This is a genomic window from Fervidicoccaceae archaeon, from assembly GCA_038878695.1.
Lineage (GTDB): Archaea > Thermoproteota > Thermoprotei_A > Sulfolobales > Fervidicoccaceae > JAVZVD01.
In genome coordinates this window covers 56,632-259,945 of sequence record JAVZVD010000002.1, presented here as the reverse complement: position 1 = coordinate 259,945, position 203,314 = coordinate 56,632, and the positions used below count along the sequence as shown (strand labels likewise).

The window sequence follows — 203,314 nt, the reverse complement described above, 5'->3', positions numbered from 1 at the left end:
CGTCCTCGTCGTAGAGCTCCACGACGTCCGGATCTCTCCTCAGTTGCTCTACTACCCACATACCCCACTTCTCGAGGTCTCTAGCCAGCTGGTTCCCTAGCCCGTTATCTGTAGCCCACTTGGGGTACTCCAGCACGGCTTTCAGGAAGACGTAGGCTGTCGGCAGTAGCTCTACCGCAACCACCCTGCCTACGCCTAGGCGGATGGCTTCGAGGGGTACGGAGCCGAACCCCGCGAAGGGGTCGAGGAGGCTCATCTCCCTGAGCTTTGCGGCGAGCTGGGGAGGCACCCTCGGGTTCTCCCTGTGCGGCGACCTCTCAGCGTTCAGCCGGGCTACCTCGACGAAGGTCTCCGGGGAGGTCGAGTCGTCTAGGACAGCCCCGAGGATGATGCTTCTAGCGGTGATCAGAGGCTTCCTGGTCCACCAGAACACCATCTCCCATATCGGCGGCTTAGCCCCACCCTTCTTCTCCCTCCTAGCGGACTCGTTCACCGCCTGGACCGGGAAGCTATCGGACTCGAGGAAAGTCCTCCTAACCATCTCCCTCAACCTCAATGCTCCTCCTAACCAAGTCCCTGATGTACTCGCTTACAGATGTATAGCCCCTCTTCTCCATTAGCTTTCTCATCTTAGGGTACCACTCCCTAGGAATGAGGGCTTGAACACGGACGTACCTGCTACTCATAAGCTACTCACTAGATACTACATCATCGCAGAACATATTGAGAAAATTGTTTACGCTCCAACAGTTTCCCGTCCTAGGCTCCTGTGGTTTTGCTAGGACTGGTCGTGCTAGGAGTTTGGGTTCGGGTTAGAAACAGACCATAGCTCGCCGCACGCAGTACCTAAACCGACCCGGATTGTTCGGATTCGAGCATCCGTTAAATCTTTTTGTTTCTGTTCCGGAATCTGAATCGTGGTGGTAGTTATGAAAAAGCCGTGGGCTACATAAGGGTTTCGAGAGAGGACGAGAACCTTTTATATACCTTTTACAGTGTATAAAAAGAAACAACTTTAGTTCATATACCTTATCTCTATGATATCCTTTCTCATCTCACGGTGGACCGTCCCCGCTTCACTTAGAAAAGCTAAATTTTGGTGAGACGAGCCCGCCGAGACGGGGCAGATCTCGCGAGAGCTCCGGGCGTCCGAGAATCGCCTCCATTCGCCGAGCTCCTCATTGGGGTCGAGCCGAGGCGGCAGCCCACCTGAGGAGCTCCTCGTGCCACTCCTCGTCGCGCGCTATTTTCTCGAGGATCCTCAGCGTCAGCTCCGAGCGCTCGCCGCCGCTCGGCCCCGAGAGCTGCCCGATCAACGTGACCGCGAGCCTCGCGTAGGTCTCCTCTCCCACCGCGTCCTCGAACCACGAGGCTCGCTCGATGAGCTCGCTCAGCTCGAGGTACGAGCCCCTCCTCGCGTCCGAGAGAAGCCTCTCCACCGCGCTCCACGGCTCGCCTAGAATGCGCGAGCAGTCTCTCGCCTCGCCCTCAGAGTCGAGGAGCCTCGCTACGACCGCGAGGATCTCGGCGTGGGCCTCGCTCTCGAATGAGATGATCCTCAGCGCCGCCGCGGCCGCCTCGCCCGAGGACTTCTCTAGGCGAGCGGCGTAGGAGCGATAGAGCTCCGCCGTCATTGTCTCGAGCTCTCGGAGGCAGGCGACGACTCCGCCGACCAGCGCGGAGAACCTCAACGACCTCACCCAGGCCGGGCGAGCCTCGGGCGAGCGTCCATAAAAACGCTGCCTCGAGCGGCCTCGGCTCTCAGAGAGCTTAAGGATTTGAGCCTCGGACCGCACCGATGCGTTGACCGAGGCCCCGCCGAGTTGGGCCGGGGAGAAAGCCGATGTACGGAGACTTCGAGGTCTCGAGAGAGCTCGAGGTGCCTCTGCCCGGAGGCAGGCTGATCGTTGAGAGAATCGACGAGGAGAGCGTGAGGCTCGTCAAGGAGCTGAGGAGCTCAAAGGCGACGAGGGTCCTGAGCCTCGGGGCCAGGGAGAGCTTGAGCCTAAGGCCTCTGCCCCCCCTTGGCGGGCCCTTGGAGGTGACGTGCGTGCTGTTCAAGCTCCCGGAGCCGCTCCTCCTACTGCCCGGGGCTCGGGTGACTCTGACTCTGGCTATGCCGGCGGACTTGGGGATTTACGCGAGGGGGGTCCTCGTCGACTCGGTCCCGCTGACGAGGGTCAAGTATGCGCTGTACGGGCCCTCCGACTTGGGCGAGGTCTGCAGATACGTGGACCGAGGAGTGGCCGAGTCCGCCCCGAGCTGGGCCGCGGGCGAGATCTCGGTGAGGATCCGCTCGCTCTCGAGCTCGAGGCTCGAGGTGAGCAGAGTGGTGATCCCCGCGCTAGGGCTGGCTGCCAGCGTGACGGAGGGAGGCGAGGTGACGTTCAACGACGTCGAGGTTGAGGCGTCCAGCGTAGTGTACGCCGAGGTCAGGACGAAGACGCTCTCGTCTCTCGCGGAGAGGGCGGGGCGCCTGAGGTACGCGGGAGAGGGCAGAGAAGTCCTCTACGTGATGAGATATGGCTTATGAGGACCTCCTCGGCTCCGCGACGCTAGGGAGAGCCCTAGATGTGGCTGCGGCGGCGGCGACGATGGCCGCGTTCTACTTGGCGGGCTCGATCCTCGAGAAGTCCATCGCGAAAATGAGGATCGAGGCTCCTCCCGACTTAATGCGAAACTTGGCGAGGACGGCCAAGATAGCTCTCCTCGCGATCGGTCTGCTCGTGGCTCTCTCGCTGTTGGGGGTGAACGTGGCGGGGCTCCTCGTCGCGGCGGGCTTCGCGGGCATGGTCATCGGCTTAGCTCTCCAGCAGACTCTGGGCCAGCTCTTCGCGGGGCTCTCACTCATGTTCGAGGGGAGGGTCAGAGTCGGGGACACGGTCAGGATCGACAACGATTGGGGAGTGGTCGAGAGCGTCGGCCTGATGTCTACGAAGATTAGGCTCTTCAGCGGAGAGGTCCTTACCGTGCCTAATAACACCATGATGGCCTCCAAGATATACAACTACTCGAGGCTCGCGGCCAGGAGGATCGAGCTGAGCGTGGGAATATCCTACGGCTCGGACGTGAGCAAGGCTCTCGAGGTGATCAGGAGAACGCTCGACGAGAAGGAGCTCGTCCTGGCGGAGCCGGCGCCTCTCCTCATCGTGAACTCGCTGGGCGAGAGCTCCGTCAACATAAACGTCCTCTTCTGGGTCCCCGCGAGGGAGTTCCTGACGGTCAGGAGGGAGATCCTCGCCGAGATCAAGAGGCGCCTCGAGGAGGCGGGGATCGAGATACCGTTCCCCCAGAGGGTGGTGTGGCTACGCTCGGTCGGAGAGGCCGCGGAGGCTCTGGGCGAGGGCCCACGCTCCTCGCCGAGAGCCTGAGCCTCAGCTCCGCCGTCTCAAGAGCTCTCGGAGCTTGGGGGAGAGATTGTAGCAGCCGCCCGCTCGCTCGAGCAGACCCCTCCTGACCAGAGAGCTCAGGACCCTGGAGGGGTCGGGCACCCCCTCAACGTACTGCAGCTCCCTCAGAGCGCAGAGCTCCCCCACTGATACGTTGACCAGGAAGTACTCGAGGGCCCTCCTCTCGTCCTCGGGGAGCTGCGAGAGGATCTCATCGATCTCCCTCGAGTAGGATCTCCGGCGGCTCATCACGGCGCGCCGCCCTCCTCTCGAGTATCAGCGAGCCCAGCGCCCTTCTCACGGCGTCGCTCCTGCTCGCGAAGACCCCCTCTTCGACCAGCTCGTCGAGCGCCTCGACCAGCTCCCTGGGAACCTTGCAGCTCAGCACCACGCACCGCCCGACCACGCCGAGCACACCGCGCAATCAAGCTCGCTCGGCTCCGATTTTAAAGCGTAGAGCGGAGTTTGCGAAGGTGAGGCCCGCGAGGGCTTGCCGAGCCTCGACGAGTGGGACGAGAGAAAGAGGAAGAGCCTTGAGAGAATCGCGGAGGACTCCGAGGTCGGCTATCTCGACGAGCGCGTGACCCCTCTGCTGAGGAAGATAAACGAGAGGCCCGGCCTCTACACGACGAGCTCTTGCAGCGGCCGCGTCGTCGTGATCGACGCCCCCGCCCCGTGGGTCAGAGGCGAGGGGGGAGTGGTCTTCAAGAAGCACGACGAGCTTGAGGTGGAGGAGCTGCGCCGCCTGCTGGCCACGGAGCCCGCGCACATCTACTGGCTGAATGCCGCCGGCCCGATAATCCACGTGATGGCCAGGAGCCTCGAGGACGCGCGCGATCTATTGGAGGCGGCGAGGAGGGCCGGCTTCAAGCACTCCGGCATCGTCTCGGTGTCTAAGAGAGGCTTCCTCGTCGAGCTCGTATGCAGCGCTCAGATGATCGTTCCAGTGAAGTCTAAGGGCAAGGCGTTAGTCTACGAGGAGAGGCTGGGAGAGCTCGTCGAGCTCGTCAACTCCACTCTGCGTGAGGGCTGGCGCAGGCTCAACGCCCTCCTCGAAGAGCTCGAGCGGAGCCCGGCCGGTCGGCGCGACGCTGATTAGCCGCGGAGGAGCAATCGCGCTGGGTGAGAAGGGCGTGGGAGTTCTAGGAGACAAGGTGAAGCCTCTCACCGAGGGCCAGACCAAGCTCGTCGAGGCGCTCCGCGATAGAGAAGTCGAGCTCGTCGGAGTCTTCGGCCCGACGGGGACCGGCAAGAGCCTCCTGACCGTCGCGTACGGCTACGACGCGCTGAGAGAGGGGCAATACAGGAGATTCGTCGTGGCCAGGCCTGTGGTAGACGTGGAGACGGGGAGAGAGCTGCTAGCCTCGGAGCTCGGCGACGCCTACGGAGAGGTCATGATGAGGTATCTCGAGGACCTGGCCTCGGCCTACATAGAGCGGAGCGAGCTCGAGGGCCTCATCTCGAGCGGACGAATTCAGTTCGCCGACACGCACCTCCTGAGGGGTCGGAGCTTCGACGAGAGCCTCGTCTTCCTCGACGACGCTCAGCACGTGCCGACGGAGTCTCTGCTCGAGATAATCTCGAGAATGGGGAGAGGCTCGAAGCTCGTGATAGCCGGCGACCCCGTGTTCCAATCCCGCGAGGTCGCTCAGCAAGTCCAGGTGGCCAGGGAGCTCCTAGTGGGAGAGGAGAAGGCTAGAGTCGTGGACCTGGGGCTCTCGGACATAGTCAGGCCCGGGGCTAGGAGAGCGGCCAGGCTCCTCCTCGAGCTCAGAATGAGGAGCAGGCAGCTCAGCGAAGACGAGAGGAGGGTCGTCGAGTCGATGAGGATCCACGCCCCCGACGCCGAGGTCGTCACGGTGCTCGATGCGCGCGAGCTGGCCAAGAGGTTCTCGCTCCAAGAGGGGGCTTCGGCTTTCTTCGTGGTAGTGAAGGCCGGCCACTACGGCAGAGCGATAGGCAAGAAGGGCGAGAGGATCGCCAAGGTAGAGGAGGAGCTGGGCCAGAAGGTGAGGATCGCCGAGGCGACGCTCAACATGGGCCAGCTCCTCAGGTCGATACACCCGCTGCCGAGAGCTCTGAGCGCCGCCAGGAGGATAGACTTAGAGGGGAATGCTGTCGTGATCCACGTGCCGGAGGGCAAGGCAGGCCCAATCATAGGTCAGAAGGGGGTGTTCATCAGATTCACCGACGCCGTCTTGTGGAGGCTCATGGGCACTCGCGTTATCGTCAGGCAGGAGGGGGGGCAGAGTTGACGAGGAGGGGAGCTCCTCCTCGCTTGAGCGACGTGGGCGAGGAGGCGGTGGTGAGGAGGCTCATTGAGAGGACCGCGCACCTCTACCCAAGGAGGTCGAGGCTTCCTCACGGCGACGACGCGGCGGAGGTCGAGGACTCGGGCCTTGTCGCCAAGATAGACGGGTACTCCAGCGACTTCAGCCGCTACGCTTGGGAACCCTGGAGCGATTGGGGCTGGAGAGCCGTCGTCGCGTCGGTGAGCGACCTCATCGCGAAGGGCGCCAAGCCCCTGGGCGTTCTGGTCAGCCTGGGGATGCGCGGAGACTCCGAGGTCTCGGTCCTGGACGAGATCTACGACGGGGTGGTCGAGGCGTGCGAGGCCCACGACCTGTTATTCTTGGGCGGAGACGTAAACGCGTCGTCGGAGAGGGCCTGGATCAACGTGGCGGCGCTGGGCCGAGCCAAGAGGCCCGTGCCGAGGAACGGGGCGAGACCGGGCGACGCCCTATTCACGACTCTGAAGAACGGCTACGGCCTAACGGGCCTCGTTTGGGAGCTGCACAAGAGGGGCCTGGACCCTCGCGGGGCGCTGAGCGAGCTCCCCAGGCTCAGGCCGCGAGCTCCGCTCGAGTTCCTCGAGCTCCTCGAGGAGCTCGAGGTCACCTCCAGTGTGGACGTGAGCGATGGCTTGGCTAAAAGCCTCCGCTTGATCGCCGAGGCGAGCGGAGTCGACGTGTTGATTGACGAGCTCCCGGCCCCTCGAGAGGAGGTGGCTCGCCTAGTCGAGGAGGCCGGCCTGAGCTACGAGGTCTGCGCCCTCTATGGGGGCGAGGAGTACGAAACGCTCTTCACGAGCAGTAACGACGTGGACGAGGTCCTGAGGGCGTGCAGGAGGGCAGGCCTGGAGTGCGCCGCCCTCGGCGTGGTGGTCGAGGCGAGCGCCACCCCCTCGGTTCGCTGGAGATCCTCGATGGCCGAGATAGAGGGCAGAGGCTACGACCAGTTCAGGCGCGAGATCGCTTAGGTTACCTCAACAGAGCCTCGAGGAGCTCGCGCGCCGTCGCTCCTCGGGTCAGCTGGATCTCCTCGGAGCTCATGAGTTCGATCGAGCTCGGGTCCTTCAAGGCGTTGCCCGTCAGCACCAAGACTACGACCTCGTCTCTGTCAAGGACCCCTGTCTCGAGGGCTCTCTGGTAACCGGCGTAGGTCGAGGCAGAGGCCGGCTCGACTAATATGCCCTCTCTCCTGGCCAGCTCTCTCTGAGCTCTCAGGATCTCCTCGTCGGAGACCTTGAGGACGGCGCCCCCGCTCTTCGCTATGGCTCTGAAGACCTTCGGCCAATTCACAGGCCTCCCGATCCTTATGGCCGTGGCCACGGTCTCCGGCTTATCGTAGAACACCGGCTCGGACAGGCCGCGCTCGAAGGCGTCTGCTATGGGCGCGGCGCCGGCGGCTTGAACTCCGATTAGCCTCGGAGGATCGTCGATTAGACCCATGGTCATGAGCTCCTCCGCGGCTTTCCAGCCGGCCGATATGTTTCCTCCATTGCCGACGGGGTACACCACCGCGTCCACTCGCCCGAGCTCCTCGAAGATCTCGAAGACGACAGTCTTCTGCCCCTCGAGCCTCCACGGGTTGAAAGAGTTCATGGGATAGAGATCGCCGCTCATCGACACGACTTCTCTGACCAGCTTGATGGCTTCATCGAAGGAGCCGTCGACCCATACGACCCTAGCTCCGTAGCCCAGAGCCTGCAGGAGCTTTCCGCGAGCCACCTTCCCTCTCGGCAGCACGACGGCCGCTCTCATTCCGGCCCTGGCAGCGTAGGCCGCCACGCTAGCCGAAGTGTTGCCCGTCGAGGCGCAGACGAGGCACTTCGCGCCAGAGTAGAGCGCCACGGTAGTGGCCACGCTTACTCCCCTGTCCTTGAAGCTGCCGGTCGGGTTGAGCCCCTCGAGCTTGAAGTATAGGGAGCCGCTCTCCCTAGATCTGACCAGAGGAGTGCCCCCCTCGCCCATGGTGACTGGAGGTATGGGCGGGGCGGGCAGAGCGCTGGCGTATCTCCAGACCCCCCTCCCCCGCGGCCTCCACTCTAGCTTCTCGAGTACGACCTCGAGTAGTCCGCTGCACTTCGGGCAAGCGAAGAGCTTAGGTTCCCCCTCGTGCTGAGCGCCGCACCTGATGCACTTGAGGCGCGCCCCGTCAATGAACCTTCTCGCGCGTGGGCTGTCGGCCGAGCTCAGGCTCTCCATGCTCCTCCTCCAGCGACTCGCGACGAAGGACGCCCGGCGGCGTCCCCGAAGGGACGCGAGCCCTCCGCGGCCGCCTTGTTCGACTCGAGTATTTTAATCGTTCGGGCTCGGCGGAGCCGCCCAGTTATAAACTCTGCGGCGACTCAAGGGAATGAGCCGGAATCGAAGCCGCCCGGTCGGGGAGAGCGCGTGGTCGCGCTGAGCGACGAGAGAGCGAAGAGGAGGGAGACGGAGCTGCTCCCGGAAGACGAGGCCGCGTTATCCTTGCTGAGGCCCTACGTGGCGGCGTGGTTCGTCGAGAAGTACGGCTCTATGACTGAGCCCCAGAGGAGAGCCATCCCGCTCATAAAAAGCGGGAAGAGCGTTCTCATCTCCTCTCCCACCGGGACCGGCAAGACGCTCGCGGCCTTCCTGGGGGTCCTCGACGAGCTCTTCGCGATGGCCGAGCGCGGCGAGCTCAGGGATCTCGTCTACGTCGTCTACGTCTCGCCCCTCAGGGCTCTCAACAACGACATGAGGAGGAACCTCGTTGAGCCCCTCGAGGAGATAAAGAGGGTCGCGGCCGAGGAGTGGGGCCTCGAGCTCCCCGAGATAAGAGTGGCGGTTAGAACGGGCGACACGCCTCCGAGCGAGAGGCAGAAGATGAACAGGAGGCCGCCGCACATCCTCATAACGACTCCTGAGAGCCTCTCTCTCGTCCTCGTGGCTCCCCGCTTCCGAGAGAACCTGAGGGAGACCAGATGGGTCATAGTCGATGAGATTCACGAGCTCGCCGGGAGTAAGAGGGGGTCGCACCTCTCGCTGCTCCTCGAGAGGCTCGAGGCGCTCGTCGGCAGAGAGCTGCAGAGAATAGGGCTCAGCGCCACGATAGCTCCGCTCGAGGAGATCGCGAGGTTCCTTGGGGGATACCGCGACGACGGTAGTCCGAGGCCGGTTGAGATAGTCGACGCTAGGTTCTACAAGGCCATCGACGTGAGAGTGCTCGTGCCCGAGGTGGATCTCGTCTACGCGAGGGCGGAGGAGTTCAACGAGGCGATCTACGGCCTGATCGCCGAGCTGGTCAAGCGACACAGAACCACGCTCATCTTCACGAATACGAGGAGCTCCACGGAGAGGGTCGTCTTCAAGTTGAAGAAGATGTTCGAGAGGAACGGCGTGGTCGAAATAGACGACATCGAGGCACATCACGGGAGTCTAAGCAGAGACCTCAGGCTGGACGTCGAGAGAAGACTGAAGGAGGGGAAGCTGAAGGTGGTGGTCAGCTCGACCAGCTTAGAGCTCGGCATAGACATAGGCTACATAGATCTAGTCGTGCTCCTCAGCAGCCCCAAGAGCGTCAGCAGGCTGCTCCAGCGCGTGGGGAGAGCGGGCCACAGGCTCTCCGAGGTCAGCAGGGGGAGGCTGATAGTCGTCGACAGAGACGACCTCTTAGAGTGCGCGGCGCTGGCCGACGCGGCCAGGAGGAGGCTCATCGATAGGACAAGGATTCCAAGGAACCCCCTCGACGTCCTAGCTCAGAATCTCGTAGCGATGAGTCTCGAGAGGAAGTGGAGAGTCGACGAGGCGTATAAGCTCGTGAGAAGGAGCTACTCCTTCCACTCGCTCAGCTTCGAGGACTTCGAGCGGATCCTGAGATTCCTCGGAGGCTTGGACGGCGAGCTCGAAGAGCATAGGGTATTCTCTAAGCTCTGGTACGATCCCCTCGAGGGGTCGTTCGGGAGGAAGAGAGGGGTGAGAGCGATATACTATCTGAATCAGGGCATAATACCCGACGAGGCAAAGGTGCGCGTCTTCGTCAAGAGCAGGAGAAAATACGTGGGAGACCTCGAGGAGGAGTTCGTGGAGCTGCTGTCTCCGGGGGACGTTTTCGTGCTCGGTGGGAGGACGTATAGGTTCCTGTCCAGCGAGGGAGGCAAGGTCTACGTCGAGGAGGCCGAGAAGGCTAGACCGACCGTGCCGAGCTGGTTCAGCGAGATGCTGCCGCTATCCTTCGACTCGGCCCTCCTGGTGGGGCGCCTCAGGAGGGAGATAGCCGAGAGGATCGAGTCCGGGGCCTCTCTGGAGGAGATAGCGCGAGAGCTGGCGGGGCGGCTCGAGCTCAGCGAGCACGCCGCCCGCGAGATGGCGCGCTACGTGCGCGAGCAATACGAGTTCACGGGCGGTGTCGTGGCTAGCGATAAGTTGATCCACGTGGAGCTCTACGATGAAGGAAGGTCGCGCAACGTCGTCTTCCACGCTCTCTTCGGGAGGAGAGTCAACGACGCTCTCTCGAGGGCTCTGGCGTTGATCGCGAGCGAGGAGCTCTCGACTCCGGTGCGTGTGACCATCTCGGACTACGCCTTCATGTTGACGATCGGCGGCAGACCATCGATAGAAGGCAAGGAGCTCTTGCTCGAGCTCAAGTCGAGGGGCCTCAGGCGAGTCCTGGAGAGAGCGGTGATGAGCACCGAGCTCATGAGGAGAAAGTTCAGGCACTGTGCGCAGAGGAGCTTCATGATCTTGAGGAGTTATAGGGGGAGAGAGAGGTCGCCTCACAGGCTCCAGCTCAGCGCTCAGAGCATTCTCGAGGCCCTCAGAGAGACAGATCACCCGATAGTCAAGGAGGCCCTCAGGGAAGTGATCGAGGATCACATGGACGTCGACAACGCCTCGCTAGTGCTCGATTGGATCGAGAGGGGAGAGATCGACGTAGTTCAGACCGAGCCCTCCGACGTGCCTAGCCCCTTCGCGCATCACATCGTTACCATGGGCTACGAGGACGTAGTGCTCATGGAGGATAAGAGGAGGATGCTGGCTGAGCTCCACAGGAGGGTGTTGCAGATGATGCTCCTGCGCGCCGAGGAGCGGGGACCTCGAGGGGCCCACGACTAGCGGCCTCTCTCAAGAGCTCGCTAGCCGCGCCACCTTAGCTCCGACCGGTGGGGGCCCTCAACTCGAGCAAGGAAGCTCCTTTGGGAGGCCCCCATCCTCCGGCTCGACGAGGACCCTCGCGGCCACGCCTCTACCGAGAGCCACTCGCACCCCCTCGACTTCCACGAGCAAGGGTCCTCGGCCGTTGTTGCTCACGACCTTCACGAGGGCTCCGGGAGCGAACCCCATCTCCATGAGCCTCCTCTCCAGGCCTCGGCCACGAGCTTGCACCGAGATTATCTTGGCCCTGATTCCCGGCCTCAACTCGGCCAGCGTCGTGGGCAAGGCACCTCACCTCGCTACGAAGATCGTCTCGGCCGTCCGCCTAGGAATGGTCACCTCGCGGCCCGCCACCTCGAGCTTGAGCTTGTCTCTCGAGCGCTCGATCACTCTCACCTTGGCGCCGGGCTCTAGCCCGGCTCGGACGGCCTCCTTCAGGGGCTCGAGGAGCTCCCCGGCCAGCCTCACCACGACATACTCATCGGCCTCGACATCGCTAAGCCTCATCACTCCGCCCTCGGCCTCCGCCTCCGCGCCCGGTATTGGGTTGCCGTGAGGACAGCGAGTCGGCCTGCCGATCAACTCGAAGATCCTCTGCACGATCTCGTCGGGCATGTGCTCGAATTTGTGAGCGTATACGTGCGAGGACACGAGGTCCATGCCAATGAGCTTGCTCAGGAAAGCCTCGGCCACTCTGTGTCTCCTGATTATCTCTTCGGCAGCTCTCCTACCGTCATCGGTGAGCCTGACTCCTCGATACTTGGTCCTGACCGCGAGCCCCCTCTTCTCTATAACTTCGAGCATCTTCGAGGCCGTGGCCGGAGTCACTCCGAGCTCTCTGGCCACCTGGACGGTCCTGGCCACTCCGTAGACCTCCTCGAGTCTGTAGACCGTCGTTATGTAGTCTTCGACCTCGGAGCCAGCGGTCTTCAGCATCTCTGCTCGGATATTTAGACGGATCCAAACCTTAAGACCTTAACGCGCTAAGGTTTTTTATTATACAATAATCTCCTTAAGATGAGCGGGGGAGCGGCCTCCGTTGAGGACTCCAATGGAGTATGTGGCGAGGCGTGTCACGCCAGCGCTGAGGGCCCTCGTCGTGAAGAGGCTGCTAGAGCGGGGACATAGCCAGTACAAGGTGTCCAGGCTATCGGGACTCTCTCAGCCCATGATAAATAAACTGGCCAGAGTCGATGAGGAGAGCCTGCTGAGCAAGCTAGAGAGAGCGGGACTCCCGAGGGACGAGGTCCTCCTAGCCGTCGACCTCGTGGCCGAGGCGGCCGAGAAGAGCCCCCTCGAGGCCCTGAAGCTCCTGAGCGTCTACGAGCTATCGGTCGTGGCTAGGAAGCTCATATGTCAGGGCTACGAGCGCGAGAACGCCGAGATCGAGGACTCTTGCACGGTGATAGACTCTCTATATTCGCGCGAGGACATCTACGTGGCCGAGACTAGAATGGCCTTTGAGAGATTCGAGAAGATACCCGGAGTAGTCGAGCTAGTGCCGGAGGTGGGAGCCAACATAGCCGTGGCGAGGCCGAGGGCATCGAGCTACCTCGAGGTGGTGGCCTTCCCCGGCAGGATAATCAAGCTAGACGAGAAGGTGATGGCCGTGGGCTCGCCCGTCTACGGGGGCAGCAAGCACACGGCCCACGTGCTCTTGCTGCTCTCCAAGGTAAGGCCAGAGATCAGAGCCTGCATTAGCATCAAAAGGCTCGAGCGCTTCGTGGAGGAGGCCAAGAGATGGGGCCTCAGGGTGTGCGAGGTGAGAGGAGAATACGCGAGCGAGGAGGAGCTCTTGGAGCTCCTGTCGAGAGAGGTCGAGGAGAGAGGACCATGCGACGTCATCGACGCGTCAAGGGGCCTCGGGATGGAGCCCATAGTTTACGTGCTGGGCAGGAGCGGACTCGAGGCGGTGGAGATCATCGGGAGGCTCCTCGCGTTGTCCTCCGAGAGACTCGAGTCCTCTCGAGCTCCGAATTCACTCCCCCAGCACGAGACCTCTGCCCGGCCACCAGGCTCGCTTGCCCAACGACTTGAGGAGGGCCGGCATCAAGAGAGGCTTCACCGCGAACGTATCTAGGAGCACCGAGATCATGATGGAGAGGCCGACCTGCCTCAGCATCGGGACGTCCGAGAGTAGCAGAGAAGAGAAGGCTCCGGCCAGTATGACGCCGCAGGCCGCCACCACGGCCCCCGTTCTCTCGACGGCCAGGAGCGTAGCCTCGTCCACCTCGAGACCAGCGCTCACGTTCTCTTTAGCTCTCGCGGCCAGGAAGACGCTGTAGTCCATGCCGACCGTGACCATGAGGCCGAAGGCGACGATCGGCGTGAACCAGTAGAGAGGCGACCTCGTGTATACGAAGCTGGCCTCCCTCATTGACTCGGCCATTATCGCGGCCGAGGCGAGTAGACCGGCGAAAGTGCTGAGGAGCACCATCGCTAGGAACGAGAGGGGGACTAGTAGAGATCCCATGCTCGCGATCATGTAGATCAAGACGAAGAGCATGACGATGGGGACCGTGAAGGTCCAATAGCTCTTGGTCACGAGGCTGATTAGGTCTATCCTCAATGCGGAGTACCCCGTCACGAGGGCTCTCGGGTCCAAGGACTTCGCGGCTTCTCTCAGCTTGGGCACTAATTCGAAGAGCCTGTCATCGAGAGGATCCACGTCCAGTCTGAGGACGGCTAGGGTCCACCCATCGATCGCCGAAGCCTCGACTCCTCTGACGTGCTCCATCGCCGAGAGCAGGGATAGGCGCTCGGCCGAGTCCGATGGTAGCAGGACGTAGATCGTCGAGTAGGACTCGGTCGGGAAGAACTCGTGCAACGTCCTGCCCGCCTTCAAGACGTCGGAGTTCTCGGGCATGGCGAGATATATATTGGCCGTAGGAGGGGTGGCCGCGTAGAGCGCGACTAGGAGCGCCGCCAACGCGACGGAGGCCGCGGCGACCGGCGCGCTGACTCCGAGCAGAGGAGCCGCAGCTCTCCTGAGGACTGCGCCTTGCCTCGCCGCCGGGAGCTTGAGAGCCCTCGAGGGCCAGAACGACCATCTCTCCCCGAGGAGTAGAAGCAGTGAGGGGAGCAGCGTGTAGCTGGAGAGGAAGCCGATCGCGGACGCGATTGCGAGAGCCAGGCCGGCGCTCCTTATCACAGGCTGAGGCGTGAGAGCGTAAGCAGAGAAGCCCAGGACCACGGCTACTCCGCCCACGAGGAGGGCTCTGCCCACTCTGGACTTCGCCACGGCAACGGCCTCGTCCCAGCTCAGCCCTCTCGCCCTCTCCTCTGCCACCCTGAATAGGTAGAACAGAGAGTAGTCGACGGTTATGCCGAAGACGAGGGGGAATATCGTGCTCCTAGTGAGATAGTAGAAGTCCAGCTTCGTGGCGAGGAGGCTGAGAAGCCCGAGAGCAGCGACGGCAGCCAGACCCGTCGTGACGAGTACTATAGCTGGCGCGGCTAGGCTCGCCGTGAGGGCCAGGAGCAGCGCAACGACCAGCGCGATGGTCGCTCTATCTATTCTCTTGACCTCGCTCGCGGTATTCTTCGCGAGCTCGGCCCAGAGCGCCACGGAGCCTGTCGCGTAGGCCTCCTCGGTTACTCTCTCGAGAGAGGTCTTGAGCCGCGACAGCAGGGTCCAGGCCTCCTCGACCGAGATCTTCTCCCTAAAAAAGGCGAAGGCCAGCGCGTAGTCGCCGGCGAGGAACTTCCTCCTGACCTCCTCGGGCAGAGCATTCGGGAAGGGGGCGAGCCTCTCGATCAGGTCTCCGCAACTCCTCGAGGCAGCTTCCCGGGGATCGGCCCCGGCCAGCACGTCGTCGAGAGCGCGCTCGGCGCAAGCGCCCAGGCGCTGAGAGAGCCTTGACATCACGATCGATCGCGCCCCGCTCGTTGGGTCTTCCGTGAGGACCTCGAATTCCTCAAGGCTCACGCCTAAAGATGCCGCCCCAGAGCGCTGATAGACGTAAGCTATCACGGCAGCTCTATCGGTGTAGTTCGAGAAGTCGAAGCTCGAGAGCAGCTCCTTCAGCTCGGAGCTGATCGATCCCGCGGCCTCGATGAGGGCCGCTCTCGCGGCCTCCTCGCGTCCGAGCGCTCGAGAAAGCTCGACGAACTTCTCGTGAAAGACTCCCACGAGGGGGGCCAGCTCGGGCGGAGCCAGGGAGAGCAGAGAGTCTCGCGCCGAGGAGGCGGGGTCGGGCGAGCCGGCCTCCTCGGCTCTCTCGTAGAACTCGAGGTAGAGGCGCGCGGCCGAGTAGGCGGTGTTGAGGATCCTCGACGCGTCATCGACTGCTCTCGACGCCTCGCGCCCCATCCTCTCTAGGGCCTCGACCGAGTCAGCGGCGCTCCTAAGAGCTTCGGCGAGTCTGCTCTCGACCTCGCTCAGGACGATATCGTAGACCCGAGCCGCCCCCACGACGCTGACCCCGTAGTCCGCGGCAGCGCGCGATATCTCGGCCTCCACCTCTCTGCACGTGCTCAGATCGTTGGGCGAGAATACGACGAGCACGTAGTCGCCCGAGGTCACTCCCAGCTCGCGGAGAACGCGGAGGCCGACGTAGCTCTCGGCCTCTTTGGGCACGAAGGGCTCCTCAGTGTAGACGAGCCTCGACTCGAGCCTCAGAGCCTCGAAGGCTAGAAAGGCGCAGACGACCAGCCACGCTATCAGGAGAGCTAGCATAGCGCGTCTCAAGGCGGTCAGCCACCGGGGGAGGGGGCCGAGGCCTCTCGGCGAGCGAAAGCAGAGAGGCCTCGAGGGGGCTCGCGCGATTAAGCTCCCCGGCTCCTTTTAAAGGCGAGCCCGCGGCGGGGGCGCGAGGCGGTCTACGCTTCCGAGAGCAGAGCTCAATCGTTGTTCGACGTGAGTCGCTCCTTTCTCGGAGGCCTCCGCACCGATAAGAGCGCGCTCAGCGCGACGAACCTCACGAAGCCTATCGCCGCTGCGGCCAGAGCATAACTCGTCGACTTGATAACTAAGCGCTGGCACATCTTAACCCATCTCCTGGTCGGGAAGAGGCTCAGACAGACTCACCCGGACGCGCTCCGCACGACTCAGATAAAAAGAGGAGGGTGGAGGAGAGAAGCGGTGGCGGTGAACACGCCTGGAGGGCCCTCGCTGCTCGACCGACCTCGCTCTGCTCTCGTGCGCGTCGACGCTGGTGCTGCTTGCCGCCGCGTCTTACCAAGACGCGCGAGAGAGAATGATATCCTACAGGACGCTCTACGCGGCGGCCCCCGTCGCGGCGGCCCTCTACGCGCTGCTCGCGTCAAGGGAGGCTCTGAGCCCGGCCGTCGCCGCGCTCTCTCTCTCGCAGACGGGGCTTATGGCGGGGGCGATCTGTCTGCTCAGCGCGAGAGGCCTCATGGGGAGAGCCGATGCCCCTCTGGCGCTACTAGTAGGGGCGCTGAACCCCTATCTCGTCCTGGCGGGCCCCATCCCGACCACGCCGCTCGTCGCGACTTTCGCGATCGGGCTGGTCTATCCTCTCGCCGTGGTCTCTCGCAACGTCTACTGCAACTCGAGGAGGGTGCGCGAGTTCTCGAGGCTCACGAGAGGCCTCCCCCTCTTCAAGAGGGCCGTCCTCTTCCTCGCGGGCAAGACCATGAGCGTGGACGAGTTTAAGCGGAGCAGGTTCTATTTCCCGCTGGTAGTTGAGGGCGCACCAGCGAGGCTAGTCTTCGACGCGGAGAGGGAGCCCCTCAGCGGCGCGGAGCACGAGGTCTCCGGGAGCCACGTGATAGCGAGCTACGGCATGGCCTTCGCTCTGCTCCTCCTCATCGGCTACGCGACTTACTCGGTCCTGATCGCTTTGGGCCTCCTGGTCTTAATCTGTTAGCTGAGAGCTCCTTCGACCTCGGGGCGAGAGGGGAGCGATCGATCGCGAACGCAGATATAGGCCCCGAGCCAAAGTGAGAGCGAGTGTCGGGCCTTGACCGAGATGCTGGACCCTGTCCAGGGCCCGGAGCACATACCTCACCCCCTGGCCATTGTCACTGCCGGAGATCCGAGCAAGCCAGGCGAGAGAGGGGGAATGGCCGCCGCCTGGCTCTCGAGAGTCTCGTGGAAACCGCCCATGGTCGCGGTCTCGATTCACCCCTCGAGGCACACGCTCGAGCTCGTGAGGAGATTCGGGGCCTTCGCCGTCAACCTGGTCTCGCGGAGGCTCGAGGAGGCGACGATGAGGGTCTTCGGCGAGCTGAGCGGTCGAGAGGCCGACAAGTTCTCGGTCGCCGGCATAACGCCTCGCCCCGCGAGGAGAATCGTGGCCCCGGTGATCTCCGAGGCCCCCGTCGTTCTCGAGTGCAATCTGGTGAAGACCGTGGAGGTCGGAGACCACGTCCTAGTGATCGGGGAGGTCGTGGAGGCCTACAAGAACAGCGATGAGGAGCCTATGGTCTGGCTGCGAGGAGAGACTCGGAGACTACTAGAGGAGAGGCGGTGAGGGTGAGCCTCGCGCCAAAGCGCGAAAAGAAGCGCGCCTAGCTCCATCGCTCGATTTCTCTCCGTCACCTGTTGGACTCGTCCCGAGAGCTCCCCGACGCGGGCCGCGCCTCTTCTCCAGCTCTCTCGCCGAGTCGCTCGAGCGCGAGCCAGAGCACGTAGAGAGCTCTGGCCCTCTTCTCGAGAGCTCTTCTCAGCTCCGCCTCCGCCCTCTTCCCCCGCCCCTCCTCGACGAGCTCCGAGAGGATCCTGTGGAGGTCCGAGGCCTCGACCCACTCGAGCCTCTCCCCGGCCAACTTCACCTCCGAGGCCAGGGCTCCGACGCTCGCCGGCTCGAGCCCCAGCCCCCTCATCTTCTCGGAGACGTCGAGTAGGGAGACCTCTCCTCGCTCCAGTAATCTCTCCAGCCTCTTGAGGCCCGATATCTTGGCCAGCTTGAGAGAGGCCTGAGAGCTCGAGACCACGAGCCTGAAGCCCTCGTACAACGCCAGGTCCTCGATCGCGACCTCGAGAGCTCGCAGCTCCCCGATGGGAGAGGCCCCGGGGATCAGCGGGATGACCTCGAGCGCGCTGGCCGAGCTCTCTCCGTTGAACACCGCCACGCACGTCAAGACTCTGGGGAGAGCCCCCTCCTCTAGGACGTGGGCCACTCCCTCAATCGAGGCGAGCCTCAGGGCCCTGCTAGGCTTATCGACGACGAGCTCCGAGCCTCTCAACGCCAAGCGTATCTTGTCGCGCAGGGCTATGTAGTCGATAACCCTCCTAGCGGCCAGCTTGACGCGCTCCCACTCCAGCCCCAGCGACGTGAAATCGCTGTAGGCTATGTCGTCTGTCATGCCAAGCAAGACGAGGTCCAGCTCGTCGGGCTCGTATTTCTCGAGCGAGGAGGCGATGGAGGGCCAGTCTGCCGCCTCGAGAAAGCCGGCGGCCTCGGGCTCGTGCAACTCGAAGAACTTCTTCTCCCCGATCCTCTCAACGCCGTACTCGATGAGGCTCAGCGGGACTCCGGCGGTCCTCCTGAGGAACACCTTGAGGAGAGCTAAGCCGAGCCTGAGCAGGACCGGGTCCTCCCTCTCCTCGACCTCGAACAGGTAGCCGTACGTGTAGTCCTCGTATTGGCCGTGAACATCGGTCGGCACGTAGACGACCCTCCTATCGTAGAAGACCGAGAGCCTCCCCGCGATCCTAGCGAGCCTGGGCCTCTCGCTCACGACGAACCAGAGCACTCTATTGGGCACTTTCAAGTAGCGCCCGAACCCCCTCTTGGGGGGGTAGACGACGCAGTTGACCTCGCTGTGGACCCTGCCGCGCGCCACGTCGTGGAGAAGTCTAGGCTGCTCGCCCCACCTGAGCTTGAGATCCTCGTAGGACTCGAGGGCGTCCAGCAGAGCATCGACCTCTCTCAGGAGCTTGTAGGTGAGCCTCCTCTCGTGGACCGCCGCGACGGTCCTGCCGGTCCTCCCCAACACGTGCTCCACCACGATGGAGTCCTCTGCTAGGTCGAAGCAGCCGGGCTGGAACCTCTCGACGAGGTCGCAGCGCCCGATCTCCTCGAGGGGGCGCCTGCCCCCGTCTTCGTCGACGAGGTAGCGCTTGATTCCGTATGGGGGGCCGAACTCGTAGAAGTTGATCCTCTCCCAGATTCTCCTCAGCCTCCGCTCGTTGAGCGAGCCATCGCGGCTCAGCACGCCGGCGGCCTCCAGAGCCCTCCTCTCTCGCTCATCGAGCTCTCTGCCCAGCCAGGGCGAGACGAGCTTCGCGATCCCGGTGAAGAGCGAGATGTAGAGGTTGCTCGGATTGACTTGGACCCTCTCGAGAGGCAGCGAGAGCCACTTCTTGAACGTGTCGAGCCCCTTAGAGAGGAGTTCCCAGTCCCAGAGGCCGAGGGGGATCACGATGCTCTCAGTGAAGGGTATGTCCTCTCTCCTCCCCTTTCTGCCCTCTCTCTGCCTGAACTCCCTGACCTCCTCGGGGAGGCCGTAGTGCACGACCCTAACGATCGTCCCCACATCTATGCCCTGCGAGAGGGTCCTCGGCGAGACGATGATTTTGAGCTCCCCGCGCCTCGCCTTCTCCTCGATCTCCTCCCTCCTCTCTTTCGGGACGAGGTGGTGATGCGAGGCCACGAGGTCTCCCAGCCTCTCCCTCAGCTTTCTGGTCAGCTCCTCGGCTCTCGCGATGCTGCGCGTGAAGACTAGGGTCACGCCGTCGCTCTCGGCGCAGCTCGAGAGCACCTCCTCGGGGTCGAGGCCCGGGCTCGGCACGTCGCGGCCTAGAGCCGAGAGAGCCGCTAAGAATCTGAAGGGGTCTCTCGAGAACTTCTCGTAGGAGCGCAGAGCTTCCGCGAACTCCGCGCCGAGCTCCTCGACCCTCTTTGGGTCGAGCGGCAGCGACCTGATCTTTTCCCATACACTCCTCAGGTCCTTGCCAAGGACGACGATCAGTCTGTTCTCGACCTGGAAGGGCTCTCCGTCGACGATCGAGCACTCCCGCCCAGTCTCGGTCTTCAGGAAAGAACACAGGTCCTCGGGGTTCGCTAGCGTGGCCGTTAGGACGGCGACTTGGAGCCCTCCGCTCATCCTCGTCAGGAATCTTACTATCGCCATCAGCAGGGCCAGAGACCTCGGCCCGTAGAAGTCCACCTCATCGATCACGAGGAGCTTTAGGTCTCGGAAGACCGAGGCCAGGAGAGGCCTCGAGGGGTGCTCGAGCGCGACCTTGAGCTCGTGCAGGAGGAAGGCCGGATTGGTAGTCACAATAGAGGCCTCGGCCAGAGCTCTCCTGAGAGCTCCGACCCCCTTCTCTCTCGCGAATCTCGCCCTCTCGAGAGCGTCTATTTTCAGCGCCCTCCTCCCCACGGCCCTCGCGTAGACCTCGAGCCTCTTGATCTGATCGGCCCCCAGAGCCAGCGTGGGGTAGACCGCGAGAACCTTGAAGGTCTGCTCCCTCGAGGCTCTCTTGAGCGCGTAAAGGGCCCAGGCCTCCGTCTTGCCCGAGCCCGCCCCGGAGCGGAGCACGAGGTTCTCCCCGCGGGAAAGAGCCTCGAGCGCCAGCAGCTGGTGATAGTAGAGCCTCTTGCCGGAGAGCCAGGGAGCCTCGCGCTCTATCCCGGGTATGATGTCGTCGAAAGAGACCTCGGATCTCCTCGGCAGGACTCGAGGCGAGACGTCGACTATCACCTCGTAGCCCATCGACCTCAATCGCTCGGCCGTATCGGCCACGATCATTTCTCAGAGCTCCTCTCGCGCTAGTCCCTAGCTCTCTTCCTCTCTTTATAGCGCTCGGACCCCTCGCGCTAAACTTTATAGAGCGACGAGGGGAGAAACCCCCCCGAGCTCGGCGGGCCCGTCGTCTAGCTGGCCAGGACGCCGCCCTGACGCGGCGGAGGTCCGGGGTTCAACTCCCCGCGGGCCCACTGATTGGGTTCGTTCTCGCTCGCGGAGCTCGAGGCGAGCCGACTCTCCGAGAGCCGGCGTTTATTAACTCCTTAGAGGTTTTAGATATATCGAGATAGAGCTGTCCGCTCATGTTCAGGCCGAGGCCTCTGTACCGAGGATCCTTTGGTCTACTCGTCCTCAAGATCCTCGAAGAGAGGGGAGAGGCTACGGGTTACGATCTGATGAAAGAGCTGAGGAGGCTCACTCACGAGCTCTACTCGCCGAGCCCAGGCCACGTCTACCCGCTGCTCAGGTCCCTGGAGAGGAGGGGCTTGGTCGCGTCTAGGAGGATCGACGAGAGGGTCCTCTACTCCCTCACCGAGAGGGGCAAGAGGGAGCTCGAGGAGAGGAGAGCGGAGGCCGAGGAGCTCCTGGAGAAGATCAAGCTCGTCACGAGCGACGATAAGCTCTCCGTGCACTTGGCCCTAAAGAAGCTCGTGGCCACGATCTTCGTCTACTCTCACGCCGTGGTGGGCGAGAAGGCGGTCGAGGTCTCTAGAATAATCGAGGAGGCCAGGGCCAAGATCGAGGAGCTCCTATCGAAGAGATAGAGGCGAGGCGCGTGGCTGGGGGGGCTGTCGTAGTCGAGGGCCTCGAGAAGATCTACTCGAGCGGCGTCAGAGCCCTCAAGGGCGTATCGTTCTCGGTGGAGGGGGGCGAGATATTCGGGCTTCTGGGCCCCAACGGGGCGGGCAAGACCACGCTCGTGAGGATATTGTCGACGCTCCTCAAGCCTACCAGAGGCAGAGCTCTCGTCGCAGGCCACGACGTGGTGGAGAGGCCGAACGACGTGAGGAGATCGATCGGCTACGTCCCTCAAGAGACATCGGTCGACGACGACCTCACGGGCTGGGAGAACCTGATGCTACAGGCCAGGCTCTACCACGTACCTCGGGCCGAGGCCGAGACGAGAGCCCGAGAGCTCTTAGATTTGCTGGAGCTCACCGACGCCGCGCGGAGAAAGGTCGAGACATATTCGGGGGGCATGAGGAGAAGGCTCGAGCTGGCCGGGGCTCTGCTCCACGAGCCGAGCGTCCTCTTCCTCGACGAGCCCACGCTTGGCCTCGACGTTCACACCAGAGCCAAGATATGGGAATACGTCGAGAGGCTCAGGAGAGAGCGAGGCGTGACGATACTCATGACGACTCACTACATGGAGGAGGCAGACGCTCTCTGCGATAGAGTCGCCATAATCGACGAGGGCGAGATAAAGGCGGTCGGCAGCCCGAGCGAGCTGAAGAGCTCTATAGGCGGAGACGTCATAGAGCTCGAGGCTCCCGAAGTCGGCGACGGGGAGATCGGGATCCTGAGGAGAGAGCTCGGCAGAGACGTCATCGATGTAGCCCTCGTAAATGGCGTGCTCAGAGTCAAGGCGCGCAGCGGCGAGAAGCTCTTGCCTAGGTTGATCGAGCTCCTCTTAACCAACGGCGTGAGGATAGAGAGCGTAACGCTCAAGAGGCCCGCGCTCGACGAGGTATTCCTCGAGCTGACCGGCAGTAGGCTTAGAGACGAGCGCTGGAGCAGAGAGGACTTCCGCAGGTTCAGGGCAACGCTGAGAGCCAGGAGAGCGTGAGGACCTTGAGCTCGCTTGAGCTGTTTTCCGAGCTGTGGGCCCTCACAGAGAGGGAGCTCGCGAAGTTCCTGAGGTCTCCCGTGATCGTCCTGATGATGATAATCCAGCCCGCTCTCTGGATCGGGCTCTTCGGCAAGGCCTTCAACGTGACGGGCCTCCTGAGGATCCCCGAGGAGGTCCTCGAGAAGCTGCCCCCCTACGTTACTCAGCAAGTTCAGCAGATCGTCAACGAGTCCCTTCGGAGGCTTTTCGGTTCTCCCGACGTCGATTACTTCAGCTACATGGCCGTCGGAATGGCGGCCGTGGCGGTGCTCTTCGCGGGGTTCAGCGGGGGGATGAGCATGTCGTGGGATAGGAGGCTCGGCTACTTGGAGAAGCTCCTGGCCGCCCCGGTGAGGAGGGAGAGCATACTCTTGGCCAAGGTCTTAGGCGCCTCGGTGAGAGGCCTCATTCAAGCCTCCCTCATTCTGCTGATCGCCGCGCCTATGGGCCTGAGGCTGAGGCCCGCTGGCGCGGCCGGGGTGGCTCTGGCCGCGCTGGGCCTCTTCGCCCTCGCGCTGGGCCTCTCCTCCCTCTTCACGGCAGTGACCGTGAGAGTGAAGAGCTGGGAGGTCCAGATGGCCGCTATGAACCTTCTTAATCTACCGCTCATGTTCGCGAGCAGAGTGCTCTACCCCTCTTCTATAATGCCCTCCTGGCTCAGGCCCGTGGCCGAGGCGAACCCTCTCTCGCACGCCGCGGACCTCTGCAGGGAGGCCCTCCTCTACGGGAACTCAGTCGCGCTAACCTCTCTCCTCGCGGAGGCCCTCATCCTTGCCGCCTTCTCTGGCGCGCTGCTCCTGGGCGGCCTCCTCGTTGCCAGGAGGGCGCTCGAGACGGTTGAGTGAGAGCTACGAGCAGACTCACGTAAATAAAGGTCAGAGAGAACATGGGAGACTGAGCGCGGGAGTGCAGACGGCATGAGTTGACTAAGAGCCAGAGCTCGCGGGCGGGTCGGAGAGCTTCTCGTGAGGCTCGCCGGGGTCCGCGACGCGCGCAAGATCTATGAGATATACTCGAGCGAGCTCGAGGCCCTCGACCCGGAGAGCTACGACTGGCTAGAGGCCTTCATAAGAGTCAGGTCCAAGCGCGGCAGAGTGCTTGTCGCCGAGATGGGCGGAGAGATCGTGGGCTTCGCCGTGATATATAAGCACAGAGACGAGGCCTACATCAGCGCTATCGCAGTAGATCGGGACTTTCGAGGAATGGGCGTGGGGAGCTCTCTGTTGGAGGAGGCGCAGAGGATCCTGTCGGAGGAGGGGGCGAGGAGGCTCAGCCTAAGCGTCAAGAGCGACAACCTGGCGGCTCTCGACTTCTACCTGCGGAGAGGCTTCGCCTTCAGGAGGCTCGTCCTCCTCATGGAGGCTGAGCCGACCGAGTTGCCGGAGCGAGCCGAGGAGGGCTACTCGGTGAGGCTCGGGAGAGCAGGGCGCGTCAGATTCTCGAGGCTCAGGCCCACTGCTTGGTGGTGGAACCTAACCGAGTCGGTGGACAGACTCGTCTACAAGAAGTTCCGCGGGCGAGTCGGCGCCGTACTCGTCTATAGGGGTTCGATGCTCAGGGGAGCGGCGGAGTATACTCCGGACGGCAAGCTCCTCGTAGATTATCTGGCTGTGTCCTCTTACTCATTGAGGGAAGCTCTTAGAGCCTTGTTGGTAGGGCTAAGGAGGCGGGCCGAGGAATTCGGGGCCGAAGCCGTGAGGATCCCCGTCGATGCCACGAAGTCGGGCATCACGGCGTTCCTGGTGGAGTGCGGCTTCGGCGTGTCTGGGAGCGAGTACGTGCTCGAGAAGAGCCTCGAGCAGCGCGCGGGCGGTCGACGGCCCCTCGAGTTAGGCTCGTCGAGCTCGAGAAGCTGAGGTAAATGAGCTGAGAACTTCGAGCTCCTCCGGCGGGACTCGGCGGACTACGACGAAGCCGTCCCTCCTCACGTAGACCCTGAGTCTTCTCCCTAGCGAGGCGCCCTTGCTCGCCGACGCCCTTCTAAGAGCCTCGACCACCTCCGTGAACGTCTCCTTGAGCTTTACCCCGACCTCGTCGGCCGCCCTAAACACACTCAACGCCGCCTCCTCGACGCCGACCCCCTCTTCTAACTCGACCACCGCGGTCGAGGACAGCTCCAGGAAGATTTCCAAAGTTTCGAGGGCCAGCCTCAGCTTCTCTCGAGCCCTCTTCTCTATCACTGATACGTTCTCCCTCGAGGTCCCCAGCGCCTCTGCCACCTTCTCCTGAGTGAGGCCTCTCAGCCTCAACCTCAGGACCTCGATTTGTCTCTCGGTCAGGAAACCGCGCCTACTCTTAGAGCTCACGCGCCTCGACCTCCACCGAGTGTTAGCACGCCCCCTCCTCTTTCCCAAACTCTCTCTCGAGATCCGCGAGGAGCCCTCCTCGGGCCTCAGTCGAGAGGAGCGACGAGTCTAGGAGAGCGTGATAAGCCAGGTGGCGCGCGCCCGCTCCCAAGTATATTGAGGCCTCGAGCGAGTAGAGCTCGGAGGCCCTTCGCGGATCCTCCGGTAGAGCCAGCGAGGCCTCCGAGAATAAGTCAGAGTGCCTACCCGAGAGCTCTAAGACGCCTCGCCAGAGCTCGGACCTGGGCTTGGGGTCCTCGAGGTCCTCGGGCCTGTTCACGTTGGCGAAAGTCCTAGGGTCTTCGGAGAGGAGCCCCGTCCCAGCCAAGAGAAGCCTCCTCGCTGCTCTGTGCAGATCTGTCGGCCTGCAGAGCCCTTTCCTCGCTCTCGCGAGCGCGGAGAACCTCTCCGCCGCGCGCCTCTCGGCGTAGGCTATCAGAGGCTCCAACGCCCCCCCGGCCCAGAGGGGCGAAGCCGCTTCAGCGCCTCTGCTCGCGGCCAGCGAAGCCAGGGCGGAGAGGGGGCCGGCGGCGAGCCAGGGGGCGTCGCCCGGAGCAATGAGATAAGCGTCGGCCTCGATCTCGTCGAAGACCGCGAGGAGCCCTCGAGCGGGGCCTCTGCACTCCTCCTCGCGATCGAGGACCAGGAGAGCCCTGGGGAGGACGCTCGCGAGCGAGCTCGCGAGCTCTCTCCTCGTCGAGACGACGACCTCCTCGGCTCCGGCCTCTACTAGGGCCCTCGCTACCCTGACCACCATAGGCTCGCCCCCCACCTCTCTGAGGAGCTTATTAGATCCGAAGCGTCTCGAGCGCCCCCCGGCTAGGATCACCCCCAGCAAGCTCAACTGGTCCGCCCCAGCGCGATATGCTCGCAAGGGCTTTATTTTACGACGCCGGAGCCCTCGCGGCGAGCCCTCTTGGGGACGCGGAGCTTAGCCCGCGACGCCGAGCTCTTGAGCGTCGAGGAGGCGAGGCGCAGGCTCTTCGAGAAGTTCTCTCTGCCTCTGAGGAGAACGAGGATTCCCGTCGAGGAGGCCTTAGGCAGAGTGCTCGCCGAGGACGTCGTCGCGCCCTTCGACAGGCCGCGCTATGATGAAGCGTTCTACGACGGCTACGCCCTGAGGAGCGAGGATACAGCGGGAGCCACTGAGGAGAGGCCCGCGAGACTTAAGATAGTCGGCTCGATGAGCACGCTCGACGAGCCCTCGAGCATGAAGTTGGCCGAGGGCCAGGCCGCCTACGTTCCATGCGGGGCCCCTCTGCCCCTGGGAGCGGACGCGGTGTTGAGGCTCGAGGAGGCGGCGGTCGATGGCGGAGAGCTGATAGTAACGCGCAAGTTGAAGCCAATGGAGAGTGTGATTAGGAGAGCCACAGACTTCGGGAGGGGCGAGGTGCTTCTGAGACGGGGCAGAGTGCTGAGGCCGCAGGATCTCTGCCTCCTCATGGAGATAGGAGCCTCGGAGGTGGAAGTGCTGGAGAGGCCGAGAGCAGTCCTCGTGCCGGTGGGCAGCGATCTCACCGAGAGGGCCAGGAGAGGAGTGAGGTTCCCCGACAACTACGCGAGGATGGTGGCGCTATTCCTCGAGCTGCTCGGGGTATCGACTCGAGTCTCTCCCCCGATCCCCGACGAACCCAAGCTCGTGGAGGGAGCGATCGAGGAGTCTCTACTCGAGGCGGACCTGGTCCTCGCGGTGGGGGGAGTCTCCGTTTCGAGAGAGGACGTAGTGCCGTCGGTCGTGAGAGAGATGGGAGAGATCGTCTTTCACGGGGTTGCGGTGAGCCCCGGCAAGGTGAGCGGATTCGCCGTGATTCGAGACAAGCCGCTCTTCATGGTTCCAGCTCACGTGGGTTCGACCATGGCTTGTCTGCTGCTCTTCGTGGCACCGGCCATCTCGTCAGCTCTGACGGGAAACGACGACCCGTACGTCGTGGTCTCGGCGAGGCTAACGCGAGATGCGAGGGGGAGGGCAGATAGAGCGGCTCTCAAGTTCTTCGCGCTCGAGCGCGAGGGCTCGGAGATTAACGCGCGCCCGGTCGAGGGCCCGCTGGGAGGATCCCCCCTCATCACGATGCTCACGAAGAGCTCGGGCTTCGCTGTGATCGGGCCCGGGGAGGCTAAGAGAGCGGGCGAGCTGATCGAGGCGAGGCTCCTGCCCTACACGCTCATGTACGCTTGACTCTCACGCTGTTGCCCACAACGTAGAACTCCCCATCTTCTCTAACCTCGAGTTTGAAGATCGGGGCCTCGGCCTTGACCCTCTCGAGGGCGCTTGAGAGGGCCTCGAGCGCTCTCTTCCTATCTCTCGCCGAGACTGCAATGAACAGAGCTATGTCCCCCGGGGAGAGCTCGCCGGAGGCGTGCGCTATGACCACCGAATTGACATTGGGATCCGACGAGAAGCTCTCGCTTATCTCGCGCAACTTGCGAGAGGCGAAGGGCTCGTAGGCCTCGTAGACCAATCTCTTGACTCTCTTACCATCCACTAAGCCCTTCACGCAGCCTACGAAGATCGCTATGCCCCCAAAGCCCTCAGGCCCCCCGGAGCTCGCGAGCTCGCGGAGCAGAGAGGCGACGTCCTCGGGCGTCACCTTATCTAGGACCGAGCCCTCGAATCTCCGAGTCAAGCCTCATCCACCCGAGGGGATCGGCGCGAGAGCCACTTCGTCTTCCTCCCTCAACGTGGGGTCTCCTCTCGCGGCCTCGCCATTGATCAGGACGAGCGACGGATGAGCCCTGAGGGCCTCGGCGAGCCGCGGGAGCTCGCGCGAAAGGACTTCGATTAGCTCCGAGAGCTTGGAGCCGTCCTCGAGCTCTACCTCGAGCTCGCCGATACCCCCGGCCGCGTCTCGGAACAGCGAGAAGAGCCTCACCCTGATTCTCAAGGTCCAGCCCCTTCCTTCCTCTTCTCCACGACTCTGACCCCCTCGATCCTCGTCTCCGGATACAGGCCTAGCTCGTCCTTTTCGTGCTTCTTCACCATGTCCCATATCGTCAGGAGAGCGGCCGAGACGCCGACGAGGGCCTCCATCTCGGCCCCTGTCTTCGCGGTGGTCTTCACCGAGACCCTCACTCTGACCCCTTCCTCGAGTAGCTCGTGCTCGACGCCGACCCACTCGATCGGTATATTGTGGGCCAGAGGTAGGAGCTCCGGCGTCCTCTTCACGGCCAGCACGGCCGCGACGCTGCTCACAGCGAGCACGTCGCCCTTTTCGACAGCCCCGGCTCTTATCCTCTCGACGGTCTCTCTCCTCAGCCTGATCACGCCCTCGGCCACCGAGACCCTAACGACCTCGGGCTTTGACGATACATCGATCATCTTGAGGGCCTCGCTCAAGCGCCTCGCCTCGCCCTATACGTCGGGGACCTCGAGAGCCAGAAATACGACAGAGCCCCGATTAGGCCCTCGAGGTCTCCAGTTCTCAGCCACGGCCTCAGGTCAAGCGAGGGCCCCCCGTAGAGACACGCCCTGGCCACGCCCTCAGGCGACACTCTGAGCCTCACACAGGCGGAGCACATCTCGAGGTCGGCGTAGCCTTTCACCACGTCGACTTTCGCGCCGCTCGGCAAGACGTAGACAGGCCTTCTGTGGAGCTCCCTCCTGTAAAAGTAAGAGGCCAACGACGAGAGCTCCGCTTCGACTTCTCCGAGGCCCACGTGTTCGCGCCTCCACCACTCGAGCCCGTTGGGTTCCACCGGCACGAGCTCTATCAAACTCACGTCGAAGCCTTCCCTCGACGCGAGCTCCAACAGCTCCCTCAGCTCCCCGGCGTTCGACCTCATGACGGTGAAATTCAGCTTGACTTTCATTCCGGCTCTCTTGGCCGCTCTAGCTCCCTCCAGGACCTCCTCAAGGGATCCTCCCCTCGTGATCTCCCCGAAAAAGTCTCGGGTTCAACGAGTGGAGGCTGATGTTGACTCTGCGCAGACCCGCCTCGGCCAGCTCCCGGGCCAAGTCGCTCAAAAGAGAACCGTTCGTAGTCATCGAGATCTCGTTAATTCCGCCCCGCTTAGCGGCCGAGACGAGATCCACCGCGTCTCCCCTCGTCAGGGGCTCCCCGCCGGTCAGCTTCGCCTCCGAGGCCCCGAGCGATGAGGCGGCCCTCGCGAGGAGCTCGACCTCGCGAGGCCTCAGCTCCTCGACCGGTCCTCTCTCGAGCCCCTCCGCGTGACAGAAGAAGCATCTGAAGTTGCATCTGTAAGTGACGCTAATCCTGAGCCCCCTCAGCGGACGCGAGAAGCGATCGATCAACATTAGCGCTGGCCACCGCTCGAGCCTCCGAGCGTAAATATTTATGTTTTACGAGAAAACCTCAGTATAGTTCAGTATAATCTACCTCATTTGACTATTTGACTTATAGGCGGAGCCTCCGTGCGCCTAAATATATTCTCATATTTCTCGATTCTTGAAGCTCTCTCCCGCGGGGAGTTCCCTTGAGCTCTCGCAGGGTAGCAGTCGCTCTCTTCTTCGTAATTGTAGTAATTTCCGTTGTTTACATAGGAGCTCTCTCGAAGAAAAGCGAGAGGCTCGTGGTCTATGCCGGGGCGGCCGCCGCGCCCGTCTATCGAGAAGCGGTCGAGGTCTTCCAGCGAGAGACAGGAGTCCGGGTAGAGCTCAGGCTCGGCGGCTCGGGGGCTCTGCTCTCTCAACTCCTCGTGGCCCGCGACGGAGACCTCTACGTGCCCGGCTCCCAGGAATTCTTATGGAGAGCCGCTCAACTCGGCGTGCTCGACTCCTCGAGGAGGCCCGTCGTCTTGGCCTATCTCGTTCCGGCTCTGATAGTTGCCAAGGGGAATCCGAAGAACATCACGAGCATCGAGGATCTCGCGAGGCCGGGCGTGTCGATTGCGATCGCCGACCCCGAGGCGGTCTGCGTGGGGTTGTACGCGAAGGAGATACTCGAGAGGATCGGGCTGTGGAGCGAAGCCTCCAAGAACATCAAGGTCTACGCCTCGAGCTGTGAGCACCTGGCTTCCCTCGTCACGACGGGCGCTGTGGACGCGGTCCTGGGATGGCACGTGTTTCACTTCTGGGACCCCAACGCGACGGAACTTGTGCTCTTGAGGCCCGGCGAGGCGGCGAGGATAGGCTACATAGCGGGGGCGGTCACCGCCTACTCGAAAAACAAAGAGCTCGCCGAGGAGTTCCTCAAGTTTCTCTCGTCAGAGAAAATGGCCGAGGTCTGGAGGAGGTACGGGTATCTACCAACCCTCGAGGAGGCTCTCAAGCTGGCGCCGGGCGCCACGGCGGAGGAGCTCCCATGAGGCTCCCGCTCTTCTCGATCGCTTGCTACGCGGCTCTCCTCCTCGCGTCCTCGCTCTCTCTGGCCGCGCTGCTGGCCCCTCTCCTCGTGGGTCCGAGCGATATACTCAGGGAGCTCTCCTCGGCGAGGTCGCTGAGAGCGCTCGTCCTCAGCGCCTCCACCGCCACGGCGTCCCTCGCCGCCTCGCTGCTCATCGCGCTCCCGACGGCCTACGCTCTCTCCAAGAAGAACTTCCCCGGTCGAGGAGTCCTATTGGAGTTGAGTAAGCTGCCGGCCGTCATGCCGCCCATAGCGCTCGGCCTCTCTCTCCTGCTCTTCCTCAAGCGCACGAGCGTCGGAGCGGCTCTCGACTCGCTCGTCGGCTTGACATTCGAGGTGCCCGGCATAGTGTTAGCTCAGATGGCCGTGGTGCTCCCAGTGATGGTGTCCTACCTCAAGGACGTATTCGACGCGGTGGATGATAGGCACATCCTAATGGCCAGGAGCCTCGGGCTCTCGGAGTTCGAGGCTTTGGTCAAGGTGGCGATCCCGATGAGGTGGAGAGGGATCTTGGGGGCGAGCTCGCTGGCCTGGGTCAGAGCCGCCGGCGAGTTTGGGGCGACGCTCATGGTGGCCGGGGCCACTCCACACAAGACCGAGACTCTGCCCATCTCGCTCTACCTGGCCATAGCTCGAGGAGATTTGGCTCACGCCGCCGCCTCGGCTCTAGTCCTGGCCGCTCTGGGAGCGCTCGCGCTGGCGACGCTGAGGATCGCGGGGAGGTCCGTCGAATGATCGAGGTCCTTGGAATAGCGGTGAGAAGAGGCGCCTTCACGCTGGAGATCGAGGAGCTGAGGGTAGAGCGAGGCGAGATCCTCGCGGTCATGGGCCCCAATGGGGCGGGCAAGACCACTCTCCTAGAGACGCTGGCAGGCTTCATCAAGCCCGAGAGAGGGAGGATCCTCCTCGGGGGCCTGGACGTCACGAGGCTCCCGCCCGAGGCCAGGGGAGTGGGCTACGTTCCCCAGGACCTCCTGCTCTTCCCCCACATGACGGTGTGGGAGAACGTGGCGCTCAAGCTGAGGAGGCGCGAGGACCTGGCCAGAGCTCGCGAGGCGTGCTCTCTCCTCGGCCTCGATGGGCTCCTGAGCAGGAAAGCTGGGGAGCTGAGCGGAGGGCAGAGGCAGAGGGTGGCTCTGGCTCGAGCTCTGGTCAGAGCCGAGAGAGCCCTGCTCCTCGACGAGCCCCTCTCGTCGATCGACGCGGAGTCCCGAGAGAGGGTCGCGTCCGAGACCGAGAGCGTCCTCAGGGCTTGGGTCGAGAGGAGCAGAGTCCCGACGATCTACGTCAGTCACGACTCGAGCGAGGTCGAGAAGCTAGCCGATAGGGTCGTCTTGCTCAGGGGGGGGCAGGATAGTCGGAGGGCGGACGAGCTGACGCGTCTCGGCATTAAGAGCCTGCTTGTTTCTTCCTCTCTTCCTCGAGGATTTGAGTCACGACTCTCCTAAGCTCCTCCTCGGATGTCTTGACATCGCTCACCGCCTTCGAGGCCTCTCTCTTGACCCCCTCCCCGACCTCCTCCATCTCCTTGGAGGCTCGTCTGAACTCTCTTATCGCCTCGCCGATTCCCCTAGCTAGCTGAGGCAGCTTGCTAGGTACTAGGAGGAGCAGAACGACGATGAGACCCAAGATGATCAGCTCGGTCGTGCCGAGGCTAAATGGCATGAGATGATCACCGAGCGCTCTCTCCGCGCTCACGAGTCGTCGCGCAAATATTAATTCGTTTCCAGGGCCTCGGCGAGAGCTAGAGCTCTCCCGAGGTCCCCAGCTTTCTCAGCTTCTCAGCCAGCTCCTCGTACCAGGCCGGAGTTCTCGGCTCCTCGATCCTCCTCGCCGGCGTGTAGGGCTTGATGTCGAGGACGGGAGTCCCGTCGAATAGGTCCAGTCCCGATACGATGAGCCTCCTGCCCTCAACTCTCTTCAACTCAACTATGGTCAGAGCCAGCGGGTTGGGCCTGTGGGGCGAGTCGGTGCAGAACACCCCAACGAGGGGGAGGCTCTCGAGAGGGACGCCCAATCTGGCGAGCCTCATCGGTCTGACGAGCAGAGTCCTCCTCTGCTCCTCCGTTACTTTGTGTAGATAGGCCAACACGATCAGGTGCGAGAACCCCTCGATCCCTTTGAGGCCCTCGGCGTATTCCTCGAGGACCTCGATCTCGCCCTCCACCCCTCTCGGCGAGGACTTCACCTCCTCGTCGCAGCGCGGAACTCTCACGTAACCTATAGGCTTCACCTCGAAGGAGAGCCGCTGGGGGCTCAAGCTCCTCAGCTCCGAGGGGGAGACCCTCAGCGCTCGAGCTCCTCGACCTCTCGGAACCAGGGCCTCGACGTGCCGACCTTGCTCCTCGCGATCCACCTCTTGGTCTTTGGAGCTCTCTCGAGAACGTCGAGCAGTTCGTCGATTCTCGAGATAGCTGCTCTGGCCTCTTCGAGTCCCCGGGACTCGAGGAGCTCCCTTGCCCTCTTGAGGTTGGTCACCGCATCGTACCAGAAGCCCCAGTCGTCCGATAAGATCGAGACAACGTATCTCGAGTCTACGCACTCTCTGTCCTCCCCCTCGCACAGCTCGTGAGCGCGTAGGATCGCTGCGACGTCCAGGAGGTCTCCTCTCGTGGACCTCACTATCTGGAGCTTGCTGAGGAGCAGGTCCGCCAGAGGCAGCGTTGGGTAGTCCAGCTCGAGCCTCCCTCTCCCCGGCCCCTCGCCGAAGGGCACGTCGTGATTGAACTCGAGCTTGTCAAAGAACACGTCCACCTCGAAGCCCAGCGTCGGATGGACGTAGATGAGCCTCTTGTGCCCGTACATCATCTTGAAGAGGGGGTTCGACTCGAGCCCCAGTCCTCTCTCGAGGAGCTCCACCACTTGCTTCCTCTGCTTGCCGTAGGCCGCGAGGTCCACATCCTTGAACGTTCCGTTGTGAGCCTCGAACCTGCCGAGGGACCTCGCCAGCTCAACGGCGTCGGGCTCGTGGAGCGAGTGCAGGTACACGGCGCAAGCCCCCAGAATCCTCAGCACGACCCCCCTCCTCCGAGCCTCCTCGATCATCTCGACGGCCTTGGCCGCGAACTCGTCGACGTCGAGAGGGGGCCTCATCTCAGCCCTCTACCCTCCAATATCCTCCCAGTTCTCCCCCTCTCAGCTCCACGACGTATCCCCTGAGGATCCCCTCGCTGTACTCGCTGCCCGGGTTCAGGACGACCGTTCCGCCCACTCTGTCAACGCCGCTGGACTCGTGAATGTGGCCGTGGAGGCCGACCAGAGGACGCACGTCTTCCAACACGCGCCTCACGGCAACACTGCCTACGTGCTCTGTGAGGACCACACCTCCGATCACCACGGGCCTCAGGCTTCTGTCCAGCTTGGGAGCTATGTCGAGGTTAGTCCCGTGGGGCGGGCAGTGGAGATTGAAGACGGCCCTCTCGGGCCTGTCGAGCTCCGAGGCGAGAGCCCTCAGGTGCTTCTCGAGCTCCTCCTCCGCCATCTCTCTCGGAGTTCTCCAAGGCGTCGGATTGACGTAGGGAGACGATAGGATCTCGTGCCCTCCGAGCTCCTCGACGCCGCCCAGCGGAGTCGTGGTCACGCGGTCCTCGAACTCTCTCAGGACCTCGTCTACGAAGAAGTCGTCGTCGTTGCCGGGCATGACTACGACCCTCACCTCGGCCCTCGCCTTCTCGACGGCCTGTTCTAGCCAGAGCCTGAGCCTCTCGACGATCTTCTCGTGCATCAACTTCTCGACGAGCTCGGGCTTGCTCCTCAGCTCCTCGAGCTCGCTGTCCGTTACTCTCACGTAGTAGGCTCCCGCCCCCTCGAGCCTCTCCTCGAATGCCGAGACCTCGGCCTCTCCTCGCAGCCTCCACTTTCTCCCGAAGTACCTCGCATGATACTCGTCTCCCCTCTTCACTATTGGCACGAGGACCTTGCCCGTGAGATCGCCCGCCATCACCAGGACGTCGGCCCCGTAGACCTCGGCGGATCTGAGCCACTTCCTCCAAACGAGCGAGGAGCCGTGAACGTCCGTGGCGAAAAAGACTCTCACCTTCCACCCTCTCCTAAGCCGGCGGTATCTGAGCAAAGACCCTGCTGGGCTCTATTCCCCTCTCTCTGTTCTTCTGCGACATGTAGGCGAAGATAAGGAGGCCGGCCGTGCCGACGACGACGTTCACGAGTACTATCGCGGGGTCGCTGTAGGCCGTCAATATCATGAAGAACCAGCCCAGAGCGAAGACGAGAGCGCCGACGACGGTGCAGAGCCTCCTCGATGGCAACACCACTTTATCGAAGAGGTCGGGCCTCCAGTGTGGCATAAGCATGAGGGCCAGGCCGACGGGCCAGACGAAGAATAACACGCTGAAGTCCATGAACGATATGAGAGCGGCGGCCGCTCCGTAGCCCATGTTCTCCATGTAGGTCATGAGCGCGCCGAACAGAGCCATGATCGCTATCACGTGGTTGGCCCACGTGGGGGCAGCCCACCTGGGGGAGACGGAGGCCAGGCGCTCCGGCAGCATCCTGTCGAAGGCCATCGAGAAGAAGCCCCTGACTCCTCCGACCCATATCGGTATTATCGTGTTGAGGTACCACAAGACGAAGCACGCGCCGAGCGTTACTGCAACAGCGGGGCTCCCGAGGAGCATCGACGCGTAGAACGGTATCGAGGGATCCGGCGGAGGGACCCCGAGGATTCTCTCCAGCACGTCGGGGTACTCCGACTTCAGGTACGCGTAAGAGGCGAGGAAGTCGTAGCCGAAGGCTCTCTGAGCCAAGTAGGGCAGCGTCAAGTAAACCAGCGTCACGATGACGAATCCGGTCAAATAGCCTCGGAAGTAGCTGCGCGAGGGGTCCTTGACCTCGCTCCCGACGAACGTCACGATCTCGACCCCCGTGAAGGCCCACAGCGTCCACAGCAACATTCCGTAGCTCCCGGCGAGGAGGCCGACGGGAGAGAGGGGCTCCACGCCTCCTCGGCCCTCCACGGCGGTCGAGAGCACGGAGCTCGCGGCGCCGGAGCCGAACACGGCGTCGAAGCTCCTCTGACCGGCCCCGGGCTCGGCGGCGGCCAGGACCAGCATGGCCGTCAGGGTGGCCGCGAGGGGCAGAACCACGAGAACTCTCATGGTCCACTTGATCACTCTCATCCCCAAGTAGTTGAGAGCCCACACGACGAGCACGACGATTATCGCGACGACTAGCTGATTTCTCGGCTCAACGAGGCTCTCGGCCAGCCTGAGCATCGAGGGGCTCCCGGTCGCTGCGGCCGCCACGGTCAGGGGGCCGCTCAACACCTTGATCCCAATGAACGCGAGGAAGCCGGATGCCATCGCCGCTCCTCCGCCGATCACGAAGTACCAGAAGGGCAAGAAGCCGAGGACGGGGTGGATCGCCCTGGAGACGAAGACGTAGAGGCTGCTGGACCTGGGGAAGGACGCAGCTATCAGAGCGAAGGCCACCACGAGGGGCAAGAACATCAGGCCGGCGAGGGCGAAGGACAACACGATGCTGCCTCCATAGCACGAGGGGTCCCCCAATATCTTGACCGAGTAATAGGTTATGCCGGAAGCCGCCGGCGTGGCGAGAACCCAGAGAGCCACGTCGAGCCACGAGAGCTCTCTCACGAGACCCGACGCTCTCCTGACGAAGACCTCCTCGGTCAACCTCATCGACCCGTCGGGCGTGCGGTGTAGGTTAACGAGTATATAATCAGATCGTTCTGCTCGTGAGATAGGGCATCGCTGCTCGTTAATAAGCGTCGACGAGGCAGTTAACCGAGAAGCTCACGCATTCTCCGGCCAAAGAGGCCGCCCAGGGGCCCCGCCCTCTCAGGCTCCCCTCATGGCCACGAGGATGGAGGCAGCTATTATGAGGCCGGCGCCTATCATCTTCCTCGGACCGACGAGCTCCACCCCGGTGAGCCTCGCGTAGATCTGCGTGATGGCTGGCGAAAGAGAGATCACGACGACGGTGGGCGAAACTCCCAGCGCACCTATGCTCAGGGCGAAGAGCGAACCCCCCACTACGAGGTCTAAGACAGCTATGAGCGGTAGAGCGCTCCACCCCTTCGGCGGGAGGGGAGAGGGGGCTCTCCCTCTCGCGGTGAGCTGAATCCACGCAGCCAAAGCGGCGGCAGCCACCCTTGCGTAGGCTATCGAGAAGAAGTCCACGCTCTCGCTGGCCAGCTTGATGCACGAGACGCTGGCGACCCAGGAGAGGGCGGCGCCGAGCGCGTAGGCGATGCCCGCCGCTCCGGCTCTCCCCTCGCCGCTCGACACCACGACTACGCCCGCGAACGCGATCAGCGAAGCCGTCACGACTTCGGGCCTCAATCGCTCTCCCAAGAGCGAGGCGGCGAACTGCGACAACACGATGTACGTGTAGGCCACGGGAGCAGCTACGGAGGGCCCCGAGCGTCTTATGGCCCCGAAGTAGAGCGTGTCCCCTATCCAGAGGCCGAAGAGCCCCGAGGCGGCGGCGAAGAGGAGGTCTCTGCTCGGCTCGAGCTTGAGAGCGGCAGCAGGGGATGAGAGGACGGCCGCGTAGAGGAGCCTCCTGGCGTTGAGGGCCAAGGGCCCCGAGCCCCTCATGTAGGACCTGTAGGGGAAAACTATGAGCGCCCATATCGTGGCCGCTAGGGGGGCGGCCAAGAGCCCCGCCGGCCTCCAGGCGCCGACTCCATCCAATGAGCCCCTTCCACCTCGACGAGCGGGTGTGCGAGGAGGAGCAAATATAACGATGACAAGCTCCCGAGAGGCCCTCGGCCGCGACTCACAGGCTCGGGAGGCCGAGGATTCTAGGCCTCTCGCCGAGCTTCGCGTACCCCCACGGCATAGCCTGGAAGTTATGAGAGGCTCCCACGCGCCCACGAACGTCCAGCCCCAATAGGCCGAGCGTGCCGCGACCTCTCCTCGCCGTGACCTCCGAGACCACAGCATTTAGAGCTTCGACCAAGTCGCCGAGCCTCTCTACCAGCTCGACAGCTCGCCTGGACGCGGACTCAAGTATTATGACCTCGCCAATCCCCGTGGCCACGACCGCGGCCGAGCGACTCGCGTAGAATCCGGCTCCGGGGATGGGGGTGTCGCCGACCCGCCCGGGCAGCTTGCCGGTTATACCGCCCGTGCTAGCTGCAGCGGCCAGGCGGCACTCGTCGTCTAGAGCGACCGCCCCGACGGTGTCGACGAGCGGGGAGAGCGCCCGGGCCCAGGGCCTCCCCTCGAGGGGCCAAGCCGGGGCCTCGCCGCGGCACGTCGGCTCCAGCCTGGCGAGGCCCGCGAGCTCGGCGAGCCTGGCGGCCCCCTCGCCGACGAGGAGCACGTGCGGAGTGCTGCGCATCACCTCTAGAGCGGCCAACACGGGGTTTCTGAAGCCTCGGAGAGCTCCGACGGCTCCGGCGTCGCCCGTCGAGCCGTCCATGACTCCGGCGTCCATCTCGACGCAGCCCTCTGAGTTGAGCGTAGAGCCCGAGCCGGCGTTGAGCACCTCGCTGTCCTCGAGGACCCTCACGGCCTCGACGGCGGCGGCGAGCGCCCCCCGCTCGATCTCCTCAAGCCCCCGCTCGATCGCCTCGGAGAGAGCTCTCTCGACGGCAGAGTAGCCTCTATCGGGCCTCCAGCGACCGGCCCCTCCGTGGGCCGCCACAGCGGCCGTACACGCCAAGGCGCGGGCCCCCCTCCTCGGCTCAACGCGAGTGGTATTTTTGCGCCAGAGCTCGAGGAGAGCCTCGCGCCGAGAACGAGAGGCAAGGGAGAGAAAGGAGAAAAACGGGCTCCCGTGTCACTCGACGGATATCAGAGTCTCGGTGGCTTCTACCCCCTTTACTCCGTGGATGCGCTTGACCGCGTCGTATAGGCTCTTGAGGTCGGGGACCTCGAGGACCGCTATAATATCGCAGTGGCCCGCCACTGGGTAGGCCTCCTTGACTCCCTCAGTCCTCCTGACCGCTTCGAGGACCCCTTCGAGCAGGCCGGCCGTTGCGTGTATCTCGACGAAAGCTCTCAACGCGATCCCCGAGCTCTTCTCGAGGGCCTAGCATAAAAGCCCTCTCTCAGCTCCGCGCGAAGGGGGGGTCGACGCTTGATCAGGGTCTCGGTGCGAGGGAGGCCGAGCTATTGGAGGCTCACCGTTTACTCGTGGTTGTTGGAGATCAGAGAGATCCTGGAGGGGGAGCTGGGCGAGGAAGTATCCATTGAAATCGAGGAGGGAGAGAGCGAGCTCCCCGAGCTCTTGGTGGATGGGGTCCCGATCGGTGAGGGGGTGCCGGGGGAAGAGGGTTATCTCATCGAGATAGTCAAGAAGGCCGTCGAGAGCCTTAGGGTATCAAGGCTCTAAGTCGAGGCCCCTCGCCTCCCGAGCTCCTCGGAACGAGGAGCTCCGGGCGACGAGGCTGAGGGCTCGGCTCGCTCCCCAGCGACGCCGCCCGCTTTATATCCCTCGGCCTCTCAAGGCTCCGCGGGGATCGAGGACGATAGACGTCGAGAGGCTCGCGGTCCTCAAGAATTTGCCCAGGACGGGTTGGCTCCTCAGAGGGATCCCGCCGGCCGCCGCGGAGAGCGTGGCCGGGCACTCTTTCGAGGCCGCGGTCTACGCCCTGATGCTGTGCCGAGAGCTCTCGAGGAAGGGCTTCGCAGCGGACCTCGGGAGAGCTCTGACGCTAGCTCTATTGCACGACTCGGAGGAGGCGCTCCTCGGCGACGTCGTGAAGCGCGCCAAGCTCAGAGCTCGAGGCCTCGAGGAGGCGAGGCTGGAGGCTCTGAGAGAGCTGGGGCTGGGGGAGCTGACCGAGCTCCTGAGAGAATACGCCGAGCTCTCCAGCGTCGAGGGGGTGATTGCGAAGATCTCGGACCTCCTGGCCACCGCGAATCAGGCGGCGAGGTACCTGGACTCGGGCTACCGAGGGGTCGAGGACATAGCTCTGGGGGCTCTGAGCGAGCTGGACTCCCTCTTGAGAGGGCTGAGAGACGAGGAGCTCGGGAGGGCGCTGAGCGAAGTGATCGGGAAGCTCGTCTCGCCCATCCTCCGCCGTCCCCGAGCCTAGAGCCGTCGAGGCTTCAGGGCCGAGACGAAGAAGCTAACCGCGAAGTACGCGAGCAGAAGAGACACGGCGAGCAGGAGGACCCCGTACGCTCCCGCCCCCAAGACGCTCGCGACCCCTCCTCCGGCCGCTAGAAGAGCGAGCCAGGCGTAGTCCATCCACACGTGGCTGAGGTACATTAAAGCGAGACCTCCTCGACCCGCCTCGACCGCTCTGGCAACGAGGGGCTGACCAACCGTCAGCCACCACAGGAGGAAATAGGGGTTCAGGCCCGTGAGGAGCGCGCCGGTCCACAGAGCTCCGCCGACGCTCATAGGGCTCGCGGTCGACGTTGCGGTCTCCGCCGACGCCCCGAGGAGGATCGCAACGGCGTCTCGAGCTACGAGATAAGCGAAGAACGCCATGAAGGCCGCCACGGCGAGACTCATTGGTCTCGAGTATCTCTCGAGGAGGGGCCTCACGTGGCTCCTCCACTTGGCTAGAACGACGACGTAGGGGAGCTCGAAGAGCGTGTGACCGACCGCGAGCGCGAGGCCGCCGAGGGCCCCCAAGCTCGCCCCGACCGCCACGGCCGAGGCGGAGAGAGGACCCGGGCTGAGCGCTCCGCTGGCCGATATCGCCACGGTCGTCGCGGCTAAGGAGAGAAGCGAGGAGGGCAAGGCCGCGGCCTCGCGCGAGTGGCGCAGCCAGCCCTCTTATCGATTTCCCCGAGCTCTCCCGCCGTCATAACGCTCTTCCGACTCGAGGCATAGCCCCCATGTCCGAGGAGAAGGAAAAGAGAGGAGCGACCAGGAGGGAGCTCCCCGCCATTACGGCGGCCGGCGCCACAGGTCTTCCCCGGACCGTCACCAAGACCAGACTCTCCTCATCACGACGACCCGGACCACCACGGAGAACGGAGACCGGAGCGGTCACCGAGCCGGAACGATCTGCAGACCATGATCCTCCGCTCCGCCTCCGCTCGCGTCTGACGCTCAGATCAAGCGGGTGATAGAAGCCGACGCAGTCGTAGTGGGAGCGTGGGGTGGTGAGCCTCGTCGTGGCGAGCGTTGCCAATGGGGGGCGAGGGTCGTGGTCCTAGAGAAGCACTCCACAGCTGAAAGGAGCCCACATAGGTCCCGGCCCCGGCGGGAAGCTCCTCGAAGAGGCCGGAGTATCCGTCGACTGCAAGAGGGCGCCGCGGCAAATAGACGTCATATCGGGTAATAAGGTCGACGAGAAGCTCCAGGTCCTTGACAAGGATGGCAAGCCCGTATCCGGTCTCTACGCGGCGGGCAGCGCCGCCGAGGGCCTTTACGCTCAGCGCTACTCGCCGGCCTTCCTATCCGGTTTAAGCAGAAGAACGCGACGCAGGGCTACCCGACCGAGAAAACGCCGTCAAGCAAAGGTGAGCCCGGTCGCCGTCTCCGCCCCCTTCTTTTCCCCTTTCGCGCAGCAGCCCGAGAGCTATAAAGCGATCGGCGCGAGATCGATCAGCGAGGCCCGGTGAAGACTGTAGCCCGCGCCGCTAGGCGCGGCTGAGCGGTGAAGACGCCCTCGATCACGGAGGGCCCTTCTCGGCTCACACCGCCCGCGACGAGTACGTCGGTCAGGTCCCGAGGCGTCGAGAGCGAGCTGGGGGAGGGCCCTCGGAGGTCGAGCGATAGACGCGAGTCGGCGCGGCGGAGAATCGCAAGTGGCTCGAGAGCCGCTCCCGTGCTCAAAGCCTCGGAGCCGCTCGAGGTCCGCCGAGCCTGGAGTACGCGCTCTTCAGCTGCTCTTGTCTCCTGAGCCAGCCCCTTTCCCACTCCTGTTTGCACCTCTCGCTGCAGAACACGATGGCTTTGTTGACGCAACACGTCTTGAGAGCGTGCACCGGGTCGGAGACGAGCCTGCCGCAGACGGCGCATCTGGTCGGGCCGGACCCCGCCTCTTCGACCGAGAAGGGCAAAAACGTCACCTCCACCCGAGTCTAGGGAGCTCGGAGCGGCAGCGCGCGCAGAGGCCGTGGTGAGTGGAGCAAGACGAGCAGACCCTCCTGCCGCATCTCCTGCACGTCGACGTCGCGGCTCTCTCGCCGCAGAGAGCGCAGAGAGAGCTCAACTCCTGAGGTCCTCGATTATTCGCCTGGCGACCCTCTTCCCGGACAATAGCATGGCCCCGAATATCGGCCCCATCCTCGGAGTGCCGTGGACCGCGGCGACGGCCATGCCCGTCACGTAGAGGCCCGGGACGAGCCTGCCCGTGTTCTCGACGACTAGCCTCTCTCCCTCGGCGGCGTGAGCCGATTTCTCGCCCCGAGGTCTCAGAGCGAGCTCGGGTATCTTCCTAGAAGCCACGCTCACGACTTCCGCGTCGTGGCCCGTGGCGTCGACGACCGCCCTCGACCACACAAAGAGAGGATCGACGTGGAGGCCGGCCATCGTCACGGCGGTCCACTGAATCGCCACCCCCCTTATCTCGAGGGGGTCGGGCCTGTAGATCACGTCGTCGACGGTGACCCCGTGTATTATCTTGGCGCCCGCGTCGATGGCCCCCGCTGCGAGCTTCGCCATGAACTCCGCCGCATCGACGACGTAGAGTCCGTCCACCCCGGAGGGCCTCGCCCTTATGCCGAAGTCGTCGAGGACCTCCTTGGCCTCCTCCTCGACGACTATCTTGTGGAACAGCATGCCTCCTCCTCCTATTCCCCCGCCGAAGCTCAGCCTCCTCTCGAAGATCACGGTCTTGAGGCCGGCCTCGGCGGTGTACTTCGCCGTCACCATGCCCGAGGGCCCCGCTCCCACCACTACCACGTCGACGGACGAGAGCTCGGCCCACTCCCTAGAGGCGTGCTCGACGATGATCCTCGTTATCGCCGCCTCGAGCGGCTCGACTCTCTGGAGCGAGGCGAGAGAAAGGGCGCTCAAGCCGGATCGCCGAGACGAGCTGAGCCAAACCGATTTATATATTTGATTTTTATCTGGTTATCATCGATTGAGGAGACCGGGCCCGGCAGAACCGCGTGAGTCATCGTGAACTTGGAGACGCGAGTCAGGCGGAGATCGCGGCGGGGGAGCCGAGCCCTCCCCTCGAAGCGCCCTCTCCAGCGCGATCCGGAGACCCGCGACCGAGTGCGCTAGGCCAGCGCGGCGGCGACCAGCTGGGGGCTCCTCGCATGAGGTAATTATCCGGAGACCGGCTCCAGGAACCGCCGAGAGGGGAGAGAAGAGGTCAGCTCGACGACCAGCGCCGCCGGAGCCACGCGAAGAGCCCAGCTTCAAAGTCGACCGCCGAGCCTTCTCCGCGTTTGGCGTTTTGATGCCACGAGCCCTGAGAAGACTCGGTGAGCTCGAGATCGCGCGTGCCCCCTCAGAGGAGGGCACTCGAGCCTCTCGCTCTGGCGCCGGCGCTCAGGATCCCGGCCTTCGCCGCGGCAGCTCTGAGCCTAGAGAAATTTATACCCAAATCTTAGACCCCTCGCGAGGCTCGAGGGGCGCGGGGAGATGGAGGAAACGATACTGCTCCCGCTGCCCAGGCTCAGAGGCGAGATAAGCGTCGAGGAGGCCCTGGCCTCGAGGAGATCGGTGAGAGAGTTCTCGCCCGACCCCCTCACGGTCGAGGAGCTCTCTCAGATCCTGTGGGCCGCCTACGGAGTGAGCGAGACCAAGTGGGGCCTGAGGACTGCCCCGAGCGCGGGCGCCCGCTACCCGCTCGTCGTCTACGCGGTGGTGGGACGCGGAGGAGTCTCGCGCGGGGGAGGAGAGAGCTTAGAGCCGGGCTCGTACAGATACGATCCCCACGCTCACGCGCTCAAGCTCATCAAGCGAGGAGACCTGAGGGCCGACCTGAGGAGGGCCTCGCTCGACCAGGAGTGGGTCGAGGAGGCCCCCGTCAGCTTGGCCATATCGGCGATATACGAGAGGACCACGGCTAGATACGGCTCGAGGGGGGCATCCAGGTACGTCCCAATGGACCTCGGCCACCTCGGCCAGAACGTCTACCTCCAGGCCGTGGCCTTGGGCTTGGGAACCGTAGCGATCGGGGCTTTCCGCGACGAGGAGGTCAAGAGGGTCGTCGGCATGGGGCCCGAGGAGGTCCCTCTCTACGTTATGCCGGTGGGGAGGCCCCTCAGGAGGCACGTGCTGACGCCCGAGGACCTCGAGAGGTACTACGCTCGTCGTAGACCGTGAGATTCACCTCCTAGAAGAAGCCCACCCCATGATGCCTATGATTATTAAGGTCACGACTAGGAGCCTGAGCCAGAGGGGCACAACCGGCGCTATGACCTCTACGTACGCCGTGTTGCTCGAGCAGGGGCCGCGGAGCTCGTCTCCAAGGTAGCTGGCGTTGATCCTCCAGACCCCGCCCACGTCGGCGAAGGCCGACGCGGCGAACGTGCCATTCTCGAACGACTCGACCTCGACCTCGACTGTCTGATTGTTCGGCTTCTCGAAGACCACTAGGATTTTGGCCTTCATCGGGGGGCTGATCGCGCCGTTGATCACGACGAGACCTCCCGTGCCCACGTACTTGTACACGGGCTCTATGCGGATGCACTCCTCGCCTCCCTCGGCTACAAGGACCGAGGCAGCGAGCGGAGATGCCGAGAGCAGTAGGAGGAGGACCAGCTCTCTGAGCAAGAGCGCCATTCTCACTCTCTCCTCGCCACGACGTTGAGGGTCTCGCTCTCTTTTCTCAGGGCCTCCATTGAGCCAGCCACGGCCTCGCTCTGAGTGACTAGAATGACGTATCTACCGTACTTCTGAACCAACGCGGCGACCACTCCGAGGAAGACCGCCAGGACTCCCGGCTCGATGTGCGCCTCGGGCTCCTCTACTATCGCGAGCTTCACCGGAATGTGCTGAGGAGGCGAGGCCAATAATAGGGCGGCCAGGAGCGGCGAGCAGACGCCGGGAGGAGCCATTGGGAGCTCGAAGACAGGCCCTCCCCGCACTCTCACGGAAATCGACGGCGGCCCCCTCTCGCTCGGGGGCAAGAGCTCGCAGCGGAGCTCCTCGAGTAGAGGCTCGAGGGGCTTCTCGTCTATCGCTCCTCTCCTTCTCGCCTCGGCCAAGCCGTGGTAGAGCTTCACGGCGTGCCTCACGTCGCTCGGCATCCCCTCGAGCCTCCGCGGGTCGAATCTCCCCCCGGCCGCGGCCCTCAGCGCTCCCACCCTCTCGGCCGGCAGGAATGAGGCCAGAGCCTCGCCGCCGACGAGCGCCGGAAAGGCGAGCTCCATGACGATGGCCGAGGTAGCTCTTATCGCTAGCCCCACCACGTCTCTCTGACCGATCGCGGGACCTGAGCCGAGGTCGACGTCGGCGAAGCTCAGCCTCGCCGTGGCCGGGCTCGTCCGCTCGATAAACAGGCTCTCGAGGATCGCCTGGTCGTAAGCCAGGGTCGGAGTTAGCCCGCTCGAGAGGGGGATCCTTAGGAGCCCCGCTCTCTCCACCTCGATCGATGGGTTGGGCCCCGAGGCCAGAGAGCTCACGTCCATTTCGAGGGTCGCCGAGAGAGCTCTCCGCAGCTCGGGCCCCAAGGCCTCGGGGAGCGCGTCTAGGAATGTCGAGACGAGCCTCCTGAAGGTGAGCAGCGCGTCTTCTCCCCGCTTTATCTTATCGGAGAACTCAGAGGCCAAGCGCGGAGCCCCCCTCGATAGCGTGGCCCTGGCCCAGGCCTCCATGTGGGGGCCGGCGATCGCCAGACCCCATAAGATCCTCGAGAGTGCGTACCTGAGCAGAGGGCTCTGAGCCACCACTACGGTCAAGGGCCTGATCTCGAGGTCGACTCGCTCTAACCCGAGCAAGTCCACGAGAGAGACCCTGGTCGGGCGAGCGGACGCGGTCGAGTTCAAGAGCTCGCTCCTCTCGCTAGCTCTGCCGAGGGAGCTACATGTGGATTGCGCTCTCCCAAGCCTTAAGCTAAATTAGCTGGGCCTAGGGATGACGGCTCGAGGAGCGACGGGATGGAGATCCCCGAGGCCGTCGTGTCTTCTCCCCGCGCGCCCAATCGCCTCAGGCCCGGGAGAGGCTTCAGCCCCCGCGAGCTCGAGGCCGCGGGGCTCGACGCGGAGCGCGCGAGGAGACTCGGGCTCCGAGTCGACCCCAGGAGGAGGTCGCTCAAGCCCGAGAACGTCGAGGCTCTCAGGAGGCTCGTGGAGAGCTCGAAGAGAGGAGGAGAGGGCGCTTGAGCTCCGAGGAGTGCAAGAGCTTCACTTACGCGAGGGCTCTGAGCCTGGGGGGGCTGGAGCTGACGCTCGTCGCCATACCGGGCAGAGGAGTCGTTGAGCCAACGAAGCGAGAGAGGTCGGACCTCCTCGTGACAGGCGAGGATGTATATTGCCTCAAGCCAGAGGACTGGAGGAGGGCCTGGGTCGTCAAGCTTGAGAGGACGATGGCCGGGCGCCAGTACGCATTCTTCGAGGGCGACGTCCCGAGCGAGGTCATCATGAGGATCAGGAGGATGTGGGAGGTCGAGGGAGAGAGCGACCTCGAGATAAGGCACGCTCTGCATCACGCCGCCCTCAGAGCCAAGCCCAAGCCCGAGACGGCGTGAAGCCCCCGGCCCCCGCTAAGAGCCGAAGGCACCGGAGAGGGTGAGAGCTTGCGCAGAATAGCCATGGACAGACCCATCGTCGAGATGGACGGAGACGAGATGGCGAGGCTCATGTGGCAATGGGTCAAGGAGAGGCTGATCAATCCCTTCGTTGAGCTGAAGACCGAGTACTACGACTTGGGGATAAAGAGCAGAGACGAGACCGAGGACGCCGTCACGGTTCGAGCGGCGGAGGCAGTCAAGAGGCTCGGAGTCGGCGTGAAGTGCGCTACGATAACCCCCGACCCTGAGAGAGTCCTCGAGTACGGGCTCAAGCGCGAGTGGAGGAGCCCCAATGCCACTATACGAGAGATGCTCGACGGAACCGTATTCAGGTGCCCGGTGCTAGTCCGCAGAGTCCCCCCGGCGGTCAAGACATGGAGGAGACCCATCGTCGTGGCGAGGCACGCCTTCGGAGACATATACTCCGGAGTCGGCGTGAAAGTCGACGAGGCGGGGGAGGCCGAGCTCGTCTTCAGAGGAGCCTCGGGCCGCGAGGTCAGAGCGAGAATTTCTCGCCTCGAGGGGCCCGGAGTGCTACAGGCCTACTACAATCTCGACAAGTCTATTGAGTCTTTCGCGAGGTCCACGTTTAGGTACGCGCTCGAGAGGAGGCTTGACGTGTGGTTCGCGGCCAAGCACACGATATCCAAGGTCTACGACGCCGAGTTCAAGCGCGTATTCTCCGAAGTCTACGAGCGAGAGTTCAGAGGAGCCTTCGAGGAGGCCGGGCTCAAGTACGAGTACTACCTCATCGACGACGCCTACGCCAGAGCGATCAGGTCGGAGGGAGGATTCGTCTGGGCGGCCAAGAACTACGACGGCGATGTGCTCTCCGACATGATCGCAGCGGCTTTCTCGGGGAGCCTAGCCATGATGACCTCCGAGCTCATGTCTCCCGAGGGCCACTACGTGGCCGAGGCGGCCCACGGGACGGTTCGCAGGCACTACTACAGGTACCTGAGGGGCGAGAGGCCCTCGACCAATCCCACGGCCACGATACTAGCTTGGGCCAGAGCGCTCGAGAGGAGGGGAAAACTCGATGGACTGGAGGAGCTAGTCGAATTCTCGAGGCTCCTCGAGGAGGCCGTCCTAAAGACGATAGACGTTGACGGAATCGTTACACAGGATTTGGCCAGAGCGGCCGAGCCCCCGATCTCGCTCGTATCGACCGAGGAATTCATCGATGCGACGAGGTCGAACCTCGAGGCCCTCCTCGAGAAGAGACTCAGGTTGTAGGAGGAGGCTCACGAATATAACGCCGCCCGAGCCCCCTCATCATCGGTGCAGCTGGTGAGGAGCAAGAAGAGCTGGTACGAGCTCGCGGAGAGACTCCACAGGGAGTTCCGCGGCAAGATCGAGGTCCTCCCCAAGGTCCCCATGGGTTCTCCCGACGAGTTCTCGATTTGGTACACGCCGGGCGTGGCCGAGCCCTCCTCTAAAATCTGGAGAGGGGGGCCCGACCTCTCGCTGTTCTACACGTGGAGGTGGAACGCAGCCGCGGTGGTGAGCGACGGATCGAGGGTGCTGGGCCTCGGCCACGTGGGGCCCGAGGCCTCGCTGCCAGTGCTCGAGGGAAAGGCCCTCCTATTCAAGTACTTGGGCGGGGTGGACGCGGTCCCCATAGCCTTGAGGGTCGGGAGCGCGGACGAATTCGTCGAAGTGGTCAAGGCCCTGGAGCCCTCCTTCGGGGCGATCAACATCGAAGATGTGGCTTCTCCCAAGTGTTTCTACGTGTTGGAGAGGCTGGAGAAGGAGCTCGACGTCCCGGTATGGCACGACGACCAGCAGGGCACGGCTCTCGTCAACATAGCCGCTCTCATCAATGCGCTTAAGCTCGTCGGCAAGAAGATCGAGCAGGTTAGGATCGCGCTGATAGGGGCGGGCGCCGCTAACGTAGCCCTCTACAGATACCTCAAGGTGATCGGGGTCAGGCCTCGCAACGTAGTAGTCGTGGACTCGAAGGGGATCCTCAGGCCGGACAGAGAGGACGCCGAGGCTCTGAGAATCGAGAACCCCCGCAAGTACGAGATAGCAGTCGAGACGAGCCCGGAGATGAGAGGCGGCATAGCCGAGGCCATGAAGGGGGCCGACGTCGTCGTGGCTGCCTCGAGGCCCGGCCCTGGCGTGATAAAGAAGGAGTGGGTAGCTGCCATGGAGAGAGACGCGATAGTCTTCGCCGAGGCGAACCCCGTGCCCGAGATCTGGCCTTGGGAGGCCAAGGAGGCCGGGGCCAGGATCGTAGCGACGGGCAGATCGGACTTCCCCAATCAAATCAATAACAGCCTCGGCTTTCCGGCGGTCTTCCGAGGGATCTTGAGCGCGGGAGCCGTCAAGATGCACGATGAGATGTTCGTCGCCGCCGCCAGAGCTCTGGCCAGCTACGCGGAGGAGACGGGGTTGAGCGAGGACCGCATATTGCCGTCGATGTGGGAGGAGGAGGCGTACGTCAGAGAGGCCCTCGCTGTGGCGGAGAAGGCATCCGAGCTCGGGCTCGCCAGGAGGAGAATTTCGAGATCCGAGCTCGAGGCCGAGATCCGCGATATGATATCGAGGCCCAAGAGGTACCTCGATGCCGCCAGGAGAGCGGGGCTCGTGGGAGAGATCCAGGCTTAGAGAGGTGGCGCTCGAGCTCGTGGCTGCCACCTCGACGAGCTTGCCCGACGACGTTAAGGCCAGATTGGCGGGCCTGGCCTCCCGCGCGGACTCGCCTCTCGCTCGACTCGTTTACGAGTCTCTGCTCGCCAACGCGGAGCTCGCCGAGACATCGCGCTCCCCGATATGCCAGGACACGGGGACGCCTCAATTCTTCGCGCGAATAGGCGAGCAATTCCCATGGAAGAGCCTCCTCCTCGCGAGCCTCGCCGAGGCCGTGGAGGAGGCTCAGGGTCTGGGCCTCCTCAGGCCGAACTCCGTGAGATGGCGCTCGGGGGAGCCGAGGAGCTCGGCCGAGCCGTGGATCCACGTGGAGATCGTCGAGGGCTCGAGCTCGGCCGAGGTCGTGCTGTATTTGGCCGGGGGAGGCGCATCGCACGGGGGGAGGGCCAGGGTCTTCGAGCCGCTCCGCTGGCGAGAGGGATTGGCCGAGCTCGTGGTTCGAGCCGCGGTCGAGGTGGCGCCGAGGGCCTGTCCGCCCGCGGTCGTGGGCGTGGGCCTGGGTCCTACGGCAGAGTCGGCCGCGCTCCTCTCCAAGAGGGCTCTCCTAAGGTCTCCTCTGGGCTCGAGATCCTGGGACCCAGACGCGGCCGAGCTCGAGGAAGTAATCGAGGAGGCCCTCGAAGGCTTGCCTATCGGTCCCTCGGGCTTCGGAGGAGGACCCTGGCTATTGGCCGTCGCCGTCGAGACCCGCCCGGTCCACCCCTCGGCGGTCGCGGCTGCGGTCTCGCTGGGTTGTTGGGCTCACAGGCGGGGAATTCTCGTCGTGACCGAGGACTTAAGAGCCGCTCTCCCATATCATGGAGGCAGAGAAGTTTGAGGCCAGAAGCGAGAGTTATCCGGTCGCCGGCCGATCCCGTCGAGCTCCGGTCTCTCTCCGTGGGCGACGTCTTTTATCTCTCCGGGGTCATCGCCACCTCAAGGGATAGAGCCTACGCTAGGATCCTCCTCGAGGGCAGACCTCCCCCCTTCGACCTAGAGGGCAAGGCCGTGCTCCACGCCGGGCCCGCGGTCAGGAGAGAGGGAGAGAGCTGGAGGATCACGTCGATGGGCCCGACGACTAGCGCGAGGCTCGACGAGCTCCACGCTCGCTTCATCGAGGCGACCAAGGCGGCACTATTAGTGGGCAAGGGGGGTGTGAGCCCCGAGGCCGGGAGAGCCTTGGCCTCCCTCGGCGCGATCTACGCCGAGATGCCCGGGGGACTCGGGGCGCTCGGCGCGTCGTCCGTTAGGAGGGTCATCGGCGTAGAGTGGCTGGACTTAGGCGTGACCGAGGCGGTCTGGCTTCTCGAGGTCGAGAGGCTCGGCCCGCTCGTGGTCTCGGTGGACTCGACGGGCAGGAACCTGAGGGAAGAGAACGAAGCTCGCCTCCGGGAGGCGGGGCTCGAGGCCTCGCGCCTCATGGCGTCGAGGCTTGGAGCTAAATTTAAGCGCTGAGACGCCCAAAGCCTCGGAGAGGTCGAGGACTTGGGGGCTCGGGAGCTCCTCCTCATCACTAGGCCCTGGAGCTTCCCCATGACTATCATCTGCGTTGGCTCCGGCTACGCGTACGGACACTGGTCCGGGGCTCTCCTAGACCCCGTTCTCCTCTCCCTAACGATAGCAGGGAGCGTCGCTCTCCACGCCATGACCAACGTCGTCAACGACTACTTCGACTTTGCTCGAGGAGTCGACAGACCGGGCGCCGGGACGACGATCTATAGGCCTCACCCGATAGTCCACGGGCTCCTCTCGCCGAGAGAGACCCTGGTCTACGGGCTCTCCTTCGGGGCTCTGGCGATGGTCGTGGCCCTCGCCCTCTACGCTATGTCGCGGCCTCTCGCCTTGATCTTGGGCCTTTTGGGTCTGGCCTCGGCCTTCTGGTACTCCGGCCCTCCTCTCGCTCTCAAGTACAGAGGGCTCGGAGAACTTCAGGTCCTCCTCACGTGGGGCCCTCTCATGTTCCTCGGAGGCTACTACGTCTGCACGGGCCGGCTGGACGTGGGCCCGGCCCTCGCCTCGCTCCCCTTGGGCTTGCTAGTCGCCGCGGTCCTGCTGGCCAACAACGTCAGGGACATCGAGACGGACTCGCGGGCCGGGGTGAGGACCATCGCCGTGGCGCTCGGGACGAGGAGGGCTCTGCGTCTCTACGAGTTCATGGTCTTGTCCCCCTACGCCATCTCGGTCGCGCTAGCGTCTCTACGTCTCCTCCCGGTAGCGTCTCTCCTGTGTCTAGCTAGCCTTCCCGCGGCCCTCTCGCTGGCCTCATCGATGAGGAGAGAGATCCCGGCCGACGCCGATCCTAGGACGGCCCGACTCGTGCTGCTCTTCGGGCTTCTCTACTTAGTTGGCATCGCGATCTCGAGCGCGCTGTGAGCCAGCTCCATCAGAGCTCGAGGTCGAGCTCGAGGAAGTTCTTGAGAATTCTCTTACCCTTGGGGGTCCCGACGCTCTCAGGGTGGAACTGGACCCCGAATATCGGGTGGACCGCGTGCCGCAGCCCCATTATCTCTCCGTCCGTCGCCGAGACCGCCGTCGCTATGAGGTGGCTCGGCAGGTCGTCGACTACGAGGCTGTGATACCTCATGACCTCGAACTCTCTCGGGAGCCCGTAGAATATCGGGCACGTCTCAACGACTCTCACGACGTCGGACTTCCCGTGCATTATCCTCCTGGCTCTCCTAGCTCTGGCACCGAAGACCACCCCTATTATCTGGTGGCCCAGACACACGCCGAGGATTGGGATCCTGGGACCTAGCCTCGCGACGATGTGCGGCGAGAATCCGACGTCTCTGGGATTCTCGGGGGACCCCGGCCCGGGGCTCACTATTATCTTATCGGGCCTCATCCTCTCGGCGGCTCTCGGCGTGATCTCGTCGTTTCTCAACACCACGGGCCTCCAGCCTAGCTCGGCGACGTACTGCGCTATGTTGTAGACGAACGAGTCGTAGTTGTCCACGATCAGGACGAGGCCCATATCCCCATCGCTCTCTTCAGGCTCTCGAGCTTATGTTCCGTCTCGGCCAGCTCGAGCTCCGGCCTGGAGTCGTAGACTATTCCGGCCCCCGCTTGTATCCTGATCGAGCTCTCGCGGACGAAGGCAGACCTTATCGTGATCGCGAACTCTCCCCCCCCGCCGTGTAGGAAGCCCACGGCCCCCGCGTAGGGCCCCCTCGGCTCTCGCTCGTAAGACGCGATCAGCTCCATCGCTCTTACCTTTGGGGCCCCCGTCACGGTCCCGGCTGGGAAGGTGGCCAAGAGGGCGTCTACGACGGTCAGCCCAGCCTCTAGGATCCCGCTAACCCTCGAGACTAAGTGCTGAACGCTCTGGTACTTCTCGACGGCGTAGAGCCCCCTCACCCTCACGGTCCCCCTCCTGCACACCTTGCCTAGGTCGTTCCTTGCCAAGTCGACGAGCATCACGTGCTCGGCTCTATCCTTCGCGCTGGCGACGAGCTCCTCCTCGAGCCTCAGATCCTCCTCCGGGGTCTTGCCGCGGGGCCTCGTGCCGGCTATCGGATGAGTCTCGACCTCTCCCCCCTCCACCTTGACCAGGAGCTCCGGGCTCGTCCCCAAGATCCATCTGTCGCCGAACCTCAGCGCGTACATGTAGGGAGAGGGATTCAGCTCGGCCAACCTCTCGTAGAGAGTCATTGGGCAACCTCTGAACGCGTAGTCCTCGCGCCTCGACAGCACGACTTGGAGCACCTCGCCTCTCTCTATGTCGCTCAGAGCCCCTCGGACCCAATCGAGGAACGACTCGATCCTCGTGCCCCCGATCCTCTCCACGACCTCGAAGCCGGGATCCTCCTCGAGCGGCCGAGCCCTCGGGGTCTCGCCGACGAAGCGCACTTTCCCGAGAGCTCTATCGTACATGGCGAAGCCCTCGGGCTCAAAGAACTCGGCTAGGGGCCAGTCGGGCCTCGGCAGCGCCTCCTCGAGGATCTCCTCAACGGAGACGGCGGCCTCGTACGAGAGGTAGCCGATCGCGATCTTTCCGTCTCCGACGCTCCGCCTCAAATCCTCGAGCTCGCCCCTCAGGTCCTCGCCCCACTCGACTACCCTCTCCTCTCCCCCCCAAGCCACGATCGTGTAGCGCGATCTCTCGTGGTAGCCCGGCCCGCTCTCGAGTAGAGCGACGAGCTCCTCCCCCTCCTCAGCGAGGCTCCTGGCTAACAGCCTAGGCGAGGGGGCCGACGAGATGGGCAGAATCTCATGCGAGGGCACGACGTATCGCCTCGAGTAGCTCCAGGACCAGCCTCTCGTCCTTCACGCCGGGCCTCGACTCGACACCGGAGCTCACGTCGATAAGGTGAGGCCTGAACCTCGCGACGAGCTCGGCGTTGCTCGGCTTTATCCCTCCGGCTACGCCAACTCGGCGCCTGCCACCCAGCCTGGCCAAGAGCTCGAGCGGCATCTTGAGCCCTAGCTCGTAGACCAAAGCCCCCCTCTTTGGAGCGTCGATGAGCGCGTACTCGACCAGCTCCTCCTCAGCTAGCCTCAACGCCCTCTCCAGCTCCTCCGCGCGCGTGTAGAAGACGGCGACGGCCACGGAGACGTTCGAGAAAGACGACGACGCCCTCTCCAGCTCCCTCTCGCTCGGAGCCCCGTAGTACTGTAGGATCGGGAACTCGATCTTCGTGGCCAACTCGAGCGCCTCCTCGAACTCGAGCCCCTCGGCCACGGCCACGGGCCTCGCCCTTCCAGCGGCTTCGGCTATCTCGCGCGCTCTCCTCGTGTCGACGAGCCTCGGAGTCTCGATGCTCGAGTGGACGATGACTCCGACGTAGTCCACGAGCCTAGACAGTCTCTCTGCGTCCTCGATCCTCGTCACCCCGCAGACTTTGACGAGCGTCAAAGCGATCTGCTCGCCTCGGCCAGCTCGTCGACGTAGCTCAGCAGGCCCCCGTCCATCCGGCTGAGAGCGAGCTCGACCCCGTCTCTCAGATCCTTCGCGATTCCGGCCACGTAGAGCGCCGCGGCCGCGTTCGCCGCTATGAAGTCTCTAGCCGCCTCGTCGGAGCCGAGGACGGCTCTCCTGAACCTCTCGACGCTGTGCCTAGCGCTCTCCACCCTCACCTCGCCGAGCTCTCTCTTCCTCAGGCCGAGGTCGGCCGGAGTCAGCGCGAACCTCTCGATCGAACCTCTCCTGACCTCGACGACCTCCGTCGCCCCGAAGACCGAGACCTCGTCGACTCCCGGCTCTCCGTGCACCACGAGGGCCAGATCGTAGCCCAGTAGAGAAGCGGCCTCGGCCACCCTCTCGAGCAGAGAGCGCTCCGCCACCCCTATCACCTGCCTCGAGACGAAGGCCGGGTTCGAGAGGGGGCCCGCGAGGTTGAAGATAGTCCTCACCCCCAGCCTCCTCCTGACCGACATGACGTTCCTCATCGCTACGTGGTGGCTCGGGGCGAAGGCGAAGGCGAAGCGTAGCTCGCGGGCCATTCTCGAGAGCCTCTCGGGGGGAGCGCTCAACTCGAAGCCCAGAGCCTCGATGAAGTCGGCGCTGCCTGATGATGACGAGACGCTCCTGTTGCCGTGCTTCACGACAACGGCTCCGAGGTATGCCGCCACGAGGGCGGCGGCGGTCGAGGCGTTGAGGGTCCTCAACCCGTCTCCCCCCGTCCCGGCTGTATCGACCGCGGATCTCGCCAGCTCCCCGAGCTCTATCCTCACGCAGGTCTCGCGCAGAGCCCCGGCGAAGCCTGCTATCTCCTCGGAGCTCTCCCCCCTCACTCTCATCCCCATCAGCAGGGCGGCGGCGACGACCTCGTCGACTCCTCTCAACATCTCGAGGGCCGCTCTCCTGGCCTCCTCGAGGCTCAGAGCAGCCCCTCTCGAGATCTTCTCGATGAGATCCCTCATCGTTGGTCGAACCTCCTAGACTCCGAGCCCTCGGCCGGGGGCGCCGAGGAGGCTCGAGGAGGCGCGGACCCCCGAGAGCTCTCTCCTCTCAAGAAGCTCCAAGGCAGAAGAGGGAGTCCGCGGAGCCTCAAGCCCATTGGCGCATCGAGAGCACCTGAGTTCCACGGGTTTCCCACGCTTTTAAAGCTTTGGCTCTCTACAGTCGAGCGGTGGCCTCACGCTTGGTGAGCTTCGTCGATTCGATGAGGATCCTCGCGCTCAGGAGGATAGAGGCTCTCTCGAGCTCGGCCGATGCCCCCAGCATCGTCGAGGCCCTCGAGCGCAGGAGGTCCGAGGGCTTCTTGGCCCTCATCGCCGAGTACAAGCGCGTCTCCCCTTCTGGGGTCATTAGATTGGACCTCGACCCGTGGACCTACTTCGAGAAGGTCTCGAGGTACGCGACGGCTCTGAGCGTCGTAGCGGAGCCTCTCCGCTTCGCCGGTCACCCCCTCTTCGTCAAGGTCGCGGTTTCCTTCGGGAGGCCGGTCCTCTACAAGGACTTCGTGGTCTCCCCCCGGCAGCTCGAGGAGGCTAGAGGGCTGGGGGCCAGCTCCGCGCTCCTCATCAAGAGGCTCCTCGGAGATCACCTCTGGGAGCTCGTCGACGAGGCCAGGAGGCTCGGGCTCGAGCCTCTAATCGAGGTCGATAACGAGGATGACGCGAGAGAGGTCGCGCGCGAGGCCCCGGACTCGCTGCTCGGGGTCAACTCGAGGGACCTGAGGGACCTGTCGGTCTCTCTCGAGAGAGCCAAGAAAGCCGTCGAGGCGGTCAGGGGCAGAGTCAGGCTCGTCGTGCTCGAGAGCGGCATAGCTAGTAGGAGAGACGCCGAGGCCGCGGCCTCCTGGGGAGCCGACGCGATACTCGTGGGAACCTCCCTCATGAGATCTCCCGAGCTAGCGGCCGAGCTATCCTCCGTCAAGGTCTCCAGCTCCCCGAACGCTTAAAGCCTGCTCGCCGAAGTTGAGGGCCGCGCGGTGCCTCTCTTGCGCTTTGGTAGATTCGGGGGCAGATACGTGCCCGAGACGCTCCTCCAGCCTCTCCTCGAGCTCGAGGAGGCGTACGAGACGCTCAAGAACGACGAGGGATTCTGGAGAGAGCTCGATAAGTATCTCAGGACCTACGCCGGCAGGCCCACCCCGCTCTACTTCGCCGAGAACCTCACCAAGAGGATCGGGGGGGCCAAGATCTATCTCAAGCGCGAGGACCTCCTCCACGGGGGAGCCCACAAGATAAATAACACGCTCGGCCAGGCCCTCCTCGCCAAGAAAATGGGCAAGAGCAGGCTCATAGCGGAGACCGGGGCTGGTCAGCACGGCGTTGCCACCGCCATGGCGGGGGCCCTCCTCGGCCTCCGAGTCGACATATACATGGGGAGCAAAGACGTCGAGAGGCAGAGGATGAACGTCTACAGGATGAGGCTGCTCGGGGCCAGCGTCGTGCCGGTCGAGAGCGGGACCAGGACCCTCAAGGACGCGATAAACGAGGCTCTGAGAGACTGGATAGCCTCGTTCCCCTACACGCACTACGTCATAGGCTCGGTCGTCGGGCCTCACCCCTATCCCATGATAGTTAGAGACTTCCAATCGGTCATAGGCAGAGAGGCCAGAGCTCAAATGCTCGAGGCGGAGGGCGGGCTCCCGGACTACGTCGTCGCCTGCGTTGGGGGAGGCAGCAACGCGATCGGGATCTTCTCGGCCTTTCTGGACGACTCGGTCGAGCTGATCGGAGTAGAGGCCGGGGGGAGAGGTCTAGACACGGGGGCGCACGCCGCTCCCCTCTTAGCGGGGAGCCCCGGGGTCCTACACGGCATGTTCACCTACGTGCTTCAGGACGACGACGGTCAGATACTCGACACGCACAGCGTCGCCCCCGGCCTCGACTACCCAGCCGTTGGGCCCGAGCACTCCCACCTCATGGAGAGGGGCAGGGTCCGCTACGTGGCGGTCGAGGATCGGAGAGCTCTGGAGGCCTACGTCGAATTGGCCAGGAGCGAGGGGATACTCCCGGCCCTCGAGGCGGCTCACGCTCTGGCCTACGCCATGGACCTCGCGGCGAACTCCCCGAGAGATGAGATAATACTCGTCAATCTCTCGGGCCGCGGGGACAAAGACCTCGAGATCGTGCTGAGGGAGCTGGGACTTGCTCGATGAGCCCTCCCTCGTGGCTTACCTCGTGGCCGGGGACCCCAGCCCCGAGGCGTCGCTCGAGCTCGCCTCGGCCGTCCTCGAGCTCGCCGACGTCCTCGAGCTCGGGGTTCCCTTCAGTGACCCGATAGCCGATGGCCCAACGATACAGAGGGGAGTTCAGAGAGCACTCAAGGCTGGCACGAGGCTCTCCCACGTCCTCGACATAGCTAGAGCGCTGAAGAGGGAGCGAGGGAAGCCGATCGTCCTCATGACGTATTACAATCCGGTGCTCAGGAGAGGGGTGAGGAGATTCGTTGAGGACCTCGCCTCGGCCGGAGTGGACGCCCTCATAGTCGTCGACCTCCCCGTGGACGAGGCCGACGAGCTCCTAGACTCTTGCCGCGAGAGCGGAGTTGGGACGGTCTTCCTCGCCTCCCCGAACACGCCAGACGACAGGCTGAGACTCATATGCGAGCGCAGCACCGCCTTCGTCTACTTGGTCTCGCTCTACGGCACGACCGGAGCCCGCGAGGAGCTCTCTCCTCTAGCTCTGGCTCTCCTCGAGAGAGCTAAGAGGGTCTGCTCGAGGCCTCTCGCCGTGGGCTTCGGGGTCTCGAGGCCCGAGCACGTCGAGAGGCTGGTCGAGGAGGGGGCCGACGGAGTGGTGGTGGGGAGCGCCTTCGTCGAGATAGTCGAGAGGCTAGGAGCCGGAGCAGGCCCCGCTCTGGCGGAGAAGGCCAGAGAACTCAAGGAGGCCGTGTCTAGGGCGGCCCGGGCCAGGGGCTCGGCGCGCTAGCCTCCGCGAGCCGCCGGCGAGGTCGCAACCCGGGCGAGCCGGGCTCCCCCTCGGAGGGAAGTCGAAGCGTCGTAGGCGTTGAGCTCCGAGCTCTGCGGCCACCGAACTACGTGGGTCGAGGCCTCGCCTAACGCAACTGTTCCGAGTTTCATAAAGGTATATAGAGTTGATATCAATCTTTGTTTTGGGGTATCGATGCTTCGACCGAAGGAGGTTTGTGAAAAACTCGGTATTAGTTACACTACTCTGAGGGAGTACGTTGAGAGAGGGTTGGATTAAGCCAGTTGTTCTCGAGAGTGGTAAGTGGAGGTTTAGAGAAGAATATGTTGAAAAGTTGATGGATATTGTTAAACCAAAAAATCACCATCCTCTACGCTCGTGCCTCTTCGCGTACGCAGAAGGATGATCTTGAAAGACAAGTAAGAGTTCTCGAAGAGTGGGTTAAGCAGAACAACGTGGAGAAATATGAAGTTATCACAGATATCGGTAGTGGTCTCAACGAGGATAGGAAGGGGTTCAAGAAGATTTTGAAGCTCGCATCCATAAACATCTACCTCAAGTACACCAAGATGTGGGGGTTTCCCCACAGCTGTGAACTCGAGCTAGATGAGGGTGAGCTGTGGGTAGGGGTTACCCTGAACGGGTGGAGACCGATGACGTGGGCACCGATGAAAAGGTGCCCTGAGGTCCATGAAACCAAGGGTCGATTCAAACAACATCAACCAACATGAAACCCAAACCCCTTTCCCCCTAGCCCCAGGACCTCGACCGCGGCCTCCTCGTTCGAGCAGAAGTCGACGAGCCTCACGCCGAGCCTCTCCTCGAGCTCTCTCCTCGAGCTCACGGGGCCGGAGACCGCGGCGATCGGCGGCCTCGTCCCCTCTAGCACTCTCTCGAGCTCCTCCTCGTCTCTCGCCACCAAGATCTTCATCACGTCGCTCCTCGAACCCAGCACCGAGTGAGCTCCCTCGACTACTATCACGTCGACCCCCAGCTCGGCCATTTCTGTCAGAGCCCACTCGAGCCCCTCCGACCACTCCAACCCCCTCCTCACCAGCGAGGCCTCTCCCGGAGCCACCACCGCCACGACCTCGGCCCCGGCTCTCGCCAACCTCCACGAGTCCTTGCCCTCGCGGTCTATCGTGAAGCCCTCCTCGTGGACCCTCTTCACGGCCCCCACGCTCAAACCAGCTCTCGAGAGGGAGGAGATCACGCACTCAGCCACGGCGGTCTTGCCAGATTTCCTCGGCCCTACCACCGCGACGACGAGGGGCCTCCTCCGTTCCTCAATGCTCAAGAGGACCCAGCGCCTCCGACCTCGCCTCGCTCCGCGCCTATTTATGAGGCGCTAATCGCCAGGAGTGGAGAATGCGGCGTGCGCGTACTCCTCACGTATTGTCTTTGGGGAGACATACTCCCCCGAGCGGCCTGAGGCACTGCCTCAGATGTGGGAAGCTTGGAGATCTGAGGGAGTCCGTCCGTCGCCACGGAGACCGTGCCAGGCCAAGTTATAAGCGAGAGAAGTCAAGGGGGTGGCGCGCGGAGGAGTTGTCAGGGCGACGCGCTTGGGCCGAGACACATTACAGAGTCTCTCAGAAACGTAGCGGGTGGCGAAGTAAGGGAGCATACCGAGCTGTTAGCCGAGGCCGGGGAGGAGGTGCTGGGGAGGCTGACCAGGTCGGCCAAGGCGATAGGGACCAACGCCGTCGTTGAGCTGAGATTCGGCATGTCGATGCTCGGGGGAGAAAATGGCCGAGATATCCGCGTACGGCATGGCGGCCGTCGTCGAGAAGATGGAGCGAAGCGAGGCTTTAGGTCTAGGTTTGACTTCATCGATCGTAGCGCTCCGGCGACCCCGGTGCTCGGGGGACTCGCGGCCCTCGCGCCGGCCAGACTCATGGGCTCTAGGAGACTCACGGGCGGAGAGCTCGCGCCTGGCCTCGAAGCGTTTCTCGTGGCGATTCCCCTTCAATCGCTGGTCCAGGCCCTGCCGATTATTCCCAGAACTCACGGCGAAGGGCGCCGAGGCGGTCGAGGATCTATGGCGCGATTAGATATCTCTGATAGGTCTATCGTTGCGGCTCGAATTCGTAGCGGGCTCGGCTCAGTCCGGCCTCAAGCTCGTCTTCGTCAGGCGTAGGAGCCTCACCGAGGCCTTTGGCGTCGACACGGGCTTTGGGCTGACCGAGGCCTTCGCGGTGGGGGATCTTAGGCTACGCGTCTCTGATCGTTGCTCAAGCTCGACGCCGCCCGGCCTATTCGCGGCCGCCGAACCCGTGGCTGCTCTCGAGAGATTCACGGTAGCTCTATTCCATGCGGGCAGCATCGTGCTCTTGGCGGACTTCTCTCGCGGAGGGAGAGGGCTCGTCGGCTTCGTGCTCATAGCCTCGGCGCACGGGCTTCGTGGACTCGATCGCGGCCGCGTATCAGCTGACGAGCCGATCCTCTCTACTCGCCGCGGCCGAAGCGGCGATCCTCGCGGCGAGAGCGAGCCTGTACCTAGTCGCCTTCAGGAGAGCCGTGAGCGAGGAGCTCGAGGCGGAGCTCCTGTGGTGAGAGAGCGTATGGAGCGCTATCGGCGCGATCCGTCTCCGCATCTGAGAGGAGGCGCCTCGAGCCCTCGGAAGCGGGAGCTCTAGAGCGCAAGGGCCGATTCCTCCTCGCTCGCTGACCCTCTCGCGGCGTTATCGCGGACTCGTAGTTGGATAGGCGAGATCGCGGCGAGGGCCCTCTCCAACCTCTTCGGGCGTCTCGAGGCCCGAGCGCGTCGAGAGGCTGGTCGAGAGGGGGCCGACGGGCGGCGACGAAGAGCTCACTCATTGAGAGGCTCGGCGTCGAGGCCGGAGCCGCTGCCTCGCTAGCTGCGGAAGGGTCGTCGCATTCACGCCTGGTGAAGTTCTAAAGCCGTCCTCGCCACGTACGTGGCGTGGTCGGCCATCCTCTCGATGTGCCTGAGGACGAGGAGCCTGGCCGTCTCGACCGAGGTCAGCGCGCTCGAGCTCCTCAGTTTGGACAGGCTGAGCTCGTAGAGCGAGTCTATCTCTTCGTCCATTCGGAGAACGCCCTTGGCCGCCTCGACGTCTCCGTCGATGAGCCCTCTCACCGCGTCTCTGAGCATCTCCGAGACCTTGAAAATGGCGCTCCTGAGCCCCTCGTCGATGAGAGCGCTGCCCGGCGCCGCGATCTCGCTCAGGAGGGCGTTCTCCCTCACATATCTCACTATTCTGTACAGGTCGTACGAGGCTCCGAGAGCGCTCTTCGCGAAGATCAGATCCTTTCCAAGGGGCTGGCGCCTGGCCATGAACAGGAGGATCGAGGTCACTATCTCGTCTCTGACGTGTTCGGCCAACCAAACGGCCTCCTCGGCCTCTCTCACCGTGAGCTTCTTCTCTAGCGCTCTCGCGAGCAGAGCGTCGCATATGCCGTGCAGTCTCCTGAGCTGAGCCTTGATTCTCTCGATCTCCCTCTCTCTCTGCGAGAAGCTCAAAGCTCTCCCCTCAGGAGCTTCCGTGTTATCTCGTGCCTCGGATTTAAGGCGACCTCCGCCGTCGTCCCCTCCTCTACGATTCTCCCCCCGTAGAGCACGACGATGTAGTCCGAGAGCCTAACGGCCTGGTGAGGCATGTGCGTGACTACGACCGCGGTCATGCCCTCGCGCTCGACGAGCCTCCTGACCGCCTCCTCGATCCTAGCGGTGTTTATCGGGTCTATGTTGGCGGTCGGCTCGTCGAGCAGTAAGATCCTTGGCTTGAGAGCGAGAGCTCTCGCGAGGCACAGCCTCTGCTGCTGACCTCCGCTGAGCCTCCAAGGCGGGTCCCTCAGTCTGTCCCTCACCTCGTCCCAGAGGCCCGCCCTCTCGAGGGCCCACCTCACGATCTCGTCGAGCTCTCTCCTGCTCTTGGTCAGACCGTTGATCTTGGGGCCTATGGCCACGTTTTCGTATATGCTCATGTGGGGGAACGGGTTCGGTTGCTGGAAGACGACGCCGAACATCCTCCTCAGCTCGTAGACGTCCATCTCGAAGACGCTCCTCCCGAAAACCCTCACGTCCCCCTCGACTCTGACTCCGTCGATCAGCTCGACTAGCCTGTTGAAGACCTTCAACAGCGTAGTCTTCCCGCTCCCGCTGGGCCCCATAACCGCCGTGACCGCTCCGGCTGGGATCCTCAGGTCGATGTCGTCGAGGATCCTCTTGCCTCCTACCGACACGGAGAGCCCTCTGGCCTCTATCGCGTAGCCGCCGGCCGCGTTCACTTAGTCTCGCCTCTCAAGGCCAATCTGTACGCGGCGTACATCGCCATGTAGAGGACCAATAGCACGAAGGCTCCTCCCCACGCGAGAGCCCTCCAATTCTCGTAGCCGCTCTGAATGAACTGGAATATCATCAGAGGGAGAGCATCTATCGGCTGAAGCGGGCCTCCGAACACTACGGATCTAGCCCCGTAGACCGTGAATAGGAGGGGAGCCGTCTCGCCCATCGCTTTCATCGTAGCCATGAGCACTCCCCTCCACACCCCTCTCTTCGCCATCTTCAGTCTCAGGCCTAGAGCCACCTGAGCTCTCCTCATGCCCAGCGCGTAGCCGGCCTCGACGTAGGTCGAGGGCACTGAGGACAGAGCGGACTCCGCGTAGACGTACACGTAGGGCAGCATCACGAGGGCGAGGGCGACGGTCCCGGCCAATCCCGTGAATCTCCCCAATGGGAGGACCAACAACGAGAAGACCAATAGGCCCACGCTTATCGTCGGGACTTCGAGCAGAGCTCTCGACGTGAGTCTGACGAGCCTGGACAGAGGGCTCCGGGGGAACTCCACCGAGAAGACCGCCGCCAGCGCGGCCATCGGAGCAGCTATCGCGAGCGAGGACGCTGTCAAATATAGAGTGCCGACGAGGGCGGGAGCCACGCCGCCCGGCCTCTCTGCCGTCACGGCTGCGGGCTTCTCGAAGAGCAGCGAGAGCCCCTCCGAGGCAAGGACGGGGAGCCCTCTCCAAGTCACGTAGAGGACCACGTGGAGGGCGACCGCCGCGAAGGCGAGAGCCACGAGCGAGGCCAGAGCCGAGAAGAGCCTGTCCTTGAGCTTCCTCGCCCAGCTCACAGTCTCACGCTCCTGAGAGCTCTCAGGCCAGCCGCGTTGACAATGAGCCCGACGCAAAGCAGAAGCAGGCTACCCGCGAAGAGGGAGCTGAGCATGAGGGGGTAGCCGCGGGACTCGGCGAATTGATTGGCTATGAGCGATGTGATCGTGTAGGCTGGAGAGAAGACGCAGGGGCTGAGTACGTAGGCGTTTCCTACCACCATGGTCACGGCCGCGGTCTCGCTCATGGCCCTCCCGAGGCCTAGCAGAGCCGCCGAGACCACGGCACCTCTTATCATCGAGAGCCTCGTCATCGCCTGCTCATACCTGGTCATTCCGAGGGAGTAGGCGGCCTCGATGTAGACCGAGGGCACGCTCCTGTACGCCTCGTACACGAGAGCGGAGGCGAAGGGGGTGATCATGATAGAGAGCAGGATCCCCGCCGTGAGGACGCTCGCCCCCGAGAGGGGCTTACACGAGAAGAAGGGCAGGAAGCCCAAGAGCTCGTGGAGGGGCTCCATTAGGTTCTTCCTCAAGAAGGGACCCAGGAAATAGAGGCCCCACAGCCCGTACACGACCGATGGGAGGCCGGCGAGAGCGTCAATGATAAGCCCGAGGAGATGGGAGAGGGAGCGAGGCGCTATCTCGACGAGAAACACCGCGAGGAGTACCGAGACGGGGAGGGCGATGAGGAGAGCGATGCCGGCGGAAGTGAGAGTCCCGACGATCGCTGGGAGCAGACCGTACTCGCTCTTCGGCGGGGGCTCGAGGGAGGGCCTCCACCTCGCGCCGGCGAAGGTCTTGAGGCCCTGGAGCTCGAGGGCCTCGCGGCTCAAGTCGATGTGAGCGTAGAAGAGGAGCGCGAAGGCTAAGACCATCGCCGCAGCGGGAGCAGCGAGACAATAGAAAAAAACCAAGTCGCCTAGAGGCCTCCCGAGCCTCATCGTTCTCTACCCGCTCCCGATAATCTCGACGGCTCTCAGAGCGTAAGACGCGAGCTCCTCGGGCACGGGCACGTAGCCCTCGACCATGAGGCCCCTCCCCTCGGTATAGATGAACTCGACGAACCTCCTCACGGCCTCAGCCTTGCTCGGCGGATAGCTCTTGTATAGAAGCAGGAAAGAGAACGAGGTGATGGGATAGGAGTCCTCGCCTGGAGCGAAGATGACGCCGCCCCAGAACTCGTTGAAGTCGTCGTCCGGTCTCGGCGGGAGCTTCGCCAGAGCCCCTCTCAGCGCACTCGTCATGGTCTCGGGCGACGCATCGACGAATCTCCCCTCCGCGTTCTCGATCAGCGCGTGGGGGAGCTTGGCGAGAGCAGCGTACGCGTACTCGACGTAGCCTATCGAGCCGGGGGTCCTCGAGACCAAGTCGGCCACGCCCTGATTGCCTTTCCCCCCCAGTCCTCTCCCGGTCTTATCGACGGGCCATTCGACGGCTTTCCCGACCAACTCGGGCGGCCACAGACCCCTCGACGACTTCCTCAGGAACTCTGTGAAGATTTGGGTCGTCCCGCTGGAGTCAGACCTGTGCACGGCGACGATCCTCTCGTGCGGGAGCCTCAGATCGGAGTTTAGAGAGGCTATCCTCGGGTCGTCCCAATACTCTATCTCGCCCAGGTATATGGCGGCCAGGACCTCTCCGCTCAGCCTGAGCCTCCCCTCGAGGCCCGGCAGATTATAGATCACGACCACCGACCCGATGACGAGGGGGAGCTGGATCACGCCTCTGGGATCCCTCTTGGCCTGCGCGAGAGCCCCGCTGGGCAGCGGGGGATCGCTGCAAGCGAAGTCAACGAGCTTCGCCAGGAACTGCTCCTGGCCAGCCCCGCTACCCGTAGGGCTGTACTCGATGACGACGCCTGGGCCCCTCCTCATGAACTCCTTGGCCCAGGCGTCTAGCTGAGGGTGCACGAACGTCGAGCCTGATCCCAGGAGCGTGACCTTCTCGGGCGTAGCGGTCGCGGGGGTCGTCGTCCCCGTCGACTCCGCGGGCTTTTCCCCCGGTCTCAAGCTCAAGAAGAGGGCGGCGGCTGCGAGCGCGGCGGCGAGGGCGACGACGTAGAGGGCCCTGCTCCTCAAGAGCGCTCAGTCCTCGAGCTCGAGGGCTCACCCGCCGGCTAATATGCGCGATCGAAATAGAATCAAAATTAATATATACTACTATATAGATGCATATAGAGGTCGGTCTTCGTGCTATACGTCAGGAGGGTCCAGCTGACGGGGCGCTCCACGCTCATAGTCTCGCTCCCGAGGGATTGGGCGAGAAGGGCCGGAGTAGGTAAGGGCTCTAGAGTGCTCATCGAGGTCCTCCCCGATAACAGCCTCAGGATCTCTCCCTCCTTCGAGAGAGCGGAGAGACCTCGAGCTCCCGAGAGGGTCATCGACCTGCGCTCCTCGAGCGCGAGCGCCGCGGCCAAGGCCCTGGTCTCGGCCTACGTGGCCGGCTACAGAGTATTCAGGGTGCTCCACGACGAATCCGGCTCGACCATCGCTCAGACTCTCCGCGACCTCGTCTCCTCGAAGATTATGGATGTCGTCGTTACGGACGAGTCTAGCTCGGGCCTGACGATGAGAGTCGTCGGGAGTCAGCTCGACCTGGGCGTCGGCGAGGCCGTAGCTCTGGCGGCGAGGCACGTAAGCTACATGTTCAGGGACCTTGTCGAGGGGATGAAGAGGGGCGACCTCTCCCAACTCCAGAGCGTCAGGGCGAGGGACGACCTAGTCGACAGGCTCTATCTGAGTCTGACGAGGAGGCTCGTGGCCGTGCTCTCGGGCGAGGTCTCCCCGGCCGAGGCCGGCCTCGAGAGCCCAGCCGAGGCTCTCCACTACTACCACGGCTTCAAGGCTCTCGAGCGCGTTGCCGATCACGTCGCGTCGATGGCCGAGGAGGCCTCGAAGATCGCCTTAAGGGGGGGCTCCATTGGCGAGGACTTGGTGGCGATGGTCGAGGAGGCTAGCTCCATTTTCTCTAGGGCCGCCTCGGCTCTCTCCAAGCTGGATGCGGGGGCCGCCCTTCGGCTCGCGGACGAGATCGAGTCCAGGAGGATCGAGGTCAGGAGGCTCTTAGAGAGCGCCGCTGGGGGCGAGGCGGCGCGCTACGGGCTCCTCATGAGCCTCTCGAGGGTGCTCGGCTACTCGCTCGACATGGTCGAGGACGTGCTCGACGTGTTGACCCTCAAGGAGCTCCTGAAGTCTGTGAGCGAGGCGGCGCGCTGAGCGCGCCGAGGAATCGGGCGGCGCCTCGAGCGGCCCAGGCGAGGACAGGCTCGAACGAGTCTACTGCGGGGAGGCTCAACGAGTTAAGTCCCGACGAGCTCGACGGGCTTCTCAAAAATCGAGGGCCCTTGAAATCACGAGTGGCTCGGGGTCGTCGGCGCTCCCCGGTCCATTAGGCTGGGGGCAACATCATTTGTCCGAGGTTGAAGTAGTCGATCAAGGTCTTCGGGAAGGCGCTCAAGGCTATGGCCACGATGATGAGAGCCAGGATCGCGACCAGCGCCACCGTCTCGCTCGCGCCTAGCTCGGGCCTCTCCTCCGAGTTCCCGCCGCTCTCTCCGCTCCCATCGTGGAGGACCGGCCCCTTCCCAACGCTCAGAGAGTAGAACAGTCTGAAGTAGAACGCGGCCGAGATCAGTATCGCGATCGCCATACCGACGGCCATCGTGGCCGCGAAGAAGTTCGTCGTCACGAGCCCTATGAACGTGAAAGCCTCGCTCCAGAACGTGAGGAACGGGGGGACCCCCGTTAGGCCGAGGCCCAAGGCCACGATGGAGAACTTCAACGCTATGGTCCTCTCGAGCTTCCCGGCCAATACGCTTAGGCTCCTCGTGCCCCACAGAGCTATGAAGAGGCCGGAGAGCAGGAAGGCCGCTCCCTTGAGAAGGCCGTGGGCCATTATGTGGAGCTGAGCGTACGTCTTGGCGAGGGCGGCTCCAGCCACGAGGCCCAAAACTATGTAGCTGACGTGAGCTACGCTGCTGTAGGCGAGCATCCGCTTCATGTCGTCCTGCCTTATGGCCGCTAAGTTGCCAATGAATGCTCCGATGAGGGCGGCCAGCGCGAACGCCTTGGCGACGTGCGCGTCGAGCAAGGCCACGCTGGCGGCCACGTAGGCGCCCGTCTCTATGGCTATGCCGGATAAGAGAGCGCTAGCGGTGCTGGGAGCGGCCATGTGGACGTCGGGGAGCCAGAAGTGCAGCGGGAAGATCGCGGCCTCTACGCCGAAGCCCACGGCCATGAGGGCCTTCGCCAGCGGACTCGCGCGGGCCACGGCCTCGATCGACGTGCTGCCCGCCTCGGCCACGGTCATGCCGATGCCGACCAGAGCGAGCAAGCTGCCGACGCCGCACATCATGACGTACTTGAGGGCCGACTCTAGGTTCTCTCTGTGCCAGTGGAACACCGTTAGGACCAGTATCGACACGCTCATGAGCTCCCAATAGACGAAGAGCCTGATGAGGTCTCTGCTCTGAGCCACGAGATAGGCCGACGCGACGAGAGCGAGGAGCACAGCGTCGTGCAGGAACTTGCCTCTCTCCCTGATGATACAGCTTGAAGAGAGAGCCGCGGCGAGCCCTATGGCGGCCGAGGTAGCGCCTATGAAGCCGGCCGGGCTCCTCGCGCCAACGAAGATCAATAGGAGGAGCCCAGTCCACGCCGTCAGAAGATAGGTCGATATACTCCTGCTCCTCGCCTCGCCGAGGAGGCCCGTCGAGGCTATAGCGGTCACTCCCGCCGAGGTGAGGAGCAGGACCGAGGTCTCGCTCGCGAGGGCTCCGAGGGGGGTCATGTCGCTCTCACCACACTAACGAGACGAGGAGCGCGAGCGCTAAAACGAAGGCCAGGATCCACGAGGTGTTTATCGAGGGAACGCCTGTCTGAATCATCGTGGCAACTCGGCTCACTTTATCGGCGACGAATTTGGCGAGCATCGTGTAGGCGTCGTCCAGGAGGAAGCTCCTCTCCGCCGCACTGGCCAGTGGGCCGAGAGACCTCCTCATTTCGGGGGCCGCGTTTCTGCCCCAGAGCGCGTAGGAGACCGCCACGCCCAGCAGAGCGGCCAGGAGCGGGAGCGGCTCAACGGCCGCGTGCAAGTGCTCCGCTCCGAAGGCGCGAGCGGCGCTGAGGACCGGGTAGAGGCCGAGGGTCGTGGCGACGCAGAGCAACACGATGACTGGGACCATGAACTTGTCTCTCTCGTGGTAGTGGCCGCTGGGCTCGCCCAAGAACATCGCGAAGAACGCCCTGAAGATGTAGAGAGCCGACGTGAAGGATACCGTGAAGACCACCAACGATGCGAGGGCCTCGGGGAGCGCTCCGTGAAGCAGCCCCAGCACCATCTCCTTCGTGACGAAGCCGGGGAAGGGCGGGAGTCCGGCCAGGCTCAGAGCGCCTATTAGGAAGCAGATGGCCGAGATCCTCAGCCCGCCTCTATAGAGACCCCTCATCTGGAAGATGTCTCTGGTGCCTGTCTCGTGAATCACGAGACCCGCCGTGAGGAAGAGGAGGGCCTTGAAGAGCGAGTGGCTAAGCAGGTGGAGCTGAGAGGCGGTCCAGGCTCCCAGGCCGAGGGCCAGGAACATGAGCGAGAGGTGATTGATCGTGCTGAAGGCCAGAACCCTCTTGACGTCTCTCGACCCAATCGCGGCGAAGCCCGACATGAGCACGGTTATTAGAGCGATGACAGCGATCAAGTGCATCAGAGCTGGGAAAAGCGAGATCAGCGGGTACATTCTGGCGACCAAGTAGACGCCGGCCTTGACCATGGTGGCGGCGTGTATAAGGGCGCTAACCGTCGTGGGCCCCTCCATGGCATCGGGGAGCCAGACCAACAACGGGAACTGAGCGGACTTACCCATGGCTCCGACGAAGAGGAGAAGCCCGATGAGCTGGGCCATTCTAGCGGGCAGACCCGAGGCCGAGCTCAGGAGCTCCGGCACGCTGGTCGTGCCGGCAGCGGCGTAGGCTAGTGCGACGCCTATCAACATGCCAAAGTCGGCGGTCCTCGTGACCACGAAGGCCTTGAGGCCGGCTCTCCTGGCCTCGGGCTTCTCCCACCAATAGGCTATGAGGAGGGCGCTGCATATCCCCACCATCTCCCAAAATATATAGAGGAGCACGAGGTCTCCAGCCACGACGAGGCCCGACATTGAACCGATGAAGAGGAGTATCAACGCGTAGTATCTAATGAAGTCTCTGTCGCGTCCCATGTAGCCGACGCTGTAGTAGACAACGAGAGCTCCTATGCAGTTTATCACGCAGAGCATGAAGACGGAGAGTTGATCGACGTAGAAGGAGACGTGCGGGAGATACGGTCCCAAGTAGAGGGGCCACCTATGGGGCTGAGAAAATAGGTAAAGCGAGAGGGCGGCGGCCAGGGCCGAGGCGACCACAGCAAGGCCCTCGCCCGCCCTCCTCGAGATCTTGCCCAACGCCGGCTCCAAGACGCAGGCCGCGAGGGTCGCCAGCGGGATCAGGAGGGGATTGACCTCGGCCAAGGCCTCGCACCTCCTACCATTTGAGCTCGGAGATCCTCCTCGGGTCGCTAGTCTTGAACTTCCTGTAGACGACCACCACGACGATTATGCTCGCGGCCTCCATCGCTGCTGCGGCCGAGGCCGCGAGCACTACGGCGTAAGTGGGCGAAAAGGCGGAGCTCAGGCCGGCCGACGAAAGGACCAGAATCGCTCCGAGGCCGAGCGATTGCAGCCCGATGAGTACTCTGACCAAGTTGCGCGTAGCGGCGACCGCGACGAGGCCTCCCATGGCGAGGACGACCCCAACCGCGGTCACGAAAGAAGAGCTCACGCCGGTCACTCCTCCACACCCCACATCGACATTACCACTCCGATAGCCGTTGTGAGCATGAGGAGGGCCAGGGCTCCGACGTCTTGAATGGCCATGGCCCTTGGCTCGCTCAGGCCCAGGAGCCCGGCGTGCTCGAGGACGAGCACTGAGATCAGATAGGTGGAGGAGAGCCCGAAGACCAGAGCGAGGAAGTGCCCGTAATCGATCCTGGGCTCCATCTCCTCGGGCGAGGTCGGGACGACGGCCAAGGCTATCAGGATTAAGGTGACGAGGAGCCCCGCGTAGAGCGTTGCTACGACGACGCCGGCGGCGGGGCTAACGAGCATAGCTATCGAAAGGCCCGCGAGCGCGCTCCCGAAAAATAGGGAGACCACGGCGACGGAGAGCCTCCTGACCACAAGGGCCAGGAGAACGAGAACAGCGCCGACCGCGGCCAGAGCCTCCCCTATCAAGCGCCCTCGCCCCCGCTTGGCTTCGGCCCCACGTGTAGCGGCACGAGCTTTCTCTCGAGTTCTATGGCCTTGAACGTGCAGACGTAGGAGCACATGCCGCAGTATATGCACCTGAAGTAATCGAACCTGGGATGCTGCAGCGGGACTTCTCTCTGCCCGACCCTCCTGGTCCCTACCGTGACCATGGTTATTGCAGAGGAGGGGCAGACCATGTAGCACAGCCTACAGCCGGTGCACTTCTCCGGGATGAGCAGAGGTCTCCCGCGCAGGTGGGGCTGCTCTTCGAGGTCCTCGACCACGTAGGGCTCGGTGATGGGCTCGGTGACCAATCGCCTAAGGGCCTCGCTCAACATCCCGGTCGCGCCTCTCTTGGGCACGAGCGGATCACCTCAGGACCAAGAGCACGAGAGCTGCTTGCGCGAGGAGGAGGGGAGCGAGCCTCACCCAGAAGTACTCTCCGAGCGCGAGGACTCGGATCCTCGCGGCGATACCTCTCACCACGAAGATCAGCAGCGATATCAGCAGCACTTTGAGCAGGAAGTAGGCCGTCCCAATGATCGGCGCGGCGTCGTGGCCTGGGCCGAGGGGTCCTCCTAAGTAGGCCACGGCCATGAGAGAGGCCCCGAAGAATAGCATGAGGTCCTTGTAGAGCTTGAGGAAAGCCAGACCTCGGCCGGAGTACTCCGTCAGCCACCCGCCGACGATCTCTTGCTTGGCCTCGGGGAGGTCGAAGGGCTGCTTCTCGAGCTTCGCCATGAGCGCTAATAGGGCCGCCACGAAGCCGAGCGGCTGATAGATCAACAGCGGGCCATGCTGAGCCTGATAGCTCAAGACGCCCTCCACGCTCAGCGCCTTAGCCTGCAGAGCAGCGAGGATCAGCGCGATCGAGAGAAGGGCCTCGTAGACCGAGTACTGTAGCACGTGCCTGCCGACTCCGACCGACGTATAGGGGCTGAGCACAGCGAAGCCGGCGAGAGCCATCGCGAAGGCTCCGAACGAGAGCACGAAGAGCATGAGGACGAAGTCTCCCTCGAAGCCTAGAGGGGACTTTATTCCGGAGAGAGGCAGGAGGGCCAGGCCGAAGACCGGCACTCCCAGCGAGATCGCCGGGGCCAGCCTGAAGAGCAGGGGGTCAGCTCCTTCCGGGACTATCTCGCGTTTCGTGAGGAGCTTGAGGAAGTCGTAGAGGGGCTGTAGGAGCCCGCGGGGCCCGGTGAACTTGGGCCCGATCCTCCACTGGATCCTAGCCACGGACTTCCTCTCCACCCACTGCAAGAACAGCGCGAAGATCGTCGCGAACAATAGGCCGGGGAAGACCAAGGTCCTGAGCAAGGCCTCGAGAGCGAGCTCACTCACAGCTAGCCCACCTCTTTCTGCTCATCTTAATGAAGTCCTCCTCCCTGAGCATCCTGGCGGTCCTGGTTCGCACGTCGTACACCAGGACCCTATCGGTGCAGCTGAAGCAGGGGTCTATCATCGTGAAGATGATGGGGACGTCGGAGAGAGTCGCTCCGCGCAGGAGCGTAGCGGCGAGCAGCATGTTGGCGAGGCTCGGCGTTCTGACCTTGACTCTATCGGGGGTGGGCTTGCCAGCCGACTTAATGAAGTAGAAGAGCTCGCCCCTGGGGGCCTCGGTTCTAGCAACGGCCTCGCCGGGCTGGGGAGAGGCCATGTAAAATCTCTGGGGAACCGCCGCGCCGGCGGGGAGCTCCTCGGCGATTCTCCTGCACATCTCGATCGACTGCATCGTCTCCTTGAGCCTGACGAGCACGGAGTGATAGGCGTCGGCCCTCTTCTCTGTTATGGGCTCGAAGCCCAGCTCTTGGTAGGCTCCGTAGGGCTCCACCTTCCTTATGTCGTAGGGGTCACCCGTGATTCTCCTGTAGGGGCCAACGGCGCACATCCTCCTCGCGGTCTCGACGTCGAACTCGCCGAAGCCTCTGGTCCTGTGGATGAAGAGGTCGAAGGAGAGGATCCTCTCCATCACGTCGGAGGCCTGCTTCTCGATCTCTCGGAGAGCCCTCTTGACTTGCTCGAGCTGAGAGTCTGTGACGTCTCTGACGGTGCCTCCTATTGTCGCGAAGCCCTTCATCACTCTATTGCCGCATACGATCTCGAGGACGTCCATGACCTTCTCGCGGACGCCCCACAGCCACATGAACATGGTGTCGAAGCCCATCCAGTACCCGACGAGCCCTATCCACAGGAGGTGCGAGTGGACCCTCTCGAGCTCGGCCACGAGAGTCCTCAGCCACTCGGCTCTCCTGCTCGGCTCCACCTTGGCCACGCTCTCGGCCGCCAGGACGTAGGTGTACGTGTGTATGAAACTGCAGATGCCGCACACCCTCTCGAAGAGGTAGACGTTCTTCAGGTAGGTCCTCCTCTCAGCGATTTTCTCGATGCCCCTGTGGACGTATCCCAGCCTCGGTATGACGTCAACGACGGTCTCGCCGTCCACGATCAGCCTGAAGTGCTCGGGCTCCTTGAGGGCTGGATGATAGGGGCCAAAGGGGACGCTCACTCCCTCGGCGCTAGTCTGAATTTGGCCGAGGGCATCGCCGTCGCGCCAAATGATTTCCCTGACCTTCTCGTTCTCCGCCTCCTTCCAGAGAGGCGGGGTCGCGTCTCGCGGGTAAGTTTCGGGGAGCGGGTACCGATAGGCTTCCCAGGGGTTCCCCTCGAACCTAACCCCGAAGAGATCGCGAACCTCCATCTCGTAGAAGAGAGAACCCGGTATCACGTCTGCTATCGTGGGGAGAGAAGCCCCGACCTTCTTGGGGACCGAGACCTCTAAGTGAGTCATGTCGCCCGACAGGCTAGACAAGTGATAGAGGACCCTGATCTTCTCCCCCGCGTCGACCCCCGTTATCGTGACGAGGTGGCCGTAGCCCCTCTTGACTTGGTGCTCTACGGCCTCCCTCAATCCCTCCGGTTCCACCGTCACGACGTTCTCTAGGGGTCTCCCGCCCAAAGCTATCAGGCCTCCACTACTATCGGCCTCGCTTTGCCCCTCTTCCTCTTCTCGCTCTTGACGCCAGCCACGAGGCCCAGCGCCTTGATTATCGCCTCGGGCTTAACGGCGCAGCCCGGCACGTAAACGTCCACCGGTATGACCTTATCGACTCCCCCGATCACGTTGTAGCAGTCGTGGAACACGCCCCCGCTGCAGGCGCAGGCGCCGACGGCGATTACGACCTTCGGCTCGGGCATCTGGCTGTAGATCTGCCTGAGTGCGTCGACCGAGAGCCTATTGACCGAGCCGGTGACCACGAGAGCGTCGGCGTGCCTGGGGCTAGGGACGAGGAGAGCTCCGAACCTCTCCGCGTCGAACCTCGGCGTGAGAGCCGCGACTATCTCTATATCGCAGCCGTTGCAGCTGCTGGCGTTGAAGTGGAAGAGCCAGAGGCTCTTCTTGATGTATCTATTGAGGTCTCCCAATCCCATGAGCTCTCCGCCTCCTCTGGAACAAGACAGCCGACGAGAGTATACCGCCGAGGCCGAGCAGGGCGAAGAGGGCGGTCTCCAAGCCGGCGGGGGAGAACAATAAGAAGATCGCCAAGGCCTCGGCGAGCAGGAAGAACGAGACGAGCGCCATAAGCTCGGTGTAGTAGCGGAACCTCTGGGGGCCCAGAGTCACGCCGCCGGTGAAGGGTCTCCTGCCGAGAGACGAGTCGCGCTCTAAAGGGCGCGAGCCCTTGAAGGAGAGGAGCGCCGAAGCCGCAAAGAGGGCTACCGAGGTCAGCAGCGCGAGCGCTAGAGCCAACACGACCACAGCGATCTGACTCGCCGTCACCGATTGGCCCCAGCACTCGGCTTCCTAATAGCCTTATAATTATTTTCGTTCCACATTGAGAGAAAAAAATATTAAGTCCCGGAGCACTTGCGCGACCGGTTGTGATAACATCTGGCGTTCATTAAGGAGGTTCCATTTAACATAGCTTAATCAAAAGCCCCGAGCCCTCGTCCGAGCCTGCATTCGGGGAGCGAGCTCAGCAGAGCCTCCGCGAGGACCTCGCAGCCCTCTCTGACTTCTGAGGAGATCTCGAGCCTCACCGCCCCCAGCTCCGAGGCCTGCACGCCGAGGACCCACGCCTCCTCGACGCCGTAGCGCCATTTAAGGACTCGAGACAGGAGCCTCATCGAGATGCCGTGAGAGGAGGAGAAGTCGATCGAGCTCGAGAACTCGTCTAGGGGCGCCAACGCTATCTGGCCGGCCTCGAGGCCCGCCTCGATCGCGTCGATTATTATGAGCCTCCTCGCCTTCTCGAGCCTCCCGCTCAGCTCGCTCAAGCACAGCTCCAGCTGGGACTCGCAGACGATAGCGCGTCGCGTCGCGCAGGAGGCCAGGAGGAGCTCCCCCACAAGGAGACCGGCCGCGTCGTCGCCCCGCAGCCTATTTCCCAGGAAGACCAGGATCGAGTCGTCGATGAGGCCTCCGAGAGCCTTGATAGCCTCCTCCCCCACTAAGACTCCTCTCAAGACCTCGAGCTCACCTCGAGGATCGCCTCGCGTAGCGTTCGCGCTCTAGCAGCCTCAGAGGGGCTCAGCCTTCGGGAGAGACCTCATCTCCGAGCCTCGGCGAGGATCGGGCTTTCGGCAAACTCTTCACGGCCCGCGCGTTCGTGTGATCGAAGAGGCTTAAAAGCTGGGGGCGGCTCTCGACCGATCGTTCTGCCGAGGGCCATTGGCGAAGCCTATGAGCTCCTAGACGTACTCGAGCTCTCCGCTCGACGCCCTAGCGCAGGGGCTGAGCCCGAGCTCCAATAGCTCCCCCCGCCCCACCACGTGAATCACTCTGAATCCCCTGACCATCAGGTAGTCCGATAGGATCCTCCTATGACACGCTGTCGGGCTCCTCTCTCTGCAGAGCAGAGCGCTGGTCTTCTCCGACGCGAGATACTCGAGCTTCCTCAGAGCGGGCCTGACGTCGAGCCTCGTCGTAATGTAGGCGGCGTAGGCTCTGAAACCCTCGGCTCCCAAGCAGCTGCCCACTCCTCTGTCATCGGCGTCGACGCCGAAGCGCCTATAGCCGCCCAGCTCGGGGATCCAGACGTAGTCGATGTCCTCGAGCGCGAGGGCCCCGGCTAGAGCCGGTCCCGAGAACTCGGGAGCTCTCCTCGAGTAGTTCCACCTCCTGACGTCGACGACTCTCTCGACCCCATTGCTCCGCAGCAGCTCGATCAGCTCGCGCGGAGTTCGCCCAGAGTACCCCACAGTATAAACAACAGGGCTCAAAGTCTCTCGCCCGTCTAGGAGCCGCGGCTAGGAGCTCGAGCGACCTCGCTCTTATCCCCTCTCTCGCCGCGCTCGGCAATAGAATCGCCGAGGAGAGCTCGGCGAGCGATTCGTGAGACCTCGTCTTAGGAGGGGAAAAGAGGGGAATGGAGGTGAGGCGCAGCTCGATGGCGGAGGCCTCAGCCCACGGCCTTGATGACGTCTCTGATCGATACTACCGCAGCCACTCTCCCGTTGTCGAGCACCGGCAGGTGCCTTATGTTGTGCCTCAGCATCAGCTCGGCGGCCTCCCTCAACGTGGAGTCCCCGTTCACCGTGATTATGCCCTCTCTTCTAGCTAGGGCCTCCACCGGGGCGCCGAGGTCTGCCCCCAACGCGATGGCTCTCAACAGATCGTACTCGGAGAGCACTCCGACGATCTCTCCATCGCTTAAGATCGGCACGAAGCCTACGTTGTTCTCCGCCATGATCCTAGCGACCTCCCTCAGCGGCGCGCCGGGCCTCACGTAGACCAAGTCTCTCGCCGCCACGTCGCGAACTCTGAATCTCAGCGAGGCCCTCTTCTTCGCGATGGAGTCTAGAGCGAGGGCCTCGTTCACGAGCTCCCTGGCGCTGACGTATCCCACGAGCTCTCCGCTCGAGTCACAGATAGGCGCGTGCCTGAGGAACTTCTCCTCAATCACGACGAATATCTTCGTCACGGGCTCGTCCTCGCGCACGCACTCCACGCGCACGGCGTGCTCGGAGACCGGAGAGCCGAGGCCTGCCCCTCGCGCTATGGCCCTAACCAAGGCCCTCTCCTCGAGCACTCCGACGCCGCTGCCCACGACGAAGGCCGCCCTGACCCCGCTCTCGATCATGCGCTTGGCCGCTTCAACGAGCGGGACTCCGGGTGGCACCACGAGCGGAGGCCTCTTGGCGAATCTGCCGGCGCTCAGCTCCGCCCAGATCCTCGTGCCCAACGTCTCGGGCCCCCTCAGCGCGTAGAGGGCCCCCATGATCATTGGCACCAGCGTCGACCAGAGCACGACTGCCTGGTACAAATCGCCCGTGACCCTGTAGATCGACGTGACTACTAGGGGAGTAAAGCCGCCCGTCAGACCGTAGCCCAGATTGTAGGAGAGAGCAACGGAGGAGAGCCTTATTCTAGCCGGGAACAGCTCGAGCAGGAGAGCCGACATGGCTCCGCTGTAGCCCACTCCGTTGAAGAGAGTCATCGTCAGAGTGGTCAGCCAGAGCCCCGTCTCGTCTCCTACCGCGAGGTACTTGTCGTAGAGCTTGAAGGCCACGGGGAACCACAGCGCATTGCCGTAGATGCCGAGGAGGAGCACGGGCTTCCTGCCTATCTTGTCGGAGAGCCAGCCGAAGAGCGGATAGGTCCACAGAGAGGCATATATTGCGGTGCTCAGTATCTTGTTCGCCTCGCTCGTGCTCAAGCCGCCGGCTATCTGCAGATACTGCGAGTTGAAGTAGTTGTTCGTGTACCACACGGGCCCGTGGGCCCCGACCACGCCGATCCACGCCATGAGGACTAGGGGCAGGTAGCGCTTCGAGAAGACCTCTCTGACCGGGCTCGAGGTGACGCGCCTCACTCTCTTTAGCATGTCGAAGATGGGAGTCTCTCTGTAGATCAGGTGGAGGATCAGAGCGACGGCGAAGACGAGGGCGCCGGCCACGATGAAGTTGAGCCTCCAGCCCCACGCGGCGAACTGCTCCGCGCCGAGCCAGCCGCTGATGAAGGTCTGGATGCTGCCCGCGACGCCCATCCCGGCCGCTGGCGTGGTGAAGAGCACACCGGTTATCAGCCCTCTCCTGTGCTCCGGCGCGAACTCGCCGAGGTACGTGATCGCGGCCCCGTAGCCTCCGCCCAGCGCTAGACCCTGAACTATCCTCAACGCGAAGACCAAGATCGAGGCTAGGACCCCCACCTGAGCGTAGCTAGGCGCGAGGCCCACGCCGACGGTCCCGACCAACATGAGGAGAGCGGCGATGACGAAGGCCCTCTTGCGCCCGAGCTGATCGCCTATCTTGCCGAAGAGTATCGCGCCGAGCGGCCTGAAGAGGAAGCCGACGGCCAGAGCGCCATAGGATGCAATGAGCGAGGCTATGGGATCCGTCGAGGGGAAGAATACTCTGGCGACCACCTTGGCCAGAATGCCGTAGGTGTAGAAGTCGAGCCACTCGAGGAAGGCCCCGGCCCACGCGACGAGGGCCACGGAGGCTAGTCTGCTCCCCTCCCCCTTGGGTCTGTTCAATTTCTCCCCGCGGCTCGAAGGATTTTTGCAACTAATATTCGATTCTCTGAAATAAGAATTATTAAATCGATAATTAACCCATATAAAATAGGAGAATAGGGTTTAAATCGCTCGGCGACCCCTAGCCTCCATCAGCTCGAGAACTGCATCTCGATGAACTCATCGAGCTCTCGGCCGCTCTCTCTCGAAGTCTTCAGCCACTCCCCCACGACGTCGGGGTCTCTGCCCATGCTCTTCGCCCCGAACTCGTCGATCTTGACGAGGGCTGGAAAGAGAGCGAACTCGCCGAAGACCACGGCCTCGCCCACGTCGAGACTCGGCAGAAGCGAGACGAGCTCCCGGCTGAGCTGCTCGCTAGTCCTCTGAACATAATATTGGTCTTCGGGCTCGACGATCCTGAGGACTATCTTGCTGCACGTCTGGCTGAGGCTGTTCTCGTCGAGGCTCTTGGGCCTCTGGCTCACGAGGCATAGGCCCACGCCGAACTTCCTCCCCTCTCTCGCTATCTGTGAGAACACGGTCTTCGTGTTCGTCTGCTCCTCCCCCTTCGGCACGAGCGTGTGGGCCTCCTCGAGGACGAGGAGGGCGGGCGTCGGGTAGCCCTCGCGCCCCCCGCTCACAACCCACCTCTTCCTGGCCTCGAGGAGGCTCCTCGAGACGAAGGACACGAAGACGTCGCAGCCTTCCCTATCGACGTGCGAGAGGTCCACGACGTTGAGCTTGCGCGGCACGATGAGCCTCGAGAGATCGCGGGGAGCGCTCGAGCTCAAGAAGCCTCTGTACCTGGAGAGGAGGTCCTCGAGCTTCCCCGCCACCTCGTGCAACACGTCGGAGCTGAGCTTAACGAGCCTGCGATAGTGCTCCTCGGCCTCCGAGGGCAGCCTCTCTGGCCGGGCGATCGAGGAGGCGAGGAGCGAGCGGAGCCCCTCCCCGGCCTCGCGGTCCTCGATCGCGTCCGCGAGCTCTATCATGAGCTCAACGACGTTCTTCCCACCGCCCTCCCCCGAGCTCCTGAGGGCTCTGGCGAGTCCGTAGAGGGCTCGCAGAGCTCTGTACTGCTTGTGATAAGACGGCACGATGCTCGCGAGAGCCCCTATCTCGTGGAGCTTGAGCGAGTCGGGGTTTATTCTGGGCTCTATCACGTTGGAGACCTCGCTGTCGAACGCGTCGAGGTACTCTCCGTGGAAGTCAAATATCACGATGGTCCCGCCGAAGGCTCTGGCTATCCTATTCGAGAGCACGGCCACCGCGTTCGACTTGCCGGCCCCAGTCATGGCCAGGACGGCGCAGTGGCGGGCCACGAGCTTATCGACGCTGACGTAGACCGGGACGTTGGGATTCGTGGCCAGAGACCCTATTCTCACGTAGCCCCTCCTGGTCTTCTCGTCGTAGTAAGCCTCGCCGCCGAGCAGCGGACGACCGGGGGGCGTGAATATCCTGTTCAGGACCCCCTCGTCGGCCTCGAATACTCTCGCTCCAGGCCTCGGCGGCGTCTTGACCGGTCGCACCTTCCTCCTGACCATGAGGTCCTCGAGCCTCGAGAGGGTCCTGGCCGAGCCCTTCAGGTAGAACCTGTCCCTGCCGACGATCTGCAGCATCTTGGAGACCGCCTCGATGTCCGTCGAGTCGTCCGATATGAAGGGGCTCCCGGCGACCGAGTCCTCGACCATACCCAGGACGAATCCCTCGTCGTGCTCTATGATCACGAACTCTCCCAGCCTCGGGGGCCTCTTGGCTAGGAACAGAGCCCTCCCTGGGGTGGTCTCGCCGATGACCACGCCTATCTCCGCGACCTCCTCGGCCGACCTCAGGGCTCCAACACCTCCCTGCCCGTAAACTCCGTCGAGAGGCCCAGCGCAGTCACCACCCTATCTACCTCTTCGTTGTATATGTGAGATTCGCGGTCCACGAGCTGGAGAAGCGTCGGGTAGCCGCTCGGCGACAGGGCGGAGAGCAGAGGCAGGACCTCTTCGAGAGGTCTCCTCGAAGAGCTCGGGCCGATCAGGTCGATCCCGAGCACGGGGCCTCCCGGCGCGAGCCTCACGTAGCCTCTCTCGGCGATCACCCTCTCGGCCGCGCTCCTAAGGCCGCAGTACCTCGGGAGGAGACCCGCTCCCAGCAGCTCAGCGAGACTGCTCGGCTCCCCGACTCGGCAGTAGCCCGACGACTTCGTCGAGACGTGCAGCACGTACTGGTCGGGGACCGAGGCCCCAAAGAGCCTGTTCGAGCGCCCGGTCTTCGTGACGAAGACTAGGCTCGCTCCTCGCTCCGCCACGGCGTCGAGCAGGAGCTTGAGCGACGCGGCCTTCTCCGCGGCCTCGACGAGTCTTATCTCCTCCGCGAGCTCCTCTCTCGCTCGCTCGGTCGAAGCCAGCTCCTCGATCAGAGGCTTCGAGACCATGGCTCTCGGGCTGCCCGAGGCCAGGTCGCGCTCTATCTCCGAGGCGAGCTCCTCGCAGTCCGGCACGAGGCCCCCGCCTCGGTCGAGCTCCACCAGCTTGACGTGAATGGGCCTAGCCGCGAGAGACTCCACGCTCCCGTCCGCGAGGATCAAATCCGATGAGCTCGCCGAGGCGAGCATCAGCTTGACCTCGGCCACTTGCCTGTAGAGCGTTAGCCTCTCGCCGACGTTGCGGGGAGGGAGCATGACGTCCACGTCTATGATCCTGCGCCTCCTGAGGGGCTCGAGCGCGAGGCTCGGGAGCAATCTCGCAGACTCGGAGTAGGCCTTCACGACGTAGACCTCTAGCGAGAGCAGGGACCTCCTGTTGCTCCCCCCGTCGACTGCCGAGACCACCAGGCCTTCGGGTCTGGGGAAGCGCTCCAGCTCGGGGAGAGGCCTCCACTTTACGCCGACTCCTCGGCCCCCCTCCTCGAGGAGCCTGGCTATCTTCTTCTCGAGCTCGCCCCTCCTGGCCGCCAAGACCTCGAGGAGCTCGCTCATCAAGAGACCTCGGCCTCCAGCCTCCTCGCCCTCGACGCTCCCCCGACTCTCTCGACCAGCACCACCGAGTCCCCCACCTCCTTCATGTCGTCCTCGTGGGTCACGACGATGAGCTGAGGTATCACCCTGCCTCCCTGGAACTCCGAGAATATTCTAGCGAGGGCCGTTCTCCTCTCGTCGTCGAGATGGATCGTCGGCTCGTCCAAGACCATGAAGCCGAGGACGCTCTTGCCGATGAGAAGCTCCTCGACGGTCCTTCTGAGAGCCAGCAGGAACGATATCGCGGCGGCCACGCTCTCCCCCCCGCTCAGCTGAGAGAAAGAGGCGGACCCCCTCGGCCCCAGGAACCTCAGGCTCAGGTCCTCTCCGATCTCCACCTCTCTGTACTCTAGGTCGAATAATTGAAGGAGCCTATTCATCTCGACCTCGACCCTCTTCAACGCGTATCTCCTTATCTTCGCCGGCAGGCCCTCTCTGTGAAAGAGGCCCCTGAGCCTCAGCAGAGCCTCGAGTCTCCCGCCGAGCCTCGCCAAGCTCTCCAGGTCCTCCCTCGAGGCTGACAGATCGGCCTCGAGCGACCTCAGCTCATCCTCGCACCGCCTCAGCTCGCTCTCGAGCGAGGCGATCGAGCCCGCGAGCTCCCCCGCTCTCGACGAGAGGGCGTCTAGCTCCCTCCTGAGTTCTCGGTGCCTGACCTCGTCGTATTTGAGGGACTCGAGCTGAGAACGGAGAGAGGACAACTCGGACTCGAGCCTCTCCAGCCTCCTCCTCCTGCTCTCCATCTCGCTCGCGATCTCGGAGTGGCGCCTCAGCCTCTCCCTGAGCGCTCTGGCCAGCTCCTCGAGCTCCCTCGCCGATTTCTTCTCGACCTCGGGCCTCAGCTCCGGCGGCATGAGCTCGAGAAGCCTCGAGCGCTCTCCGGCGAGCTCCCCCGAGAGCTCGGCGAGCTCCCCCGAGAGCCCCTCGGCCCAGGCCGCGACCTCGCGAGCTCTCGCGACGAGCTCCCCGACTTCTCCGACCTCGGGGGCTCGAGCGAGCCCCAGGGCCTCGCATCTTCTGAGGTCCGTCAATAGAGACCTCGCGAGCTCCCCGACCCTCTCGAGGACCTCGAGCCTCCTCCTGAGGACCTCCTCTCCCCCCATCTTAGACGCCTCGGACGCCCTCCTGGCCGCTTCTTCGAGTCTCCTCGAGAGGTCCGAGGCCTCGGCAAGCCTCGACCTGAGCTCTCTGAGAATCTCCCTCAGCTCTCCTAGCGAGCTCCTCGCCTCCGCCAGCTCCCTCTCCCTCGGCGCAAGCCTGCTCGACGCCTCCTCGAGCATCCTACGCCTCCTCTCCTCGGTTAGGAGACCCCCGCACACCACGCAGACCCCCCTCGCGGCGCTGACCCTCTTGCTCTCCAGCGAGCTGACCTCGCTCACGAGCCTCTCGACGATCTCCTCCGCTCTCCTCTCGAGGAAGTCGGCGAGCTCGCCGTAGGCCTCGAGATCCGTCGGCGGGGGCCCGGCGTCGGCGGTCGCGCCCATCTTCTTAGCAGCCTCGGCCGCTCTCCGCGCGAGCTCCTCGAGCTCTCTCCTCACTCTGTCGAGCTCTCTCGAGAGCCTCTCGGCCTCGCTCCGCGAGAACTCGAGCTCTCTCAGAGCTCTCTCGACGGATTTCGATAGAGCGGAGAAATCCTCGCTGACCGCCAGGCCCTCGGACTCTAGGATCTCGACGAGAGACCTCAGCTCGATCGCCTCCTCGAACGCGGGCGAGAGGGCCCGCGAGAGAGCTCCGAGCCTCTCGAGCTCGGCCGAGACCTTGGCGAGAGCCTCGATCCTCTCGAGCTCGGCCTCCCCCACGAGGGGGGCTCCGAGGGCCCTCAGCCTCTCCTCGGCTCTCGCTAGAGCCTCCCTCTCCGCGGAGACCTCCCGCTCGAGGGTGGCTATTGAGGCCTCAAGCTCCCTCGCTCTCCTGCCTCTCTCCTCGACCTCCTCCAGCTCTCTCCTCAGCTCCTCGCGCCTCCTTTCGACCTCCTCCAGCTCTCTCCTCAGCCGCCTCGCGCCCTCCTCGATCTCCCCCCTCCTCTTCTCCAACTCCCCCCTCCTCTTCTCCCTCTCTCGCAGAATCCTCTCGCCTCTCTCGAGGTCCGTTCTCAGGGACCTCAGCCCCTCCTCGGTGACTCTATAGGAGGGGGAGCCGAGGGCCACGGAGAGCGCTGAGCTCTTGAGCTTGGGGGCCTCCAGCGATAGCTCCCCGAGCCTCTCGTAAGCTAGCTCGTAGTCCTTCAGGCCCAGCTGCTCGTTGACCCAGTCCTGGAGCCTGGCTCCGGGCCTGCTCAGCATCGATATGATCTCCGCGAGGCCTCCCTGAGAGACGACGCAAGTCCTCAGGACTCTCTCGAGGGCCGAGGCCCCTTCGGGTCCTAGAGCGAGCACCCTCTCGGCCAGAAAGCTCGTGGTCTCCCTCGCGCCGCGCGCGACGAGCTTTCCGTCCACTTTGAGCTCATCGAAGGAGTGCTGAGGCCTCCTCCCCCTCCCTCTCGCGATCTCGACGATCCCCCTGTCTCCGCGCAGCCGAACTCTGACCTCGAGCGGTCTGCCTCGATTATTGAGCACCTCCTCGATCTTCCCCCGGAGGAGCTCGCCCAGCAGAGCGAAGTAGAGCGCCTCGACTATGCTGGACTTACCGGCTCCGTTCTCGCCGATGATCACCGTGAGCCCCTCTCCCAGCTCGATCTCCGAGGCCTCGTAGTAGCTCCTGAAGCCCTCGAGCCTGATCCTCTCGACTATCACGCCCCCCTCCTCCCCCCGCTCTCGATCAGCTCGAGGTAGCGCTCGACCTCGACCCTGCACTCGTCGGCGCTCCTGCGCGAGGCGAGGCAGGCTTTCAGCTCCACGAGAGCTCTCGCCAACTCCTCGCTCAAGCCCAAGATGCTCGACACGACCTCGACCTCGCTGCGCGACTTCGAGGCCGAGAACGAGACCGGGCCGAGCTCGATCATCTTCTCTCTCAGCACGAGCCTGTAGTCGAGCACTCTGCCGCGCAGCATCTTCTCGATCTCGGCCCTCGCTCTGTCTCTCTGCCCGCTCTCCACCTCCACCTCGAGGAAGACGAGAGGCCTCCTACGCTCGAGAGCCCCGAGCTCTCTCCCTAGCAACGTCAAGACCTCGCCGAGCTCCCCCTCTATCGCTATTTGAGGCCTCACGTCTAGGTCCACCCTCTCGATCCTCGCCTCGTCGCCCGAGAGATCCACGAGGTAGAAGCCCTTGCCCTCTCTCCTCCAGCTCTCTATTTCTCCTCTGTTCAGCACGTCGATGCTGCCCGGGTAGGCCAAGAGGGCCCCCTCCTCGGTCCTCGCCCAGGCTCTGGCGTGGAGATGGCCTAGAGCGTAGTACGAGAAGCCGCGGGGCAGATGAGCTCGAGGCAGGCTGGGCTCGAACTCCGAGCTCATGAAGCCCTCCACCGGTAGATGAGCCGCGAGGACCTTGACTCCCTCCTCGGCCCTCGCCTCGCGCTCGTAGCGTGCGAAGAGGCCTCTGTAGTGCTCGAGCCTCTGAGGAGTCCTCGGGTAGGCCGGAGCCCCGTAGAGCACCAGAGTCGAGCTCGAGGTCCTCACCTCGAGCTTGTGAGGTCTACCGCTCGAGCCGGGGGGCCAGAGGACGACGAGCCCCTCGACGAGCAGGGGGGCCACCTCGAGCACGCTCACGTCTCTCCTCGTCTTGACGAGGTCGTGCTCCCCGGCCACCGCCACGACCTTGACTCCTCTCTCCTCGGCCACCTCGAGGGCTCTCCTGAAGCGCACCAGGGCCTTGTTGGGGGGCCTCGGCTTATCGAAGACGTCGCCCGACAAAACGACTAGGTCCGCTCTCTCCTCGAGGACCGCCCTTCTCACCGCCTCCTCGAAGAGCGAGTAGACGTCCTCCTCGCGCTCCTCTAGGGAGAGCTGAGCGTAGCCCAAGTGCGTATCGGCTATGTGAGCTATCAACGGCACGGCGCGCACCGGCGGCCCGTCTCGGGGGAGATCCTCGACGCTGCGCTCGAATTTAAACCGGTCGAGCTAGCTCGACTGACTGGGGCTTCGGCGATCGGCGTCTCGCCCCCCTTCGAGCTCAGGCCCTCGCCCTCTCTCCCTCGACCATCGCGAGGAACTCGTCGACGGTCACGATCTTCGCCCCGTAGACCTTCTCCATGTACTTGAGGCCCCACTCGTGGTCCTCGTCGGTGAAGGCCTGGACGGCGTCTCTGAGCACGATTACCTCGTATCCTCTGTAGAACGCGTCGGCGGCGGTGTGCTTCACGCATATGTTCGTGTGAAGGCCCGCGAGAGCCACGGAGGCTACGCCGAGCTCTCTCAGGAGGAGATCCAGGCCCGTCTCGAAGAACGCGCTATATCTCCTCTTCTCGACCACGTAGTCCGCGCTCGTAGGCTCGAGCTCTCTGACCACGCGAGCCCCCTCCGTCCCTCTCACGGCGTGGGGGCCCCAGAGCTTGAACTCGTGATCTACGCCGGGCACGTGCGCGTCGTTGGCGTACACGACGGGGACGCCCAGCCTCCTGGCCCTATCGAGGAGCCTCTTGAGGTTGGGAATTATGGAGAGAGCTCGCTCGCACTTGAGAGAGCCGCGCACGAAGTCCTCGAGCATGTCTATGACCAAGACCGCGTATCTCGGCAATCCAACCGCCCTCCTCGCTCTCTCGTCTAGATCGCTATTAAAAGGTCTCGCGATTCTCTCACGCGACTCTCCAGACCTCGCTCTCTCCGCCGACGATCTTCGAGGCGGCGAGGCCCGAAGTTCGACTCGACCTCAAGCGCCGCGCCCGCTCCTCTCGCGCTCGACGAGGGGGCGGCTCACGTGCGGCTCGTCCTTGACCACTCTGAGCACGAGATTCGTGACGGACCTCCTCACGTGGGGGTTGCCGAGGGTCCTCTTGATGAACGAGTCCAGCTCCGAGACCGATTTGAAGACGCTTATCGCTGCCACGTCGTATTCTCCGGTCACGTCGAACACGATCCTAACGTTGGGCTCGGAGGCGAGGGCTCTCTCGACCTCGGCTATGTGAGCTCCGTCGACCTGGAGCAGCGTGAGGGCGCAGACGTCGTAGCCTATCTTCTTGTAGTCGATCAGAGCGGTGTAGCCTCTGATCACGCCCTCGGACTCGAGCCTCCTCAGCCTGCTCAAGACGACGGAGGGAGATCGGCCGATCTGCCTGGCTATCTCGCGCAGGCTCGCTCTGGCGTTCCTCCTGAGGGCCTCGATTAAGGCGAGGTCCAGCTCGTCGACCTCGACAGCTCCCCGATCGGGCATTCGGCCCCTCCTCGCTCGGTGGGTGGCCATCTTAGAATAAATGTTTCGATGCCCGACCGTCATCGTTTTTTACGCGTTCTGAGCGAGCCGTTAGAGAGCGGAACGGTGCCTCGACTTGAGCGGGGGATCCCAGAACAAAAGATACGAGAGGGTCCAGCTGCAGTACTGCGACCTCGCCGGCTACCTCAGAGGGGTCGAGGTCCCGGCCGAGGCCCTCGAGTCGTCTAGGTTCCCCGCCTCCTTCGATGGGAGCAGCGTCTGCGGCCTCGCCAGAGTCGAGAGGAGCGACCTGCTCCTCGAGGTCGTCCCCGAGACCCTGAGGCCCATACCGTGGCAAGAGAGGGCGGCGAGGGCTCTCTGCAGGATATACGAGCCCGGGGGAATCAGGCTCGAGAGAGATCCCAGGCTCGTCGCCGAGAGGGTGATCGAGCACTTGGCCGAGCTCGGGATGAGAGCGGTGGTCGGGGCCGAGGTGGAGTTCTTCCTCTTCAAGTCTCTCAGAGTGCAGGTCGAGCAGCTCCACAGAGGCTCCGGCTACTCGATAGAGCACCTCCTCGACTCCCAGGGCTCCTACCCGATTCAGCTCAAGAGGTCCTACCACAGCGTCGAGCCGACCGACCCCCTCATGGACTTCAGGCTGGATCTATCGTCGGCGCTCGAGCTCCTCGGCTACGGAGCCGTGGTGTCTCACCACGAGGTCGCGGCCTCTCAGATCGAGCTTTCGCTGCGAGCCGGAGACCCCGTGTTCGTCGGAGACGAGGTCCTGACGACGAAGTGGGCCGCCAGAAACTTGGCCGGGAAGAGGGGGCTGACCGCGTCGTTCCTCGCGAAGCCCGTCTACGGAGACAACGGAAGCGGGATGCACCTGCACTTCAGCCTCTGGGCCCTCGACGGCTCCAGGAACCTCTTCGCCGACGAGGAGGGGGGGCTGAGCGAGCTCGCTCGGAGCTTCGTGGCCGGAGTGCTCGAGCACGCGAGGAGCCTCTCGGCTCTCGTGGCCCCGACGACGAACAGCTACAGGAGGCTCGTGCCGGGCTACGAGGCCCCGGTCTACGCGGTCTGGGGCTACTACAACAGGACGGCGGTCGTCAGGGTCCCCGCATCGAACGGCCCGTCGAGGACGAGGATCGAGTTCAGAGCCCCCGATCCCACGGCGAATCCTTATCTGGCTCTAGCCGCCACGATAATGGCCGGGCTCGACGGCGTTAAGAGGAGGCTCGACCCCGGGGACCCCCTCGAGGTCAACGCCTACGAGCTCAGCGAGGAGGAGAGGAGGAGGCTCGGCGTCGGGACTCTTCCGTCGAGCCTCGGCGAGGCCCTCGACGAGCTGGAGAGCGACAACGACTACCTGAGGCCCGTGTTCTCGAGGGAGCTCGTCGAGGCTTACGTCGAGCTGAAGAGGAGGGAGGCGAGGGAGGTGGAGTCGAGGCCCCACCCGTACGAGATTTATCTCTACGCGGGCCTATAATGCCGGGGCCGGGCTTGGGCTCCGTCTCGATAGAGAGGAAGAGCGACAGGTCCACGAGGGTCTGCGCCGAGGTCGAAGGCTACGTCAGGATATGTCTAGAGCTCCAGCTCGAGCCCCTGAGCGAGAGGGCCGAGGAGAGGCTGGCGGAGCTCCTGGAGCTCTACGAGGGGGTCATCGTCAAGAGCTTCGAGAGAGCTCTCAGGCTCTCGGAGGCGCTGGCCGAGATCGCCGCCAGGCCGAGGAGCTCCGAGGCCTACATGTGAGCGCGGAGCAGGCTGCCCGAGGCCGCTCCACCCCTTAAAACGGCGCGGAGCGCGAGGAGAACGGGGGGAGCTCCTTGAGCGGGAGAAGCAGGAGGATCAGGCAGGCCATCTGGGGCGGAGCGCTCCTGATAGGCGTATCGGTGCTGCTCTCGATGAACGCGATCTGGCCGTGGATTCTGAGCCTATTGGGGGCTGCGTTGATACTCGATGCCGCACTCGCGGGCGGAGCCTCGCGCGAGGAGGTCTGAGCCCCCTCTCATTGCGCTCGGCGAGTCTTCGCCGAAGCCTCTCGAACCGTCGCTCCGCGGGCTCGATTCCGGCGGGCGAGCCCCCCGGTGAGCGCTCGCGCTCTATCGCTGGGTCACCACCGTCGAATTTCACGGGCTCGATCAATTATCAAGTCGGTGAGCGAAAAGCGATCCCCGAATCCGGAGATTAAGCTTTTAATCGCGAGGATGTAATCCCGCTCCGCTCCATCGATCGAGCTGAGCAGGCGCCGGAAAACTTCCAGAGGCTGAGAGGGGAGCGAGGCGCGATGGTCGAGAGACGCGTGCCCAGCGCGCGCGGCTATCTTTTAATGTTAAAACTTAGAGCCGAGGCGGTCTCCCGAGGGCTCACCGTCGCCGATAAGACGCGGCTACTCCTCTGGGCCCTCGTAGATTCCATCCCGAACATCATCATACGTAGATCGGCATTTCTAGAGCATCTCGCTTTGCGCGTCAAGAATCAACTAGCAAAGCGCGCTACGCTCAACTTTGGCAAGTACAAACTACGTTGCGTAGATTCCGAGTGCATCGCTATAATTCACCATGAATTCGAGAGATGGATGTGGGATCATCTCAGAGTGTGCAGGGGCTGCGTATTCGTGGACGTCGGAGCCCACGTGGGGAAATACACCGTCCCAGTGGCGAAGATCGTCGGGGATGAGGGCCTGGTCGTGGCCGTGGAACCCCACCCCGAGAACTATGAGACCCTCGTCGAGAACATCGAGCTGAACGGCCTGAGCAACGTCGTCGCTCTGAACATAGCCGCTTGGAGCGGGGAGGGCGCACTGAAGCTGTTCATCGGGGACTCGGGAGGTCACCACAGCCTGAAGGTGAATCGCGGGCTGGGCTCCGTTGAAGTCAGAGCTAGGGCCTTAGACGACGTATTAGACGAGCTCGGAGTCGAGAGAGTCGATTGCGTGAAGATAGACGTGGAAGGTGCCGAGCTGGAGGTGCTCAAGGGGCTGGTCAAAACCTTAGAGAGATTTCGCCCGACGGTGATAGTCGAAGCTTGGGAGCCGGAGAGGATAAGGGAATTCGCTGAAGAGAGAGGATACGCGATGAGAAGGATATCTCCGGAGACGCCTCCGATATATTATGTTCTCGAGCCAATGAGATAAGCTCGCGCTTAGATCTTCCGTATAGACCTAGCTCCTACGCAGCTCCTGCGCCCGAGGCCCCTTTCTATCGAGAACCCTATGGGAATCTCAAGAAGGCCTCTCGGGAGGAGCGCGAGGCCTTAGAGCTTTTCAGTCTTTTCTGATTGATTCTCTCCTCCATCCCCAGGGACGACGCGCTCTATACGCTATAGCGCTCTATGCGCTCTGCTATGCGCGTACCTATACCGATGCGCGCGTCGTTTATAGCAGCTAGCAGCCTGCTGCCGAATTTTCGCGAGGGGATCCCTTCTCCCCCCTCTCGGGGGATCCCCTCGAGGGGATCCCGGTAGCTAGCTCGCTAGCTAGCTTAAGCAAGCTGCTAGCTTGCTCGCTAGCAAGCTGCCGGCAGCTTGCTGGCAGCTGCCAGCAGGCTGCTAGCAGCCAGCTAGCAGCTAGCTCGGGCTAGCCGCGAGCAAGCTGGGAGCTAGCTCGGGCCGGCTAGCGCTTCTCGAACACGTCGATTCGCTTTAACCGGGGGCCGCCCCGGATCCTCCGAAGGTGACTGCCCAAGCTCTCCGCCTCCGCCACCACCGCCCCCGGAGGTGACCCGAGACGGCCCGAGCACGAAATCTCAGTCTCTCGGTTAAATGCTATTGCCTGCTCGATCGGCGGAACTCTCTGCGGGCCTTCGTCGCCGGGCAGCTTCTCCGAGAGCCCGGCGTCTACCTGGCCCACTTGGCCAGACTGGCCTCCGCCAGATTCCCCGGGAGCAGGTCGGCCCTCTATCAGAGGATCCGCCGGATCCTCCTCTCGATGGAGAGAGAGGGGGCTCATTCGCTTAGACAAATCGGGCGGCCTCGTCGTCGCGCGGCTCCTGCGAGTTGACCGGAATGCACTTGAGCGCTGCGAGGTGTGCTGACGCCACGTGTCTATCTAGACCATACTTCTTCATTAGATGTGCATAGGTGAGCCGCTGCATCCCAACCGGACTCTGAGCGCACCCAGGGCTGCGCTCTCATCGAGCCCACCTTAATCGACCCCGCTCGGCTCTGGGAGTCGACTTCAACTCGAGTATGCCTCAATGTGCAAGCACCTCCTTCCACCGACTCCACTCTAAGAACGTGGTATAGGCTGGTAGTGCGGGTTTCATCACCAGGTACTGCGATGTTCAAGCGCGACCGCGACTTAACCGTAGTACCAGGCCTCGTGCGGTGCGCTGCGATGGCTCACGCGCTCCACCGCGACGCCCCCTCATCGAGGTTTACGAGTCCCATGCACAAATTCGGGTAGACGAGTGAGCTCCTTCAATGAGCTTTACCGTCTCAGCCGTCCCAACTTCTCCAAATTACTTGGTGAGCTCTTTGCGTGAATAGTACGAGTGTGGAGAACGACTAATCATTTCTCGAGCATGACCCTCTTTATTAGGTTCGTTTCCTCTTGCATAATTTCATCCCAGCTCCTTAGTTGAGGTGGCTCGACCTCTACGCTTTTCGAGTCGAGGGTGTTCAGAGCCTCGGCGACTAACGCCTCCACGTCGCCCTCCCTTACGAGCCTTACTCCAGGACGCCCGCCGTAATACAGTCTCAGCGCAGGTATATCGTATGCTACCACCGGCGTGCCTAGATGTAGCGACTCCAATACGGCGTAGGAGAATGCGTCCGCGTGACTTGGGTAGAGCATCAGATTAGCCTTAGCCACGATTCTAAATCTCTCGGCCCTAGGAACGGCCCCGGTTAGGACAATTCTATCTTCGAGCCCGAGCCTCCTCGCGAACTCCTCCACTCGCACTCTCAGCCTATCGCTAACGTGCCCTGTTATAACGAGCCTCAGCGATGAGTTCCCTTTGCAAATTTCTCTGAACGCGTACAACGCTTCCACAAATCCCTTTAGGGCGTCCACGCGCCCGCCAAATACTACGTAGTTACCTTTTTCTCTAGCGCTCTCCTTTATTTTCGATATCAACTTTTCGTCCTCCTCGTTGAGCGAGACCCCCGGGTCCATGACGTAGAACTTGCCGAACGGCTCCCCGCCCATCTCGACGAAAACGGCCTTACTCACCGCTATTAACACGTCATAGCTTTCGAGAAGCTCTTCAGCGATTCTAGAGTGCGTCAGCAGCAACTCTAGTCTTGCCTTTAGTTTCCTAACGAGCTTAGCTACGTAGCTGTCTCCATATAGCTCATCGTACCAGAGCCTGAGGGCATTCGTGATGGCCTCCCTCCTACTCTCGTCGCGGTAGAAGAGTGGGAGTTGAAGCATCGCGAGAGAAGGGGCGTTGAGCTCCTCCTTTAGCAGCCTACCAATACATAGGCAATCACACGGCTCGTTTAAGACAACGATCGCTTTGGGCCTTGCCCTTAACTTATCAATTCTCAGCAACATTCTCAGCGCTTTAGGTGGGATGGCTAGGTACGTGAAAGCGAACCTACCATCGCCCAGGATCTTTAACCTCGCCTCAACCGGGTAAACGTCTTGCACCATGAGATCGTCCCTTAATAGCTGTAGCTCGTAGCGCGTAAACTTACGCGTAGCCGGTGTCACTAGGTTGACGTAGAAGTGCTTGGAGTACTCCTTGATAGAACGTGTAGACCTTAGGCCCCCGCCGGTTGGTACGACGTTTGGCGGCACTACGTCAGCTACTACGATAACATCGCTTTTCTCCAGGGTCACGATCGATCACGACCCCCTAAGGCGCCTATAGTTGTTCGTAGCCCTTATAGCCTCAGGCGTCATCGCCACAATCGGTGGAATAGCTCCGCCAGCTCGGTAAACTTCGTAAACTTCGTGATGCATTATTTAAAAGAAAAGGTGGGAATATGAAGACCCTCGGATGAGCTTAATTCTAACAATTTACGGAGCGATAGTTTTAATAGGCGCGGCTGCGGTTTGTCCGGCGAAGCGCGCATCGATATCCGTGAGCGTATTCGTGAATTGATGATATTGACGGGCGTATGCTCCGCGGTCCTAGGAAAGGACGTGGAGAAAAGGCCGAGGCCAGGCAGCGAAGTCCAAGCACGTGCAAGCTTGATCTCGAGACGTTCGAGCTCGAAGCCAGGGGGCGTACCCAGAGTCCGGCGTACGGTGATTCCCTGAAGAAGAACGACCTAGCGCAAAATAACGTAACAAAGAACTAAAAATTAGCCATCGCTGCGAGGATCCCGCCATGAGCCGGAGAAGGCTAGGCCCAGCTGAAACCCCCTCACTTGGGTCGACCCAGGCTCGATCGAGGTCGAACTAGTCGATGTTTAGTTTCGAATCAAGTCTCGACCCCGATCCTGAAAAAGACGCGGCCTTCAACGTGGCGCCGCGCTTCTCGAGACCCCCTCGACGATTTCCAAGAACTTCCGCCTGAAGAGCGGGGAGTCGAACTTCTTGGCGCGCTCGATGACTCGTTCACGGAGGTAATTTAGATCCCCAGCGCTCATCGAGTCTAGCCTCTCGATCGTCCTAGGGATCTCCCTCACGTCGATGTAGCCGAGCCTATGGTCCACCCCCGAGACCACGTCCGTCCAGAGCCCCCCGCCTCTGTAGACTATCGGGACGCAGCCCGCCGCCATGGCCTCGACCGCCGCTATCCCGAAGTGCTCCGAGCAGGGCGGATGAACGTAGTAGCTAGCTCTCAAGAGCAGCTCTCTGAGCTCTCTTCGCTCGAGGTCCGTTAGCACGTGGAAGTTCTCGGTCTTCCGGGAGCGGATTTCGCGCTCGATCGCGGCGAGGATGGCGTCCGCGTAGGTCGGTGAAAGCGAGGAGAGGGTCGAAGCGACGAGGTACCACTCGTAGCCTCGGAGGCGCTCCGCGATTCGCGGGAGCAGGTGGACCTTCTTCTCGAGGCTGATTCTCGAGGTCGTGACCACGATTTTCTCTTTCTTGCGGCCATCGTACTCGAAATAGCCGAAGTCCACCGGCGGATGCAGGACCCGCGTCTCGACGTCATATGCTCTCTCGACGATCCTCGCGACCCAGTTGCTATTGGAGAGAACGAGCTTCGGCCTCCCGAGGAGCCGGCTAGCTTCGTATCTCAAGAGGGCCTCGTAGAACGGACCGACGCGTCCCGCGCTCTTCGCGGTGTAAACACCGTGAAGATATGATACATCGGCGCCTCTGAGCGGCATACTGCTTTGAGAATCGATGAGGACCGCGTCGAAGCGCTCGGCCAAACGCTTCGCCGCGTCGAGGGCGCCCACTATTAAGCGCAGCGCTCGATAGCGCACAAATCTCCCGGTCCTCGCCAGAACGCTTTCAACGAAGTCGCGTACCTCGACGACCGGGAAATCTCCCTCGATGCCCAAGAGCTCAGCGCACTCGCTTAGGTTCTCGCGGGAGGTCGACAGGAAAACGACGCGCCAACCGCCCTCCTCGAGGGCTCTAGCCATCTCGAGGCTAACCTTTTGTCCACCGCCACATACTCCGAACAAATCCAGGAGGAGAGCCACTCTCACGCTCTATTCTCCGACCTCCGACGAGGGTCGGAGCTCCTTAATATTGAGACGCCCTCCATCCGCATCGGGCCGGCGCGGCTCGACGCGGGATTTAAGATCGGGGAAATTCTGACTCGATGGCGGGTTTTTCCAATTAGGTTAAAACTCGCATCACCATTTGGCTGGCCTAGAGGATCTCCAGGCCTTTTTATTTATCAGGTCCGAGCGAGCAGTCTAGAACCGCCTCGGGTGCCGCGAACGTGAGAGCCCTGGTCTTCCACGCGTTATTCGAGCTCGCCGGAGGCGTGGAGAAATTCTCAATGGAGCTCTGCAGAGCTCTGGAAGAGCTGGGCCACGAGGTCGAGATCCGGACCTTTGTGAGAGACAGAGAGGCTCTCGAGCGCTCGCTGTCTCTGCTCGAGCGAGGCTACGAGCCCAGGCTGAGAGCCTCTCCGACCCCCCTCCTCTACAACGCGCTCGACTCGATCCTAGAGGAGAGGTTCGTGAGGCTGAAGCGCCTGATCTTGGCCGAAAAGTTCCTGAGAGAGCTCGAGGAGGAGCGTCGCGGCTTCGACCTCGTCATCGACACCGGGACCAACGTCCCGACCGACGTGGACGTCTCTTACATCCACTACCCCACCGTCGCCCCAGGCTACGGCTCGGGTCTCCTGTACGACCTCTACCACGAGCTCGTCGTTCGATTAGCCAGGAGAATTGAGGGCTCGCCGAGGCTCATCTTGACGAATAGCTCCTGGACGGCCGAGAAGGTCGCGGCGCTCTACCCGAGAGCGCGGGGGAGGCTCGGGGTGCTCCACCCGCCCGTCGACGTGGAGTACTTCGCGGAGGCTCAGAGAGGAGGGAGAGAGAAGCTGATAGTCACGGTCTCGAGGTTCACGCCCGAGAAGAGGCTCGAGGACCTCCTGATCGCGGCGAGGGAGCTCTCGGGCTACGACTTCGTGTTCGTCGGCTCGGCCGGGAGGTACTCGAGGCCCGTCATCGAGAGGATGAGGAGCGCGATCGAGGAGTGGGGCCTCGGAAACGTCGAGCTCAAGATCAACGTCGACAGGCGAGAGCTCCGAGAGATCCTCGGGATGGCTAGGTTCTACGTTCATCCGCCCTACTCGGAGCACTTCGGGATAGCGGCGGTCGAGGCCATGGCGGCGGGCTGCGTCCCGATAGTCTACAGAGGCGGGGGGCTCTGGACGGACGTGGTCTCGGGGGTGGACCAGAGGCTCGGCTACATCGACGTGAGGGAGATCCCTAGGATCGTCGGAGAGCTCGAGAGCGACGGGGAGGAGCTGAGGCGCCTCGGGAGCAGAGCGGCCGAGGTCTCGAGGAAGTTCTCCTACGATAGGTTCAAGCTGAGGCTCGCGGAGTACCTGCGGATGATAGAGAGCGAGCCGACGCGGGGAAGCGCCCGAGCGTCCTCGCGCCGCGCCTAAAGGATGGCGAAATTCGGCGCGAGCTCGCCGAGCTATCGGGGCCTCAGGCTCTCACCTCGATCTCTTCTCCCAGGGACTCTCTGAGGGCTCTATCTATCTCGTTGACGAGGTCTCTCAGCTTCCTCCTGTTGAGCACCTCGAGCTCTATCTCGTACACGGAGCACCCGCCTCTCTGCCCGAGCTTCCTAATCGAGGGGTCGGAGGCTAGCTCCCCCCTAATCGCCGAGACTACGTCGAGGAGAGTCGAGGCGGTCCCAGGACCATCTCGCTCGATCGGGACCAGCACCTCGATCTTGGCCGTCGAGATCGCGGCCGCGCTCTTCACGGTGACGGGCCTCGTGGCTAAGTAGGAGCTCGGCACGAAGATCCTGTCGCCGCCCGGAGTCTCGACGAGGACCCCCTTCCAGTCCACCCTGACGACGACGCCCTCCCTCCCCTCAACCTCGACCTCGTCTCCCACGCTCAGGCCGTGAGCTATCCTGGCGTAGAGGCCCGAGCCCCAGTTCCTGAGCACGTCCGCCCCTGCCACGAGGAGGCCGGCGAGCAGTATCGCTATGACGTAGATCGGGGCCTGCCCAACTACGAGAGACAAGGCGGCGAGGGCCGCGAGAGCGTACACCACGTGCTTGGCGACGGAGGCGAACTGCCGAAGCTCTCCGGCTCTCCCGCGAGCGAGCCTCTCGAGCCTCCTCGCCGCCTCGCGGGCGAGGAGCAGAACGGCGGCGGCCGCTCCCACTTTGGCCAGGAGAATCAGGGCCTCTCTCGATATCAGCCACTCGACCAAGCCTCGGCCTCCGGGGCCTCCTCGCCCCTCTCGGCTCGCCTAGAGCAGATCCTCGCAAGCCTCTTGAGGAGCTCTTCTCGCCTCTCGCGTGGGACGACCGCCGTGAGGGTCCACCCGCGCCCCAGCCTTGGCTCCGAGCGCGCGAGCTCCCCGGCGGGAGATCTGACGATCAGGAGGCCCCCGAGCTCCTCGACCGCCGCCCTCACCTCGCCGAGGGGCGGAGAGCCCCTCCCCGAGACTCTGTAGAACAAGACCGAGACGCCGAGCTCGCCGGGGAGGGGGATCTCGACCCACTCGCTCGAGCTAAGTTTGACGATCAGGTCGGCTAGGGCTAGCTCGTCGGGAGCCACGGGCTCGAGCCCTTTCTCTCGCGCGAGCTCGGCGTTCATGGGATTGCGGAGGAAGACGAGGACCCTGGGGACCTTGAGCACGTTCTTCGCCAACTCGCCGAGCCTGAGGTTCAGCGAGTCCGACTCGGTCGCGGCCAGGAAGAAGTCGGCCCTCCGAGCCCCCGCCTTCTCGAGGGTAGCTAGGTCCTCGAGATCTCCGTGGAAGGCCGAAGCCCCGTGGGCTCTGGCCAGCGTCTCGGCCACCTCGGTCGACCTCTCGACGACAGAGATCAGGGGGCTGAGGTCGTGCTCTCGAATGGTCCTGAGGGCTAGCTCGGCGAAGTGCGTCGCCCCCACCACGACGTATCTCAAGGCTTGGTCGCCTCCTTGACGAGCCTCTCGGCGAGCCTCGAGGCCTCCCCCAGGCTTATCTTCCCGTCTCTCGCCGCTCTCAGGAGTATAGTCTCGGCCACCTCCCTCGCCATTTCCGTGAGCAGCGAGAGAGGCTTCATGTCGTGGTCCTTGTAGCCTAGATCTACCTCCGCGATCCTGAGGCCAGCTCTGTGGACGTCTATGAGCACCGCGACGTCTACTCCCCAGCCGGGGGGCCAGTCGACGCACTTGAACGCCCTCCTAGTCCCGGCTATCTCCCCGCTGAGCGGCTGGCCGAACCTCGAGAGCTCCGGGTAGAGCATGGCCAGGAGGGGCTTGGCCACGAGCTCCGTGACTCTGCCCCCCGCCCTCGCGTAGGTCCCCTTGACGAAGTCGGCCTCCCCCCTCGCTATGGGCTCGTAGAGCCTCTCGATGAATTGCGGCCCCAAGTTCTTGATGTCGGCGTCAACGAAGACCACGACGTCGCCCGTGGAGTAGTAGAAGCCGTCTCTCATGGCGATGCCCTTGCCGGGGTAGCGCAGATCGCTCTGAGCCACCACCTCGGCCCCGGCCCTCCTCGCGACTTCTCTCGTGTCGTCCGTGCTCCCCCCGTCCACCACGATGACCTCGGACACCCCCCTGGCCGAGCGAGCGACCTTGACGGACCTCCCGATGAACCTCCCCTCGTTCCTCGCGGGGATCACGACGCTGACGCGCGGAGGTCCTCGGGCCGAGCCTATTCGGGGCACCCTATTGCGCCTCCTCGGGTCACTCGGGGGCTCGCCCGAGAAATAACGATAACGCGCCCCCGAGCAGCTAGGCGAGCCGAGCCCTCCTATCGCCCGGCCCTACGTGTCCGAGCGACGTCTGGACGATCACGCGCTTCAGCCCCCTCTCCTCGAGGACCCTCTTGACCTCGATCATCTCGGCCGGGCTCGGCCTCGATATGTCGAGCCTCCTGAACGCGGGGTAGTAATCTAAGACGGTGACCTGGACTTCGCAGTCTATCGACGCTATTCTGTCTCCGGCCTCGGCGACCTCGTCGAGGCTCACCAGCGCTTTGTTGTAGACGAGGCCGACGCCGAGATACACCTCCTCGCCGTAGCGGTCTCGCACGTACTTCGCGGCTCTCCAAGCCGTCTCGAGATATCTCGAGGCGAGCTCCTCGTCCGAGACCCCCGTTATCCTCATGTAGGTCTCGACTCGAGAGCACTTCGGCTCGACGCCTATGTTGTTGCAGCCCGCCTCGACGAGCTCGTCGATGTAGTCGGGCGTCAGGACGGTCCCGTTGCTATCGAGGTGCCTCCTGACCCCCGGGCCCACGAGCGTGCTGAGTTCTCTGAAGAACTCGACGAGCCATCTCCTGTTGATCGTGGGCTCTCCGCCGCTTATCGCGACGCCCCTCGTCCCATAGCGCCTATGGCACGCGGCGAGCCTCCTCGCGGCCTCCCTGGGGGTCGCGGGCGTCCCGACGTTGTCGTATGTTACCGCGTAGTTCTGACACTGAGGACACCTCAGGTTGCAGCCGGCGGCCCAGATCGCGGCCTCGACGTAACTCTCGTAATCGACCTCCCACCACGGAGTGGCCTTCCCGCCGACGAGGTGGGGCTCCGGCCCGTGTATTATCCTGAGGGGCTCCACGCCCTCGACCGACGTCTCGACCCTCATGCCTCTGCGGACCGGCGTCACGCACGCCCTCTCGAGCCTCCCGTCGACGAGCAGCGCGCAGGCCCAGCAGCCCCCCGTTCCGCAGGCGAGCGAGGGCCTCTTGGAGCCCGGGGGATCGAAGACGAAGCCCGCTGCTCTCAGCGCGTCGGCCAGGCTGACTCCCTCAGGCACGAGGACCTCGGCCCCGTCCACCGCGATGGGCACGAGCTCTACTTCGAGCCCTCTCTCGACCAGGACCCTGGCCTCGCGCGGGCAGGCCCAGTAGCAGGAGAGACAGCCGACGCAGGCCCTCGGCGAGTGGCACGCGTTGACGAGCTTACAGAATCCGCACCGAGCGCACCTCCTCTCGACTACCTCGGCCCTCCTCAGCGTGAGCTTCAGCCTGGGAGCCCCGCTCAACTCGCGCCCACGGCTCGGGAGAGGAAGCGGCCGCGGGGAAAAAGAGACCCGCGGCCTCTGAGCTCAGATCGCCCAGTGCAGCCCCTCTCTCAGCCTCAGCAGCTCTCCCGTGCTCGCGTCGACCTCGAGCATGGCGAACCTGGTGTAAGCAGGCTCGCCGGCTCTCTTGGGCTTCGGCGTGTAAGCCACGTTCACTCTCCAGGTCTCTCTGCCGGTAGAGGGGTCTCTCTCGAGGGCCGCGAGAGTAATCCTCGGGGCTCCTTCCTCGATCTCGCCGACGGCTGCCGAGACTATCTCGCCGACTATCTCTTTCAGTCTCTTTATATCGACGCGCTCGCTCAAGTCCTCTCGCCACAATAATTAATCTGAAGAGTCGCGTAAAAGCTGAGCGCTCTCGCGGAGCTCGATCGAGGCGGCCCCCCGGACCGAGAGGGGTCGGGGCCCTTGAGCGTCGTGGCTCTGACGGCCGGAGGAGGAGGGCACACGGGCTACGCCATTGCCATAGCTCAGAGGCTGCTCGGGAGAGCCGAGCTGATCTTCGTCGCGACCGACGGCGACTCCTGGACTGAGAGGAGAGCCTCGAGGCTCGGCCGCCTCTTCTCGGTCCCTCGTCTCAGGTCCCCCGATGACCCGAGGCCTCTGTTGCTCTCGGCGGGGGCCTTCGCCAGATCTCTCGCCAGGTCTCTGAGAGCTCTGCCGCGGGACCTCGGAGCCCTGATCTCGACGGGCAGCAATCAGGCCGTGGCCCCGGCCCTGGCGGCCAGGCTAAGGAGAGCCCCCGTCTTGAATCTCGAGTGCTGCGATAGGATAGCGACGACCAGCGCGGCCGCGCGCTACCTCTACAGGCTCGGGATAGCCTCCAGAACTCTGCTCCAGTGGGAGGAGCAGCTGGAGCTTTATCCTCGGGGCGAGGTCGTGGGCCCCGTCTACGAGCTCCCCGAGCGGGAGCCCTTCGACGGAGGCTACGTCCTCGTGACGGCCGGCACGTACGGCTACGAGGAGCTCTTCGACGAGCTGCTCGAGTCGGGCCTCGAGAGCGTAGTGCTCCAGACGGGCAGAGTGAGCCCCGCGAAGTACGCGAGGCCCGGCTGGGTCGTCTTCGACTTCGACCCGGACTTCGGGAGGTGGCTGGCTGGGGCGAGAGTGGTCGTGGCCCATCCCGGCGTCACGGCCCTCAACGCGGCTCTCGCCTACGGTAAGCCCGTCGTCGTGGCCCACAACCCGCGGTGGAGGCTCTCCGTGACGAGGGAGGACGCGAGGCTGCTGGCCGAGAAGCTGAACGGGATCTTCCTGGAGAAAGTGGACGCCCGCGAGCTGAGGAGAGCGATCGAGGAGGCAGAGGGCAGGAGGCCGCCGAGCTACCCCGAGGGGGCGGCGAGGGCCGCGGAGATCGCGCTCGAGGAGGCGGCGCGGCGAGGCGAATCTCGATAAAGCTCCCCGAGCAGAGGAGGGGGAAGAGGCGCTAGGCCTTGGTCTTCGAGGTCGTAAAGCTCATCGGTAAGACCCCAATGGTGAGGCTCGGGAGGCTGGCGCCTCCGGGCCGCGAGATCTGCGTCAAGCTCGAGTACCTGAACCCGACCGGCAGCCACAAGGACAGAGCTGCTCTCTACATGATGAGAGATGCTCTCGAGAGGCTCGGGCTGAGAGAGGGCGACGTGGTGGTGGAAGCCTCCTCGGGCAACATGGCGGTCTCCGTGGCCGTCGTCGCGAGAGCGTTCGGCCTCAGGCCCGTGATCGTCGTGGACGAGGAGGTGAGCCCCGAGAAGCTCTCACTGATAAAGCTAACGGGGGCCGAGGTGGAGCTCGGGAGCTCCGACCCGAGCTCGCCTAGGTATTACGTGAGGGTGGCCGAGGATATCGCGAGGAAGCGCGGCGGGGTCTTCCTGAATCAATATGCTAATCCCGCCAACGTGAGGGCCCACTACGAGACGACGGCCAGGGAGATATGGGAGGACACAAGCGGCAGGATCGACGCGTTCGTGATGGGGGTGGGGACGGGCGGTACGATATCGGGAGTGGGGAGATTCCTCAAGGAGAGGTCGCCGAGGATAAGGGTCGTTGCCGTTACGCCCAGGGGCTCAAAGCTCGTCGGAGGCCCCGGCGCCGAGTACATAGACGGGCTCGCGTCGAAAGAGGTCTACCCCAACCTCGACTTGTCCGTGGTCGACGAGATCGCGGAGGTGTCTAGAGTCGAGGCCATCGAGACGGCGAGGGCTTTGGCGAGAGAGGAGGGCCTGCTCGTGGGGATATCCGCCGGGGCAAACGTCAGGGCGTCGGTCGAGGTCGCTAAGAGGATGCCGGAGGGCAGCGTGATCGTCACGATAGCGCCGGACTCGGCTCTGAGGTATCTCCGTGCGCTCCTGGGCCCGAGTGGTTGAGTAAGATTTTAGCGCAGCGCGCCGATCCTTCGGCGTGGTTCCCCAGCCTTGACGACGTTCCGCGAGCTCGAGGAGCTCGCAGCCAACACCCCCGTGGTGCTGCCGGCCGGCGGCGCCGGCAGGAGAATGGGCTCGAGCAAGCCCAAGCCCCTCGTCGAGCTCCTCGGCAAGCCGCTGATCGATTGGGCGATAGAATACTTCGCGTCGAGCGGCTTCAGAGAGTTCGTTCTCCTGCTCGGCTATGGGGCCGAACAAGTGATCGAGCACCTGGAGAGGAACACGAGGCGGGGAATAAAGATGGAGTACTCCGTGGACCCGGAGCCCAGGGGGAGAGTGGGCAAGGCCGTGGCTCTGAGGCGAGCCGTGGAGTCGGGCCTCGTGAAGGGGAGGAGCGTGATAGCGTTCCCCGACGATTTGTTCCTGGACTCCAGCCTCCCGCTGAGACTCCTCCTGGCTCACCTCGAGCACGCTAGGAGCGGAGCCCTCGCGACGGCGGTTCTGGCCTCTGGCTACAGGCTCCCCTTCGGCGTGGCCAGGGTCGGGAGCGACGGACTAGTCGAGGGGTTCGAGGAGAAGCCCCGACTGGACTTACTCGTCAACGCCGGGATGTACGCCCTCGAGGACGAGGCTCTGCGACTTCTCCTAGACCTCGTGCCGCCGAGGCCCGCTGAGCCCGTGGAGCTCGAGACGACGCTGATGCCCGAGCTCGCGAGGAGGCGCAAGCTGGCCTCGTTGATCGTGCCGGCCTCCAGGTGGCTCCCGATAAACACGATCAAAGACCTCGAGGAGGCCGAGAAGATCTTGTCGGCTCTCGCGGTCGATAGAGCCGGGGCCGAGGAGGCTAGACCGTGAGAGCGCTCGTGACGGGAGGAGCGGGATTCATTGGGAGCCACGTCGTCGAAGAGCTCGTGCGCAGAGGCTGCGCGGTGAGGGTCGTCGACAATTTGAGCACGGGGAGACTCGAGAACCTGAGGAGCTGCGCGTCGAGCGTCGAGATGATCGTGGGCGACCTCAAGGACCCGAGCGTGGCGCTGAGGGCGGTGGAGGGGGTCGACGTCGTGTTGCACTTCGCGGCCAACCCCGAGGTCAGGGTGAGCTCCGTCGAGCCGAGGATCCACTTCGAGGAGAACGTCGTGGCCACGTTCAACGTGCTCGAGGCCTCGAGGAGGAGGGGCGTGGAGAAGCTCGCGCTGGCCTCGTCCAGCTCGGTCTACGGCGAGCCCAAGCGGATACCCGTGGACGAGGAGGCCCCCCTCGAGCCCGTCTCGGTCTACGGAGCGAGCAAGGCAGCGTGCGAGGCCCTGGCCCGCGCCTACTCGAGCCTCTACGGGCTCGAGGTCGTTGCTCTGAGGTACGCGAACGTGGTGGGGCCGAGGCTCAGGCACGGCGCGATATACGAGCTCCTTCTCAAGCTCTCGAGCGATCGGAGCAGGCTGGAGGTGCTGGGCGACGGGACTCAGGTCAGGAGCTACGTGCACGTGAGCGACGCCGTCGAGGCCACGATGATCGCTCTCGAGAGGGCGCCGGGAGGCTTCTCGGTCTACAACGTCGCATCGGAGGATTGGATCACCGTGAATGAGCTCGTCTCGGTGATGCTGGAGACGCTCGGCCTCGGTGGCGTCGAGGTAGTGCACAGACCCGTGCTGCACGGCGTGGGCTGGCCGGGAGACGTGAAGAGAATTGCCCTGAAGATCGACAAGCTGATTGGGCTGGGTTGGAGGCCCAAGATGAGGTCGAGAGAGGCGGTGAGAGCGGCCGTCGAGTCCCTCCTCGAGGAGCTCGAGCTCCGCGACTTCGCCAGGCCCCCGAAGAGCGCTTGAGCGCTCAGGGCGCTCCTCGGAGCTCCGATGAGCCTCCGCTGCTCGAGCGTAAAGCGTTAAAGCGCGGCCTGCGCCAGATCTTCGCGGAGAGCTCGGGGGAATTTTGCCTTCTCGAAGGAGATGGCGTTGAGCGTCAATGTAGCCGAAACCCTCGAGGGCGTTGGCCGAGTCGAGGAGTCCCGTCTCGAGAGTCTCCTCGAAGCGTTCAGACAGGCCCCCTCCGTCCTCTTCTCTCTCCTCGACTCTCTCGACTTCGCTGTCGTATTGATGGACCCGAGCTACAGGCTCCTCTACGTGAACGAGCCCTTCGCGAGACTCTACGGGCTGAAGATCGATGAGATCAGGCGCATGCTCGGGAAGAGATGCTACGAGCTGCTGAGAGGGGCCTCGAGCCCCTGCTCAGACATACCGTGCCCCGCCAGGAAAGTCGTCGAGAGCCGATCCGTGGAGGTGGTCGAGCAGATCAGGACCACGGCGGTCGGGCTCAAGAAGCTAGTGCAGGTGGCCTATCCCCTCTTCCGCGGAGGAGAGCTCGTGCTGATATTGAAGGTCGTGAGGGAGGACCCAAGAGGGGGGGTTCTCAAGGCAGTCATCGAGAGAGCCGTCTCGTACTCCATGGAGCCGGCCGTTCTCCTCGACTCGGGGGGCAAGATCCTGAATTACAACGAGGCCTTCGAGAGGCTCCCGAGAGCAGTCCGCGAGGACCTCGCGCGCTACCTCTCGAGCCTCGTGATGAACCACGAGATCTCAGACTCCTACATCGAGAAGATCTATGCGCCGACGGAGTCTCTGGTCCGGGTCGTCCCCGTCAAAGCTAGCGGGGATATCATGCCCACCTTCTACTTGGCCTTCGTCGACACGATGGTACTTAGAGCCTGGGAGAGACTGCTCTCCGCTCTCGGGCTGAGAGGGGGCAGGCTCTACTACCTCGTGGAGGAAGCCCCCTCGAGGTCGCTGAAGATATTCGAGGCTCTATGCTCCGCCGGCTTCGAGTGCGTGGCCATCGCGAGGAGCCCGCCCGACCGCCTGGGCTTCGCCGCTCGGGTCGAGGCGGCCGCCCCAAGCAGAGCCGTCGAGGCTTTAGACGAGCTGCTGAGGAGGTCCTGGCGCAGGAGACCGGCCGTCTACGTAGATGGCCTCTACTATTTACATCTCAACGCGCCCGGGGGGCTCGCGCGAGTGCTGCCCTCTCTGAGGGATCTCGCGGAGACCACGGGCGGCGTGGTCCTGTTGTCGATCTCGCCTTCCGAGCTCTCGGAGGTTCCGCTGCTCCGGGAAATCTTAATGAGGGAGGGCGTCGAGTTGCCCCACGTCGAGGCGCGATTGCTGCCTAAGCCTCTCGCGGAAGTCTTGAAGGTCCTGCGCGACTTCGAGGCCAGGGGGATCACTCCGTCTCTGGTCGAGGTCGCCAGGGCTTTGAGGTCGTCGAAGCCTACGGTCATCAAGAGGATCAGAGCCCTCGAGTCGCTGGGCTACGTAGAGGCGTCGAGGAGAGGCAGGACGAAGCTGCTGAGGCTGAGCGAGAAGGGGCGCTCTCTATCGATGCTGCTTTGACCGATTTTTAACCGCTCTTTGACCAATCGCATTATATGAGTTCTCCGAAGAGCTCGCCGGAGATGGCGAAGTGGAGGCTGAGAAGGAGAGGGCGCTCTACTGGCCGCCGGATTACAAGATCTCCTGGATCGTGGTCGGGGCGATCGTCGGCGTCGCGCTGTGGCTTCTCACTCTGTACTCGTACTCGGCTCTAGTCGCCGCGTGGCAGAAGGTGACGAGCTTCCTCTGGTTCTAGGAGGCGAGAGCATGGGCGCCTCCGTCTCTAGGAGGGGCCTCTTGAAGTCCGTGCTCGCCGGCCTGGCTCTCGGCTACGTTGGCGGAGCGATCGGTACGGGCCTCATCAGGCCAGTCTACGAGGCTCTATATCCCAAGGTTCCGCGCGGCAAGTATCAGTTCGGCGCGGTTGATAAGCTCAGGATCACGTGCATCAGCGAGACGAGCTGGTTCCAGAACGACGTATTCATGGGAGACATCAGGAGAGCGGGAGGCCTCCTCACGAATCAGTACATGATACCGTGGAGCGTCGCGAACGTCGTGGGAGGCTGGAGCAAGGAGAACCCCGACGTCGGCAGCAACGAGGGAGGCTTCAGCGCGCTGGTCGAGACCTGGGGCCCCGGCGACGCGTACCACAGGTGGCTGCTCGATTGGGGCTGGAACCAGGAGTGGATGGAGTACATCTATAGCCAGATACCGGCCCCGACCAAGGGCGTGCCCGACGACAGGAAGATCAGGGGCAGCGTGCTCGACCTGATCAAGGCGGGTCCCAAGGGGATAGAGTTCGTGATATCATCGCACGAGCACATAGACCACTACTGGGGCATGGACACCGTCCTGAAGTACTACCCGGACGTCCCGGTGTATCTGTGCGGCACCATGTATCCCGAGAGCAAGAGGATGCTCGACGGGGTCCCCAAGGGCTTCTTCCCAGCGCCGTACGCCTGGAACGAGCACCCGCATAAGGGCCCGAGGATCTGGGTCACGGAGCCGCTCAAGCCCTACGACATATACCCGGGGCTCACCGTCGTGCTTTACGACGTTCCGATAATACTGAGGACCAGGGGAGAGCTTATCCCTTACGTGTGGGTCAAGGACCACGGCATAGTCACGGTGACGGGCTGCACTCACCCGGGCATAATCTACGAGCTCGAGTACGCGATCAGGAACTTCAAGGACGTGGACTACGGGAAGAACATGGCCGGCGTCTACGGAGGTCTGCACATATCCCCCTTCGAGGAGTGGGACCCCGATAAGGACGACCTCGTGCTGGCGTTGCCGAAGTACGGGCTCGAGTGGATAGGCGCGAACCACTGCACCGGCTACATAACGGTGGGCAAGATGATCGAGGCGGGCCTCCCGGTGATAGGGGGGAGAGCCCGCTTCAAGACCAGGAAGACTTGGTACCTCGGAAACGGGGACCAGCTAGGCCTCCCGATGGATGTAATCGAGGAGCCGCTGAACCTGGAGTATTACAAGACCAGGAAGAGGGTGCTGAGCGCGGTGGAGAGGGCGGTCGAGAGGCTGAGGACGCATCCGGACGATAAGAAGGCGTTCATGGAGTGGTACAGGGGCGAGAACCCTCTGAAGGTCGAGACGGAGTTCAACGTCGTTGAGTACGAGGTGGGATATCTATGAGCGTGGAGCACGGCGAAAAAGAATACTTGGGCTGGCTCGAGAAGAGAAACAGCGAGAGGCTGATAGTGCCGAGGTGGAGGCAGCCCATAGCCGGGATAGTCGCTACGGCGCTCGCCCTCGCGCTCGCCCTCGTGACTTGGTACTTCCTCTTTAACCCCCTCGCCAAATACGGCCTCAGGCTGTACACCCCCCTCTACGGTTACATGTTCGATAGGTGGCTCCTGATTTGCTGCATTTGGATGGCCTACGTCTTCGACTACACGTTGCTCTTCAAGAGGGAGTGGGTGGAGAAATGGCACCCGGCTAAGAAGGGGCCGATCCTCACGCTCATCACCGTCGCCGTGATGCTCTTCACGATCTACGTGGTCTTCGATGCGATATTGGGGAGGCTCGGCATACCCTACTTCAGCTTCAAGATGATGCGCGACGTCGGCCACATCGTGCCGACCGGGACCCCTGGCCACATAACGGAGTTCTACGCGCGCGAGTACGTGTCTATGGCTCTGCTGATGGTGGCTGCCATAGCCTCTTGGCTCAGCCCATCCATACCGGTCTACTTCGAGTTCTGGCCGTGGAGAGGGAAACTCAAGCAGCCCGTCTTAGGGGCAACCGTGCTCCTGGTCACGATGCTCTTCACGTTATATCTGTTCTTCGTGTTGATGCACCCGCACATGGGCTTGCTCTTCGTTCCGTGGCAGGTCTATACGGCCTCGCTCATGACGCCAGAGAAGATAGGCACCTGGTGGTACGAGATAGCCCACACCCTGCACGGCAACTTCAACGTTGCGTGGATAATGGCCATGACGTGCACCATTTGGTACTTCGAGTCGATATGGGAGAGGGAGCCGTTCTTCACGCTCTTCAAGAAGCAGCCGTGGAGGGGGCTGGCATCCTTCGCCGGGACGACCCTCTTCGCTCTCGGCATATTCTGGGCCCTCCAGCTGCTGTTCGCCCAACAGCTCGGCCCAGCGACCGAGGGGGCCTTCAGGAGAGCGGGGTTCATGTGGAGGTACTTGCACGCGGCCGAGTGGTTCATTTTCTGGTTGTGCGGCGCTTTGACTCTGGCGTTCTTCTTCGACAATTGGCCGAGAAGGTGGAGCACCCCGACCAACTGGATCATCAGGAACATCTTGATGGTGCTCGGCGGGCTGGCCATGGCGTGGTTCTACTACGAGCTCGGACCTACTCTGCTCGGCACGACGAAGGGGCTGGATCAGCCGGAGCAGTACCCCATGGTCTGGGGCATTTGGTACGTCAACATATTGCTGATAATGAACTGGTTCTTCGATAACTGGCCCGTCTACAAGCCCGTGTATCTACGGAAGGGATCTCGAGAATGAATTTTTTTAAGCCAAGATCCCCTCTTTCGCCCCCTCTCTCGAGCGAGCTCGTAGCAGAGCTCGCGAGCCCTCGAAGGCCAGCCGAGCAGCGCCGTCGACGAGAGGATCGCTAGAGCCGCGACGCTCGCGGAGGCTAGAGCCGCTAGGTCCTCGAGTTCGACTCGCCTAGCCACGACGGATTCCACGACCACGAGGTCTCCGACCGCGCGCGCCTCGAGCTCGACCCCTCTCCCGCTCTCGGACCTCGCGGCGAGCGCTCGGTCGCGGAGCTCGACGGAGTAGCCGAGCTCTCTCGCTCGAGCGGCTAGAGCTAGCAACAGAGAGAGCCTCGGCGTCGTCGGGCGAGGAGAGCGCGATTCTCCACTCGACCAGGAGAGCCCACCTCGGAGGGCTCACGACGACGCGGTCCCACTCCCAGGACTCTGCTAGAGAGAGCGCCTCCCTCTCGCTCAGCCCCCTCGAGGCAATCAAGTATACCGCGAACGCTCCGAGCTTCTCGACGAGGGTGGGCCTCGAGAGTCGGCCCACGCTCTCCTCGGTCCTCGAACGCTCCGATCCCACCTCTAAGAGCTCTAAGTATAGCTCGGGGAACATGACGTGCTTCGTGCCGGGGGGAGGCCTGGAGTAGGCCTCGTTGACAAGGGCCCAGCCTCCGACCGCGTGCAAAAATCGGGCGAACCTCTCGCCGTGGGCGTACGGGAACAGCTTGAGGGCCAGGTAGAGGTCGTCGAGGCCCTCGAGTTCGATGGGCGGAGAGTGGGAGCACCCCCTCGACTCGCAAAAGAGCTTAGCGGTGAGGCCGGCGTCGCCCTCGACGAGCGCCGAGAGGGCGAGCTCCTCGTCGAGGCTCTCTGCTCGGGGGAGAGCGAGATTGGCCCCCTGGAGCACGTGGGCGAGCTCGTGGGCCAGGACCTCGAGGAGGGAGGGGTCGTCGAGCTTGGCCAGGTCTGCGTTGACGTAGACCGAGGAGCCGGAGGCCGCCGCCAGGAACGTGGACGCCCACCTCTCCTCCCCGGCTCTCAGGGAGAAGGTCGGCGGGGCTAGCAGCAAGCCAATGAACACGGCCTCCTCCGCCAGCTCTCCGCGCGTGGGCCACCCCCGAGGGCCCCGCGTCGCCGAGATCCAGCTCGAGTTCACCTCGAAGACTTTCACCCCTCCCGGCGGAGGGGGCAGCCCCCTGATCTCCGACACGGCACGCAGCAGGTCGGAGACGAGCTCCTGAAGCGAGCTCGAGGCCTCCTCGGCCCCGGCGGCGCAGGAGCATAGCGAGAGGAGGGCGACGATCAGGGCCGAGAGGCGGGGGGACCTCATCAAGACCTCTCCCGCTCTGATAGCTTGGCCTCGATGTACTCGCCGAAGAAGAGCCAGAGCGAGAGGACCCCTATGGAGAGGCCGAGGCCTAGCGAGAGGCCCGAGGCGAGGGCCGACCTCACCTCGGGGCTGAGAGAGGTCAAGTCGAGGAGGGCCGCGAAGACTATGAAGAAGGTCGTCAGGATGAGCATTGCCTCGATCCTCCCGCCCGGCCTGAGGAGCCTCGTCAGGAGCGAGAAGCCCACCATCGCAAAGACGAGCACGAGCCCCACGCTCGCAATTCTAAGGACGAACGACGAGGCAGCCTCGGCGGCCTCGGCCTCGAGCGGGAGGATCGAGATCGCCGCCACGCCCCCCGCGGCCAATATCCCAAGGTCGGCCACGGCCTTCGCCACGGGCGACACCCTGAGGGAGGAATCGCGGAGGAGCTCCGAGAGATGCTCCTCGACGCGCGAGACGACGACCAAGTAGTCTATGAGTTTGTTGACGTACTTGGCTATGATGATCGAGAGAAGCAATACCAGCGCTGCCAAGACTATGTGGGGGAGAGCCGCCGCGAGGTCCGCCAGAGCTCTCGCGAGGGGCCCCAGGCTCTGCTGCAAGGCCGAGCTACCCAGCCAGGATGGACGCGACCTCGTATATTAGCAGTACGAGCGCGACGAGGGCGGCCAGAGCTAGGGACTCCACGAGGAGCCTCGCCACGGCTCTCGTCACCCCCATCGCCAAATTGTAGCCCAGCAGACTCGCGCTGGAGAGGAGCCTCGCGTATTCTCTCGCGGTCTCCGGCTCGACGAGCGAGGCCCCCGGGATCCCGAGCGAGGCCACGAGAGCCGCGAGGGCCTTGAGAGAGGCCGAGAGAGCCAGGAGGGCCGGATAGTCCGAGCCGAGAGCGAGGCCGGCGAGGGCGGCGGCCAACATCCCGATCGCGTTGGCCGCAGAGAGGAGCACGGAGGCTCTGCCGACCCCTATCGCGTGGACGTACCTCGAGTAGACCGAGGCGGCCAGGAGGTTCGCTCCAACGAAAGTCGCCGAGAGGCCGAAGGAGAGCGTCACGTGGATCTGCCAGGCCCGGACCAGAGCAACGACCCCGGTCAGCGTGGTGTTGAGTATCACGCCCAGCAGGTAGCTCCTGCTTCCCCTGAGAGCGAGAGAGCCCACGACGCCGCCGAGGCTGCCGAAGAGGCTCAGCGCGGCCGCTCCGTAGAGCGGGGCCCCGATGTCCCTGAGGAGCGGGGGCCAGGCGAGGCCGAGGAGATTGCCGCCCGCCATCATGAGCGACAGCATGACGAAGACGTTCACGCGCGCCTCCTCGGCCTCGCCTCGAGCGAGTCGACTCGGGACGGGGGAGCCCTCGGGGAGCGCGCCGAGGGGTAGGAAGAGCAAGGAGAGCGTGCCGAGGAGCCCCACGAGGCAGGAGGAGAGGTACAAATCGAAGAACGTCTGTCCTCGCCCGATGAGCATTGAGCCCTCGACGGCGTAGAGGCCGCCGAGGATCGAGGCCGCCGAGCCCACCGCCGCCCGCTCCGCCGAGATCCTCGTGAACGCTTCGGGGCCTAGCGAGGAGAAGAGCGCCACGTTGAGCAGAGCCCCGACCGGAATCGTGATGGCTAGGGCCGCGGAGTAGCAGAGCGAGAGGAGAAAGGCGTCGCGCGCGGCGAGCGGTAGGCAGAGCCAGAGGAGCCTCTCGAGCCCGTGGACGATGGGGAGCGCGGCCTCGATTCTCGAGGAGAACTCGTTGGAGCGCCGATAGCACGCGTACGATGCGAGAACTCCGAGGAGCGCTGCCGCCACCGTCACGGCCGATATTTCCTCGACATCGTAGCCGCTGTAGGCCAGCATTGGAACGTAGAGCCCCCTCGTGACCGTGACGTAGAATGAGCCCAGAAACGACTCGATGAGCGCGACGGCTCTCGCTCTCTCCGCCGACGTCAACGCCCCTCGGCCTCGTCGCTCCTCTCGGCGAAGAGCGCTGATAGGCCCAGCGGGCGCTAAATAATTAGAGCGTCGCAATAACATGGGGCGCCGCCCCCTGATGTCGAGCCGGGGCCCGCTCCGTGGGGGGTCACCGTGGCGATCGCCGAATTGTCTAGGATCCAGGAGCTCCTCGAGAGAGCTAGGCGAGGCGCCATCGTAGACGAGAGAAAGAGAGTGAGATTCGAAGACCCCTCCAGCGAGGAGGCCCTGGAGGAGCTGAAGGAGGTCGTGATCTCGATGCTGATCGGCGAGGCCGAGATCGAGGAGGCCTCCAGGTGGATAGCCTCTCTGACGAGCGAACTGTTTAGGGCGGTGTCGTCCCTCGGGGGCTCTGGCTGGACCATGCCGAAGGAGATGAAGAGCTTCGTCAAGGACCCGAGGGCTCACCTGAGGAAGAAGCTCTTCCTCTACTCCTTCGACCTGCTGCGCGGGAAGATCGAGCTCGAGCGGTTCCTGACCAAGGCGAGGGCCGCCCTGACGACGAGCCTCAGAACGAACATGAGAGCAGTCTATCAATCGTGGGTGCTGGCCTCGATCCTCTCGCGGCTCGGAGAGCTCGGGGGCAGGCTCGTCTACCCAGAGCACGGCTACGTGCCGCTCGACAGGAGCGGTAGGCAGAGGGCCGGGTCTATACCGTCAAACGCGGTGGTGAGGATCGGGAGAGGAGAGCTCAGCATCTTCGTTGAGGCTCCGAGGCCCGTAGGCTGGGAGGACACGAGAGATCTAAGGTCTGTCTGGAGGCTCTACGTGATGCTGAGGCCGGACATGCTGTTTTACTCGGGGAGGGTGCTAGATATAGCTAGGCTCGACGGAGAGGGCCTCCCTGTGCTGAGGCCCGACGCTGTCGTGGAGTGCAAGGAGCTGAGCGACTGGTACCTCAGGTCTAGGGAGCTCAGAGGCCCGTCGACCAGGCCTCTCTCGGCCGAGGAGTGGATGACGAAGTGGCTCGAGGGCCTGTGGGTCGGCCTCTCCGACGCGCTGGGGGTCAGCGAGGAGGAGGCGGCCGAGATCGCGAAGAAGAGCAGAGGAGTCAGGGTGAGCGAGGTGGAGCTGGTCAAGCTGTACGCTCGCCTCTACTCGCCTAGGAGATTCTTCTTGGTCTCCAGGCCCGTCCTACCGAGTGAGGCGAGGAGGGAGCTCGAGTCCGAGGGGATCGAGGTCGTAGAAGGAGTGGAGGTAGGTAGAAGGAGAGAGCTCGAGGAGCTGGCCGAGGAGCTCGCGGAGCTCGCATCCCCCGCAGGTCTCCGAGATCCCCTGTCAGACCTCGCAGATCTCCTGGCCTCGAGGGGCGTTAGGGTCGAGAGGAGGGCGCTCGAAGAGGCCCTAGCCGAGCTGGCCGAGAGGAGGCTCGCGGAGCTCCTGGAGATTCTGCGGGCTCGAGAGAGCGCGTCCTGAACTTCTCGAGAAATAAAGAGTTGAGGTAGAATTGAGGAAAAGCGAAGAAAAGCGAAGTCTCGAGCGGGGGGCCGAAGCGGCATCGAGGGATCTTCGGCTACTTCCCGGTCTGCTGCTTGATCTTGGCCCAGTCCTGCCTGACCTTAAAGGCTCCCCACAGCGTGATGCCGACGAAGAATATCGTCGCCAGGACCGCTAGAATCACCCTGGCCTCCAACGCATCCACCGAGTCGATTGGCTTAAAAGTTCGTTTTAAATTTTTCGAGAGACTGCGGCGCTCCGATCGAGAGGTCGGGGAGGAGCACGTATCTCGGGCCGGTGAGCGACGTCGTCTCTTAGCCTATCTTCGAGATGTATCCCATAGAGGCTTTCTATCGCTCGCGAGCCGCCTCATGAAGCATGGCTGCAGAGTCTCCGTGGTCAATCTCGCGGCTCTAACGTCTATGAATCCGCGCCTAGACGTCGAGCGCGTGCTGAGGAGGCCAAGAGCCGGGGGTGTTCGCGCTGGACCTCCACCGGCTCATCCGCGTGCACGGAGCACTGAACCTCGCGAGGGACCTGAAGAGACCGCACCCGGACGTGCCCATGATCGTCGGGGAGCTCACCGCGACGCTCTACTACGAGGAGCTCCTGAGGATCTGCGACGCCGTCGATTACGTAGTACTAGGCGACACGACCGAGGACTCTCCTGGCCCTCGTGCGCATCCTCATCGATGGGCGGGGAGAGGTAAATGACTCACCCGGTGTGGCGTTGAGGCGGGGAGGCTCGGCTCGACTCACAAGGCCTCCTCGTCCTCCGGAGAGCCTCGATGCCTACGCCGTGGACTACGCCATGCTCTTCGGGAGAGCTCTGACCTCGGGGGATCCGATGAGCTCCGCCCCCTTCGCTAGGTTCCTCGAGGACCCCATAGGAGTGGTGCTGGTCTATAAGGGCTGCGTCTTCGATTGCGTCACGTGTGGATGCTCGAGGAGCGCCTACTCTAAATACCTGGGCGGGAGCTCTCTGGCTCGGAAGCTCCCTCGCGTTCTGTGGGGCGAGGTGAGAAGCGCCACGGAGTACTTCAAGATCCCGGTCTTCGCGCTCGGGGACCTTCAGTTGCTCGGGGGGCTGGCTCGAGGAGCTCGTGAGGGAGAGCAGAGAGGAGCCCGTCGACGTCTTCGTGTGCCTCGAATTCTATAGGCCTCCTCCTCTCTAAGCCATTAAGATGGTCTCGATGCTCGGAGCACGAGCGATAGGGCTCCAAATATCGCCGGAGAGTCAAGACGAGCATGTGAGGAGGGCCTTCGGCGGGAGCTACGACGGCGAGCCCGAGTCCTTCGTCAGGTCGGCTCTGGAGAGAGCGAGCAGAGTCGACCTCTACTTCATGGTAGGGTTGCTGCTCTAGGACGAGAACTCGGCCCTAGGCATATCGGCACAAAAAGATGGGGAGAGAGGTCAGAGAGAAGATGCAAGCTTTCGTGGCTCCTCTCGCCCCCTTCGTGGATCCCGACAGCCTCGTCTCCGAGGACCCGGAGAGGCACGGCTACAGGTTGAGGGCTGGGAGCCTCGAGGACCACTGCTGCCTGATCGACTCGGCCTCAACGTGGAAGGACGTGCTGAACTACGAGACCTTTTGGATGAGTCGAAATGATGTTGCGAGAGCGTACTATGGGGCGCTCAGATCTTTGATGCGCGTGAGGCTCGAGCGCGGCCTCGTGGGCGAGGAGACGCACGCGGAGACCGTCGAGAGGATCGAGGACGCAGAGAGTCGTCGTGAGCGGAGCGCCTCCGCGGCCCAGGCTAGAGCATGAGGCGATAAAGAACAGAACGCTCTATCCCACCGCCCCCCTCCTCAGGCTCGCCAGACTCATCGGCGGGGCTAGCCGTGGGACTGCTCGAGAATCTTCGCCTCAGCCGCGACCCCGCGTAGGCTCCGAGCTCTCAACGCGCGCACGGCCTCGAGCACCTCCTCGAGCACCCTCTCCTCCTCGGCGCCTATTCTCTCCAGCAGGAGAGGCAGCGCCTCGCGTAACACCCTCAGGGGGAGGCTCAAGAAGCCCAGGAGATAGCTTGGCAGCCTCCTGAGCATGTACCGATAGGCAGCCTCCGCGGCGGGCTTGGAGAATTTCGGGATCCTCCCGAGCTTACGTAGCAACCACTTCACCGCATAGAACTTGTAGGGCTCGAACTTCGAGATCCAGAGAAGCCTCAGGGCGCTGACCCCGCCCCTCGTGACTGGGTGAAGACAGTCGTAGTAGCGCCACTTGAGCGTCCTGAGAGCTCTCTTGACCGCGGCCTCGTGGAAGGCCTTAGAGCCGGGGAGCGGGGTGTATATCGTGATCTGGAGGGCGTCGAGCCCCCTCTCTATGAGCCTCCTAACCAGCTTGAGGGTGCGCTTCATAGCCTCGACGGTCTCGTAGGGGGCTCCAATGACGAACCCTCCGAGGACCAGGATCCCCCGTTTGCTGAGAGCTTCGACGGCCTCTAACGCCTGCGCCACGCCGGAGGACTTCTTCATCTCCCTCAGCACCCCCTCGTCGCCGGACTCTACGCCGAGGAAGGCCACCTTGACGCCGGCTCTCGCCATGGCGTCGACGAGCTCCGGGTGCCTCGCGGCTAGGTCGGCTCTAAGCTGCACTATGTAGCTGAGCCTGTCCAGGCCCCGCTCCGCGATTACGCTCAGCAGCTCTAGCCTCTCCTTCACTCTCCCCGGGATCACGAAGTTGTCGTCAACGAAGAACACCCAGTTGTAGCCCAGCCCGGCCACGAGCTCGAGCTCCTCTATTATTCTCCTCGAGCTCTTGAGCCTCCACCTCCTTCCCCAAAAGGGGCTGACGTCGCAGAAATCGCAGTCGTAGGGGCAACCTCTCGAGCTCTCGAGGAGCGCGATGCTCGAGCTCGGCGAGAGGGCCCCGGCTCTATAGAGCCTCCTGTTGAGTAGGTCGTAAGCTGGGAGGGGGAGGTCGTCGAGGTTCTCGAGAAGAGCCGGGGGCTCGGCGACCATTCTCCCCTCTGCGTCGAGGAAGGCCAGCCCCGGAGCTCGAGGGGGCCTCCCACGCTCCTCGAGCGAGAGTAAGAGTTCACGAAAAGCTCTCTCGCCCTCGCCCAGCACCACCGCGTCGAAACCGCTCTTTAGGAGAAGAGGGTAGGCGAATGTGGCGTGGTGTCCTCCGGCGATGGCGAAGGCCCCCAACCTCTTGGCTACGCGCGCGACCTCCACGGCCTCGTCGTGATATATCGAGGCGTTCACGGTCACGCCGATCACGTCCGGGTCCAGCTCCTCGAGCCTCTCAACCAGCCTCGAGCGGCTGAGCCGCTCGGCCTCGGCGTCGACGATCCTCACGTCGGCGAAGTCCCTGACGGCTCCGGCCAGAGAGGCCAGGCCGAGAGGCGGAGGAACTAGCCCGAACGTGCTGGTGTATTTGGATGGCCCCGGGTTGACTCGAACGAGGGCCACCCGCACGAGGCTCCTCCCGAGGAATTTTCGGCGCGCTGTCGTAAAAGGTTCTCGAGGGTCGGCTCCGCGTTGTATTATCGCGAGATAGGCGTCTCGCGCTACGCCTTCGGCCCTCTCGGGCTGGACCCGGGCGATTTCCTGAAAGAGTGCAGAGACTTCGTCGTTGTGGAGAGGCCCGCGATAGAGTGGTCCGAGAGGGGGCTCGCCGTTTATAGGCTCGCGAAGGAGGGAGTAGACACGCTCACCGCGCTGGCCTGGCTCAGGAGAGCCGCTCGCCTCGGCTCCGTGGGCTATGCTGGCTTGAAGGACGCGAACTCCCTCTCGGTGCAGTACGTGACTGCCTCGTGTCGCGATTGTCCGGCGCTCGTTGAGCTGCCATGGGGCCGAGCAGAGCTCGTGGGTCGAGCGCTTAGCCACGCGAGGAGGGGGCGGCTGGAGGCGAACTCCTTCGCGGTTAGGCTCGGGGGCCTCGAGGGCGCGAAGGCCGAGGACCTCGTCTCGTCGCTCTCCTCGGAGAGGGGCCCGAGGATTCTGAATTACTTCGGGCCTCAGCGCTTCGGCGTCTCGAGGCCTCTCAATAGCGAGCTAGGCTTAATGTTGTTGAACAGAGACCTCGAGGGATTCAAGCGAGCGCTGGAGAGCAAGCCCGAGCTGGGGTGGTGGGAGAGGCTGGCGGTGAAGGCCGAGGCCCTCGAGGAGCTCCTCGAGGGGCCGACTAGAATCGCCGTGGAGCTCGCGGTCTCGGCCTATCAGGCTCTAGTCTTCAACAGGTGCCTCAGCGAGGCGGCCGAGGATGGTAGAGTCAGCTCCAAGTCTATTGGCCTCCTGCCCGGTCTGGGCCTCTCCAAGCTCTCCAAGCTCTCGTGGATAGACGCGAGGTTCGCCGAGTGCGTCTTCAGCTCCGTCGAGGGGGACGGCCTGACCGAGGAGGACTTCGCGTTGAGCGGGGCGCTGAGGCTCCGAGCTCGCGCCAGACCTCTCTCGGTGAGAGTCGAGGGGCTTCGGGCTTCCTCCTCAAGGAGGGGGGGAGCCGCGATAGCCTTCTCGCTGCCCTCGGGCTCCTACGCCTCGATATTTCTCCGAGAGCTCTTCGGGGAGTCGATCGAGTGGCTGACGAGGAGGTGCAAGAGGAGGGTCTTCGCGTCGCCGCACGATTATTAAGCCCGCTCGGCGAGGAGACCCGAGGAGCCGAGAAGAGCGGAGCGAGGTGCGGCGACCATAGTCAAGCTGCCGCTGGACTACATCTGCGTCAAGACGGGGGTCCTCTGCCCCAGATGCGTCTCTCTCGTCGAGCGCGGAGAAGTGAGCGAGAACGATCTGAGGATCATGAAGCTTCTGATAGAGCTCGAGAGCGATGGGGCTTTCGCGAGCCTGAGAGATGCGGAGCTCGTTAGGACGATCTGGAGCGAGGACCTCGTGGTCGTCGTCGTGAGGGCGACATCGGCCTCGTTCTCGGATCTCGCTAAGCTCTCGAGAAAACTCGGAGAGGCCCTCGGCAAGAAGGTCCGAGTGGTGGAGAGCACGAGAGACTTCAAGAAGGTCTTCGCCGAGACTCTGAGCCCCGTTCCCGTCGTCGGCGTGAATCTGCTCTGGCTTCCCGACGGGACGGTGCAGTACATAGTTAGGATAAGCCGCGGAGACGAGAGGCTCCTCCCGGCGAGCCGCAGGTCGCTGGAGGAGGTCCTCAGCGAGATCGTGAGAGGTCAAGTCCAAATAAAAGCCGAGTAGTCCGAGGAGGTCCTCAGAAGAGCGGCAGAGAGCCCGAGACCTTATCGACCAGCTCCTCGGGGGCTGGCCCGATCGCAGCGCAGGTCGCGGTCCCCGGGGGTAGCTCGGTCAACCCCGCGTCTCTGATCAAAGAAGTGGGCAGACCCAAGCTCCTGGCTCTCCCGTAGATCTCAATGAGTTGGGCTTCTCCCTCGACCGCGACGACGACCTTCTTCTGACCCTCCTCGTACCACTTCCAGAGCCACTTCTCCCACTCTCCGCCGCGCAGCAAGCACTCGAGGACGCTCGAGACGCTGCCGTGCGCGACTTGAGCCGCGAGCTTCCCCGCGCTCATCTTCAGGTCCCTCCTGACCGCGATGACCTGCTTGTATCCGCGGCTCGAGGGCAAGGCGCGCGCCTCCGCGTCGACTGCCTCGAGTTTATTAAGGGTCTCGGGCACTCCTCCACGAAAGCTCCTCAAAAAGGTGCCGAGGAGTGCAAAGGGCCGAGAGCGTGATAGGCGCCAGAGCTCCCAAGTGCTCCAGCTGCAACAGATTCATCCTGCCGGGCGAGAGAGCGACGAAATTTCCGTGTCCGAGCTGCGGGAAGACCACGATAATTAGGTGCAGAAAGTGCCGCTCTCTCTCGGTCTCTTACACTTGCCCGGCCTGCGGCTTCACCGGCCCCTGAGGTGCTCCGATAATGGCCAGAGTGCTCGTGGTGTTGAAGGTCTATCCCTCCGACGTCGACGAGGGGCTCAGGAGGAGAATACTCGACGAGCTCCGGGTTAAGCTCCCGAGCGACTTCGACCTCGTGAGGGCAACAGAAGAGCCCGTGGCCTTCGGCTACAGCGTGTTGAGGATCTACGTGACTATCCCCGAAGACATCGAGGGAGGCACGCAAGCGCTCGAGGACGCGGTGGCGAGCGTGAGCGGCGTCGACGAAGTGGAAGTTGAAATGGTTCACAGACTGAGCGAGTTCTAGGGGCCGCTCCCGCGCCACTCAACGAGCCACCAATCCGTCGAAATCAACGTTTATAATGGCTTCAAATTGAGAAGAAACCTAGGCCCGGAGTTTTGAGAGCGGTGACATCGTGATGAGCGAGGGAGAGGGAGGGTTCGGCGGCGGCGAAGTCCCGGCTCAGCCTCCCGCGAAGAGCGAGAAGAAGGAGCTGGTGCTGCGAGTGGCTGAGGCCAAGCAGAAAGACGTCGGCCGAGGCAAGGTCAGAATAGACGCTAATCTGCTCAAACAGATCGAGGTCGAGCCCGGCGACGTCATAGAGATAGAGGGCAGGAGGAAGACCGTGGCGATCGCATGGCCCAGCTACAACGAGGACCAGGGCGAGGACATAATAAGGATGGACGGCCTCATCAGAAAGAACGCGAGCGTTGGGATAGGAGACAAAGTGGTGGTCAGGAAGGCTCAGACCAAGCCGGCTCAGCGAGTCAAGCTAGCCCCCAGCAACTTCAACATGCAGGTGGACCAGAGCTTCGTGAACTACGTCAAGAGGAGGCTCCTAGATTACCCCGTGCTCGAGGGAGACACGGTCCTCATCCCGGTCTTGGGCCAGGCTATACCCTTCACGGTCATTCAGACCAAGCCCGACGGCCCCGTCGTGATCACGCAGGACACAATGGTGCAAGTGCTGGAGAGGCCCGTCGAGATCTCCAAGCTGCCCAAGGTGACCTACGAGGACATAGGGGGGCTGAAGACGGTAATACAGAGGGTCAGAGAGCTCGTCGAGCTGCCAATGAAGTACCCCGAGCTCTTCAAGAGACTCGGCATAGAGCCCCCGAAGGGGGTCATACTCTACGGCCCCCCCGGCTGCGGCAAGACCTTGCTGGCCAAGGCCGTCGCCAATGAGACCAACGCTTACTTCATATCGATAAACGGCCCCGAGATCATGAGCAAGTTCTACGGCGAGAGCGAGCAGAGGCTGAGGGAGATATTCGAGGAGGCCAAGAAACACGCCCCAGCCATCATATTCATCGATGAGATAGACAGCATCGCCCCGAAGAGAGAGGAGGTGGTCGGCGAGGTCGAGAGGAGGGTGGTCTCGCAGCTCCTAGCGCTCATGGACGGTCTCGAGGCCAGAGGAGACGTGGTGGTAATAGCTGCCACCAACAGGATAAACGCCGTGGACCCGGCCCTCAGGAGGCCCGGCAGATTCGACAGGGAGATCGAGATCCCGCTGCCCGATAAGCAGGGGAGGCTCGAGATCCTCCAGATACACACGCGCAACATGCCCCTGGCCGACGACGTCAACCTCGAGGAGCTGGCCGAGATAACTCACGGCTACACCGGCGCAGACCTCGCCGCACTGGCCCGAGAGGCGGCGATGCACGCTCTGAGAAGATACATGCCGTACATAGACCTCACGAGCGAGAGGATCCCCGAAGAGATCCTAGAGAAGATGGAGGTCACGAGGAAAGACTTCTTCGAGGCCATGAAGGAGATCGTGCCGAGCGGGTTGAGAGAGGTCTACGTCGAGGTCCCGAACATCAGGTGGACCGACATAGGAGGGCTCGAGGAGGTCAAGCAGAGTCTGCGCGAGGCCGTCGAGTGGCCCCTGAGGAACCCGGAGGCCTTCAAGAGGCTCGGCATAGAGCCCCCGAAGGGCATACTGCTCTTCGGCCCCTCCGGCTGCGGCAAGACCCTGCTGGCCAAGGCCGTCGCGACGGAGAGCGAGGCCAACTTCATCGCCATAAGAGGCCCCGAGATACTGAGCAAGTGGGTCGGCGAGAGCGAGAGGGCGATAAGGGAGCTGTTCAGGAGAGCGAGGCAATACGCTCCGGCCGTGGTGGTCATCGAGGAGATAGAGTCGATAGCTCCGCTCAGAGGCATGGCCGCCGACTCGCACGTTACCGAGAGGGTAGTGAGCCAGCTCCTGACGGAACTCGACGGCCTGCAGCCGATGCACAACGTAGTATTCATCGCCACTACGAATAGGCCGGACATGATCGACCCAGCCGTGCTCAGACCGGGCAGGATAGACAAGATGATCTTCGTCCCGCCCCCCGACAGAGACGCTAGGCTCGAGATATTGAAGGTCCACACGAGGAGAATGCCGCTAGACAAGGACGTGGATCTGGAGGAGATAGCCACGCTCACGGAGGGTTACAGCGGAGCGGACCTCGCGGCCTTAGTTAGAGAGGCCGGTCTCAGAGCTTTGAGAGAGAACATGGCCGCCAGCAAAGTGAGCAGGAGGCACTTCGACGAGGCCCTGCAGACGGTGAAGCCTTCGCTCTCGAAGGAGGGAGTAGAATTCTACATAAGATGGTACGAGCAGCTCAGGCGAGCCGGAGTCGCTAGAAAGGTGGAGACCTCCCCCTACGCCTGACGAACTCTTCACTCTTCGCGTTTTCTCCCTCACACCATCTCCTCCTCTCCACTCGCGCTCAACCGACGGAGGAGCCGAGCCTTGAAGGGAGTTTGGAGAAGCATCCCTCTACACGCGGTTGTTCTCGAGATGCTGAGCCTGAAGGGGGGGACGGCTCTCGACAGAGAGCTTTACGAGGCCGTCAGGATGGCCTACGACGTGAGCTGGAGCGAGTTCCTGAGAACTCTGATGAGGCTCGAGCTGAGGGGGCTGATCAGAGTGGCCACGGCGAGAGAAGGAACCCTTATAGTGGAGCTCGTCGGTAGAGGAGGAGAGCGGTGAAGAGGAGCTGGGCGTCGACCTCCGAGAGCTCATACCGCCCGAGGCCTCGAGAGAGCTAGAGCTCTCGGAGCTCTCCGGGCGAGTCGTTGCTCTCGACGCCTACAACGTGCTCTATCAGTTCCTAGCGGCCATAAGGCAGCCCGATGGCAGCCCTCTCGTGGACTCTAAGGGCAGAGTCACGAGCCACCTGAGCGGCCTGTTCTACAGAACGGTCAACTTCGTAGAGCTTGGCCTGAGGCCCGTGTACGTGTTCGACGGAGCTCCGCCGAGCCTCAAGGAGAGGGAGCTCGAGCGGAGGAGGAAGTTGAAGGAGGAGGCGGAGGAGAAGTTCAAGCTGGCGGCGGCCGAGGGGAGAGTCGAGGAGGCTAGGAGATACGCCCAGATTGCTTCTAGGCTCACCGACGAGATGGTCTCCGACGCGCAGAGGCTCCTCGACGCCATGGGAGTGCCGTGGGTTCAGGCCCCAGCCGAGGGGGAGGCTCAGGCTGCACACATAGCCGCGAAGGGAGACGCTTGGGCGGCCGGGAGCCAGGACTACGACAGCCTGCTCTTTGGAGCTCCTAGACTCCTCAGGAATCTCGCGATAACCGGCAGGAGAAAGCTGCCGAAGAAGGACGTATACGTCGAGGTAAAGCCCGAGCTCATAGAGGCCGAGAAGCTCTACAAAGCTCTCGGCTTGACGCGCGAGCATCTGATCGTCATCGCGATATTGCTCGGCACGGACTACAACCCCGGCGGAGTCCGAGGCGTGGGACCAAAGACTGCGCTGAAGATCGTGAGGTCTCACGCCGACCCGAGAGAAGCCCTGCGCTCTCTGCCCCCCTCGCCGATAGACTACGAGGAGATATTCGAGGCCTTCCTCAGACCGCGAGTAACCGACGACTACTCGCTCGAATGGAGGAGCCCGGACCACGAGGCCGTGAAGAGGATCCTCGTCGAAGAGCACGACTTCAGCGAGGAGAGAGTGGAGACCGCGCTGAGGCGACTGGAGCAGGCGACGAGTCGAAGGAGGACGCGGGGGCTGGACGCCTGGCTCAAGTGACGTAGCCGCTATTGCTCTCGACGATCTCCTCAGGCCACCCCTCCTTTCCGATGAGCGGCACGAAGACGCAGGGGACGTCCTCTCGGAGCTCCAGCTCGCTCTCGCTCACTTTGACGCCCACGTAGAGCACTTGGGAGAATAGATCGCCCACGGGCGCGACGATTCTCCCGCCTATCTTGAGCTGCCTCTTCAGAGGCTCGGGGATCTTCGGGGCCGCGGCCGTCACGATGATGCCGTCGTAGGGGGCGCTCTCCGGGTATCCGAGGCTCCCGTCTCCCACGATCACTGTGACTCTATCCGCGTAGCCGGCTCTCTCGAGGTTCCTGCGGGCTCGCTCAGCTAGCTCGGGTAGCCTCTCTATAGTGTAGACGTGGCCGGGTCCGGAGCCCGTGGGGTCGACGAGTTCGGCCAGCAGGGCGGCCTGATAACCGCTCCCCGTCCCCACCTCGAGGATCTTGTCTCCCTCTCGCGGGTCGAGCCTCTCCGTCATGATGAGCACCATGTGCGGCGCGCTTATCGTCTGCCCGTAGCCTATGGGCAGGGGGATATCCTGATAGGCTCTCGCGGCGAGGCGCGGAGGGACGAAGAGCTCTCTCGGGACTTTGAGGAAGGCTCTCGCGATCCTCTCGCTCTTAACCACGCCCTCTCGCTTGAGCCTCTCCAAGAGCTCTCTCTTCTCTCTCTCCAGGCTCTCGCGCCTCAAACGGCCGCCCTCTAGCTCCTCTCAGTCTCGAATTAAATGTTAGGGGTGTCGCGAATCGAGCGGGGAGACCTCGGCCGTGTTCGTGGTGGAAGTCGTACGAGCGAGGGGCCACCCCAATATCAGAGCGGAGCACGAGGGGACTTTAGAGATCACTCGCGATGAGGACCTCACTCCTCGAGGCGACTGCATTATTGGGGTCTCGGCCGATAAAGCGGCGAGAGACCTGAGCCCGAGGCTCAAGGGGCTTCTGAGGGAGGGGAGGCCTCTGCTCGTGGTCTTAGCCGCGGGAGGATTCGTCGATTTCCTCGAGTGCTCGGGCTCCCCGGAGCTCGAGCTCAGCGACCCCGAGAGGATTGTAGTGAGGAGAAGCGGTTACATCGAGCCCTCAACTCTGTGCGTGAGGGCTAGCAAAGCTGCTCGCGACATCGATAGGAGGCTCGTGGCCTCGCTCAGATCGGGCTCCCCTCTCCTCGTCCTGCTCGCCTCCCCCGCTTACTCTCAAGTCTAGCCTGGCAACGACGAGCGCGGGGGAATACTCGAGCACTCTCCTCGCCGATACGAGCTCCAGCCCCCGTCTCCCCCCGAGCAGGTCGACCGCCCGCCCGGCCCTCAAGTAGTAGTCGTCCGTGAGCACGTAGGCGTGGATCGCGGCTCCGGGCTTAGCCAGCTCGAGAGCAACATCGAGGAAGCTGAGAGAGGCCGTAGGGTGATTCATTATTATTCTATCGAATTTGACTTCTCTCAATATGCTCGGCAGAGACCTCGCATCGGCTCTCAGCACCACGATCTTGCCGATCAACTTCTTCCTATTGAGGAGTACGCCCTCTATGAGGAGCTCCACCGCCGCTCGATTCACGTCATTACAGAAGACCTCGGCCCTCTTAGTCGCGGCTATGTGCAAACAGAAGCCCCCCGTACCGGCGAACATGTCGAGAACGGTCTCCCCATCGGAGACGACGGACGCTATCCTGTGGTGCTCCTCGGCCAGCCTCGGGTTGTAGTACGCTCGAGCTATATCGACGGACAGCGCTATGCCATATTCCCTCGCGATGGTCTTCGTCTTCTTCTCGCCGTACAAGTGAACGAGCTTGGCCACCCTCTCCTCGCCCTCGGTCCCCAGCTTCGCGAAGACCGCTCTCACGCCGGGCAGAGACTTGGCCAGGATCTCGGCGGTCTTCGCGAGCCTCTCGAGCTCCTCCTCGCTCTTCGCGTTGATCACTACGATGTCTCCTATCCTGGAGTGGGAGAGCCTGAGCTCTCCGCCCGCCTCGACGACGAGCCTCTCGAGCTCCTCCCGCGTCGGCGTCGAGATTCTGGCCTCGAAGCTCGAGAGACACTCCTCGACTCCCCGAGCTCTCTCCCCCAACTCCTCGGCCAGCGCCGCTAGAGCTTCCCTCGAGCTCTTAACCGGTATGAAGACGCGCTCCCCCTCTTTCCTTAGCTTCAGGCCATACGCTAGGAGCCCTCTGGCGGCCAGCGCAGACCTAGCGGCCTCGGCCAAGCGCTTATCGACGGATACGCACGGGCTCTCCACGGCGGAGGCTCACACGTTTTTCAGCTCGGGCTTTCAGCCTATTAGCGTGACAGCGGCGCGGGAGGTCGAGAATTTGTCGAGAGAGGTGGTCATCTTCGTTAAGAGCGAGAGCGCCGAGGCGCTTGCCGCGGCGAGGAGCGTGGCCTCGGCCATAGCCGACGCGGGGGGAGTCCCGGCGCTGGCCGAGGAGTCGGGGCTCGATCCTTCCTCAGCTCTCTCGATAACTAGGAGGGCGTCGCTGAGGGACAAGAGCGTCGAAAAGGTGGTGGTCGTCGGCGGCGACGGCACGTTCCTGCGAGCGGCCAGAATCTTAGCGGGGGATCCCCACGTAATGCTCGTGTGCGCCGGCGGGAGATGCTTCCACCACGACGTCTCGGCTCGGGAGGCCGCGAGGTTCGCTGTCGACTTCGTGCGCGGGAGGTACGCGCTCCAACGCTACCCAATAATGTTGGTCGAGGCAGAGGGGACGGAGCCCGCCACGTTCCTCAATGACGCTCTGATAGCGGGGGACCACCTCAAGGTCGTGAGGCTCTCGCTCGCGATCGGGCGCTCCAGGCCTCTAGAGCTGCACGGGGACGGAGTCATCGTCTCGACTGCCCCGGGCTCGACGGCCTACAGCTTGAGCGCCGGGGGCCCTGTCGTCTCTACTTCGACTTGGAGCATCGTAGTCACGCCGCTCAACGCCATACAGCTGAGCGCGAGGCCTATCGTTTTGGACATCATGACGGGGATATCTGCTAGAGTCCTCGAGGAGAGCCGATGCGAGCCGAGGCTCATAGTGGATGGCGAGGAGCGCTCCAAGCTGAGGAGAGGAGCCCGAGCGCTCTTTAGATTCAGCGGGAGAGCGCTCAGCGTGGCGAGGTTCAAGCGCGTTGACGTCTATTCGAGGCTCTTCGGTCAGCGATAGGGAGCGCTCTAAGGTCTTCGTGCTCGACGCTGCGGCTCTCTTCGCCGGCCTTCAGCTCTTTCTCCCCGGATGCTCCTACACGGTCCCGGAGGTCGTCGAGGAGGTGAAAGACGCGGAGAGCAGGGAGAAGCTCGAGAGGTCCCTGGAGGCCGGTAAGCTCATCGTTGTCTCTCCATCTTCGCGAGTCGAGGCTCGAGCCCCTCTGTCGTCTGCCGACGTCGCTCTCCTGAGCCTGGCCCTGGAGCTGTCCTCGAGGGGTGCCAGCGTCGTGGTGGTCACGGACGACTACGCTCTGCAGCTCGCGGTCAAAGAGGCTGGGCTGACCTACATGCCTATCAAGACTCTAGGCGTGGACAGGAGCCCCAAGAGAGTCGGGGGGGGCCGGCGCTAGGGCTTAACCTTGTACAGGAAGACCGCCACGAAGGCCGCGTCCGTCGACGTCTCGTATATGCAGTCAACGAAGACCTTCTCCAGCTCGAAGTGCTCTAGGGGCTCGGCGCTCAGCGCGATCGGCTGCCCGGTGTACAGCGAGCTCCAGTCGATGAATTGGTGAACGCCCGTCAGATTAGCGCAGCCTCCCGTGTACTTCTGGCCCAGCTCGCTCACGCCGTTGATGAGCAGCCTGTAGAGCAAAACGCTCCTGACGGTCTCGTTCTCCCACGCCGGGACGGCGACGTAGGCCTGTCCCCCGCCCTGCGTCGGGACAGGCCTCGCCGTGAAGTACGGTGCGAACTCGTTGGTGCCCAGCCTCCCGGCGATCCTCAGCATCCACACGCTCTTTGGCACGTCGCCCATTCCGACCGTGGCCGTGCCGAGCGATATGACGGGGCCCGTTAATCTGATCTCCCCGTAGGAGGAGCTCCTGAGCACCTCGAAGAATAGGAGGTACGTGTTGTTCGGCGGAGCCCTGAAGTCGTCGAATATGATGTCCACCGCCTCCTTCTCGTCGGAGGCAGTCAGGGCTCTCGCTAGCAGCTCTATCTGCGTGCCGTTAAAGGTAGAGCCATCGGCCACGGAAGCTCTCTGACCGTACACCGAAATCCAGTAGCCGTAGTCCCACCAGGCCACGACGACGCTGCCGGGATCCGTGTTCTCCCTAACGTAGTCGAGAGCGTAGAGCCAGGCCTTGTTCTCGACCGTGAGCCCGGCGCCGCCGGCTCGAATGAGAGGCACCGTGCTCGACGCAGTGGCGTAGGCTGTCTTGGCATGAATGGCAAGCAGAGCCGCAAGCACCATGAGGACAAGCCCGATGCCGGCGGCTGCCAGAGAGTCGGGCTCCCTTGAGGAGAGCACCCTGGAGGTCAGAGGCGAGAGCAGGCCGAGGGCCGCTCCGGCGCTAGCCGAGAGCACCGTGGCGACGGTCTGCATTAGGTAGGCGGACCTGAACGCCAGGAAGAGCATGACGACGGTTGGGACCAAGAGCGTCAGGAGCTCGGGCCTCCTCCTACACGCGAACACGCCGTAAAGCAGGAAGACCGACGAGAGGAGCCAGGCCCCCCCGACTTCTCTGAAAACATAGTTGTAGGGGAGGGTTCTGTGCTCGGCCACCGAGGCCGAGAGAGGGTCGCCGGGCCCAGCCAGCCCAGCTAGGTAGAGCATTCTACCGCTGATGTGCACGTAGCCCTTGAGCACTCCGAGGAGGGCCGCGAGGAGGAGAGCTGCGAGGAGAGCCGCGTAGACGAGCTTGACGGTCCTCGACTCAGCACTCTTGAGGACTCTCCCGAGACCCGAGTAGAACGCGGGCGCGAGCGAGGAGACGAGCATCAGACCGACGGGCCCTCTCAGCTCATCGCGCGGGAAGAGAGCCGGAGAGGAGAGAGAGACGATGGCAGCAGAGGCGGCGAAAGCTATGGAGAGTCTCGAGATCCGGCGATCTGGCTCTCCCACGAGGGGGTAGAAGACGAAGATGGCGGCGGCCACGAGCTGAAAGGCCTGCCAGCCCCCCCAGCTCCAGGCGATCAATCCGCAGAGGACTCCAGCCCCGACAGCTCTCGTCAGGCTACGGCGTCTAAGCGCCTCGAGGAGCATATACAGATAGGCCAAGATGAGTGGCGCAGCGAACCCCGTCTTCTCGGCGAACCCGGAGATGGTCCTCTCGAGCGCCCCGGGAGTTACGGCTAGGAAGAACGCCGCGGCGATGCCGGCTAACTCTCCGGCCGCCGCTCTCGCGAGGAGGTAGCCCACCGGTATCGCCGCCGCTCCGGAGAGAACGGGGATCAAAGCGACGAGCTGTTTGAGAGAGAGCCCCAGAACTTGCGCGAGGGGGTAGAGAGAGGCCGCTACGATGGACATCAGCGGGTACTCGCCGTGGTAGAGGTCCCTCCCCCAAGGATACCAAAACACGTGTGTGGCGGGATTATCGGGCGTCAGCTCGCGCAGCGAGGCTATCCCGTGCTCGACGAGGTATTGAGCTATCCAATAGGCCAAGTAGGGGTCGGCCTCGTGCAGGTCGAGGCCGTGCTTGAGCGCCGGGATGAGGCGGAGATACGCGCCAACCATCGTCGCGAGAGTCACCGCCGCGATCGCGAGATGCTTGCTCCTCGCGCTCAGCCACGTCGAGCTTCTGCCCGCTCGGCGCCCGCGCTTGAGTCTGGCTGCTCGACTCCTCGACAAACTCGCTCCTCCGCTGACCGGCCGCGTCTACGATGGCGTCTCTCGCCTTATAACCTGTTCGAGGCTCAGTGCCCGAGGCGGGATCCCGGCTTGTCGGACGCCGTCGAGGCAGAGATCTGCGAGACGCTGTACTCTTCTCTCCGAGCCGAGGCCAAGGTCTCTTACTACGTGGAGAGGCTCTCTAGCGCCTACTCGCTTCTGCTCAGCAGACTCTCGGTGTCCTCCGGGAGACCGAGCGAAGATTTGGTGGCGTCCAGAGAGCTCCTGGAAGACACGCTCGCTAGGCTCAAGATAGTGGCATCGAACCTCAGACGCTACAGGCTCACGCTTAGCCCGTACATACTCAAAGAGGCTGTAGATTTGATGGAGAGGGCGAAGCTCGAGCTCGACGCGAGAAGGGCTCTGCCATCCGTGAAGAGCTGGATCTCGATAGCGCTCGAGGACGTAAAGCTCGAGCTCTGGAGCTTATATAGGGGCGCGACCGAAGGCTAAGCCCCTTCTCAAGGGGCAACCGCTCGGGAGCTTAGAGCAGAGCTCGACCTCGTACTTGGTCAGGTACCTAGATAATACGGCGCAGTAGGCGACGTAGCCGCGCGACAACTCGAGGACTCTTATCTCCGGGCAAGAGCTCGAGGGCTTGAACGGCACGTAGTGCACGTATTCGAGGAGCCTGCGGACGTCCGCTCTGGCGCGCTCGGAGAAGCTAGACACGTCGAGCTTGCCCTCGGCGTAATACGAGCAGCTCGTGAAGGCCGAAGAGCTGCCGCAGATCTCGCGCTTCACCACGTCGGCCGACGGCTCACCGAGCTTAGGCGAGTGGCATAGACCGCTTCGGTAGAGCGGACAGGGCAAGATCGCCTCCACCCCCGGGACAGCGTAGCCCCTCCAGTTTATTTTACCCGCCGCTCACAGTAGAGACCGCGAGGTGCGCTTCGGTGAGCCAGGACCGATCGACGCAGCTCGTGGAGGAGCGCGAAAAGCTCACGCCGGCTCAGAGGTGGGTCCAACGCATGTTGAAGTCGGCCAAACAATACCACAAGCTCTGCCCCTACTTCGACAAGAAGACCGTTCTCTGCTTCATTAAGCTGGGAGCTAAGTGCGATCGCGACGGGAAGTTCGAGTCCTGCCAAGTCTTCGTTGAGTTCCTCGAGCGAAAGTATGAGGAGTACTCGAGCCGCGGCAGAGTCCCCCCGATGGACTTCCTCGACATCACGGTGTGAGCTCCGCGGCTGCGATGTCCCGGGCTCGCCTGAGCCCTAGCGAGGGGACGCGCTTCTGACTCAACTCGAGCGGGAGATTGAGTGCGTGATAGAGCAAGCAAGCCGCCCCGGCCGCTCGCAGAGCCGGCGACGTCGATGAAGAGGCCAGGGCCGCGTAGAGCGGAGCCAACGCGTAGGGGGCCAGCGCTATCATCAGGTAATCGAGTCTGGCTTTACCCCTCAGCTCGATCACGCTCCCGTGCGCGGAGAACTCACTCAATACGACGGCGAGCCCCACGAGACTGGCGCTCAGCTTGGCCTCATAGCCTAGAACTAGCGCCGCGGCGTAATGCAGCAGCTCGTGAAGTAGGACGGAAGCCGCCACCACGAGTGAGAATTCTAGAGCGCTCCGCCAGAGGGCCTCCAAGGGTCATCCGAGGTGTGGGAGGTCTGATGACTTAAAACCGTATCGACGGAAGTTTCGCGGACCTGCGAAATCCGCTCACGCGGGCTTCGTGTCGATAGAGCGCCGAGAGCTCGTGGGGGCACTTGCTCGCCTAAGTCACTCGGCTCTCCCCGTCACGATAGGCTTCACGAGCTCGTACCTCCCATCGCGATGCTGGCGGACCAGCCCTCTCGAGACGAGCTTGTGGAGGACTTTCCTGATCTTCTCCTCGCTCGCTATGGCCTCGAGAAAGGAGTGTATATCGCGCACCGTCGCGGCGCCGCCTAGCTCATTGATTATGTCGATCAGTATAGTCTCGAGCTCGAGCTCGTTCGGCGCGAGCACCACGGTGACTTCTCCGTCGTCGTAGACCTTCTTCAATTTCCCGTACACTTGGGCTCTCTTGGCTCGAGCTCTCAACGTCTATACCCAACAATGAATGGCGTCTGAGAAAAGTTTTTAAGGGGGCACGCGCGCCTCGCGCGCGACATCGGCGACCGCCTCTGCCTCGCGCGTCGCGCCGCGCTTATTTCCCCCGGATCCTCGCCTTACCCGGTGGTCCTCCTCTTTGAGCCACAGACCCCCCCGCCTCCTGAGCGTCCTGGATCTCGAGCCCTCCGAGATGCTCGAAGTGGTAGAGCTCGGGCTGCACTTCAAGAGGCTATACTATGAGGGCAGAAGGACCGTCGGAGTCCTCGAGGGCAAGAGCATAGCGCTTCTATTCGAGAGGCCGAGCACCAGGACGAGAGTGAGCTTCGAGCTCGCGGTGAGACAGCTCGGCGGCCACCCCATAGTGCTCTATTCGAGCGAGCTTCAGCTTGCCCGCGGCGAGACCGTCGCCGACACGGCCAGGACTCTATCGAGGTACGTTGATGGGATCGTGGCGAGAGTCTCTAAGCATCAACACTTGGTGGAACTCGCGGACAACGCCTCCGTCCCCGTGATAAATGCGCTGAGCGATAGAGAGCACCCGGTCCAAGCCCTCGGGGATCTCATGACGGTGAGAGAGAAGCTCGGCAGGTTGACCGGCGTCTCGCTGGCGCTCGTGGGAGACGGTAGGAGCAACGTCTTCGTGAGCCTCCTGCTCGCCGGCGCTGCTCTAGGCCTCGACTTGAGGCTCGCGTCTCCGAGGCCCCTTTGGCCGAGCGAGGACGTGATCTCGAGAGCTGAAGAGCTGGCGAGGTCCTCGGGAGCCTCGGTCAGACTATTCGAAGACCCCAAAGAAGCCGTGACCGGAGCCGACGTAGTCTACACCGACGTTTGGGTGAGCATGGGCTGCGAGCCGGAGCGAGAATGGAGGGTCAAGCTGTTAGAGCCCTATCGCGTCGACGCGAAGCTCATGAGGTCGGCCTCGCCAGCGGCGATCTTCATGCACTGCCTCCCAGCCAAGAGGGGCGAGGAGGTGACAGACGAGGTCTTGGACGGACCCTCGAGCGTTGTATGGGACCAAGCCGAGAACAGGCTGCACATCCAGAAGGGGCTGCTGTACTACTTGTACAGGAGGGTTATTTGAGCCCGAGCAGCCTCTCGATAGCGCCGAGGCGCACCTCGGCGATGGCCGCCGGATACTTTATGTCGAGCTCGGTCAGAAGCCCCGGGTCGACCTCGCCCACCGCCCCAACGAGCTCGCCCCGAACGAAGACGTCTGCAGCTCTTCCCTCGGTCAGCAGCCCCCCTCCGCTCCTCCTCTTAGTGGAGGGCTCTAGGCCCAGGCCTCTGAGAATGGAGAAGAGGGGGCCCTGGGCATCCTCGAAGCTCACGCTGTGATCCATCACCGCGAGGCCGAGACTCCTATCGATCTCGACCGCGCCGTCCTCGGCCACGTAGGCCACGTCACCCACCTCGAAGAGCTTGAGGGGCAGAGGATTCCTCTGATTTTCTCTCAGGCTCAGGAGGAGCGACGGGATGATCGAAGGCCTCACGGAGTCCATGTCCTCGACGACTGGGTTGACCAGCTCTAATATATTGGCTGCTCCGCGAATCAGCGAGAGGGAGAGCTTAGAGAGTCTCGAGGGTACTAGGACGAACGTTCTCAGCTCCAGGAAGCCCAGGCCCACGGCCAGGAGAGAGAGCCTCCTCGAGAGCTCGAGGCTCTTCAACCTCCTCGGCTTCGCTCGAGCCCTCGGCGGCTCGGCCGGTAGCTCGTCGTACCCGTATGCTATAGCCACGTCCTCCACTAGGTCGACGGGGTGGAGTATATCGATTCTGTGCTCCGGATAGATGGCAATCACTTCGTCTCCTCTCGCCTCGGCCCCCCACCTCATGACCTCGAGGAGCTCAGCTATCTTGGGGGCCTCGAGCCTAAGGCCTAGCTTCCTACTCACGTATGACGACTCGACCTTCATGGTACCTCGCGAGAGCTCGGGGAGCCGGGGGGCCGGGGAACCGGTCTTGACCTCGACGAGCCCTATTCTCGTCCCTCTCTCCTCCGAGAGGACGCTGAGGAGGAGATCGAGCGTCTTCGAGACAGCGCGCCAACTCGTGCCTGTGACATCGACGAAGAGCCCCTTGGAGCCGGGCTCGAGCCTCGTCAGCTCCGAGTTTATCACTGGAGGCAGGCTTATCACCTCGCCGTCCACCAGGATGGCCGGATGGTATCTCCCGCTTCGAAGGCTGATGGTCCCGTACTTCGCCCCCTGCTCGGTGCTCCGCAGCACCTCTTCGATCTTCAACCTCTCGGAGCTCCCCAGAGGCGTCATCTCGACTTCGCGTATGTCGACCTCCGCGTAGAGCACCTCTCCTCTGGGTAGCTTCTCGAGCGCGTGGAGCCCTATCGCCACCTTCCTCCTCCCCCTCCCCACCGTCGCGTGGAGTTTTTCCTGGAACTGTATCAATTCGACGAGTTTGCCCTCGTCGAGCTCGTAGCCCTCGAGAATTCCGACGGCTATGTAGGGCCTGGAGGAGGGGGCCTCCGACCGCAGGGAGAAGCCGCTGCCTGCGACCCGCAGCTTTGGGAGCCCCCTCTCAGCGCCCGCGACGCCCTTGAGGGCTCTGGCCAAGCCCTCGGGGGCCAGGAGGTCCGGCCTGTCCGAGGTCACTTCGACGACCAGTCTGTCGGCCCTCGGGTCGACCTCCTCGACCTCGCACTTGAGGCGAGCAAGTATCTCGGTCAACTCCAGCGGCTTCGCGGCTTCTCCGGTCAGCTCGTCGAGCCTAGAAATCCTGAAAGCGACGACGGGCACGTCACGTCGCCCTCGCTAATTGCCTGAGCCTGCACTTAGCGCTCAGCTCCCTCACCTTGGAGGCATCTCTCGAGTACAGGAGCCTTATGTCGTCGACTCCGAAAAAGCTCATAGCCAATCTATCGAGCCCCATCCCCCACGCCCCCACTTCCCCCTCGAAACCGGCAATCTCCAAGACCTCCGGCCTGAACATGCCGGCCCCGAAGACCTCGACCCATCCTCTGCCATCGATCCAGACGTAGCCTTCGACGCTCGGCTCGGTGAAGGGGAAATAGGCCGGTCTGAACTTGACTCTCTCGAAGCCGAGCCTCTCGAAGAGCTCTCTCAACGTTCCGAGCAACACGGAGAAGCTCATCCCCTCCTCGCCGATTATCCCATCGAGCTGGTGGAACTCGGGGAGCCTCTTCGGGTCTATCTTCTCTGGCCTGAAGACCTTGCCTATCGAGAAGACCCTGAAGGGCGGCTCGAGCCCCGATATGAGAGCCCTGATCGTGGAGCTAGTCATCTGAGTCCTGAGCACGAGCCTAGACGCGATCTCCTCGCTCCACTCCACCATCCACCCCGTGCTGCCGCAGGACCCCCCGCGCTCGTGCACCGCCCTGACTCTCTCGACGAGCTCGCGGCTCGACCCAATGATCTTCCCCACTCTGTGCTTCAGCCAGAACGTGTCGTGTATCTCGCGCGAGGGGTGGTCCTGAGCCTGGAAGAGCACATCGAAATTCCAGAACTCTTGCTCGACGAAGGGCCCCGCCACCTCGGTGAAGCCCATCTCGAAGAGCACGCTCCTGACGTACTCGACGAACTCGCTCATCGGGTGCGGCTCGCCAGGCCACAGGCGAGGAGGCTCCGCCTCTACGTTATAGGCCTTGAGCTCGGCCGCTCTCCATCTCCCCGTGACGAGGTCCTCCGACGTGAGCCTCGTCAGCGCGGGCCTCGTCGTCTCCAGCGCTCTTCTTGCTGCCGAGACTTCGGCGACCACTCTCCTCCGTCGCCTGAGGACTCTCTTGACCAGCCTCCTCTCCTCGAGCTCTTTGAGGACCTCCTCGTCTCTCGCCCTTTCTCCTCGAGCCGCGGAGATCAGAGCGGCGCGGAGCCTGAAGACCCTCTCCGCGGCCCCCTCAACGAGTCTCAGCTCCCTCCCCTCGAGCGAGACCAGCCCTCTGCGCCTGGCCTCGCCTATTGCCACGGAGGCCTCCTCGCCCAAGATCCTCGAGGCCTCGGCCGCATCGAGTGATCCGCCGGTTCTCGAGAGCAACTCGACGAGCCTCTCCTCGGGGAGACCTCGTTCGAGAGCCTCAGCTCCCAGCCTCGTTACCTCGACCTTCTCCTCGATCACGAGCTCTTCGCGGACGAGCCCCCTCAGCTTGAGGAGCTCGACCACGCTGGCGAGAGTCGAGGGGGGGAGCCCCGAGGTCTCCGAGAGCTCATCGAGCCAAGCCGAGCCCCCGCTCGAGAGGAGAGCCGACAGAACCCTCCTCTCGCTGTCGCTGAGAGGAGCCTCGCTCAATCGAGCTCGTCCCCGCTGTGGAGAGGCCTCGGGCCGTTTTCTCTTTGATGGTCTCGGCGCCCCTCTAGGGGCGCGCTACTCGAAGACGGACTCCGCCGCCTCGATCGCTGCCGCGTAATCTCTACGAGAGATGAGCCCCTCGTCGACGAGCCCCCTGGCCAAGGCCGAGATGGCGAGGATCACGTGGCTCCTCGAGGCGGTGAAGCCCATGTGACCCACCCGGATGACCCTCCCCCTGAGGGGCCCCACTCCCCCTCCCAGCATGATCCCGCACTTCCTCCACACCTTGAGCCTGAGAGCCTCGGAGTTCACACTCTCCGGAGCCAGGAGAGCCGTCACGGTCGGGCTCGCGTCCTCTTCGGAAGACGGATAGGGCTCGAGCCCCAAGGCCTCGGCGGCCCTCCAGCAAGCCCTCTTCGCGAGCTCGTGCCTAGCGAAGACGTTGGTCGGGCCTTCTCTGAAGAAGGCGTCCAGCGACGCGTTGAGGGCGTAGACCATGCTGTCGCTCAGTGTGTGGGGAGGCATCTCGGCGGCGCCTCTGGCGTAGCTCCTCCAGAGGGCCAGGTTGAGGTAGAAGCCGCCGGGCCTCCTCTTCTCAATCGCCTCCCACGCCTTCTCGTTGATCGCCATGATCGTGAGGCCGCTCGGCAGATTCAGGGCCTTCTGGCTCCCCACGATCAGTACGTCGATGTTCCAAGCCGAGGCCTCGATTCTGGCCCCCCCGGCGCTCGAGACGCAATCCACGACCAGAACAGCTCCGCTTCTCGAGGCGATTCTGCCTAGTTCTTCGAGCCCGTTGAGGACGCCCGTGGGAGTCTCGCAGTGGACTGCGTATACGACCCTCGCGTCGGGGTTCGAGTCCAAGGCCTCGGCCACCTTTGAGGCGTCGAGCCTCCTCCTCCAGTCGAGCCTCACCTCGACGGGGATGGCTCCGTGAGCTCTAACTAACTCAGCGAAGCCTTCGCCGAAGACGCCGTTGGACACGATTATAGCCTTCTGCCCTCGGTCGAGAAGGCTAACTACCGACGCCTCGAGGCCCAACATGGCCTCGCCCATCATGATTAAGACGTCGTGTTCTAGAGCGCCCAGCAGGGCCGCGAGCTTCCTCGAGGCTTGCTCGTACTCCTGCCTGAAGTCTGGGTCGAGGTCCGGGTTCGTTGTTTTCCTGGCCAGAGCCAGCCTGATCTCGTCGGGTATTTCGGTAGGTCCGGGGGAGAGGACGAATTTATCCGTGTAGACCTTCAAATCGGCCACGCTCGGCTTTTAACCAAGAACTCCACGGAAAAAATTATGGCCCCGCCTCTCTCACGCTCGCGGACGATGCCGCTTGGCAGATGAAGATGGACGCGAGACGGTAGGGCGGGGCACACTAGGACTCGCCAGCTCCAGCGCCAGCTCGAGCAGTCTGCGAGCGTTATCGAGCCTGGAGCCGCGCGCGATCAGAGTCAAAGCCACCCGAGTCGCTAGGCGAAGATCCCTCGCGAGCAGCGACAGCACGCGCTCGTGCTCGTCGAAGTCGAGGAGCTCGGGGAGACCGCTCGAGCCCAGCGCCGAGATTATAGAGTCCACGAGGCCCTCGTTGGCCGGGTCGTGCACGATCTCGGCAAGAGGCCTCGACAGCCTGAGCCTCCTCGCCTCATCGCTCAGCGCTAGCCTGAGCTCACGCAGAGCCTCCTCGCAGCTGGCTCCCTTGACTCTCTCGGCCACGAGAGAGGCCGAGTAGAGGCCTCCGCCCGTTAGAGGCTTGACGAGACCCCCGGCGTCTCCCACGACGGTGACTCTCCCGGCCCACAGTCTGCGAAGCGGAGGACCTCGGAGGACCACGCCTCCGAAGAGGTTGAGGAAAGACCTCACCTTAGCCCCGACCGCCGCCTTCACCGCCGCCTCGAGCCTTCGGCGACCCCCTCTCCAGCTCTCGGAGGCCAGGCCTACTAGAGCTCTCCTGCCGCCGAGCGGCGCGAACCACGAGAAGAAGCCGCGCGCTATAGAGTGATCAACGAGGACCAGGACCTCGCTCCCGTCGAGAGGAGGCTCCTCGAGCTCGACCACGGCGTTGAGGCCGGGCAGACCGCTTCGGACCCTCTCCCAGAGGAGAGGCGAGAGCTCCGACCTAGCCCCGAAGGCCAGGACCACGTGGTCAAACCTCTCGACCCCTCCCTCGACCACGACCTCTCCCTTCTCGCCGAACCTCTCGACCCTGACGCCCAACCTCACGTCGGCCCCCGCTCTCTCGGCACGCTCGAGCAGGACCTCCTCGAGACAGACTCTCTCGAGCGAGACGAGGAGGGGAGATCCTCTAAGCCTCAGCTCTCCCCCCAAGCGCGTCACTACGCGGAGAGAGCGGTGCTCGGCCTCGACGCACTCGATCGGCTCTCCGAGAGACGAGAAGACGCGCGTCGATACTATGCCGGCGCAGTGCCTAGGCGGGCCTACCCTCGAGTGCTCCTCGAACACGACTACATCGCAGTTCGACGACGCGAGGCTCTCGGCTAGCAAGAGACCCCAGGGCCCAGCGCCCACCACGGCGACGCGGCTCAAGGCCTTGCTACTCGGCGGGGAACTCACGCTAATTAAAGCGCGCTCATCGATCGATCAGCGGTGTCTCGAGTGGTCTGCTCCGCCCGGACGCGGAGAGCGGAGCGGAGCCCTCCGAGGGCCCTCACGATAGCTGGAAGCGATTCGGGCGGAGGAGCGGGAATTCAGGCCGACCTCAAGACGTTCGCCGCTCTAGGAGTGCACGGCATGAGCGCCATCACGAGCATCACTGCTCAGAATACGCTCGAGGTGCGCGGGATATACGACGTGAGCCCGGAGATGGTGGCTCTCCAGATAGACGCAGTGGCTCAGGACATAGGAGTCGACGCCGCTAAGACGGGCATGCTGAGCAACTCCGCCATAGTCTCCGTCGTCGCTAAGAAGGTGAGCGAGTACGGCTTCCCCCTCGTTGTCGACCCCGTTATGATAGCCAAGAGCGGGGCGAGGCTCTTGAGGGAGGACGCCGTGGAGGCTCTCACGAGAGAGCTCCTTCCTCTCGCTACGGTCGTGACGCCCAATAGAATGGAGGCCGAGGCCCTCTCGGGCATAGAGATAAGGAGCCTAGACGATGCCGTTCGAGCGGCGAAGAAGATAATCGAGGAGCTGCGCCCCCGCATCGTCGTGATCAAGGGGGGACATTTAGCCGGCGAGGAGAGCATCGACGTGGTCCACGACGGAGCGAGCGCCAGGATCTTGAGAGCGCCGAGAATCCCCGAAGAGGAGGCCTGCACTCACGGGACCGGCTGCAGCTTCAGCGCCGCCATCGCCGCCTATATCGCGTTGGGCCTAGACCCCATCGAGGCGATCGCGAAGGCCAAGGAATTCATCACTGGGGCGATAAAATACAGCTACAGGGTTGGTGGAGGGCACTGCCCGGTCAATCCGATGTACTTCGTCGTTATGGACGCCGAGAAACACAGGATAGCTCGCTCACTCACCGAGGCGGTGAGAAGGCTCAACGAGAAGCTAGACGTGGTGGTCGGGCACGTGCCCGAGTCCAAGATCAGGATCGCGGCCTGCCTCCCCCCGTGGTACGTGAGAGGAATCGACGAGGTGGCCTCGATCCCCGGTGGCCTAGCGCTCGTGGGGAGCGAGCTGCGGGCGGCGTCTCCTCCCGTCTTCGGGGCCTCGGGGGACAGAGCGGCTTCTCTCCTACTCGAGGCGACGAGAGCGGGCTGGCCCCACAGAGCGGCCCTGGCCGTGGCGTTCTCGAGAGAACTCGTCGAGGCCGCCGAGAAGAGGGGGCTGATCGTTTACGTCCACGACTGGAGAGGCAAAAAGGAGCCGGAGGAGCTCGAGGCCAGAGCGGCCGAGCTCGTTAGGAACGCTTCGGCCGATCCGACGAGCCGGGTCCCGGACGTGATCGCGGAGACTGGGAGCTTCGGGCGAGAGGACCTGATCTACTTCTTCGGGACCTCGGTAGATGAGGCCGTTTCCAGGTTCCTGAGGGTCGCGGCGTGAGCTCCTCGAGGCCCGGGTGCGTCGTGCTGGAGTACTGCGGTCACTCTTGCTTCTACGTAGAGGTGGGAGACCTCAGAATATGCTTGGACCCTCACGACGGCGAGAGCGTGGGGCTCGGAAGGCCCAGCAAGCCGGCGGACCTCGTGCTCGTGACACACAAGCACTTCGACCACGACGCGGTCTCCATCGTCTCTAAGCCGGACTCCCTCGTGTTGGTCGAGCTGGAGGGGTTCAGAAGGCTCAAGCTGCGAGAAGTGGAAGTAGAGATCGAGGGCTTCAGGGCCCCTCACGATAGAGTAGGAGGAAGGAGGAGAGGACTGACCTCCCTCTACAAACTCAGAGTCAACGGAGTCACGCTGATCCACGCCGGCGACATCGGGGCCCCGCTTTCCCCAGATCTGATTGAGAAGCTCTCCGGTCCCAGGCCGGATTTTCTCATGGTTCCCGTCGGGGGCTTCTTCACCATCGAGCCCTACGAGGCCTGGGAGCTAGCCGAGCTCGTGAAGCCGGTCTACGTGGTCCCCATGCACTATTGGGTCCCGGGCTCCATGCTCCCGCTCTACCCCGTCTACGACTTCTTCCTCTCGGCCAAGACCGGGAGGATAGAGCTCGACGGTTCCTCCTTCTTCTATTGCAGAGGACAGGGAGAGCCGGCGGAGAAGACCAGAATCCTCTACTTCTCCTCAATGGCCACGGAACCGCGCTCTCCGCGCCCCGCGTCGGGAGAGCCCAGATATTGAAAGTCAGACTCGTCGGAGCCTCGGGAGGAGGCGCGCCGCGATAGGGCGGAAATGGGGTCTCGACGATGCGAAGTCCGCCGCGCGAGGCGCGCGGAACGAATTCGAGGAGCAAAATGATTTAACGCTCGTGTTTGAGTGAGGATTGCTCCCGCGAACCCCCCGTAGCTCAGCGGGAGAGCGGCCGGCTGTAGTGAGAGGGCCTGGCTTGTTGGAGCGCCCCCGTGGGGCGCTCCGCGGAGACCGGCAGGTCCCGGGTTCAAATCCCGGCGGGGGGACCAACTCTTTTCCCCCCACCTTGAGCGTGAAGCTCCCATGAGATCCGCCATAGAGGCCGAGTCTCTGTGGAAGATATACTCGAGGGGGCGACGCCCCGTCGAGGCTCTCAGAGGCATCACGTTCAATATCGAGAGCGGGAGCATAACGGCTCTCCTCGGTCGCAACGGCGCGGGGAAGACGACGTTCCTCAGGATCGCCGCCACGCAGCTCCTGCCCACGCGAGGCACCGTGAGGGTTCTCGGGCACGACGTGGTCGACGAGGTTTGGAGAGTCAGAGAGCTCATCGCTATGGTGCCGCAGGACGCGAGGCCCCTAGGCTTCCCCTCTCCGCGCGAATACGTGAAGGCAGTTCAGGTAATGAGGGGAGAGAGCTTCGCCGAGGCCGAGAAGAGAGCGAGAGAGGTCCTAGAGGAGATGGAGGTCCCCAGGAGCCTATGGAATAGGTCGATATGGAGCCTGAGCGGAGGCATGATCAGGAGAGTCCTGCTGGCCGCGGTCCTAGCGTCAGACGCACCGGTTCTATTCCTAGACGAACCGAGCGTGGGCCTGGACCCTCTCTCCAGGAGAAGGCTCTGGAGCAAGATAACTAAGCTCAAAGAGGGCGGCAGAACCGTCGTGCTCACGACGCACTACGTCGAGGAGGCCGAAGCCCTCAGCGACAAGGTCGTGATGATACATAAGGGCTCTCTACTGGCCGAGGGCAGACCACTCGATTTGGTCTCATCGCTCGGGAGAAAGTACAAAGTCGAGGTGAGGTCCAAATGCGACGTGGAGGCCCTCAAGTCTTGGGGCGAGGTGCTGGGCTCCGAGCCGCCGATAGTTGTCTACGTGAATGGGGCTGCCGACGCCGCGGAGCTCGTTGAAGAGCTGAGCTCGAGAGGCTGCGCCGCCTCTATGTCGCCGGTAACCCTCGAGGACTTCTTCCTCTTATCAACGAGGAGCTGAGGCGGTGAGGCTCGATGTCGCGCCTCAGAGAGTTGAGGAGGCAGGCGAGAGCCGCCCTCGCCCTGGGCTGGCTGAACGGCGTGGTGGCCGCCAGGAGGAACCCGCTCTGGGTGCTGAGCTATCTCGCTCCTCCGTTGAGCCTCCTCATGATGATTAAGATCTTCGCGGTGGAGGAGGCGCTGAACTACGCCCTCATCGGAGGGCTTTTGATGACCGCCGCCTCCAACGGCCTCGGCATCATGGGAGACGCCGTCTTCTACAAGAACACCGTTAAGCTCCAGGACATGCTAGTGGCCAGCCCCATGCGGCCTCTATCTTACGTGGCCGGCCTGGTTCTGAGCTCCCTCCTCTTCGCGATCCCGGGCTTCGCCATATTCGGGGCGCTCATGGTGAGTAGAGAGCTCGTCGGGCTCGAGAGCGCGCCGAGCGTCCTGTTCGCGACGTTGTTGGCCACGGCATCGCTGGCCTGCCTCGGCTTCACCCTGGCCACGTTCGTGAGAGAGGAGAGATTCGTTTGGCCCCTCTTGGGGATACTGACGTTCACTCTGACCATACTGCCGCCCGTATATTACCCGATCGATCGCCTGCCCTGGGCTCTGCGTCTAGCCTCGCTCCTCGTCCCAACGAGCAACGCAGCCGCTCTGATACACGTCGAGGTCGGCCTGGTGAGGCCGGAGGAGCTTCCCGTCGGCGAGGCGGCGGCCTGGCTCGTGGCACTCGTCGAGGCGGCTCTTCTGGCGGCCGCGGCCACGTACAGGAGCAGGTGGAGGGAAGCCTGAAGCTCCGTATCATCGTTGAGGATCTGAGTTGAGCAATTAATTTAAGACTCATCGAGCGCAGAGTCCTCGACTCTCGAGGGCGGCGGAATGCTCAAGGTCTTCAGGTTCTACGAGTATAGGGGCCTCGAGCTCGTCCGAGGCTACTTGCACTACGTCTGGGACAAAGACGGTAGGAGATACGTCGACGCTCACACCGGGCACGGCGTGGCCTTCCTCGGCCACAGCAATCCCAAGGTGGTGAGGGCTCTGGCTCAACAAATGAGTCAGATTATGACGGTCAGCCCCTCGTTCAAAGCTCCCATCGAGGACGAGACGATCGAGGTGCTCGATAAGATAGCCCCTCGCTCGTCTAACTGCGTCATCTTCCAGAACAGCGGGGCCGAGGCGGTCGAGGTGGCGCTCAAAATGGCGTGGGCCTTTACTGGCAGGAGGAGGCTCGTGGCCTTCACGGGCTCCTTCCACGGTAGAACGCTCGGAGCCCTGAGCGTGACGTGGGAGCCGAAATATAGAGCGGGCTTCCCCACGCTCGAGGACGTGACCTTCATCAAGTACAACTCGAGCCCGGAGGAGATCCGAGACGTCTTCCCCAGGGACGCCGCCGCCGTGATCGTAGAGCCGATCCAAGGCGAAGGAGGTCTAAGCGTGGGCAGTAGACCATTCCTCAAGAGCATCGAAGAAATGGCCAGAGAAACGGGGGCCCTCCTCATCGTCGACGAGATTCAGTGCGGCTTCGGGAGAGCAGGAGTCAATTGGGTCCACGAGGAGCTCGGGCTCAAACCCGACGTGGTCCTGGCGGGGAAGGCGATAGGAGGAGGATTCCCTGTCTCGCTGGTCTTCACGAGAGAGGACGTCGCTTCCTCGCTACTCGACGGTAGGCACGGCTCAACCTACGCCTCCAACCCCATGGCTCTCGCCGCCGTCAAGGCCAGCGTTGAGGTTTACCTGGAGGAGTCGGTCCCCGAGAAGGTCTCATCCGTATCGGGGAGGCTCTGGTCGAGGCTCGAGTCCAGAGTGCGGGGGCTCGGTCCGGTGAGGGGGCTGAGAGGTAGAGGGCTAATGGTGGGAGTCGAGCTGAGGTATCCGCCGGCCAAGGTCATGAGGTGTCTCCAAGAGAGGGGAGTGCTGAGCCTCAGAGCCGGAGCCTCGGTGCTCAGGCTGCTGCCGCCCTACACGATCGACGCCGAGACGGTGGACGAGGTTGTCGACAAAATCGCGGAGTGCGTTTGCGCGGAGCACGGCTGCTAAGATCTTGGTCGAGCTCCTATCGGTCTACAGCCCCACGGGCCACGAGGCCGAGGCCGTCTCGGTCTTCGTGGACCTGGCCAGAGGGCTGGGCCTCGACGCTTGGGTGGACGAGGCGGGTAACGGGCTCGCCGCGCCTCCGCTGGCGGAGAGGAGAGCCTCCGTGCTTCTCGCCGGACACATAGACACGATCGAGGGCTTTGTCGAGCCCAGAGAGGAGGGCGGAGAAGTATCGGGCAGGGGCGCCGTCGACGCGAAGGGCCCCCTCGCCTCGATGTTGACCGCTCTGGCCCTCCTCGCAGAGCGCGACCCCGCTCTCCCTGTAGCTGTCGCAGCTCTCGTTGACGAGGAGGGCGAGAGCAGAGGAGCGAGGAGCCTCGCCGAGAGGAGGAGGGTTCCGCCCTTCGTCGTGATAGGAGAGCCCACGGGGGCGACGAGGGTGGCGATAGGCTACAGAGGAGGAGCTAAGCTGCGAGTCTTCTGTGAGGGAGCGGGCGGGCACCCGGCCTCACCATGGGCGGGAGACTCCGCTCTCGATAAGCTCCTGGCCTTCGTCCTCAGGCTGCGGGAGCTGAGCGGGCGGAGCGCGAGAGAGGTGACTGCGGCCGTGACCGTGCTAGTGGCGGGGAGCGACCCGAGGGCTCTGCCCGAGACCGCGGAGTGCGTCGTCGACTTACGCGTTCCGCCCGGCTTCTCGGTCGAGGAGGCGGTCGCGAGAATCGAGAGCACGCTGGAGAGAGACTGCCGCTCGGGGCTCATCTCGATGGAGCGTCCCTTCTCCGTGAGACCTCAGGATCCGGTGCCGAGAAGCCTGGGGAGAGCTCTGCTGGAGCTGGGACTCAAGCCCGCTTACGCCCTAAAGGCTGGGACCAGCGACTTCAACGTCCTCGGCCCGCTGACCGAGAGCATAGCCGCCTACGGACCGGGCGACCCCTCTCTCGCTCACACGAGCCTAGAGAAAGTCTCGGTCGACGAGCTCGCCCTGGCTGTCGAGGTCTACCTAAGAGCGGTCTCTTACTTGCTCTCGAGCTATCGCCCGAGCAGAGCGGAGAAACTGGGCTGATGAGACGAGAGCCTCACCTCTTGATCTTCTCCTTCAAGAATCTAGCCAGCTCCCTCGACACGTCGACGCCGGTCACTCTCACGGTGTTTCTGTACTCGGGGACCCCGTTGACCTCGAGCAACATGTAGCCTCTCGCCGGGTCCTCGACGAAGTCCACCCCACCGAACTCGACGCCCAGGGCCTCGCACGCTTTCACTGTTAGGTCTTCGAGCTCCGGGTCGGCGGTCAGGGGAACAGCCTTCCCCCCTCTGGCTGTATTCGTGACCCAGTGATCGCTCACTCTGTAGATGCCAGCAACGACTCTGCCCCCCAAGCAGAACGTCCTTATGTCGCGTCCCGGCTTCGCTATGAACTCCTGCACGTACATGGCCTTGTAGTGCTCTCCCATGAGCAGTCTGTGCTCGACTATGCTCCTCAGCTCCTCGGGGTCCCTCGCCATGTGCACGAGCCTGCCCCAGCTCCCGCGCAGGGGCTTCACGACGATCGGGTAGCCCAGAGCATCGGCCGCTCTGAGCGCCGACCTATAATCGTAGGCTATGAAGGCCCTCGGCACCCTTATGCCGGCTCGAGCGGCGAGTGAGTGAGCCCAGGCCTTGTCCTCGGCCGCGGCCAAGGCGCTCGAAGAGTTCACGACCCTCATGCCCGAGGCTTCGAGAGCCAGAGTCGAGGAGAGAGCTCTGTTGAACGACACGCACCTCTGGAGAGCGACGTCGGCTTCTACTCGTCGACCGAGCTCGATCGGTTCCAGGGGGAGCGCCAGGAGAGAGAGCTCCAATCCCTCCTCGGAGCACTTCTTGCGTATGTCCTTCTCCTCCCACCTGGCCACGTCGTAGACCATCAGGACCCTCAAGGCTCCGGGCCTCGTGCTCGAGATTTTTTCGGCCTGATCCAAGCGATTTTTTGTGGACTCTATGAACGCGGCAAAATATAGATGTCAGGCTTGCGGCTGGAGCGGGCCCGAGGACCCCGCTCTCCTCTCGTGCCCACGCTGCGGCTCCCTGCTCGAGCTGGAGTACGACGTCGACCCCGAGCTCCCGGAGCCGGCCGAGCTCGTGAGATGCAGGAGAGGAGTCTGGTGTTTCTCGCGTCAGCTCCCCAAGCTGGGCCCCGAGCCGACGTTGGGGGAGGGCGCTACGCCTCTGAGGGAGGTCAGGCTGAGAGGAGCCAGAGTTCTACTCAAGCTCGAGTCGGCAAATCCAACGGGCTCGTTCAAGGATCGAGGAACTCCCGTGGCTCTGGCCTCCGCGCTGGCGAGGGGGATCGGGGTCGTCTGCGAGGACTCGTCCGGCAACGCCGGAGCGTCGCTGGCTTGCTACGCGAGAGCGCACGGCCTCAAGGCCCTGATAGTGACGCCCAGAACCGCGCCTAGGGGCAAGCTCAAGCTCGTCGAGCTGTGCGGGGCCGAGGTGGCTCTGGCCGAGAGCAGAGAGAGCGCCAGAGCGTTGGCCATAGAGCTCTCCAGGGGCAGAGGGGCGATCTATCTGCCGCACACGACGATGCCTCACCACGTAGAGGGGATGAAAACTCTGGCCTACGAGATCTTCCTACAGCTGAGCGGATCCCCGAGCCACGTCTTCGTCCCGGTCTCGAGCGGGACCGGGCTCCTGGGACTCTACAAGGGTTTCCGAGAGCTGCGCGAGTGGGGCTACATAGACGAGCTACCTAGGCTCATCGCAGTTCAGAGCTCAGCCGTGCCACCGCTCTACGAGGCCTTCTGGGGCGAGAAGCCCTCCTCGCGCGAGGATAGCACTCTGGCCGACGGGCTGACTCTAGAGAGGCCTCCCAGGCTGAGGGCGATGGTAGAGGCGGTGAGAGCCACGAGAGGGACCGTGGTGGTCGCTACGAACGAGGAAATAAGGAGAGCCGCGGCTCGCCTAAGGGATTATGGCGTCGTGGCGGAGCCGACGTCGGCGGCTGCCCTCGCGGCTCTAGAGAAGCTGTCGGCCGAGGAGGCCGTGGACGAGCCCCTCGTCGTGATCACGGGCTCGGGGCTGAAGCTCATAGACGAGCTCCTCGAGCTCACCAACATATGAGGCCCGAACCGTCGAACTTGAGCCCCCTTTCTGGTTTCTCGACGTAGTAGACGCACGCTCTCTCGTTGAAATAGGGAGGCCCCTTTCTGCTAAAGAGCGTGAGAACGGCCTCTCCATGGTTTAGCTTATAGCCCTTCTCGCAGGGCTCGTGCCCCCTCACGACGAGCTCGACGCCTCTTCTCTTGGCCGCCTCCGTGACCGGTCTGCCCCATAGATACCCGACGCCGCGGGGGGACTCGAGTCTGACTACGTCGCTCTCGATCGGGTCGTTCCAGAGGATCTCCGTGTAGGCGTCGACCCAACTCTCCGATTCTCCTCCCAAGTATTCTCTCAGCCCGAGCCCCTCGACGTCCCAGCCTCGTGTCGGGAGACCCCCGTGGAGGGCGACGAGTCTGCCCCAGTCGCCCAGCGCGGCCAGAGGGAGCAGCTCGAAGATCTTCAGGAGCCTCGAGTAGACCCTGCTGCCGTCGACGCGCCCGAGCCTCCTAGCCAAGTGCACGGGGAGATCGTGCGGGTGGGGCACTAAGTGGAGAGGAGGCTCGTGGTTCCCCCGCAGAGCTATCGTGCTGTCCGGGTAAGACGAGAGCAGGAGCAGGACGACCGTCACCGCCTCGATCTGATGGGGCCCTCTATCCACGTAGTCGCCGAGGAAGACAAGCCTGAGCGAGTGGGGATAGCCCCTTGCCTCCGCCTCTCGGAGGGCGCGGATCAGCGAGTCCAGATCGCCATGGACGTCTCCGACGAACATGTAGCTCCAGTCCTCGAGGGAGACGTCGACGATCTTGCCTCGGGTCGCCGCTCGCTCGGCGAATCGGTCGAGCCACGCAACGAGGCTTTGAGAGTCTCTCGAGAGCTCCGCGGCCCTCTCGACAATCTCCTCCGTTAAGCCCAACGCGATCGTCCAGGCTTATTCTCAGACCGAGGGCCCGCTTATTTCCCGCTCTCTCGCACAGCAGCGAGGGAAGAGCCTCGTGCCTCGCTACGACTTCGTGGTGATCGGAGGAGGTCTGGGGGGCTACCCCGCCGCGATAGAGCTGGCGAGGAGAGGGCACTCGGTCGCCCTAGTAGAGGCTCGCAGGCTGGGCGGGGAGTGCGCGAACTACGGCTGCATACCAACGAAGGCTCTCGCGAGAGCCGCGAGGATCCTCGCCGAGGGCTCCTCTACGCCGGGCCTCAGCTGCAGGCTCGAGAGCTTCGCGAAGCTGATGGCTTGGGTCGACGAGATCAGGGGGAGGATCTCCGAAGGAATCGAGACGCTGCTCGAGGGCTACGGCGTGAAGATCTATTGGGGGCGGGGCCGGCTGAGGCCCCCGGGCGACGAGGTCGAGGTCTCTTCGAGAGGAGAAATCGTGGTGCTCGAGGCGGAGAGAGCTGTTCTCGTCGCGACGGGGAGCGAGCCCTCGTTTCCCAAAGGCCTCGAGCCCGACGGGACGAGAGTGCTAGACTCGAGGGGCTTGCTGGAGCTGAGGGATCTCCCGGAGAGCGTGGCCGTGATCGGCGGAGGAGCAGTCGGCGTGGAGCTCGCCTCGATCTTGGCCAGTCTCGGTTCAAGGGTCACCCTCATCGAGGCCGCGCCCCGCCTCCTCCCGGGCGTGGACGCCGACGTCGCGTCGTATCTCGCCAAGGCCCTCTCCAAGAGGGGAATCAACGTAAGGCTCTCATCGTCCACGATCGGGCTCGAGAGGTCTAAGGACTCCGTCGAGGTGATCCTCGAGGGAGGGGAGCGCGCGAGGGCCGACGTTGCCGTGGTGGCCACCGGGAGGGCGCCCTCTTCTCGCGGGATTGGGCTCGAGGAGTGCGGCGTCGAGCTGGACGAAAGAGGGTTCGTGAAAGTGAGCTCCACGATGAGGACCTCGAACCCTAAGATCTACGCCGTCGGTGACGTCGTGGGACACCCGATGCTGGCTCACAAGGCCTACGCTCAGAGCATCGTCGCTGCTAGGAACATGTGCGGGGAGACGGTTGAATTCTCCAAGAGCGTGCCCTTCGTCGTCTTCTCGATCCCCGAGGTCGCTAGCGTGGGAGCTAGCGAGGGGCGATCCATCATCTTCAGGTTCGGCTCGCTGGGGAGGGCTATCGTTGAGAGCGGAGGAGAAGGATTCCTCAAGCTCGTCTACGACCCCTTGACTCTCAGGCTGACGGGGGCTCATGCGATAGGGCCGGGCGCGGGCGAGATCATCTACGCGGCCTCGCTTGCGATAGACTCGGGCCTCGACCTAAACAGCTTAGCCGACTCGGTGGCGCCTCACCCAACGATGGTCGAAGCCCTACGCGAGGCCGGCCAGCTGGCGCTGGGCAGACCCATTCACTTCCTGCTCCGAGGCAGAAGGAGAGGCATCTAGCGCTCTCGCTCGAGGCTCGCGCGGTATTTATTTCGCGCTCGCGATCATATTCTTCGGGAGAAGAAGTGGGCCCCGCTATCGCGATAAAGCGGGACGAGCCCGTTATAAAGCACGGTTACAAAATAACGATGGTGAGAGACGCGAGCGGCGAGGTAGTGGGAGCTATAATCGAAGGCCCCAGATTCCCAAAAGCCTTCTATCTACCGCGCAACCCCGGCTCGACCATCAGAGTTAGACTCCCCGAGGGAGTCCTCGCGTATTTGAGGAGAGAGGGCTTCAAGCTCGAGGGCGCGCGGTGAGCTCGAGGGCTGCCGGAGGCTCGAAGGCTTTTGGAGTTCTTGACGTGCACGGAGCTGCCGCCCCCGACCGGCAAGACCGTGTCAATAGTCGGGGCGGGGCCTGCCGGGTTGACCGCGGCCGGTCAACTCGCGTGCCTGGGTCACAGAGTAGTGGTGTACGACTCCAATCCCGAGCCCGGCGGCATGATGATTTTCGCCATCCCGAGCTCGAGATTTCCCAAGGATAGAGTTAGGAGAGGCGTGGCTAGGCTGAAAGAGACGGGCAGAGTGGAGTTCGTGCTGAGGACCTTCGTCGGGAGAGACGTGAGGTTCGAGGAGCTGATCGAGAAGAGCGATGCGGTGCTCGTGGCGAGCGGGTCGTGGAGGACCAAGAGCCCGGGGATCCGCGGCGAGACCCTCCCCGGAGTGCTCGGAGCCCTCGAGTGGCTCTCAGACTACATCAGGCTCGAGATGGGCTACGAGCCTATACGCTACAAGAGGCCTCTCGACGAGCTAGCGGACCCGGTGGTGATAATCGGAGCGGGCTTCACCGCACTCGACGCGGCTCTCCTAGCGGGCGTGGAGCTCGGCATGAAGACCAAGATAGTTTATAGGAGAACCAAGTGGGAGGCCCCGATGGGCCACAGATGGGCTCTAGAGCTCGAGAGGCGCGGGGTCGAGTTCCTCGAACTCTTAGCCCCCAGCGAGGTGATAGCCGGGCCGAGCGGCAGGGTCGAGGCCGTCAGGTGCAACGAGGTGAGGCTGAGCCCGCCGAACGGCAAGGGGAGGTCGGCCTTCTTCGTCGACGAGAGCAGGCCGGTCGACATTGAGGCGAGAACCGTGCTGCTGGCGACCGGCGTCGTCGCCACTCCTCCGCCCGGGCTCGAGGAGGCGGGGGTGAGGATCGAAAGAGATGGGAGGATAGCCACCGACCACCTCTATAGGACGACGAGGAGAGGGGTCTTCGCGGCCGGCGACGTCAGAGTGGGGGCCAGTAACGTAGGTAGGGCGATGAGAGAGGGCAGAGAGGTCGCGGCCCATATACATGCCTTCCTCATTGGGCGGCTCGAGTGGTACTGAGCGAAGGCTGGGCTGGCGGCTCGAACTCCTCGACTAAGTATCCGGGGCGCACCAACCACGCGTTCCCCACGTATACTTCCTCCGCTCCGACCCTCTTGGCGGCCTCCACCGCCTTCTCCACGTGATCTTTGCTGGTCGTCGGCAGGTCCCACATCAGATGCTGAGGGTAGAAAGCCAGTAGCACCATGGGGATCTTGGCGGGCAGCGAGGCGGCGAAGCTCGCTATCGCCCCCACCTCTCGCGGCCCCACGTAGCCTGGGACGAGGAGCACGCTGATCACTAGCAGAGGGGGCTCGGGCCTGCTCGCGGCCATCTCGGCTACCAGCCTCGCGTTCTCGCGCAGCCTCTCAAGCGCTCTCTCGCCATCGACTCCCGTGAGAGCCTCGTAGACCGAGGGGGTCCAGGCTTTCCAGTCTATCTTGACTATGCCCCCGCTCTCGAGGGAGAAGCGAGCGGCGACCCTCATGAGATTGGGGGCCATGAGGCCGTTCGTCTCCCAGCATATCCTCTTGACCGCTCCGCTCTCTTTAGCGAGCCTCGAGACCTCGGCGCAGTAGCGCAGGAGAATCGGGACGTGAGGCGTTGGGTCTCCTCCGAAGAAGCACACGCACGTTATCTTGTCGCTCGAGCTCTCCTCTATCAGCTCCTCGACGCGCATCTCTCGGCAAACCCTGGAGGAGGGCTTGATCGAGACCGCGCGCTTGTGGTCTATGTTCTGGCAGAAGAAGCAGTCGAGGTTGCAGCCGCCGAGGAACACCGCTAAATTAAATCGCCCCCTCTCCGCTCCCCGCGTCTTCGTGTAAATTGGGTAGCCCCTCGAGGTGGCGGCCGGGCAGACCGGCGTGGCCACGCAGTTCGTCGGGAGGGGGTCCAAATACGTGTAGGCGACGAGCGCGCCCCTCCCCGCTCTGGGCTCGAGCGCGCCCCCCCTCTTAGCCCACACGCCGCAGAAGCCCAGGCCCCCCTCGGGTATGCTGCACTCGTTCACGCAGACCGCGCAGCGAGGGCCGCCCCGGTTCCTAGGTGGAGTCGGCGGCAGGCCTGCGCTCTCTCTCCAACGCTCGCGACTCCTCGCTGCGGCGGAGAGAGCCTCGCCCGGTCTGCTCACTAGGCACGCGTAGCACGCTCCCACGGAGCTCGAGACCAGTCTCGAGAGCTTGCCGCACGAGAGGCAAACGCCCAAGGAGACCCACAGGCTCCTCGTAAGATGCGACCTCTGAGCTTTAAACGGCTCCGGGGGCGGTTTAATCTGACGAAGCATCGACCACCCGAGCGCCCCGGTTGAGTTCTAGTATGGCCTTGCTAGGCACTTCCACAAGCCTCCTCGTAGAGCCTCCCCCGCCCACCACGAGCCCCCTCTCGAGAACCCTGAAGTCTAGGAGGACCGAGACCTTGTCGCCGAGGCAGAAGGGCGGAAGGCCCCCGGCCTCGTAGCCCGTCAGCTCTCTGACCTCGCTAGGCCTTGCCAGCCTCAGCCCCTTTTCTCCCAGGAGAAGCTCCAGCTTCTCGATCGACGCTCTGCGGTCGCCGGGTAAGACGACGGCGTAGACCCCTTTCTGACCCACGAAGAGCAGAGTCTTGATTATGCTCCCAACCTCGACACCCGTTCTCTTGGAGGCTTGCTCCACGGTCCTGACGGACCCCTCCGTTTCTATGATTCTCCCACCGCTCTCCCTGGCCTTCTCCTCGATGCACTCGAGAGACAAAGCTCACGGCCTCGCCGCGACCTTCGGGGCTCGAGCGTAGCGCCTGAGGCGCTCGAGCACGCTCTCCCTAATTGAGGTCTCCTCGACCTCTCCCGCGAGCTTCCTCCTCGACCTCTCGATGTGCTCTAGTACCTCGTCTGGCGTCAGACTTCTGGCGAACCTCTCCGCTGACATCAAGAAGCTCATTAGCGTGAGCTTGAGGAAAGGAGACGAGAGACCTCTCGCGTAGAACCTCGAGACGATATCCTTGGCCCAGAACAGTGAGTGCTTGAGGCAGACTAATAGGAGCTCGGCGTGGACTCTCCTCAGATGAACGCTCGTGAACCAGCCGCAGCCTCTCAGAGCTCCGATGGGGACGAAGAACATTGGAACCACGAGGCTCCTATAATCTTTCAGCCTCTCGACGAGCTCGATCGTTCTGATCACGTCGTCTTCAGTCTCTCCCGGGAGCCCGAGTATCAGCGTAGCGGCGGGCACGAAGAAGTTGTCGTGGAGTATCCCGAAGGCCTCCTCGACGACGTCAGGCCACTGCTCTGGCTTGAAGGGGGAGGCTTTTCCGGCCATGATCTGTCTGGCGAGCCTTGGAGAGCCCGTCTCTATTCCCGTCTGAAAGCCCGAGTACCTCTGGCGCCCGTCCAACACGAGCTCGGCCACTCTCGAGACGAGCCTGTACTTCCTCTCGGCGTAGAGCACGGAGGAGAGCGTGGCGTGGCTCCACACGACCTCCTCGTGGTATCTCTTGGCGAGCTCGTGTAACTTGATGACGCTATCCGGGGAAGGCTCTATCCCCTTAGCTCCGTAAAGCAGGACGTCCTCGCTGTGGAGCACACAGCCCTTGAGGCCGCTCGACGCGTTGACCCTCATCTCCTGCTCTATCTTCTCGAGAGGATAGTGTCTAAGCCTCCTCAGAGTCACGCTGCAGAACTTGCACCCTCTCGGGCACCCCCTCATTATCTCCACCAGCCCGTTGATCGAGGCTCCGCGTATCACCGGCACTTCCTCCATCTCCGGGCAATCGCGGGGCCCGACCATAACGAATTTCGGCAGGGGGAGCCCCTCGGTCACTCTCCGAGCCAGCTCCACGACGACGCCCTCGGCTTCTCCCTCGACTATCGTGTCGACCTCGAACCTCTCGATGTATTCAGGCACGTAGAGCCACTGCCATGCCGCCGGCCCTCCGACGATTATCTTGAGATCGGGGTTCAGCCCTCTCTTCATCTCGACCAGTCTCGAGGCGAACTCGAGGAAGCTCCTCCTATTGAGGGGCTCTTCGCCCGTTATGAGCCAGTACTCGATGCTCGGTGAGTTGAAGGCGAAGTAGTCGTGGTGTCCGATGAGCACGGCCTTCGCTCTCTCAACGTATCTCCGAACGTGGTCCGGGTCCACCACGGCCGCGGAGAACCCGGCGTCGAGGAGGGCGGCCTCTATCTTCCTGAGTCCGTACGGGGCTTGCCTCGGCCTCCCGTGCTCGTCGACGGGGATCCTCGGCATGGCCAGGGCTCTCCACAAGACCTCGGGCAGCCCAACGGCGGGGGCCGTCGTCATGAAGCCCAGGAACTCCTTGCCTCTGTGATTGCTCATCATGCTCCTGTCGACTGTGATGATGAAGTCCAACTCGAGCGAGCGTGCCAACTCGGCTCTACCTCTCCCCAGATCCATTGAAAGAGAGCTCGAGAGCTCCGCGGCCGTCCTTCGGCGTAGAAGCTCCGCCGACCTCGACCACCACGGTGGCTTCCGCGAGCCTCTCGTAGAGCGCCCTGATTAGGTCCACGCACTCGAGGAAGCTCGCGCCCTCGAGCACCACGGTGAGCCTCCCGCCTCCCTCTCTCGCGATGGAGCGAGCGGTCCCCAACGCCCTCTCTATTTCACTCTCGCTCCTCGGGCACCCCCTCACCACGAGCGCCGCGCCTTCGGCGACCAAACGCCGAGAGGCACCGGGCTCGAGGGCCAAGGTCGCCCACCGAGGGGGAGAGCGTTGAAGCGCGTAGCGCCCTCGATCTCTGGCTATTTTCCCCGGTATCTTAACCTTGCCGTGGCTTCAGCTCAGGTCTCCGCAAACGCAGAAGAGCTCGTGAAGCGCCGCGTGCAGGACCTCTAGGCCTTCGGACCTCGCGGCCGAGATCAGCACGGGCCTGAGGGCTCTCCCGTAGCTCCTCACGAGCTCGACGAGCCTTAAAGCGAGGTCGGACGTCAGGCCCGGGCGCCTCTCGAGCGTCTCGGTCAGCGCTGAGGGATCCGCGACGAAGCGCTCCACAGCGCTTCTATCGACGATGAGATCCGATTTATTGAAGACGGGGACGACGGGGACCGTCAGCTTGAGCTGCACTATTAGCGAGGTGAGCCAGAGGACGATCAAGTCCTCCTCGGATCGCGCCACGGCCCCGTCCACCACGAATACCGCCGCGACTCTCCCGACTCTCCGCAGATGGTCGAGAGTCCTCGGCCCGCTCTCCCTGTAGACGAACATCTCCATCTGACCCGGCGTGTCCACGAGGACGAAGTCGCTCCTGAGCTCGAGCTCCGCGATTCTGAGGGCCAGCTCCTCCGCTATCTGAGCCAGCAGGTCGCTGGCAAGCATGAAAGCCCCGTTGGGGCCTAGGCCCGTCCTCAGCATCAGCTCTTCCACGGTGAACTTCTCTCTCACGTCTACGTCCGGGTCGTAAGGTAGGATCTTGACGCCGGGGTCCAAATTCACGTAGGAGACCGAGTAGCCGCGCTCCTCAAGCCAGGAGCCGTAGGCTCTCGTCAAGGAGGTCTTGCCGGAGCCCGCCGTCCCTACGAAGACCACCTGCAAGCTCCTCTACCGGTCCTCGATCACTCCGCAGCCTTTTATTGTCGGGCGAGCAAGAGAACGCCGGGATTAGCACTGAAGCCCGGAGCGGGGAGAGGAGATTCCGGCCACACCGAGTGCCCCGCTACGGGTGAGCTCGTGAGTAAGTCGCACGCGTGCCTGGAGCTCTTGGGCTCACTCGACGAAGCAGAATCCGCTTTGGGCCTCGCTCGAGCTCTAGCCCCCCAAGGCCTCGAGGACCTCGCCTCGGTGCTCGAGGAGCTTCAGCTCATGCTTTTCAGAGTAGGCTACACGGTCGCGGGCCGCATCGAGATCGACGAGAGGGACCTGGAGAGACTGAACTCGCTCCTCGAGCTCTACTGGCCGCGCGAGCAACGCGGCTTCCTGATCCACGGAGCGGGGGCCTTCTCCTCGGCGATAGGCCTAGCGAGAGCTCTCGTCAGAAGGGCCGAGAGAGCCCTAGTGGCCGCTCTGGAGGCAGGCGTCCCCCTGCGGAGGAGCGACCTCGCTCTCTCTGTGCTCAATAGAATGAGCGATGTGCTCTTCGGCCTCGAGGTCAGAGCGGCGTCGTTCGAGAGAGCTCACCGAGGCTCGTCGCTAAGCTCGTAGATGGCCGACCTACCGTGCTTATCGATCACGATTAGCGTGAAGGGGATCTCTCCCCGACTCGCCCTCTCCAGCTTCTCGATCGCCTCCTCGCAGCCCCGCTCGCAGTGCGCTCTGGCTCTATCCAAGATCCTGAGCAGCAGGCCCTCGACCGTGGTGATGAAGCCGGGCTCGAGGTCCGTCGCGAGGATCTCCGTCTCCAGCTCTGGCAGCACTACGTCGGCCCCCTCCCCGAGCAGCACCAAGGCGTTCAGGTCGCTTGGCCCTCGGATCTCGCGCCTCAGGATCCTCTCCCCTCTCTCCTCGGCCGGCAGAATCCATGCAAACTTGTAGCCGCATGAGCTGCACTTGCCTGACAACAATATCGTAGGGCCGAAGCGCGGCATGTCGTAGAGAGCGTGTCTAACGAGAAATGTATTACTGGATCCGCACATGGGGCAATCGATCGTAGACTCGATGAGGCGCTCGAGCCTAGTGGTGTATTCGATGGGAGCGTGCTCGGTATTACGATCTGTCAAACCCCTCGCACCTCGCGAGTTGAACCCCTCTCCGCCTCCCCCTCTTGACGGTCTCATGAGATCGCGAAAGCGAGCTAATCTTATATTCGACTCCTCTCGCAGACTTCAACGCGCTTCGCGCTACTTGTGGTTATCTACGGAGGCTGATCCAAACTGAGCTCTGCCCTCGGCTCTCGCAGACGCGGGTCCGACGTCGACGTGATAATCATCGATATATTCGAGAAGAGGACCGTGTCTCTCAGAGTCGACGAGGAGACTTACAAGAGCCTCGAGGCGGCCTGGAGAGCGAGCGGCTTCGCGTCAAGGAGTCATCTCCTCAGGCACCTCGTGGACAAAGCCCTCAGCGACCCCGACCGCCAAGACCTGAGCCTCGAGAAGGAGAGGCTCCTCCTCATGTCGTGCTCGCCTCACAAGACCATCACGTTCAAGCTGGATGAGCGCACGCTCGCTAAGCTGGACGAGCTCGTACTCAAGCTCAAGTTCGGGAACAGGAGCGACCTGCTGAGAGCCCTGCTCGCTCGATTCATCGAGGAACAGGCGAGGCAGATCAAGCTCCAGGCGAAAAAGCTGGGAGCCGGGTGAGGAGGAAGACTCTCACTCTACTTTGACCTCGACCTCTCCCTTGGCCTCCTCGACGACTTTCTTCTCAATCTTAACCTCGAGGACCCCGTTCTTGTAGCTGGCCTTCGCGGTCTCAGGCTTGACGGGCTTCGGCAGCGGAACCTCCTTGTAGTACTTACGGTGCTCGTTGCTTGCTCTTATCACGAGCGTGTCCTCGGTGGCTCTCACCGAGATCTTGTCCTTCTCGACGCCCGGCATCTCCGCCACCACGATTACCTTGTCTCTCTCCTCGAAGACGTCGACGAGGGGCTCCCTCTCCTCGGATATCTTGGGTCTGACTCCGACCCTCCTCACGTTGCCGAACTCCTGAATCTTGGGCACTCCATCGGGCCCTATCTCGATCCTCACGCCGTAGAGCAGCGGGCCGAACCTCTCGACCTCTCGGCCGAGCGCCATTCTGCTGAGCCTGGCGAACTCCTCCTCCATTTCTCTCATCATCTCCTCCATCTCCTCGAAGAACTCCTCGAAGATGTCGCGAACCCTCCTGCGCCTGAACAATCTGGCCACCGCTTTATCAAGCGTCACCTGAGCCCTTTAGCTTTATCTCGGTCTCTGCTCGACCTCCGCGCGACGAGGAGAGGAGGCGTTGAGGAGGGGCTCGGGCAGCGCTCCGGGCAAGGTCATACTGCTGGGCGAGCACTTCGTGGTACACGGCTCGCCCGCTCTCGCGGCCGCGATCTCCCTCAGAGCCTCGGCGTCGGTGGAGCTGACGGAGGGGAGATGCGTGGAGGTGCTCTCCAACGCGCTAGGAACATCGAGGTTCTGCGAGGAGGAGCTGAAGGGGGAGACGGCCCCGTACGCTTCGATAGCGAGGAGCTCGGGCATCTCTGGAGGTTGCAGGATAGAGATCTCGTCGGAGATACCGCCCGCCTCGGGCCTAGGAAGCAGCGCCGCGACCTCCGTGGCAGTGGCAGCGGCTTGCCTATCGGCTCTTGGCGTTTCCCCGAGCGAGCGAGAGCTCGTGGAGCTCTCGATGGTGGGCGAGAGAATGTTCCACGCGAGGCCGAGCGGCATAGACGTCGTGGTCTCGGTGATTGGCGGGCTGATCTTGTTCAGAGGCGTCGACGACTACGAGCGCGTCGAGGCGAGGGGCCTGGAGAGGGCCTCGCTCCTCGTAGTCGATACGGGCGTGCCCAGAAGCACCAAGAGGGCCGTCGAGGAGGCGACGCGCAGGCTCAAAGCCAGCGGCTCGGTGGGGCTCAAGCTACTCGAGGCGGCTAGAGAGATAGTTGAGGAGGGGTCGAGAGCCGCGGCCAGAGGAGATCTTGAGAGGCTAGGCGAGCTCATGCGGATAAATCACGGTCTCCTCAGCGCCATTGGCGTCTCCTTCCCCGAGGCCGAGCTCGCGATAAGTGCCGCGCTGAGGGCCGGGGCGATCGGGGCTAAGATAACGGGGGCGGGCATGGGGGGCTCGGTCTTGGTCCTCGCGGAGAGGGGCATGGGGGGCGAAGTTAGGGCCGCCGTCGAGAGGGCTCTGCCCACGGCCAGAGTCATCGAGACCTCGATAGAGCCCAAAGGAGCCCTGTGAGGAGCCGGGCCCTCGCCCAGCCTCATGGACGCGAAGCTCGTCGCCGCGCTCCGCGCCGCGCCCCTCGCGACCGCGGAGGGCGTCGAGCGAAGCTCCCGCGCTCCCCCTCGTTGCGGAGGAGCTCGGGCTGGAGTCGGAGTCGGCCGCCCCCTCCTCCACCTACCCTCAACGCGATCTCCCCGTCTCGGTCCCCGAGCTGGCCTGCGTCTAGTCTCGCTTCGTCCTCCTGAGCCTCACCTCGGTCGAGGTGCCAGCCCTCCTCATCAGCTCCACGTAGCCGAGCCTCTCGAGCTTCCTGACGTGCCTCCAGACGGTGGTCTTCGGTAGACCGAGGGCCCTGTAGAGCTCGCTCTGAAGCGCCGCTCCTCCCCGCTCTTCGAGCGCCTTGAGGATCTCGTGGTCTACGTCCGTAAGCGCCTCGCCGACCAGCTCGACGCCGGGCTCCTCCTCGGCTCCTCGGGCTCTCCTCTTCAGGACGACGTAGGCCGCCGCCCCGCCGGTCGCCGCGATCGCGGCGACCAGCGCTATCGAGGAGGAGCTCCGCGAGACGGTGGGAGTAGGCGAAGGAGTGGGACTGGGATGAGGGGCCGGAGCTCTCACCGCGTACTTCACCGTGAGGGGCCCGGTCAGCAGGAGCTCGATCCAGCCGTTGGGCTTCCGCGAAAACTCCAGGAACCCCTCGACGTCGACTAGGATCACGTTGGGGGCGGCGGCGAGCCTGAACGTCACATTGTCCTCCACGTCGAAGCGGTAGAAGAGCCCCTCGGTCGAGATCTCCACGAGGTACGTCATTTCGGCTCGGCCGCCCGACGGGGCCAGGAAGTACAGGGTCCTCGTGTCGTCGTCGTATAGTGCCGCGGTCTCGGACCCTTCGATCGAGACCGTCATCGTGCCGATTAGGGGCCTAGCCGGGAGCTTAACCGAGTTGAGGCCCGGCGAGCTCTCGAGGACCAGGCGCGCGTGCGCCAGCCCGTCCTCGTCGATGGAGATCTCGAGTGCCCCGGCCCCCAGGGCCAGAACCAGCGCGATCGCCGCGAACAGCACGGGGGCTCCTCTCCTCTTCTCGCCGGCGTTCCGAGGATGTTTCGCGCTCCTCTTAATTTATAACGAGTTCGCAGCTACGCGCGGGTGCGAAGAGGAATGAGACTCGAGAGGATCAGGGCCCTCGCCCTCGTCACGGTCCTGCTGCTGAGCGCGGCCTCGGCGGCGGTCTGGGCCCAGGCGAGTCCCCCAGATGAGGAGAAGCTCAGGAGCGCGGCGATGTTCTACCAGGACTGCGTGGCCCGCCTCCTCCAAGTCTCCAACGTGAGCGGGCAGGAGATGCAGAGGATCCGGGAGCTCTTGTCGGTCAACGCGACCTCGCTGAGCGGAGAGGACCTGGAGAAGTACGTCGACCGTCTCAGAGAAGCGGTGGCCGAGCTGAGGGCCAACGTCAGAGGAGAGGCCCTGACGCCTCCCGAGGTCGTCGTCAAGAAGATGAGTGAGAAGGTCGCCGAGAGGCTGAACAAGACCGGGGCCGTCGGCGCCGCCTCCGAGGTCTTGGAAGCCAAGAGTCTGGGCGAGCTAAAGCAGCGCCTCGAGAGGCGCAGAGCGGAGATCGAGACTCATAGCGCCATCAGGCTCGGGCAAGGCCTCGGCGAGCACGCGGAGAAGACGGTGGAGAAGATGATCAAGGAGAGGGAGAGGCTGGAGGTGGAGGGCCTCGAGAGGGCCGAAGAGGAGGTCTCGCGCTCGGAGGAGGTCCTGGCGGAGGTCCTCGGGAGGCTCAGGGCGCTCAACGCTTCCGAGAGCGCGATAAACGCCGTTGACGAGGCCCTCCAGAGAGTCAGCGCGGCTCGAGAGACCCTGAGGGCCGCCAAGGCGGTGGTCGCCAACGTGACCCCCATCGGCATCCCGGCCAACGTGTCGGTGAGCGTAGCGCTCGACGTCACGAGAGCGGTGCTCGTCAACGAGACCATAGACGAGCTAGAGGCCGTCGCGGAAGTGCTGAGGGAGCTAAGAGAATTCGCCGTAGAGAACAACCTCACCGAGGCGGCGGCGAGGCTGAGCTCGATCTTGAGCGAGGCCGAGGAGCTGTCGAGCAACCTGTCGGCAGCGACGGCCGGGGAGGGCGATTTCTTCTCCCTCATCGGTAAGGCCAGGGCCTTCATGGAGAGGGTAGATGAGGAGGTCAAGGCCCTAGGGCTCAAGCACCCGGAGCTCGGGGGCTACCTGGCCGAGAAGGCGCTCGGGCTGGTCGACGATGCGGCCTCGCTCGCGGCCAGGATAGACTCCCTCAGAGAAGCCGCTATGAGCTACATGCACGAGCTGATGCGCGGCGCGCGCGGGCCCGCAAAGAGCACGGACTCGGAGGCCGTGACGAAGTTCCACGTCGCTCTCTGGCTGCTCAACAACGCAAAGTCCGAGCTGGCCCGCTCCTTCCTGCCGCTCGAGAAGATACAGCCGGGCCTCGGGAAGAACGAGACCGAGAAGAGGCTGCGCGAGCTCGTGGAGCCGCGCGAGGTAGCCAGGCTGGCGACGTGGATATCCTACGAGAGGGCCAAGGTCATGGTCGGGGCGGCGGAAGACCTGCTGGAGCAGGCCGGCCTGTCGCTCGAGGAGATCGAGGAGAAGGGCGGCGGAGGTCACCGAGGGCCTCCGCATAGATGAAGAAGTCCCCGGCCGAGAGCCCCCAACTTTTAGTTTTTGTTTCTTAGCCTCGAGTGCGGGCGAGCCCGAGGCATTGAAGATCTCAAGGTTCGTCGCGGGGCCCCTCGAGACGAACACCTATCTGCTCTACGACGAGAGGGCCCTCGACGCGGTCGTCGTCGACGCCGGAGGGCCCTCGGGGGAGCTCCTCGCCAAGCTGAGAGACCTCGGCCTCAAGCTGAGAGCCATCCTGATCACCCACGGCCACCTGGACCATTTCGCCTGGGCCCCCGAGCTCAGGCGGAGGACCGGGGCCCCCATTTACCTCCACCGAGACGACCTGGAGCTCGCTGGCCTCAGCTCGAGCTGGGGCCTCTACTACTCGAGCTCCGAGCTCGAGCAGCTCGAGCCCGACGCTCTCCTCGAGGGGGGAGAGAGGCTGAGGCTCGGCGAGATCGAGCTCGAGGTCCTGAGCACTCCCGGCCACAGCCCCGGCTCGATCTCGATATATTCTCCGGCCTCGAGGTCCGTCTTTGTTGGCGACACGCTCTTCGCGGGCTCGGTCGGCAGAACCGACCTACCCGGCGGCTCCGAAGAGGCCCTCCTCGAGAGCCTCCGCGAGCTCTGCACTCTCCTCCCGCCTGACACGGAGGTCTATCCGGGCCACGGGCCCTCCACGACGCTCGGGGCGGAGATCGAGAATAACCCCTACGTGTGGTTCGCTCTGAGGCGCTCCAGCGGGGCCCCTAGGCCTAGTCGCCCCCGCTGAGCTCTCTCAGAGCCTCGAGCAGCCTGACCACGTCCTCGAGCGAGCCGCTTCTCCTCGCTCTCCGCACGTAGCCGCGAAGGCTTCTCGCCTCGCGGGCCAGGATCCTCGAGGCCGCCTCCAAGAGCTTCCTCCCCTCGGAGTTCAGGCGCTCGTTCCTATCGAAGAACGCCTCGCGCTCCTCGACGAGTCGCTCGAGCGCCCTGAACGCCTCCCGCAGCACGAGGTGCCTCCCGCTTCGAGTGGCTCGAAGTTTTTAATTTTCACGCGGTCGAGCCCGCCACGAGCTCTAGAGCCTCTGGTCTCTCATTCTCCAGCTCCCACTTACACGAGCCCCTAAGCCCCCAACCGCTACTCCAAATACTTGACTCATAACACTACTGTGGGGAGAGAATTAGCAGTGCGCTCACCCATCCCTCGCGAGTGGCTAATGAAGCTCCCTAGAGTCAGCCCCCGCGTGGTTATCGCAATCAACGCTCCACCGCTTAACCTCTTAACCTCTGGTCTATCCGTCAACGCTGAGCTCTTCTTCGCTCTTTTAGTGTGGGGAGGAGGTCAGCCCCTCGCTCAGCCCCGCCTCGACGCCGAGCCGGACTCCCAATAGAACTCCCGCCGGGGCCTCCGCGGACGCTCTCACGCTCTGCCTCGTCGCCCTAGTCGTCGCGACCGCCGTAGCGGGCTCGGCTATCTTCGTGAGGAGATGATCGGCCCTTCGGAGGCAACGAGCGGAGCCCGAGGAGCTTGGCCGCCGCGTCTCTTAAGTCGAGCTCCAGGAACAAGAGGACCAGCGAGCTCAGGACCAGGAGGAGAGAGAGTTCCCCCGAGAGCGGCCAGAGCGCAGCGGCCCCGGCCATGCAGGCTGGCCCGGCTGGCCTGAACCTCCTAGAGGGCTTCAGCGCGAGCGTGAGGGGCAGCTTTATTGCCGCGTGCCCATAGATGTGCCCCCCGACGAACCCTATGAATAGCGAGTGAACCATAGGGAAGAGGGCCCCGCTCTCGCCGGAGGCCAGGAGAACCGACCAATACACGGTCAAGATCGAGCCGACGAGGGCCGCTACATAGCCGAGCACCAAGAGCCTCGCGGTCCCGTAGAAGAGGCCCCCCCTCTTTCTGGCCTCGGTCAAGAGCCTCAAGGCCCCTCTCAGGTCGACGGCGACGAAGTGGGTCAAGGTCGAGAGGGCCAGCGCGACGTAACCGAGCCCCTCGCCGAGGACCGCGAGTGTCAGGCCAAGCGCGTTGAGCGGGTAGACCGCGAGGACTCTTGGGAGCGTGAGCTTTGCCCCGAAAGTCTCCGCGACCCCGTAGAGGCTGACCCCAGTTATCATCGGAGTCATGAGGGCATACGCGTAGAGCAGGAGCAACTCGACGAGGGAGAAGCTCTCGACCGCCAGGTCGAGCGCCAGGACCGCTAGGAGCGCCACGACGGGGTAGAGAACGACGAACCTCAGCAGGGGCCTCTCCTGCCGCACCGCCAGCAGGGCCAAGACGACGAAGAGCGCCGACGCGGCCGCTAGAGAGGCCTCGCCGGCTCTCGCGTCGAGTATGCTGAGAGGAGGAGCGACGAGGAGGAGAGAGGCTATAGACGCGACGAGAAGCCCATCGAGTCCCTCCCATCGCTCGAGCCTCCTGAATCCCCCGGCCGAGACCATGTAGAGTGCCAGGGCGAAAGAGGCCACGGAGGTAGCCACGAGGACCATGTGGCGGTAGACGCTGAAGGGCGAGATGGCCACTCCGACGATCGCCGAGAGCGAGCCGATCACTATCGGCGGAGCCGCGGCTCTGGCGAGCCGCACGCCGAAGCGCTGGGGCTCCTCGCGCTCGGCCGAGCTCAAGCCCCCTCTCTCCGAGACCTCTCTCTAGCCAAGGCCTCTAGGACCGCCGAGGCCGTCCTCTCCACGTAGGGTCTGAGCTCCTCGGCCGTGAGAAAGCCCAGGTCCCTGACCAGTGAGTCGCAAATTATCAACACGGCTGAGGCCCTCAGCCTCCTGAGAGACGCGACCGCGAATAAAGTCGCGGCCTCCATCTCGACGGCCACCGCCCCCCTCGAGCTCCACCACTTGGCGAACTCCTCGCTCTCCGCGTAGAAGGCATCGTTGCTGACCACGGGGGCCACGACGTGCTTTACTCCTCTCCTCTCGAGCTCCTCGACGATCCTCCTCGTGAGCTCGAAGTTCGGTACGGCGGAGGCGCAGACCCCCTCTCCGATGTATTGCGAGAAGAGCCCGCCGCTCCTGTGGAAGGCCCCGCTGGCCACGACCACGTCCCCCGCGTCGAGCTCCTCGACCAGCGCTCCGGCGGTCCCCAGCCTGACGAAGGTCTTCACGCCGAGCTGAGCGAGCTCCTCGACCACCAAAGCGGCCGAGGGCCCCCCTATGCCGTGCGTCGCCACGGTTATCGGGACCCCCTTGTAGTTCCCAGTGTACGTGATTAGTCCTCTGTGCTCGTTGACGAGCCTCGCGCCGTCTAACATCGAGGCTATCTGCCTGACGCGAGCCGGGTCTCCGCAGATCACGGCTCTCTCGGCCACTTGATCCCTTGAGGCTCTAATGTGGAGCGGCAACTCGGCTAGCCCTCGACCCACTCTCACTGCGCGTAGCATAATGGGGAGCTTAAACGTTAGCCTGCCCTCGCTCTCCTCGCAGACCTCGAGAAGAGAGGCTCCGGGGCTGGGAAAAATCCGCGGGGCTCGGAAAATTTCCCCCTAAGCTCTCTCGAGAGTAGTCGTGACCTTAGGGACGGCCCTCGTCTCGCCGCGCGCCAGGATCGAGCTCAGAGCCCTCAGGGAGGCCCAGAGGCTCGTCGCGGCCGCCACCATAGCGCTCCCGGCCGTGGCTATCTCGCGCAGAGCGACGGAGAGCTCCGTTGGGCTGGACATCGCGGTGAGGAAGGGGGGCCAAGGCACGATCTCGCCAGCCCAGGCGTGCTCCGCCGCCAGCAGGACCGCTCCTCCCCACAGCAGTAGCTCGAGCGTCCTAAGCCCGAGCCTCTCGTAGGATCCGCGCGCGGCTAAGCCGACGACTCGTAGGAGGGCAGCTGCCACGAGCGGCGCAATGAAGCAAGCCAAATTTCTCACCACCGAAACGCTTTTCTCCTCGCGGACGGTAAGTGCACCAAACCCTATATAAATGTGCACCGGTGATTCGAGGTGCACCTCCTGGTCCTCGCCTACGCGGCGGCTCTCTCCACCGCGGCCTGGTACTCCAGGGCGGACCGAGATTCCCTGAGGCTGAAGGAGTTGAGCTTGATCCTCTGGGGGGCCACGTTGATGTTCTTCATCGATAAGATCTACGCGCTCGCGACCGAGGGAGGGCCGTTCCTCGAGCTCGGGGCCGAGCGAGCGGCGCTGGGCTTCTCGCTGCTGCTCGTCGCGATCTTGTTGTGGTTGGCTTTGTTGCTGATCACGGACCCTAGGAGAGTTCTCCGAGCCCCGTCGCCGCGCAACCCCTCAGCCCGCGACCTCCGCGACCACAGCTATGAGAGCTATGAGAGCGGCGCTGAGGCCCGCCGCCGGGAGCAGGCGACGGTAGACGCCGGCGAGGCTCGCGTTATTGTGCTTAACCGTCATGACGAGACACGCGTGGAAAGGGCTTAGCAGCGAGCCGAGACAGCCTCCGGCCATCGCCGCTAAGAGGCGGAGCTCGCCCCCCGAGATTAGGGGGAGGAGGAGCGGGAAGGTCAGAGCGACGAATGTGAACTCGAGGCCCAGGGCTAGGCCCACGACGAAGGGCGCCAGCGCACACGCGAGCAGGCCGTTGACGCCCGCGAGCTCCGTTACGAGCTCCGTAGCCCCGCCGCGCTCGACGAGCTCGCCGAAGAAGAAGGAGGCGAGCACGACTCCGATCAACGTGGGGTCGGCCGCCCTCTTAGCCGCCTCGGCGACGGCGCGCGGGCTTACTCGATAGATAAGCGTAGTTGCGAAGGAGACGAGGACGAGGGAGAGAGCGAGGTCCACGCCCGCGCCTATCGCGAGGACGAAGAGGGAGAAGAGGGGCCAAGCGTGGGTCAGGCCGGACAGCTCTCTCCTCCTCTCTGCCTCGGCTCTCCGCGCCAAGAGGTCGCGGGTCGAGACCAGGCCGGCTAGCGCCAGGGAGACCGGCACGGGCCAGGTCGCGGCCGCGATCTCGCCGACGCTCGCGTGGAGAAAGCCCGCGGCCAGGAGGACGGTCTGATAGAGGGGCCACACCGAGACCCATAGGTGCCTGAACCAGTAGTTCACGAACGACCTCATCTCGGCGTTGAGACCGAGCGCGTCGTAAATGCTCGAGGCCAGGACGGCGGAGACGTAGGCTCCGCCGGGCATGGGGAGGAGCCCCACGACGGCTGGCACGGCGTAGGAGGCCACTCTCGGCCCCGCCGATGAGAGAGCCAGCACGAGCCTCCTCGAGGCCCCCGACGCGCTCATGAGATTGGCCAGGAAGAGGGCGAGGACCAACGCCGCGACGGTCTTAGGGCACCTCGCGTCGACCGCCACGTCAATGAGAGCTCGCGGAATCTCGCTCGGCGAGACCGCTAGCCCGTAGAGCAGAGCGGCCGCCGCGAGCGAGAGGGCCACGTTGAGGCCCCGCAGAGCCAGAGCGGCTGCTAGAGCCACGGAGGCGGCGAAGAAGACTAGAGAAGCCGCCTCGCTCAAGGAGCATCGCCAGCTTCGAGAGCCCTCACGTCGGCGCGCACCGCGCCGCGACCATTAGGCTAAGCGCGATCAACGACGTAGAGCACGCGAGGAGTAACATGGCAGCGCCGATCAAAGGAACGTCGCGGAAGAACCTGTACGCGATCGCCGAGGCCGCGGCCTCGGCGATCATCAGCGCTAGGACCGCGGTCAAGATCTTCTCCTTGGGCCCGTAGCTCTCGGGCTCTCCTCTCGGCCCGTAGTCCGTTGGGACCTCGCTCGGGAGCTCAGCGTAAATGGCGACGGCCAGGACCGAGGCGGCGGCGAGGACTAAGAGCGTGAGAGCGAGCAGCATCCCCGAAGGCCCGCTCGAGATCTGAGCCGGCCTCCTAGCGGGTCCTCCTCCGGCTCTAGCCTCGCTCAGCTGCCGAGAGAGGCTCTCGAGGAGGGCGCGGTCTCTCGTCGCGAAGGCCAGAGCCCGCCCTTCTCGCAGCTTGACGAGGAGAGCGGGGGAGGGCCTCTCGCCGTAGAGCCTAAAGGAGCCGACCCCTCTCGCGGCGAAGCGGCCGGCGTAGCAGCCCGGGAGAGCCGCGCCGCCTATCCTGACGAGCCTCTCGAAGCTCTCGACGAGCCTCGCCTCCTCTATCTCCTCGAGGTCTACGGCTATCTCCGCCCCCCCGAATTTCGCAACGAGCCTGCCGCTTCGGAGCTCGAGCGAGAGGCCGCAGAGCCTCGGCGCGAGAGCCCACAGAGTTGGGACTATGCCGAAGACCAGCCCGAGGCCCGCGCCGAGGAGGGCGCTCGAGGGGGGGCACCACTCGGGCCCCAGCCACGCCGAGAACGCGACGGCCGCGACGATCGTTACCGAGACGGCGACGATCGCTCTGCGCCCGACGCTCAATGCCCCTTCGCCTCGAGCCCTCCCGCCGGTCACTCCGCCGAGCTTTAATTCTCTACCTCACAGAGACCGAGCCCTCGTTCACTGACCGTAGAAGAAAGCCAGCAATCCGAGCGGCCAGAGCAACACCGTGATCCAGAAGCCCGGCTCGAGTGTAGCCTTGGGGAGCCCCGGCGAGATTTTCGCCGCGCAATAGATGCAGATCGTCGCTATGAGCCCGATCGCTAAGTACGCCGCTAGAGCTCGCGCGAGGATCGCGAGCATCGAGAATCTCAATTTTCGGCTCCCTTCCGAGTCGACTGATGGTCTGCCGAGGGCTCAAGCGCGCTTTTATTATTTTCCTTCTTGCCCTCGTCACCTAGGCTAGGAGACGGGGCGTGGTCTCCGTCTCTTTCAGGCGGGCCGAGTATAGAGACGTCCCGAAGCTCGTCGAGATCGAGGAGAGGTGTTTCGGGAGGTCGGAGGCCTACGGCAGCTCTCAGCTCTCGGCCCTCCTGCGCTGCGCGTTCCTCTTCGAGGTGGCCGAGGTCGAGGGAGAGGTCGTGGGCTACGCTGTCGGCCTGCTCGAGGAGGGGAGGCTCGCGCATCTCATCAGCGTAGCGGTGGACCCCGCCCACAGGAGGAGAGGAATAGGCAGAGCCCTAGTGAGGAGATTCATCGAAGAGGCCGAGAGGTCCGGGGCCGAGATCGCGTACCTCGAGGTATCGGAGAGGAACAGGGCAGCTATGAGCCTCTACTCGAGCCTCGGCTTCGAGGTGGTGGGCAAGATCCCGAAGTACTACTCCGATGGTAGCGACGCCTACGTGATGGCCCTCAGCCTCCGCCGCGGGGAGCCTGAGCGCTAACTTATCGGCTCCTCGGTCCGCCCGAGGTCTGCTCGAGAGGCGGAGGAGGCGCAGTGCCTCTTCTTGATGGAGTGCACTCTGCTCGTGGAGAGCCCCCATCTCCTCGCGACGGCGTATACGCTCTCGCTCATCAGCTCTTCGCAGATCTTAGACAGCTCCTCGTTCGTCAGCTTCTTGGCTCCTCTTTTGATCTTCCTCCTCGCTTCGCCTAACAGCTTGTATAGGGAGGCGCAAGATCTGATGCCGAGGCGCCGCATTATCTCGCGCACCGGGACCCCGGCCTCGTAGAGCCTCCTGGCCTCTCGCGCCACCTCGGAGCTCAAAGCCGCTCGACCGCTCGCGCTGCGGCCGCGCGGGCTTATCTCGCTTTATCTGTTATCGACCGAGCGGAAGGCGTAAAAGGACGCCGAGACCCCAGAGCCCTATCTTCCGGGCGCGAGCTCTATGTGGTCGCCGGCCGACTCCTACGGGCCCTGGATAGGGCTCTGCATAGTGGCTTTCCTAGTGGCGGCTCTTGTGGTTCGGAGCAGAGCGCCACGCGTCCCCATATGGAGCATCATGGCCTTCACGTCGTTCATTTCTGTCCTCTCGGGCCTCGTGGGCTTCGACGAGCTGGAGACGGTCATAGACCTGGACGTAATCTTGTTCCTCATCGGCATGTTCAGCATAATTGGGCTGGCCGATTCTTCGGGGCTGCTCGAGGCCATTTCTCTATGGTTCATCGGGAAGTTCAAGCGCAGGCTGACCCTCGTCTACGGGTCGTCGCTCCTCTTCGGCCTCCTCTCGGCCGTAGCCGTCAACGATACTGTGGCTCTCATGGGACCTCCCATAGCGCTGACGATCGCGAGAGCGGCCGGGCTCGACCCCAAGATGATGTTCCTGCTCCTGGCCTTCTCGCTGACCGTGGGCTCTGTGATGACCCCAATGGGCAATCCCCAGAACATCCTGATAGCGGCGAGGTCCGGCCTCGACGCCCCCTTTCTGGTCTTCGCGTCTAAGCTCGCCCTCCCCACGCTGATCAACCTCCTCCTCGTCCCGTGGGTCTTGATCAAGCTCTACGGCGTCAGAGACGCGAGAGTCGAGCTAGGCCTCATACCGAGCGAGGCCATCAAGAACAGGAGAGACGCCGCCCTCGCCGCGGTTGGCCTGATATCGGCCGTGTGCTTCCTCGTCGCCAACGACGTTCTCGAGCTGAGAGGGCTGCCGCACGTAGAGCGGAGGGGCATAATACCGTTCGTGGTAGCTTCCGCGATTTACATGTTCTCGAGCAGCCCCAGGCAGCTCCTCGCCAGAGTGGACTGGGGCACCATCGTCTTCTTCATAGCGATGTTCATCACTATGGAGGGCGTGTGGAGGAGCGGGGCGCTGGCGCCCGTCCTCGGAGCCCTCATGAGCTCGAAGGAGACGGGGCCCGAGGGGGTGCTACGCCTAGCGGTGGCCTCCCTCGCGCTCAGCCAGGCTCTTAGCAACGTCCCCTTCGTCAGGCTCTTCATCGCTCACATGAGGAGCCTCGGCTACGGCGGGGGAGACGCGGAGGCCTGGCTCGCCCTCGCCGCCTTCTCGACCATTGCCGGCAACCTGACGATCCTCGGGGCGGCCTCCAACGTGATAGTGCTCGAGTGCCTGGAGTCTCGGATGAGGACCACGATAGATTTCGTCGAGTTCGCGAAGCGCGGATCTATCGTGACGGCGATCAACGCGCTCGTCTACTCAGCTTTCTTCGCGATGCTCTAATTTCTCCGTCATCCTCCCCCGTAGAGGATGCAGCAGACCGCGTGTCTCCCTCCCACCGGAGCCGGCCTCGGCGCAGCCTTAGAGCACGCCGGCATCCTCAGGGGGCACCTCTCGTAGTACCTACACTTATCGTCGTAGCTCACAACGAACTCCTCGGGGACCTGGGGCCTCCAGGGGGTCCTCAGGTCGAGAGAGAGGGGTAGGCGCTTAGCAGAGCCCTGGTGTACGGGTGGAGAGGATCCTCGAAGATCTCGAACTTATCGGAGAGCTCCACGACCTGGCCGGCGTACATGACGGCTATCCTGTCGGACGCCTGGATCGCCAGAGCTAAGTCGTGCGTTATGTAGATCATAGGCATCTTATTCCTCTTGACGTTTTCCTTCAACGCGGTGAGGACCTTGGCCTGGACTGTCACGTCTAGAGCCGTCGTAGGCTCGTCGGCCACCACGAGGTCGGGCCTCAAGGCCAGGACCACGGCGATCATGACTCGCTGCCCCTGCCCGCCGCTGAGCTCGCGCGGGTACTTCCCGGCGAAGTCCTCGGGGAGGCCGACTTCTCTCAGGGGGCGCTCCGAGCTCGCTACTATCGGGGCGAGCTCACGGGCTCGTGGGACGAGGCCGCCGAGAAGGCGTTCGTCGACTGGGCCAACATTAATAACTTCGAGAACAAACTAAGAGGAGACGAGAACATCTGGGGGAGGATCTACAAGTTCCTGCTGAGGCAAGCCGGCCTGAGCCCCGCTCTCTCGGCCTCGGCCGGGGCCCCGGGGGGAGGGGCCGAGGGCTAGGACTGCTCAATACGACTCGGCAGTAGCTCGTAGAGTCTTCTTTGCTCTCGGTGGGCTCGACTCAACGAGGCTCTAGATATAGCTCCCCAGTTCCCCTCTCCTGGTCCCGGCGGGGGCTCGGAGCGGGGCAAGTGCTCGAGCTCATTGCTCCGGAGCTATCATACGATGAGAACCTCTCTCTAGAACCTCGACAAGATCTCGCGGTGACTCTATAGTGGAGATGTAGAATATTTCTCACTATAGCTTGAGAGGTTCGTCAAACATTTCGAGGTGAGACCGGGTTAAATTGCCTAGCCTTCAAGTTAATCCGCGCTTAACCACACTCCTCCCCTCCATCGGGGGACCCGGCCGGGGGCGCTCCGGCGTCGAGTCGGTGCACCGACCGAGAGACCGACCGAGAGCTCAGAGCTCGCGCGCTTCGAGCCGAGAGATGAGGGGAGCCCTCGCCCGGCCGCCCTCTCCTCGCCTCCTCGTCGAGCGCAGGCCGAGGATACGCGGGGGAACGTACGACCCATCGTTGGAGCGACGAGGCGACGGGAGAGCGCTCATCGAGCTCAAGTCAGCGGCGATGTGGGGCTGCTTTCTCCCCGATGTTTCGAGGAAATGTTTACGAGCAGCATTGTTTCTGTTTACATTTACTAGAGTTAGCTCTTGTCCGAGAAGTTATTGAGATCAAAGGACTTTTGCGGAAAGATTGCAATTAGCTACCTCGACCTCTCCCAACGCTAGGGGGTTTGGGTGGACCTCGACGATCTCGCCTCTGTTTGAGATCCGCCGACTTAGCGTTCCACTTCTCGGCGACCTCGTCTACGCCGGCAACCTTCGCCCGCTACTACGTCGCCAATTCCTCTCGTTGTAACGTGGGTGTATCAATTATGTCGCCGATTTGACTTGTTCCATCTACTTTTCTTCTAATTTCTAATACCAACGAGTTATCGCCGACGGCCCCGGGCTGGCGGCTGGGCGCTTGAGCCTCTCGGCCTCTTGGAAGAAGCGGGCTAGGGAGAGGAAGAAGAAGAACCAGCTGATGAAGAGGCCGACGTTTAACGCTAATTCGTTCGCGTAGATTGATAGGAACGTGTAAGCGGTCATCGCGCCTCCGTGCAGAGAGGCTGGGACGTAAACGTCGCCCGAAGCCTCTCTCAAGGCTCCGGCTACGCACCCGAAGGCGAAGCACCCTAGGATGTGCACGGGCATCCACCAAGTTGGCTCCCATCTCGACGTGATCGGGTTCCAGTAATTAACCACGTGTAACAGAGCGAAGATCACGGAGGTCAGAGGCAAGCTCACTCCATAATTGACCTTCCAAGCCTTGAAGACGAGCCTCCGCCAGCGCTTTTCGAAGACCTCATTGAGTCTAGACTGCGCGTAACCCCTGAAGTAGGCCTCCTCGATTAGACCGACGAAGATCATGAGGAAGACCGTTTCCGAGACGATGCCCAACGGCGATAGCTCGGCTTGCCTAGCCGCGCCCAGAGCCTCTGATAGCGCAATTGAGGCTGCCGCGGGTAGAATGAAGACCGCCACGAACACCAGGCTCCACTTCAACGTGAAGCGCGGATTCTCGGGCGAGAAGCCGTAGGCTCCGAAATCCCTCTTTGGCAAGACGATGGCAAGCAGAATCATTGGCACCCAAAGAGCCTTAAAGCACCACGCCCGGAGCGCAAACCAACTCAAATAGGCCTCGAAGAGCCACGCCGCGAAGGCGACGAGGAGAACCATTAAGCAGACCTCTAACAGAGCCGTAGCTCGCTCACCTAAGATGAGCCTGGGGAGCGTAGAGGATGCCCACGGCCTCCACGGTGGAGTGGCTAATAGCCCGGTGAAGCTCGGGGTAGAGGCGTAACTAGTCCTAGAGAAGCCCAGGGCGGGAAACGGGTCACCCATACTATTTCACCCATACTATTTCACACTTACGCTTCACTACCAGGTGATATGCGCCACGGGTACTAGGTCGTTTTCAACTTTATCGTTATAGCGTGGAGTATGTGATCTCAGATAACTCTAACATTATACTGAGAAGCTGAAAATTATTGGTATGCATTGTGCTACGTATATCTTAACTATTGAGAAAGCCGTTGGGGATGTTAAGGCTTTTTCTAGCTCAGATTAGCGTAACCTCTAATGAGGCTGCTGTATCCTACGACTTTAGAGTTACTAGTTTAAGGGATATTGTTAGGGCTATTAGAAGCGCTGGGTATGATTTTTACAGCGAGAAAGTACAGTAACAGCTCGAGGATGGGGACCCGCGGTACCGGCGGTGAACCATTGGCATGGGAATGTCGTCGCGCGCTTCGACCTCCTCCTCAAAGCCCCGGGTGGTGATGAGAGCGGTGCCCCGAGCCGCCCGAGGCTCAAACTAGATATGAACCCCGTGCCGTTGAGCTCGACGAGGAGAGGAAAAAGATCGAGTTAGAGCTCGCGCCTCGCTCGGGGCTCAGGCCCCGCTCGCGCCCCTCCCCTCGGGCGCCGTCCTCAGCTTGCACACGCTCAGCTGAACGACCGTCTTATTCTCCAGGTCTACCAGCGCGGTGGCTTTGCCCTCGCCGGCCTTGACGAGGACCACGAGAGCCTGCGTCGCCTTGAGCTGCACGCTGCCGTCTCCGTAAACCACGACCTTGATCAGGGGGATGACGTTGGTGACGTTATAGCCCGAGCCGATGAGGGCCTCGACGTCGGGGTCACTGGCAGCCACGCTCAGAGCCGCTGCTTTGAAGTCCTCGCTCACCTCGAGCTTGGGCCCTATTTTGAGCGGGGGCGTCCACTTGGCCTTATTCCACATCGGGCCTCCCTGCTTCCAGCCGACGCCGCAGTGGAAGGGGCAGCGAGCTACGCCATAGATCTCGTCTCCGTCGCTGGCCAGAGCCACGGTCGCGACGACAGCCGCCAGGGCGAGGAGCCCCGCCAAGGCGGCCGGCATCGCGAGCCTGACCAGCTCTCCTCTCCGCACGTCTCTCGCCTCGCGACGACCCTGGTGGGGCATCTCTAAAAAGGAGGCCGCGTGCCTTTCCTAGGAACGGAGCCGAAAAGCGTTCCGAGCGGAGTCCCCGTGCTCTTTGAGCGGCGCGATCGGCCGAGGAGCGCGAGGCTTCTCTCGGCTATCGAGGAGCTCGCCAGGCTGTGGGGAGAGCCGAGAACTCTGAGAGAGGTCGCGGAGAGCGCGAGGAGGGTCGAGGAGCGCGCGGTCGAGCTGGAGGCTCTCATCGCCTCGAGGAGCGAGAGGGGAGAGCTGAGGAGGGCCCTGGAGGCCCTGAGGAGGAGGAGCGCGGAGAGGCTGATAGAGGAGATGAGAGCCAGGGCCTCCTCGAGGAGGCTCCGGTTGCTGCCGCGCGACGAGGAGGTGGCGAGGTTCCTAGCGGAGGAGAGGCCGGAGCTCGCGGAGCTCTACGACGATAGCCCGTGGGAGGCGTGCGAGAGGATCTCGGTCGAGACGGGCTACGCGCCCATAGTCGTCGCGTGGTCTCTCCGCTTGCTCGACGAACTGGGCCTCCGCTGAGCCCTCTTGGCCAGCACCCTCCTCTTACCGAGCTTGACTCCCGCGACGAAGAGAGCGTAGTAGGGCAGAGCGAGTATTAGCATGGTGAGTCCGCTGGGGTCCGGAGTTATGAGAGCCGCTATTAACATTATGACGACGAAGGCGAGCCTCGCGTTGAAGCCCTCGAACTTCGAGTAGTCGAGCACCTCGAAGGCGATCAAGTAGTAGACCGCGAGGGGGACGAGGAAGGACGCCCCAGTGGTGAGACAGAGCTTGATTATGAAGCTCAGGAGGTTGTTCACGGTCATGCCTACTATCGCGCTCCCCTCTGGCAGAGGTACCGCCTGGAGCAGCAGCATGATCCTCAGCGTCAGGGGACATATGACGAAGTAGCCGAGGAGGACCCCGAAGACGAATAAGCCCAGGCCGGCCGCTATGCCCCTCTTCGCGGCAGCCTTCTCGTGAGGGTAGAGCGCCGGCTCGATGAAGGCGTAGACCTGGTAGCCTATGTAGGGGGAGGAAACTATGAGCGCGAAGAGCAGGCTGACGTAGAGTAGGACGGCGAAGCCCTCGAAGGCCCCGACGTATATCAGGGTCACGTTGTACGTCCTCCCCATCCACGTGACCGTCTTGGGGAGGACGTACTCGACCATCTCCCTGGCCGCCACCGCGACGAGGGGGACGTAGGAGTACTCGAGACTTATCGGGATGAAGGTTATCACGACGAAGGCTAAGAGGAAGGCTATTATGCTCCTCTTGAGCCTCTCGGCCAGTTCCTCTAGGTGGAGCTCGAGAGGCAGCTCCTCGTCGGGACTCTTCGGCCTCCTGACTACCTTCTTCGGCACGCCGCGCGCCTCGCCCCGAGCGATCGAGCGGCCCGCGAGGGGCATCCGGCCTGCGCGGTTAAATATTACGGGGCCGGAGCTCTCGGGCGAGGACTGCGAGCCGATGCGCAGCTCGGGGCGCGCGGTCTCGGAGATAGCGGCCGCGGTCATGTTGGCCGGCGTGGTGCTAGCGATGGGGGGCCTCATTTACTTGGCTTACTCGGGCCAGCTGAGCTCGTCGAGAATGCTGGTGGAGAGCCGAGTGGCGTCGGCCGAGCTCCTCTCGAGCGAGGCTCTGCCGTCCGTGGCCAGAGCCGTCGTGAGGCCCGAGCTGCGCTCCATTGAGTTGCTCGTAGCGGTGGGCAGAGGCCATTTAGCTATAGCCTCGGTGTACGTCGACGGCACAATGGTCTACGGGCCCCAGGCGGGGTTCGCCCTCGTCAACGGCGCGCCGTCCTCCTACCCGGCCGAGCTGCCGCAGCTCAGCTTAGTCAACTTCACCGTGATCGCTCCCCCCGAGGTCCTGGCGGGGCTGAAGCCCGGCGACGCGGTCGAGGTGCTCATAGTCACGAGGGCTGGCCACAAAGCGGCGGTCCTGGCGGAGGTGCTACCTCGATGACCTCGAGAGCTCGGGGGGTCAGCGGAGTCATTGCGACCGTGATAATAGCGTTGATGATTTCCCTCTTCGTGGCGGCGTCCGCTCTGCTCTACTGGGGATCGCTGAGAGTGCACCAAGAGCAAGAGTACAGACTCGCTAGAGTCGCCGAGGCCCGCATCCTCGAGATGGCGATAGAGGGCGAGTGGAGGTATGACGTGTCGGGGAGGCTCGTCGAGGCTGTCTTGCGCAGCTCGTACAAGGAGCCGGTCGAGGTCCTGGGCCTGATCCTGGTCTATCCGAATGGGAGCGCAATCGTGGCCTCGAGCCCCTCGAGCCCCCTGCCGCCCGGCGGGGAGCTGCGCCTCAGCGCCAGCTCCCCGGTCAAGCCCTCTCTGGTCTTCGTCGGGGTCGCGGCGGGCGAGCTGGCCTCGGCCGTGGTCCGCCTCAAAGAGGCTCCTCTCGCTCCTCCGCTTCCATCGATTTCGCCGTGGGCGCTAGAGCTCCTCCCCAGGCAGTATTCTTCGCCGCTAGTGACGTGGGGCGGCGAAGTCGAGCTGCCCACGGAGGAGGTCAGGAGCGGGAACGTGATCTCGGTCCGCGCGGACGGGAGCTACGGCGACGCGGGGGCCGTGCAGAGGAGAGACGGCGCGGCGCTGGTCGCGTCCTCGAAAATCGCAGGGTTCGGTCTGCGCATCATCGACTCGAGCCTGGTGATCTACGACGATTTCTCATCGAACCCCCTCCCCGCGAGCCGCCTGGTCAGGTTGAGCGGCTCGTGGAGTTGGACCCCACCGCAGCGGACGGTCCAAGAGACTAGCAGCGCTAGGGCGCCGCCGACCGACGAGCACGTCGCGTTGGTCAATACGACGGCCTACGGCGCGCCCGCGCCGGCGAATCTCACGGGCAAGATTTTCTTCGTGATCAAGCTGCGCGCTGATAACAACCAGGACTATCACGGCCTCGTTGTGTTGAACGCCACGGACCTGAGCCCCGGGGGCCGGCCCGGGCTCGTCGAGCTCTCCATCTCGCCGATGTCCGATAAGATCGCCGCTCGGATCTACGAGCCAGCGAGAGGGTGGAGGGAGCTCAACTCCACCGCCTACAACTTCGCCGTTGGCGAATTCTACGTGCTTGTGGCCGAGATAGACCTCGGGGCCAGGTCCTACAGAGGCCTGGCTCTGAGCTCGAGCGGAGCGCTCCTAGCCGAGGTCTCGGCGAGCGCTCCCAGCGTCGAGCCGTCGTACGTAGGCCTGGCGAATTATCGGCCGGCCAGGACGACGTTCGACTACGTGGGTCTGTCGCTCGGCCGAAGCCCCCTGTACGTCTACGTTCTCGGGACGAGCAGCAGCCTCAGCGTGATCCTCTCGACGCCCAACGCGACATTCAGCGGGACCTACGACGAGGGCTTGAGGGGCCACGTGGTGCCGATATTCCCCAACCCGGCGGGCCTGAGCCTCGAGCTGACCAACGCCACGCTGTCCGTCTACAACGGCACGACTCTATTGGCCAAGTATACCGGGCTGGTGAGAGGAGGCGACGTCTTCGGGCTCTTCTTCGAGCTCTCCGACGCGGTGGTAGAGGCCGAGGTCTCGCTCGACGTGAGCGGGGCCCTGGCCTGGAAGTCTCTCCTCGTTGACGCCCTCGCTCAAGCCAACGAGAGCGACGTCTCTCTCGTCTTAGAAGTCTACAACTGGGCCTCGGGGACCTACGAAATCGTCGCCTCGTCGCGCGGAGCTCTCGACGTGCTCAGCGAGCTCTGGAAGGTCGAGAGCTACGTGGATGCGTCGGGCCTCGTCAAGCTGAGGCTGAGTGCCTCGAGCAGCGCCCCCTTCGTGCTGAGCGTGGACTCTCTCACCTCCTCCCTCAAAGTCCTCGTCCCGGGTCCGCCGACTAGCGTGCTGGCGATCGCCGCCGGCGACGAGGTGGACATATATCGAGTAGACGCGGCCGGGGCCTCGGTCTCGGTGAGCCCGCTCCTATCCGCGGCGCTGCCCCCAGGCGCTTCTCCGCCTGGCGCGAGAAGCGATTTGGCTCTGCTAGGCTCATTCGCGTACGCGGCCGTTTACGACGCGTCCAGCGGAAATGTGAGCGTGTATAAGTCGCTTCTCTCGTCGCCCGCGGAGTGGAGCCTATTGGGGGTCTGCCCCGGGGGCTCCGTCGGCTACGCCTATCCCCCCCTCCTAGAGGCCTCGAGGAGCTCGAGATTGCTCGTGCTGGTCCACGGCGATAGGTACTGCGTCTTCAACGCGACGAGCCTTCTTTCCTCGGGCTATTTGCCGACCGGCCTCGCGGCCTCTGGGCCCCCCGGCTACGAGCTCTACGCGGCGTCGGCCTCCTCCGACGATGTCGCCTACTTCACCGTGGTCGATAGCGCAACGAACTCCTCCCTCCTCATGATCTTCGATTTCTCCTCGAGCAGCTTCTCGGAGGGCCCGCCGTTGCCGAGCGGGAGACCGGTGGGGCTGGCGTGGGGAGCCGAGCTGCTGTGGCTCGCTGCTCGAGGAGGAGCGGTCGAGCCCCTGAATCCCTCGACGGGGCTCCCGGAGTCACAGCCTCTCCCTCTGCCCTTCGCTCCGTTAGAGCCAGGCGACAGGCTCGAGTACATCGACGGCCTGCTGGTCTTCGTTAGAGGGGAGGACGGCAGAGAGCTCTGGTGGGCTCGAGTGGGCTGACCCTCGGAGCGTCCCGAGCACGGCGAAATATTTAAAAATGCACCTCCGAGCGGACTGAGAGGTCGCGCGAGAGCATGGCCGTGACCCTAACGTTCGTCAGGCTCTGCCCCGGTTGCCTGAGGCCCCTGATGGAGGAGAGCGAGTTCCGCCTCCTCGCGGCTAGAGCCTCGGAGCTTGACTCGAGATACGCCATCGAGCTCTTCTCGGACCGGGTCAAGAGAACTCTCGCGGCACGAGCCTACGAGTTCATCCCCTATAGGCTCTCGAGGAGAGAGTTCGAGGGGTCGGAGCTCGTGCTCTTCGGCCTCTGCGAGGAGTGCTCCGCGAGGCTCGACAGGAGGGAGGAGGGCTTCGCGTCGTCGATCGCGAGGAACTTAGCGCTCCTCGTAGCCGGGGACAGCCCGGCGAAGGATAGGCTCAGCCCGCCCGAGAGCGCGACGGTCAGAGTCGCGGCTCGATGAGCGAACGCTCGAGCAGTCTCACCAGAGCCCCTCAAGCAGTCTCCTCGCCAGTCTCTTGAGAGACCTCAGAGGACTCATCGGCTCGGGCTCCGGCAGCCTCCCCTCCTCGAGAGGAGGGCCGTGACCGACTTTGTACCTCTTCCTCCTCTCCTCGTCTTCGCTCAAGTGATTATCTCCTCGAGGCAGCCTATCTCGGCGCACTCTCTTATCTCGAGCGCTATTCTCCTGCCCAGGCTCAGGGGCCTCCCAAAGTACAGTTTGCTGTACTGGCTCCCAAGGCCCATGTAGACGTTGGTCCCCCCGCCTATCCTCAGCGCTACGTCGAAGACGACGACGTCGAGATCGGGCGTTATCGCGAGCTGAAGCGTGAAGGGTCCCAATATGCCCGGGGGCTCGAGCCTCTCGGCCGCCTCGACCACTCTGTCTCCCACCTCGAAGAGCCTCTCCAATGCGCTCTCTCTCACGGTGGCGGCCTCGTGGCCTATCTCCACCATCTCGACGCCGAGGACCTCGGAGACCCTGAGCTGCACGTCTGCCGGGAGCCTCAGAAGCCCGTCGAGGCTCGTCTGGATCCTCCTATCGACGCTCAAGAGCTCGACCTCTCCCCTGGCGACGCTGACGAAGTAGTTGACGTTGAAGTGAGCCCCGAGGACCAGCTCTTCGATTGAGGCCCTCGCCAGGTCCTCGCGCCTGACGATCCCGGCCTCCTCGAGTTTGCTCAGCCTCCTCTTCAGGTCGTCGGAGTCGAGGGCAACGAAGAAACCTCTCTCGACGCGTCTCCTGGCGTGTGGCATCTTGACGATGACCGGCACGTCGATCTCCTCGATCGAGGAGAAGACCCTAGGCCTCCTGACCCCCGCCTCGTCCAGGAGCCTGTAGTAGTTCTTCTCGCCGGACCTCTCCTCCCATCTGAGGAGGTACCTGTTGCCGAAGACCGGGACTGGAAGGGAAGATTCTATCGCGTCGTAGCCCACGTAGACCGCCATGCTCCTGTTCGGTACCACGATCGCGCTGCGCCTCCTCAGCTCCTCGACGACGTCTCTCCTCACGATGTCGGAGAACTTGTCGAGGACCACGTGGTGGTCCACGACTCTCTTGAACCTGAAGTAGGTCTTCTCTCTGCCTCGCTGACATATCGCGATGGTCTTGAGGCCCTCATCCTTGGCTCCGTCGAATACGTCGAGGGCCGAGTGGCTAGCTATCGCCGCCACGCTCAGGCCGGCGCGCTCGTAGCCCTCTAGGAGGCTCCTGGCCTTGAATCTGGGCGAGGCGACGCACCGAGCTCTGCTTGTCGGGGGCTCGCGGATAAAAAAGCCGGCGCGCCTCAGAGCCGCGGGGGCCGGCCACGTGATCTCGCGCAAAGAGGTCTCGGAAATGGTCTCGAGGTACGACGCGAAGAGGCTCTCCGTGGCCACTCTAGCGAGCCACACGGCCCTCCAGATAGCCCACGGAGCGAAGAAGGAGGGCCTCGGGACGATCGTGGTGGGGCCCCGCGATAGGCTGAGCTTCTACGCGGAGTTCGGCCACTTGATCGACGAGTTCGTGGAGGTGAGCTCCTGGAGCTCTCTCTGCGACGAGGAGGTGGAGAGGAGGCTCAGAGAGCTCAACGCGATCGTGATACCTCACGGCAGCTTCGTCGAGTACGTGGGCCTCAGCTGCGCCGAGCAGCTCGAGGTCCCGCTATTCGGGCTGAGGCCCCTCTTCAGAGTCGAGGCCGAGCAGAGGAGGAAGATGGAGCTCCTCAGTTCGGCCGGCATACCGATCCCGAGGATCTACGAGATGGGCGAGGAGTTGGAGAGGCCAGCGATAGTCAAGATGCCCGGCGCCAAGGGCGGGAGAGGATACTTCTTGGCCAGATCGAGAGCCGAGGTCGAGGAGGGGCTGAGGAGAGCGGTCGAGGAGGGGCTGCTGAGGGACGCCTCGGAGGCCCTCATCCAGGAGTACGTGGTGGGGGTCCCCGCCTTCTTCCACTTCTTCAGAAGCGTCGTCAGGGGCAGGCTCGAGCTCACGGGAGCCGATATAAGGTACGAAGCCAATCTCGATGGGCTGAGGAGGCTTCCTCCCTCTCTCGCCGAGGGCATCGAGCCCTCGTTCGTCGTGGTCGGAAACGTGCCTCTCACCCTGAGAGAGAGCTTGCTGCCGATCGTTGTGGAGTATGGGAGAAGATTCGTCGAGGCCACGAGGGCTCTCGATCCCTCCGGGATCGTGGGGCCCTTCTGCCTCGAGTCCGTGATAACTGACGAGCTCGAAATCGTTGTCTTCGAGTTCTCGGGCAGGATCGTAGCCGGGACCAATCTCTACGTCGCCGGAAGCCCCTACTCGTGGCTCTACTGGGACGAGCCCATGAGCGTCGGCAGGAGGATCGCGAGGGAGATCCGAGAGGCGGCCGATAGGGGGGCGCTGGAGGTCGTGGTAAGTTGAGAGACGGTTCGGGCTCCGTCGCTCCTGATCGCCTCCTGGCCCTTATTGTATTGGGCCTTCCGCGGAGAATGCGGCGTGCTCGCATCCATGGCCGCGGCCTCGTCAATCCTCTGCGCCGCGGGGGTCCTGCTCTACCCGCTATCTGCGGCTCGCTTGCCGCGCTCAGACTCGACGCTCGCGACGCGCTGGAGGCCCTCGCATCGTCTGCCATCCTCCATTCGGCCTTCGTTGATGGGGCGCTCATGTTGAGAGAGCTCGGTCTCGGGCGGCAAGCGGAGTCGGTCTACGGCAGATTCGCCGGCTCGGCGGCGAAGATGATCCTCGCCCCGGTGGTGGGGGTCGCTGAGGAAATCTATTAGCGGGGGATTCTCCAGAGGAAGCGCATCGTCTCTCGCCTCGGATCGCCGCGATGGATCTCCCTGCTCCCCTATGCCCTCGTCCACCTCGTCTCGGGCCTCGTCACGTTGGTGCTGGCGGCTTTGGTCGCGGGCCTGATCCTCGGGCTGCTCGCGCGCAGGAGAGGAATAGGGGCCTCGTTCGCTCTCCTACGCTCTCCGGCTCTACGTCGTCCTCTACGCAGCTCTCACGGGTTCTCTGCTGAGCTGAGGCTCGACCGCGATAACAGAGATATGAAAGCTCGCTGAAGCTCTTCGAGAGAGGAAAGATCTTGGTCGAGATCGATCCTTTCTGCGGCATGGAGGCCGACGCCTCGAGGGCTCCGCACAACACCGTGTACGAGGCGGAGTCCACCGCTTTTGCTCGAGCGTTTACAAACGAGAATTTTGAGAGGAGAGCCCGGAGAAGTACGCGATGAGAAAGGGCAGCGAGGCACTGATGCTGCTGAGGTCGAGGGGAGATTCATTGAGCTAAGGGAACGTACCACGCGTCGTGCGCCCTCGCGCGAGGCTGAGCCTACGCAAGGCGGGAGCCGAGGCCTCGGTGAGCCCGCGACCGGGGAGGACGGAGTTCGCTGCGACCCCTCGAGGCTGAAGCCGAGAGGCGGTCGAAGCGATCAAGAGAGTTGGCTATGGCGTGAGGCTCGAAGCCCCTCGACGCGCAGTGATAGCTTCTCGGTGGATACGACGAGGAGGCCCGCGCGAAGGGTTTGCTGTCGTCTGCGCGGCTTCGGATGAGAGCCGCCGCTCCGCTGAGGAAGGGATAGAGGGCGAGTTGAGGCCCGGGGCGATAAAGTCGCCGAGATCCGGGAGCAGGGGTTGTGAAGTGTTTTTCATCGTTAGCGGCGACGAGGTCTCGACGATTTCCGCGCCGAGGCGGGAACCCGAGGGCGTAGGCGCGAGTCGCGGAGGAGATGCCAGCGAGAGCTCAACAGACCTTGGAGCCCGGCCTGGCCGCGGCCTCGTTCTCTGGCACGAGCACCACGGGCCTCTCGCCTTGGCCACACCCCGCGGCCAATATCATGCCCTGGCTGACGAGCCCGCGTATTTTCTTGGGTCTCAAGTTAGCCACGACTATCACCTTTCTGCCAACGAGTTGCTCGGGCGAGTAATACTCTCCTATCCCAGCCACGACCTGCCTCCTCCCGAGCTCCTCGCCGAGGTACACCGTGAGCCTGATGAGCTTGGTCCCCTCGACTCTCTCGGCGCTCTCTACAAGCCCCACGCGCAGGTCTATCTTCGAGAACGCCTCGATATCTATTTCGCTGCTCATTATCGAGCCACCGGGGAGAGGGTGAGCCCGAGAGCCTTATAACTCGCTTAGCCCCTACGTGACATTAGCGCTGGTGTGCGGGTTGAGCGAGCACGTAGATCGGGAGCTCGAGGAGCTGCTCGAGAGGCTCGCGCGCGAGACCTTCTCGGGCCCCCCGAGAGAGCTCGAGGAGCTGGAGGAGCAGTGCTGCTCTCCGGGGCTTCTCGGGCCGACCGTCATAGAGGCGACCCGCTCCAGCGAGCTCAGGAGGATCCTGAGGGGATGCAGAGTAGTTGTCGTCACGTTCTACACGCCCGACTGCCCCTACTGTTACTTCTTCGAGCCGGTCTTCGCGAGAGTGGCTTCGGAATATAAGGGCAGGGCGGCCTTCGTCAGGGTGAACGCCGCCGAGGCCCCCCTGATCGCGCAACAGATGATGGTGTTATCGGTTCCTCAGACGGTCTTGTTCGTCGACGGGAGGATGGCGATGAGGATCCCCGGGCCCGTCGACGAGGACTCTCTCTCTCACGTAGTGCGAGAGCACCTGAAGACCGTGGGCTGCATCAATTGAGGAGCCTGACCTCCCCTCTCGAGACCAGCGTTCTCAGCCCTCTCGACAGAAGACCCCTCATGCCGCTCGCGACCTCCTCCCCGCCGACGCATCTGAGCGAGAGTGCTAGGAGAGCCACGGCGAGCGTCTCGAGCGTCTCGCCCTCGAGCTTCACCAGGCCGCGCCTCAGCGCTCTGGCCAACTCCGAGATCACGTGTTTGCAGAGGCAGTAACCAGCTAGCGCTCCGCTCGGGATCTCTATCGAGAGGCCCGCCGCCTCGGCCGCTCGAGGGAGCCTTCTCTCAGCTATGGACGCCGTGAAAATCGCGTCTTCACACGTGCATTTCAATCTACGGCTCGAGATCCTGACGAATCTGAGGACCTCCTCTCTTCTCCTCCTCGCCCCGAGGAGACGCTGAGAGAGCAGAGAGCTCCTGAGCTCCCCCTCGATGACCTCTACTCTCCAGGCGGCTCTCGCGTGGAGCAGGCGAGCTCTCCTGAGTCTCGAGAGCGCGTGTCTCGAGATCAGAGGCCACGAGCTCCCCGCGAGCTCCGCGAGCGCTCTCCTTATCTCGGAGAACTCGTCGGAGCTCGCGCTGCGTTGGTCCTCCACGGAGCCACGCCTCTCCGCCTAGGCGCGCTCCTACGCTCGAGCTCGCCGCCAATATAATGCTCTCAGCCGAGAGCCTCAACCGAGGTAACTCTGCGCCTTGGTCAGTAGAGTCGCGCTCATCGGCTTCGGAGGAGTGGGGCGGAGAGCTCTGCTCGAGCTAGAGCGGCGCTTCCGAGGCCGCGTCGAGGTGGCCGCGGTCTCCTCGTCGAGGGGGGCTGTAATGGTCCAGAGCGAGGGAGACCTGAGGTCATTGCTCGAGCTCTCAGAGCGAGGGCTGAGGCTCGACGCTCACCCGTCCTTCGCCCCGGGGGTGAGCGCGCTGGACGCGGTGGAAGAGGCCAACGTCGACTTGGCTCTCGTGGCTCTGCCCCCCTCCTACGAGACGGGTGAGCCGAACCTCTCCATCTATCGCGGCCTCGTGGAGCTCGGAGTAAGCGTCGTCACGGCTGACAAGACGGGCCTCGCCCTAGACTATTGGGGTCTCCTAAGGGAAGCGGAGAGGAGGGGGCTCTTTGTAGGCTACAGAGCTACGGTCGCCGCCGGGACGCCCGTGCTCGACGCCGTGAGAGGGCTCAGAGGGAGGGAGGTATCTCGCGTGCTGGGCGTGCTCAATGCGACGACCAACTACGTGCTCACACTCATAGAGAGCGGCCTCAGCTACGGTGACGCAGTAAGCAGGGCGGCTCAGGAGGGCCTGACCGAGCCAGACCCGGCCATCGACCTGGAGGGCCTCGACCCGGCTGCGAAGATCGCCATAGTAGGATGCGAGCTGGGTCTGCGCATGACGATGAGAGAAGTGCGGAGGACTCCTCTGAGCTCGGTCGACGAAGATGAGGTGAGAGCCGCGCTCAGGCGGGGGGCGAGGGTCAAATACGTGGCCTCCATCGACGTCGAGGGGGAGAGAGCCGAGGTGACCCCCTTAGAGCTGCCTGCCGCTGACCCTATGTCTCGTCTCTCTGGCGCCAGGAACGCGGTGGCGATCGAGGTGGAGGGCGAGATAATTTACCTAGAGGGCCCCGCCGGTCCCGCTTGGAGGACGGCGAAGGTGATGATGACCGACGTTCTAGACTACCTGAGGGCACTGGAGCAGGGTCAGGCCACGTAGGCTACGGTCCTCACCCACGGAGCCCTCTCGGCCACTAAATGCTTCTTCTCGTAGGAGGCCCTCAGATAAGCGGCCCTCCCCACCGCGTCTATCCTCGTGAGAGAGTGGAGCAGGGGGAGCTTGAGCTCCTCCAGCTTGATCGGCTCTCTCACCTCCCCCTTCGCCACGATCCACGCCTCCTCCGGGACGAGCCTTACCGTGCCTCCGCGGAGCTCGGCCTCCACGACTCCATCGATCAGCAGCCCGCTCCTGGTCTCCTCGACTATCTCGCTCTCCCTCCAGTTGTCCCCGGAGCTGACTACTATCGTCGATTGCATGGCTTTAGGCCTATGGAAGAGGCCTCGAGCTGAGCCCGGCGCGTCGCCGTGGAGAGAGGCCGTCTCTCTCGTGTGGAGGAGGCCAACCGCTACTCCATCCTCTACCAACGTCCTCTTCCTCGCCGACACGGCCTCGTCGTCGAAGAACACGGAGGCTGGGCTCTCGGGGTCGAAGGGGTCATCGTACACGGTCAGACTCTTGCTCGAGACGAGCGTGCCGAGCGCGATATGCTCGGGGACGTCCGCCTCGAGGAGGTGAGAGAGCTCGTGGAAGAAGGCCGCACTCGCTTCCCCCATCAATAGCACGGTCTTGGGGCCTCGCTCGAGGGGGCTCAGCTTCTTGGCTCTCAGGCCCCAGAGAGCCCTCCTCGCCGCCTTCTCGACGAGAGACTCCACGCTCTTGGGGGAGATCTTCGAGGGAGGCCCCAGCACCGCCGCGTGAGCTGAGCCCACGGCCCTAGACCCCTCGAGCCTGGCGTCGGCGTACACGTAGAGCTCGCTCAAGGTCTTTCTCTCCGAGGCAGAGCCCGACGGGTGCTCCAACCTCCTCTCGGTCTCCGAGAACACTAGCACAACCTCGCCGGTGAGGCCCTTCTCCTCCAAGAGAGCTCTGGCGAGGTCGACCGCTCTCATGCCCTCGCCCAGGGGATCGGCGGAGCTCTCGCCGAGCATCACTCTGCCCACGTAGAGGGAGGCTTCGGCCAACTCGGCCGAGCTCTCCGCTCTCTCGCTCCCCGCTAGACGGAGGGCCTCTTCTTCTAGGACGTCCCAGGCCACGGGTCTCGTCGTCGAGCAGATGACCCAGCCTCTATTTGTGGCAAGCCTCACGGCTCTAGCCGACGATCTAGACTCGTTGACCTCGACGTCTCCCCTTCTCCACGCGATCTCGAGAACGCTCTCCGAGTACTCCACGCGGTCTCTGTACATGCGCGGCGATCCCCAAGCCCCGAGAGTTCGTAGGCTCGAATTGACCCAAAAAAGCTAGCCGCGGGACTCGAAGCTCCGGGAAGCTCGCTGCTCGACCGGCAGGCTCACGCAGGTTTTTAGTCGGGGAAGCGTTTCGCGCGAACGCGGAGGTCGCCGCTCTCGATGAGGAGAGAGCTGGCTGTGCTCCTGCTCCTGGGCCTGGTCTCGCTAACGGCCGACGTGGCCTACGAGGGGGCTAGGTCCGTCAGCGGGCCGTTTCTCGAGAGCCTCGGCGCCGCCCCATTGATGGCAGCTATCGTCGGGAGCGGAGAGCTCCTGAGCTACGCGATGAGATTTTTGGGAGGCTACGTAGCCGCGGCATTCATGTCATCGACTGTGCTCTGGGCAATCGTGATAGCGGGCTACGCCGTCAACCTCGTCGTCGTGCCTCTCTTGGCTTTCGCCGGTCAGTGGGAAATCGCCGTGGCGTTGTACCTGGCCGAGAGAGTGGGCAAGGGGCTCAGAACCCCGGCTCGAGAGACGATACTGGCCGAGGTCTCCTCGAGCATTGGGCGGGGCAAGGGCTTTGGGATCCACGAGGTATTAGATCAGGTGGGAGCCTTCGCCGGTCCCCTGGCGGTCTCTCGGGCTTTGAACGCGGGCGGCTACTCCCTGGCGTTTTTGTCCCTCTCGCTGCCGGCCGCGGCGTCAGTGGGACTCGTCGCCGCGGCCGCACTGATGTATCCCAAGATAAAGTCTGTGGATCGCGGGTCCGCGCCGTCCGCTGGCCTCAGAGGCCTCCCGAGGAGGTTCTGGCTCTACACGGCGTCGTCCTCTCTGCTTCTGGCTGGCTATATTCACTGGTCCATCGCGTCGATGTACATAGCCTCGGAGAAACTTGCCTCTGCGTCTGATATAGCCCTCGCGTACTCCGTGGCCATGGCGGTCGACGCGCTAGTAGCTCTGCCGGCTGGCATTATGTACGATAAGCTCGGCCTGAAGAGCCTCACCCCTGCTCCCTTGCTCGTCACTCTGATCCCCCTCTTCATGTTTCGCTCGGAGATCTCGGCTTCTCTCTACGTCGTCGGAGCCCTCTGGGGGGTAGTGATGGGTCTCTACGAAACCAACATGAGAGCGGCCGTCGCGGATCTCGTGGAGCCGCGCGACAGATCGATGGCCTATGGCACCTTCGGCCTAATGACGGGGGCTTCGTGGTCAGCCGGGGGCTTCGTCTTCTCTTCCCTCCTGAGTCGCGAATCCTCGCTGCTCCTCTATGTCGCGTTAGTCGAGGCCCTCTCTCTGGCCTCTCTCCTCTGGCTCGCGAGGAGCGATGAGCGGTGAGAGTCGCGGCGCGAGAGAGCCGGGCCTCACCAAGCTCTCAAAACGATGAGAGTATTAGTCGAGGCCACTCCCTCGGTCCTTCTGAGGGAGTCCACGAGCTTATTTATTGTCTGAATGTTCGGCGTCGATGCCACGACCACCACGTCGTACTCTCCGGCCACCTCGTAGACTTGATCTGCCATGTCCAGCTCGGCGATCTTCTTAGCGACGGCGGGGACGTCGTAGCCTGGGAGGACCTTGAGTAGCACTACCGCCTTGACCTTTTGAGCGATCTCGTACTCTATGGTGAATCTCTTGATGATGCCCGAGCCGACGAGCTTATCGACCCTCTTCTTCACGGCGGTCTTGCTGACGCCGAGCCTCTCGGCGAGCTCTCTGTAAGAGATCCTCGAGTTCCTCTTGAGGAGTTCCAACAGCTCCAGGTCCTTCTCGTCGAGCCTCAGGGGGCTAGAGTCGCTCCGTTCCGACAATCACCGTGCCACCTCCTCTCAAGGCCTCCCCGATGGGGTCCTCCGTGAGGCCGCTGGCTATGACGGCTCGGCCCACGCCGCGCGAGACGGCTTCGGCCGCCAGAGCGAGCTTCCTATTCATGCCAGGCCCCACTCGTTCGGCGAGCAGCGAGGCCTCGGAGGGCGAGAGCCTCTCGACGAGGGAGCCGTTCACGAATACTCCCGGCACATCTGTGAGCAACACGAGAGCCTCGGTCCTGAGAGCCTCGGCGAGCCTGGCCGCCATCTGGTCTCCGTCCACGTTGAGGGGGACGCCGTCTCCGTAGGCTATTGGCGCGATCACGGGGACGTGGCCGAGCTCCAGGAGGCGCTCGATGAGCGAGGCGTCCGCGCTCGTTATCTTGCCCGTGTAGCCTCCCTCAACCAACATCTTCCTGCCCCTCTCGTCGACCGCTATCAGCTTTTTCTTCCTCTCGGCAATCACGAGCGCTCCGTCGAGCCCGCTCAGCCCCACGCTCTTGACCCCGCGTGCCAGCAAGCCGGCCACTAGCCTCTTGTTGACGAGGCCGGCCATGACCATGAGGTAGACTTCGAGCTCTTCCCAGCTTGTGTACCTACTCCTAATGCCGCTGGGACTGACCAGGAATCTGGGTTGAATGCCCAGCTTCTGGCAGAACTCGGTGACCTGGTCTCCCCCGCCGTGAACGAAGACAAGCCTGGTCCCAGATTTCCACGCTGCGGCCAGAGAGTCTAAGAGTCTCTCGAAGTTGCTCTTCAGGACCCTCCCGCCGACTTTAACTACTATCGTCACGCTGAGCTCACCTAAGCAGGCCTCACCGGGGGCAGCACGAGCCCCGCGGTCTCGTCGAGGCCCAGAGCCACGTTGAGAGCCTGAATGGCCTGACCCGAGGCCCCCTTGACTAAGTTGTCTATGGCGGCGAATCCCGAGACCCTCGAGGTGTAACTCTCCAAGGCGAAGCCCACGTCGGCGAAGTTGCTGCCCACGACGTTCTTAGCGTCGGGTAGCTTATGAGGGGTGGCATAGGTTATTCTGATGAACGGGGATCCCCGGTAGAATCTGGCGTAGGCTTTCCACAGCTCCTTCTCGTCTACGTCTACCGCGAGCCAGGAGTGGACGCTCGCGAGCGCCCCCCGCACGCTGGAGACGGCGTGCGGAATCAGCGACGCTCTCATCCTCTTCCCTCCGGCGAGCTTCGACGCCTCTTGGAGGAACTCCTCGAGGTGTCTATGCCCCCAGGCCTCGTACGGTCTTATGGCGCCCTCCCTCTCCGGGTGGTGGCTCCCCTCGTAGGGCCTCCTGCCCGCCTCGCTGCTCCCCACCTTGACATCTATAATCAGAGTGCTTAGGTCCGCGATCCCCTCTTTGATGAGGGGGGCCGCGGCCAGCAGAGCCGCCGTGGAGTTGCAGCCGGGCGATGCTATGAGCTTAGCCCCTCGGAGTTCCTCTCGATTCAGCTCGGGTAGCCCGTAGACGAACTTGGAAAGCAGGTCGGGGTACGGGTGCTCGAAGCCGTACCAGACCTTATATTTCTCGGGGTCCTTGAGCCTGTAATCCGCGCTGAGGTCGACGACTATTGTGCCGACCTCGGCGAACTTGGCCGTGATGTGTATGCCCTCGCCGTGCGGCAAGGCGTTGAAGACCACGTCGACATCTGGGAGTGACCCCCCGCTCGGGTTCTCGAACCTGAGATTGGCGTAGAAGCCCTTCAGGTGGGGGTGAGCATAATAGACCGGCTTATCGCTGTAGGTCCTCGAGTAGACCTTCTTCACCTCGATCTCGGGGTGGAGAGCGAGGAGCCTCAGGAGCTCCCCGCCCGCGTACCCGGAGGCTCCCAATACGGCCGCCGCGCGCAAGGAGCATCACCGCCGCTCAGACAGCCGCCGCGCACTCATCCGCTAGGTCGCCCGGCCCCGACGTGGGGCAAGCTCGTCATTGCGGATTCAGCGCTTATTAGCGCGGCGGAGGGCTATAAGCTGAAGGGAGCAGAGCCGCGCGTTGAGCTCAACGACGCCGAGAAAAGTGAAGATCGTCGCCTTCGACATGGACGGAGTCTTGGTGCCTCACAAGAACAGCTGGGACCTAGTCCACGCTCGGTTCGGAGTGCTGAGAGAGGCAGAGGAGCTCGCTCTCATGTTTCGGAGAGGCGAGATAGATTACTACGACTGGCTCTATTTATCCACGCTGCTCTGGCTCAAAGCGAGCGGGGGGACCGCGAGCAGGAGAGACCTAGAGAAGGTCTTCGAGAGGGTCGACGTGGATCCACGCTTCCTCGACGTTATCGAGAGGCTGAGATCTGAGGGGAGGAAGATCGTCATAGTGAGCTGCGGCGTCAGCGTCCTCGTCGAGAAGATAGCCAAGAGAGTCAAAGCCGACGAGTGGCACTCCAGCCTGCTCGTCTTCGACTCGCGCGGTCGCCTGGTACCGGGGGGTATTCCGAGGGTCGAGGCGGGCGGCAAGGGGAGGGTCCTGTTGGAGGTTGCCGAGAGGATGAGGGCTAACCGCTCTGAGCTAGCTTTCGTTGGAGACAGCGTGTGGGACAGAGAGGCGTTCGCCGTGGCCGGCCTCCCCATACTCTACGGGGACGACCAGGTCGAGGCGGAGGTGTGCGCGAGAGCTCGCTCGCCCGAGGAGATCCTCGATATAGTGTCCAGTTACGAGAGGGGAGCGCTCGAGTGCGAGGACCGTGCCAAATAAATATCCGAGTCGATAACAGAAACTGAGCAAGCGGGCGTGGAGAGAGGTCAAAAGAGGGTAATGGGCAGCGGAGACGAGCTCGGCGCGATATGCGCGGGTCTTCCCCCGGAGTTGTGCGAGCAGCTAGCTCGAGAGCAGCAGATCATCAAGATTCGGCTCGAGAAGAGGAAGTTTGGCAAAGAAGTTACCATCGTCGAGGGCCTCGATGAGAGGGAGCTGAGCCTCAAGAAGCTCGCCTCTCAGTTAAAGTCTAGGCTAGCGACCGGCGGAACGGCTAAAGATGGGAGGATAGAGCTTCAGGGAGATCACAGGCAGGCCGTCCGCGAGATCCTGGAGGAGATGGGCTTCCCCCCGGAGAACATCATTGTTATCTGAAAATCATAGAATTTTTATAAATAAAAAACTTACATTATGAATTTAAGTCAAGACGCGAAAAGCTTATTCGAGGAGCCACGACGCCGCTTTTAAATCTATCTCGCATCGCGGTTGCGATCCCGCTCTACTTAGAGGTTGGTGAGCCGTGAGTAGAGCCGAAGAGCGGCCCGAGAAGAGCGAGTCAGCGGAGTGCCCGCCCGACGCCGTGGTCTTCGACCCAGAGAGAGGAGAATACATCTGCGCCGCCACCGGAGAGATCATAGAGTCTAGGCTGGTCCAGCAGGGCCCTGAGTGGAGGGCGTTCACGCCTGAGGAGAAAGAGAAGAGGAGCAGAGTGGGCGGCCCCCTCTCGCCCACGATACACGACAGAGGACTCAGTACGATGATAGATTGGAGGGACAGGGACGCCACCGGCAGGAGGCTCGAGCCAAAGACGAGGCTCGAGTTCCTCAGGTATAGGAAGTGGCAGATCAGGAGCAGAATACAGAGCGGCATCGATAGGAACCTGGCTCAGGCGATGAACGAGCTCGAGAGACTCTCCAATCAGCTCAGGCTCTCTAGGTCGGTTCAGGAGGAGGCAGCCATAATCTACAGGAAAGCCGTCGAGAGGGGCCTCGTGAGGGGGAGGAGCATAGAGAGCGTCGTCGCCGCGGCGATATATTTGGCCTGCAGATTGAAGAGGGCTCCGCGCTCCTTAGACGAAATAGTCCTCCACACGAAGTCTAACAGAAAAGAGGTCGCCAGATGCTACAGGCTTCTGGTGCGCGAGCTACAGATAAGAGTACCTCTCGCCAATCCTCTGGACTACCTCCCCAGGATGGGCAGCCTCCTCGGCCTCAGCGGTAGGGTCCTGAAGAGGGCGGCCGAGATAATCGAGGCCGCTAGGGAGCACGCCATAACGGCCGGCAAGGACCCGGCGGGCCTCGCGGCCGCCGCCATATACCTGGCTACCCTGCTCGAGAACGAGAGGAGGACTCAGAAGGAGATAGCCAACGTCGCCGGCGTGACCGAAGTCACGGTGAGGAACAGATACAAGGAGCTCGTAACGACTTTGAAGCTCGAGGTCCCGCTCGAGGAGAAGATCTGAGCTCGAGAGTCCCCGCTCAGGAGCCGCCCCGGGCTTTGAGTCTGAGCACGCCAGCGACCCCCCCGAAGGCTCTCGAGAGCCACTCGTTCTCGGGGATGCTGCTCGGTACTATCACCACCTCAGCCCCGGAGGACGAGGCCTTGCTCTTCAGCTCCTCTAGCTTGGGGTGATCCTCGACCACGATCAGGGTCTCGAGGACCCTGCTCTCGATCGCGCTCGAGACCTCGCTCTCCCCGAAGACGGCCAGTCCATCATCTCTCGCCATGTGGACCTTAAGCTCCTCGATCTTGTTGACGATCCGCGCGTACTTGTTGCCTTGGATGACGTTCTCGGCCTTCAGCACCATTTCCCTCAGCCCGACCTCCCCCTGGTAAGCCACGTCGATGAGCGTCGGCAGGACTAGAGCTCTCAGCCTGTGGTCGAGGTACTCGCCGCTCACGAAGTCCTTCTTACTGTAGCCAGGTCCCCCGATCAGCAGGCCTCTCAGCCTCCCCTGCGCTAAGTAGGGCTCCAGGAGCTCTTTGGCTCGCTCGGCCACCTTCTTGTAGAAGTCCTCGACCATCTGCTCGATTATTCTGTCGTACCTCCTCTGGCTCTGCCCGCCTTTGCTGTGTTTGCCGGGAATGTAGTCGGCCAACTCGTCGAGGACGGTTATCCTGTTACCGGCCAGAAGGCCTATCGTGGCCTCGTCCCTCTCCACGATTATCAAGCCGTAGAGCTCCTTCTCCTCCAACATGTCCTCGAGGAACTCAGTATGGAACCACTTATCGGTCCTGTAGAAGAAGACGCGAACGGCCTCGGGCGGGGAGAAGGCTACGCATATCTCGTCCCTGTTATCGGAGTCTTTCCCGCAGAATAGGGCTAGGCCGTTCTCGGGGATCTTCTGAATCATGGAGAGCCTCTCGAGAGCCATGGTTAGAGCCGCTTGGACGGCGTCTTTCGTCCTCTTGAGCTTTATGTTATCCGTTATGCTGAGCTCCTGCCTCAGCAACGAGATCACGTCGCTGACGGGCCTGCCGGGCGGGACGTAGAGCGAGAGCAGAGTGGTGGCCGGGGCCTTCCACGTCTTGAGCTCTCTCACTATTTGGGCTAGAGTCGCTCGATCGACCTTCAGCTTCCCCTCGAGAGCCGCGGGCACGATCGCCCCTCCCTCCAGAGCATAAGCTATTGAAACTCTATTATCTTTGAGCGATCTACCCCCGTAGCGGTCGAAGCTCTTGGAGGATCTAGCGGAGCTGGCCGTGGAGAGAGCCCTCGAGCTCGGGGCGGATTACGCGGAGGCCAGAGTCCACTCGATCGTCGGAACGGGGCTCCACGCGAGGAACGAGTCACTCGTGGGAGTCGAGGCTCGCAGATTTCTCGGGCTCGCCGTCAGAGTCATCGTCGACGGAGCCCTGAGCTTTACGTCGACCTCCCGCCTGACGAGAGAGGAGGCTAGGAGAGCGGCCGAGGCCGCCTACTCCTCGGCCAGGGCGCTGTCAGCGCACGTCAGACGACCCGTCGAGTTCTCGCGGGAGAGGCTGGGGAGAGCCGACGTCGCGGTGAGGCCGAAGAAGGACCCCCTCGCGGTCTCTCGCGAAGAGCTCTCGTCTCTCGCGAGGGAGCTCTGGAGCGGCGTCTCGAGCTCTGCCTCGAGAGTAAAGGTCAGCGTGCTATATCAGCACGTGCTCGTTTGGGTAGAGGAGAAACTAATCGTTAACAGCGATGGGGGGATGGTGCGGTCCTACACGCCCAGGAGCTCCTACTTCTACAATCTGGCGCTCTCGTCGGAGAAGGGGGCTCTCAATAGATGGTACGAGCTCTCGGCCTCGGGGGGTCCAGAGCTGCTCGACTCGTGGAGACTGAGCGAGAGGCTGAGCGACGAGCTGATTAGACTGGAGAGAGTGCTCGTCGAGGGCAGGTCTCCTCCCTCTGGCAAATTCGACGTTGTTCTCGGGAGCGAGATTGTGGGTCTGGCGGTCCACGAGTCCTGCGGTCATCCTCTCGAGGCCGATAGGATCTTGGGGAGAGAGGCAGCGCAGGGAGGTAGGAGCTACGCCGGAAGAGACGCGATTGGCACGAGGCTCGGCGGCGAGATCGTCAGCGTAGTCGATGACCCAACCATACCCGGAAGCAACGGGTTCTATCTCTACGATGATGAGACCGTGCCAGCGAGGAAGAGATACTTGATGCGGAGGGGGGTGATCGAGGAGCTCCTCCACAACAGGTGGACTGGGTCGGTCTTCGGCGTGGGGAGCAACGGGTCGGCCAGGAGCTCGAGCCACGTCGGCGAGCCGATAATCAGGATGGCCAACACTTACATGGAGCCGGGGGACCACTCGCTCGAGGAGCTACTCGAGGGATTGAAGGAGGGGATCTACGTGAGGAGCTACATGGAGTGGAACATAGACGACAGGAGGTGGACTCAGAGATACGTCGGCCTCGAGGCCTACTACGTGAGGGGGGGCGAGCTGCTGCATCCCCTTAGGAACGTCGCTATGGAGCTCACCACGGCCGAGCTCTACTCGAATATAGATGCCCTGGGCCGAGAGCTTGAGTTCCACGCCGGGGTGTGCGGGAAGGGCGAGCCGAGTCAGGGCGTCCCGATATGGGCCGGAGGACCGCACGCCAGAGTGAGAGGAGTCAGGGTGAGGGCATTTGCGTGAAGCCTCGTTGAGCGAGCCGCTGCGGCTCGGCGAGAAGATTCTGAGCTCTCTGCGCGAAGTGGCCGATGAGGTTGCGGTCTTAGTCTTGGAGATCGACGGCCTGATGGTGAAGCTATATGATGGGGAGCCCAGCGTGGCTCAGAGCTGGAGAAGGACCTCGGTTGGCCTCTACGTTGGAAGGAGCGGCAGGCTCGCTGTGCTATTCGTCGATTCCTCCGACCCGGAGGAGGTGGCGCGAGCGGCCTCGGAGACGGCCAGAGAAATCGAGCTCCTGGAGCCGTCACTTTACGGAGTCGAGCTCCCGGAGCCTGAGCGCCACGAGCCTCTGAGGGACTCGTTTGATGGCCGCGTCGAGGAGGTCCTGAGCGAGCCGAAGAAGCTCGTCGAGTTGGTGTTCGGGACGGCGCGAGCCGGGGAGTCCGGCGCCTCGGGCATGGTGAAGGCCGGGATCGTCAGGAGGGCCCTCCTCACTTCGAGAGGCTTCGAGGGCGAGGATATCCGCACGTTCTTCGGCGGCTACTTCAGGATCTTCGGGGAGAAGTGCAGCGGGCAGTGGGCCTTCACCTCGACCAAGCTGAACGAGAAGTTGCTCGAGAGATCGCTCGAGAGAGCTCTGGAGCTCTCGCGCCTCGCCCTACCGCGCGTCGGCGTCGAGCCCGGCAGGAAGACGGCGCTCCTGTCTCCGATGGTCGTGGCGAACCTCGTCAACTACGTGGCGGGGGCAGCGAGCGCTCTGGCGATCGACCTCGGCTTCAGCTTTCTCGCTGATCGAAGCCCGGGCGACGTCGTGGCGAGCGAGGAGTTCACGCTCATCGATGCCCCGAGGAACGCCGATCTTCCGAACGCAGCCTCGTTCGATGACGAGGGGCTCGCCACGCGCGATAAGCCGATCATTGAGAGAGGGACCCTGAGGAGCCTGTTGCACAACTTTAGGACGGCGGCCAAGCGGGGAGCGAGGTCGACGGCGAACGCCGGCTGGATCGAGCCGAGGCCTTGGAACCTCGAGGTGGCTCCCGGCGATTGGGAGCTCGAGGAGGCTGTGAGGGAAATGCGCGAGGGGCTTATCGTGACGAACAACTGGTACACCAGGATCCAGAACGCGATCGAGGGCAGCTTCAGCACCGTGACGAGAGACGCGCTGATATACGTGAAGAGTGGCGAGCTCGCTGGATTGATCGAGAGGGCGAGGATCGTTGACACGCTACCAGGTCTCCTCTCTAAGATAAGAGGCGCCACGGTTGAGCGGTGGCCCATAGAGTGGTGGGACGCCGACATACCGACGCTCTGCCCCTACCTGCTCGTCGAGGACGTAGGCTTCACGACGGTGGACTAGGCGTCCCCGGCCCCTCCACCAGCTTCCTAGCGAGCCTCCCGGTGCCCAGCAGCCTCCAGGCGGCTAAGCCGAGCAGAGCTCGCCCATAGCAGTCCGTTATCTGAGTAGCCCACGCCCCGGGAGCTCCGTGGCTCGCTGCTAGGATCTGCGCAGGCAGAGCTCTCAATAGCACCACCGACGCGATCGTTATCAAAGTGGGAAGCTCTACTCTGCCCATTCCACGGATCGCCCCGAAGATCGCGGAGCTGAGACCGAGACCGACCTCGCTGGCAGCCGCCATTAGCAGATAGATCATCGTGAGCCTCTCGACGAGGGGGTCATCGACGAAGATCCCCCCGACGAGAGGCGAGAGAGACGCCAAGAGCGCTGCGGCCGCGCCCATCCACGCGACCCCGATCTTGGCCCCTTCTCTGACGACTCTCGAGGCGCTCTCGGGACTCGCGGCTCCCACCGCTCGCCCAGCCTCGATGAGCGTCGCCAGGCCCACGGCGAAGCTCGGCTGGATGATCAGCATCTCCACGGTCACGCCTATGTTGTGAGCCGCCAGAGCCTCGGTGCCCCCCCGCGCCACGGCATTGATATAGACGTTCTGAGCCGCGCTTGCCGCGAGCCTCTCGGCCGCGAGGGGAGATCCTGTCGCCACCGCGGCGAGGGCTAGCCTGCCCGGCCTAATCGAGGGCCTGATCGGAATCGGCGGCTCGAAGAGAGCGTAGGAGGCCAGACCGACGTAGCTCGCGAGCGATGCTCCCAGGCCCGCGCCGAGCGCCCCCATGGGCTCGAGCCCGGCCCACCCGAGCGCTAGGCCGGGGATCAGGATCGATCCCGCGGCAGCGGAGACGACGGAGCTCAGCGCCGCGGGCCAGGGCCTGCCGCCGCACCTGTAGGCCGCGCTCAACACGGAGCCGACCATCGTGGCCGGTGCCGAGAGGATCCTCGCCGACGCGTACCTCAGCCCGACGTCGACAACCTCGCTGTTTCCTCTCGATACGACCCACAGATAGCCCTCGAGCCATAGGGGAGACGAGCACACCACGAGGAGGGACGCCGCCGTGGAGAAGCTCAGGGTCTCCCCGATCACTCTGCTCGCCACGCCCTCTCTGCGAGCCCCGAGAGCCTGCGAGGCGAGCACCATGACGCCATTCATGAAGACCTGCGAGAGAGCGCCGAGGAGCGCGAAGAGATACGACACCGCTCCCGCCGCCGCGACTGCCGCGACCGATACGCGGGATAGCGTCGCCAGAGCGACGAGGCTGAGCACTGACTCGTTGACCAGGCCAACGGCTATGGGGAGAGCCAGGCTCGCCACCCCGCTCTGAGACGCTCGCTCGGCGGGCGCGCCACAACGCAAATTAATGCCCCCGCTCCCTCCCTCGATCAGCGCCTCGAGGAGCGCATAATCCGCGTATGCGAGACCTCAGGAAATATTTCGATTTCGTAGACTTCGGGGAGATCTGCAGAGATTGTCGCGAGAACTGCTGCAAGAGGTTCTACGCGGTTCTCCTGCCGGACGAGGAGCACGAGTTCGCCGATTTCTCGGACGAGGTCGAGACCCCCGAGGGCAGAGTCAGGACCCTAGGATCGCCTCGCGGGAAGCAGTGCCCCTTCTTGGATCAGCGCGGCTGGTGCACGATCTACCCGAGGAGGCCCTATGATTGCAGGACCTGGCCCATTCTGCTCTACTACGATATCGAGAGGAGAGAGAAGGTAGCTTACCTGGACCTCGACTGCCCGGCTGCCGCTCAGGGCAGAATACCGAAGGAGCTCGTGGACAGAATCATCGAGACTTACAAGAGGCTCGACGTGGACGAGAGCTGGCTCAAGAGATTCACGCTGGCTCCCTGGCCCAATAATCTCGTAGAGCTGGCCAGGTGGCGCTGAGCCCGAAAGCCCCTAACTTTTTCTCCCCTCTCGCAGCTCTCGCTCGTTGATCGTGATCGAGAGAGGGCGGACTAGCCGTTCGGTGAGGCGCAGGACAGGTCTCTATGTTATGACGCGTTCGCATGTCATCGGAGAAGGGGAGAGCGCGGCGGAGAGGAGCCCTCTCGGCGCTGATCGCCGTCCTGCTCCTAGTGGTTGGAGCATTTACCTACATGGCCTGACAGGAGACGGTAACCCCGGCAACCTTTACGAGGACGGGGCTTAGGATGACCACGGTCATCGTGACGCCGGGGCTGAAACTCAATTGATAAGGCCGTGGAGGATAAGCTCGATGTTCAGGACAGCGATCGCACCGCGTTTCGATGACCCTAGAACCAGTGAAATAGAGGGGATGAATGTAAACCCAATGTGAGGTTGCGGGGCTGCCACTTCGTTCCTCGGGCTGCCCCGATGCTCGCCGAGTGGGGCCGCTCGGCCCACGGCAGGTACCTGCCGGAGGCTAAGGAACGAAACATCGCGGTCGCGGTGACAGAGGATGGGGCGCCGGCCTTCGTGGACTATGACTTCAAGGGTCCCTCCAGAGCGGCCTGCCAGCAGCATCACACGTGGAAGGGCTTCGCCAACCGAGCAAACAACCCATCGCCTATAACCCAGCCAACAACACGCTCTTTCTGAGCAGGCAATAGGGGGCCGCTGTACTGCTGGACCTGTCACAGAGTCGAGGACGGGACCTACGCGCTGAGGAATCCGGGCAAGATCTACCTGCTCTGCAACGTTGCGACCCCGCTCCCGGATAACCGATGCACGAGGGGAGGCCCTACGCGACCTTCAACTCTCACGCCCTCATCGAGAACACCTGCATCTCCTGCCACATGCCGAGGGCCAATCGCACCTTTATCGCCGTAGTGGAGGACGCCGGTGGAGTAATCGACGTGAAGGCCTTCGACACGGTTTGCTCCAAGTGCCACGCCGACAAGCAGAAGCTCTTGAGCGCGCTAAACGACGCCGTGAAAGGCTACGAGGCCTCGCCGAAAGTGGTCGAGCAGCTCCTCGCCGGGAAGGGCATCTACTACAACATTGGGGCCTATCCGTGCTTCTACAAGACGCCAGATCCAGCTCAACACGTCACGGCTAACGCCTTCACCGCCTGGCCCGATAGAGACGCGCTAGGAGCGGCTTCAACCTCAACCTGTTCGCTCACGAGCCAGGAGCCTTCGTCCGCAACCCGAGGTACGTGAAGCAGGTCATCTACGACACGATAGACTTCCTGGACGACGGGCAGCTCAACGGCTCGGTGATTCGATACCGTGACGGGCCCCGTGGCCAGGGCCTACCTACAGGGAGCCGGTAGATGACATATAACACAAAAATTTTTAAAATTTTTAGAAAGAAAGATACCTCTCTGATCCGCAGAGGGGGCACTTAGCCGGCGGGGTCCTGCCGAGGTGCGTATGGCCGCACCCCTCGCAGATCCACACTCCCTCGAGGGGGACGTCTTGCCCTCGGTCGACGTGCTCTTTGGCCCACTTGTATATCGACGCGTGGACCCTCTCGGCCTCGAGGGCAAGCGAGAAAGTCCTCGCGGCCTCCTCGTCGCCTCTCTCCCTCGCCAAGCCAATGAAGGAGGGGTACATTGTGTTTACCTCGTAGAGCTCTCCGGCTATGGCGAGCTCCAGGTTACTCGACGTCGTGCCGAGCCTAGTCGGAGTCCCCGCGCAGGCTCTCTGAGGATACGAGGTCTGCTCCGAGGCTCCGAGGTGGTTCCTGGCGTGGATCTGCTCGGCGAAGGCTATGCCCTCGAATATTCTCGCTAAGTTGACGTAGCCCTCTCGCCTGGCCACCTCGGCGTACGCTCTGTACCTGGACTGAGCCATGGACTCTCCGGCGAAGGCCGAGAGCAGGGCCTCCTGAACTTCGGGGGACCTCAAGCTGCTCGCCCTAGTTGTCATGCGAACTCACTCCTTAATAAATCTATCTATTAAGTTAGCTTTACTAAAAGCAAAGTGCCGCGCTTCGTTCTGACGCCTCCAAGGGGGCCCCTCATCGCTATATAGCTCCGCTCGCCCGAGATCCCTCCGGGGGCGAAGAGGTGAGCCGAGCTCGCTCGAGCCTCCGCGAGGCCAAAGCGCTAGGCGTGGCGGGATCCGCGCTACTGCTATTGGGGTCGCTAATGCTCCTGAGCCTGCTCGCGGCGGCCTCGGGGGTCATCTCGATAGTAGTCGGCCTGCTCTGCATCGGCTTGGCGCTAAAGCGTTTGTCCGACGCGTCGGGTAGGCCGAGGATCCTCAGAGACTTCCTAGCGGGCGTGGCCGTCGGGGCGGCGGGGGCCGTCACGGCCCTCTCTCTCGGCTTGGCGACTCTCATCGATATCGCGAAGCACGATCGCTCGCTCTCGATCATCGCGGCCGCCAGCGCGGCCGCGGCGGCGCTGGTCGCTCTGTGGCTGTCGCTGAGCGTCTCCGGCTGGCTCCTCAAGAAGTCTCTCGATGGAGCGGCCGCGGCGACAGGGGTGAAGCTCTTCTCGACGGCTGGTCTGTTGTACTTCATCGGAGCTCTCCTCGTCGTGACCTTGATTGGAGCCCCGATTATCGTAGCCGCGACCGTCTTAGCGTTGGCGGCGTTCCTATCCATGCCGATGGAGGTAGAGCGGGCCGAGGAAAGCGGGCCGAGGGCCGAGCCGTGAGGAGGCCCTGCTCCGTCTGCGGCTCAGCGGCTGTAGCCGTGGACGACGCCTCGCGCGAAGCACTCTGCGCTCAGCACTACGTGGAGCGCGTCCAGAGAAGAATCGAGAAGATCGTGCGCCGCGCGATAGGAGCGGGGAGGAGGCGCGAGAGAGTCCTCGTGGCGGTGTCCGGCGGGAAGGACAGCGCCGTGGCCGCCCACGCGCTGGCCTCGCTCTCCGATAAGCTGGGCCTCGAAGTCTCCCTCATTCACCTCGAGCTGGGCATAGGGGGGTACTCCGAGGCCTGCGCTGGAGCGGCTCGGCAGCTCGGCCGACTCCTAGGACTCGAGACGGTCGTGGCGAGAGCCAGAGAGCTCCTGAGAGGCCTGGGAGTCCCGGAGCTCTCGAGAGCCGCGAAGAGGCCGACCTGTAGCGTCTGCGGGCTCCTAAAGAGGTACTTGCTCAACGCCGCCGCTCTTGCGGGAGGATTCGACTACGTGGCGACGGGTCACAACGCCGACGACGTGGTGGCGTATTACCTCAAGGGGCTGTTCGTCGGGGGGTCCGAGTACAGCGAGAAGCTCAGGCCTGCGAGTCCTCCCGCGCTCGGGGCGGCGGGGAGGCTGAGGCCCCTCTTCGAGGTGTCCGAGCACGAGTCCAGGACTTACGCTCTGCTGACGGGCCTCCCCGTGGTCTGGGAGGAGTGCCCCCTCAAGCCCCTCGACTCGGTGGAGCAGCTGATCAAAGAGTTCGTCTCGAGGATCGAGGAGAGGGCGCCGGGCTCCAGGGCGAGGCTCCTGAGGAGGCTCTCGGGACCGATCGAGGAGAGGGCTAAGCTCGAGGCCTCGACGTGCTCGACGTGCGGCTCGCTGTCGTCGAGCAGAGAGTGCTCGTTCTGCAGACTCACGAGAAGAGCGCTGGGCGAGCCCCTCGGGGCGTCGGTTCGAGAGGCTCTGAGGATCGCGCTCGCGCGCTGAGCTCTCGGTCGAACGCGCCGACCAGCATTGTGGAGAACACTATGAGGGTCGCTCCGGCCATCTGCATGCAACTCATCGTCTCTCCAATCGCGAGCCTCGCCAGAGCGGCCGCGAAAACCGGCTCCAGTTGAAATATCACGGAGGCCGCCGCGGGATCTACGCTCCTCTGCCCCACCACCTGGAGCGCGAAGGCCCCGACGCCCGAGGCGGCGGCCAAGTAGAAGAGCAGAGCGACGTCGATCGGCGATAGAGGCTCGGGTCCTCCTCTCAGGAGGTCTGGCGCAGCGAGCGAGATCGACGCGAGGAACTGAGCAAAGACGAACTGCAGAGGATCTCCTCGACAGTACCTCGAGACCAGGATCACCTGAGCGGCCCAGCCGAGCGAGCCGATGAGAACTAGCAGGTCTCCGCGGTTGAGACCAGTCGACGGGCCCGTCAACATGTAGGCCCCGATCACGCAGGCGACGAGAGCTAAGCCCAGCCGGGCTCCGTATCTACGCGAGACCAATGCTACGTAGGCGTGGACGAAGACGACGTGGAGGGCCGTTATGAAGGCGGAGTTCGAGGCCGTCGTGTAAGCCGTGCCCCACCCCTGGAGCCAGAGCCCGGCCGTGTAGGCCGCTCCGGCCCTCAGCCCTCCCCTTAGGGCCGATCGGTCGAGCCCTCCTCTGACGGCTCTCCAAGCCACGTAGGGGGCCAGGAGGAGAGTCGAGAAGAGCCCTCGCAGCCACACGTACGTCGCCGGGTCTACGGAGCTCATCAGTACTTTTATGGTGGGAAAGCTCGAGCCCCAGAGCAGCGACGCGAGGACTAGCATCACCGGGCCCAGGAGGCGGCCGCGCACCTAGCTCACCGAGCTCGAGCCTCCGAGTGCTCGTTGAGAACGATTTTAAGGCTCCGGGGCACCGGGCTCCTATGGGGGCCGTCGTCTAGCCTGGCAGGATGCGAGGCTTGGGCCCTCGTGGTCCGGGGTTCAAATCCCCGCGGCCCCATCGAGTAGCCGAACCTCGGAACAGTCTGAGGGTCCTGGCGTTGAGCTCTAGAATCGGCTCCGATAGGACGGCGGAGGGCCCCTCTCGTCCGTCGATCGTCGCTTGCTCAGGGCCCGCTCACGACCCTAATCACGTAATCGATGTATATCCCGGCGACCGTCGCCGTCCCTATGACGCCGGCCACGTTGGGGCCCATGGCATTCATCAACACGAAGTTGGTCGGGTCGACCCTCTGGGCCTCTCTCTGGCAGACCCTAGCCGACATGGGGACGGCCGAGACGCCGGCGGCCCCTATTATTGGATTGACCTTGCCGCCCGTCACGATGTAGAGCAGCTCGCCTAGAGCTACTCCGCCCAGCGTCGAGAAGACGAAGGAGAGGAGGCCCCAGAGGAAGACCAGAGCGAACTTAGCGAGGAGCTCCTCGAGCGGTATCCCCATGGCGGTCGAGTAGTAGGTCATCATGTCGACGCTCATGGTGGACCCGACGATAAGTGTGAGCAGGAGCGTGAGCACGTTCATGAGCTCGTTGGAGGCGGTCTTGCTGAGCCTCTCCACCACCTCCGTCACGCCGCTCTCGCGGAGGACGTTGCCGAGGGCTATCATGCCCACGATCGGGGCAGCTCGAGGCACGAGCAATCCTACGCCGAGAGCGAGCACCACGGGGAACAGCAAAGCCTCCAGTCTCCCCACCTGCCTGGGAGGCCTCATCTTGACGGCTCTGTGCTTCGCGGGGATCAGCCTGATTATCGGGGGCTGAATTATAGGCACGAGCGCCATGTAGGTGTAAGCCGCCAGCGCTATAGGCCCCAGCATGTAGGGAGCTAGCTTGACCGTCGTATAGATCGTTGTGGGACCGTCGGCGCCTCCGATTATGCCTATGCTGGCCGCCTCGTTCAGTCTGAAGCCCATGGCGAGAGACCCGAGCATCGCGACGAACACTCCTAGTTGAGCGGCCGCTCCCAGCAGGAACGTATAGGGCTGAGCTATGAGCGGCCTGAAGTCCGTCAGCGCCCCGAGGCCCACGAAGATCAGCAATGGTATTATCTCGGTTTGAACGAGCACGTAGTATAGCACGAAGAGGGGGCCGGCCCCGCCCTCGACCAGGTCCCTCAGCGTGATCGGCTCTCCGGGCTTCAGCGTCTCCGGCGGAGCAGCCAAGTGGGCCATGGGTATGTTGGCCAATATCATACCGACGCCTATCCCAGTCAACAAGAGAGGCTCGACTCTCCTCGCCAATGCGAGGTACAACAGCAAGACGCCAACGGCGATGAAGACCGCGTGATATGCCGTGGCGTTGGCCAGGCCTGTGCTCGCCAAAAAGCCCGCGAAGGCCTCAACGATGCCGCTCTGCAGCCTCACACCACCTCCTCTATCCTCACGAGCGGGGAGCCGACCTCCACGAAGTCTCCCGGCTTCACGAGGACCTCCTTGACCCTGCACTTCGCCGGAGCTCTTATCTCGAGCTCCATTTTCATTGACTCCATAGTCAGCACGACCGCTCCTCTCTCGAGCAGGTCGCCGGGACCCGCTCGGATCGTCAGTATCTTGCCGGGGACCGGGGCCTCTATGGTCGGGCCGAGAGCCTCGGCCCCCCTGGGGAGAGGACTAGGGGCCTCGGCGGGCGGAGCGAGAGCGGTCGGCGCGGCGCTCGAGGGAGTCGACGTCGCTCGAGGCCTGGGCGAGGTCGGGGTGATCTCCACCGAGATCTCTCTGCCCTCTATCCTCACGACGTATTTGTTGGGCTCGATCTCTCGGACTAAGGCCCTGTACTCCCTGCCGCCCACTCTAACTACGAGCTCTCTCTCGAGCAATTCTCCCTCGCCTCCACGCGACCTCGCGGAGGCCCTCGACGGCTCTCGCTCTCCACGCCATCACCCAGGCTCTCGGCATCGACTCGACTGCTCGGCTCCTCCTCGCGACCCCGCTCAAGTGAGTGGCGAGGGCTGCGGCTATCGCCGCCAGCTCCACCTCGTCCTCTCCGCCGAGAGCCGGACGAGGCTCCAAGCTCGAGATCTCTCCGACCCTTTCTCGGGATCTCTCGAGCTTCGAAGCGAGGGACGACATGAGCTTCAGCGCTAGGGCCAGGATCCCCAAGACGGCAAACGTGATGATTAGGCCCGAGACCGCTAGGATCGCGCCCGACTCGAGCCCGCCCGAGGCCTCCGCTCCGGTCGCCAGCCCGGCGCACCTAGCGCGTGGAGGGGCTCTCGGCTTTAATTACCATTGCCAGGAGCTCGCGACGTTATTTAGCCGCGGTCGCCTCGAAGTCGTCGGTCGAGGTCGATAGCTTGGGCTCGGAGGTTAGACGCGAGATAGCGGAGCTGAGGAGGGCCAGAGAGAGGGCGAGGCTAGGCGGAGGGCCCGAGGAGATAGCTAAGCAGCACGAGAGAGGGAAGCTAACCGCGCGAGAGAGGATAGAGCTGTTGCTCGACCCGGGGAGCTTCGTCGAGATAGACGCGTTCGTCACGCACAGAGCGCACGGATTCGGAATGGAAGAGAGGAGAGTCTATGGCGACGGCGTCGTCGTGGGGTTCGGTGAGGTCGCCGGGAGGAAGGTCGCCGTGGCGGCCCAGGACTTCACCTTCATGGGAGGCTCTCTCGGCGAGATGCACGCCGCCAAAATTGTGAAGATCGCGCAGTTGGCTCTGAGCTGTGGAGTTCCTATAGTGTTCCTGAACGACTCTGGGGGGGCCAGGATCCAGGAGGGAATAGACAGCCTCAAGGGGTATGGCGAGATCTTCTACATGAATGTGATGGCCTCGGGCGTGATTCCCCAGATCTCCGCAATAATGGGCCCCTGCGCGGGCGGAGCAGTCTACTCGCCTGCTCTGACGGACTTCGTGGTGATGGTCAAGAGAACGAGCTTCATGTACGTCACGGGTCCCAGAGTGGTTAAGGCCGCTATAGGCGAGGAGGTCGATCACTTCCAATTGGGGGGAGCCGACGTCCACGCCTCGAAGAGCGGCGTGGCGCACTTCGTCGCTGAGAGCGATGAGGACGCCCTGGCCCTCGTGAGGAGGCTCTTGAGCTATCTGCCGAGCAATAACGCCGAGGACCCGCCCTACGTCGACACGGGCGATGACCCGGAGAGGAGAGATCCCGAGCTCGACGCGATCGTGCCGAGCGACCCCCAGAAGCCCTACAGCATGCGAGAAATCATCGAGAGAGTCCTCGACCACGACACGTTCCTCGAGGTCCACGCCACGTGGGCTAGAAACGCGATAGTGGGCTTCGGGAGGCTGAGCGGGCGCGTCGTCGGCGTCGTGGCCAATAATCCGGAGTTCATGGCTGGAGTCCTGGACATAGACTCCTCGGACAAGATAGCGAGGTTCGTCAGGTTCTGCGACGCGTTCAACGTGCCGATAGTCACGTTCGTCGACACGCCCGGCTATCTTCCCGGGACGAGACAGGAGCACGGAGGGATAATCAGACATGGGGCCAAAGTGCTCTACGCGTATAGCGAGGCCACGGTGCCTAAGCTCACGGTTATAACTAGGAAGGCCTACGGCGGAGCTTACATAGCTATGGCGAGCAAACACCTCGGGGCCGACTACGTCGTCGCTTGGCCCACGGCCGAGATAGCCGTGATGGGGC

The 203,314-nt window shown here is 63.2% G+C and carries 219 protein-coding genes, 3 tRNA genes and 3 pseudogenes (1 of these 225 cut by a window edge); 103 read left to right on the top strand and 122 right to left on the bottom strand.

Features of this window, described 5'->3' with window-relative positions:
* From QXU97_04770 to QXU97_04760, 3 genes are all read right to left on the bottom strand, one after another.
* A partial coding sequence (locus QXU97_04770) for a DUF1156 domain-containing protein (GenBank protein MEM4035906.1) occupies window positions 1-556 on the bottom strand: 556 nt, incomplete at its 3' end.
* Window positions 534-686: a ribbon-helix-helix domain-containing protein gene (locus QXU97_04765; protein MEM4035905.1), complete on the bottom strand. Its 153-nt coding sequence runs from the start codon at window positions 684-686 to the stop codon at window positions 534-536. The genes QXU97_04770 and QXU97_04765, both read right to left, overlap by 23 nt.
* A 492-nt stretch (window positions 687-1,178) precedes the next feature.
* On the bottom strand, window positions 1,179-1,691 hold the full coding sequence (locus tag QXU97_04760; GenBank protein ID MEM4035904.1) for a hypothetical protein: 513 nt from the start codon (window positions 1,689-1,691) through the stop codon (window positions 1,179-1,181).
* Window positions 1,692-1,843: 152 nt separating this feature from the next.
* Here QXU97_04760 and QXU97_04755 point away from each other — a divergent pair, with 152 nt between their 5' ends.
* Both QXU97_04755 and QXU97_04750 read left to right on the top strand, forming a co-directional pair.
* Window positions 1,844-2,533 (top strand): DUF432 domain-containing protein, encoded by a 690-nt coding sequence (locus tag QXU97_04755; protein MEM4035903.1) that lies wholly within the window; start codon window positions 1,844-1,846, stop codon window positions 2,531-2,533.
* A complete protein-coding gene (locus QXU97_04750; GenBank protein ID MEM4035902.1) occupies window positions 2,523-3,371 on the top strand; it encodes a mechanosensitive ion channel family protein in 849 nt (282 codons plus the stop codon). Before QXU97_04755 ends, QXU97_04750 begins: the two co-directional genes overlap by 11 nt.
* A 3-nt stretch (window positions 3,372-3,374) precedes the next feature.
* On the opposite strand, the gene QXU97_04745 is transcribed toward QXU97_04750, so the two are convergent.
* Window positions 3,375-3,641 (bottom strand): hypothetical protein, encoded by a 267-nt coding sequence (locus QXU97_04745; protein MEM4035901.1) that lies wholly within the window; start codon window positions 3,639-3,641, stop codon window positions 3,375-3,377.
* On the bottom strand, window positions 3,601-3,804 hold the full coding sequence (locus tag QXU97_04740; GenBank protein MEM4035900.1) for a ribbon-helix-helix domain-containing protein: 204 nt from the start codon (window positions 3,802-3,804) through the stop codon (window positions 3,601-3,603). Before QXU97_04740 ends, QXU97_04745 begins: the two co-directional genes overlap by 41 nt.
* 75 nt (window positions 3,805-3,879) lie before the next feature.
* Between QXU97_04740 and QXU97_04735 the strand changes: the two genes are divergently transcribed.
* From QXU97_04735 to QXU97_04725, 3 genes are read left to right on the top strand one after another with little or no spacing between them, the layout of a single operon-like run.
* On the top strand, window positions 3,880-4,488 hold the full coding sequence (locus QXU97_04735; GenBank protein ID MEM4035899.1) for a hypothetical protein: 609 nt from the start codon (window positions 3,880-3,882) through the stop codon (window positions 4,486-4,488).
* Window positions 4,489-4,522: 34 nt separating this feature from the next.
* Window positions 4,523-5,644, top strand: a complete 1,122-nt coding sequence (locus tag QXU97_04730; protein ID MEM4035898.1) for a PhoH family protein — start codon at window positions 4,523-4,525, stop codon at window positions 5,642-5,644.
* 32 nt (window positions 5,645-5,676) lie between these two features.
* The gene (locus QXU97_04725) at window positions 5,677-6,648 is read left to right on the top strand and encodes a thiamine-phosphate kinase (protein MEM4035897.1); all 972 of its coding nucleotides are present in this window, start codon (window positions 5,677-5,679) and stop codon (window positions 6,646-6,648) included.
* A 1-nt stretch (window position 6,649) separates the two neighbouring features.
* Here the strand turns inward: QXU97_04725 and thrC are convergent, their stop codons facing one another.
* Window positions 6,650-7,876, bottom strand: a complete 1,227-nt coding sequence (gene thrC / locus QXU97_04720) for a threonine synthase (GenBank protein ID MEM4035896.1) — start codon at window positions 7,874-7,876, stop codon at window positions 6,650-6,652.
* A gap of 189 nt (window positions 7,877-8,065) precedes the next feature.
* Between thrC and QXU97_04715 the strand changes: the two genes are divergently transcribed.
* On the top strand, window positions 8,066-10,747 hold the full coding sequence (locus QXU97_04715; protein ID MEM4035895.1) for an ATP-dependent helicase: 2,682 nt from the start codon (window positions 8,066-8,068) through the stop codon (window positions 10,745-10,747).
* A 57-nt stretch (window positions 10,748-10,804) separates the two neighbouring features.
* Here the strand turns inward: QXU97_04715 and QXU97_04710 are convergent, their stop codons facing one another.
* Window positions 10,805-11,071: a FeoA family protein gene (locus tag QXU97_04710; protein ID MEM4035894.1), complete on the bottom strand. Its 267-nt coding sequence runs from the start codon at window positions 11,069-11,071 to the stop codon at window positions 10,805-10,807.
* 6 nt (window positions 11,072-11,077) lie between these two features.
* Window positions 11,078-11,722 carry a metal-dependent transcriptional regulator gene (locus QXU97_04705; protein MEM4035893.1) on the bottom strand — a complete coding sequence of 215 codons (645 nt, stop codon included), beginning with the start codon at window positions 11,720-11,722 and terminating at the stop codon, window positions 11,078-11,080.
* 103 nt (window positions 11,723-11,825) lie between these two features.
* Here QXU97_04705 and QXU97_04700 point away from each other — a divergent pair, with 103 nt between their 5' ends.
* Window positions 11,826-12,866, top strand: a complete 1,041-nt coding sequence (locus tag QXU97_04700) for a thiamine-phosphate synthase family protein (GenBank protein MEM4035892.1) — start codon at window positions 11,826-11,828, stop codon at window positions 12,864-12,866.
* Here the strand turns inward: QXU97_04700 and QXU97_04695 are convergent.
* On the bottom strand, window positions 12,765-15,476 hold the full coding sequence (locus tag QXU97_04695; protein ID MEM4035891.1) for an MMPL family transporter: 2,712 nt from the start codon (window positions 15,474-15,476) through the stop codon (window positions 12,765-12,767). The genes QXU97_04700 and QXU97_04695 overlap by 102 nt on opposite strands.
* 152 nt (window positions 15,477-15,628) lie before the next feature.
* Window positions 15,629-15,772, bottom strand: coding sequence for a hypothetical protein (locus tag QXU97_04690; GenBank protein ID MEM4035890.1), 144 nt, complete (start codon window positions 15,770-15,772; stop codon window positions 15,629-15,631).
* A 170-nt stretch (window positions 15,773-15,942) separates the two neighbouring features.
* Here QXU97_04690 and QXU97_04685 point away from each other — a divergent pair, with 170 nt between their 5' ends.
* Window positions 15,943-16,620 carry a hypothetical protein gene (locus tag QXU97_04685; GenBank protein MEM4035889.1) on the top strand — a complete coding sequence of 226 codons (678 nt, stop codon included), beginning with the start codon at window positions 15,943-15,945 and terminating at the stop codon, window positions 16,618-16,620.
* A gap of 102 nt (window positions 16,621-16,722) precedes the next feature.
* Window positions 16,723-17,226 (top strand): flavin reductase family protein, encoded by a 504-nt coding sequence (locus tag QXU97_04680; GenBank protein MEM4035888.1) that lies wholly within the window; start codon window positions 16,723-16,725, stop codon window positions 17,224-17,226.
* 64 nt (window positions 17,227-17,290) lie between these two features.
* Here QXU97_04680 and QXU97_04675 read toward each other — a convergent pair whose 3' ends face one another.
* Entirely contained in the window at window positions 17,291-20,452 is a 3,162-nt protein-coding gene (locus QXU97_04675; GenBank protein ID MEM4035887.1) for a helicase-related protein, read from the bottom strand.
* Window positions 20,453-20,566: 114 nt separating this feature from the next.
* Here QXU97_04675 and QXU97_04670 point away from each other — a divergent pair.
* The 5 genes and pseudogenes from QXU97_04670 to QXU97_04650 all read left to right on the top strand — a co-directional run bounded on the left by QXU97_04670 (window position 20,567) and on the right by QXU97_04650 (window position 24,133).
* Window positions 20,567-20,640, top strand: a tRNA-Val gene (locus QXU97_04670).
* Between the two features lie 111 nt (window positions 20,641-20,751).
* Window positions 20,752-21,213 carry a PadR family transcriptional regulator gene (locus tag QXU97_04665; GenBank protein MEM4035886.1) on the top strand — a complete coding sequence of 154 codons (462 nt, stop codon included), beginning with the start codon at window positions 20,752-20,754 and terminating at the stop codon, window positions 21,211-21,213.
* A gap of 11 nt (window positions 21,214-21,224) precedes the next feature.
* Complete coding sequence (locus QXU97_04660; GenBank protein ID MEM4035885.1) at window positions 21,225-22,235, top strand: ATP-binding cassette domain-containing protein; 1,011 nt, start codon at window positions 21,225-21,227, stop codon at window positions 22,233-22,235.
* A gap of 5 nt (window positions 22,236-22,240) precedes the next feature.
* Complete coding sequence (locus tag QXU97_04655) at window positions 22,241-23,122, top strand: ABC transporter permease (protein ID MEM4035884.1); 882 nt, start codon at window positions 22,241-22,243, stop codon at window positions 23,120-23,122.
* Between the two features lie 117 nt (window positions 23,123-23,239).
* Window positions 23,240-24,133, top strand: a pseudogene (locus QXU97_04650) (GNAT family N-acetyltransferase).
* On the opposite strand, the gene QXU97_04645 reads toward QXU97_04650, so the two are convergent.
* Window positions 24,107-24,583: a Tfx family DNA-binding protein gene (locus QXU97_04645; protein MEM4035883.1), complete on the bottom strand. Its 477-nt coding sequence runs from the start codon at window positions 24,581-24,583 to the stop codon at window positions 24,107-24,109. The pseudogene QXU97_04650 and the gene QXU97_04645 sit on opposite strands and share 27 nt — an antisense overlap.
* 22 nt (window positions 24,584-24,605) lie before the next feature.
* Window positions 24,606-25,466 (bottom strand): molybdenum cofactor guanylyltransferase, encoded by an 861-nt coding sequence (locus tag QXU97_04640; protein ID MEM4035882.1) that lies wholly within the window; start codon window positions 25,464-25,466, stop codon window positions 24,606-24,608.
* Between the two features lie 72 nt (window positions 25,467-25,538).
* On the opposite strand from QXU97_04640, the gene QXU97_04635 reads away from it, so the two are divergent.
* On the top strand, window positions 25,539-26,798 hold the full coding sequence (locus tag QXU97_04635) for a molybdopterin molybdotransferase MoeA (protein ID MEM4035881.1): 1,260 nt from the start codon (window positions 25,539-25,541) through the stop codon (window positions 26,796-26,798).
* Here the strand turns inward: QXU97_04635 and QXU97_04630 are convergent.
* The 5 genes from QXU97_04630 to QXU97_04610 are packed head-to-tail and all read right to left on the bottom strand — an operon-like array spanning window position 26,785 to window position 28,871.
* Window positions 26,785-27,246: a molybdenum cofactor biosynthesis protein MoaE gene (locus tag QXU97_04630; GenBank protein ID MEM4035880.1), complete on the bottom strand. Its 462-nt coding sequence runs from the start codon at window positions 27,244-27,246 to the stop codon at window positions 26,785-26,787. The two genes, QXU97_04635 and QXU97_04630, sit on opposite strands and share 14 nt — an antisense overlap.
* 3 nt (window positions 27,247-27,249) lie before the next feature.
* Window positions 27,250-27,504, bottom strand: coding sequence for a MoaD/ThiS family protein (locus QXU97_04625; GenBank protein MEM4035879.1), 255 nt, complete (start codon window positions 27,502-27,504; stop codon window positions 27,250-27,252).
* On the bottom strand, window positions 27,501-27,956 hold the full coding sequence (gene moaC / locus QXU97_04620; protein MEM4035878.1) for a cyclic pyranopterin monophosphate synthase MoaC: 456 nt from the start codon (window positions 27,954-27,956) through the stop codon (window positions 27,501-27,503). The genes QXU97_04625 and moaC overlap by 4 nt, the downstream gene beginning before the upstream one ends.
* Window positions 27,953-28,429 (bottom strand): hypothetical protein, encoded by a 477-nt coding sequence (locus QXU97_04615; GenBank protein ID MEM4035877.1) that lies wholly within the window; start codon window positions 28,427-28,429, stop codon window positions 27,953-27,955. Before QXU97_04615 ends, moaC begins: the two co-directional genes overlap by 4 nt.
* Window positions 28,430-28,469: 40 nt before the next feature.
* A complete protein-coding gene (locus tag QXU97_04610; protein ID MEM4035876.1) occupies window positions 28,470-28,871 on the bottom strand; it encodes a radical SAM protein in 402 nt (133 codons plus the stop codon).
* A 182-nt stretch (window positions 28,872-29,053) separates the two neighbouring features.
* Between QXU97_04610 and modA the strand changes: the two genes are divergently transcribed.
* From modA to QXU97_04595, 3 genes are read left to right on the top strand one after another with little or no spacing between them, the layout of a single operon-like run.
* Window positions 29,054-29,884: a molybdate ABC transporter substrate-binding protein gene (modA, locus tag QXU97_04605; GenBank protein ID MEM4035875.1), complete on the top strand. Its 831-nt coding sequence runs from the start codon at window positions 29,054-29,056 to the stop codon at window positions 29,882-29,884.
* The gene (locus QXU97_04600) at window positions 29,881-30,657 is read left to right on the top strand and encodes an ABC transporter permease subunit (protein ID MEM4035874.1); all 777 of its coding nucleotides are present in this window, start codon (window positions 29,881-29,883) and stop codon (window positions 30,655-30,657) included. The genes modA and QXU97_04600 overlap by 4 nt, the downstream gene beginning before the upstream one ends.
* Entirely contained in the window at window positions 30,654-31,370 is a 717-nt protein-coding gene (locus QXU97_04595; protein ID MEM4035873.1) for an ATP-binding cassette domain-containing protein, read from the top strand. The genes QXU97_04600 and QXU97_04595 overlap by 4 nt, the downstream gene beginning before the upstream one ends.
* Here the strand turns inward: QXU97_04595 and QXU97_04590 are convergent.
* From QXU97_04590 to QXU97_04555, 8 genes are all read right to left on the bottom strand, one after another.
* Window positions 31,312-31,587, bottom strand: coding sequence for a twin-arginine translocase TatA/TatE family subunit (locus QXU97_04590; GenBank protein ID MEM4035872.1), 276 nt, complete (start codon window positions 31,585-31,587; stop codon window positions 31,312-31,314). The genes QXU97_04595 and QXU97_04590 overlap by 59 nt on opposite strands.
* A gap of 79 nt (window positions 31,588-31,666) precedes the next feature.
* Window positions 31,667-32,182 (bottom strand): tRNA (N6-threonylcarbamoyladenosine(37)-N6)-methyltransferase TrmO, encoded by a 516-nt coding sequence (gene tsaA / locus QXU97_04585; GenBank protein ID MEM4035871.1) that lies wholly within the window; start codon window positions 32,180-32,182, stop codon window positions 31,667-31,669.
* 26 nt (window positions 32,183-32,208) lie between these two features.
* The gene (locus QXU97_04580; protein ID MEM4035870.1) at window positions 32,209-33,015 is read right to left on the bottom strand and encodes a hypothetical protein; all 807 of its coding nucleotides are present in this window, start codon (window positions 33,013-33,015) and stop codon (window positions 32,209-32,211) included.
* Window position 33,016: 1 nt separating this feature from the next.
* Window positions 33,017-33,958, bottom strand: a complete 942-nt coding sequence (locus tag QXU97_04575; GenBank protein ID MEM4035869.1) for a hypothetical protein — start codon at window positions 33,956-33,958, stop codon at window positions 33,017-33,019.
* Window positions 33,959-33,971: 13 nt separating this feature from the next.
* Window positions 33,972-35,579, bottom strand: coding sequence for an APC family permease (locus QXU97_04570; protein MEM4035868.1), 1,608 nt, complete (start codon window positions 35,577-35,579; stop codon window positions 33,972-33,974).
* 159 nt (window positions 35,580-35,738) lie between these two features.
* Entirely contained in the window at window positions 35,739-36,596 is an 858-nt protein-coding gene (locus QXU97_04565) for a DMT family transporter (protein MEM4035867.1), read from the bottom strand.
* 85 nt (window positions 36,597-36,681) lie between these two features.
* Window positions 36,682-37,572, bottom strand: a complete 891-nt coding sequence (locus QXU97_04560; GenBank protein ID MEM4035866.1) for an isoaspartyl peptidase/L-asparaginase — start codon at window positions 37,570-37,572, stop codon at window positions 36,682-36,684.
* 117 nt (window positions 37,573-37,689) lie between these two features.
* On the bottom strand, window positions 37,690-37,914 hold the full coding sequence (locus QXU97_04555; protein ID MEM4035865.1) for an Lrp/AsnC ligand binding domain-containing protein: 225 nt from the start codon (window positions 37,912-37,914) through the stop codon (window positions 37,690-37,692).
* Between the two features lie 75 nt (window positions 37,915-37,989).
* On the opposite strand from QXU97_04555, the gene QXU97_04550 reads away from it, so the two are divergent.
* Complete coding sequence (locus QXU97_04550; protein MEM4035864.1) at window positions 37,990-38,244, top strand: hypothetical protein; 255 nt, start codon at window positions 37,990-37,992, stop codon at window positions 38,242-38,244.
* 169 nt (window positions 38,245-38,413) lie between these two features.
* The gene (locus QXU97_04545; GenBank protein MEM4035863.1) at window positions 38,414-38,950 is read left to right on the top strand and encodes an HD domain-containing protein; all 537 of its coding nucleotides are present in this window, start codon (window positions 38,414-38,416) and stop codon (window positions 38,948-38,950) included.
* Here QXU97_04545 and QXU97_04540 read toward each other — a convergent pair.
* From QXU97_04540 to QXU97_04525, 4 genes are all read right to left on the bottom strand, one after another.
* Window positions 38,947-39,606, bottom strand: a complete 660-nt coding sequence (locus QXU97_04540) for a LysE family transporter (protein ID MEM4035862.1) — start codon at window positions 39,604-39,606, stop codon at window positions 38,947-38,949. The two genes, QXU97_04545 and QXU97_04540, sit on opposite strands and share 4 nt — an antisense overlap.
* A 1,040-nt stretch (window positions 39,607-40,646) precedes the next feature.
* Window positions 40,647-40,877 carry a hypothetical protein gene (locus QXU97_04535; GenBank protein ID MEM4035861.1) on the bottom strand — a complete coding sequence of 77 codons (231 nt, stop codon included), beginning with the start codon at window positions 40,875-40,877 and terminating at the stop codon, window positions 40,647-40,649.
* Window positions 40,878-40,882: 5 nt separating this feature from the next.
* Entirely contained in the window at window positions 40,883-41,029 is a 147-nt protein-coding gene (locus QXU97_04530; protein ID MEM4035860.1) for a hypothetical protein, read from the bottom strand.
* On the bottom strand, window positions 41,026-41,835 hold the full coding sequence (locus QXU97_04525) for a sulfide-dependent adenosine diphosphate thiazole synthase (GenBank protein ID MEM4035859.1): 810 nt from the start codon (window positions 41,833-41,835) through the stop codon (window positions 41,026-41,028). The genes QXU97_04530 and QXU97_04525 overlap by 4 nt, the downstream gene beginning before the upstream one ends.
* Before the next feature lie 576 nt (window positions 41,836-42,411).
* Between QXU97_04525 and QXU97_04520 the strand changes: the two genes are divergently transcribed.
* Window positions 42,412-43,098 (top strand): SagB/ThcOx family dehydrogenase, encoded by a 687-nt coding sequence (locus tag QXU97_04520; protein MEM4035858.1) that lies wholly within the window; start codon window positions 42,412-42,414, stop codon window positions 43,096-43,098.
* Between the two features lie 3 nt (window positions 43,099-43,101).
* Here QXU97_04520 and QXU97_04515 read toward each other — a convergent pair whose 3' ends face one another.
* Both QXU97_04515 and QXU97_04510 read right to left on the bottom strand, forming a co-directional pair.
* A complete protein-coding gene (locus QXU97_04515) occupies window positions 43,102-43,557 on the bottom strand; it encodes a hypothetical protein (protein ID MEM4035857.1) in 456 nt (151 codons plus the stop codon).
* A 2-nt stretch (window positions 43,558-43,559) separates the two neighbouring features.
* Window positions 43,560-44,762 carry a hypothetical protein gene (locus tag QXU97_04510; protein ID MEM4035856.1) on the bottom strand — a complete coding sequence of 401 codons (1,203 nt, stop codon included), beginning with the start codon at window positions 44,760-44,762 and terminating at the stop codon, window positions 43,560-43,562.
* 111 nt (window positions 44,763-44,873) lie between these two features.
* Here QXU97_04510 and QXU97_04505 point away from each other — a divergent pair, with 111 nt between their 5' ends.
* Genes QXU97_04505 through menA form a run of 7 tightly spaced genes read left to right on the top strand, consistent with a single transcriptional unit; the run spans window position 44,874 to window position 50,512 of the window.
* Window positions 44,874-45,098, top strand: a complete 225-nt coding sequence (locus QXU97_04505) for a ribosomal protein L13e (protein MEM4035855.1) — start codon at window positions 44,874-44,876, stop codon at window positions 45,096-45,098.
* Window positions 45,095-45,463, top strand: coding sequence for a hypothetical protein (locus QXU97_04500; protein ID MEM4035854.1), 369 nt, complete (start codon window positions 45,095-45,097; stop codon window positions 45,461-45,463). The genes QXU97_04505 and QXU97_04500 overlap by 4 nt, the downstream gene beginning before the upstream one ends.
* A 48-nt stretch (window positions 45,464-45,511) precedes the next feature.
* On the top strand, window positions 45,512-46,741 hold the full coding sequence (locus QXU97_04495; GenBank protein MEM4035853.1) for an NADP-dependent isocitrate dehydrogenase: 1,230 nt from the start codon (window positions 45,512-45,514) through the stop codon (window positions 46,739-46,741).
* Window positions 46,742-46,786: 45 nt separating this feature from the next.
* Window positions 46,787-48,118 carry an NADP-dependent malic enzyme gene (locus QXU97_04490; protein ID MEM4035852.1) on the top strand — a complete coding sequence of 444 codons (1,332 nt, stop codon included), beginning with the start codon at window positions 46,787-46,789 and terminating at the stop codon, window positions 48,116-48,118.
* The gene (locus QXU97_04485) at window positions 48,075-48,977 is read left to right on the top strand and encodes a fumarate hydratase (protein MEM4035851.1); all 903 of its coding nucleotides are present in this window, start codon (window positions 48,075-48,077) and stop codon (window positions 48,975-48,977) included. Before QXU97_04490 ends, QXU97_04485 begins: the two co-directional genes overlap by 44 nt.
* Window positions 48,893-49,594 carry a FumA C-terminus/TtdB family hydratase beta subunit gene (locus QXU97_04480; protein ID MEM4035850.1) on the top strand — a complete coding sequence of 234 codons (702 nt, stop codon included), beginning with the start codon at window positions 48,893-48,895 and terminating at the stop codon, window positions 49,592-49,594. Before QXU97_04485 ends, QXU97_04480 begins: the two co-directional genes overlap by 85 nt.
* A gap of 30 nt (window positions 49,595-49,624) precedes the next feature.
* Window positions 49,625-50,512, top strand: coding sequence for a 1,4-dihydroxy-2-naphthoate octaprenyltransferase (gene menA, locus QXU97_04475; GenBank protein ID MEM4035849.1), 888 nt, complete (start codon window positions 49,625-49,627; stop codon window positions 50,510-50,512).
* Between the two features lie 10 nt (window positions 50,513-50,522).
* On the opposite strand, the gene QXU97_04470 is transcribed toward menA, so the two are convergent.
* From QXU97_04470 to trpD, 4 genes are read right to left on the bottom strand one after another with little or no spacing between them, the layout of a single operon-like run.
* A complete protein-coding gene (locus QXU97_04470; GenBank protein ID MEM4035848.1) occupies window positions 50,523-51,113 on the bottom strand; it encodes an aminodeoxychorismate/anthranilate synthase component II in 591 nt (196 codons plus the stop codon).
* Window positions 51,098-52,363 carry a chorismate-binding protein gene (locus tag QXU97_04465; protein MEM4035847.1) on the bottom strand — a complete coding sequence of 422 codons (1,266 nt, stop codon included), beginning with the start codon at window positions 52,361-52,363 and terminating at the stop codon, window positions 51,098-51,100. The genes QXU97_04470 and QXU97_04465 overlap by 16 nt, the downstream gene beginning before the upstream one ends.
* Entirely contained in the window at window positions 52,350-52,994 is a 645-nt protein-coding gene (locus tag QXU97_04460; GenBank protein MEM4035846.1) for a hypothetical protein, read from the bottom strand. The genes QXU97_04465 and QXU97_04460 overlap by 14 nt, the downstream gene beginning before the upstream one ends.
* Window positions 52,991-54,001: an anthranilate phosphoribosyltransferase gene (gene trpD, locus QXU97_04455; GenBank protein ID MEM4035845.1), complete on the bottom strand. Its 1,011-nt coding sequence runs from the start codon at window positions 53,999-54,001 to the stop codon at window positions 52,991-52,993. Before trpD ends, QXU97_04460 begins: the two co-directional genes overlap by 4 nt.
* A gap of 224 nt (window positions 54,002-54,225) precedes the next feature.
* Here trpD and QXU97_04450 point away from each other — a divergent pair, with 224 nt between their 5' ends.
* The 4 genes and pseudogenes from QXU97_04450 (at window position 54,226) to QXU97_04435 (ending at window position 57,498) form a co-directional block, all read left to right on the top strand.
* Window positions 54,226-54,984, top strand: a complete 759-nt coding sequence (locus tag QXU97_04450; GenBank protein MEM4035844.1) for an indole-3-glycerol-phosphate synthase — start codon at window positions 54,226-54,228, stop codon at window positions 54,982-54,984.
* A gap of 30 nt (window positions 54,985-55,014) precedes the next feature.
* On the top strand, window positions 55,015-56,190 hold the full coding sequence (gene trpB, locus QXU97_04445; GenBank protein MEM4035843.1) for a tryptophan synthase subunit beta: 1,176 nt from the start codon (window positions 55,015-55,017) through the stop codon (window positions 56,188-56,190).
* The gene (gene trpA, locus QXU97_04440; protein MEM4035842.1) at window positions 56,180-56,962 is read left to right on the top strand and encodes a tryptophan synthase subunit alpha; all 783 of its coding nucleotides are present in this window, start codon (window positions 56,180-56,182) and stop codon (window positions 56,960-56,962) included. Before trpB ends, trpA begins: the two co-directional genes overlap by 11 nt.
* A 195-nt stretch (window positions 56,963-57,157) precedes the next feature.
* A pseudogene (locus QXU97_04435) lies at window positions 57,158-57,498 on the top strand (IS607 family transposase).
* A gap of 182 nt (window positions 57,499-57,680) precedes the next feature.
* Here the strand turns inward: QXU97_04435 and mobB are convergent.
* The gene (gene mobB, locus QXU97_04430; protein ID MEM4035841.1) at window positions 57,681-58,259 is read right to left on the bottom strand and encodes a molybdopterin-guanine dinucleotide biosynthesis protein B; all 579 of its coding nucleotides are present in this window, start codon (window positions 58,257-58,259) and stop codon (window positions 57,681-57,683) included.
* A gap of 807 nt (window positions 58,260-59,066) precedes the next feature.
* Window positions 59,067-59,345: a hypothetical protein gene (locus QXU97_04425; GenBank protein ID MEM4035840.1), complete on the bottom strand. Its 279-nt coding sequence runs from the start codon at window positions 59,343-59,345 to the stop codon at window positions 59,067-59,069.
* 20 nt (window positions 59,346-59,365) lie between these two features.
* Here QXU97_04425 and QXU97_04420 point away from each other — a divergent pair, with 20 nt between their 5' ends.
* Window positions 59,366-59,518, top strand: coding sequence for a hypothetical protein (locus QXU97_04420; GenBank protein MEM4035839.1), 153 nt, complete (start codon window positions 59,366-59,368; stop codon window positions 59,516-59,518).
* 325 nt (window positions 59,519-59,843) lie between these two features.
* Here the strand turns inward: QXU97_04420 and QXU97_04415 are convergent, their stop codons facing one another.
* Genes QXU97_04415 through pstS form a run of 5 tightly spaced genes read right to left on the bottom strand, consistent with a single transcriptional unit; the run spans window position 59,844 to window position 64,118 of the window.
* Entirely contained in the window at window positions 59,844-60,449 is a 606-nt protein-coding gene (locus QXU97_04415) for a phosphate uptake regulator PhoU (protein MEM4035838.1), read from the bottom strand.
* A complete protein-coding gene (locus tag QXU97_04410) occupies window positions 60,446-61,216 on the bottom strand; it encodes a phosphate ABC transporter ATP-binding protein (GenBank protein MEM4035837.1) in 771 nt (256 codons plus the stop codon). The genes QXU97_04415 and QXU97_04410 overlap by 4 nt, the downstream gene beginning before the upstream one ends.
* The gene (locus QXU97_04405) at window positions 61,213-62,058 is read right to left on the bottom strand and encodes an ABC transporter permease subunit (GenBank protein ID MEM4035836.1); all 846 of its coding nucleotides are present in this window, start codon (window positions 62,056-62,058) and stop codon (window positions 61,213-61,215) included. Before QXU97_04405 ends, QXU97_04410 begins: the two co-directional genes overlap by 4 nt.
* A complete protein-coding gene (gene pstC, locus QXU97_04400; protein MEM4035835.1) occupies window positions 62,055-62,981 on the bottom strand; it encodes a phosphate ABC transporter permease subunit PstC in 927 nt (308 codons plus the stop codon). The genes QXU97_04405 and pstC overlap by 4 nt, the downstream gene beginning before the upstream one ends.
* Before the next feature lie 6 nt (window positions 62,982-62,987).
* On the bottom strand, window positions 62,988-64,118 hold the full coding sequence (gene pstS / locus QXU97_04395) for a phosphate ABC transporter substrate-binding protein PstS (protein MEM4035834.1): 1,131 nt from the start codon (window positions 64,116-64,118) through the stop codon (window positions 62,988-62,990).
* A gap of 111 nt (window positions 64,119-64,229) precedes the next feature.
* Here pstS and QXU97_04390 point away from each other — a divergent pair, with 111 nt between their 5' ends.
* Window positions 64,230-65,255: a PhoU domain-containing protein gene (locus QXU97_04390; protein MEM4035833.1), complete on the top strand. Its 1,026-nt coding sequence runs from the start codon at window positions 64,230-64,232 to the stop codon at window positions 65,253-65,255.
* Window positions 65,256-65,427: 172 nt separating this feature from the next.
* Here QXU97_04390 and QXU97_04385 read toward each other — a convergent pair whose 3' ends face one another.
* The 18 genes from QXU97_04385 to QXU97_04300 form a co-directional block, all read right to left on the bottom strand.
* Window positions 65,428-66,828, bottom strand: a complete 1,401-nt coding sequence (locus tag QXU97_04385) for a proton-conducting transporter membrane subunit (protein ID MEM4035832.1) — start codon at window positions 66,826-66,828, stop codon at window positions 65,428-65,430.
* A 7-nt stretch (window positions 66,829-66,835) separates the two neighbouring features.
* The gene (locus QXU97_04380; protein ID MEM4035831.1) at window positions 66,836-68,536 is read right to left on the bottom strand and encodes an NADH-quinone oxidoreductase subunit L; all 1,701 of its coding nucleotides are present in this window, start codon (window positions 68,534-68,536) and stop codon (window positions 66,836-66,838) included.
* Window positions 68,537-68,549: 13 nt separating this feature from the next.
* Entirely contained in the window at window positions 68,550-68,846 is a 297-nt protein-coding gene (locus QXU97_04375; protein ID MEM4035830.1) for an NADH-quinone oxidoreductase subunit K, read from the bottom strand.
* 5 nt (window positions 68,847-68,851) lie between these two features.
* Entirely contained in the window at window positions 68,852-69,298 is a 447-nt protein-coding gene (locus QXU97_04370) for a hypothetical protein (GenBank protein MEM4035829.1), read from the bottom strand.
* A complete protein-coding gene (locus tag QXU97_04365; GenBank protein ID MEM4035828.1) occupies window positions 69,295-69,675 on the bottom strand; it encodes a 4Fe-4S binding protein in 381 nt (126 codons plus the stop codon). Before QXU97_04365 ends, QXU97_04370 begins: the two co-directional genes overlap by 4 nt.
* Before the next feature lie 7 nt (window positions 69,676-69,682).
* Window positions 69,683-70,654, bottom strand: coding sequence for a complex I subunit 1 family protein (locus QXU97_04360; protein ID MEM4035827.1), 972 nt, complete (start codon window positions 70,652-70,654; stop codon window positions 69,683-69,685).
* Window positions 70,647-72,269, bottom strand: coding sequence for an NADH-quinone oxidoreductase subunit C (locus tag QXU97_04355; GenBank protein MEM4035826.1), 1,623 nt, complete (start codon window positions 72,267-72,269; stop codon window positions 70,647-70,649). Before QXU97_04355 ends, QXU97_04360 begins: the two co-directional genes overlap by 8 nt.
* Before the next feature lie 5 nt (window positions 72,270-72,274).
* The gene (locus QXU97_04350; protein ID MEM4035825.1) at window positions 72,275-72,742 is read right to left on the bottom strand and encodes an NADH-quinone oxidoreductase subunit B family protein; all 468 of its coding nucleotides are present in this window, start codon (window positions 72,740-72,742) and stop codon (window positions 72,275-72,277) included.
* Window positions 72,720-73,091, bottom strand: a complete 372-nt coding sequence (locus QXU97_04345; protein MEM4035824.1) for a hypothetical protein — start codon at window positions 73,089-73,091, stop codon at window positions 72,720-72,722. Before QXU97_04345 ends, QXU97_04350 begins: the two co-directional genes overlap by 23 nt.
* Before the next feature lie 146 nt (window positions 73,092-73,237).
* Window positions 73,238-73,777 (bottom strand): hydrogenase maturation protease, encoded by a 540-nt coding sequence (locus QXU97_04340; GenBank protein MEM4035823.1) that lies wholly within the window; start codon window positions 73,775-73,777, stop codon window positions 73,238-73,240.
* 225 nt (window positions 73,778-74,002) lie between these two features.
* Complete coding sequence (locus QXU97_04335; protein MEM4035822.1) at window positions 74,003-74,533, bottom strand: DUF488 domain-containing protein; 531 nt, start codon at window positions 74,531-74,533, stop codon at window positions 74,003-74,005.
* 179 nt (window positions 74,534-74,712) lie between these two features.
* On the bottom strand, window positions 74,713-76,788 hold the full coding sequence (locus QXU97_04330) for an MFS transporter (protein ID MEM4035821.1): 2,076 nt from the start codon (window positions 76,786-76,788) through the stop codon (window positions 74,713-74,715).
* Window positions 76,789-76,919: 131 nt separating this feature from the next.
* Window positions 76,920-78,566 (bottom strand): ATP-binding protein, encoded by a 1,647-nt coding sequence (locus QXU97_04325; GenBank protein MEM4035820.1) that lies wholly within the window; start codon window positions 78,564-78,566, stop codon window positions 76,920-76,922.
* A 29-nt stretch (window positions 78,567-78,595) separates the two neighbouring features.
* Complete coding sequence (locus QXU97_04320; protein ID MEM4035819.1) at window positions 78,596-79,732, bottom strand: DNA double-strand break repair nuclease NurA; 1,137 nt, start codon at window positions 79,730-79,732, stop codon at window positions 78,596-78,598.
* Entirely contained in the window at window positions 79,732-82,503 is a 2,772-nt protein-coding gene (locus QXU97_04315; GenBank protein MEM4035818.1) for an SMC family ATPase, read from the bottom strand. The genes QXU97_04320 and QXU97_04315 overlap by 1 nt, the downstream gene beginning before the upstream one ends.
* The gene (locus QXU97_04310) at window positions 82,500-83,702 is read right to left on the bottom strand and encodes an exonuclease SbcCD subunit D (protein ID MEM4035817.1); all 1,203 of its coding nucleotides are present in this window, start codon (window positions 83,700-83,702) and stop codon (window positions 82,500-82,502) included. The genes QXU97_04315 and QXU97_04310 overlap by 4 nt, the downstream gene beginning before the upstream one ends.
* Before the next feature lie 118 nt (window positions 83,703-83,820).
* Window positions 83,821-84,384, bottom strand: coding sequence for an isochorismatase family cysteine hydrolase (locus QXU97_04305; protein MEM4035816.1), 564 nt, complete (start codon window positions 84,382-84,384; stop codon window positions 83,821-83,823).
* Window positions 84,385-84,516: 132 nt separating this feature from the next.
* Window positions 84,517-85,017 carry an Lrp/AsnC family transcriptional regulator gene (locus tag QXU97_04300; protein MEM4035815.1) on the bottom strand — a complete coding sequence of 167 codons (501 nt, stop codon included), beginning with the start codon at window positions 85,015-85,017 and terminating at the stop codon, window positions 84,517-84,519.
* A gap of 115 nt (window positions 85,018-85,132) precedes the next feature.
* Here QXU97_04300 and glnA point away from each other — a divergent pair, with 115 nt between their 5' ends.
* From glnA to QXU97_04280, 4 genes are all read left to right on the top strand, one after another.
* Window positions 85,133-86,485, top strand: a complete 1,353-nt coding sequence (glnA, locus tag QXU97_04295; GenBank protein ID MEM4035814.1) for a type I glutamate--ammonia ligase — start codon at window positions 85,133-85,135, stop codon at window positions 86,483-86,485.
* Window positions 86,485-86,748 (top strand): hypothetical protein, encoded by a 264-nt coding sequence (locus tag QXU97_04290; GenBank protein ID MEM4035813.1) that lies wholly within the window; start codon window positions 86,485-86,487, stop codon window positions 86,746-86,748. Before glnA ends, QXU97_04290 begins: the two co-directional genes overlap by 1 nt.
* A 74-nt stretch (window positions 86,749-86,822) precedes the next feature.
* Window positions 86,823-86,996 carry a hypothetical protein gene (locus tag QXU97_04285; protein MEM4035812.1) on the top strand — a complete coding sequence of 58 codons (174 nt, stop codon included), beginning with the start codon at window positions 86,823-86,825 and terminating at the stop codon, window positions 86,994-86,996.
* 287 nt (window positions 86,997-87,283) lie between these two features.
* Window positions 87,284-88,132 carry an FkbM family methyltransferase gene (locus QXU97_04280; GenBank protein MEM4035811.1) on the top strand — a complete coding sequence of 283 codons (849 nt, stop codon included), beginning with the start codon at window positions 87,284-87,286 and terminating at the stop codon, window positions 88,130-88,132.
* A 1,374-nt stretch (window positions 88,133-89,506) separates the two neighbouring features.
* Here the strand turns inward: QXU97_04280 and QXU97_04275 are convergent.
* Window positions 89,507-90,781 (bottom strand): glycosyltransferase family 4 protein, encoded by a 1,275-nt coding sequence (locus tag QXU97_04275; GenBank protein MEM4035810.1) that lies wholly within the window; start codon window positions 90,779-90,781, stop codon window positions 89,507-89,509.
* Between the two features lie 623 nt (window positions 90,782-91,404).
* Window positions 91,405-92,550: a glycosyltransferase gene (locus QXU97_04270; protein MEM4035809.1), complete on the bottom strand. Its 1,146-nt coding sequence runs from the start codon at window positions 92,548-92,550 to the stop codon at window positions 91,405-91,407.
* Between the two features lie 239 nt (window positions 92,551-92,789).
* Here QXU97_04270 and QXU97_04265 point away from each other — a divergent pair, with 239 nt between their 5' ends.
* Complete coding sequence (locus QXU97_04265) at window positions 92,790-93,971, top strand: glycosyltransferase family 4 protein (protein MEM4035808.1); 1,182 nt, start codon at window positions 92,790-92,792, stop codon at window positions 93,969-93,971.
* Between the two features lie 43 nt (window positions 93,972-94,014).
* Here QXU97_04265 and QXU97_04260 read toward each other — a convergent pair whose 3' ends face one another.
* The 5 genes from QXU97_04260 to QXU97_04240 all read right to left on the bottom strand — a co-directional run bounded on the left by QXU97_04260 (window position 94,015) and on the right by QXU97_04240 (window position 97,865).
* A complete protein-coding gene (locus QXU97_04260; GenBank protein ID MEM4035807.1) occupies window positions 94,015-94,755 on the bottom strand; it encodes a mechanosensitive ion channel in 741 nt (246 codons plus the stop codon).
* Complete coding sequence (locus QXU97_04255; GenBank protein MEM4035806.1) at window positions 94,740-95,456, bottom strand: NAD-binding protein; 717 nt, start codon at window positions 95,454-95,456, stop codon at window positions 94,740-94,742. Before QXU97_04255 ends, QXU97_04260 begins: the two co-directional genes overlap by 16 nt.
* Window positions 95,453-96,205: a glycosyltransferase gene (locus QXU97_04250; protein MEM4035805.1), complete on the bottom strand. Its 753-nt coding sequence runs from the start codon at window positions 96,203-96,205 to the stop codon at window positions 95,453-95,455. The genes QXU97_04255 and QXU97_04250 overlap by 4 nt, the downstream gene beginning before the upstream one ends.
* Before the next feature lie 67 nt (window positions 96,206-96,272).
* Window positions 96,273-97,523, bottom strand: coding sequence for a radical SAM protein (locus QXU97_04245; protein ID MEM4035804.1), 1,251 nt, complete (start codon window positions 97,521-97,523; stop codon window positions 96,273-96,275).
* Between the two features lie 63 nt (window positions 97,524-97,586).
* Window positions 97,587-97,865, bottom strand: a complete 279-nt coding sequence (locus tag QXU97_04240) for a hypothetical protein (GenBank protein MEM4035803.1) — start codon at window positions 97,863-97,865, stop codon at window positions 97,587-97,589.
* 102 nt (window positions 97,866-97,967) lie between these two features.
* On the opposite strand from QXU97_04240, the gene QXU97_04235 reads away from it, so the two are divergent.
* From QXU97_04235 to QXU97_04200, 8 genes are all read left to right on the top strand, one after another.
* A complete protein-coding gene (locus tag QXU97_04235; GenBank protein MEM4035802.1) occupies window positions 97,968-98,954 on the top strand; it encodes a hypothetical protein in 987 nt (328 codons plus the stop codon).
* 38 nt (window positions 98,955-98,992) lie between these two features.
* Window positions 98,993-99,901 (top strand): cysteine synthase family protein, encoded by a 909-nt coding sequence (locus QXU97_04230; protein MEM4035801.1) that lies wholly within the window; start codon window positions 98,993-98,995, stop codon window positions 99,899-99,901.
* A 48-nt stretch (window positions 99,902-99,949) separates the two neighbouring features.
* On the top strand, window positions 99,950-100,753 hold the full coding sequence (locus tag QXU97_04225; protein MEM4035800.1) for a nucleotidyltransferase family protein: 804 nt from the start codon (window positions 99,950-99,952) through the stop codon (window positions 100,751-100,753).
* The gene (locus tag QXU97_04220; protein MEM4035799.1) at window positions 100,750-101,721 is read left to right on the top strand and encodes an NAD-dependent epimerase/dehydratase family protein; all 972 of its coding nucleotides are present in this window, start codon (window positions 100,750-100,752) and stop codon (window positions 101,719-101,721) included. The genes QXU97_04225 and QXU97_04220 overlap by 4 nt, the downstream gene beginning before the upstream one ends.
* A 126-nt stretch (window positions 101,722-101,847) precedes the next feature.
* Window positions 101,848-103,275 (top strand): PAS domain-containing protein, encoded by a 1,428-nt coding sequence (locus tag QXU97_04215; GenBank protein ID MEM4035798.1) that lies wholly within the window; start codon window positions 101,848-101,850, stop codon window positions 103,273-103,275.
* A gap of 70 nt (window positions 103,276-103,345) precedes the next feature.
* Window positions 103,346-103,510 (top strand): hypothetical protein, encoded by a 165-nt coding sequence (locus QXU97_04210; GenBank protein MEM4035797.1) that lies wholly within the window; start codon window positions 103,346-103,348, stop codon window positions 103,508-103,510.
* 50 nt (window positions 103,511-103,560) lie between these two features.
* Window positions 103,561-104,907, top strand: a complete 1,347-nt coding sequence (locus QXU97_04205) for an MBL fold metallo-hydrolase (protein ID MEM4035796.1) — start codon at window positions 103,561-103,563, stop codon at window positions 104,905-104,907.
* Window positions 104,904-106,247: a hypothetical protein gene (locus QXU97_04200; GenBank protein MEM4035795.1), complete on the top strand. Its 1,344-nt coding sequence runs from the start codon at window positions 104,904-104,906 to the stop codon at window positions 106,245-106,247. Before QXU97_04205 ends, QXU97_04200 begins: the two co-directional genes overlap by 4 nt.
* Window positions 106,248-106,412: 165 nt before the next feature.
* Here the strand turns inward: QXU97_04200 and QXU97_04195 are convergent, their stop codons facing one another.
* The 3 genes from QXU97_04195 to QXU97_04185 are packed head-to-tail and all read right to left on the bottom strand — an operon-like array spanning window position 106,413 to window position 109,490.
* Window positions 106,413-107,558, bottom strand: coding sequence for a hypothetical protein (locus tag QXU97_04195; protein MEM4035794.1), 1,146 nt, complete (start codon window positions 107,556-107,558; stop codon window positions 106,413-106,415).
* On the bottom strand, window positions 107,558-108,160 hold the full coding sequence (locus tag QXU97_04190) for a hypothetical protein (protein MEM4035793.1): 603 nt from the start codon (window positions 108,158-108,160) through the stop codon (window positions 107,558-107,560). Before QXU97_04190 ends, QXU97_04195 begins: the two co-directional genes overlap by 1 nt.
* Before the next feature lie 7 nt (window positions 108,161-108,167).
* Window positions 108,168-109,490 carry a hypothetical protein gene (locus tag QXU97_04185; protein ID MEM4035792.1) on the bottom strand — a complete coding sequence of 441 codons (1,323 nt, stop codon included), beginning with the start codon at window positions 109,488-109,490 and terminating at the stop codon, window positions 108,168-108,170.
* Window positions 109,491-109,625: 135 nt separating this feature from the next.
* Here QXU97_04185 and QXU97_04180 point away from each other — a divergent pair, with 135 nt between their 5' ends.
* From QXU97_04180 to QXU97_04165, 4 genes are all read left to right on the top strand, one after another.
* The gene (locus QXU97_04180) at window positions 109,626-110,927 is read left to right on the top strand and encodes a hypothetical protein (GenBank protein MEM4035791.1); all 1,302 of its coding nucleotides are present in this window, start codon (window positions 109,626-109,628) and stop codon (window positions 110,925-110,927) included.
* Window positions 110,928-111,422: 495 nt separating this feature from the next.
* A complete protein-coding gene (locus tag QXU97_04175; protein ID MEM4035790.1) occupies window positions 111,423-111,662 on the top strand; it encodes a hypothetical protein in 240 nt (79 codons plus the stop codon).
* A gap of 16 nt (window positions 111,663-111,678) precedes the next feature.
* Window positions 111,679-112,107 (top strand): hypothetical protein, encoded by a 429-nt coding sequence (locus QXU97_04170; GenBank protein ID MEM4035789.1) that lies wholly within the window; start codon window positions 111,679-111,681, stop codon window positions 112,105-112,107.
* 242 nt (window positions 112,108-112,349) lie between these two features.
* Window positions 112,350-112,718, top strand: a complete 369-nt coding sequence (locus tag QXU97_04165) for a hypothetical protein (protein MEM4035788.1) — start codon at window positions 112,350-112,352, stop codon at window positions 112,716-112,718.
* Between the two features lie 68 nt (window positions 112,719-112,786).
* Here QXU97_04165 and QXU97_04160 read toward each other — a convergent pair whose 3' ends face one another.
* A complete protein-coding gene (locus QXU97_04160) occupies window positions 112,787-114,370 on the bottom strand; it encodes a radical SAM protein (GenBank protein ID MEM4035787.1) in 1,584 nt (527 codons plus the stop codon).
* Between the two features lie 63 nt (window positions 114,371-114,433).
* On the opposite strand from QXU97_04160, the gene truD reads away from it, so the two are divergent.
* Together truD and QXU97_04150 are read left to right on the top strand one after the other, a co-directional pair.
* Entirely contained in the window at window positions 114,434-115,525 is a 1,092-nt protein-coding gene (gene truD / locus QXU97_04155; protein MEM4035786.1) for a tRNA pseudouridine(13) synthase TruD, read from the top strand.
* Window positions 115,526-115,666: 141 nt separating this feature from the next.
* Window positions 115,667-116,092 (top strand): transcription elongation factor NusA, encoded by a 426-nt coding sequence (locus tag QXU97_04150; protein MEM4035785.1) that lies wholly within the window; start codon window positions 115,667-115,669, stop codon window positions 116,090-116,092.
* 13 nt (window positions 116,093-116,105) lie between these two features.
* Here QXU97_04150 and pth2 read toward each other — a convergent pair whose 3' ends face one another.
* Window positions 116,106-116,531, bottom strand: coding sequence for a peptidyl-tRNA hydrolase Pth2 (pth2, locus tag QXU97_04145; protein ID MEM4035784.1), 426 nt, complete (start codon window positions 116,529-116,531; stop codon window positions 116,106-116,108).
* A 35-nt stretch (window positions 116,532-116,566) separates the two neighbouring features.
* On the opposite strand from pth2, the gene QXU97_04140 reads away from it, so the two are divergent.
* The 5 genes from QXU97_04140 to fen all read left to right on the top strand — a co-directional run bounded on the left by QXU97_04140 (window position 116,567) and on the right by fen (window position 120,774).
* A complete protein-coding gene (locus tag QXU97_04140) occupies window positions 116,567-116,761 on the top strand; it encodes a zinc finger domain-containing protein (GenBank protein MEM4035783.1) in 195 nt (64 codons plus the stop codon).
* 12 nt (window positions 116,762-116,773) lie between these two features.
* A complete protein-coding gene (locus QXU97_04135) occupies window positions 116,774-117,055 on the top strand; it encodes an elongation factor 1-beta (GenBank protein MEM4035782.1) in 282 nt (93 codons plus the stop codon).
* 112 nt (window positions 117,056-117,167) lie between these two features.
* Window positions 117,168-119,411 carry a CDC48 family AAA ATPase gene (locus tag QXU97_04130; protein ID MEM4035781.1) on the top strand — a complete coding sequence of 748 codons (2,244 nt, stop codon included), beginning with the start codon at window positions 117,168-117,170 and terminating at the stop codon, window positions 119,409-119,411.
* A gap of 81 nt (window positions 119,412-119,492) precedes the next feature.
* Complete coding sequence (locus QXU97_04125; protein ID MEM4035780.1) at window positions 119,493-119,732, top strand: hypothetical protein; 240 nt, start codon at window positions 119,493-119,495, stop codon at window positions 119,730-119,732.
* 7 nt (window positions 119,733-119,739) lie between these two features.
* On the top strand, window positions 119,740-120,774 hold the full coding sequence (gene fen, locus QXU97_04120; protein ID MEM4035779.1) for a flap endonuclease-1: 1,035 nt from the start codon (window positions 119,740-119,742) through the stop codon (window positions 120,772-120,774).
* Here fen and QXU97_04115 read toward each other — a convergent pair.
* Window positions 120,767-121,477 (bottom strand): protein-L-isoaspartate(D-aspartate) O-methyltransferase, encoded by a 711-nt coding sequence (locus QXU97_04115; GenBank protein ID MEM4035778.1) that lies wholly within the window; start codon window positions 121,475-121,477, stop codon window positions 120,767-120,769. The genes fen and QXU97_04115 overlap by 8 nt on opposite strands.
* A gap of 76 nt (window positions 121,478-121,553) precedes the next feature.
* Between QXU97_04115 and QXU97_04110 the strand changes: the two genes are divergently transcribed.
* Window positions 121,554-121,985: a DUF371 domain-containing protein gene (locus tag QXU97_04110; protein MEM4035777.1), complete on the top strand. Its 432-nt coding sequence runs from the start codon at window positions 121,554-121,556 to the stop codon at window positions 121,983-121,985.
* 144 nt (window positions 121,986-122,129) lie between these two features.
* On the opposite strand, the pseudogene QXU97_04105 reads toward QXU97_04110, so the two are convergent.
* Window positions 122,130-123,011: pseudogene (locus QXU97_04105) on the bottom strand (hypothetical protein).
* Between the two features lie 73 nt (window positions 123,012-123,084).
* On the opposite strand from QXU97_04105, the gene QXU97_04100 reads away from it, so the two are divergent.
* Both QXU97_04100 and QXU97_04095 read left to right on the top strand, forming a co-directional pair.
* On the top strand, window positions 123,085-123,918 hold the full coding sequence (locus QXU97_04100) for an NAD(+)/NADH kinase (GenBank protein MEM4035776.1): 834 nt from the start codon (window positions 123,085-123,087) through the stop codon (window positions 123,916-123,918).
* Window positions 123,884-124,309, top strand: coding sequence for a hypothetical protein (locus QXU97_04095; GenBank protein ID MEM4035775.1), 426 nt, complete (start codon window positions 123,884-123,886; stop codon window positions 124,307-124,309). The genes QXU97_04100 and QXU97_04095 overlap by 35 nt, the downstream gene beginning before the upstream one ends.
* Here the strand turns inward: QXU97_04095 and QXU97_04090 are convergent.
* Window positions 124,306-126,531: an STT3 domain-containing protein gene (locus QXU97_04090; protein MEM4035774.1), complete on the bottom strand. Its 2,226-nt coding sequence runs from the start codon at window positions 126,529-126,531 to the stop codon at window positions 124,306-124,308. The genes QXU97_04095 and QXU97_04090 overlap by 4 nt on opposite strands.
* Before the next feature lie 90 nt (window positions 126,532-126,621).
* Between QXU97_04090 and QXU97_04085 the strand changes: the two genes are divergently transcribed.
* Complete coding sequence (locus QXU97_04085) at window positions 126,622-127,023, top strand: hypothetical protein (protein ID MEM4035773.1); 402 nt, start codon at window positions 126,622-126,624, stop codon at window positions 127,021-127,023.
* Here QXU97_04085 and QXU97_04080 read toward each other — a convergent pair.
* Window positions 126,997-127,383: a hypothetical protein gene (locus QXU97_04080; GenBank protein ID MEM4035772.1), complete on the bottom strand. Its 387-nt coding sequence runs from the start codon at window positions 127,381-127,383 to the stop codon at window positions 126,997-126,999. The genes QXU97_04085 and QXU97_04080 overlap by 27 nt on opposite strands.
* Window positions 127,384-127,466: 83 nt before the next feature.
* Between QXU97_04080 and QXU97_04075 the strand changes: the two genes are divergently transcribed.
* Window positions 127,467-127,751: a hypothetical protein gene (locus QXU97_04075; protein MEM4035771.1), complete on the top strand. Its 285-nt coding sequence runs from the start codon at window positions 127,467-127,469 to the stop codon at window positions 127,749-127,751.
* On the opposite strand, the gene QXU97_04070 is transcribed toward QXU97_04075, so the two are convergent.
* Both QXU97_04070 and QXU97_04065 read right to left on the bottom strand, forming a co-directional pair.
* On the bottom strand, window positions 127,741-128,157 hold the full coding sequence (locus QXU97_04070; GenBank protein MEM4035770.1) for a hypothetical protein: 417 nt from the start codon (window positions 128,155-128,157) through the stop codon (window positions 127,741-127,743). The two genes, QXU97_04075 and QXU97_04070, sit on opposite strands and share 11 nt — an antisense overlap.
* Before the next feature lie 135 nt (window positions 128,158-128,292).
* Complete coding sequence (locus QXU97_04065) at window positions 128,293-128,595, bottom strand: BlaI/MecI/CopY family transcriptional regulator (GenBank protein ID MEM4035769.1); 303 nt, start codon at window positions 128,593-128,595, stop codon at window positions 128,293-128,295.
* A 148-nt stretch (window positions 128,596-128,743) separates the two neighbouring features.
* On the opposite strand from QXU97_04065, the gene argF reads away from it, so the two are divergent.
* Window positions 128,744-129,688: an ornithine carbamoyltransferase gene (argF, locus tag QXU97_04060; GenBank protein ID MEM4035768.1), complete on the top strand. Its 945-nt coding sequence runs from the start codon at window positions 128,744-128,746 to the stop codon at window positions 129,686-129,688.
* Here the strand turns inward: argF and pheT are convergent.
* The 4 genes from pheT to QXU97_04040 all read right to left on the bottom strand — a co-directional run bounded on the left by pheT (window position 129,681) and on the right by QXU97_04040 (window position 135,429).
* Window positions 129,681-131,357 carry a phenylalanine--tRNA ligase subunit beta gene (gene pheT / locus QXU97_04055; GenBank protein MEM4035767.1) on the bottom strand — a complete coding sequence of 559 codons (1,677 nt, stop codon included), beginning with the start codon at window positions 131,355-131,357 and terminating at the stop codon, window positions 129,681-129,683. The two genes, argF and pheT, sit on opposite strands and share 8 nt — an antisense overlap.
* A 1-nt stretch (window position 131,358) precedes the next feature.
* Window positions 131,359-132,864, bottom strand: a complete 1,506-nt coding sequence (locus QXU97_04050; protein ID MEM4035766.1) for a phenylalanine--tRNA ligase subunit alpha — start codon at window positions 132,862-132,864, stop codon at window positions 131,359-131,361.
* A 75-nt stretch (window positions 132,865-132,939) separates the two neighbouring features.
* Window positions 132,940-134,109 carry an alanine--glyoxylate aminotransferase family protein gene (locus QXU97_04045; protein ID MEM4035765.1) on the bottom strand — a complete coding sequence of 390 codons (1,170 nt, stop codon included), beginning with the start codon at window positions 134,107-134,109 and terminating at the stop codon, window positions 132,940-132,942.
* A 60-nt stretch (window positions 134,110-134,169) separates the two neighbouring features.
* Window positions 134,170-135,429, bottom strand: a complete 1,260-nt coding sequence (locus tag QXU97_04040; GenBank protein ID MEM4035764.1) for an NAD(P)/FAD-dependent oxidoreductase — start codon at window positions 135,427-135,429, stop codon at window positions 134,170-134,172.
* A 42-nt stretch (window positions 135,430-135,471) separates the two neighbouring features.
* On the opposite strand from QXU97_04040, the gene QXU97_04035 reads away from it, so the two are divergent.
* The 7 genes from QXU97_04035 to QXU97_04005 all read left to right on the top strand — a co-directional run bounded on the left by QXU97_04035 (window position 135,472) and on the right by QXU97_04005 (window position 141,905).
* The gene (locus tag QXU97_04035) at window positions 135,472-136,860 is read left to right on the top strand and encodes a bifunctional hydroxymethylpyrimidine kinase/phosphomethylpyrimidine kinase (protein MEM4035763.1); all 1,389 of its coding nucleotides are present in this window, start codon (window positions 135,472-135,474) and stop codon (window positions 136,858-136,860) included.
* Complete coding sequence (locus tag QXU97_04030; protein ID MEM4035762.1) at window positions 136,857-137,600, top strand: MBL fold metallo-hydrolase; 744 nt, start codon at window positions 136,857-136,859, stop codon at window positions 137,598-137,600. The genes QXU97_04035 and QXU97_04030 overlap by 4 nt, the downstream gene beginning before the upstream one ends.
* Window positions 137,601-137,755: 155 nt before the next feature.
* Window positions 137,756-137,878: transfer RNA gene (locus tag QXU97_04025), tRNA-Tyr, on the top strand.
* 34 nt (window positions 137,879-137,912) lie between these two features.
* On the top strand, window positions 137,913-138,821 hold the full coding sequence (locus QXU97_04020) for an ABC transporter ATP-binding protein (GenBank protein ID MEM4035761.1): 909 nt from the start codon (window positions 137,913-137,915) through the stop codon (window positions 138,819-138,821).
* A 14-nt stretch (window positions 138,822-138,835) separates the two neighbouring features.
* Window positions 138,836-139,600: an ABC transporter permease gene (locus QXU97_04015; protein MEM4035760.1), complete on the top strand. Its 765-nt coding sequence runs from the start codon at window positions 138,836-138,838 to the stop codon at window positions 139,598-139,600.
* 87 nt (window positions 139,601-139,687) lie between these two features.
* Complete coding sequence (locus QXU97_04010; GenBank protein ID MEM4035759.1) at window positions 139,688-140,845, top strand: aspartate aminotransferase family protein; 1,158 nt, start codon at window positions 139,688-139,690, stop codon at window positions 140,843-140,845.
* A 4-nt stretch (window positions 140,846-140,849) separates the two neighbouring features.
* On the top strand, window positions 140,850-141,905 hold the full coding sequence (locus tag QXU97_04005) for a M20/M25/M40 family metallo-hydrolase (GenBank protein MEM4035758.1): 1,056 nt from the start codon (window positions 140,850-140,852) through the stop codon (window positions 141,903-141,905).
* A 13-nt stretch (window positions 141,906-141,918) separates the two neighbouring features.
* On the opposite strand, the gene lysX is transcribed toward QXU97_04005, so the two are convergent.
* On the bottom strand, window positions 141,919-142,755 hold the full coding sequence (lysX, locus tag QXU97_04000) for a lysine biosynthesis protein LysX (protein MEM4035757.1): 837 nt from the start codon (window positions 142,753-142,755) through the stop codon (window positions 141,919-141,921).
* 61 nt (window positions 142,756-142,816) lie between these two features.
* Here lysX and QXU97_03995 point away from each other — a divergent pair, with 61 nt between their 5' ends.
* Window positions 142,817-143,938, top strand: coding sequence for a pyridoxal-phosphate dependent enzyme (locus QXU97_03995; GenBank protein ID MEM4035756.1), 1,122 nt, complete (start codon window positions 142,817-142,819; stop codon window positions 143,936-143,938).
* Here QXU97_03995 and QXU97_03990 read toward each other — a convergent pair.
* Window positions 143,925-144,830 (bottom strand): metallophosphoesterase family protein, encoded by a 906-nt coding sequence (locus QXU97_03990; protein MEM4035755.1) that lies wholly within the window; start codon window positions 144,828-144,830, stop codon window positions 143,925-143,927. The two genes, QXU97_03995 and QXU97_03990, sit on opposite strands and share 14 nt — an antisense overlap.
* Window positions 144,831-144,909: 79 nt before the next feature.
* On the opposite strand from QXU97_03990, the gene QXU97_03985 reads away from it, so the two are divergent.
* The 3 genes from QXU97_03985 (at window position 144,910) to QXU97_03975 (ending at window position 147,638) form a co-directional block, all read left to right on the top strand.
* Window positions 144,910-146,280: an NAD(P)/FAD-dependent oxidoreductase gene (locus QXU97_03985; protein ID MEM4035754.1), complete on the top strand. Its 1,371-nt coding sequence runs from the start codon at window positions 144,910-144,912 to the stop codon at window positions 146,278-146,280.
* 65 nt (window positions 146,281-146,345) lie between these two features.
* On the top strand, window positions 146,346-146,579 hold the full coding sequence (locus tag QXU97_03980) for a hypothetical protein (GenBank protein ID MEM4035753.1): 234 nt from the start codon (window positions 146,346-146,348) through the stop codon (window positions 146,577-146,579).
* 30 nt (window positions 146,580-146,609) lie between these two features.
* Complete coding sequence (locus tag QXU97_03975) at window positions 146,610-147,638, top strand: FAD-dependent oxidoreductase (GenBank protein ID MEM4035752.1); 1,029 nt, start codon at window positions 146,610-146,612, stop codon at window positions 147,636-147,638.
* On the opposite strand, the gene QXU97_03970 is transcribed toward QXU97_03975, so the two are convergent.
* From QXU97_03970 to QXU97_03950, 5 genes are all read right to left on the bottom strand, one after another.
* On the bottom strand, window positions 147,613-148,821 hold the full coding sequence (locus tag QXU97_03970; GenBank protein MEM4035751.1) for a radical SAM protein: 1,209 nt from the start codon (window positions 148,819-148,821) through the stop codon (window positions 147,613-147,615). The genes QXU97_03975 and QXU97_03970 overlap by 26 nt on opposite strands.
* Window positions 148,822-148,882: 61 nt before the next feature.
* The gene (locus tag QXU97_03965) at window positions 148,883-149,344 is read right to left on the bottom strand and encodes a YbaK/EbsC family protein (GenBank protein MEM4035750.1); all 462 of its coding nucleotides are present in this window, start codon (window positions 149,342-149,344) and stop codon (window positions 148,883-148,885) included.
* A 3-nt stretch (window positions 149,345-149,347) separates the two neighbouring features.
* Window positions 149,348-151,003 (bottom strand): radical SAM protein, encoded by a 1,656-nt coding sequence (locus QXU97_03960; GenBank protein MEM4035749.1) that lies wholly within the window; start codon window positions 151,001-151,003, stop codon window positions 149,348-149,350.
* Complete coding sequence (locus QXU97_03955) at window positions 150,984-151,265, bottom strand: hypothetical protein (protein MEM4035748.1); 282 nt, start codon at window positions 151,263-151,265, stop codon at window positions 150,984-150,986. The genes QXU97_03960 and QXU97_03955 overlap by 20 nt, the downstream gene beginning before the upstream one ends.
* Window positions 151,266-151,382: 117 nt before the next feature.
* Window positions 151,383-152,132, bottom strand: coding sequence for an ATP/GTP-binding protein (locus tag QXU97_03950; GenBank protein ID MEM4035747.1), 750 nt, complete (start codon window positions 152,130-152,132; stop codon window positions 151,383-151,385).
* Here QXU97_03950 and QXU97_03945 point away from each other — a divergent pair.
* A complete protein-coding gene (locus tag QXU97_03945; protein ID MEM4035746.1) occupies window positions 152,034-152,744 on the top strand; it encodes an ATP:cob(I)alamin adenosyltransferase in 711 nt (236 codons plus the stop codon). The genes QXU97_03950 and QXU97_03945 overlap by 99 nt on opposite strands.
* Here the strand turns inward: QXU97_03945 and QXU97_03940 are convergent.
* The gene (locus QXU97_03940; GenBank protein ID MEM4035745.1) at window positions 152,717-153,259 is read right to left on the bottom strand and encodes a hypothetical protein; all 543 of its coding nucleotides are present in this window, start codon (window positions 153,257-153,259) and stop codon (window positions 152,717-152,719) included. The genes QXU97_03945 and QXU97_03940 overlap by 28 nt on opposite strands.
* A gap of 198 nt (window positions 153,260-153,457) precedes the next feature.
* Here QXU97_03940 and QXU97_03935 point away from each other — a divergent pair, with 198 nt between their 5' ends.
* Complete coding sequence (locus QXU97_03935) at window positions 153,458-153,841, top strand: ribbon-helix-helix protein, CopG family (protein ID MEM4035744.1); 384 nt, start codon at window positions 153,458-153,460, stop codon at window positions 153,839-153,841.
* 12 nt (window positions 153,842-153,853) lie between these two features.
* On the opposite strand, the gene hsp20 is transcribed toward QXU97_03935, so the two are convergent.
* Window positions 153,854-154,405 carry an archaeal heat shock protein Hsp20 gene (hsp20, locus tag QXU97_03930; protein MEM4035743.1) on the bottom strand — a complete coding sequence of 184 codons (552 nt, stop codon included), beginning with the start codon at window positions 154,403-154,405 and terminating at the stop codon, window positions 153,854-153,856.
* A gap of 61 nt (window positions 154,406-154,466) precedes the next feature.
* Here hsp20 and mvk point away from each other — a divergent pair, with 61 nt between their 5' ends.
* Window positions 154,467-155,408, top strand: coding sequence for a mevalonate kinase (gene mvk, locus QXU97_03925; protein ID MEM4035742.1), 942 nt, complete (start codon window positions 154,467-154,469; stop codon window positions 155,406-155,408).
* Window positions 155,409-155,615: 207 nt separating this feature from the next.
* Here mvk and QXU97_03920 read toward each other — a convergent pair whose 3' ends face one another.
* Entirely contained in the window at window positions 155,616-156,452 is an 837-nt protein-coding gene (locus QXU97_03920; GenBank protein MEM4035741.1) for a winged helix-turn-helix transcriptional regulator, read from the bottom strand.
* 96 nt (window positions 156,453-156,548) lie between these two features.
* Between QXU97_03920 and QXU97_03915 the strand changes: the two genes are divergently transcribed.
* Window positions 156,549-158,057 carry a hypothetical protein gene (locus tag QXU97_03915; GenBank protein ID MEM4035740.1) on the top strand — a complete coding sequence of 503 codons (1,509 nt, stop codon included), beginning with the start codon at window positions 156,549-156,551 and terminating at the stop codon, window positions 158,055-158,057.
* Window positions 158,058-158,130: 73 nt separating this feature from the next.
* The gene (locus QXU97_03910; protein MEM4035739.1) at window positions 158,131-158,805 is read left to right on the top strand and encodes an MBL fold metallo-hydrolase; all 675 of its coding nucleotides are present in this window, start codon (window positions 158,131-158,133) and stop codon (window positions 158,803-158,805) included.
* Here the strand turns inward: QXU97_03910 and QXU97_03905 are convergent.
* The 8 genes from QXU97_03905 to QXU97_03870 form a co-directional block, all read right to left on the bottom strand.
* Entirely contained in the window at window positions 158,789-159,025 is a 237-nt protein-coding gene (locus QXU97_03905) for a hypothetical protein (protein MEM4035738.1), read from the bottom strand. The two genes, QXU97_03910 and QXU97_03905, sit on opposite strands and share 17 nt — an antisense overlap.
* 430 nt (window positions 159,026-159,455) lie before the next feature.
* Window positions 159,456-160,634, bottom strand: coding sequence for a hypothetical protein (locus QXU97_03900; protein MEM4035737.1), 1,179 nt, complete (start codon window positions 160,632-160,634; stop codon window positions 159,456-159,458).
* On the bottom strand, window positions 160,631-161,362 hold the full coding sequence (locus tag QXU97_03895; protein ID MEM4035736.1) for a purine-nucleoside phosphorylase: 732 nt from the start codon (window positions 161,360-161,362) through the stop codon (window positions 160,631-160,633). Before QXU97_03895 ends, QXU97_03900 begins: the two co-directional genes overlap by 4 nt.
* Before the next feature lie 141 nt (window positions 161,363-161,503).
* Complete coding sequence (locus QXU97_03890) at window positions 161,504-161,878, bottom strand: hypothetical protein (protein ID MEM4035735.1); 375 nt, start codon at window positions 161,876-161,878, stop codon at window positions 161,504-161,506.
* Window positions 161,879-162,087: 209 nt separating this feature from the next.
* A complete protein-coding gene (locus tag QXU97_03885) occupies window positions 162,088-162,243 on the bottom strand; it encodes a hypothetical protein (protein ID MEM4035734.1) in 156 nt (51 codons plus the stop codon).
* 4 nt (window positions 162,244-162,247) lie between these two features.
* Window positions 162,248-163,432 (bottom strand): DUF401 family protein, encoded by a 1,185-nt coding sequence (locus tag QXU97_03880; protein ID MEM4035733.1) that lies wholly within the window; start codon window positions 163,430-163,432, stop codon window positions 162,248-162,250.
* Between the two features lie 25 nt (window positions 163,433-163,457).
* Complete coding sequence (locus QXU97_03875; protein MEM4035732.1) at window positions 163,458-164,312, bottom strand: DUF1648 domain-containing protein; 855 nt, start codon at window positions 164,310-164,312, stop codon at window positions 163,458-163,460.
* A 78-nt stretch (window positions 164,313-164,390) separates the two neighbouring features.
* Window positions 164,391-164,585, bottom strand: a complete 195-nt coding sequence (locus QXU97_03870) for a hypothetical protein (GenBank protein MEM4035731.1) — start codon at window positions 164,583-164,585, stop codon at window positions 164,391-164,393.
* Window positions 164,586-164,686: 101 nt separating this feature from the next.
* Here QXU97_03870 and rimI point away from each other — a divergent pair, with 101 nt between their 5' ends.
* Window positions 164,687-165,154, top strand: coding sequence for a ribosomal protein S18-alanine N-acetyltransferase (gene rimI, locus QXU97_03865; GenBank protein MEM4035730.1), 468 nt, complete (start codon window positions 164,687-164,689; stop codon window positions 165,152-165,154).
* On the opposite strand, the gene QXU97_03860 is transcribed toward rimI, so the two are convergent.
* A complete protein-coding gene (locus tag QXU97_03860; protein MEM4035729.1) occupies window positions 165,151-165,477 on the bottom strand; it encodes a hypothetical protein in 327 nt (108 codons plus the stop codon). The two genes, rimI and QXU97_03860, sit on opposite strands and share 4 nt — an antisense overlap.
* A gap of 121 nt (window positions 165,478-165,598) precedes the next feature.
* Between QXU97_03860 and QXU97_03855 the strand changes: the two genes are divergently transcribed.
* Entirely contained in the window at window positions 165,599-166,888 is a 1,290-nt protein-coding gene (locus QXU97_03855; protein MEM4035728.1) for an SLC13 family permease, read from the top strand.
* Between the two features lie 8 nt (window positions 166,889-166,896).
* Here the strand turns inward: QXU97_03855 and QXU97_03850 are convergent, their stop codons facing one another.
* The 4 genes from QXU97_03850 to QXU97_03835 form a co-directional block, all read right to left on the bottom strand.
* A complete protein-coding gene (locus tag QXU97_03850; GenBank protein ID MEM4035727.1) occupies window positions 166,897-167,031 on the bottom strand; it encodes a hypothetical protein in 135 nt (44 codons plus the stop codon).
* 38 nt (window positions 167,032-167,069) lie between these two features.
* Window positions 167,070-167,450, bottom strand: coding sequence for an ATP-binding cassette domain-containing protein (locus QXU97_03845; GenBank protein MEM4035726.1), 381 nt, complete (start codon window positions 167,448-167,450; stop codon window positions 167,070-167,072).
* 1,143 nt (window positions 167,451-168,593) lie between these two features.
* Window positions 168,594-169,562 (bottom strand): CPBP family intramembrane glutamic endopeptidase, encoded by a 969-nt coding sequence (locus QXU97_03840; protein ID MEM4035725.1) that lies wholly within the window; start codon window positions 169,560-169,562, stop codon window positions 168,594-168,596.
* Window positions 169,563-170,112: 550 nt separating this feature from the next.
* Window positions 170,113-170,625, bottom strand: coding sequence for a hypothetical protein (locus QXU97_03835; GenBank protein ID MEM4035724.1), 513 nt, complete (start codon window positions 170,623-170,625; stop codon window positions 170,113-170,115).
* A gap of 51 nt (window positions 170,626-170,676) precedes the next feature.
* On the opposite strand from QXU97_03835, the gene QXU97_03830 reads away from it, so the two are divergent.
* Entirely contained in the window at window positions 170,677-171,171 is a 495-nt protein-coding gene (locus QXU97_03830; GenBank protein ID MEM4035723.1) for a hypothetical protein, read from the top strand.
* On the opposite strand, the gene QXU97_03825 is transcribed toward QXU97_03830, so the two are convergent.
* A complete protein-coding gene (locus QXU97_03825; protein MEM4035722.1) occupies window positions 171,111-171,995 on the bottom strand; it encodes a twin-arginine translocase subunit TatC in 885 nt (294 codons plus the stop codon). The two genes, QXU97_03830 and QXU97_03825, sit on opposite strands and share 61 nt — an antisense overlap.
* A gap of 103 nt (window positions 171,996-172,098) precedes the next feature.
* Between QXU97_03825 and QXU97_03820 the strand changes: the two genes are divergently transcribed.
* The 3 genes from QXU97_03820 to QXU97_03810 all read left to right on the top strand — a co-directional run bounded on the left by QXU97_03820 (window position 172,099) and on the right by QXU97_03810 (window position 175,705).
* Window positions 172,099-172,593, top strand: a complete 495-nt coding sequence (locus QXU97_03820) for a hypothetical protein (protein MEM4035721.1) — start codon at window positions 172,099-172,101, stop codon at window positions 172,591-172,593.
* Entirely contained in the window at window positions 172,590-175,244 is a 2,655-nt protein-coding gene (locus QXU97_03815; protein ID MEM4035720.1) for a hypothetical protein, read from the top strand. Before QXU97_03820 ends, QXU97_03815 begins: the two co-directional genes overlap by 4 nt.
* A 74-nt stretch (window positions 175,245-175,318) precedes the next feature.
* The gene (locus QXU97_03810; protein ID MEM4035719.1) at window positions 175,319-175,705 is read left to right on the top strand and encodes a hypothetical protein; all 387 of its coding nucleotides are present in this window, start codon (window positions 175,319-175,321) and stop codon (window positions 175,703-175,705) included.
* Window positions 175,706-175,723: 18 nt separating this feature from the next.
* Here QXU97_03810 and QXU97_03805 read toward each other — a convergent pair whose 3' ends face one another.
* Window positions 175,724-175,870, bottom strand: coding sequence for a hypothetical protein (locus tag QXU97_03805; GenBank protein MEM4035718.1), 147 nt, complete (start codon window positions 175,868-175,870; stop codon window positions 175,724-175,726).
* The gene (locus tag QXU97_03800) at window positions 175,867-177,135 is read right to left on the bottom strand and encodes a formate--phosphoribosylaminoimidazolecarboxamide ligase family protein (GenBank protein MEM4035717.1); all 1,269 of its coding nucleotides are present in this window, start codon (window positions 177,133-177,135) and stop codon (window positions 175,867-175,869) included. Before QXU97_03800 ends, QXU97_03805 begins: the two co-directional genes overlap by 4 nt.
* Between QXU97_03800 and QXU97_03795 the strand changes: the two genes are divergently transcribed.
* Together QXU97_03795 and QXU97_03790 are read left to right on the top strand one after the other, a co-directional pair.
* A complete protein-coding gene (locus QXU97_03795) occupies window positions 177,080-178,126 on the top strand; it encodes a formate--phosphoribosylaminoimidazolecarboxamide ligase (protein ID MEM4035716.1) in 1,047 nt (348 codons plus the stop codon). The genes QXU97_03800 and QXU97_03795 overlap by 56 nt on opposite strands.
* Window positions 178,123-178,485, top strand: a complete 363-nt coding sequence (locus QXU97_03790; protein MEM4035715.1) for a hypothetical protein — start codon at window positions 178,123-178,125, stop codon at window positions 178,483-178,485. Before QXU97_03795 ends, QXU97_03790 begins: the two co-directional genes overlap by 4 nt.
* A 964-nt stretch (window positions 178,486-179,449) precedes the next feature.
* Here QXU97_03790 and metG read toward each other — a convergent pair.
* On the bottom strand, window positions 179,450-179,794 hold the full coding sequence (gene metG / locus QXU97_03785; GenBank protein ID MEM4035714.1) for a methionine--tRNA ligase subunit beta: 345 nt from the start codon (window positions 179,792-179,794) through the stop codon (window positions 179,450-179,452).
* 73 nt (window positions 179,795-179,867) lie between these two features.
* On the opposite strand from metG, the gene QXU97_03780 reads away from it, so the two are divergent.
* Window positions 179,868-180,344, top strand: a complete 477-nt coding sequence (locus QXU97_03780) for a thioredoxin family protein (protein ID MEM4035713.1) — start codon at window positions 179,868-179,870, stop codon at window positions 180,342-180,344.
* Here the strand turns inward: QXU97_03780 and QXU97_03775 are convergent.
* Window positions 180,337-180,936: a hypothetical protein gene (locus tag QXU97_03775; protein ID MEM4035712.1), complete on the bottom strand. Its 600-nt coding sequence runs from the start codon at window positions 180,934-180,936 to the stop codon at window positions 180,337-180,339. The genes QXU97_03780 and QXU97_03775 overlap by 8 nt on opposite strands.
* A 97-nt stretch (window positions 180,937-181,033) precedes the next feature.
* Here QXU97_03775 and QXU97_03770 point away from each other — a divergent pair, with 97 nt between their 5' ends.
* Window positions 181,034-182,041 carry a hypothetical protein gene (locus QXU97_03770; protein MEM4035711.1) on the top strand — a complete coding sequence of 336 codons (1,008 nt, stop codon included), beginning with the start codon at window positions 181,034-181,036 and terminating at the stop codon, window positions 182,039-182,041.
* Here the strand turns inward: QXU97_03770 and QXU97_03765 are convergent.
* Window positions 182,029-183,285: a TldD/PmbA family protein gene (locus tag QXU97_03765; GenBank protein ID MEM4035710.1), complete on the bottom strand. Its 1,257-nt coding sequence runs from the start codon at window positions 183,283-183,285 to the stop codon at window positions 182,029-182,031. The two genes, QXU97_03770 and QXU97_03765, sit on opposite strands and share 13 nt — an antisense overlap.
* A 162-nt stretch (window positions 183,286-183,447) precedes the next feature.
* On the opposite strand from QXU97_03765, the gene QXU97_03760 reads away from it, so the two are divergent.
* Window positions 183,448-184,605 carry an MFS transporter gene (locus tag QXU97_03760; protein MEM4035709.1) on the top strand — a complete coding sequence of 386 codons (1,158 nt, stop codon included), beginning with the start codon at window positions 183,448-183,450 and terminating at the stop codon, window positions 184,603-184,605.
* 26 nt (window positions 184,606-184,631) lie between these two features.
* On the opposite strand, the gene QXU97_03755 is transcribed toward QXU97_03760, so the two are convergent.
* From QXU97_03755 to argC, 3 genes are read right to left on the bottom strand one after another with little or no spacing between them, the layout of a single operon-like run.
* Window positions 184,632-185,075 carry an Lrp/AsnC family transcriptional regulator gene (locus QXU97_03755; GenBank protein MEM4035708.1) on the bottom strand — a complete coding sequence of 148 codons (444 nt, stop codon included), beginning with the start codon at window positions 185,073-185,075 and terminating at the stop codon, window positions 184,632-184,634.
* Complete coding sequence (locus QXU97_03750; GenBank protein MEM4035707.1) at window positions 185,053-185,865, bottom strand: [LysW]-aminoadipate/[LysW]-glutamate kinase; 813 nt, start codon at window positions 185,863-185,865, stop codon at window positions 185,053-185,055. The genes QXU97_03755 and QXU97_03750 overlap by 23 nt, the downstream gene beginning before the upstream one ends.
* Before the next feature lie 11 nt (window positions 185,866-185,876).
* On the bottom strand, window positions 185,877-186,929 hold the full coding sequence (argC, locus tag QXU97_03745) for an N-acetyl-gamma-glutamyl-phosphate reductase (protein ID MEM4035706.1): 1,053 nt from the start codon (window positions 186,927-186,929) through the stop codon (window positions 185,877-185,879).
* Between the two features lie 142 nt (window positions 186,930-187,071).
* On the opposite strand from argC, the gene QXU97_03740 reads away from it, so the two are divergent.
* From QXU97_03740 to QXU97_03730, 3 genes are all read left to right on the top strand, one after another.
* On the top strand, window positions 187,072-187,770 hold the full coding sequence (locus QXU97_03740; protein ID MEM4035705.1) for an HAD-IB family phosphatase: 699 nt from the start codon (window positions 187,072-187,074) through the stop codon (window positions 187,768-187,770).
* A gap of 36 nt (window positions 187,771-187,806) precedes the next feature.
* A complete protein-coding gene (yciH, locus tag QXU97_03735) occupies window positions 187,807-188,145 on the top strand; it encodes a stress response translation initiation inhibitor YciH (GenBank protein MEM4035704.1) in 339 nt (112 codons plus the stop codon).
* A 145-nt stretch (window positions 188,146-188,290) separates the two neighbouring features.
* Window positions 188,291-189,232 (top strand): transcription initiation factor IIB, encoded by a 942-nt coding sequence (locus tag QXU97_03730; protein ID MEM4035703.1) that lies wholly within the window; start codon window positions 188,291-188,293, stop codon window positions 189,230-189,232.
* Window positions 189,233-189,248: 16 nt separating this feature from the next.
* Here the strand turns inward: QXU97_03730 and prf1 are convergent, their stop codons facing one another.
* Complete coding sequence (gene prf1, locus QXU97_03725) at window positions 189,249-190,370, bottom strand: peptide chain release factor aRF-1 (protein MEM4035702.1); 1,122 nt, start codon at window positions 190,368-190,370, stop codon at window positions 189,249-189,251.
* Between the two features lie 79 nt (window positions 190,371-190,449).
* Here prf1 and QXU97_03720 point away from each other — a divergent pair, with 79 nt between their 5' ends.
* Both QXU97_03720 and QXU97_03715 read left to right on the top strand, forming a co-directional pair.
* Window positions 190,450-191,877 carry a TldD/PmbA family protein gene (locus QXU97_03720; protein ID MEM4035701.1) on the top strand — a complete coding sequence of 476 codons (1,428 nt, stop codon included), beginning with the start codon at window positions 190,450-190,452 and terminating at the stop codon, window positions 191,875-191,877.
* Between the two features lie 7 nt (window positions 191,878-191,884).
* Window positions 191,885-193,210 carry a TldD/PmbA family protein gene (locus QXU97_03715; GenBank protein ID MEM4035700.1) on the top strand — a complete coding sequence of 442 codons (1,326 nt, stop codon included), beginning with the start codon at window positions 191,885-191,887 and terminating at the stop codon, window positions 193,208-193,210.
* On the opposite strand, the gene QXU97_03710 is transcribed toward QXU97_03715, so the two are convergent.
* Complete coding sequence (locus tag QXU97_03710; GenBank protein ID MEM4035699.1) at window positions 193,194-194,516, bottom strand: MATE family efflux transporter; 1,323 nt, start codon at window positions 194,514-194,516, stop codon at window positions 193,194-193,196. The two genes, QXU97_03715 and QXU97_03710, sit on opposite strands and share 17 nt — an antisense overlap.
* 98 nt (window positions 194,517-194,614) lie before the next feature.
* On the opposite strand from QXU97_03710, the gene QXU97_03705 reads away from it, so the two are divergent.
* Together QXU97_03705 and QXU97_03700 are read left to right on the top strand one after the other, a co-directional pair.
* Window positions 194,615-195,088: a YkgJ family cysteine cluster protein gene (locus QXU97_03705; GenBank protein ID MEM4035698.1), complete on the top strand. Its 474-nt coding sequence runs from the start codon at window positions 194,615-194,617 to the stop codon at window positions 195,086-195,088.
* An 800-nt stretch (window positions 195,089-195,888) separates the two neighbouring features.
* Window positions 195,889-196,326: a hypothetical protein gene (locus QXU97_03700; GenBank protein MEM4035697.1), complete on the top strand. Its 438-nt coding sequence runs from the start codon at window positions 195,889-195,891 to the stop codon at window positions 196,324-196,326.
* A 144-nt stretch (window positions 196,327-196,470) separates the two neighbouring features.
* Here the strand turns inward: QXU97_03700 and QXU97_03695 are convergent, their stop codons facing one another.
* Window positions 196,471-197,037: a rubrerythrin family protein gene (locus QXU97_03695; GenBank protein ID MEM4035696.1), complete on the bottom strand. Its 567-nt coding sequence runs from the start codon at window positions 197,035-197,037 to the stop codon at window positions 196,471-196,473.
* 140 nt (window positions 197,038-197,177) lie between these two features.
* Here QXU97_03695 and QXU97_03690 point away from each other — a divergent pair, with 140 nt between their 5' ends.
* The gene (locus tag QXU97_03690) at window positions 197,178-197,771 is read left to right on the top strand and encodes a DUF996 domain-containing protein (protein MEM4035695.1); all 594 of its coding nucleotides are present in this window, start codon (window positions 197,178-197,180) and stop codon (window positions 197,769-197,771) included.
* Entirely contained in the window at window positions 197,768-198,727 is a 960-nt protein-coding gene (locus QXU97_03685) for a tRNA 2-thiocytidine biosynthesis TtcA family protein (GenBank protein MEM4035694.1), read from the top strand. Before QXU97_03690 ends, QXU97_03685 begins: the two co-directional genes overlap by 4 nt.
* On the opposite strand, the gene QXU97_03680 is transcribed toward QXU97_03685, so the two are convergent.
* The gene (locus QXU97_03680; GenBank protein MEM4035693.1) at window positions 198,654-199,571 is read right to left on the bottom strand and encodes a DMT family transporter; all 918 of its coding nucleotides are present in this window, start codon (window positions 199,569-199,571) and stop codon (window positions 198,654-198,656) included. The two genes, QXU97_03685 and QXU97_03680, sit on opposite strands and share 74 nt — an antisense overlap.
* A gap of 74 nt (window positions 199,572-199,645) precedes the next feature.
* Here QXU97_03680 and QXU97_03675 point away from each other — a divergent pair.
* Window positions 199,646-199,719, top strand: a tRNA-Pro gene (locus QXU97_03675).
* Window positions 199,720-199,825: 106 nt separating this feature from the next.
* On the opposite strand, the gene QXU97_03670 is transcribed toward QXU97_03675, so the two are convergent.
* Genes QXU97_03670 through QXU97_03660 form a run of 3 tightly spaced genes read right to left on the bottom strand, consistent with a single transcriptional unit; the run spans window position 199,826 to window position 201,814 of the window.
* Window positions 199,826-201,079, bottom strand: coding sequence for a sodium ion-translocating decarboxylase subunit beta (locus QXU97_03670; GenBank protein ID MEM4035692.1), 1,254 nt, complete (start codon window positions 201,077-201,079; stop codon window positions 199,826-199,828).
* A complete protein-coding gene (locus tag QXU97_03665) occupies window positions 201,076-201,531 on the bottom strand; it encodes a biotin/lipoyl-containing protein (protein MEM4035691.1) in 456 nt (151 codons plus the stop codon). The genes QXU97_03670 and QXU97_03665 overlap by 4 nt, the downstream gene beginning before the upstream one ends.
* Window positions 201,506-201,814: a hypothetical protein gene (locus QXU97_03660; GenBank protein MEM4035690.1), complete on the bottom strand. Its 309-nt coding sequence runs from the start codon at window positions 201,812-201,814 to the stop codon at window positions 201,506-201,508. Before QXU97_03660 ends, QXU97_03665 begins: the two co-directional genes overlap by 26 nt.
* Between QXU97_03660 and QXU97_03655 the strand changes: the two genes are divergently transcribed.
* Together QXU97_03655 and QXU97_03650 are read left to right on the top strand one after the other, a co-directional pair.
* Entirely contained in the window at window positions 201,783-202,007 is a 225-nt protein-coding gene (locus QXU97_03655; protein ID MEM4035689.1) for a hypothetical protein, read from the top strand. The genes QXU97_03660 and QXU97_03655 overlap by 32 nt on opposite strands.
* A 1-nt stretch (window position 202,008) precedes the next feature.
* A protein-coding gene (locus tag QXU97_03650) for a carboxyl transferase domain-containing protein (protein MEM4035688.1) crosses the window boundary here: on the top strand, window positions 202,009-203,314 show its 5' portion. Its footprint extends 269 nt past the window's final position; the window shows 1,306 of its 1,575 coding nt (coding positions 1-1,306); its start codon is at window positions 202,009-202,011; the stop codon falls past the right edge of the window.

Excerpts from the sequence above, each read along its gene's own strand:
- QXU97_03705 (MEM4035698.1), top strand. The coding sequence starts at position 194,615 with ATGCGAGACCTCAGGAAATATTTCGATTTCGTAGACTTCGGGGAGATC.
- QXU97_04165 (MEM4035788.1), top strand. The coding sequence starts at position 112,350 with ATGGGGAGAGAGGTCAGAGAGAAGATGCAAGCTTTCGTGGCTCCTCTC.
- QXU97_04015 (MEM4035760.1), top strand. The coding sequence starts at position 138,836 with ATGTCGCGCCTCAGAGAGTTGAGGAGGCAGGCGAGAGCCGCCCTCGCC.
- QXU97_04675 (MEM4035887.1), bottom strand. The coding sequence starts at position 20,452 with ATGATCGTGGCCGATACGGCCGAGCGATTGAGGTCGATGGGCTACGAG.
- QXU97_03960 (MEM4035749.1), bottom strand. The coding sequence starts at position 151,003 with ATGGATCTGGGGAGAGGTAGAGCCGAGTTGGCACGCTCGCTCGAGTTG.
- QXU97_03815 (MEM4035720.1), top strand. The coding sequence starts at position 172,590 with ATGACCTCGAGAGCTCGGGGGGTCAGCGGAGTCATTGCGACCGTGATA.
- QXU97_03695 (MEM4035696.1), bottom strand. The coding sequence starts at position 197,037 with ATGACAACTAGGGCGAGCAGCTTGAGGTCCCCCGAAGTTCAGGAGGCC.
- metG (MEM4035714.1), bottom strand. The coding sequence starts at position 179,794 with ATGAGCAGCGAAATAGATATCGAGGCGTTCTCGAAGATAGACCTGCGC.
- QXU97_04590 (MEM4035872.1), bottom strand. The coding sequence starts at position 31,587 with ATGCCATTTAGCCTCGGCACGACCGAGCTGATCATCTTGGGTCTCATC.
- QXU97_04385 (MEM4035832.1), bottom strand. The coding sequence starts at position 66,828 with ATGACCCCCCTCGGAGCCCTCGCGAGCGAGACCTCGGTCCTGCTCCTC.
- trpD (MEM4035845.1), bottom strand. The coding sequence starts at position 54,001 with ATGAGGGATCTCATCGAGAAGATCTCGAGAGGGGCTGCTCTGAGCCTC.
- QXU97_03655 (MEM4035689.1), top strand. The coding sequence starts at position 201,783 with ATGAGCTTCAGCGCTAGGGCCAGGATCCCCAAGACGGCAAACGTGATG.
- QXU97_03840 (MEM4035725.1), bottom strand. The coding sequence starts at position 169,562 with ATGGGTGACCCGTTTCCCGCCCTGGGCTTCTCTAGGACTAGTTACGCC.
- QXU97_03855 (MEM4035728.1), top strand. The coding sequence starts at position 165,599 with ATGTGGTCGCCGGCCGACTCCTACGGGCCCTGGATAGGGCTCTGCATA.
- QXU97_04300 (MEM4035815.1), bottom strand. The coding sequence starts at position 85,017 with ATGCCCGATCGGGGAGCTGTCGAGGTCGACGAGCTGGACCTCGCCTTA.
- QXU97_03795 (MEM4035716.1), top strand. The coding sequence starts at position 177,080 with ATGGTCTCGAGGTACGACGCGAAGAGGCTCTCCGTGGCCACTCTAGCG.
- QXU97_04020 (MEM4035761.1), top strand. The coding sequence starts at position 137,913 with ATGAGATCCGCCATAGAGGCCGAGTCTCTGTGGAAGATATACTCGAGG.
- QXU97_04470 (MEM4035848.1), bottom strand. The coding sequence starts at position 51,113 with ATGGGCCTCGTCCTGATCGTGGACAACTACGACTCGTTCGTCTACAAC.
- QXU97_04425 (MEM4035840.1), bottom strand. The coding sequence starts at position 59,345 with ATGAGCACGAAGCCGACGAGCCCTCTCCCTCCGCGAGAGAAGTCCGCC.
- QXU97_04130 (MEM4035781.1), top strand. The coding sequence starts at position 117,168 with ATGAGCGAGGGAGAGGGAGGGTTCGGCGGCGGCGAAGTCCCGGCTCAG.
- QXU97_04615 (MEM4035877.1), bottom strand. The coding sequence starts at position 28,429 with ATGAAAGTCAAGCTGAATTTCACCGTCATGAGGTCGAACGCCGGGGAG.
- QXU97_04485 (MEM4035851.1), top strand. The coding sequence starts at position 48,075 with ATGCCGCCAGGAGAGCGGGGCTCGTGGGAGAGATCCAGGCTTAGAGAG.
- QXU97_04600 (MEM4035874.1), top strand. The coding sequence starts at position 29,881 with ATGAGGCTCCCGCTCTTCTCGATCGCTTGCTACGCGGCTCTCCTCCTC.
- thrC (MEM4035896.1), bottom strand. The coding sequence starts at position 7,876 with ATGGAGAGCCTGAGCTCGGCCGACAGCCCACGCGCGAGAAGGTTCATT.
- pstC (MEM4035835.1), bottom strand. The coding sequence starts at position 62,981 with ATGAGGCTCGGGAGGCCTCTAGGCGACTTGGTTTTTTTCTATTGTCTC.
- QXU97_04290 (MEM4035813.1), top strand. The coding sequence starts at position 86,485 with ATGCCGGGGCCGGGCTTGGGCTCCGTCTCGATAGAGAGGAAGAGCGAC.
- QXU97_04755 (MEM4035903.1), top strand. The coding sequence starts at position 1,844 with ATGTACGGAGACTTCGAGGTCTCGAGAGAGCTCGAGGTGCCTCTGCCC.
- QXU97_03915 (MEM4035740.1), top strand. The coding sequence starts at position 156,549 with ATGAGACTCGAGAGGATCAGGGCCCTCGCCCTCGTCACGGTCCTGCTG.
- QXU97_03700 (MEM4035697.1), top strand. The coding sequence starts at position 195,889 with ATGCACGAGGGGAGGCCCTACGCGACCTTCAACTCTCACGCCCTCATC.
- QXU97_04320 (MEM4035819.1), bottom strand. The coding sequence starts at position 79,732 with ATGAGCGAGCTCCTCGAGGTCTTGGCGGCCAGGAGGGGCGAGCTCGAG.
- QXU97_03995 (MEM4035756.1), top strand. The coding sequence starts at position 142,817 with ATGAACGCGGCAAAATATAGATGTCAGGCTTGCGGCTGGAGCGGGCCC.
- QXU97_03760 (MEM4035709.1), top strand. The coding sequence starts at position 183,448 with ATGAGGAGAGAGCTGGCTGTGCTCCTGCTCCTGGGCCTGGTCTCGCTA.
- QXU97_04010 (MEM4035759.1), top strand. The coding sequence starts at position 139,688 with ATGCTCAAGGTCTTCAGGTTCTACGAGTATAGGGGCCTCGAGCTCGTC.
- QXU97_03820 (MEM4035721.1), top strand. The coding sequence starts at position 172,099 with ATGCGCAGCTCGGGGCGCGCGGTCTCGGAGATAGCGGCCGCGGTCATG.
- QXU97_04690 (MEM4035890.1), bottom strand. The coding sequence starts at position 15,772 with ATGTGCCAGCGCTTAGTTATCAAGTCGACGAGTTATGCTCTGGCCGCA.
- QXU97_04515 (MEM4035857.1), bottom strand. The coding sequence starts at position 43,557 with ATGGCGCTCTTGCTCAGAGAGCTGGTCCTCCTCCTACTGCTCTCGGCA.
- QXU97_04595 (MEM4035873.1), top strand. The coding sequence starts at position 30,654 with ATGATCGAGGTCCTTGGAATAGCGGTGAGAAGAGGCGCCTTCACGCTG.
- QXU97_04680 (MEM4035888.1), top strand. The coding sequence starts at position 16,723 with ATGCTGGACCCTGTCCAGGGCCCGGAGCACATACCTCACCCCCTGGCC.
- QXU97_04705 (MEM4035893.1), bottom strand. The coding sequence starts at position 11,722 with ATGCTGAAGACCGCTGGCTCCGAGGTCGAAGACTACATAACGACGGTC.
- QXU97_04135 (MEM4035782.1), top strand. The coding sequence starts at position 116,774 with ATGGCCAGAGTGCTCGTGGTGTTGAAGGTCTATCCCTCCGACGTCGAC.
- QXU97_03765 (MEM4035710.1), bottom strand. The coding sequence starts at position 183,285 with ATGTACAGAGACCGCGTGGAGTACTCGGAGAGCGTTCTCGAGATCGCG.
- QXU97_04580 (MEM4035870.1), bottom strand. The coding sequence starts at position 33,015 with ATGAGGCCCCCTCTCGACGTCGACGAGTTCGCGGCCAAGGCCGTCGAG.
- QXU97_04665 (MEM4035886.1), top strand. The coding sequence starts at position 20,752 with ATGTTCAGGCCGAGGCCTCTGTACCGAGGATCCTTTGGTCTACTCGTC.
- QXU97_04750 (MEM4035902.1), top strand. The coding sequence starts at position 2,523 with ATGGCTTATGAGGACCTCCTCGGCTCCGCGACGCTAGGGAGAGCCCTA.
- QXU97_04765 (MEM4035905.1), bottom strand. The coding sequence starts at position 686 with ATGAGTAGCAGGTACGTCCGTGTTCAAGCCCTCATTCCTAGGGAGTGG.
- QXU97_04520 (MEM4035858.1), top strand. The coding sequence starts at position 42,412 with ATGGAGGAAACGATACTGCTCCCGCTGCCCAGGCTCAGAGGCGAGATA.
- QXU97_04350 (MEM4035825.1), bottom strand. The coding sequence starts at position 72,742 with ATGGGATTGGGAGACCTCAATAGATACATCAAGAAGAGCCTCTGGCTC.
- QXU97_04505 (MEM4035855.1), top strand. The coding sequence starts at position 44,874 with ATGGAGATCCCCGAGGCCGTCGTGTCTTCTCCCCGCGCGCCCAATCGC.
- QXU97_04200 (MEM4035795.1), top strand. The coding sequence starts at position 104,904 with ATGAGCGTGGAGCACGGCGAAAAAGAATACTTGGGCTGGCTCGAGAAG.
- QXU97_03810 (MEM4035719.1), top strand. The coding sequence starts at position 175,319 with ATGGCCGTGACCCTAACGTTCGTCAGGCTCTGCCCCGGTTGCCTGAGG.
- QXU97_04570 (MEM4035868.1), bottom strand. The coding sequence starts at position 35,579 with ATGAGGTTGACCGAGGAGGTCTTCGTCAGGAGAGCGTCGGGTCTCGTG.
- QXU97_04280 (MEM4035811.1), top strand. The coding sequence starts at position 87,284 with ATGGTCGAGAGACGCGTGCCCAGCGCGCGCGGCTATCTTTTAATGTTA.
- QXU97_04195 (MEM4035794.1), bottom strand. The coding sequence starts at position 107,558 with ATGAGGTCCCCCCGCCTCTCGGCCCTGATCGTCGCCCTCCTCTCGCTA.